The 230,686-nt window shown below is 52.4% G+C and carries 174 protein-coding genes, 4 rRNA genes, 1 pseudogene, 2 riboswitches and 1 other annotated feature (2 of these 182 cut by a window edge); of the genes and pseudogenes, 100 read left to right on the top strand and 79 right to left on the bottom strand.

The features are described from left to right. Positions 1-1,042 carry the 3' portion of a sensor histidine kinase gene (locus AABA21_RS14830; protein ID WP_338251361.1) on the top strand. It extends 431 nt beyond the left edge of the window, so the window shows 1,042 of its 1,473 coding nt (coding positions 432-1,473); its start codon lies beyond the left edge, outside the window; the stop codon is at positions 1,040-1,042. Between the two features lie 83 nt (positions 1,043-1,125). Here the strand turns inward: AABA21_RS14830 and AABA21_RS14835 are convergent, their stop codons facing one another. The 9 genes from AABA21_RS14835 to AABA21_RS14875 all read right to left on the bottom strand — a co-directional run bounded on the left by AABA21_RS14835 (position 1,126) and on the right by AABA21_RS14875 (position 13,927). Beyond that, positions 1,126-1,998 (bottom strand): bifunctional 5,10-methylenetetrahydrofolate dehydrogenase/5,10-methenyltetrahydrofolate cyclohydrolase, encoded by an 873-nt coding sequence (locus tag AABA21_RS14835; protein ID WP_338251363.1) that lies wholly within the window; start codon positions 1,996-1,998, stop codon positions 1,126-1,128. Beyond that, a complete protein-coding gene (locus AABA21_RS14840) occupies positions 1,995-2,618 on the bottom strand; it encodes a cyclodeaminase/cyclohydrolase family protein (protein ID WP_338251365.1) in 624 nt (207 codons plus the stop codon). The genes AABA21_RS14835 and AABA21_RS14840 overlap by 4 nt, the downstream gene beginning before the upstream one ends. A 210-nt stretch (positions 2,619-2,828) precedes the next feature. After that, positions 2,829-4,367: a peptide ABC transporter substrate-binding protein gene (locus AABA21_RS14845; RefSeq protein WP_338251367.1), complete on the bottom strand. Its 1,539-nt coding sequence runs from the start codon at positions 4,365-4,367 to the stop codon at positions 2,829-2,831. A gap of 443 nt (positions 4,368-4,810) precedes the next feature. After that, positions 4,811-7,776: ribosomal RNA gene (locus AABA21_RS14850) — 23S ribosomal RNA — on the bottom strand. A gap of 357 nt (positions 7,777-8,133) precedes the next feature. After that, positions 8,134-9,611, bottom strand: a 16S ribosomal RNA gene (locus AABA21_RS14855). The 16S and 23S rRNA genes sit together here, the layout of an rRNA operon. Positions 9,612-10,225: 614 nt before the next feature. Next, on the bottom strand, positions 10,226-11,095 hold the full coding sequence (locus AABA21_RS14860; protein ID WP_338251369.1) for a prephenate dehydrogenase: 870 nt from the start codon (positions 11,093-11,095) through the stop codon (positions 10,226-10,228). Positions 11,096-11,206: 111 nt separating this feature from the next. After that, on the bottom strand, positions 11,207-11,962 hold the full coding sequence (locus AABA21_RS14865) for a 4'-phosphopantetheinyl transferase family protein (RefSeq protein ID WP_338251371.1): 756 nt from the start codon (positions 11,960-11,962) through the stop codon (positions 11,207-11,209). A gap of 102 nt (positions 11,963-12,064) precedes the next feature. After that, positions 12,065-12,853: a hypothetical protein gene (locus AABA21_RS14870; RefSeq protein ID WP_338251373.1), complete on the bottom strand. Its 789-nt coding sequence runs from the start codon at positions 12,851-12,853 to the stop codon at positions 12,065-12,067. Between the two features lie 3 nt (positions 12,854-12,856). Continuing rightward, the gene (locus AABA21_RS14875; protein WP_338251375.1) at positions 12,857-13,927 is read right to left on the bottom strand and encodes a GTP-binding protein; all 1,071 of its coding nucleotides are present in this window, start codon (positions 13,925-13,927) and stop codon (positions 12,857-12,859) included. 619 nt (positions 13,928-14,546) lie between these two features. Here AABA21_RS14875 and AABA21_RS14880 point away from each other — a divergent pair. From AABA21_RS14880 to AABA21_RS14895, 4 genes are all read left to right on the top strand, one after another. Further along, entirely contained in the window at positions 14,547-14,825 is a 279-nt protein-coding gene (locus AABA21_RS14880) for a hypothetical protein (RefSeq protein ID WP_338251377.1), read from the top strand. 1 nt (position 14,826) lies between these two features. Then, positions 14,827-15,522 carry an endonuclease III gene (nth, locus tag AABA21_RS14885; protein ID WP_338251379.1) on the top strand — a complete coding sequence of 232 codons (696 nt, stop codon included), beginning with the start codon at positions 14,827-14,829 and terminating at the stop codon, positions 15,520-15,522. A 229-nt stretch (positions 15,523-15,751) separates the two neighbouring features. Further along, positions 15,752-16,108, top strand: a complete 357-nt coding sequence (locus AABA21_RS14890; RefSeq protein ID WP_338251382.1) for a zinc-ribbon domain containing protein — start codon at positions 15,752-15,754, stop codon at positions 16,106-16,108. A gap of 283 nt (positions 16,109-16,391) precedes the next feature. Continuing rightward, positions 16,392-16,796 (top strand): hypothetical protein, encoded by a 405-nt coding sequence (locus AABA21_RS14895; protein WP_338251383.1) that lies wholly within the window; start codon positions 16,392-16,394, stop codon positions 16,794-16,796. 51 nt (positions 16,797-16,847) lie between these two features. On the opposite strand, the gene AABA21_RS14900 is transcribed toward AABA21_RS14895, so the two are convergent. The 4 genes from AABA21_RS14900 to AABA21_RS14915 form a co-directional block, all read right to left on the bottom strand. Beyond that, positions 16,848-17,762 (bottom strand): diacylglycerol/lipid kinase family protein, encoded by a 915-nt coding sequence (locus AABA21_RS14900; protein ID WP_338251385.1) that lies wholly within the window; start codon positions 17,760-17,762, stop codon positions 16,848-16,850. A gap of 140 nt (positions 17,763-17,902) precedes the next feature. Further along, positions 17,903-18,226, bottom strand: coding sequence for an L-rhamnose mutarotase (locus AABA21_RS14905; protein WP_338251387.1), 324 nt, complete (start codon positions 18,224-18,226; stop codon positions 17,903-17,905). A gap of 19 nt (positions 18,227-18,245) precedes the next feature. Beyond that, complete coding sequence (locus tag AABA21_RS14910) at positions 18,246-19,100, bottom strand: amidohydrolase family protein (protein WP_338251389.1); 855 nt, start codon at positions 19,098-19,100, stop codon at positions 18,246-18,248. Positions 19,101-19,301: 201 nt separating this feature from the next. After that, the gene (locus AABA21_RS14915; RefSeq protein ID WP_338251391.1) at positions 19,302-20,831 is read right to left on the bottom strand and encodes a YifB family Mg chelatase-like AAA ATPase; all 1,530 of its coding nucleotides are present in this window, start codon (positions 20,829-20,831) and stop codon (positions 19,302-19,304) included. 273 nt (positions 20,832-21,104) lie between these two features. Here AABA21_RS14915 and AABA21_RS14920 point away from each other — a divergent pair, with 273 nt between their 5' ends. Then, positions 21,105-22,922 carry a S53 family peptidase gene (locus AABA21_RS14920; RefSeq protein ID WP_338251393.1) on the top strand — a complete coding sequence of 606 codons (1,818 nt, stop codon included), beginning with the start codon at positions 21,105-21,107 and terminating at the stop codon, positions 22,920-22,922. A gap of 72 nt (positions 22,923-22,994) precedes the next feature. Here the strand turns inward: AABA21_RS14920 and AABA21_RS14925 are convergent, their stop codons facing one another. After that, positions 22,995-24,149, bottom strand: a complete 1,155-nt coding sequence (locus tag AABA21_RS14925; protein ID WP_338251395.1) for a class II histone deacetylase — start codon at positions 24,147-24,149, stop codon at positions 22,995-22,997. Positions 24,150-24,882: 733 nt separating this feature from the next. On the opposite strand from AABA21_RS14925, the gene AABA21_RS14930 reads away from it, so the two are divergent. Next, positions 24,883-26,496, top strand: a complete 1,614-nt coding sequence (locus AABA21_RS14930) for a protein kinase domain-containing protein (RefSeq protein WP_338251397.1) — start codon at positions 24,883-24,885, stop codon at positions 26,494-26,496. A gap of 51 nt (positions 26,497-26,547) precedes the next feature. On the opposite strand, the gene AABA21_RS14935 is transcribed toward AABA21_RS14930, so the two are convergent. From AABA21_RS14935 to AABA21_RS14960, 6 genes are all read right to left on the bottom strand, one after another. Next, the gene (locus AABA21_RS14935) at positions 26,548-27,645 is read right to left on the bottom strand and encodes a phosphotransferase enzyme family protein (protein WP_338251399.1); all 1,098 of its coding nucleotides are present in this window, start codon (positions 27,643-27,645) and stop codon (positions 26,548-26,550) included. A gap of 26 nt (positions 27,646-27,671) precedes the next feature. Next, positions 27,672-28,553, bottom strand: coding sequence for a sulfurtransferase (locus AABA21_RS14940; protein ID WP_338251401.1), 882 nt, complete (start codon positions 28,551-28,553; stop codon positions 27,672-27,674). Between the two features lie 30 nt (positions 28,554-28,583). Beyond that, positions 28,584-29,123, bottom strand: a complete 540-nt coding sequence (locus tag AABA21_RS14945; RefSeq protein ID WP_338251404.1) for a DUF6391 domain-containing protein — start codon at positions 29,121-29,123, stop codon at positions 28,584-28,586. 107 nt (positions 29,124-29,230) lie between these two features. Continuing rightward, positions 29,231-30,682 (bottom strand): protein kinase domain-containing protein, encoded by a 1,452-nt coding sequence (locus AABA21_RS14950; RefSeq protein ID WP_338251406.1) that lies wholly within the window; start codon positions 30,680-30,682, stop codon positions 29,231-29,233. Between the two features lie 207 nt (positions 30,683-30,889). Further along, positions 30,890-32,197, bottom strand: coding sequence for a 2-oxoglutarate dehydrogenase complex dihydrolipoyllysine-residue succinyltransferase (odhB, locus tag AABA21_RS14955; RefSeq protein WP_338251407.1), 1,308 nt, complete (start codon positions 32,195-32,197; stop codon positions 30,890-30,892). Next, complete coding sequence (locus tag AABA21_RS14960; RefSeq protein ID WP_338251409.1) at positions 32,187-35,048, bottom strand: 2-oxoglutarate dehydrogenase E1 component; 2,862 nt, start codon at positions 35,046-35,048, stop codon at positions 32,187-32,189. The genes odhB and AABA21_RS14960 overlap by 11 nt, the downstream gene beginning before the upstream one ends. 321 nt (positions 35,049-35,369) lie before the next feature. Then, positions 35,370-35,739 (top strand) — a binding site (T-box leader). 40 nt (positions 35,740-35,779) lie between these two features. Here AABA21_RS14960 and AABA21_RS14965 point away from each other — a divergent pair. The 4 genes from AABA21_RS14965 (at position 35,780) to AABA21_RS14980 (ending at position 41,538) form a co-directional block, all read left to right on the top strand. After that, complete coding sequence (locus tag AABA21_RS14965; protein ID WP_338251411.1) at positions 35,780-36,505, top strand: alanyl-tRNA editing protein; 726 nt, start codon at positions 35,780-35,782, stop codon at positions 36,503-36,505. Between the two features lie 96 nt (positions 36,506-36,601). Further along, the gene (locus AABA21_RS14970; RefSeq protein ID WP_338251412.1) at positions 36,602-37,150 is read left to right on the top strand and encodes a class I tRNA ligase family protein; all 549 of its coding nucleotides are present in this window, start codon (positions 36,602-36,604) and stop codon (positions 37,148-37,150) included. A gap of 13 nt (positions 37,151-37,163) precedes the next feature. Continuing rightward, entirely contained in the window at positions 37,164-39,923 is a 2,760-nt protein-coding gene (locus tag AABA21_RS14975; protein WP_338251415.1) for a class I tRNA ligase family protein, read from the top strand. A 109-nt stretch (positions 39,924-40,032) separates the two neighbouring features. Then, positions 40,033-41,538, top strand: a complete 1,506-nt coding sequence (locus tag AABA21_RS14980; RefSeq protein ID WP_338258444.1) for an amidase — start codon at positions 40,033-40,035, stop codon at positions 41,536-41,538. Positions 41,539-41,614: 76 nt separating this feature from the next. Here the strand turns inward: AABA21_RS14980 and AABA21_RS14985 are convergent, their stop codons facing one another. From AABA21_RS14985 to argC, 9 genes are all read right to left on the bottom strand, one after another. Then, complete coding sequence (locus AABA21_RS14985) at positions 41,615-42,355, bottom strand: HAD family hydrolase (protein WP_338251416.1); 741 nt, start codon at positions 42,353-42,355, stop codon at positions 41,615-41,617. A gap of 18 nt (positions 42,356-42,373) precedes the next feature. After that, positions 42,374-43,087 carry an HAD family hydrolase gene (locus tag AABA21_RS14990; protein ID WP_338251419.1) on the bottom strand — a complete coding sequence of 238 codons (714 nt, stop codon included), beginning with the start codon at positions 43,085-43,087 and terminating at the stop codon, positions 42,374-42,376. Positions 43,088-43,282: 195 nt separating this feature from the next. Then, on the bottom strand, positions 43,283-44,221 hold the full coding sequence (gene hisI / locus AABA21_RS14995; protein ID WP_338251421.1) for a phosphoribosyl-AMP cyclohydrolase: 939 nt from the start codon (positions 44,219-44,221) through the stop codon (positions 43,283-43,285). Beyond that, a complete protein-coding gene (gene hisF, locus AABA21_RS15000; protein WP_338251423.1) occupies positions 44,215-44,982 on the bottom strand; it encodes an imidazole glycerol phosphate synthase subunit HisF in 768 nt (255 codons plus the stop codon). The genes hisI and hisF overlap by 7 nt, the downstream gene beginning before the upstream one ends. A 5-nt stretch (positions 44,983-44,987) precedes the next feature. After that, a complete protein-coding gene (gene hisA / locus AABA21_RS15005) occupies positions 44,988-45,704 on the bottom strand; it encodes a 1-(5-phosphoribosyl)-5-[(5-phosphoribosylamino)methylideneamino]imidazole-4-carboxamide isomerase (RefSeq protein WP_338251425.1) in 717 nt (238 codons plus the stop codon). After that, positions 45,701-46,309, bottom strand: coding sequence for an imidazole glycerol phosphate synthase subunit HisH (gene hisH, locus AABA21_RS15010; RefSeq protein ID WP_338251427.1), 609 nt, complete (start codon positions 46,307-46,309; stop codon positions 45,701-45,703). The genes hisA and hisH overlap by 4 nt, the downstream gene beginning before the upstream one ends. Before the next feature lie 47 nt (positions 46,310-46,356). Then, positions 46,357-48,681 carry an HAD family hydrolase gene (locus AABA21_RS15015; RefSeq protein ID WP_338251429.1) on the bottom strand — a complete coding sequence of 775 codons (2,325 nt, stop codon included), beginning with the start codon at positions 48,679-48,681 and terminating at the stop codon, positions 46,357-46,359. A gap of 184 nt (positions 48,682-48,865) precedes the next feature. After that, entirely contained in the window at positions 48,866-49,735 is an 870-nt protein-coding gene (argB, locus tag AABA21_RS15020) for an acetylglutamate kinase (protein WP_338251431.1), read from the bottom strand. Positions 49,736-49,794: 59 nt separating this feature from the next. After that, on the bottom strand, positions 49,795-50,883 hold the full coding sequence (gene argC, locus AABA21_RS15025) for an N-acetyl-gamma-glutamyl-phosphate reductase (RefSeq protein WP_338251433.1): 1,089 nt from the start codon (positions 50,881-50,883) through the stop codon (positions 49,795-49,797). An 856-nt stretch (positions 50,884-51,739) separates the two neighbouring features. Between argC and AABA21_RS15030 the strand changes: the two are divergent. The 3 genes and pseudogenes from AABA21_RS15030 to AABA21_RS15040 form a co-directional block, all read left to right on the top strand. Further along, positions 51,740-52,761 (top strand): annotated as a pseudogene (locus AABA21_RS15030) (cation diffusion facilitator family transporter); the annotation flags it as partial. A 126-nt stretch (positions 52,762-52,887) separates the two neighbouring features. Continuing rightward, the gene (locus AABA21_RS39655; protein ID WP_479430362.1) at positions 52,888-53,160 is read left to right on the top strand and encodes a cation transporter dimerization domain-containing protein; all 273 of its coding nucleotides are present in this window, start codon (positions 52,888-52,890) and stop codon (positions 53,158-53,160) included. A 595-nt stretch (positions 53,161-53,755) separates the two neighbouring features. Then, entirely contained in the window at positions 53,756-56,023 is a 2,268-nt protein-coding gene (locus AABA21_RS15040; RefSeq protein WP_338251435.1) for a serine/threonine-protein kinase, read from the top strand. A gap of 81 nt (positions 56,024-56,104) precedes the next feature. Here AABA21_RS15040 and AABA21_RS15045 read toward each other — a convergent pair whose 3' ends face one another. From AABA21_RS15045 to AABA21_RS15065, 5 genes are all read right to left on the bottom strand, one after another. Then, positions 56,105-57,130 carry an ABC transporter substrate-binding protein gene (locus AABA21_RS15045; RefSeq protein WP_338251437.1) on the bottom strand — a complete coding sequence of 342 codons (1,026 nt, stop codon included), beginning with the start codon at positions 57,128-57,130 and terminating at the stop codon, positions 56,105-56,107. Between the two features lie 195 nt (positions 57,131-57,325). Next, positions 57,326-58,057, bottom strand: a complete 732-nt coding sequence (locus tag AABA21_RS15050; RefSeq protein WP_338251439.1) for an ABC transporter permease — start codon at positions 58,055-58,057, stop codon at positions 57,326-57,328. A 340-nt stretch (positions 58,058-58,397) separates the two neighbouring features. Further along, positions 58,398-58,560, bottom strand: a riboswitch (FMN riboswitch). Between the two features lie 56 nt (positions 58,561-58,616). Further along, positions 58,617-59,348, bottom strand: a complete 732-nt coding sequence (locus AABA21_RS15055) for a PIG-L deacetylase family protein (RefSeq protein ID WP_338251441.1) — start codon at positions 59,346-59,348, stop codon at positions 58,617-58,619. Positions 59,349-59,369: 21 nt separating this feature from the next. Next, a complete protein-coding gene (locus AABA21_RS15060; protein ID WP_338251443.1) occupies positions 59,370-59,528 on the bottom strand; it encodes a hypothetical protein in 159 nt (52 codons plus the stop codon). 54 nt (positions 59,529-59,582) lie between these two features. Then, entirely contained in the window at positions 59,583-59,945 is a 363-nt protein-coding gene (locus AABA21_RS15065) for a DoxX family protein (protein ID WP_338251445.1), read from the bottom strand. A 278-nt stretch (positions 59,946-60,223) separates the two neighbouring features. Here AABA21_RS15065 and AABA21_RS15070 point away from each other — a divergent pair, with 278 nt between their 5' ends. From AABA21_RS15070 to cofC, 5 genes are all read left to right on the top strand, one after another. Then, positions 60,224-62,272, top strand: a complete 2,049-nt coding sequence (locus AABA21_RS15070) for a beta-galactosidase (protein WP_338251447.1) — start codon at positions 60,224-60,226, stop codon at positions 62,270-62,272. Positions 62,273-62,386: 114 nt separating this feature from the next. After that, positions 62,387-63,154 (top strand): coenzyme F420-0:L-glutamate ligase, encoded by a 768-nt coding sequence (gene cofE / locus AABA21_RS15075; RefSeq protein ID WP_338251449.1) that lies wholly within the window; start codon positions 62,387-62,389, stop codon positions 63,152-63,154. Positions 63,155-63,179: 25 nt separating this feature from the next. Then, positions 63,180-63,848 (top strand): nitroreductase family protein, encoded by a 669-nt coding sequence (locus tag AABA21_RS15080; protein ID WP_338251451.1) that lies wholly within the window; start codon positions 63,180-63,182, stop codon positions 63,846-63,848. 8 nt (positions 63,849-63,856) lie between these two features. After that, on the top strand, positions 63,857-64,792 hold the full coding sequence (cofD, locus tag AABA21_RS15085) for a 2-phospho-L-lactate transferase (protein ID WP_338251453.1): 936 nt from the start codon (positions 63,857-63,859) through the stop codon (positions 64,790-64,792). An 18-nt stretch (positions 64,793-64,810) separates the two neighbouring features. Continuing rightward, a complete protein-coding gene (gene cofC / locus AABA21_RS15090) occupies positions 64,811-65,437 on the top strand; it encodes a 2-phospho-L-lactate guanylyltransferase (protein ID WP_338251455.1) in 627 nt (208 codons plus the stop codon). 18 nt (positions 65,438-65,455) lie between these two features. Here the strand turns inward: cofC and AABA21_RS15095 are convergent, their stop codons facing one another. After that, the gene (locus AABA21_RS15095; protein WP_338251457.1) at positions 65,456-66,271 is read right to left on the bottom strand and encodes a phytanoyl-CoA dioxygenase family protein; all 816 of its coding nucleotides are present in this window, start codon (positions 66,269-66,271) and stop codon (positions 65,456-65,458) included. 268 nt (positions 66,272-66,539) lie between these two features. Here AABA21_RS15095 and AABA21_RS15100 point away from each other — a divergent pair, with 268 nt between their 5' ends. The 4 genes from AABA21_RS15100 (at position 66,540) to AABA21_RS15115 (ending at position 71,412) form a co-directional block, all read left to right on the top strand. After that, the gene (locus AABA21_RS15100; protein WP_338251459.1) at positions 66,540-67,487 is read left to right on the top strand and encodes a helix-turn-helix domain-containing protein; all 948 of its coding nucleotides are present in this window, start codon (positions 66,540-66,542) and stop codon (positions 67,485-67,487) included. A gap of 520 nt (positions 67,488-68,007) precedes the next feature. Beyond that, positions 68,008-69,441, top strand: a complete 1,434-nt coding sequence (gene glnA / locus AABA21_RS15105) for a type I glutamate--ammonia ligase (protein ID WP_338251461.1) — start codon at positions 68,008-68,010, stop codon at positions 69,439-69,441. 500 nt (positions 69,442-69,941) lie between these two features. Then, positions 69,942-70,937: a GTP 3',8-cyclase MoaA gene (moaA, locus tag AABA21_RS15110; protein ID WP_338251463.1), complete on the top strand. Its 996-nt coding sequence runs from the start codon at positions 69,942-69,944 to the stop codon at positions 70,935-70,937. A 244-nt stretch (positions 70,938-71,181) separates the two neighbouring features. Next, on the top strand, positions 71,182-71,412 hold the full coding sequence (locus AABA21_RS15115; protein ID WP_338251465.1) for a helix-turn-helix domain-containing protein: 231 nt from the start codon (positions 71,182-71,184) through the stop codon (positions 71,410-71,412). 100 nt (positions 71,413-71,512) lie between these two features. On the opposite strand, the gene AABA21_RS15120 is transcribed toward AABA21_RS15115, so the two are convergent. Beyond that, positions 71,513-72,049: a GNAT family N-acetyltransferase gene (locus tag AABA21_RS15120; protein ID WP_338251467.1), complete on the bottom strand. Its 537-nt coding sequence runs from the start codon at positions 72,047-72,049 to the stop codon at positions 71,513-71,515. A 204-nt stretch (positions 72,050-72,253) separates the two neighbouring features. On the opposite strand from AABA21_RS15120, the gene AABA21_RS15125 reads away from it, so the two are divergent. The 3 genes from AABA21_RS15125 (at position 72,254) to egtD (ending at position 76,027) form a co-directional block, all read left to right on the top strand. Continuing rightward, the gene (locus AABA21_RS15125) at positions 72,254-73,414 is read left to right on the top strand and encodes an aminotransferase class V-fold PLP-dependent enzyme (RefSeq protein WP_338251469.1); all 1,161 of its coding nucleotides are present in this window, start codon (positions 72,254-72,256) and stop codon (positions 73,412-73,414) included. Between the two features lie 338 nt (positions 73,415-73,752). Next, positions 73,753-75,051 (top strand): ergothioneine biosynthesis protein EgtB, encoded by a 1,299-nt coding sequence (egtB, locus tag AABA21_RS15130; protein ID WP_338251472.1) that lies wholly within the window; start codon positions 73,753-73,755, stop codon positions 75,049-75,051. Between the two features lie 67 nt (positions 75,052-75,118). Beyond that, on the top strand, positions 75,119-76,027 hold the full coding sequence (gene egtD, locus AABA21_RS15135; RefSeq protein WP_338251474.1) for an L-histidine N(alpha)-methyltransferase: 909 nt from the start codon (positions 75,119-75,121) through the stop codon (positions 76,025-76,027). A 163-nt stretch (positions 76,028-76,190) separates the two neighbouring features. On the opposite strand, the gene AABA21_RS15140 is transcribed toward egtD, so the two are convergent. The 4 genes from AABA21_RS15140 to AABA21_RS15155 all read right to left on the bottom strand — a co-directional run bounded on the left by AABA21_RS15140 (position 76,191) and on the right by AABA21_RS15155 (position 78,894). Next, a complete protein-coding gene (locus AABA21_RS15140) occupies positions 76,191-76,571 on the bottom strand; it encodes a RidA family protein (protein WP_338251476.1) in 381 nt (126 codons plus the stop codon). A gap of 68 nt (positions 76,572-76,639) precedes the next feature. Continuing rightward, a complete protein-coding gene (locus AABA21_RS15145; RefSeq protein WP_338251477.1) occupies positions 76,640-77,689 on the bottom strand; it encodes an alanine racemase in 1,050 nt (349 codons plus the stop codon). A gap of 97 nt (positions 77,690-77,786) precedes the next feature. Next, a 5S ribosomal RNA gene (gene rrf / locus AABA21_RS15150) occupies positions 77,787-77,903 on the bottom strand. A 94-nt stretch (positions 77,904-77,997) separates the two neighbouring features. After that, positions 77,998-78,894, bottom strand: a complete 897-nt coding sequence (locus tag AABA21_RS15155; protein ID WP_338251479.1) for a CPBP family intramembrane glutamic endopeptidase — start codon at positions 78,892-78,894, stop codon at positions 77,998-78,000. A 363-nt stretch (positions 78,895-79,257) separates the two neighbouring features. Here AABA21_RS15155 and AABA21_RS15160 point away from each other — a divergent pair, with 363 nt between their 5' ends. Beyond that, a complete protein-coding gene (locus tag AABA21_RS15160; RefSeq protein WP_338251481.1) occupies positions 79,258-79,776 on the top strand; it encodes a DUF2721 domain-containing protein in 519 nt (172 codons plus the stop codon). A gap of 145 nt (positions 79,777-79,921) precedes the next feature. On the opposite strand, the gene rrf (AABA21_RS15165) is transcribed toward AABA21_RS15160, so the two are convergent. From rrf (AABA21_RS15165) to AABA21_RS15175, 3 genes are all read right to left on the bottom strand, one after another. Further along, a 5S ribosomal RNA gene (gene rrf, locus AABA21_RS15165) occupies positions 79,922-80,038 on the bottom strand. Positions 80,039-80,146: 108 nt separating this feature from the next. Then, on the bottom strand, positions 80,147-83,974 hold the full coding sequence (gene smc, locus AABA21_RS15170; RefSeq protein ID WP_338251483.1) for a chromosome segregation protein SMC: 3,828 nt from the start codon (positions 83,972-83,974) through the stop codon (positions 80,147-80,149). 52 nt (positions 83,975-84,026) lie between these two features. Beyond that, positions 84,027-84,980, bottom strand: a complete 954-nt coding sequence (locus AABA21_RS15175; RefSeq protein ID WP_338251485.1) for a methionyl-tRNA formyltransferase — start codon at positions 84,978-84,980, stop codon at positions 84,027-84,029. A 449-nt stretch (positions 84,981-85,429) separates the two neighbouring features. Here AABA21_RS15175 and AABA21_RS15180 point away from each other — a divergent pair, with 449 nt between their 5' ends. Beyond that, complete coding sequence (locus AABA21_RS15180) at positions 85,430-85,762, top strand: oxidative damage protection protein (protein WP_338251487.1); 333 nt, start codon at positions 85,430-85,432, stop codon at positions 85,760-85,762. Continuing rightward, positions 85,759-87,195: a CUAEP/CCAEP-tail radical SAM (seleno)protein gene (locus AABA21_RS15185; protein ID WP_338258446.1), complete on the top strand. Its 1,437-nt coding sequence runs from the start codon at positions 85,759-85,761 to the stop codon at positions 87,193-87,195. Before AABA21_RS15180 ends, AABA21_RS15185 begins: the two co-directional genes overlap by 4 nt. Positions 87,196-87,297: 102 nt before the next feature. On the opposite strand, the gene AABA21_RS15190 is transcribed toward AABA21_RS15185, so the two are convergent. After that, positions 87,298-88,722, bottom strand: coding sequence for a PQQ-dependent sugar dehydrogenase (locus tag AABA21_RS15190; RefSeq protein ID WP_338251488.1), 1,425 nt, complete (start codon positions 88,720-88,722; stop codon positions 87,298-87,300). A 231-nt stretch (positions 88,723-88,953) separates the two neighbouring features. Between AABA21_RS15190 and AABA21_RS15195 the strand changes: the two genes are divergently transcribed. The 3 genes from AABA21_RS15195 (at position 88,954) to AABA21_RS15205 (ending at position 91,187) form a co-directional block, all read left to right on the top strand. Beyond that, the gene (locus AABA21_RS15195; RefSeq protein ID WP_338251491.1) at positions 88,954-89,430 is read left to right on the top strand and encodes a flavin reductase family protein; all 477 of its coding nucleotides are present in this window, start codon (positions 88,954-88,956) and stop codon (positions 89,428-89,430) included. Positions 89,431-89,554: 124 nt separating this feature from the next. After that, positions 89,555-90,232, top strand: a complete 678-nt coding sequence (locus tag AABA21_RS15200; protein WP_338251493.1) for an HIT family protein — start codon at positions 89,555-89,557, stop codon at positions 90,230-90,232. Positions 90,233-90,335: 103 nt separating this feature from the next. Next, the gene (locus tag AABA21_RS15205) at positions 90,336-91,187 is read left to right on the top strand and encodes a 3-hydroxyacyl-CoA dehydrogenase family protein (protein ID WP_338251495.1); all 852 of its coding nucleotides are present in this window, start codon (positions 90,336-90,338) and stop codon (positions 91,185-91,187) included. 132 nt (positions 91,188-91,319) lie between these two features. Here AABA21_RS15205 and AABA21_RS15210 read toward each other — a convergent pair whose 3' ends face one another. From AABA21_RS15210 to AABA21_RS15230, 5 genes are all read right to left on the bottom strand, one after another. After that, positions 91,320-92,114, bottom strand: coding sequence for a PRC-barrel domain-containing protein (locus AABA21_RS15210; RefSeq protein ID WP_338251497.1), 795 nt, complete (start codon positions 92,112-92,114; stop codon positions 91,320-91,322). A 324-nt stretch (positions 92,115-92,438) separates the two neighbouring features. Beyond that, entirely contained in the window at positions 92,439-95,342 is a 2,904-nt protein-coding gene (fxsT, locus tag AABA21_RS15215; protein ID WP_338251498.1) for an FxSxx-COOH system tetratricopeptide repeat protein, read from the bottom strand. Between the two features lie 70 nt (positions 95,343-95,412). Then, positions 95,413-96,234, bottom strand: coding sequence for a hypothetical protein (locus AABA21_RS15220; RefSeq protein WP_338251500.1), 822 nt, complete (start codon positions 96,232-96,234; stop codon positions 95,413-95,415). A gap of 259 nt (positions 96,235-96,493) precedes the next feature. Further along, positions 96,494-97,873 (bottom strand): NsdA family TPR-like regulatory protein, encoded by a 1,380-nt coding sequence (locus AABA21_RS15225; protein ID WP_338251503.1) that lies wholly within the window; start codon positions 97,871-97,873, stop codon positions 96,494-96,496. A 312-nt stretch (positions 97,874-98,185) separates the two neighbouring features. Continuing rightward, complete coding sequence (locus tag AABA21_RS15230; RefSeq protein WP_201360613.1) at positions 98,186-98,395, bottom strand: helix-turn-helix domain-containing protein; 210 nt, start codon at positions 98,393-98,395, stop codon at positions 98,186-98,188. A gap of 230 nt (positions 98,396-98,625) precedes the next feature. On the opposite strand from AABA21_RS15230, the gene AABA21_RS15235 reads away from it, so the two are divergent. From AABA21_RS15235 to AABA21_RS15265, 7 genes are all read left to right on the top strand, one after another. Continuing rightward, positions 98,626-98,862 carry a hypothetical protein gene (locus tag AABA21_RS15235; RefSeq protein ID WP_338251508.1) on the top strand — a complete coding sequence of 79 codons (237 nt, stop codon included), beginning with the start codon at positions 98,626-98,628 and terminating at the stop codon, positions 98,860-98,862. 147 nt (positions 98,863-99,009) lie between these two features. Continuing rightward, positions 99,010-99,705, top strand: a complete 696-nt coding sequence (locus AABA21_RS15240; protein ID WP_338251510.1) for a sigma-70 family RNA polymerase sigma factor — start codon at positions 99,010-99,012, stop codon at positions 99,703-99,705. Next, positions 99,702-101,384: a DEAD/DEAH box helicase gene (locus AABA21_RS15245; RefSeq protein ID WP_338251512.1), complete on the top strand. Its 1,683-nt coding sequence runs from the start codon at positions 99,702-99,704 to the stop codon at positions 101,382-101,384. Before AABA21_RS15240 ends, AABA21_RS15245 begins: the two co-directional genes overlap by 4 nt. Continuing rightward, positions 101,381-104,371: a hypothetical protein gene (locus AABA21_RS15250; RefSeq protein ID WP_338251515.1), complete on the top strand. Its 2,991-nt coding sequence runs from the start codon at positions 101,381-101,383 to the stop codon at positions 104,369-104,371. The genes AABA21_RS15245 and AABA21_RS15250 overlap by 4 nt, the downstream gene beginning before the upstream one ends. Then, entirely contained in the window at positions 104,368-104,745 is a 378-nt protein-coding gene (locus AABA21_RS15255; RefSeq protein ID WP_338251517.1) for a TubC N-terminal docking domain-related protein, read from the top strand. The genes AABA21_RS15250 and AABA21_RS15255 overlap by 4 nt, the downstream gene beginning before the upstream one ends. Continuing rightward, the gene (locus AABA21_RS15260; RefSeq protein ID WP_338251519.1) at positions 104,705-106,696 is read left to right on the top strand and encodes a DNA polymerase; all 1,992 of its coding nucleotides are present in this window, start codon (positions 104,705-104,707) and stop codon (positions 106,694-106,696) included. The genes AABA21_RS15255 and AABA21_RS15260 overlap by 41 nt, the downstream gene beginning before the upstream one ends. A gap of 60 nt (positions 106,697-106,756) precedes the next feature. After that, positions 106,757-107,608, top strand: coding sequence for a DNA adenine methylase (locus AABA21_RS15265; RefSeq protein ID WP_338251521.1), 852 nt, complete (start codon positions 106,757-106,759; stop codon positions 107,606-107,608). 146 nt (positions 107,609-107,754) lie between these two features. Here the strand turns inward: AABA21_RS15265 and AABA21_RS15270 are convergent, their stop codons facing one another. After that, positions 107,755-110,520 (bottom strand): DNA/RNA helicase domain-containing protein, encoded by a 2,766-nt coding sequence (locus tag AABA21_RS15270; protein ID WP_338251523.1) that lies wholly within the window; start codon positions 110,518-110,520, stop codon positions 107,755-107,757. Between the two features lie 17 nt (positions 110,521-110,537). Further along, complete coding sequence (locus AABA21_RS15275; protein WP_338251525.1) at positions 110,538-110,978, bottom strand: SLATT domain-containing protein; 441 nt, start codon at positions 110,976-110,978, stop codon at positions 110,538-110,540. A 453-nt stretch (positions 110,979-111,431) separates the two neighbouring features. Here AABA21_RS15275 and AABA21_RS15280 point away from each other — a divergent pair, with 453 nt between their 5' ends. From AABA21_RS15280 to AABA21_RS15370, 19 genes are all read left to right on the top strand, one after another. Further along, a complete protein-coding gene (locus AABA21_RS15280; RefSeq protein WP_338251527.1) occupies positions 111,432-111,752 on the top strand; it encodes a hypothetical protein in 321 nt (106 codons plus the stop codon). Positions 111,753-111,995: 243 nt separating this feature from the next. Next, positions 111,996-113,096, top strand: coding sequence for a hypothetical protein (locus AABA21_RS15285; protein ID WP_338251529.1), 1,101 nt, complete (start codon positions 111,996-111,998; stop codon positions 113,094-113,096). After that, on the top strand, positions 113,096-113,818 hold the full coding sequence (locus tag AABA21_RS15290; protein ID WP_338251531.1) for a hypothetical protein: 723 nt from the start codon (positions 113,096-113,098) through the stop codon (positions 113,816-113,818). Before AABA21_RS15285 ends, AABA21_RS15290 begins: the two co-directional genes overlap by 1 nt. A 114-nt stretch (positions 113,819-113,932) precedes the next feature. Continuing rightward, the gene (locus AABA21_RS15295; RefSeq protein ID WP_338251533.1) at positions 113,933-114,475 is read left to right on the top strand and encodes a competence protein CoiA; all 543 of its coding nucleotides are present in this window, start codon (positions 113,933-113,935) and stop codon (positions 114,473-114,475) included. Positions 114,476-114,509: 34 nt separating this feature from the next. Next, on the top strand, positions 114,510-115,070 hold the full coding sequence (locus AABA21_RS15300) for a hypothetical protein (RefSeq protein WP_338251535.1): 561 nt from the start codon (positions 114,510-114,512) through the stop codon (positions 115,068-115,070). Between the two features lie 356 nt (positions 115,071-115,426). Then, positions 115,427-116,005, top strand: a complete 579-nt coding sequence (locus tag AABA21_RS15305) for an exonuclease domain-containing protein (RefSeq protein WP_338251536.1) — start codon at positions 115,427-115,429, stop codon at positions 116,003-116,005. Positions 116,006-116,077: 72 nt separating this feature from the next. Beyond that, the gene (locus AABA21_RS15310; protein ID WP_338251538.1) at positions 116,078-116,239 is read left to right on the top strand and encodes a hypothetical protein; all 162 of its coding nucleotides are present in this window, start codon (positions 116,078-116,080) and stop codon (positions 116,237-116,239) included. Then, the gene (locus AABA21_RS15315; protein WP_338251540.1) at positions 116,236-117,063 is read left to right on the top strand and encodes an adenine nucleotide alpha hydrolase family protein; all 828 of its coding nucleotides are present in this window, start codon (positions 116,236-116,238) and stop codon (positions 117,061-117,063) included. Before AABA21_RS15310 ends, AABA21_RS15315 begins: the two co-directional genes overlap by 4 nt. A 40-nt stretch (positions 117,064-117,103) precedes the next feature. After that, positions 117,104-117,493, top strand: a complete 390-nt coding sequence (locus AABA21_RS15320) for a DUF488 family protein, N3 subclade (protein WP_338251542.1) — start codon at positions 117,104-117,106, stop codon at positions 117,491-117,493. Further along, positions 117,490-117,906, top strand: a complete 417-nt coding sequence (locus tag AABA21_RS15325) for a hypothetical protein (RefSeq protein WP_338251544.1) — start codon at positions 117,490-117,492, stop codon at positions 117,904-117,906. Before AABA21_RS15320 ends, AABA21_RS15325 begins: the two co-directional genes overlap by 4 nt. Before the next feature lie 154 nt (positions 117,907-118,060). Next, the gene (locus AABA21_RS15330) at positions 118,061-118,486 is read left to right on the top strand and encodes a hypothetical protein (protein ID WP_338251547.1); all 426 of its coding nucleotides are present in this window, start codon (positions 118,061-118,063) and stop codon (positions 118,484-118,486) included. Between the two features lie 3 nt (positions 118,487-118,489). Continuing rightward, positions 118,490-118,711: a hypothetical protein gene (locus AABA21_RS15335; RefSeq protein ID WP_338251549.1), complete on the top strand. Its 222-nt coding sequence runs from the start codon at positions 118,490-118,492 to the stop codon at positions 118,709-118,711. 89 nt (positions 118,712-118,800) lie between these two features. Beyond that, positions 118,801-119,415 carry a glucosaminidase domain-containing protein gene (locus tag AABA21_RS15340; protein ID WP_338251551.1) on the top strand — a complete coding sequence of 205 codons (615 nt, stop codon included), beginning with the start codon at positions 118,801-118,803 and terminating at the stop codon, positions 119,413-119,415. 196 nt (positions 119,416-119,611) lie between these two features. Beyond that, positions 119,612-120,307 carry a hypothetical protein gene (locus AABA21_RS15345; protein WP_338251552.1) on the top strand — a complete coding sequence of 232 codons (696 nt, stop codon included), beginning with the start codon at positions 119,612-119,614 and terminating at the stop codon, positions 120,305-120,307. Then, positions 120,297-120,620: a hypothetical protein gene (locus tag AABA21_RS15350; RefSeq protein ID WP_338251554.1), complete on the top strand. Its 324-nt coding sequence runs from the start codon at positions 120,297-120,299 to the stop codon at positions 120,618-120,620. The genes AABA21_RS15345 and AABA21_RS15350 overlap by 11 nt, the downstream gene beginning before the upstream one ends. Before the next feature lie 358 nt (positions 120,621-120,978). Beyond that, complete coding sequence (locus AABA21_RS15355) at positions 120,979-121,206, top strand: helix-turn-helix transcriptional regulator (RefSeq protein WP_338251556.1); 228 nt, start codon at positions 120,979-120,981, stop codon at positions 121,204-121,206. Between the two features lie 260 nt (positions 121,207-121,466). After that, positions 121,467-125,057 carry a helicase-related protein gene (locus tag AABA21_RS15360; protein WP_420917157.1) on the top strand — a complete coding sequence of 1,197 codons (3,591 nt, stop codon included), beginning with the start codon at positions 121,467-121,469 and terminating at the stop codon, positions 125,055-125,057. Beyond that, positions 125,044-127,875, top strand: a complete 2,832-nt coding sequence (locus AABA21_RS15365) for a DUF1156 domain-containing protein (RefSeq protein ID WP_338251560.1) — start codon at positions 125,044-125,046, stop codon at positions 127,873-127,875. The genes AABA21_RS15360 and AABA21_RS15365 overlap by 14 nt, the downstream gene beginning before the upstream one ends. Before the next feature lie 108 nt (positions 127,876-127,983). Further along, on the top strand, positions 127,984-131,370 hold the full coding sequence (locus AABA21_RS15370) for a Swt1 family HEPN domain-containing protein (protein WP_338251561.1): 3,387 nt from the start codon (positions 127,984-127,986) through the stop codon (positions 131,368-131,370). Between the two features lie 143 nt (positions 131,371-131,513). Here AABA21_RS15370 and AABA21_RS15375 read toward each other — a convergent pair whose 3' ends face one another. After that, positions 131,514-131,738, bottom strand: a complete 225-nt coding sequence (locus tag AABA21_RS15375) for a hypothetical protein (RefSeq protein ID WP_338251563.1) — start codon at positions 131,736-131,738, stop codon at positions 131,514-131,516. 625 nt (positions 131,739-132,363) lie between these two features. Here AABA21_RS15375 and AABA21_RS15380 point away from each other — a divergent pair. Continuing rightward, complete coding sequence (locus AABA21_RS15380; RefSeq protein ID WP_338251565.1) at positions 132,364-133,560, top strand: tyrosine-type recombinase/integrase; 1,197 nt, start codon at positions 132,364-132,366, stop codon at positions 133,558-133,560. 251 nt (positions 133,561-133,811) lie between these two features. Here the strand turns inward: AABA21_RS15380 and AABA21_RS15385 are convergent, their stop codons facing one another. After that, on the bottom strand, positions 133,812-134,783 hold the full coding sequence (locus tag AABA21_RS15385) for a hypothetical protein (RefSeq protein WP_338251567.1): 972 nt from the start codon (positions 134,781-134,783) through the stop codon (positions 133,812-133,814). A gap of 214 nt (positions 134,784-134,997) precedes the next feature. Between AABA21_RS15385 and AABA21_RS15390 the strand changes: the two genes are divergently transcribed. The 8 genes from AABA21_RS15390 (at position 134,998) to AABA21_RS15425 (ending at position 146,877) form a co-directional block, all read left to right on the top strand. Beyond that, a complete protein-coding gene (locus tag AABA21_RS15390) occupies positions 134,998-135,420 on the top strand; it encodes a hypothetical protein (protein WP_338251570.1) in 423 nt (140 codons plus the stop codon). Further along, positions 135,413-135,772 (top strand): peptidoglycan-binding domain-containing protein, encoded by a 360-nt coding sequence (locus AABA21_RS15395; protein ID WP_338251572.1) that lies wholly within the window; start codon positions 135,413-135,415, stop codon positions 135,770-135,772. The genes AABA21_RS15390 and AABA21_RS15395 overlap by 8 nt, the downstream gene beginning before the upstream one ends. A gap of 442 nt (positions 135,773-136,214) precedes the next feature. After that, entirely contained in the window at positions 136,215-138,023 is a 1,809-nt protein-coding gene (locus tag AABA21_RS15400; protein ID WP_338251574.1) for a hypothetical protein, read from the top strand. Positions 138,024-138,529: 506 nt separating this feature from the next. Further along, positions 138,530-139,948, top strand: coding sequence for a glycosyltransferase 87 family protein (locus AABA21_RS15405; protein ID WP_338251576.1), 1,419 nt, complete (start codon positions 138,530-138,532; stop codon positions 139,946-139,948). Positions 139,949-140,132: 184 nt separating this feature from the next. Then, positions 140,133-141,614 carry a diacylglycerol/lipid kinase family protein gene (locus tag AABA21_RS15410; RefSeq protein ID WP_338251578.1) on the top strand — a complete coding sequence of 494 codons (1,482 nt, stop codon included), beginning with the start codon at positions 140,133-140,135 and terminating at the stop codon, positions 141,612-141,614. 466 nt (positions 141,615-142,080) lie between these two features. Then, the gene (locus tag AABA21_RS15415; RefSeq protein ID WP_338251580.1) at positions 142,081-143,616 is read left to right on the top strand and encodes an FHA domain-containing protein; all 1,536 of its coding nucleotides are present in this window, start codon (positions 142,081-142,083) and stop codon (positions 143,614-143,616) included. A gap of 475 nt (positions 143,617-144,091) precedes the next feature. Further along, complete coding sequence (locus AABA21_RS15420; RefSeq protein ID WP_338251582.1) at positions 144,092-144,871, top strand: glycoside hydrolase domain-containing protein; 780 nt, start codon at positions 144,092-144,094, stop codon at positions 144,869-144,871. Positions 144,872-145,731: 860 nt separating this feature from the next. Continuing rightward, entirely contained in the window at positions 145,732-146,877 is a 1,146-nt protein-coding gene (locus tag AABA21_RS15425) for an ABC transporter ATP-binding protein (RefSeq protein ID WP_338258447.1), read from the top strand. 154 nt (positions 146,878-147,031) lie between these two features. Here AABA21_RS15425 and AABA21_RS15430 read toward each other — a convergent pair whose 3' ends face one another. The 4 genes from AABA21_RS15430 to AABA21_RS15445 all read right to left on the bottom strand — a co-directional run bounded on the left by AABA21_RS15430 (position 147,032) and on the right by AABA21_RS15445 (position 151,042). Beyond that, positions 147,032-148,090, bottom strand: coding sequence for an ABC transporter ATP-binding protein (locus AABA21_RS15430; protein ID WP_338251584.1), 1,059 nt, complete (start codon positions 148,088-148,090; stop codon positions 147,032-147,034). A 33-nt stretch (positions 148,091-148,123) separates the two neighbouring features. After that, complete coding sequence (locus tag AABA21_RS15435) at positions 148,124-148,945, bottom strand: ABC transporter permease (protein ID WP_338251586.1); 822 nt, start codon at positions 148,943-148,945, stop codon at positions 148,124-148,126. A gap of 6 nt (positions 148,946-148,951) precedes the next feature. Beyond that, a complete protein-coding gene (locus AABA21_RS15440) occupies positions 148,952-149,746 on the bottom strand; it encodes an ABC transporter permease (RefSeq protein WP_338251588.1) in 795 nt (264 codons plus the stop codon). Positions 149,747-150,157: 411 nt separating this feature from the next. Beyond that, a complete protein-coding gene (locus tag AABA21_RS15445) occupies positions 150,158-151,042 on the bottom strand; it encodes a hypothetical protein (protein WP_338251590.1) in 885 nt (294 codons plus the stop codon). Between the two features lie 703 nt (positions 151,043-151,745). On the opposite strand from AABA21_RS15445, the gene AABA21_RS15450 reads away from it, so the two are divergent. After that, on the top strand, positions 151,746-153,836 hold the full coding sequence (locus AABA21_RS15450; protein WP_338251591.1) for a protein kinase domain-containing protein: 2,091 nt from the start codon (positions 151,746-151,748) through the stop codon (positions 153,834-153,836). 174 nt (positions 153,837-154,010) lie between these two features. Here AABA21_RS15450 and trxA read toward each other — a convergent pair whose 3' ends face one another. Then, positions 154,011-154,376, bottom strand: coding sequence for a thioredoxin (gene trxA / locus AABA21_RS15455; protein ID WP_338251593.1), 366 nt, complete (start codon positions 154,374-154,376; stop codon positions 154,011-154,013). Between the two features lie 132 nt (positions 154,377-154,508). Here trxA and AABA21_RS15460 point away from each other — a divergent pair, with 132 nt between their 5' ends. Next, entirely contained in the window at positions 154,509-154,967 is a 459-nt protein-coding gene (locus AABA21_RS15460) for a MerR family transcriptional regulator (RefSeq protein ID WP_338251595.1), read from the top strand. Here the strand turns inward: AABA21_RS15460 and AABA21_RS15465 are convergent. After that, positions 154,964-156,259 carry an MFS transporter gene (locus AABA21_RS15465; RefSeq protein ID WP_338251598.1) on the bottom strand — a complete coding sequence of 432 codons (1,296 nt, stop codon included), beginning with the start codon at positions 156,257-156,259 and terminating at the stop codon, positions 154,964-154,966. The two genes, AABA21_RS15460 and AABA21_RS15465, sit on opposite strands and share 4 nt — an antisense overlap. 127 nt (positions 156,260-156,386) lie before the next feature. After that, the gene (locus tag AABA21_RS15470) at positions 156,387-156,680 is read right to left on the bottom strand and encodes a MoaD/ThiS family protein (protein WP_338251599.1); all 294 of its coding nucleotides are present in this window, start codon (positions 156,678-156,680) and stop codon (positions 156,387-156,389) included. A 500-nt stretch (positions 156,681-157,180) separates the two neighbouring features. On the opposite strand from AABA21_RS15470, the gene AABA21_RS15475 reads away from it, so the two are divergent. Both AABA21_RS15475 and map read left to right on the top strand, forming a co-directional pair. Further along, positions 157,181-157,498, top strand: coding sequence for a helix-turn-helix domain-containing protein (locus tag AABA21_RS15475; RefSeq protein ID WP_338251601.1), 318 nt, complete (start codon positions 157,181-157,183; stop codon positions 157,496-157,498). Positions 157,499-157,526: 28 nt separating this feature from the next. After that, positions 157,527-158,315 (top strand): type I methionyl aminopeptidase, encoded by a 789-nt coding sequence (gene map / locus AABA21_RS15480; RefSeq protein ID WP_338251603.1) that lies wholly within the window; start codon positions 157,527-157,529, stop codon positions 158,313-158,315. A 75-nt stretch (positions 158,316-158,390) separates the two neighbouring features. Here map and AABA21_RS15485 read toward each other — a convergent pair whose 3' ends face one another. From AABA21_RS15485 to AABA21_RS15500, 4 genes are all read right to left on the bottom strand, one after another. Then, positions 158,391-159,437 carry a zinc-dependent alcohol dehydrogenase family protein gene (locus AABA21_RS15485; RefSeq protein WP_420917194.1) on the bottom strand — a complete coding sequence of 349 codons (1,047 nt, stop codon included), beginning with the start codon at positions 159,435-159,437 and terminating at the stop codon, positions 158,391-158,393. A gap of 62 nt (positions 159,438-159,499) precedes the next feature. Beyond that, a complete protein-coding gene (locus tag AABA21_RS15490; protein WP_338251606.1) occupies positions 159,500-160,861 on the bottom strand; it encodes an ABC transporter ATP-binding protein in 1,362 nt (453 codons plus the stop codon). After that, positions 160,855-161,958, bottom strand: a complete 1,104-nt coding sequence (locus AABA21_RS15495; RefSeq protein WP_338251608.1) for a FecCD family ABC transporter permease — start codon at positions 161,956-161,958, stop codon at positions 160,855-160,857. The genes AABA21_RS15490 and AABA21_RS15495 overlap by 7 nt, the downstream gene beginning before the upstream one ends. 130 nt (positions 161,959-162,088) lie before the next feature. Then, positions 162,089-162,308: riboswitch (cobalamin riboswitch) on the bottom strand. Between the two features lie 185 nt (positions 162,309-162,493). Next, positions 162,494-164,419, bottom strand: a complete 1,926-nt coding sequence (locus AABA21_RS15500; RefSeq protein ID WP_338251610.1) for a serine/threonine protein kinase — start codon at positions 164,417-164,419, stop codon at positions 162,494-162,496. A 335-nt stretch (positions 164,420-164,754) separates the two neighbouring features. Here AABA21_RS15500 and AABA21_RS15505 point away from each other — a divergent pair, with 335 nt between their 5' ends. The 3 genes from AABA21_RS15505 (at position 164,755) to AABA21_RS15515 (ending at position 166,590) form a co-directional block, all read left to right on the top strand. Beyond that, complete coding sequence (locus AABA21_RS15505) at positions 164,755-164,994, top strand: hypothetical protein (RefSeq protein ID WP_338251612.1); 240 nt, start codon at positions 164,755-164,757, stop codon at positions 164,992-164,994. Positions 164,995-165,350: 356 nt separating this feature from the next. Next, positions 165,351-165,986, top strand: a complete 636-nt coding sequence (locus AABA21_RS15510; protein ID WP_338251614.1) for a flavin reductase family protein — start codon at positions 165,351-165,353, stop codon at positions 165,984-165,986. Further along, positions 165,961-166,590, top strand: a complete 630-nt coding sequence (locus tag AABA21_RS15515) for a uracil-DNA glycosylase family protein (protein ID WP_338251616.1) — start codon at positions 165,961-165,963, stop codon at positions 166,588-166,590. The genes AABA21_RS15510 and AABA21_RS15515 overlap by 26 nt, the downstream gene beginning before the upstream one ends. Before the next feature lie 11 nt (positions 166,591-166,601). Here AABA21_RS15515 and AABA21_RS15520 read toward each other — a convergent pair whose 3' ends face one another. Then, positions 166,602-167,021: an iron-sulfur cluster assembly scaffold protein gene (locus tag AABA21_RS15520; RefSeq protein ID WP_338251618.1), complete on the bottom strand. Its 420-nt coding sequence runs from the start codon at positions 167,019-167,021 to the stop codon at positions 166,602-166,604. 199 nt (positions 167,022-167,220) lie between these two features. Continuing rightward, the gene (gene recD2 / locus AABA21_RS15525; protein ID WP_338251620.1) at positions 167,221-169,545 is read right to left on the bottom strand and encodes an SF1B family DNA helicase RecD2; all 2,325 of its coding nucleotides are present in this window, start codon (positions 169,543-169,545) and stop codon (positions 167,221-167,223) included. A gap of 405 nt (positions 169,546-169,950) precedes the next feature. Here recD2 and AABA21_RS15530 point away from each other — a divergent pair, with 405 nt between their 5' ends. From AABA21_RS15530 to AABA21_RS15550, 5 genes are all read left to right on the top strand, one after another. After that, a complete protein-coding gene (locus AABA21_RS15530; protein ID WP_338251622.1) occupies positions 169,951-170,760 on the top strand; it encodes a class I SAM-dependent methyltransferase in 810 nt (269 codons plus the stop codon). A gap of 157 nt (positions 170,761-170,917) precedes the next feature. Further along, positions 170,918-171,325 carry a VOC family protein gene (locus AABA21_RS15535; RefSeq protein ID WP_338251624.1) on the top strand — a complete coding sequence of 136 codons (408 nt, stop codon included), beginning with the start codon at positions 170,918-170,920 and terminating at the stop codon, positions 171,323-171,325. 306 nt (positions 171,326-171,631) lie between these two features. After that, the gene (locus tag AABA21_RS15540; protein WP_338251626.1) at positions 171,632-176,080 is read left to right on the top strand and encodes a DUF6788 family protein; all 4,449 of its coding nucleotides are present in this window, start codon (positions 171,632-171,634) and stop codon (positions 176,078-176,080) included. A gap of 486 nt (positions 176,081-176,566) precedes the next feature. Beyond that, positions 176,567-177,517, top strand: coding sequence for a GNAT family N-acetyltransferase (locus AABA21_RS15545; RefSeq protein WP_338251628.1), 951 nt, complete (start codon positions 176,567-176,569; stop codon positions 177,515-177,517). Between the two features lie 161 nt (positions 177,518-177,678). After that, positions 177,679-178,359: an O-methyltransferase gene (locus AABA21_RS15550; protein WP_338251629.1), complete on the top strand. Its 681-nt coding sequence runs from the start codon at positions 177,679-177,681 to the stop codon at positions 178,357-178,359. A gap of 81 nt (positions 178,360-178,440) precedes the next feature. Here AABA21_RS15550 and AABA21_RS15555 read toward each other — a convergent pair whose 3' ends face one another. From AABA21_RS15555 to AABA21_RS15580, 6 genes are all read right to left on the bottom strand, one after another. Further along, complete coding sequence (locus tag AABA21_RS15555; protein WP_338251630.1) at positions 178,441-180,045, bottom strand: hypothetical protein; 1,605 nt, start codon at positions 180,043-180,045, stop codon at positions 178,441-178,443. Continuing rightward, positions 180,045-180,635, bottom strand: a complete 591-nt coding sequence (locus AABA21_RS15560; protein WP_126594304.1) for an RNA polymerase sigma factor — start codon at positions 180,633-180,635, stop codon at positions 180,045-180,047. Before AABA21_RS15560 ends, AABA21_RS15555 begins: the two co-directional genes overlap by 1 nt. Positions 180,636-180,811: 176 nt before the next feature. Then, positions 180,812-181,765 carry an SWIM zinc finger family protein gene (locus tag AABA21_RS15565; RefSeq protein WP_338251634.1) on the bottom strand — a complete coding sequence of 318 codons (954 nt, stop codon included), beginning with the start codon at positions 181,763-181,765 and terminating at the stop codon, positions 180,812-180,814. A 21-nt stretch (positions 181,766-181,786) separates the two neighbouring features. Next, positions 181,787-184,882 carry a DEAD/DEAH box helicase gene (locus AABA21_RS15570; protein WP_338251637.1) on the bottom strand — a complete coding sequence of 1,032 codons (3,096 nt, stop codon included), beginning with the start codon at positions 184,880-184,882 and terminating at the stop codon, positions 181,787-181,789. Positions 184,883-185,063: 181 nt separating this feature from the next. Further along, positions 185,064-185,948: a hypothetical protein gene (locus tag AABA21_RS15575; RefSeq protein WP_338251639.1), complete on the bottom strand. Its 885-nt coding sequence runs from the start codon at positions 185,946-185,948 to the stop codon at positions 185,064-185,066. Positions 185,949-186,514: 566 nt separating this feature from the next. After that, the gene (locus tag AABA21_RS15580; RefSeq protein ID WP_338251641.1) at positions 186,515-187,195 is read right to left on the bottom strand and encodes a Chromate resistance protein ChrB; all 681 of its coding nucleotides are present in this window, start codon (positions 187,193-187,195) and stop codon (positions 186,515-186,517) included. 217 nt (positions 187,196-187,412) lie between these two features. On the opposite strand from AABA21_RS15580, the gene AABA21_RS15585 reads away from it, so the two are divergent. The 7 genes from AABA21_RS15585 to AABA21_RS15615 all read left to right on the top strand — a co-directional run bounded on the left by AABA21_RS15585 (position 187,413) and on the right by AABA21_RS15615 (position 197,428). After that, entirely contained in the window at positions 187,413-188,069 is a 657-nt protein-coding gene (locus AABA21_RS15585; protein ID WP_338251642.1) for a hypothetical protein, read from the top strand. A gap of 355 nt (positions 188,070-188,424) precedes the next feature. Next, positions 188,425-190,365 (top strand): acetate--CoA ligase, encoded by a 1,941-nt coding sequence (gene acs, locus AABA21_RS15590; RefSeq protein WP_338251643.1) that lies wholly within the window; start codon positions 188,425-188,427, stop codon positions 190,363-190,365. Positions 190,366-190,536: 171 nt separating this feature from the next. Beyond that, positions 190,537-192,615 (top strand): arginine--tRNA ligase, encoded by a 2,079-nt coding sequence (locus tag AABA21_RS15595; RefSeq protein ID WP_338251646.1) that lies wholly within the window; start codon positions 190,537-190,539, stop codon positions 192,613-192,615. A 233-nt stretch (positions 192,616-192,848) separates the two neighbouring features. Beyond that, positions 192,849-193,712: an NAD-dependent epimerase/dehydratase family protein gene (locus tag AABA21_RS15600; protein ID WP_338251648.1), complete on the top strand. Its 864-nt coding sequence runs from the start codon at positions 192,849-192,851 to the stop codon at positions 193,710-193,712. A gap of 111 nt (positions 193,713-193,823) precedes the next feature. After that, positions 193,824-194,684 (top strand): LLM class F420-dependent oxidoreductase, encoded by an 861-nt coding sequence (locus AABA21_RS15605; protein WP_338251650.1) that lies wholly within the window; start codon positions 193,824-193,826, stop codon positions 194,682-194,684. Positions 194,685-194,881: 197 nt separating this feature from the next. After that, positions 194,882-196,483, top strand: a complete 1,602-nt coding sequence (locus tag AABA21_RS15610; RefSeq protein ID WP_338251652.1) for a penicillin-binding transpeptidase domain-containing protein — start codon at positions 194,882-194,884, stop codon at positions 196,481-196,483. A gap of 150 nt (positions 196,484-196,633) precedes the next feature. Continuing rightward, positions 196,634-197,428 carry an alpha/beta hydrolase gene (locus tag AABA21_RS15615; RefSeq protein WP_338251654.1) on the top strand — a complete coding sequence of 265 codons (795 nt, stop codon included), beginning with the start codon at positions 196,634-196,636 and terminating at the stop codon, positions 197,426-197,428. A 120-nt stretch (positions 197,429-197,548) separates the two neighbouring features. Here AABA21_RS15615 and pyrF read toward each other — a convergent pair whose 3' ends face one another. The 5 genes from pyrF to pyrB form a co-directional block, all read right to left on the bottom strand. Continuing rightward, positions 197,549-198,382: an orotidine-5'-phosphate decarboxylase gene (pyrF, locus tag AABA21_RS15620; RefSeq protein ID WP_338251655.1), complete on the bottom strand. Its 834-nt coding sequence runs from the start codon at positions 198,380-198,382 to the stop codon at positions 197,549-197,551. Positions 198,383-198,409: 27 nt separating this feature from the next. Further along, positions 198,410-199,069, bottom strand: a complete 660-nt coding sequence (locus AABA21_RS15625; protein ID WP_338251656.1) for a phosphoribosyltransferase family protein — start codon at positions 199,067-199,069, stop codon at positions 198,410-198,412. Between the two features lie 13 nt (positions 199,070-199,082). After that, entirely contained in the window at positions 199,083-202,286 is a 3,204-nt protein-coding gene (gene carB / locus AABA21_RS15630; RefSeq protein WP_338251658.1) for a carbamoyl-phosphate synthase (glutamine-hydrolyzing) large subunit, read from the bottom strand. Continuing rightward, complete coding sequence (carA, locus tag AABA21_RS15635; protein WP_338251660.1) at positions 202,279-203,424, bottom strand: glutamine-hydrolyzing carbamoyl-phosphate synthase small subunit; 1,146 nt, start codon at positions 203,422-203,424, stop codon at positions 202,279-202,281. Before carA ends, carB begins: the two co-directional genes overlap by 8 nt. A gap of 111 nt (positions 203,425-203,535) precedes the next feature. Continuing rightward, the gene (gene pyrB, locus AABA21_RS15640; protein ID WP_338251663.1) at positions 203,536-204,528 is read right to left on the bottom strand and encodes an aspartate carbamoyltransferase; all 993 of its coding nucleotides are present in this window, start codon (positions 204,526-204,528) and stop codon (positions 203,536-203,538) included. A 575-nt stretch (positions 204,529-205,103) separates the two neighbouring features. Here pyrB and AABA21_RS15645 point away from each other — a divergent pair. Further along, positions 205,104-205,859: a YIP1 family protein gene (locus AABA21_RS15645; RefSeq protein WP_338251664.1), complete on the top strand. Its 756-nt coding sequence runs from the start codon at positions 205,104-205,106 to the stop codon at positions 205,857-205,859. A gap of 312 nt (positions 205,860-206,171) precedes the next feature. Next, entirely contained in the window at positions 206,172-207,110 is a 939-nt protein-coding gene (locus tag AABA21_RS15650) for a YIP1 family protein (protein ID WP_338251666.1), read from the top strand. A gap of 174 nt (positions 207,111-207,284) precedes the next feature. Here the strand turns inward: AABA21_RS15650 and AABA21_RS15655 are convergent, their stop codons facing one another. Further along, positions 207,285-208,667 carry a solute carrier family 23 protein gene (locus AABA21_RS15655; protein ID WP_420917158.1) on the bottom strand — a complete coding sequence of 461 codons (1,383 nt, stop codon included), beginning with the start codon at positions 208,665-208,667 and terminating at the stop codon, positions 207,285-207,287. Positions 208,668-208,970: 303 nt separating this feature from the next. Then, positions 208,971-209,720 (bottom strand): FKBP-type peptidyl-prolyl cis-trans isomerase, encoded by a 750-nt coding sequence (locus AABA21_RS15660; protein WP_338251670.1) that lies wholly within the window; start codon positions 209,718-209,720, stop codon positions 208,971-208,973. A 172-nt stretch (positions 209,721-209,892) separates the two neighbouring features. Here AABA21_RS15660 and AABA21_RS15665 point away from each other — a divergent pair, with 172 nt between their 5' ends. The 12 genes from AABA21_RS15665 to AABA21_RS15720 all read left to right on the top strand — a co-directional run. Next, complete coding sequence (locus AABA21_RS15665) at positions 209,893-212,430, top strand: Eco57I restriction-modification methylase domain-containing protein (protein WP_338251672.1); 2,538 nt, start codon at positions 209,893-209,895, stop codon at positions 212,428-212,430. A gap of 100 nt (positions 212,431-212,530) precedes the next feature. Beyond that, a complete protein-coding gene (locus AABA21_RS15670) occupies positions 212,531-214,978 on the top strand; it encodes an Eco57I restriction-modification methylase domain-containing protein (protein WP_338251674.1) in 2,448 nt (815 codons plus the stop codon). Positions 214,979-215,243: 265 nt separating this feature from the next. Then, positions 215,244-217,970 (top strand): hypothetical protein, encoded by a 2,727-nt coding sequence (locus AABA21_RS15675; RefSeq protein ID WP_338251676.1) that lies wholly within the window; start codon positions 215,244-215,246, stop codon positions 217,968-217,970. A gap of 55 nt (positions 217,971-218,025) precedes the next feature. Further along, a complete protein-coding gene (locus AABA21_RS15680) occupies positions 218,026-218,775 on the top strand; it encodes an SIR2 family NAD-dependent protein deacylase (protein WP_338251678.1) in 750 nt (249 codons plus the stop codon). 128 nt (positions 218,776-218,903) lie between these two features. Next, positions 218,904-219,965, top strand: coding sequence for a glycosyltransferase family 2 protein (locus tag AABA21_RS15685; protein WP_338251680.1), 1,062 nt, complete (start codon positions 218,904-218,906; stop codon positions 219,963-219,965). A gap of 127 nt (positions 219,966-220,092) precedes the next feature. Further along, positions 220,093-221,292, top strand: coding sequence for a glycosyltransferase family 4 protein (locus tag AABA21_RS15690; protein WP_338251682.1), 1,200 nt, complete (start codon positions 220,093-220,095; stop codon positions 221,290-221,292). 34 nt (positions 221,293-221,326) lie between these two features. Further along, positions 221,327-222,289, top strand: a complete 963-nt coding sequence (locus AABA21_RS15695; RefSeq protein ID WP_338251684.1) for an NAD-dependent epimerase/dehydratase family protein — start codon at positions 221,327-221,329, stop codon at positions 222,287-222,289. 76 nt (positions 222,290-222,365) lie between these two features. After that, a complete protein-coding gene (locus AABA21_RS15700) occupies positions 222,366-223,439 on the top strand; it encodes a lysylphosphatidylglycerol synthase transmembrane domain-containing protein (RefSeq protein WP_338251686.1) in 1,074 nt (357 codons plus the stop codon). A 110-nt stretch (positions 223,440-223,549) separates the two neighbouring features. Then, positions 223,550-224,845 carry an efflux RND transporter periplasmic adaptor subunit gene (locus AABA21_RS15705; RefSeq protein ID WP_338251688.1) on the top strand — a complete coding sequence of 432 codons (1,296 nt, stop codon included), beginning with the start codon at positions 223,550-223,552 and terminating at the stop codon, positions 224,843-224,845. A gap of 24 nt (positions 224,846-224,869) precedes the next feature. Further along, positions 224,870-226,291 carry a tetratricopeptide repeat protein gene (locus tag AABA21_RS15710; RefSeq protein ID WP_338251690.1) on the top strand — a complete coding sequence of 474 codons (1,422 nt, stop codon included), beginning with the start codon at positions 224,870-224,872 and terminating at the stop codon, positions 226,289-226,291. Between the two features lie 37 nt (positions 226,292-226,328). Then, on the top strand, positions 226,329-229,679 hold the full coding sequence (locus AABA21_RS15715; protein WP_338251692.1) for a glycosyltransferase family 39 protein: 3,351 nt from the start codon (positions 226,329-226,331) through the stop codon (positions 229,677-229,679). Between the two features lie 67 nt (positions 229,680-229,746). After that, a protein-coding gene (locus AABA21_RS15720) for a hypothetical protein (protein WP_338251694.1) crosses the window boundary here: on the top strand, positions 229,747-230,686 show its 5' portion. It continues 371 nt past the right edge of the window; the window shows 940 of its 1,311 coding nt (coding positions 1-940); its start codon is at positions 229,747-229,749; its stop codon lies off the right edge, out of view.

Genomic DNA, 230,686 nt, shown 5'->3' on the forward strand with positions numbered 1-230,686 from the left:
GCATACCCATGCATCAAGCAGATGCCACAAGGAGTTACGCCGGCTATTGGGGAAACACTATACATTTCTCGTCGCACTCTTTAACTATATTCATACCTGCCATCGGTGGATCGGGTCGAGTCCGGAATTATATCAAGAAAAAGATGAACAGATTATGGACTGCTTTGATGCTGCATTTGGAACCAGTACACGGCTGCATACTGTTATCAATGAGCAATTTGAACACGCCTCCCAGCAGCATCAGCAATCGGATCCAGGCCCTCTTGCCTCCAAACACGGAAAAGCAGAACCCGCGCAGGTTTCACCAGAAGCTGAGCGGCATATGAACGATTTTTTAGGTCTTACAGCCCATGAGCTTAAAACTCCTATAACTACCATTAAAGGGACTATCCAGATTTTATTGCGTACCATTGCACGAGAAAGGCAAAAAACAAGTATCAGCCTCGAAGAGTATATGCGTACTATGGAGGTAGTGCAGCACTTGCTGACACGCGCGGATAACCAGGTGCGCCGCCTGACCCATCTGATCAATGATATCGTCTATATCTCGCGTATCCAGGATAAAAAGCTCGACTCCAGCCTTGAGCGGATAGACATTAACAGCGTCGTCAAAGAGGTAGTGCAGCAGCAGCGTCAGATAAGTCCTCGCCGCACAATACAGGCTCCTGATTCTGCTATGTCTGTATTTGTGCTTATGGATCGTAATCATATTGAGCAGGTCATCATGAATTATCTTTCAAATGCGCTCAAATATAGTTCAGAAGAACAACCAGTAGAGGTTTCGCTCGACATGGAAGGTGCCAGAGTCAGAATCGCTGTCCATGATCGTGGTCCTGGTATAACAAAAGAAGATCAGCAGCACATATGGGAGCGCTTTTATAGGGTTCAGCATACTGAAGTGCTGAGTGGATCAGGAGTTGGTTTTGGCCTCGGTTTATATATCAGCCGCTCAATCATAGAGAAACACAATGGAGAGATTGGTGTGGAAAGTACTCCCGGGGAGGGGACGACCTTCTGGTTTTCGCTGGCCCAGGCCGAATAATATGCGTGCTGTATTGGGAAGGTCTCTTCTCAATACAGCACATGTTTGCTAGATGAACAATGACATGCAGGACATCACGCCACCTAATGTGCATCTGTATGTTGAGCCGCCTGTTGCCAGGCAGCGGCGACACATTGCTTGAACAGCAAAGCATTGGTTAAGGGGCCGACGCCACCTGGGACGGGAGTAATCGCGCCCGCAACCTCCAGCACAGCAGCATAATCTACATCACCGACCATTCCACCCTCTGGTAAGGCGTTGGTACCAACGTCAATGACGGTCGCCCCCGGGCGTACCATCTCAGCCTTGACCATGGTCGCACGCCCTACTGCTGCCACCAGCACATCGGCCTGCCTGGTAAAAGACGCCAGGTCAGGTGTGCGCGAATGGCAGATCGTGACGGTCGCGTTTTTCTGGAGCAAGAGGAGAGCCAGCGGCTTACCAACCACGTTGCTGCGCCCCAGCACAACCACGTGTTTGCCTTCTAGCTCAATCTTGCCGCGCTCTAAAATTTCTATCACAGCCGCGGCGGTAGATGGCTGAAAGCTAGGAAGACCCAGGCAGAGATTACCAGCACTCATTGGACTGATCCCATCAATGTCTTTTTCGGGCGCAATGGTATCTGCAACCAGTTCTTGAGGGAGGTGGGCCGGTAAGGGCATCTGCACAATGATCCCGTGCACCCGCTCGTCGCTGTTCAGTCTCAGCAAAGCGGCGCGCAGTTCCTCGGCAGTCGTCTGCGCGGGTAAGGATTCGAGGCGCGCTGCGGCCCCGATCTCTCTGGCGATCTTTAAAATGGCTTTGCTATAAAAGCCGGATGCGGCATCGCCTTCGACAAGCACAATGGCTAATCCAGGCACATGCCCATACCTCTGCTCGTAACGCTGTACTTCCTGGCGCAGTTCATCTTTCAATTCGGCACTCATTGTACGCCCATTGAGAATTGCTGCTGTCACGCTCTTTCTCCTACAATCGCGACCACACGCTGACTACCTGCCTGGATAGTATCCAGTGCAGCATTTAAGCGGCCGTTCAACGCACTCATACGTTCGGCATCCTTCATAGAATTTAGATTGGCACGTACCATCCAGGCTGCGCCTGTACCTGCTCCAGAAGCCATCATGGCCGCGGTAGCGATATCACTCAAGACGTTCTTGTTACCGATCTCTGCGATGCGCTGGCAATGCTGAACCAGTTCAGAGGCGCGCTCGACCATTTCCAACGGTACCAGGGCAGCCTCTACAAGTCCGGATTGAATAGCCTGTGTACGGGCCGTTTTCTCTTCAGCTGTTCCACGTGGCAATTTAAAATTGGCGGAAAGCTTGCCATAAGCATCTATATCAGCCTGCATAAGCTCCTGAAAGCGTGTACGCAACTGCTCAGTCTGTGTCAGGATCGTTTCGATTTCGGGGTGCACATCCGCGTAATCAGCTTTGCTCAGTGTCAACCTGGAGACCATACAGGCCAGTGCTGAACCCATGGCTCCACTTAAAGCAGCAGTGGACCCACCTCCTGGCGTGGACTTTGAGGAGGCCAGATCATCCACGTATTCTTGTAACGGTTTATCTAGATACATGTTCTCTCTTCCAAATTCTGTTTAGTCGATCCCAGCTGCCATCTCTGTTATACTTGTGCTCACTTCTGCATGCAGATAGCTAGAGCCTATTCGCTGGGATACTCCCTTGCATTCTAACATCCCCTCAAAGCTAACGTCGAGTGAGACAACATACATGGACCCCTTCTTTACCCGGTGGCGAAGAAGGGGTCCATGTATGTGATGACTTATTTATTCCTTGTGGTTCAAAATGGCGACATCAGACCAGCTCCCAAAATACAGTCCGTCACTATTGAGCGAGACTCCCCGTACCCAGTTGGGAATTAACGCAGCCAGTTGCCGATGATCGAGCGGAATAATAATGGCGTTGGAAAGAAGCTTCTGTTCAGCCTCGTGATATAAGCTCAAGCGGCTCTTATCAGTGGTCGTTTCGGCCTGCGCTACCAGGTGATCATAATCAGCATTGTGCCATTGCGAAACATTTTGTCCGGAGTTGGCAAGGAATTTTTCCGCGAAGAAGTAAGGATCAGCTACCTGCGCACTCCAGGACACAAAACCAAATTGCACATCATGATCGGCCAGAGCCTGCTGGTACGCATCATCCTCTAACGGTCTCAAATTGACCTGAATACCCAGAGACTTCTGCCACATACCCTGCAGAGATTGAGCCATCTGAAGCGAGACCTGTGAATTAGGATAGGTAAACGTTACTGTTGAAAATTTAGACGTATCGGGATAAACGGCCTTTAAAAGCTGCCGTGCTTTGGAAGCTGCAAACATCGGCTGCTGCTGCTGGTAGCCAGGCATAGATGGAGGGAATAGTGTTTCAGCCGGCGCCACAGAGTCTTGCATTATTGCGTGAGCAAAGTTCTGCTTATCGAGAGACTGAGCAAAAGCCTGGCGTACGGAGAGAGAAGTAAAAGGCGCCTTGCTGGTATCAAAAAATAGCGTGTCAGTCTGTAGCTGTTCGGTGCGCATAAAGCCCGCCAGTTTGACCGCGGGCAACTGATCCTGCTGCGCCAGGTCCCAGTCAAGGTCATAACGGCCAGCTCGATTGGCAATATACGCAACGCGGGGATCATTGACGAAATAAGCATTGACCTGTTGAATCGTCAGCTTACGTCCGTAGTAGTGGAGATTAGGGACCAGCGTCATCTTCACAGCACCGGTCACATCCTTTACTACAAAAGGTCCCGTGCCAAGTCCTTTTTGGGCTGCGGCAATGGCTTCTCTTTCATGGCTATAAGAATTTCGATACTTCTGGTTGATGGGTGCAAAAATTGGATCGGTCAGTGCAGCCAGGAAGTATGACGTTGGCCTGTCTAACGTGACCTGAAGCGTGTGATCATCAATAGCCCTGGCACCTGCAAGGGTTTGTGTACGCCCCTCGTGCACATCACGGGCACCGACAATAGCATACATCAGGCTGGTCACCAGTGGTGATTGATTCGCTGGCCGTGCTGCGTATGTCCAGGAATCAACATAGTTTTGAGCCGTTACAGGAGTCCCATCTCCAAACATAAGCTGCGGCTTTAAATGAAATACGTACTGTTCCTGATCGGCTGAGATCGTCCAACTCGCCTGATCTGGCATCACCTGAAAATTCTCGTCAGTACGGACAAGGCCGCTATAGAGCATATTTATCAATATTTTTGTACTGGGATTTTGCTCATCGGTTGGATTAAAAGAAGGAACGTCGGTCATACCAATCAGGGGTATCGTCAAATTCTGCTGCGTTGCAAGGGTTGGCTTGCCATTGGTGAGCAGCATCGTTCCGCTTCCAGCGCCACAGCCCGTCAATATCAGAACCGCAACACAAATAAATAGGAGAGCAACACCAGGACGGTGTGAGTGTATATACAGGGAACGATGGCGCATTCCAGAACCTCTCTTTATCAGTTCTCAATTCAATAAGGACATAATTATCTCTCAAGGCAAGATACAGCATAGATAGCTGTGACCATTATACCGGAGGTTACCCGTTATGACAAAGGAGATGATCAAATTAATAGTTAAATAGGATCTATCACCTATCAATTCTGGCGTCCATAATTTATGCTGAACAACAAAAAAAGACCTTACTTGCGAGAAGTAAGGTCTTCACAATCTTTGCAACTGTATACAATGTATCCTCAATTTTGCCGAGCCATCCGTCAGTCAGAGACTGAAGCAGAAGACACGCATTCCAGCGCCATGATGAAGATACCTGTTGGTGAAACAAGCCGTACGATCATTAGGGCGACTTCGCTGCGCCTGTTACCAGGTGTCCACGTGTCGTCTATCTACCAGGTCGTCTTCCTGGGATCTTGACTCTTCTAGAGAGTGGGAGAACACATCTTGGGTGCGGCTTCGCGCTTAGATGCTTTCAGCGCTTATCCCTTCTCGACATAGCTATCCAGCTCTGGCCCGGGCAGGCCAACTGGCACACCAGCGGTCGAGCCATCTCGGTCCTCTCGTACTGGAGATGACGCCCCTCAATTCTCCTACGCCCACGACGGATAGAGACCGAACTGTCTCGCGACGTTCTGAACCCAGCTCGCGTGCCGCTTTCATGGGCGAACAGCCCAACCCTTGGGACCTACTCCAGCCCCAGGATGCGACGAGCCGACATCGAGGTGCCAAACCTTGCCGTCGATGTGAACTCTTGGGCAAGATAAGCCTGTTATCCCCGGGGTAGCTTTTATCCGTTGAGCCACACTCCTTCCACTCGGGAATGTGGGATCACTAAGCCCGACTTTCGTCCCTGCTCGACCTGTCCGTCTTGCAGTCAAGCTCCCTTGTGCCTTTACACTCTGATGGGTGATGTCCATCCACCCTGAGGGAACCTTTGGGCGCCTCCGTTACTCTTTGGGAGGCGACCGCCCCAGTCAAACTACCCGCCTGATCCTGTCCACGTCCCGGCTCACGGTGACGTGTGAGAAACAAAACACAACGAGAGTGGTATTTCATTGGTGTCTCCCCCACCCCCACAAGGGTAGGTTCTCCGACTCCCACCTATGCTACGCACGCTCTGCCTCGTTTCGAGGTCAAGGTGTAGTAAAGCTCCACGGGGTCTTTTTGTCCTGTCGTGGGTAACCCGTATCTTCACGGGTACTTCAATTTCGCCGAGTCCTCTGTCGAGACAGTGCTCAACTCGTTACTCCTTTCGTGCGGGTCGGAACTTACCCGACAAGGAATTTCGCTACCTTAGGACCGTTATAGTTACGGCCGCCGTTCACCGGGGCTTAGATTCGCAGCTACGATCACCGCTCCTCGTAACCTTCCGGCACTGGGCAGGAGTCAGCCCCTATACTTCCGCTTTCGCGTTCGCAGAGACCTGTGTTTTTGGTAAACAGTCGGTTGAGCCAATTTCTTGCAACCCCCTCACGCCATTCCGAAGAACATCGCTACTAGGGCACCCCTTCTTCCGAAGGTACGGGGTCAATTTGCCGAGTTCCTTAACAGAGGGTCGCTCGATCACCTGGGGAGTGTTCCCCCTGCCTACCAGTGTCGGTTTGCGGTACGGGCGGAGATAAACTCTGGCGAGAGGCTTTTCTTGGCGGCCTAGGGGCCGATGACTTCCGCGGACGCAACGTCCGCTCGCTGCACGTGTCATGCACAGGAAACCGGGATTTGCCTCGGCTTCGCACTTCAGCGCACAGACCCATCCTGTCCAATCGATGGGCTCACCTTCCTTACCGCGTCCCCCCATTGCTCGTAACGAGCATCTCCGGTGCAGGAATCTCTGACCTGCTTTCCATCGCCTACGACTATGACGTCCTCGGCTTAGGACCCGACTCACCCTGGGACGTTTGACGGTGCCCAGGAACCCTCAGGCATTCGGTGTGTCTGGTTATCACAGACATGACGCTACTCATTCCGGCATTCTCACTTCTCTTCGCTCCACCAGTCCTTGCGGTCTGGCTTCTCGGCTTGAGAACGCTCCCCTACCAACCTTCCTTCAAGAGAAAGGTTCCATGGCTTCGGTAATCCGCTTGAGCCTCGATACGTTGTCGGTGCCACGACACTCGACCAGTGAGCTATTACGCACTCTTTAAATGGTGGCTGCTTCTAAGCCAACATCCTGGCTGTTTGGGCGTTGTGACCCCCTTTTACACTCAGCGGATACTTGGAGACCTTAGCCGATGGTCTGGGCTGTTTCCCTTTTGACGACGAAGCTTAGCCCCCGCCGTCTCACTTGCATGCATGCTGTCCTGGCATTCGCAGTTTGCTTGGGTTTGGTAACCTGCACGAGGCCCCTAGCCCATTCAGAGCTCTACCTCCAGGATAGTGTATCATACAGCTGTACCTCAATACATTTCGGGGAGAACCAGCTATCTCCGTGTTCGATTGGAATTTCTCCCCTATCCACAAGTCATCCCCCAGTTTTGCAACACTGGTGGGTGCGAGCCTCGACGGACTGTCACATCCGCTTCACTCTGCTCATGGATAGCTCACACGGTTTCGGGTCGCATCGCCGCAACCGCTCGCCCTCTTCAGACTCGGTTGCCCTATGGCTCCCCAGCTTTAACGCTGGTTAACCAGGCTACGACGATGCACTCGCCGGATCATTCTACAAAAGGCACGCCATTAGCCCTTGGTTCCTCATGGAACAGTGGCCTCTGACTGCTGGTGAGTACGTGGTTTCAGGGTCTCTTTCATCCCCCTCTCGGGGTGCTTTTCACCTTTCCCTCACGGTACTTGTTCGCTATCGGTCGCTAAAGATGTGTAGCCTTGGAGGGTGGTCCCCCCAGCTTCCCACAAGATTGCACGTGTCTCGTGGTACTCAGGATACCGACCCAGTCCCCTCGTTCGTCCTCTACGGGACTCTCACCCGCTCTGGTCACGCTTTCCAACGTGTTCAAGTAAACAAAGGTTCTTTGTTGTCGGTCCTACAACCCCGATGGACCCGAGGGTTCATCGGTTTGGGCTCCTCCCGGTTCGCTCGCCACTACTACGGGAATCTCGGTTGATTTCTTTTCGTCGGGTTACTGAGATGTTTCAGTTCACCCACTGCCCCCCGTCACTGCCTATGTGTTCAGCAGGCGGTCTCCAGACATCACTCTGGAGGAGTTGCCTCATTCGGAATCTCGGGGTTCATCGCTTGTATGCAGCTCCCCCCGAACGTTTCGCCGGTCTCCGCGTCCTTCTTCGGTCTTTAGCGCCAAGGCATCCACCTCGTACTCTGTGTAGCTTGTTCTCTATGTCTCTTCATCATGTACTATGAATGCTTTGACTTCTGCTCTTCTTCTCGAAGAGAGAAATCGATCCTCTGCTTCAACTCTGGCTGACCATATTGCTCAGCAAAATTGAAGATACATTGTATTCAGTTGTGAAAGTGCACTGTTGGCCATCATTAATCACCCCACGTAGGTGCCGGGCTTGCCCCGGCTTCCGTACGCCTTCGGAATGTTACCGATGGTGTACCCCAACAGCTCAAGAGTGGAAACCAGCGTCGCTTCTGGCAACAGACATCAGACCAGGCTCCTGGTCGACCTGGAAGTGGAACACGCTCATGTGTCTGAAGTCTCTTCAGACGCGTGCTCAAGCTCCCTAGAAAGGAGGTGATCCAGCCGCACCTTCCGGTACGGCTACCTTGTTACGACTTCACCCCAATCACTGACCCCACCCTCGACGCTTGCCTCCCAATGGGTTAGCCCAGCGGCTTCAAGTGTTGCCAACTTTCGTGGTGTGACGGGCGGTGTGTACAAGACCCGGGAACGTATTCACCGTAGTGTGCTGACCTACGGTTACTAGCAACTCCAACTTCATGGAGGCGGGTTGCAGCCTCCAATCTGAACTGAGGCCAGGTTTGACGAGATTAGCTCCCCCTCGCGGGTTGGCAACTCTTTGTCCTGACCATTGTAGCGTGTGTGTCGCCCAAAGCGTAAGGGCCGTGCTGACTTGACGTCATCCCCGCCTTCCTCCGTCTTATAACGGCAGTTTCGCTAGAAATATCCAACTAACGACAGGGGTTGCGCTCGTTGCGGGACTTAACCCAACATCTCACGACACGAGCTGACGACAGCCATGCAGCACCTGTGAACCCGCCCCGAAGGGACAGCCCGTTACGGCTGGTGCAGGTCCATGTCAAGCCTTGGTAAGGTTCTTCGCGTTGCATCGAATTAAACCACACGCTCCGCTGCTTGTGCGGGTCCCCGTCAATTCCTTTGAGTTTTAATCTTGCGACCGTACTCCCCAGGCGGACCACTTATTGTGTTAACTGCGACACTGAAGGGGTCGATACCCCCAACGTCTAGTGGTCATCGTTTACGGCTAGGACTACCAGGGTATCTAATCCTGTTCGCTCCCCTAGCTTTCGCACCTGAGCGTCAGGTACTTCCCAGGACACTGCCTTCGCCTTTGGTGTTCCTCCGGATATCTACGCATTTCACCACTCCACCCGGAATTCCGTGTCCCTCTGAAGCCCTCAAGTCAGACAGTTTCCATAGTACTTCGTCAGTTGAGCCGACGACTGTCACTACAGACTAATCTGACCGCCTGCGTGCGCTTTACGCCCAGTAACTCCGGACAACGCTCGCCCCCTACGTATTACCGCGGCTGCTGGCACGTAGTTAGCCGGGGCTGATTCCTCTGGTACCGTCCGTTCTCGTCCCAGAGAAAAGCAGTTTACGATCCGAAAACCGTCATCCTGCACGCGGCGTTGCTCGTTCAGGGTTGCCCCCATTGACGAAAATTCCTCACTGCTGCCCCCCGTAGGAGTCTGGGCCGTTCTCAATCCCAGTGTGGCTGATCGTCCTCTCAGACCAGCTATCGATCGCAGTCTTGGTAGGCCATTACCCCACCAACCAACTAATCGAGCGCAAGCTCATCCTCGGGCGCCGTTTCCGGCTTTGCTCTCGCGAGCATATGCGGTATTGTCGGCGATTTCTCGCCGGTATTCCTCACCCCAGGGTAGATAACCCACGTGTTCCTCACCCGTCCGCCACTCCCTGTTTGCACAGGGCGTTCGACTTGCATGTGTTAGGCACGCCGCCAGCGTTTATCCTGAGCCAGGATCAAACTCGCCATCCAATGTTTTTATAAACACATATCTCTGCAAGACATGTGAAAAAGCATGGTAAGTTGCGATCATGGCCAAGTTACATTAACATTGGCTTGTTTCGCAGATTATTATGGATACTTGATGTTACCATCAAGCCTCCGAATTGACAGGAACTGGTTCTTAATGTGTTGTTGTTCCAGTTGCTGTTCTGCTTTCCACTCTTCAGTTGTCAAGGTACTGAGTCGGCAGAACCTTCATTCTGCCATTGAGCAAGCATTTGTGTTTTTTTCGTTCGCTTGTCTCGTGTGCTGTAGTATCGCATATCTGTTGTGCTCTGTCAAGCGGTTTTGGGACCACTTTTGCGAGCCGTCCGAAATCCCGTTGTTCTCCCTGGTTCCGCTTGGGAACCGCCGCGAAAAACGGCCTGGAACACTCACAGACGTGGTCATCCCGCGTAGGGTGAGTGATGGGGGGAATGGTGATCCCGGAGGAGCTACCTTACCGTAGCACAGCTGCGATGCGAGAACAGGAGCACCCACGCTCATGGAGGCGGGTGATTGTTTCTTTTTTGACAGCTTGATGATTATGCCACAATGAATAGCAGTTGTCAAGCATTTTTAAGAGAAAATAAAGCGCAAAGTCACTATTTCTCAGAATAATGTGATGCCTGCCATTGCTGCCGTTGTTGCTGGGTTCTGGCAAATGCTTCGTTGATATGTTTGTCGTGCCTGGCAATCTGATCGCGGAGCTCAGAAAGCTTTGAAACGTATATATCCAGCCAGCGCACAATAGCAGCGCTATTCGTCAGGCAGATATCACGGTACATTTCGGGATTGCCAGCAGCCAGCCGTGTAGCATCTCGAAAACCAGACGAGGCTAACAATGAGGCATCCACCCAGGTTGGATCATCAGCAACAGTAGCCATGAGGGCAGTTGAAGCTAGAAATGGGAGATGACTGATGCCTGCTACCAACCCATCATGTTCTGCCGGATCCAGGAAACGCAGACGAGCACCAAGGGTTTCTACTAAGGCCGCGACCATGCTCACAGCTGTCGCCGGAGTGCGGCTGGTTGGCGTCAAACAATAGATGCAATCTTTGAATAAATCAGCATCAGCGACCGCCACACCACTCATCTCTTTTCCTGCCATGGGATGCCCACCAACAAAAAAGGCGTGCTCGGGCAAAAATTCTTCGGCCCAGCTAATGACCTGAGATTTCGTGCTGGAAACATCAGTAACCACGGTACCCGGCGTTAATGCGGGAGCGATCGTTTGCAAGAGAGATCGTACCGCGCCAACAGGAGTCGCCAGGATAACCAGGTCAGATCCATTCACCGCATCCACTATGCTCTCATAAGCTTGATCGATTGCTCCAACTTTAGAGGCCTGTGCGCTTACTCCACGGCCCAGGTCATAACCTGCGATCTGCTTCGCCGCATTCGCTTTCCGCAAAGCTAACCCAATCGAACCACCAATTAACCCCAGACCGATAATGCTTACCTTATTAAACATGACAGAGCACTCCTTCTCGCGCCGTAAATCTCAAACCCACACGTTCCCGCAATGAATTGAGTGCCATTATACTAAAATGGCACCCAAAAGCATAGAGGAAGCGAACGTCGCTTAAAAGAGCGAGGATAGATGCCAGAATTGCAGGTGCTCGCATACACCATCCAGGGCAAGTGCTCCCGCATAATGCGGATCCGCAGGAAGCGCATAGAACGTCCAGTGGCTCACAGATTTGGGATCCTCACGACAAGCCAGCAAGCGAGGATCCCGGTCAGGCTGTAATGTAACGTCAAAAGAATCCAATGGAATTGATAGACCCTTGCCGCGCGCCTTGATATAGGCCTCTTTCCTGGTCCAACCCGCAAAAAAAGCTTGCATCTTTTGTTCAATCGGCATCGCATGTAGCTGCGCTTTTTCTATGGGTGAGAAATAATGCTCTGCCAGTTCTTCGTACTCAACATTAGTACGCATATACTCTACATCAATACCAACGCGATTAATACATGTAAAGGCGTAGACAATGGTGGTATGCGAATGGGCCAGGTTAAAATAGAGTGGCAAAGCTAAGTCATGGGAGGCTAAATTAGGCTTGCCAAATTCGTTGTACTGTAACATGATCATTGATGGATCAACCGCACAGTATCGACCCAGTAATACCCGTAGCGCCCCACGAGCAATAATAGAGCAGTTGCGGTCTCGCTCAAAATAAAACCTCTGTGCTCGTGCTTGTTCATCTGGACTTAAGAAAACAAGCAGTTCTGGTATCGCCGCAAGCCACTCGTCAACAAAAACGCGCCAGACATGGATCTCGTCGGGCTTCAAAACCATTGTTGAGGGTGATTGAGTCCATGCTCTTTCCAACTTTACCATCCTTTAGTCCGCTTAATTAAACAGAAAAAAAGAGAGCATGAGCATCCAGGCGCCATGCCCCTTTTCACAAAGCGAATCCGGTATAGTCCGTAGTCACAGCGATTAAAAATACACTAACTCTTCTAACCATCCTTCCGATTGAGGTCCGATGGCTTCCACTAGCATGTTTGTAACCTGATCACTTAGCAACTCGGACTGCTCGGTCCGGTAAAGGTTCAAGAAGCGCTGTACCAGCGAAATGTCGTAACGAGCCAGCAGGTCTGATGCCAGCTGCTCAAGTAGAAGCTCATAGGTGAGATACTCTTCCGGCGTTGTGTCGTCATACCAGTCAAAGCCTCGCACCGTTACCGGGGTCTTCCCATCAGCTTCCGGCTCAAAAGCTTCGCTATATTGCTCATGCAGATCTTTATTGACCACACCCTGGACCCCATCAAGCTGCTGTGAAAGCCAGAGGGCAATAAACTTAAACTGCCATTCATCCGCCCACAATGGTGTCACTTCTGGCCAGGGACGAGGATCGTCTTCGAGGTAAGCGACCGTTAGCTCATGGTAGAGCATAAAAGCAAACTTTTCCGGCGTGATATCTCCGAAAATGGGATCGAGCTCGGTCGGCACAACCAGCGTCGGCGGGGTGGTGAGATCAGTCATATATGGATGGGGCGCATCAACCTCTTCGGATTCACTATGAGGCACCAGCGGCCAGTCCTCCATATCAACCAGCAGGACTTCAAAATCCGGCAAATCAATATGAAGGAGATTAGAGAGCCGCTTGCCAGCCAGGTCAATCTTTTCAGTTACCTGGCGAGCAAGCACCTCCTCACTCGCCGGATAATATATAGTGAAAGGCTCGTTCAGCGTCTCGTAATGGTCATAGGGAAAGAGCATGGGCACGGCTTAAGCCTTTCCTTCTTCCAGAAGCCTGCGGTCAGATTCCTGCATTAATGGTTCTGATTTGCCGGTTTCGATCTCTTTTATCACCTGCTCCTTTAGATCTTGCGGGCTGCTATTCTTGCGGAAGCGATGATAGAAACTTTTATACAGTTGCTGTAAGCGTTTCGGACTCAACTGCTTGTTCTCTTCATAATACTCAAGCGCGACCTGACCAATGGACCAGGTCGCGGCACCAGCTATGGCGCCGGCCACGAAGTCGCCTCCAAAGGGAACAGCTTTTGCAGCCTGCTGGGCCAGGTAACGCAATCCCAGACCACCAGCAATCGTGGCAATCAATTCACGCGCATGCTTTCTGGAGTCCGCGCTATCCATCTGTTCGCCATATAGCGCGGCCAGGCGCAATACCAGGCGTATCTGTGTACCAAGCAGAATAGGAATATCAACAAACGGAATTGGCTCCAGACCAGCCGCCAGGCTGAGCAGCGTTGAATTGCGAATGATACGCTGGGCGGCCGCACGCCGGTAAGCAGGCAACTCTCGTCCGATCGCCAGCGCAGCTTCAGGACTCGACTCAATGATAACCGGTATCAGTTCCTCGGCGATATTAGCGCCGGTCTTGGCTGAAACAGGAATGACGCCAGGCGCTTCAAGCTGTACGGCGACTTCCGTTGCCAGTTGATCACCACCCTCACCACCTCTAAGCTCGTCGATTTTGTTGACTGCGACGATCGTTGGTTTGTCGAAACGCTTGATCACGTTATACAACTCACGATCGGCTGCCTGCAAGCCCTTCGATGCATCGATCAAAAACACAATCACGCTGGCCTGATCCATGCCACTCTCCATCACATCAGGCAAGTGTCCCGGAGTATCCACGAGGGTGAAAGGACCAAAGTCGGTACGCACCAGGGTACGGGTCGTACCAGCTTGTGAAGAGGCTGGAGAAAGATTTTGCCCCTTCAAGGTATTAAACAGTGTGCTTTTACCTGTATTTGGTTGTCCAACGATAACAACGGTATTGTTCAGATTCTCTAGCACTTCTTGCTGGGCCAGATTCCAGTTGACAGCCTTCATCAAGCCTTGCACCATCGAGATATTCGCTGGCAGATTCCGCAGGGTGTGCAGCCCTAGCTCTTTAAAATTCTTGGGCTGTTTCCGTTCACGTAAAATGCTGGCAGCCAGGTCTTTTCTTAACTTGTCCTTGTCAGTATTTGCATTGGTGAATTTTTTTATTAGCCACGCTCAACTTCCTTCCCTGACATCATTTACGAGACTTCTATAAAACAATATGACGTGCGTACAAAATCACTGTCTGTGCCCTCTGGTTATGTTCAGCAACACAGTTTACAACAATAGTACGAGCGTCTATCAGAGTGCGTTTCATATAACCTATGTCATACTCCATAATTCCCCTCAACAGACCCTTGAGAGAAATGTTCGTCTCTTGATTCTAACATACTGCACAGCTTTTAGACCATAATATTTCCACTTTAACCCATATGCGAGATAAATGCAATAAGAGCATAACATGCAGGAATTCTTCTCCGACTGGCTGCAGTCATGCAGACAAGTCATGAATCATGTACAGCTATTCTTGACATGTAAGCCTATTTTCTGACATAATCGGACTTGTAGAACTACATTCCGATCAGAAACACTCCGTCTCATTACATTTTCGTTATAGAGGCAATATATGCAGAATACACCAATGCGCAATGATCCAGCAGAGCAAGATTATACGGCTGGCTTTGAGCGTATTATGTGGTTGTCAGAACAGGCCAAACTTCATGGCTGGCGCTTAAGTGATCGCCAGCTTTTTCACGAAATTATCCAACGCGAACGAGCCGCCCGCATTAGTGAGAAAAGCTCTCTTCCCATTATCGGGTCCGAAGTCCGATCCGCGGCGTGGAATCGCGGTCAGGCCGATGCGTTACGCAGCCTGCTACGCGCACAGCGCGAAAACAACAAGTAATATGAATATCGCCACACCTATCTATACAGGACCTCAACCCGGCTCTCCAGAACAGGTTCAGGCAATCATTGCGGAGCTACGTCGTCTCTATCCAGAAGCAGCTTGCTCGCTAAACTTTTCAAATCCGCTGGAGCTGTTGATCGCGACCCAGCTCTCAGCTCAATGTACTGATGAGCGAGTCAATATTGTCACCGCCAGGCTGTTTAAGAAATATACCAGCGTTGAAGCCTTTGCCGGTGCCTCGCAGGAGGAGCTTGAACAGGATATCCGGTCCACGGGTTTTTATCGCAATAAGGCGAAAAACATTCGTGCAACCTGCCAGCGTTTGATTACCGCCTATGATGGCAACGTTCCCCACACTATGGAGGATCTGTTGACGCTACCAGGAGTGGCGCGCAAAACCGCCAACGTTGTGCTGGGCAATGCCTTTGGGATTGTGGTTGGTTTTGTGGTTGATACCCATGTGGGACGCCTGGCACGGCGCTTTGGCTGGACAACGAGCACCGATCCAGTCAAGGTTGAACAAGAACTCATGCTGATTGTGCCAGAAAAAGACTGGCTCGACCTTTCACATCTCCTTATTTTCCATGGCCGCGCCATCTGCGATGCCCGTAAACCCTTATGCGAGCGTTGCTCACTTACCCACCTTTGCCCTTCAGCTTTTAAAGCGACACCAATTCGCAGCGCCAAGCCTTGACAGATACCAAAATTATGAAAGCCAGATGAAGAAAAGGTAGACTGATTAAAATTGTATAAATATAATTAGTACTTCTTTACTTTTTCCAATAAGGGGTAGACAAGTAGTGTATAATAGAAAAACGCCGTAGGTGCGTGATTGCTTAGAGTAGATTGCCTATTGGAAGCAGCGCGATAGCGAGCGTTTAATTACAACACTGGGGTATTACCCCGAGAATTGAGAATGTGAAATGTCATATACCGACCAAATCCTTAACTGTCGCGATTGCAACCAGGAATTTACCTTCACCGCCGGTGAGCAAGAATTTTTTGCTAGCCGTGGCCTGACCAATGCCCCCAGCCGCTGCCCATCATGCCGCTCCGCCCGCAAGCAGCAGGGTGGTGGACAGGGCCGTGGTGGTTACAGCCGCGGTGGCAATGGTGGTTACCGCAGTGAGCCACGCCAGATGTATACCGCTATCTGTGCCAGTTGTGGTAATGAGGCTCAGGTACCTTTCCAGCCACGCGAAGATCGCCCCGTCTATTGCAGCGATTGCTTCCAGAACCAACGCGATAGCCACTCGGGCGGCCGAGGAGCCCGCTGGTAATCTGTAACCAGTTTGCTGGTACACACAGATAATACTTGTATGGAAACGGCCCAACTTGTAAGTGCGACACGCAGACATCTGCCAGTGCGCTTAACAGTTGGGCCGTTTATGTAACTCATTTATGTGCTCGTCTAGCTGCTCCTCTCGTTACCAGTTTCCGCATAGACACCGAAAGAGTCAGTGGGTCCAACAAGAGCGGATGACTATTCAATAGCACATACTGCTTTGTATTTTCCCCACTCAGTGTACACCGGACATATTTGTAGAGCAGGAAGGATGCTTCATGAAAACCAGCAACCAATCTCGCAATTTCACCAAACAGGTTCAGACAGATTTACTTGCACTCAGCGATGCTGATTTATTTATTACAATTCATCAATGGATGGGTGGTGACAATCTGGATGCATCGGTATTGAATGTTGCCGAAGATACATGCCTTGCTCTGGGATATACCCGGGTATCCACTGATTCCGCAACGGAGACCAGTTGGCAGGCCCCTTCTTCCACACAGTTACGCGCATTGCTTACAGCGATGGATATCAATCAGTTTGCGCACCATGTTATCCCCGTAGCCTTCCAATCCCTGCATACAATCTATCCTGAGTGGTATGAAGGGGTAACTTTTAATGCCCACCTGGCCAACTATTTACGCCGGTTACGCGCCTCCAGGGCCGCCCAGAATGCTTAATTCAAGGGGAAGGAGGCTATCCTTGCAAGGATAGCTCCCTTTTTGTTGCATCTATAGACGTATCCATAAAGCATCCGGCAGAACAACTGCATCAACTACAGTTACGCGTGCTTCTTCCCCGTCGGCCTGCAACGTAACAGGCTGCTTACTCTCGATATGGATGGCGCGCGCTCGATAGAAAGTGACTTCCGGCTCGTTCACGTGTTTGCCCTGCTTGACGCCTGGAAAGAGCTGGAGCACACGCCAGAGAGGAGTGTAATCGACAACGCAGACATCAAGCAGACCATCTGCATAATCGGCCTGGGGATTAATCTGAAAGCCTGCACCGTAGGCTGGCCCATTGGTTACAGCCATCAAGACATAGCGTTTCTCAGTCGCCTGCTCAACAATTCCATCGTCCAGGCGAAAAGTCAGCCATGGACAACGATTGAAACCAAAGATAAGCTGTCTCAGTGCCGCCACATAGTACAGTCCCGCTCCACTCATCAAGGGGATATTTTTCATACGATTGGTAAGCGCGCCAATCTCGGCATCCATTCCGATGCTAAAGCCGTTGGCAAAATAGGTGTCATTCACGCGACCCGCATCAACATTGGTCAGACGACCATTGAGCGCACGTTCAATCGCTTCACCTGGCTGACGCGGGAGCTTTAACGTATTACAGGCAAAGTCATTGCCAGAGCCAGCTGCCACAATGCCGAGAGGCACACGGCGACCAGAGGTCAGCAATCCATTCACGACTTCATGAACGGTACCGTCTCCACCTACCACAATGACCTCTCGATTGGCCATCGCGGCTTGCTGTGCCAGATCTTTAGCCTCGCCGGGTCGACGTGTCTCGCTATAATCGATGCGCCGCTGATCCCGATAACGCTGTAACAAGCCGCGATATACCTTCATATTGCCCCGATTGGCAGCCGGATTCAAAATAACCAGAGGTTTCCCTGCGGGAGCCGATGTCTCCATGGCAACAACTCCTTCTAAACTGAGCTACAATGCCAGCCATTGTAACATCTTCGTTCGTTGACAGCAATGCTTACTCGCTTACTACATCTGCCTGAGATCCAGACCCCTGTTACGCTTTCTACGACTGCCTGCGACACTGGCTAATCCAGGTGAAAAACCTCTTCCAGTTCCAGCATAGCCTGATCAGCATGCAGGCCGGGAGTGATCTCGAAGAAGCCATCCATGTACGTTTGCCAGCGTGTATTGATCTCTTCTTGATCCATCCCTTTCAATACAGCCGCGAAGCTATCCTCAACCTCGACGTAGCCAAATATCGTACCATCCTCGCGCATGAACAGGGAATAGTTGTGCCAGCCGTTGCGACGCAGTGCCTCTTGCATCTCCGGCCAGACCGCGCGGTGCCGTTCGCGATACTCCTGGATCTTCTCGGGTTTAACGTTCAATACAAATCCAACACGTTTCATAATACAGCTCCTTCTGTAACTATAGACGATAGAATTTCCGTGCATTGTCAACCCAGAGCTTGCGCCGGGCGCTGGGAGAGAGATGAGAAGTTAAAGCATCCAGCGTTTCAACCCAGCGCGGATAGCTAGTAGCCTGTAAAGCCACCGGCCAGTCACCACCGTAGAGGATGCGGTCCTCTCCAAAAGCGGAGATAACGTGATCCACATAGGGCGCCAGGTCCTCGAGAGTCCAGTGTTCTGGATCGGCTTCTGTGACCAGCCCACTAATCTTGCAGACGACGTTAGGCTGCGCCGCCAGGGCTTCAATATGTCGCCGCCAGGGATCTAAAAGATGGTCTTTGATGTCGGGCTTGGCGATGTGGTCAAGGATGAACGCGGTATCAGGACAACGACGAACCAGTTCGATCGCGCTCTCCAATTGTGTATGGCGCACACAGATATCAAAAGAGAGGCCATACTCGGGCAGAATCTGGACACCACGAATGAAGTCCGGTCTCAAGCAGTACGTATGGTCCTGTTCACCTTGCAACAACCGCCGTACGCCTTTGATCAGGGGACTGATGCTGACCAGTTCGTCAAGATAGGATCGAACGCGCTCACCGTTTTCGACCGGGGCATAAGCAACAATCGCACGCAGACGAGGATCTTGCCTGGCCTGCTCAGCCACCCATCTAGGTTCGATCAAGGTGTAGTGCGGGTCAATATCTACTTCAATGTAGACCATCCCTTCAATATCTATCCCCTCTGTATGTTGGTGATATTTGGGGAGCTCATAGCGACGATTTAATAGTGCGTTCTCGTCTAACCAGCTCATGCGAAAGCGTTCGGGATCCCACAGATGGACATGGGTATCAATAATCGGGAAGTCAGGCATATGTACGATACTACCTTTCTACTGGCAACGCTGCGTTAAAGGTATGATTCCATAATCTGCTATCACTGTAACCTGAAACAGGCGAAATAGAGACAAAGTAATAGCATTCACATCATAACATACCAGGCGGTGTGAATAGTGATGCCCGGGCATCATCATTCACACCGCCTTCCACAGGAACACCCGTCCATACCTGGACGCTTACATGCGGATTTTGGGACGGTATTGAATGGCTTCGGCGACGTGATTGGCAGCGATAACATCGCATTCAGCCAGGTCAGCAATTGTACGAGCCAGCTTGAGAACGCGGTGAAACGCGCGTGCCGAGAGGTGAAGTTGTTGCATGGCCGCCTTCAGCAGTTTCTCGCCACCGGTGTCGACATCACAGAAGCTGCGCACCTCGGCCGGTCCCATCTCCGCGTTACAGGTCAGGCTGGTACCTTTCAAGCGGCGCAGCTGCCGTTCACGCGCCTGCTGGACACGAGCCTGAATCGTAGCCGATGATTCGGCGTTACGTTTGTCAGCCAGCTTTTCATAGTCGACGCGTGGCACTTCAATGTGAATGTCGATGCGATCGAGCAGCGGACCGCTGATGCGCTTCTGATAGCGGGCAATCGCGGTGGCCGAGCATGTGCATTCGCGTACAGGGTCCCCGTAAAAACCACAGGGACAGGGATTCATAGCGGCCACCAGCATAAAATTGGCGGGATAAGTGATGCTGCCATGCGCCCGCGAGATGGTGACAATCTTATCTTCTAAGGGCTGACGCAGTACCTCCAGGACGTTTTGACCAAACTCGGGTAATTCATCCAGAAAGAGTACGCCGCGATGGGCCAGGCTAATCTCTCCCGGCCGTGGAATACGGCCTCCACCAACCAATCCAGCATGACTGATAGTATGATGCGGCGCACGGAATGATCGCTGGCGAATAAGCGGCACGTCGGAAGAGAGCATGCCACTGACGCTGTAGATCTTGGTCACCTCGAGAGCCTCTTCAATCAGCATACGCGGCAGAATCGAGGGTACGGCACGCGCCAGCAAGGTTTTGCCCGAGCCGGGAGGGCCACTCATCAAAAGATTATGTCCTCCACTGGCTGCCACTTCCAACGCCCGCTTTACATGCTCCTGACCACGGATCGCCGACATCTCCTGACCTGTATGGAGCTCACTATCGTGGTCAAGCAGGCTGCTATCAGGGGTATATTGTTGAATCCTGGTGATGCCGTTTAAGTGTTCAATGAGCTGATATAACGTTTCAACAGGATAAACCTCGATCCCCTCAACCAGCGTGGCTTCTAAAGCGTCGACGGCTGGTACAAAAACAGTTTTGACATGCCGCTCACGGGCCAGGGCGACCATTGGCAGCACACCGTTGGTGTGACGCACACTGCCATCCAGAGAAAGCTCCCCCAGAAACAGGGCATTATGAATTAATTCGCTATCCGCTATCTGCTCCGAGGCAATCAAAATGCCGATCGCGATCGGCAAATCATACACCGGACCCTCTTTACGCAGATCAGCGGGCGCGAGATTGACAGTAATACGCTTGAAAGGAAAGCTACAATTGCTGTTTTTAATGGCGGCCCGCACGCGATCCTTGGCTTCGTTCACGGCCGCATCAGGCAAACCAACAATTGTGAAAGCGCTCATTCCGGTCGCCAGGTCCACCTCAACTTCAATCAAAGCCCCTTCCAGCCCTACCACTGCACAGCTACGAGCCATTGACAACATATCTCGTAGGTCCTCCTCTATGTGGTTTTTCTCCCTCTATTAATGCGCATTATGTACAGGCAAAGAGGAAATTGCAACATAAACAGAACAGTAATGTTACCAACTACCAGTTAATCTGTGAATTTTCTCACTGCAATAGAGACCTTTCTATATTATTATTCTATATACCACAAGCTCAAAAGAGAATTTTAATCTTTATCAGCGTTCTATAGATATCTCAACAAAAGAGCGATCTAAATATTATAGAAATCATATGAAGAAAGAGGAGATGTTATGCACCTAAAGCGTTATCAGCGGCCACTCTTTGGTAGAGCCATAGGATCTCTATCGTTAGCGTTCCTTGTGCTGCTCTTCGCCAGTTGTTCCGGCTCACCTGAGACATCGCAGCCTGCACCAACCCCCACGCCAGCATCAAAAACCATTCCGACGCCTAACTTGGATACTACATTGGTAAAGTTCGACCCAGGTCTGCCACCCGATGCGCTTAAGGCTCCGGTTGTGGGAACGGTACCGGATAACCAGATCCTGCATATCAGTGTAGCATTTAAACTCGATCAGAATGCACTCAATCAGATTGGGAAGAATAGCAAGTTGCCACAGGGTAGTGCAAAAAGCGCAACCGAGATGGCGAATAGCCTGGGTATTAGCCAGGAGGTCATGCAGAAGGTTCAAGCCTACTTTGGCATCCAGGATGCGACCGTTCAGGCTGGTAAGTTGCGTACAGAGCTGACAATTGATATGAAGGCCGGTTCTGCCGCCAGACTGCTAAAGACGAAGTTTCTCCTGCATAGCTTGAATGGACGCCAGTTTTATGCTCCGGACCCCAAGCAGCCACCGATGCTGCCAAAATTTGTGCTGGATAATACGGTAGCCATTACCGGATTGGATAACTATAGCTCGCCACCCGAAAAACATAGTATGCTGTCTGCTCAAAATATCCAGACAACGCAGCGTTCACAGGCAAGCTGTCTACGCCCAGGGGCGAATCCAGGTATCGTTGAGCCAGCCGCCCTGGCCCATGCCTACGGCTATGATCAGCTCTGGAGCCACGGAATTCATGGCGAGAACCAGACCATTAGCATTATAACCTTCGATGGCTTTGATCAGGACGATGTAGCAAATTATTTCGCCTGCGTCGGTTTCCGAGGAACATTGAAAACAGTCAATGTCGATACCCCTGCTCCAAAGCCCGAAGGTGAAACCACACTGGATCTTGAAATGATCGCCGGTATGGCTCCGTCCGCCAATATTGTTGTCTACATGCTTGACCAATCAGATCCACAAGTAAAAACCTCGTCGTCGAATGCCTACCTGGATGTTCTGCAGCGCGTTATCGATGACAATGCCAATAATAAAACCGGTGGTGTTGTGTCTACCAGTTGGGGCAGCGCGGAAGAGCTCAAGTCTAATAATTACCTGGCCGCGGTCCATCAACGCTTTCAGCTTATGACCCAGGTTGAGCACCTTACAGTTTTCGCATCCAGCGGAGATTGTGGCGCCTTCAATATGGGAGTCTATAATCTGCTCTCCGTCGATTATCCCGCCTCCGATCCCTCTGTCGTCGGCGTTGGCGGCACCACCCTTACCTTAAGCGGCAATAATACACGCGCCAAAGAGGTTGCCTGGTCTAATGGTGAGGATCAAAGCACCTGCAAAAATTCGTGGGGAAGCGGTGGCGGCGTGAGTACACGCATCGAACAACCTAAATGGCAAAATGCCCCGGGCGTTAATAATAAATATGCTCATGGCATGCGACAGGTCCCGGATGTCTCCGCTGTTGCTACCAATCTGCCCATCTATTATGGTGGAGAGTGGCTCGTGGCGGGCGGCACCAGCGCGGCGGCCCCGATCTGGGCAGCAGGCTGGACCCTGGTAAATCAAGACTTAAAAGAGTCCAAACAGACCCTGATCTTTAGTCCTGAGCCAATGTACTGGGTGGTCAATAACACGGGCAGCAATAAAAATCCTTACTTTGATGTGGTAGAAGGCGATAACCTGTATTATAAGGCGACCCGCGGTTGGGATCAGCCTACGGGTATCGGCACCCCTAATCTCTATACCATCTATAATGTGCTTGCCTCTGGCGTCTGATCAACATAGACATAGAGGCTACCAGCGTTGCGTCCGACGCAACGCTGGTAGCCTCTATGTCCTCCTGGTGACTCACAGGCGCCACCACTTCTGATACTGTGTGAGCGCACGCTGGAGCGCTTGCCGGGTATCATAGCTGAAGATTGTCTGGCAGGTCTTGAGCTCAGGAGCAGTATCATACAGATCAATAATGCCAGTGTCAGCGTCCATCAGGGCTTCAACAGTGGCCGCTGAACAATAGGGAGAGTAAGACGCACTATACCCGCCTTCAGTAAGCACAACAAGACGCCCTTCACAGACTTCATCAGCCAGTTTGACCACCATTGTAGCCAGGTCGCGATACCCATCCATGGTCATCATCATTTGCGCCAGCGGATCCAGCCAGCAGGCGTCCTGGCCGGCAGAAACCAGGATCAGTTGTGGCTGATACTGGCGCCCAATCGGGAGAATAATGCGTTCAAAGGCGGCACGATAGCCACGATCACCGGTGCCGGGTGGCAAGGGAATATTAATAGTATAGCCTTCCCCGGCGCCACGACCTACCTGTTCTAAGGTTCCGCTATTTTCAGGAAACCAGTCCTGCTGGTGCAGCGAGACAAACAGCACGCCGGCATCTTCATAAAAAGCATCCTGCGTGCCGTTGCCATGGTGCACATCCCAGTCGATAATCATGATGCGCTCCAGCCCATAGACACGTCGGGCATAGTGCGCGGCCACCACCACGTTGTTAAAGATACAGAACCCCATTGCCTGGTTGCTGGTTGCGTGATGACCCGGTGGGCGCAAGAGGGCAAACGCGTTCGATACACGTCCTTCCAATACAGCCTGAACAGCATTCATGGCTCCTCCGGCCGCGTAAAGGGCAGCCTCCAATGAGCCAGGACTCAACACGGTCTCTTCGTCTATCTCTCCCCAGGACGCACGCAGTGGTCCTTGTGTGTTGTCCCTGGCCCATAAAGCGATACCGGCAATGTATTCAGGCGTATGGTAACAGTCCAGTTCGGTAGCGCTGGCAGGACGAGCTGGAATGCTCTGCATTCGTGCGCTCAGGCCGGCTCCATCCAGAAATTCTCTGGTGCGCTGCGTAATAATCGCCGCAGACGGGTGAGGCTGTGGTGAAAGGTCAAATGTTCCTGTACGCAACCGCACCCTGGCCTCGATACCGGTATCATGCTCAAGAAACCGCTCATCATAGACCAACCCCGTACGCGACGTCGTTCTATCCATGTCGTCCATTCTATTCCCCATCCCTCCCAGAAATATATAACTTTTTCTATCAGATATGATAAGTGATTGATCAACCTATGCATATATCGAAAATGATCTGCCAAACGTGTTAAGAGTAGAGGGTTGGTAATCCATCGCAGGGAGGATGGTCAAGGGGTCCTACGCCTGGCTCATTAGCGTGTACATGTTTCCCGAACTAGTGTATAATGCGAATGCGGGCTTGAAAGCTGCCCGGACAACGATAATATTTATTCATACTTAAAAAATCGTCCTGCTTAGCCCTACGATGAGCAGTCTCCTCGTCGGTTATTTTTAAAATTTACCAAATTTACCAAATTTAAAAGCTTACAAGTTTACAAGCTTATAAATTTATAGATTTACGTTTACATGCACACAACATGCGTGCCTTCAATATATTCCATGGCATAACTGCAGATGCGTAGTTTTGTTGCATGTTGTCATAGCAGCAAACACACAGCTCAAACAATTGAATACGCCGCTCAATCGTGGCCGTTTTGCTCCTTCAGATCAATCTCAGGGGTTGGTTGGCATGTCATAGATACGTATCAGATCACTGACGTGCCTTGGAGCGTTGGACCCAATAGCACTTGAAAAGCGTTATGATAATAGTATGATGGTGGGGGAAGATAAACATCACTATTTCCTATTTTCATCCCCCAATACATTCGATGTTCCCCGTTTACAAGGCAGGGCAATTTCACTGGAGGAACGAATGATAGAGACAATACCATCTGGTACAATACTCCATGGACGGTACCGTATTGAACGTGTACTGGGTAGCGGTGGCTTTGGCCATGTATACCTGGCACTCGACCAGATGACAAATCAGCAAGCTGCGGTTAAAGAATACTTAGTAACCGGAACCAGTGGCCAGGAGCAACTGAAGCATGAGGCACGAGTGCTCAGCCAGCTGCATCATCCTAACCTGCCTGCCTTCATGGATACCTTTATTGAACATGGGCGCTATTATGTGGTCTTGAGCTACATCGAGGGCGAAGATCTGACGGACCTGATTCGCGTGACTCGTCAGCGCAATGATGTCATTCCTATTGCTCAGATGTTGAACTGGACTCTGTCCATCTGTGATGCTGTGATGTTTATGCATAGTCAGCGTCCAACGGTCATCCATCGCGATATCAAACCGGATAATATTCGTATCACCCCCAATGGGACAGCCGTCCTGGTCGACCTGGGTAACGCCAAGGCGGCGGCCGATGGCGCCCGAACCCTGTTCTTTATTCGCCACCAGGGCACACCCGGCTATGCACCACCCGAACAATATCCAGGTGGTACAGGCACCGATACGCGCTCCGATGTTTATGCGCTAGGCGGCACGCTCTACTTTGCCCTGCTCGCCGCTGAACCTCCCAGTGTCTCTACGCGCAACCAGTCGATCCAGCAGGGTCGCCCGGATCTTCTTTCGCTGCAAGAACATCTGGCCAATAATCCACCCGAAGAAAGTCCAGAGGCGAACGCGGCCCGGCAGTTCCGCCTTGGTGTAAGCAAGCCATCCAAGCCAGCACCACGCCATTCGCGCCATATTGCTCAACTGGGCGCTCTATCGCCAGAGGTGCTGAACGCATTGAATCATATCATTCAAAAGTCGATGGCACTGCGTCCCAGGGATCGCTATCAATATGTCGCGGACTTCGCCAACGATCTGAAGAATGTGATCGCGGCCTTGCCACAGCCACCTTCTCCACATCGGCCCAAAGATCCAAATAGCACCCAGCCTAACCTGGCTGAGCTCTATGATACCATTCAGGCCAGCAAGGGAAATGCCGCCAGCCAACCTAATCCACCGCTGACGCCGCCCTCGTCGCCCACACATGGTTCCAATACGGTGTGCCCCCGGTGTAACAATCCGCTGGCTCCCACCGCCTCTTTCTGCCCACGTTGTGGCCTGTCTTTGACCAATCCAGGCGACCATCCAAATATACCAACTCAGCATGCCAGTACGTCTGTTGCCCAGGCTGATCAAACCTTGATTATGTCTCAGGAACAAATGCGGCAGGCTGCTACAACACATGCTCATGGTGGACAGCAGCCTGGCCATATGCAGGCGCCCCCGACTACTCCCAGGTCCGAGAACTATCCAGCATATCAGCATGGGAAGTCGTCTCAGGCGCAGGCTATGGCCATGCCAGCTCCATCGCTTCAATCAAATATGTCAACTGGTCACAATTCATCCTCACATCCAGCCACCGGTCGCGCTACCGGCAATAACGGTATAGGACAAGAGATACCGCGCTGGCTGATCATTGGCGGCATTATTATTCTGGTCATCCTGCTCGTAATAATCTTTGCGCTTATGCGCCACCTGTAGCTTCGGCCTCCAGGCCTTTATGGTCAGGCCAATTGCTGATCTATGCCGGCTTTATTCCCACATTTCCGCGAAAGAGCGACGTACACGTCCCAACCAGGCTGGCAATGAAGTTGCCCAGGCCAGGCGCTCAAGCAGATCATCGATGACCGCGCTTTCAGCTTCTTCATCGGCATAGAAGAGATCTTCCAACGGCCCATTCAGGGTCGCGATAGGTGAGATAAGCGTAAGAGCATCTACCAGCAGATTGGCCTCTCCACTGGCCGGGGGACAGAGCTCACGATACCCCTGTAAGAAGCTACGTATGCGCTCAGGCGCCATCCCGCGCTTAACCAGTGGAGGTGTGGCATCGCTGCCGGGTAACCATGCCAGGGCGCCAAAATAAAAGAGGGCATACGCGACTTCAAAAATGCGCTTCTCCCAACGCGCCGCTTCCAGCCCGGTCACAGCGCTAACTCCAAATGGTCCAAATCGCAGATTTAAGGCATGGTAATCACCATGGATGTGAAATTCGGGTAGGCTGTGATTGCCTCCAATCGACATCATCGCCTGCGGCAAAACGGCTTCCCATTGGTCGACCCATTCTTGCAGGGCCGAGTTGAGGGCCTGCAGCGATCCTTCAGCTGCCCTGCTCCGGGCGAGGTTAAGGTATCCCTGCACCAGGCTGCCGATCTGAGCCTCAACCGGCCAGCGATTTTGCGCTCCCTGGTATTGTTGAGAGGCCTGGTGGATGCGGCCAAGCATCGCCCCCGCCGACTCAACCCAGTCCAGGCTGCGTTGACTGGAGGTACTGAAGAGCTCTCCTCCAATCTGCTGCTGTATCTCAAATAGGTCTTCGCCTATCTGTACCATCGGATCGCCCTGTGGTGTACGTAAAAAAGACGGGACCGGGATGCCCGCGTCCTTCAGGTGCTGCTGAAAGGCATAACGAAAATGTATATCTTCTCCCAGTGGACCCTGCGGACGCTCACGCAGTACATAGGGCTGCCCCGCTATTTCAATCGCCAGGCTCAAATTATCACTACCTGAGACCTCTAGCGGTCCTTGATTGTTCCAGGTGGAAATGCCAAAAGCCTGCATGACCTCGTTGAGATCAAGCAGGTTTTCGTCTGTGGCATTATCTTCAGTTGGTTGTTGTTCGAATTCGTTCATGAAAGGTTGGTTTCGTTCTAGTGCTCTTAAATTTCTACCGGCAGGTCCTGACGAGTGCCCCATTCGTTCCAGGAGCCGTCGTAGTTGGTTAACTGTGGATACCCCAGCATAGCCAGACTAAATAGCACAGTCGTGGCGGCGACCCCTCCATTGCAGTACGCAACCACGTGCTGCTCAGGTTCGAGGTTAGCTGTTTTGAAGATGTGCTGCAATTCTTCGGTTGAGCGGAAGGTTCCATCTTCAGGATTGATCAATTCTTCACGCGGCAGGCTGATAGCTCCGGGAATATGACCGGCGCGGCCCGCGCCACGGACAACGGTGCCTGTATATTGGCCGCTATCTCGCGCATCCACCAGGGTAGTGCCTTTCTGGTTGACAAGCGCCAGTACCTCTTCAGCGGTCGCGCGCAGTTCAGGCCGAGGCTTAGGGGTAAAGGTGGCGCGTGGATAGCTGGGAATGATGCGATCCACGGGGCGCCCCTCACGCTTCCATTTGGCGAACCCGCCGTTCAACACGACGACGCGCGTGTGCCCATAATAGTTCAAGGCCCACCAGAGCCGTGTGGCAAACTGCGAAGCGGGATGGGTGTCGTAGACGACAACCAGGTGTTGATCTCCAATACCGACGCGTGCCATGGCGTCGGCAAACTGCGAAGCGGGAGCAAGCTGCGCCTCGACGGGATCATCATGGTTGACGATATCCTGCGTCCAATCGATATACACCGCTCCCGGAATGTGCTCCTGGGCATACTCATCAGGAGCGCCCGTATACACAGCTTCCTGCTTCCCTTCCTTCACCACTGTCTTCACATAACCACGCATATCGACTACGCGAATAGCTGGATCAAACAGGTTCTCCTCCAGCCAGTCGGTCTCCACCAGAAATTGCGAACGGCGCTCCTGTTCCATGTTACAGTTCCTCTTTCTAAGTTCCTCTTTCTAAGAGAATAAACCGGCCGCGTCAGGATTGTCTGTGCTGACGAAGTGGGCCGGCGAGCCGAAGACGGTCATCGGTTTTACATCCAGGATACGCATGGATGTGTTGGGCGTCTGCGTTGTTACATAACGCTGCACGACCAGGCCGAGCGGCCGCGCCAGCACCAGAGCCGCAGTTGATGCCAGAATAACGTTGTTGGCGGTGCTGTACGGTCGGCGTAGTTTGGCAACCGCCATGGAAGAGAGGCCGGTTAGCAGACCCGCGACCGCCAGATTGGTACCACAGCGCTCGTGTACCGCCAGTTCAGGCTGGGAGCTGCGCAGCAGTTGTAGAGCCTGCTGGGCCGCCGGTAAGATCGCTTCGGTCGGCACATCCCCAAACACAAAAAATCCGGCGGCAAACGAAATGCCGGAGAAACGGACCTCTGGAAATTTACGGGAAAGCAGAACGATGGTGGCATGTTCTAGAGCGTGATTCTGCTTGACTGCGCCACCCAGTAACATCTGCTGGGCAACTTGTACGACGGGATTGATCGAACTCATAGTTTTTTGTCCTTCCATAGGAGCAGGCAACTCGGCGCCCCCTGGCGCCTGCCTACAAACACGACGGCTTGCATGCTGTTAACAACTTCCTGCTCGCTGTCCATATGTTACGGACCATATGTAATATTAAATACGACTATTTCGTCCCCAAAGTTGATGACATCACCGTCATTGAGCATGACCGCTTGAAAAATTCGCACATTATTGACCAGTGTGCCGTTGGAACTCCCCACGTCATCCAGGTACCAATGCCCTTCTGAAAACCAGAGCCGCGCATGTCTCCGCGACACCGAGCGACCGGGAATGATCAGATCGTTCCCATTGGTGCGACCAACGGTCGTCACATCCTGGTGGAAGCGATAAGAACGCCCTACCAGAGACTCCGGTCCGGTCTGTAAGGTTAGACGCGCCAGCACCGGACGCCCATTGACCAGGTAGGTGTCTTTGCTGGCCCGTGGATTGGACAATTCATCACCACAAGTTGTACAGTAGAGCCGCGAACTGGGATTGGGCGCGCCACAACGGAAGCAAATCACCGGGGTACCACCAGCCAGGGATCCACTGGGCATAGAACTGATGTTAGCACCTGAGCCACTGGATTGGCCTGGCATCGTGCCGGGATTTGAACCTCCTCCCATAGGGGGAGGGATCGGTGGCACTACCCTGTAGAGACGTGGCAGGGATAGGTGCGACGCGGCCAGCGCGCCCGTCAGGGCTTCTATCAGGTCTTCCGCCGCCTGATAACGATCAGCGGCTTGCTTGGCGGTCATCTTTTGCACGACCTGGATGACGGGAGCCGGCACGCCTTCTGCCGCCATGCGTTCAACCGGCAACGGTTCGTTCAGATGCTTGACGGTAATCGTCAAAGGACTGTCGGCGATAAATGGGACGCGGCCCGTCAGACAATGGAAGAGTACGATGCCAAGCGAGTAGATATCGCTGCGGCGATCAACCCTTTGCCCCATGCCTTGCTCTGGCGCCATATATTGTGGCGTGCCAATACCGGTACCGACCCGGGTTAAACTAGTCGATTCCTCAAGGATCTTGGCGATGCCAAAGTCAGACAAGAGGAGATGCCCGTCGCGGCGCAGCAACATGTTCGCCGGCTTGACATCACGATGGACGATACCATTGCGATGCGCGCAATCGAGACCTTCGGCCGCCTGAATGATGAAATCTACCGCTTCGGGAACCGGTAGCGCGTGCTTGAGGCGATCCTTGAGCGTGCCACCATCCACGTATTCCATGACGATATATGTTATATTATCCTGCTCACCGAAATCATGTATTTGCACTATATTGGGATGCGCAAGCTTCGCAACCGAACGAGCCTCCTGCACAAACCGTTTCACAAATATAGGATCTTTGGCATGATAAGCAGGTAAAACTTTGATTGCCACGTGGCGATCCAGGGTTGGTTGATATGCTTTGAAGACCGTCGCCATACCACCAGAACCAATACGTTCGACGATACGAAACTGCCCCAGGGATTTCCCTATGAGTGTGCTCATGTCGCCGCTGTTCCCTGCCTGCTGAGGATAGTTATTTCCTGGTTGCATAACCCTGACGACTCCCTCTATTCCTGCCATGTGATGAAATGACCAGCATATCCACTTTTAGCAATATAACCGTGCTGAATTGAATATATGCACGATCCGTGGTCTGGCCCTTTATGGCTGGGCCAGACCAGACGGTCGTTGTTTCTTCTCTATCTTCCTGATTATACAGGTATTAACGCGTGATGTCGAGCGAAACAGGGCATCGGATTATCCTTCGAGGAGGAGGGATTCCGGGTCTTCGACCAGTTCTTTGATGGTGGCAAGAAAACGCACAGCTTCACTCCCATCAACAATACGGTGATCGTAGGAGAGGGCAACATACATCATCGGACGAATGACAACCTGGCCGTTGAGGGCGATCGGACGCTGCTCGATCTTGTGCATGCCAAGAATACCAACCTGGGGTGCGTTCAGGATGGGGGTGGAAAGCAGGGAGCCAAAGATGCCGCCATTGGTAATTGTAAAGGTTCCACCTTGCAGATCGTTGAGCGTGAGGGCGTTGGCGCGGGCACGTTTGGCCAGTTCGGCGATCTCACGTTCGATCTGGGCAAACCCTTTGCGATCAGCGTCACGCACTACGGGCACGACCAGCCCTTCATCGGTGGAAACGGCGATGCTGATGTCGTAGTAGTGCTTAAGCACGAGGTCGGTGCCCTGGATCTCGGCGTTCAGGCGCGGATAGGCCTTCAAGGCGCCAACGGCCGCCTTGGTAAAGAAAGACATAAAGCCGAGCGAGACGTTATGCTTTTCTTTGAAGGCGTCCTTGCGACGACTGCGCACATCCATCACGGCGCTCATGTCTATCTCGTTAAAGGTCGTGAGCATGGCCGCGGTATGCTGCGCCTCAACCAGGCGCTGCGCGATAGTTTGGCGCCGGCGCGACATGCGCACGCGCTCTTCGCCTCGTCCATCCGCGGCGACAGGCTGCGCAGCTCTGGCGACCGGAGGTTGCGCTGTGGGCTGCGCAGGAACGGCTGGCGCTGGCGCTGGCGATCCTTGAGTCACGGCGGGCACAGGCTCTCGTCCGTTTTGCTCCAGGTAACTGATGACGTCTTCTTTGGTGACACGCCCGTGTGGACTACTCCCCCGCACCTGTGAGATATCGACGTGGTGCTCAGCTGCAATACGACGCGCCAGTGGGGATGGCGGACGCTGGGTATCTGAAAATAGAGGTGCCTCCTGGGCGCCTGACGCGTTCTGAACCTGCTGTTTGTCTGTTGCAGATTCAGCATTAGCGGCTGATGCTGCTTGAGGTGAGGCGCCATTGGTCGCAGCCGCTCCTTCACCTATCGTACAAATAGCTTCACCGACCGCAACCACATCCCCAACCTGCTTTAATATCTTCTGGAGAACGCCATCTTGCTCGGCATTCACCTCAATATTGATCTTGTCGGTCTCAAGCTCGGCGAGGGTGTCGCCGCGTTTGACGGCGTCACCCTCTTGCTTTAGCCAGGATGCGATGGTCGCATCGACGATTGATTCTCCCAGGGCAGGGACTTTAACTTCAACGGACATAGTTTCCTCCGGGTTGTTTCAGCGGTAAAGTGGAGGCTTCCGTGATGATTTTTTCCTGCTCCGCAATATAAAGATCCCAGAAGCCCGCCGCTGGACTTGATCGTTCGGGACGAGAGATGACATCGATGGTGACCGTGTTGTCGACGATAGCGGACAAACGGGGGGAGATATAACTCCACGCTCCCATATTCCTTGGCTCCTCTTGTACCCAGATTATCTCACGCGCATGTGGATAATTTGCCAGGACTTTTTTGATTTCTTCACCAGGGAAGGGGTAGAGCATTTCTACCCGCACGATGGCGATATCTTCATTATGGGCACGCTTGTCGTGCGCAAGCAAGTCGATGGCAATTTTGCCTGTACAGAGGATAACACGGCGAACGTCGTTTGGATGCTGTTGCGCCCTCTGATCATCCAGTACCGGCTGGAAGGTTCCCCCAGCCAGATCCTCCAGTTTGGACGCTGATTGCGCGTTGCGCAGGAGGGCCTTGGGCGTCATGATGATTAATGGCCTTGGGTAGTTCTTGATATTATGGGCCTGTAAGCGCAGGAGATGATAATACTGGGCCGCGGTCGAACAGTTGGCGACACGCCAGTTATCCTGGGCCGCAAGCTGCAGATAGCGCTCCAGGCGCGCGCTGGAGTGTTCTGGTCCCTGACCCTCGTATCCATGTGGCAAGAGCATTACAATAGATGAGTTCTGCTTCCACTTCGCCCGACCAGAGGCGATAAATTGATCAATAATAACCTGGGCGACATTGGAGAAATCTCCAAACTGGGCCTCCCACAACACCAGCGTGTCGGGAGCATGGACGCTATACCCATATTCAAATCCCAGTGCCCCTACCTCGCTTAATGGACTGTTATAAATGGAAAATGATGCCTGTGAGTCAACCAGGTGTTGCAGGGGGATATAGATTTCATTGCTATCGCTGCTATGCAAAACGGCGTTGCGATGGCTAAATGTGCCTCGTTCCACGTCCTGACCCGTCAGACGAATAGGCGTTCCTTCTGCCAGGATAGAGGCGAAAGCCAGTGCTTCGGCCTGTCCCCAGTCGATGCCGCCATCGGGTCCCAGGGCACTCGCGCGGCGCTGCAAGATGCGCGCCAGTTTGGGATTGGGCGTAAAGCTCTTGGGCCAGCTCAATAGTTCGTCATTGTACGCCTGTATCTGTTCGGCGGACACGGTTGGGGGAACCTCCAGGGTCGGGCGCACGCGCTTGCTGATCTTCTGCTCCTGCGTGGTATATACCCCCTCGTCGGCCTCGCGCTTGGCCTGCTCCAGTACCGCGAAGGCGTCATTCACCAGCGCCTCGGCCTCTCCAGGTTCGATCTGCTTGCGTTGCTCTAACATGCGAGCATAAAGTTCGCGGACGGTTGGATGCGTGCGGATACTGTCATACATCTGTGGCTGGGTGAATGCGGGTTCGTCGCCTTCGTTATGGCCCCAGCGACGATAACCAACCAGGTCGATAACTACATCTTTATGAAATTGATCTCGATATGCATGCGCGATACGCACAGCAGTTAAACAGGCATAAGGATCATCGGCATTGACATGAATTATTGGAATGCTAAAGCCTTTGGCCAGGTCACTGGCAAAAGGAGTAGAGCGGCTATCTTCGGGATCTGTTGTAAAGCCTAACTGGTTATTTGCGATAATATGAATAGTTCCACCAACCCAGTACCCACGTAAGTGCCATAGATTCATTGTTTCGGCGACAACGCCTTCGCCCGGGAATGCGGCGTCACCATGGATAAGAATAGGTAACGTCTTATCGACGTCCTGTAGCGGAGCTCCAGCTACGGTGCGGATCTCTTGCGCGGCACGCGCCATGCCTCCGATGACGGGATTGACGAATTCTAGATGACTCGGATTTGGCGATAGCAGAACTTTGAGATCGACGGACGCCCCCTCACCAAAGATGTGCTCGGCCCCGAGATGATATTTGACGTCTCCGGTCCAGCCAAAGCCAAAGCTATCGGTAAGCGGCACCCCCTCTTCATGCTTGGAGTGGGCGAACTCGGCCAGGATCGCGCCATAGGGCTTGCCCAGTGTGTGGGCCAGGACGTTCAAACGCCCACGGTGCGCCATGCCGATTACAACCTCTTTGGTCTCTGAATCTACGGCACCGGAAATAATTTCATCCAACATCGGCACCAGCATATCGATGCCTTCGATCGAAAAACGCTTCTGACCAGTATAGTTCTGGTGGATGTAGCGCTCAAAGATCTCAACCTGCGTCAGGCGCTTTAATAACTTGCGCGCCTCTTCTGTCCTGGGATCGCGATGATATAAATTGAGTCCAACGGCATCGCGCAACCAGCGTCGCTCGTCGGGACTCTTCACCTGATCAAACTCGTAGCTAATGGTGCCCGAGTACATCTGCTTGAGGGCGGCGATCGCCTCCAGGGCGTTCTCGGCCCCTTCCGCCGAATGACCACCTACCACCCTCGGCGACAACTGCACCAGGTCTTCCTGCGATAGACCATACGTCTCAGGAAGCAGGGCGGGGTCTCCGATCGGTTCGCTCCCCAGTGGGTCCAGGTTAGCCCCCAGATGCCCCTTTTCACGAATAGCATGGGCATAAGTAGAGGCCGCCACAATCTTCATTACCTGGGTACGTGAGTAGGCCGGCGTATCTTCGTGGGCTTCGGCTGGCGCGGAAGGAACTGGCACAGCACCTGTACCTTGCGGGCTGGTGGTGACTGCGCCCACGTCTTCAGCCGCCCAGGAATCAAATGTGGCACGCGTCACAGCATCGACGGACGCGGGGTCCTGCTGATAGCGTTCATAGAGTTCCTGCACATAGCCTGCATTTGGACCATAAAATTTCTCTAGGTTTTGCATGTATATTCCTTAGGTTACATTAACACAGTTTGTATAACTTACGGAACACGAAATTGAGGAATGAGCCTCGTTGCTCGTGTCTCTGATCCAGCTATTGTATTCTACCACGTACTATGGTATCATAGCTTTACCATACTCCAAAATATTCACGGTACTAACACCTACAGGACTTAGGACGAACAAACAAGCTCATTCGTTTCTTTATTGCGAAACACCCGAAATCCTACTGTGCAGAGACCACACGAATAGCGGAGTACAAGCAACAACCTTATGCGTGCAATGCACGAAGAAGCATACATTACACAACAATATAATCGATAATCAACAGCGATGACGGAGCCCAGTAGGCCGCAGCCCCTGCTATAGAGAGTCCGGGGATGGTGAAACCGGATACAGGTCGCGTGCCGAATATCACTCCAGAGCTACCAGCCGAAACCAGCACGTGTGATCATATGATCAATACAGGAAGTAGGCGCAGTCGGGTCCTTCCCGTTATCATGAAGGCATGTAGTCCGCTGTTCCTTTATGCGTTCCAGCACTTCTATACCTTTACAAGATGAGTCGAACCGTTATCACGGAGAAACTCTCGCTGGGGAACTGTCCGGAATATGTGTATTGAGTGAGCCAGGCCATGGAAGTGCCATGCCAGGCTAATCAGGGTGGTACCACGGGAGTTCCTCTCGTCCCTTTGTTGGACGAGGGGTTTTTTGTTGAGGAAAAGGAACATATAAATGAAAACCAAACTCCTTTACCATACAAATAGTTTCACGTACGAGTGTACAGCCACGGTTGTGGCTGTGGAGGGTGATGATATCGCGCTAGATGCTACCGTCTTCTACCCCGGCGGCGGTGGGCAGATGGCCGATCGAGGTATGATTACGTGGCCGGGCCAGGATTATCCTGCCAGCGTGATCGCTATGCATAAACGCGACGATGTGGTCTGGCATACCCTGGACTATCCACCTCCTCCCATCGGCACGGAAGTTGTTGGTACCATCGATTGGGATTTCCGCTATCAAATGATGCGTACCCATACAGCGCTCCACATCCTGTGCGGCGTCATCTGGAAAGAGTTCAATGTCCAGGTGACAGGAGGACAGATGTACCCGGATCGCGCGCGCATGGATTTCGCCATGGAAAACCTGGATAAAGAGCGCATCGCCTACATCGAGGAGAAGGTAAACGAGGCGATCCAGGTGGACTACCCTATCCGGGTCTATACGCTGCCCCGCGAGAAGGCGTTCTCCATTCCCGATCTCGTACGTACCAGGGTCAATCTCTTGCCACCCGAGATGGAGGAGATACGCATCGTTGAAATAGTTGGCCTTGATCTGCAGGCCGATGGCGGAACGCACGTGAACCATACCCGCGAGGTCGGCGGCATTCATATTACAAAAACCGAGAATAAGGGCAGAATCAACAAACGTCTGGAGATTATGCTCGCTTCTTCACAATAAATATTCTTTTTGGATTTATCAGGGCAGTTATTCTACAGCTGCTATATTCATCTGCGAGGCTATCTTGATGTGGCTTTGGACGCAGAGGAGGACACTGTGTCAGTAAAATCTAGTGTATTCAAACCGGTTGTGGCGGCCGATCGCGTCGATTATCCACAACTGGAACATGCCATCCAGTATTGGTGGGACGAGCAGAATGTTCGTCAGCACTATCTGAAACGCAATGAGAATAGCGACAAGAAGTATTCTTTCCTGGATGGTCCCATCACCGCCAACAATCCCATGGGCGTCCATCACGCCTGGGGCCGCACCTATAAAGATCTGTATCAGCGCTTTAAGACGATGCAAGGCTATAAGCAGCGATATCAGAATGGTTTCGACTGCCAGGGCCTGTGGGTCGAGGTGAACGTTGAACAGGATCTGGGCCTGAAAACCAAGCGCGATATCGAGAAATATGGGATCGCGGCCTTTGTTGAAAAATGTAAGGAGCGCGTCTTCACCTTTTCGAAGCGCCAGACCGAGCAGTCGGTTCGCCTCGGCTATTGGATGGATTGGGGCAACGATTACTTTACGCTCTCAGATGAGAATAACTATACCATCTGGCACTTTTTGAAGAAGTGTCAGGAGCGCAACCCTGATCTATAAGGGCCGCGATGTGATGCCCTGGTGTCCGCGCTGCGCGACTGGCATCTCTAACATGGAGATGGAGGCTGAGGGCTATAGAGAGCTGACCCACCTGAGCCTGTATGTCCGCTTCCCCCTGGTGGATCGCCCTGGCGAGTATCTGCTGGCCTGGACCACGACTCCCTGGACGCTGGCAGCCAATGTGGCGGCGGCCGTCAACCCTGATCTGACCTATGTGAAGGTTGAGCAGGATGGGGAGTACTACTACCTGGTTGAGCAGCTGCTTTCCGTACTGAAAGCGCTCAAGGGACATGATAAGGGCGACTATAAGGTGGTGGAGACCCTGAAGGGCTCTGAGATGGTCGGCTGGAAGTATCGCGGTCCTTTCGATGAGCTGCCCGCCGAGAAGGATGTGGCGCATACCGTGGTACCCTGGAAAGAGGCCAACGCCACCGAGGGAACCGGCATCGTGCATATCGCTCCTGGCTGTGGTCGCGAGGACTTTGGTCTCTCCAAAGAATTTGGACTGGCCGTGGTGGCCCCGGTCGACGAGTTTGGTGTCTATAAAGAAGGCTTTGACTGGCTGACGGGCAAGCATACCTCTGAGGTAGCAGACCTGGTCGCGGAAAACCTGACCCAGAAGGGCCTGCTCTATCGATCCCAAAAGTATAAGCACCGCTATCCGACCTGCTGGCGCTGTAAGACCGAGCTGATCTTCCGCCTGGTCGATGAGTGGTTCATCTCGATGGAGAATCTGCGCTACGAGATCATGGATGTGGTACGCCAGATCCAGTGGATCCCGTCCTTTGGCTTCGATCGTGAGATGGATTGGTTGCGCAACATGGACGATTGGATGATCTCCAAGAAACGCTACTGGGGACTGGCCCTGCCGATCTTCGATTGTCCAAAGTGTGGCAATTTTGAGGTCATCGGTAGCCAGGAGGAGCTGAAGGAGCGGGCCGTCGCCGGCTGGGAGAAGTTTGAAGGTCATACTCCACACCGTCCGTACATCGACGAGGTTAAGATCGCCTGTAACAAATGTGGTAGCGAGGTCTCGCGCATCAAAGATGTCGGCAATCCCTGGCTGGATGCGGGTATCGTTCCCTATTCGACGCTCAACTATCTCACCAATCATGAGAAGTGGCAGCAGTGGTTCCCGGCCAACTTTGTCACCGAGTCCTTCCCGGGCCAGTTTAGAAACTGGTTCTATTCGATGCTGGTTATGAGTACAGTGTTGGAGAAGAAGGCGCCATTCCAGACCCTGTTTGGCTATGCCACGCTGATGTCGGAAGACGGCACGCCGATGCATAAGTCCAAGGGCAACATGGTCGTCTTCGACGATGCGGCCGAGAGCGTCGGCTCGGATACCATGCGCTGGCTCTATAGCAACCATGTACCCGAGCAAAACCTGAACTTCCCGGCGATCCCTAGCCTGGATGCTGTGGAGCAGGCTCGCGCGAAGGGCGTTCCGGTACGTCTGAGCGAGAAGTGGATGCTGACGCGCCGTACTCTGGATAAGATCTGGAACGTCTACTGGTTCTTTGTCACCTACGCAAATATCGATCAATTCGATCCCGCGCAGCATCAACTGCCGGTGGCGCGCCGCAGTGAGCTGGATCGCTGGATCATCTCGGAGCTGCATCAAACCATCCGCGAGGTGACCAACGGTCTGGAGCAGTACGACACGACGAAACCAGCCGAGGCCATCCAGAGCTTCCTGGAGGATCTCTCGAACTGGTACCTGCGCCGGAGCCGTGAGCGCATCTGGAAGTCTCAGTTGGATGACGATAAGGTCGGCGCCTACCTGACTCTCTACGAGAGCCTGACGACGATGATCACCCTGCTGGCTCCCTTTATGCCCTTCCTGACCGAAGAGCTCTACCAGAATCTGGTGCGCAGCGTCGACGAGCAGGCACCGTTGAGCGTCCACCTGCAGGACTGGCCTGAGGTCCGTCCCGAATTGATCGACGAGAAGCTGACCAACGAGACCCATCTGGTAATGCGTATCGTTGGACTGGGTCGCGCCGCCCGCGAGAAGGCACAGATCCGCGTGCGCCAGCCATTGAACGCACTCTACGTCCACGTGCCCACCGCCGCTGAGGAAGAGGCCCTGCAGCGCCTGAGCGAACAGGTGCTGGAGGAATTGAATATCAAGGACCTGGAACTTATCAGCGCGGATAGTGATATGCTGGCCTATACGGTGCGGCCGCAGGTGAAGGTCCTGGGACCCAAGTATGGACCGCTGGTTCAGAAGATCCTGGCCCACCTCAAAGGTCTTTCGGCCCATGAGGCTCAGGAGGCTGCGACCCAACTGAATACGACCGGCACCCTGACCTTTACGGTTGCCAATAAAGAAGTCAGTCTTACCGCTGATGAGGTTACTATCCTGGCCACGGCACGACCGGGATTTGTGACCGCTGAAGAGCGTGGCTATATCGCTGCCCTGGAGACCACCATCACGCCCGAGTTGCGTGAGGAAGGTATGGTGCGCGACCTGATCCACTTCATACAGGATATGCGGAAAAAAGCTGGCTTCAATATCGAGGACCATATCGGGGTGGCGCTCTACACCGAGGTTGAACTGGCGCATATTCTGCAGCCATATCAGCAGGAGATCATGGTCGAAACGCTGGCCTCGAATCTCTTGCTCTCGATCAGCCAGCGTGACTACCCCTCCTTTGAGGAGGTCTATCGCGAGCGCATCTCGCCCGAGTCCAGCAAAAAGCTCGAGAACTATACCATCGAGGTTGTTCTTGGTAATAATGTCCGGGACAATACCCATCTTTCATCATAGCCGTCATCAAAAATGATGTTGTGCCCTCGCGGCACAACATCATTTTTGATTCTCATTTATTTTATCCCGCGAACATGGCTTCGCTCTTAACCAATGGAATACGGCAGGTATATTCATGCATTTGGAAGAAGTTACTATTAATGAGCTACAGGCTTCTATGGCCGAGGGCAAACTGACAGCACGCCAGCTGGTTGAATACTACATAGAACGTGTCCATGAGCTCGATCAAAATGGTCCGACCTTGAAATCAGTGATTGAGCTGAATCCGGATGCGCAGGAAATCGCGGATGCCCTCGACCAGGAGCGCGTCAGCCAGGGCATACGCGGTCCCCTGCATGGCATTCCGGTGCTGATTAAGGATAATATCGCCACGGCGGATAAGATGCAGACGACGGCGGGCTCACTGGCCCTCGTTGGTGCGCGAGTACCAGCAGACGCCTTTGTGGCACAGAAGTTGCGCGCGGCAGGTGCGATCATTATGGGCAAGGCCAATCTAAGCGAGTGGGCTAATCTGCGTGGGCAGTCGTCGATCAGTGGCTGGAGTGGCCGTGGTGGACAGACGCGCAATCCTTATGTATTGGATCGTACTCCCTGCGGTTCCAGTTCGGGTTCAGCGGTGGCGGTCGCCGCCAATCTGACAGCGGTCTCTCTGGGTACAGAAACGGATGGCTCGGTCCTCTGCCCGGCTTCGATCTGCGATGTAGTCGGCATTAAACCTACCGTTGGCCTAACCAGTCGGGCAGGGGTCATTCCGATCTCACATAATCAGGATACCGTCGGACCCTTTGCGCGCACGGTGGCTGATGCCGCAATCCTGCTGGGCGCGATCGTCGGAGTGGATGGACGTGATACGATGACCTCCGCAAGCGAGGGGAAATACCATACCAATTATACGCAGTTCCTGGATACTAACGCCTTGCAAGGGGCGCGTATCGGCGTGCCACGCGAGGGTTACTTTGGCTACAGTCCAAAGGCCACTCGCTTGATCGAATCGGCTTTGCAGGCACTTCAGGAGGCGGGCGCGATCCTGGTCGATCCGGCTAATATTCCCACCGCGAAACAGATGGAGTCGTCAACGGCCGAGAACCTGGTGCTGATCACGGATCTGAAGGCTGATCTCAATGCTTACCTGGGTGAACTACTGGAGTCTCCCGTTCGCAACCTGGCTGAAGTGATCGCCTTCAATGAGGCGCATGCAGAACAGGAATTGAGCCTGTTTGGTCACGAACTATTCATCGAGGCTGAAGCTACTGCTGGCGTCGACGATCCGGCATATATTCAGGCTCTGGCCGAGAGCCATCGCCTCTCTCGCCAGGAAGGCATCGACGCCGTTATGGATCAGTACCAGCTAGATGCCCTCGTTATGCCAACCTGCGGCCCCGCCTGGTATATCGATAATGTGAATGGCGATCACTATACTGGCAGTAGCGCGCAGCCCGCCGCCATGGCTGGCTATCCCGCGATCAGTGTGCCAGCGGGCCATGTCCAGGAGCTCCCGGTTGGCCTCACTTTTATGGGCCGCGCCTATAGCGAACCCACCCTGATTAAGCTCGCCTACGCCTTCGAGCAAAAAACCAGGGCTCGCCAGAAGCCAAAGTTCTTGCCCAGTATTTAATCACCAGACATAATTGATCGTAGGGGTGACCTTGCACGCAAGGTCACCCCTACGATCAATTATGTCTCTTTGATCATTATTGCGCGTTGAGAGTTTCGAGCAGGGGCAACAGCTCAGCGAGATGGGTAATGACGGCCGTTGGCTGAATATGAGCAGGCTCAGGCCAGGGATAGGGGGTCTTTTTCCAGATGCCACGCATGCCTGCCCCTAGTGCTCCAGAGACGTCGTCGACCAGGCGGTCTCCAATCATGATGCATTCAGCGGGCTCGACCTCCAGCAACTTGCTCACGATGCGAAATACTTCGGGGTGCGGCTTGGAATGGGGAAGCTCAGATGTATATAGCACGACGTCCAGCAAGCTGTCCAGACCATGCGTGGCCAGATCAGAGTTATGCCAGGCCGCCGCCCACCAGGTGTTGGAGAGCAGACCGATCCGATATCCCTGCTTGCGCAGGCTGAGCAGCGTCGGGACGGCATCGGGAAAGACCATCGCCCAGCCATTGACGGCCTGACCATAGCCGTCGAGTGCTATCCGCAATTCGGCCTCGTTAACGGTATAACCGAGAGTCTGGAAACCTTCCTGCAACACTTCTTCCGGCGTGGCACTGGCCTGGATCGTGTTGACACGTTGCCAGTGGGCCAGTTCAGCCCCGCGCATCGCATCAACATAACGTTCCTTCGCAGGCCAATCCCGATCGGGCGCTTTGGCACTGAGATAGTCATATGATAATCCCCAGCGACGCAGTACATCCTCATCCCAATCCGGCCAGTCAATCAGCGTTCCGCCCAGATCAAAAATCACAGCACGAATAGCCATCCTACCAACTCATCCCTTCTAAACCTCTAAAGTCTCGTCCACCAGAGCCAGAACTTCCTTTACGGTTTCAATGCGTGGCCCCTGCCAGCCATCAACCTCTTGCTGGTGTTCACCATGTCCCTTGTCCTTTTCATGTGGCGCACAGATGAGTACCGCCTGCATGCCAACGGCTGTCGCACCAGTCAGCTCACGGCTCCCCCCATCTCCCACATACAGGCAGCGCTCGGCGGGAATACCCAGGCGCTCAAAGGCCAACGCGTAGATATGTGGATCTGGCTTCTTTAATTTAACCACACACGAGAAGATCGGTACATCAATCAGGGGTGCCAGGGCCGAACTTTCCCATAGCTGGGGGATTTCCATCGAACAGTCACTGATCAGCGCACAAGCATAACCAGCCTCTTTCAAACAGCGCAGAGTCTCTACCGTGTCCACGCGAGGCACCAGCGAACGGCGCGAATAGTCGTAGCGCATGCGCGTTGCCTGTTCTAGCTGTTCTTCTCCAGGCTCTACACCCAGATGGGCACAAACATAGCGGAAGGTCTCGGGCAAGGTAGCGAACTCACCTCGCACCCGCCGGGGCCAGAGCTCGCCATTCCAGATATGAATAAATTCCTCCGAGGGGACTTGCAATACATCGGCAATCTGGGTTAATAGTTGTTTGAAAGCTATCGGTGGAAAGTTGTCTACCAGCGTCCCGAAAAGGTCAAATATTACGGCCTCATACTTCATACACCCTCCGCTCAACTCGGTAAATTTACATACCATTATATCACTATTACATTTTTTTCTTCTCGCGAAATGTGAGGGATCCACCTGACACTCAATCTCAGATGAACCCCTCACTATATGTAAACGCAAAAGTTTTACAGTGGTGCATGGGATGCGCGAATGCGCATCCCATGCACCACTGTAAAACTTTTGCGTTTACTCCACTAATCCTTTGCGACGCATCTGTTCGAGGTCATATTCGACGGGGGCCAGGGGACTGATTCCGGAGGAGACACAGGCCCAGCCAATAAGGGCAAAGCCCGCGGTAAGGCCACGGACGTGTTGCGCTGTCTCCTCGGAAGAGAGGGCCTCAACCGCTCTCTGCCGCAGTTCGTTTACCTGGTTCTCGCTATAATGCGCGGTAAAACCCTGCAGGATGGCGGCATGCGGATTAAAACTATCATATTCCATCTGATTGATGGCCGCCAGTAAGAAAAGCCAGTATCCCACCTGGCTCCCCTCCAATGTGGTATCCTCCTGCACGCCGGTATGGACGTGTTCACCTGTTTGCACGCCCACCAGCTCCCCCAGTTCATCGGCCAGTCGCCCTACGAGAAAGCTGTGATTCTTTTCATGCAGCAGGCGCGATGTATTAGAGGTCGCGCTATGATCCTGGTCACGCAACAACACATACACACCATAGAGTTGGCGCAGTGCTTGCTCCAGCTCTAATGGCGTCTGCGATTGACCATCCTGGGGGATGATGGGCTCGTCCTCACTTTGCTCAGATGCATATACGTCTTCCGGGTCAAAGATGCGTTCGGACACGGTTTCATAACTCTCATCGGGCAGGATACGCCGGTAATAGCAGCTGTGGTATCCTTCGTGGCAGGCAGCATCGCCATGCTGCTGGACGCGGATCAGCAAGCTGTTCTCTTCGCAATTGATGAAGATATCACGTACTTCCTGCACATTTCCCGATTGCTCACCTTTATGCCAGATTGTGTTGCGTGAGCGGCTAAAGAAATGGGTCTGGCCGGTCTGACGGGTAAGCTGATAGGCCTCCTGATTCATAAAAGCAACCAGCAGGACATCGCCGGTAGTGTCGTCTACAATTACGGCCGGAACCAGGCCCTGGCTATCAAATTTCAGCATGGTCGTACTACTACCCCTTTTGTTTGTAAGTAGTGCTTGACGTCGCGCACTCGAAATTCACCGAAGTGAAAGATTGAGGCCGCCAGCACCGCGTCGGCACCTCCACGGGTAACACCCTCATACATATGCTCCAGCGTGCCAACCCCACCCGAAGCGATCACCGGAACCGTGACGGCGGCGGATATGTTCGCGTTGAGTGTTAGATCATAGCCGCTCTTCGTGCCATCCCGGTCCATACTGGTCAGGAGAATCTCGCCAGCGCCCAGTTCAACGCCGCGCTGCGCCCATTCCAACACATCCATCCCGGTGGGCGTGCGTCCACCATGCACATAGACTTCATAGCCGCTGGGCATGTTGGGATTGGAGCGTGCATCGATGGCCAGCACGATGCACTGCGCTCCAAATTGTTCGGAGCCCGCGGTGATCAGCTGTGGATTCTGGACGGCCGCGGTGTTGAGCGATGTTTTATCGGCACCCGCTCCCAGGGTCGCGCGAATATCTTCAACGGAGCGGATGCCTCCACCGACTGTGACCGGGATAAACACTTGCTCCGCGGTCCGTCGTACGACATCGAGCATGGTGGCCCGGTTCTCATACGATGCGGTAATGTCAAGGAAGGTTACTTCGTCCGCGCCTTCCTGATTATATAATTTTGCCAACTCGACCGGATCACCCGCGTCGCGCAGATTGACAAAACTGACCCCCTTGACGACACGTCCATTCATGACGTCCAGGCAGGGAATAATACGCTTGGTGAGCATAGTGTTTACCTCTCTATTTCGCCAATCGCTGCCGCGAGGTCGACCGCTCCCGTGTAGATGGCTTTACCAACGATAGCACCTTCTACGCCGCTGTGTGCTAAAGCTCGCAGGTCGGCCAGCGAACTGACACCACCAGAGGCGATAAGAGAGCTCGTTACCGCCTGCTGCATCTCGTTAAGCGCTTTCAGGTTGGGACCTGTCAGGGCGCCATCGCGAGCGATATCGGTGTAGACGAAGCGCTGAACACCCAGTGCCTCCAACTCGCGGGCCAGATCAACCGCCGCGACCTGCGAGGTCTCCAGCCAGCCGGAGATGGCGACCAGCCCGTCGCGCGCGTCCAGCCCCACGACGATGCGCTCACCCCAGCGCTCCACTGCCTGCCGTAGTAGATCCCGGTTGGTGATGGCAACCGTCCCCAGAATGACGCGATCCACACCCAGCCCCAGTACCTGCTCAATATGCTCTGGCGTGCGCATTCCACCACCGACCTCGATATGCATGGTGGTCGTCGTTCGGATGCGCTTGATCAATTCGGCGTTGACGGGATAACCCTCTTTCGCCCCATCCAGATCAACCAGGTGCAACCAGGAGGCTCCCGCCTCTTGCCAGCGTAGCGCCACCTGCACCGGATCGGTATCATAGGTGGTTACTTGCGCGTAATCTCCCTGAAAAAGGCGCACGCAGCGCCCATCCTTAATATCAATTGCAGGTAAAATGATCATTGCTTCACCCATTTTACAAAATTGTTGAGCAGTTGCAGCCCAACATCACCACTCTTCTCGGGATGAAATTGTGTGCCCCAGACCTGGTCAGTGACAATCACGCTACAGTATGGAGAGCCATAGTCGGTCACGGCGGCTACGCCGGTCTGATCCTGCGGCTCAACATAATATGAGTGCGCGAAGTAGAAGTACGCGTCGGCTGGCAGCCCGGCGAAAATAGGCAGGTCAGGCTGCAGGGTCTGGATCTGGTTCCATCCCATATGGGGTATCTTGGGACCATGTGGAATACGGCGCACCGAGCCACGAAATAGGCGCAGACCCTCTACTTCGCCCTCTTCGTGGTGATCCGCCAGCAGTTGCATTCCCAGACAGATGCCTAGAAATGGTTTGCCCTGAAACGTGGCTTCCCGAATCGCCCTATCCAGTCCACGCGAGCTCATGCGCGCCATAGCCGCTCCCCCTGAACCCACTCCCGGCAAAACGACAGCCTGCGACTGCGCTACTACCTGGGAATCATCCGTTACCTGCACTTGCGCGCCTACATGCTCGAGCGCCTTCTCAATACTGTGAATATTTCCCGCACCATAATCGATGATAGCAATCATGCTAGAACCCTCCTGGCATAAAATCAACCGCTATTCCCGGCTTTTGCTTAAAAGATCGAGGTATTTCCCATCTGCATGACCTGCGAGAGTCCCAACCAGCAAATTGCGGCCGATCGCTTTGTGTCGTCTAACAGGTTGACGGTCAGCAAAGGACAGCACAGCAAAGCCAGTCGCACGGTCTCTTCCCAGTTCTCTGGCAACGCGTGCTGCTCACGCAGGAGCTCGATCAGTTGTGGCAATAGATAGGTTCTCTTGGTGTCCAGTATGGCCTGCCGCACCGGTGTCAGGACATAGTTATGCTCGACGATGATCTTTTTATCCCGCACCTCTACAGTGATAGAAAGCTCCTGTTCAACCTCTTTAGGGAAGTACATCCAGGTCGCGAACACATTATGGAAATACGGTTTGACGATATCCAGCAGGGGCGTATGTCGTCCGGCAAAGGCTGGATCAAAGTACTGGTAATGCGTCTGCTGCTCCAGGAAAACATTGCCAAAGTGAGCATCACCATGACCGATGACGGTTAACCCTCCCTGCGAGGGGTCCAATACCTCTTTTGCTCGCTCTAGCAGCTGTCCCAGCGTTCGGCCATATGTGCCTATCTCCTCGCCATTGATTATCCATTCATACTGTAACAAATCGGCAAAGGATAGTCCTCTTTCTTCTGGCTGCGGCTGATCGGGCAAGGGAAACCATTTGTTTTCATAGAAACTGGCCAGCCGTCCACCTGTCAGACGATGCCAGAACAACTGGTGAATGGGAGCCTGCGCGTGTTCCTCAGCTGTACCCTCTTTGAGGGTAGAGCGATAAATCTCCAGCAGGCGCTCGCATTCGCGTCGCTCGGCCGCCGCCAGCAGTTCCACATCCGCCTGCGAGGTGTCGCCAGTCTCTACGTCTCTCATCAGGTCAAACATTACCGGGGCGCTGATTACCGGATAAATGACCATCTGCTGACCCTTTTCGTGCACGGTCCGCAGGGGTCGTACGATGTTATAGCCAGCTTTGTGCAGGAGTTCAGCGTGATAGTATTCTTCAAGGATACCCTGCTCTTCTACATGTGTCTTAAAGAAGTACTCTTCCGCCCCCACGCGATACACGCCATTGAAGGAATTGAGCGAGACCGCTTTAGGAGTCAGGCGTATCTCGTCCACGTCCAGGTCCATATGGTGTATAAACCAGCGCTTCAATAACACTTCAGCCTTGTCGCGCTCCAGAAACTGCATGCGCTGAATCGTTGCCAGGTCATCCAGGCGCTGCAGCAGCTCTGGTACCCTGGTGACATCGGGGATCATAAAGTCGGGCTGGCTCTCTTCCAGCAGGCGGCGCGCTTCCGCTGTCATGGCACCAGTCAAAACGGCGACGACCAGGGCTCCGGCCGCATGTCCTCCGCGTACATCGCTGGTGGTATCACCAACTACGATAAAGCTACCACGTGCCGGCAGTGGCTGGTGTGGTTGATACTCTGGATCAGCGGCGGCTAAAAATTGATATGGATGGGGCTTGACCAGCGAAGTGTTATCTCCCAGGGTCCGCAACCGCTCTTCAGCCTGCGCGACCTCGGCATGAGTCATCACACGTGCGGGATCAAAATAGTCGAGCAGACCATAGTTTTGGAGCGGAACAATAGCCTCGCGTCCCGGTCGACCGGTGGCCACACCCAATGTATACCCCTGCTCACGCAGCGTCTGCAATGTTGCGCGCAGCACCTCAACATCCAGAATAGGCTTCTCCAGATAGATACATCCATAACGACCGGGCTGCGAAGGAGCGTGATGATATTCCTGCTCAAACAACTGATCACCCAGGTACGCCTCCTGAAACAGGTCCTGGCACAATTTCCAGAAAGGACTGTAGCGGGCGAAGGCTCCTTCAACCGGCTGGCCAAGAAGCTCACTGGCATACTGATTCAGGTGCTCGAAAAGCTCAAAACCGATATAGTTTTGAAAAGGAGCTTGTTTCAGTAGCTCATAGGAGGACAGGATAGACGTCTCTTCATCCTCCAGTTGACCGAGGGACTGGCGGAATCGCTCAATCCAATGGGCATCCCAGGGCTGCAGTGGAAATAAAGCGGAGCGATCGGGTAGCCTGGACAGTAAATCAACCAGGCAGACACTGACCGCGGCAAAACAGGTATCCCAGTTAGAATTGATCGAGCGGGCCTTAAAGCCCAGCATGATCTCTGCTGGCAATACTTCGTGGCTTAAACGGTCACATTCTTCAGCTGTGGCTGGTGGCACATAGCTCTCAGTCCTGCGCAGATCCCAGTAGCGAGGGCTATATGCGATTTCGTGAAGCACCAGGCCCGCTGTAATCCAGTAGGCCTCTTCACTGGTAATGACACCATCTAAATCAAATACAACAACGTTGCTCAAGACATCCCTTTCAATTATTCAAACACATTCTGCCACTCTCTCACTCTCGATAATACCTATCTCACAGATAGTGTATCATCCCAGTGCGAGCTTCGCGATGAGCGTACGAGCAGAAGGCATAAAAAAAGGACAGCCAACTATCTCCTGGCTGTCCCCTTTGACGAATATGCTCGTTGTGCTGCGTCTAGCGAATAATCATTGTGCCCGCACCCTTATCGGTGAACAACTCGCGCAGCAGGACGTGGGAGTCCCCGCCATCTACGATATGGACGCGGGGTACCGCGACCAGTGCGTCCAGGCAGGCCGTTACCTTTGGAATCATACCGCCATGAATCACGCCTTCATCGATGAGTTTTCTGGCATCGGATTCGCGCAATTCGGAGATCAGGTTGCCATCGGAACCACAGATGCCGGATACATTGCTTAAAAAGATGAGTTTCTCGGCGTTTAACGCGCCCGCCAGGTGTGCCGCAACCAGGTCGGCGTTGATGTTCAGACAGGTACCATCTGGCCCTTCACTCAGCGGAGCCACAACCGGAATATAACCATCTTTTAACAGGGCTTCCAGGGGCGTCGGATCTACCGAGTCTACCTCACCCACAAAACCAAGGCGCTCATCTATCATATGCGCCCGCACCATACCGCCATCGGTTCCAGACAGGCCAATGGCCTTGCCACCCATCTGCGATGCCATCAAAACAAGACCCTGGTTAACCTGGCCCAGCAACACCATGCGCACAATTTCCAGTGTGGCCGCATCGGTAACGCGCAATCCGTTGACGAAACGGGTCGGTAGATTGAGCTTTGTCAGCCATTCATTGATATAGGGCCCGCCACCATGCACCAGTATAGGGTAAGCGCCCAGCGCGCGCAGCCAGATGATGTCTTGTAGAACCGCGCGCTGATGCTCCAGGGTACTCCCACCTAGTTTGATAACCAGCGTTTTGCCCTTTAAAAAGTCAATATACGGCAGCGCTTCACCCAGTACCTGCGCGATAAGATGATGGTCGCTGATAACATCACCCTCCGGGGTGCGTGAAAATGAGATTGCCATAAACTGTACTCCTCAGAATAGATGATTGCAAAAAAATCTTATATGTCATGTAAAAAGTATTATGGATGTACGCCTAACGAGGACAAACCTGTTGTCTCTGGCAATCCATACAATAAGTTCGCGTTTTGGATCGCCTGGCCGGACGCCCCTTTTACCAGGTTATCCAGACAGGACACGACGATCAATCGTTTCGCTCGCTGATCAACTATAGGATAAATAAAACAATGGTTGCTTCCATAGGTCCATTTGGTGTGCGGTGGCTGATCGACCACATGCACAAATGGCTCATGCGCATAGTACTGTTCATAGAGCGCGCGGATCTCTGCGGTTGCTGGCAAGGCCCCATTTTCGTCTTCCTTGAGGTCAGCATAGCAGGTAGCGAGAATACCACGCGTCATCGGCATTAAATGCGGGACAAATGTAATACGTAACGCCTTCTCAAAAGGATGGCCGTGGGCGGCGGCAACCGCGGTCAATTCTTGCGCGATCTCCGGCATGTGCCGGTGGCCCGATAGGCCATAAGCGCTCACGTCTTCATCGGCTTCAGGAAAGTGATAAGCCGCGCTCGGGTTGCGTCCGCCACCACTGATGCCGGTCTTCGAGTCAATGATGACGTCGGGCCGAATGATATCGGCGCCAAACGCGGGGCTCAGGGCGAGAATGGACGTAGTGGTATGGCAACCCGGATTGGCTACCAGGTTGGTGTTCCGGATCTGCTCGCGATAGGTTTCGCATAGACCATACACCGCGTTCTCCAGCAATGCTGGCGCCGGATGGGTGTGCTTGTACCATTCCTCATAGGTCGCGACGTCACGCAACCGGAAATCGGCCGAGAGATCCACCACCTTTGTTCCACGCTGTAACAGCTTGATCACGGCTTCGGCTGCCGCCGCGTGCGGTAGACACACAAAAGCCAGGTCGGTCTGAGCAGGCTCTTCAGTAATCACGAGCGCTGGATCTATTGCTGGCTGCTGGCCCTCCAGGGTAGGTACGCCCGCACGCAGGTAGGGGAACACCTCTTGCAGGCGCTTCCCTACGGTGCTACGCCCGGTCACAGAGGTCACAACAAAATCAGGGTGCTGCGCTAATAAACGCAACAGTTCCGATCCTGTATAGCTTGTTACATTCACAATAGAAACAGTCGTCATTGCCGTCCACCTCGCAAAAAACTTTTACCAATAAAAAAAGCCTTCATCCCTTATACTTCATTCTGCAAGGGACGAAAGCCATTGTTGCTCCCGTGGTACCACCCAGATTGTCTTCCACATTCATCTGAGAAGTTGCTTGAACAACAACTACTCTCCTCGTACCGCGGTGTAGCGAAGGTGGAAAGACCACTCTTTCTAGCTATTGTGCTGCCTGGGAGCCACCCATCTGTCCTACTTGCCCTGGCGCGCTGTTCTTTTTCTTTCATCTGTGCTTCGCAGCCTCTCTATTTACTAAAAAGGCTGGCACAAGAAAAAAGAGACACATCACAGGACTTTCTTCGGATAGCCGCTCACAAAAGGGTTCTGAGTGGGTACACCATTCCGAACTCTCACCAGGCGTCGGATCTCTGTTGGCTCCCAATCTCATACTAAGTTTGATCATCGCGGGTCAGTCTTTATATATAGAGTTGTTACCAACAGCATAACAGCAGAATGTGTCTCTGTCAATTCATATTTTTTATGGTAGGAGTATAATCATATAGCATAATTGACCATATCCGACTATACTCCTGTTCGATTTCACGCCCAATTTAAACTTTTTTGCGCAAACCATACTGTAGAAAGTGTGTACTCTGCTCTTGCTAGCGCTCACGCGCTAGCAAGAGCAGAGTACACACTTTCTACAAAAAAAATTCTTGCCGTCAATCGTCGCATCGAGTAAAATGGGGAACGATATGTGCCTGGAAGAGCAGGCGTAAGCGATCATACACTTTTTTGATAGAGGAGGCAGTCCGAGAACATGTCACTTTCAAAGAGTGCCCAGCGGGAAAAGACGCTGGCCGCCATGTCGTCGGTAATGGCGGCAGTCGGTTTGACAGGCTTGAAAATTCTGGTGGCGGTTCTGACAGGAAGCCTGGGTATTATGGCCGAGGCGGCCCATTCGGGTCTGGACCTGGTAGCGGCGCTGATGACATTTTTCGCGGTGCGCGTCGCAGATCGGCCCGCCGATGCCAATCATAACTATGGCCATGGCAAGGTTGAAAACCTCTCCGCTTTTTGGAGGCCTTACTGCTACTGGGCACTGCCATCTGGGTGATCATTGAGGCCGTCCACCGTTTGCTCTATCAAGAGGGCCATGTCGATGCTAGCATCTGGGCTTTTGTGGTCATGCTCGTTTCGATTGTGGTTGATGTGACCCGTTCGCGTGTGTTGCTGCGCGTCGCCAGAAAGCTGGGAAGCCAGGCGCTGGAGGCGGATGCGCTGCATTTCAGTACCGACGTCTGGAGCTCGGTGGTCGTGATCTTCGGCCTGCTGGTCGTCTACCTGACGAATCTCTTTCACTGGCCAGCCTGGTTAGTCCAGGCAGATGCTATTGCCGCCTTTGGCGTCTCGGGCATTGTAATCTGGGTAAGCTTGCGACTGGCGCGCGAGACAATTGATGCCTTACTCGATCATTCTCCAGGCGCTCTGGCGACCCATATTAAACAACGACTGACGGGACTGGATGATGTGATAGAGGTGAGGCGCGTGCGTGTGCGTCGCGGGGGCAACAAATGTTTCGCGGATGTGATTATATCGGCTCCGCGCACGTTGACATTTGAGCAGATCCACCACCTGAGCGACCTGGTCGAGGACGAAACAACGGATGAGGCACATACCTTTTCGGCATTGGATGACATCGATGTGGTGGTGCACGTCGAACCGGTTACCTCTCCTAAAGAGACAGTCATTGATCAGATTCATTACCAGGCGGAGCGCCAGGGGGTACATGCGCATGATATCCATGTGCGGGATGTGGCCGGTAAACTCGAAGCTGACTTTGACGTAGAGGTTCATGCTGATATGAACCTGGAGCAGGCCCATACCATCGCCACGCAATTAGAGCAGGCCCTGCTCCAGAACAATAAACAACTGCATCGTGTGACCACCCATCTGGAAGCGCCCGATGAAAATATCGTGCAGCGCCAGGATGTCACGATACAATATCCAGAGATGGCCGCCAGAATGTGTCGCATCGCCGATGGAATCGCTGGCACAGGAAATGCGCATGATATCCATCTCTACCGACCGCATAGATTAGTAGCAGAAGTAGGGGGTCATGGTACAAAAGGGGCACCCGAATTAGATCTTGTTTTGCATGTAATTTTTGATGCCCATGCGCCTCTCAGTCAGGTCCATATTGACGCAGAAAAAATCAAACGCGCCCTACGCCGCTCGTACCCCAATCTCAACACCGTCGTCATACACACAGAACCGCCAGAGGATCCAATCTGCTGAGATTATATCGCCTCTTTTAACCTCTCTTTCCGGGCCCTATCGCCCGGCGCAAAGGTTGACGTACACGAAACGTCTATTATAATGAGTTAAGAACCAACACAAACAACCAGCGCGGACGCGCGTGCGAGGGCACTCATGATCATCGCCTGAGGCCTGCATAAGTTTTCGCACCCACGGCACTCATGTGTCAGTTGTGAGTTAGTGCATGGGGCGCGCATTAGTGCGCCCCATGCACTAACTCACAGAATCAGCGTGGACGCGCATACGGGGCACTCACGTGCCTTCCTGACAAAAGAAAAGCTAATACTTTTTCGCACATAATCCTCTTTTCTGCCATACGGCTCAGAAAAAAGTGTGATACGTTATATACATAGCAAAAACATAGTAAGAGTTGACAGCAAAAAGGTATGGATAGTAAACCAGGAAAATAGGAGCCATTAAGGAAATCACTTGCAACGATTCTGTCCACAATGAAAAGATCTCAATACATTTGCCAGGGCTGGACAGGACGTCAAAGCTATACTCCTTAATTAGAAAATCTTTCTCATGCAAACTACCAACCAGTTGATCTATTTCATTGAGAGGAAACACGAGCGTGGTAACGGATAGCAATGAGTTACTAGGGCAAGCGCTCGGAACATGTACACTCCAACGTCTCCTCGGACGCGGTGGTATGGGTGCAGTGTATCTGGCGCGCCAATCACGGCCACGAAGAATTGTGGCCGTTAAAGTACTTTTACCTGGCGTTGTTCTTGAGCAGCGATCACGTAACGAATTTCTGGCCCGTTTTCGCCGCGAGGCAGATGCCGTGGCGGCACTGGATCATGTCAATATTATGCCAGTGTATGAATATGGTGAGCAGGGCGACCTTGCCTACCTGGTTATGCCCTACGTTACCGGCGGGACGCTGCGTGAGGTACTTGAGAAGCGCGGTATTCTTTCGCTGGAAGAGGTGGTTCCGATCATTGAACAGGCGGCTGCCGCACTGGATAGCGCGCACGCACAGGGCATTGTGCATCGTGACTTAAAACCAGGCAATATTCTGTTTCATGCCGATGGCCGCGTCCTGCTGGCCGACTTCGGTCTGGCCAAGATGCTCAAAGATGTAACCGATCAAGAAAATACCAATGGTCACCTCACCAGCATCGGCACCATTGTGGGAACGCCGGAATATCTTTCTCCTGAGCAGGGAACTGGCGATAGCATTGATTATCGCACCGATGTCTATTCATTAGGGGTGGTGCTCTACCAGATGCTGGCCGGTCGCGTGCCCTTTACCGGCACGTCTCCTGTAGCAGTGGCCATTAAACATACACTGGAGCAGGCACCACCCATTACGCGCTTTAATCCGCAGGTACCAAAGAATGTAGAAGCAGTGGTGATGAAAGCGATGGCGAAATCTCCCGCCGATCGCTTTAGCAGTGCTGGCGTCTTCGCGCAGGTCTTGCGCCAGGCCGTGGCTGAAGCCCTGGGAGATCGCTTCCCCAGCGTCGCGCCTCCTTCGCTGGGAGAACATATCACTCCTGTGCTATTACCACCATTGAAGGTGGAAAATGAAGCAGTGATGCCGTTTGAGCCAGTGGCGCATAAGGATGAGAGGCCCGCTCAGGCAGTGAGGCAACCAGGTCAAAAAGAAGAGGCGGCACCGCTGTCAATGTCAACCATGCTGGTCGAGCGTGAGAGCGGTGGTAGATCAGATGAGCAAGATGAAACAACGAAACAGGCCGAGGTGACATCTCCCCTTTCCGAGCATACACAGAATCGCTTACAGGCTATGCCGACTGTTATCACTGAAATGGACGCCACCCTTGCCGATCACGTTCGCCCGGAGCCCATGGCTGTACCGCCGGCGCATTCACCTGTGCGCTCGGTCGCTCCTACCGCTGATCCACCAGCAGCACACTACTATCACGAGGTAGAGACCGTAGGCAGCACCTCGCCAGCCCCCAGCTCGCAGCCACAGCAGATCAAACCTGCTCCCGCAGCGCGCCAGCCGCAGATCCAGGTTTATCCCGAACGGCTTTCTCACGCCAGGCACCGTCAGTCTGGCTTACCCATGCCGCGCTATCTGGCGCTTGCCGGTGTCGTGCTGGCCGTGATTCTCGTTGTTGCGACCGCCAGCATCATTCTCAGCAATCAGCACGGCAATTCGTCCCGCCCCGGGCCATCTGGCATTACCCAGGCCTCATCAACAGGCACGGGCACCGCTGTCAACGTCGTCAAACCGGATCCCAGGAAGTCAGCGACGCCTTCCCCGACTACTACCGTACACGCAAAATATCCTCTGCCTGATCCCAAAGTGAGCGGCATGGGAAGCCTTATCTACGGTACCAACTATCCGGGCACGTGTGATCCCCAAGGAGCAAAGTGGCAGGATACAAATATCCAGGCGGTGTGCGGGCCGGACGATTTACGGCTATCAGGCCCCTCATCCAGTACCGCTGGTACGTTTCTGACCCAGTTACCCAACGGACAAACGCTGCCCGATAGCTATTATATCCAGGCACAGGTAAAGCTGAACACGCCAGGCAGCCAGTTTGGCTTCTACTATCACTATAAGTCTGATGGTGGCTACTACACCGTTATGTTCAACAGCGCCAGTTGGACCACGACCTACACCGATAAAAATGGCAACGCATCTCAACTGGCCTCGATCGGATTGCATGGTACCCAGCTGGACAGTGATACCGCCACAATCGATATCCTTGTACAGGGTAGCAGCTTCATCTACTACGTAAATGGTATTCAGCAAGGGACTGCCAGTGGCAACTTCGGTGATAGCAATACCGGTGGCGACTTCGGTCTTACCGTTGCTTCAGGTTCAGATGTCTCGTTCAAAAATGTCGCCATCTACACTGCCTGACTCATACGCAACAACAACAACGGGCCCCACCGCTAACTGGTGGGGCCCGTTGTTCCATCAGATGGAAAGCAAATTGACCTCTTATTTATTGGTGTAGATCTGCGAGAGATTATCCACGGGAGCGATCATCTTCTGCGATACCAGAAATTGCTCGGTCGCTTGCCAGGTCGCGGAATCGTTATACCCCAGTTGTCCTTTGCCCTGGTAGATCGGGATGGTGGCCTTTAATACCTCCAGCGCCTGATCGGTGTTCATACCAGGCACGTAGCTCTTACTGATATCTACCGCTTTCTGGGGATCGGCAATGGCATCTTTCAGGCCTTTGATGGTGGCATCGACAAAGGAGTGTACCGTCTGCGACTGGTTAGTGTACATATCCTGAGTGGTAATGATGCCATTGGAGACCAGTGGTGTGTAATCCGATACCGCGAAGGTACGCACATGAAAACCATTTCGCTCCAATTGCAGAGGCTCATTATTGGAGTAGCCAACGACAGCATCAACTTTGTGGGAAATCAGAGCCGAAACCTGGTTGAACCCAATCGATTGCAGATTTACATCAGATGATGTCAGTTTGCCCGCCTGCAGCAGAGCGAGCACGCCTGTGTGGGTCGCGCCAAAGGGTCCCGGTTCACCAATAGAATGGCCTTTTAGATCAGCCAGGGTGCGAATTGAGGAGTCCTTGGGAACAATAATACTAACGGGATAGCGCTGAAAGATAGTCGAGACGTCTATCGCCTGCAGGCTTTTATTTTTATCATGGGCCACCAGCAATTCATCGCCACTGGCAAAAACGAAGTTGTTCTTTCCCGCGGCCATGGTGCCGATCAGATCGGTGACAATACCATGGTTGAAGGTCACATTCAGGCCCGCATCCTTATAATACCCTTTGCTTTGGGCAACATAAAAAGGGGCAAACTGGATATCCGGATTGTATCCCAGGCCGATCGAAATATTTTTCAGTGTTTTATCTGAGCTGCCGCTGGAGTTGCTGTTCGTGCTGTTTGCGGTCCCCGCTTCTCCACAGGCGGCCAATAACACGGTGCACAGTACAGCGAGGACCATCAGTTTCCAGGTCACAGGTAAACGATGAGATGTGAATGACATCGAAGTAGTTTCTGCCTTTCAGTTCGTTTTAAGACATGAGAATAGTAAACAGGTACATGCTTGATCACCCGTTGAAACAAGACGTTTACCGATTAAGCAAACACGCACTGCATGAGCTACTAACGCGTTCTGCTATTTCTCTGTTAAGGGAACAATATGCATAGGCATATCATTCCCCGATAGCGGTCCCTGTTCTTAATAGACCCTATCTGCCAGTTTGATCAGCAGCCAGGTCGCGCTATAGTACAGGGCCGCCAGTATCGCCAGGATGATTACAGTGGCGAACATAAAGGACATGTTGTACTGGTGCAGGGCCATCTGGATCAAGGCACCCAGACCCTTGTCGGGGCTGCAGAAAAATTCCCCTACCAGCGCTCCCGTGATTGAGAGCGTCAGGCCTGTGCGCACCGATGCCAGCACGGCGGGTAACGCCAACGGGAACTCGATGTAGGACAATAATGAGAGTCCCGACGCTCCTTCTAGCCGCGCCGCATCCAACAACTCACGATCAATGGTCTGAACACCAAAGATGGTGTTGATGACCATAGGGAAGAGCACGACCAGCATACAGATGATCGTTACCGGCAACGGTCCGGTATTAAACCAGAGAAACAGAAATGGAGCGAGCACAATAGCCGGGATCGCCTGGCCAGCCGACAGGTACGGCTGCAACATGTTGGCCAGAAAACGTGATTTAGCAACCCCATAACCCAACGGCAGTGCCACTACAACACCCAATAAAAAGCCCGCCAGGCTCTCCTGCACGGTCACAAGAATATGCACCCAGTACAATCCTCCAACCAGCCCATCAATCAAACTGGCAAACACGTCCTTAGGAGGCGGAAGGATGAACGCGTTAATGCGCCCGGTAGCAGTGGTAATATACCAGGCGAACAAGAGGAGCAGACCTAAAACAAATGGAGGCAAAAAATTCCAGACAGTATTGAGTTTTTTCCAGGAGCGCGCCTGTCGGGCCGCCCCCCATTCCTGGCGTCCAGTTCAACGAATCTGGCGCGTCGGTTTTCGCGCACATCCAGTTGCGCGCTATCAGTCCTTGAAGTTGTAGCACTCATAAAAATTGATATCCCTCGGTTCTTAGCCAATACCGACATCTCTTCCCTGAAAAAACAAAAAAAGATAGATGTCAATTTAACTAACCCAGGGGGACATATGAGGGAGATGTGATTAAACCAGGCGCCAGAGTGAATATACGAAAACACCCCATCCGCCACAGCTACACAGCCGAGCGCATGACACTGGTTCACATTATAACCTTCTCCCATCCGGACTATACCGTCGGCTTCGGCCTCTCACCGAATCTGTTCGCCATTGATCAAGAAGCAATCAATGGCAAACTCGCGGGCTCGGCACAGCTTTATACGCTCTGCCATACCGCCGGTAGGGAATTTCACCCTGCCCCGAAGGTTTTATTTGTGGTTATTATGCCATATACGAGTCGAAATATGCAAGTGCTTAAGTTAGCAGGCTAACGGTTCTCGACGCGATGAAATTCTTCACCATAACTGTAGCCGTACTTCTGACCTATCTGGGCATTCAGATCGCGCAGGAATTTTTCGAGGTCGGCGAAATTCTCTCCTACCTGGCTGTCATGCGCCCGCAGAGCCGCGATCTTGAGATCGATAGTTGAGGCAGTATCAATGCTATGGTTTTGCACCGGCGTGCCAGATATGTATATTTCCGAAACTTTGTGCGGCTGCAATCCTTCCTCCAACAGTTCAGGAAAATCCCAGGGGTTCTGGGAGGCGGGATAGATGGCCGATAGCGTGGCCTCTCCGGCCGCCAGGTGATCGGGATGATAGCGGGGAATGATCAATGCAGGTGTCCAGGTACGTTCAGGTGATTGGCAGATGACACGAGATGGACGATAAATGCGCAATTGGCGTACGATCGAACGGCGTAGATCCAGGTCTGGCTGTAAACGACCATCTGGATACCCCAGAAAGATGACGTCTTTCACTCCCAGGACGCTGGCAGCGGCACGCTGCTCTGCCATGCGAGTCTGACTTATACGCAGCCTCGCTTCCAGACCGACGTCAGTCGCGCTATCGGAACCGCCACCGCTGGCATCGGTGCAGATAACATAATAAACATCCCAACCCTCGTGCGCCCACAGCGCCACACTACCCGCGCAATCAAACTCTGCGTCATCGGGATGGGCAACCACAACCATTGCTACTTTATGCTGTTCTTCTTGCATCGTGATTTCTTTCATTTCTGCTTAAATAATTGCCATGTACTTACCAGGAAAAAACAGGAAACGCCCGCAAAGGATTTCACCACAAACAGCTTCTCTTCTACCAGTGCTGATTGCAGGTTCCACTTTGCGGGCAATTGTTTCTGTCTGGGCGATCAGAGAAAAACTGTTACGTTGCAACATGTTATCATCTGACCAGCCACGCCCTGCTTACCGACTATCTATTGTACACTATGGCTAATCGTTTTTGTTGGCAAGCACCATTAACAGACCTCCCAGCATAGAGAGATTCTTGAAAAATTGCACCTGGTGATTGGCACGGCCCGCGGGAGTCTCTTCTTTCCAGAAGGGATGCCCCACAAATGTTGTGGCTGTCAATGAACCAAGCAGCGCTAGCGCGGAAAGCTTCGGCAGCACACCAACAGCCAGGGTACTACCCGCTACAACCATCACCGCTCCATTCAAAATGGTAGCCTGCCGTGGCTGCGGCACACCTGCGGCCTCCACTTTTTGTACTCGTCCACCCGGTTCAGCAAACGCTCCCGCCCCACCTACTACAAAAATCGAACCCAGCAGTAATTGCCCCAGAGTCTTAAACATATCAGATACTCACAATCCTTCACTATATCTTCATCCAACTGAACAGTCATTACTGCCCACTCTACCTACTATACCGCAGTCCCTATGCCAGTGGTTTCAACGCCCTGCATTTTTCCTACTTCATTCATGCTATTGTTATCACCCTCTACTGCAAAAAAAGAAGAGCATTTCTGATGGTATAATGGCATAAACCCCTTATATGAGGACAATAACAATTTTATGCAAGCCCCACGGATTTCGCCTGATATGTTGTAGATATCTTTAAGGAGGAATACTGCATGCATCCTTTTCCAGCAGTGAATTCACGCGCCCCGTTTATCTGGCATGGAGGTGATTATAATCCTGAGCAATGGCCCAGGGATATATGGGACCAGGATATTTCGTTGATGCAGGAGAGCCATTTTCGCGTGCCCACGGTGGGCGTTTTTAGCTGGGTAAGCCTTCAACCAGAAGAAGAGCGGTTTACCTTCGAATGGCTGGATACTATTCTTGATAAGCTGGCAAATTCCGGGCGCTTGATCTGCCTGGCAACCCCAACCGCTGCCCAGCCAGCCTGGATGTCTCAACGCTATCCCGATGTTCTACGTTCGGATGATAAAGGAATACGCAATCACCATGGAAGACGCGGCAACTATTGCCCTACCTCACCAACATACCGCAGGTTTGCTGTCCAGATCGCTGAACGCATGGCCGAACGCTACGCCAAACATCCCGCCTTGCTTATCTGGCATGTATGTAATGAATATGGAGGAGCCTGTTATTGTTCACAGTGCGCGACTGAGTTCCGCAACTGGTTACAAAAGCGCTATAGTAGTCTGGACGACCTGAATCAAAAATGGTGGACCCCTTTCTGGGGCCACACCTACACCGACTGGTCGCAAATTGAACCTCCCTACGCGAACGGTGAGCGGGCCATTCATGCACTGACACTGGACTACAAACGCTTTCAAAGTGATATGCTGCTGCAATGTTTCCAACTGGAACGCGATGCTATTCGCAAGTTCTCGCCAGATATCCCGATCACAACAAACATGATGGGGACATATCCGGGTCTGGATTATCGGAAGTGGGCAAAAGAAGTAGATGTCATCTCCTGGGATTGTTATCCCGCTCCCAAAGACCATCCCAGCGATATCGCGTTCTTGCACGATCTGAATCGTGGCTTACGTGATAATCAACCATTCTTGCTGATGGAACAGACCCCTAGCAGCCAGAACTGGCAGGCGGTAAACGCACTTAAACGGCCTGGTATTCTGCGCCTGTGGAGCTACCTGGCGGTTGCCCATGGAGCGGATGCGGTGATGTATTTCCAGTGGCGACGTGGACGCGGCGGTTGTGAGAAGATGCACGGGGCGGTTGTCGAGCATAGCGGACGCGCCGATACGCGTGTCTTCCGCGAGGTATCACAGCTAGGAGCAGAGTTAGAGCACCTGAAAGATCGCACCATTGGAGGCGTGACGCATTCACGAGTGGCCATGCTCTTTGATTGGGATAACTGGTGGGCCATAGAGGATACGGTTGGCCCTGTGCGCGATAAACAGTATATCCAGACGTTGCGCCAGCATTATGCAGCACTGTGGAAACAGCATGTTTCCGTGGATATCGTATTCAGCGATTCAGATATAAGCACGTATGATGTATTGATCGCTCCCATGCTTTATATGCTCAAACCAGGCGTTGCGGAACGCATAGAAGCCTTTGTATCTAAAGGCGGGTCTTTTATTGCTACCTATTTCACTGGCTACGTCAATGAATATGATCTGGCCAATGAAAATGGCTATCCCGGCCCTCTTAGCCATGTATTAGGGATCTGGAATGAGGAGATTGATGCACTTTATCCAGAGCAGAGCAACAAAATTGTGATGAATGATGGTAGCGGCAAGTATGTCTGCAATCACCTATGCGAGATTATCCATTGTGAAGGTGCCACACCATTGGCCACGTACGCAACGGATTTCTATGCTGGCAGCCCCGTGGTTACCCGTAATAGCTTTGGGCGGGGAAACGCATATTATATCGCTAGCCGGCCAGAGCAGTCTTTCCTGGACGCTTTCTATGCGCCTATCCTCGCCGAGCACCATATTGCCCCGACTTTAACAGTCCCAGCAGGCGTTGAAATAGCCCAGCGAGAAACGGCTCAGGGGACGGTTCTGTTCCTGCTCAATCACGCCACGGATGCCGTACAAATTCCCCTCCAATCCAAAAAACGTTTTCTGAACTTACTCAATGATCAGACGGTTCAGGATACCATTACCCTGACGCAATACGATGTCGCCATTTTAACGGCGATAGATGATGAGAAGAACCAGGGAGCAAAGGGGCAGTAGGGACAACTTCATAAGCGATTTCTTGCTCACCATCTCAGGCAATGAGATGGTGAGCATCTCGGTTTCTTGGCAGGACCTCTTCAGAGGGGATATAATGTCTTCACGAGGAGGCCTATGAGCACAGAATTACGTATTATACCAATTACTGGTATTGGTGAGATCGACCCGGGCATTGACCTGGGAGTTCTCATTTATAAAGCATTACAAGAGCAGCAACTGACACTGCAAGCTGGCGATATACTGGTGGTGACGCAAAAAATTGTTTCCAAAGCGGAGGGGCGCCTGGTCAATCTAGAGACGATTGAGCCATCAGAGTTTGCGAAGGCTTTCGCAGAACGCAATCAAAAGGATGCACGCCATGTGGAGGTAGTATTGCGCGAGAGCAAACGTATTGCGCGCATGGATCGTGGCGTGATGATTTCTGAGACGTATCATGGCTTTATCTGTGCCAACGCGGGCGTTGATGAGTCAAATGTCGAGGGTGGCGAGTTCCTGACATTGTTGCCAGTAGATTCCGATGAGTCGGCCCGCCAGATCCGAGGCCGTTTACAGTCGTTGTCCGATACACAACCACCGCTGGATATCGCGGTTATCATTTCCGATACCTGGGGGCGTGCCTGGCGCAATGGCCAGGTGAATATGGCCATCGGCGTTGCGGGCATGGAGGCGATGGCTGATTATCGCGGACAGCGCGATGCCTACGGCTATGAGATGCGCGCCAGCATGATCGCGGTCGCTGATGAACTGTCCGCCGCCGCTGAACTGGTCATGGGGAAAGTCGATCGAGTTCCGGTTGCGCTGATTCGTGGCTACCACTATACGCCAGCCGAAGGAACCGTTCACACGTTGACACGCGATAGTGCCACCGATATGTTCCGCTAGTCAAGATGGATCTCGTAATATTTTCATGAAAGAAACCGATACAACTAATGACAGCGTGGTTGACCGTCCGGTCACCACGCCTGAACGTGTCACTGATCTTGCCACGTTGATGCGCAGTCGCCGTAGTGTTCGCCAGTACCAGGATAAAGCGGTACCACGCGAGATGCTTCTGCAAATGCTGGAAGCGGCACGCTGGGCTCCATCCCCACACGGACGTCAACCCTGGCGCTTCGTCGTGCTCACCAGGCCCGATCTCAAACAGCGCCTGGCCGATGCGATGGGCGTAACGTGGCGGCAGAATCTTGAAATGGATAGACAGCCCACGGAGATCGTTAACATTCGTTTGGAAAAATCGCATCAGCGTATTCTACGTGCGCCAGCTTTGATTATGCCTTGCCTCTATCTGGAGGACCTGGATCAATATCCCGACGCACGGCGCCAGGAAGATGAGAAGACGATGGCGGTCCAGAGCATTGGGGCCGCGATCCAGAATCTGCTCTTGACCGCTTATGATCTGGGGCTGGATACCGGTTGGATGTGCGCGCCTCTGTTCTGTCCAGAAGTTGCCTGCGAGGCACTGGATCTGGATGCCCGCTTGATCCCACAGGCGCTGATTAGCGTAGGCTATGCGGCGGCTGATCCCAAACGGCGCCCGCGCCTGCCTTTAGAGAGTTTAATAGTTCGCTTTGATTGAGGTAACAGATGATTGTCGTTCTAGCCGGTGGAGTCGGCGCCGCACGCTTCTTACAGGGCCTCGTCCAGGTCGTGCCCCAGGAAGAAATTACGGTCATTACCAATACTGGTGATGATCGCGTCTTTTATGGACTCAATGTCTCGCCCGATACCGATATCGTGATGTATACCCTGGCCGGTCTTGTCGATGAGAAAAATGGATGGGGCATTCGTGGTGATACCTTCCATACCATGAAACAATTGACTAGCTATGGCCATGAAGACTGGTTCGCGCTGGGCGATCGGGACCTGGCGACGCATATTCATCGGACCGCGCGCCTGCGCGAGGGCAAGACCTTAAGCGAGGTGGCCGATGAACTGCGCGCTCACTTCGGCTTAAAGCTACGCATCCTGCCCATGAGTGATCAGCCTGTCGCTACCCATATTCAAACACCGGCCGGACTTTTCCACTTTGAGGAATACATGGTTCAGCGTCGGTGTTCTGATGAAGTACAGGATGTTGTTTTTGTGGGGGCCAAGGAGGCAAAGCCCGCGCCCGGTGTGCTGGAAGCACTCAAAACAGCCGATGCCATCTTGCTGGCACCCAGTAATCCCATCGTGAGCATTGGCAGCATTCTGGCCGTCCCAGGCATCCACGATGCTCTGCATGAGACCAGTGGCATGATTGTCGCTGTCAGCCCGATTGTCGGGGGCGCTCCCATCAAGGGACCAGCGGATAAGCTGATGCGGGGCCTGCATATGGATGTATCCGCGGTTGGCGTTGCCCGCCACTATCGCGATTTCCTTGATGTCATGGTCATCGATACACGCGATGCGCACCTGGCTGAAGCCATTGAGGATCTTGGCATCCCTACGTCTGTCACCAACACTATTATGAGTGACAGTCAGGCGAAAGCCGAGCTCGCCCGCCATGTCCTGCGTGCAGCGGGCCTGGATAATTGGTGAAGATAATAGGAAAAGCTTGTGAAATATACAGCCCTTGTCCCTGTGAAATCGCTTGAAGCGGCGAAAAGCCGCCTCGCTTCCCACCTGACAGCCGAACAGCGCGCCAGTCTTATGCTGGATATGCTCCATCATGTTTTGCAGACCTTGCAGATAAGCCAGGCCTTCGAGCATGTCTCGGTCGTTAGTGCTGATACCCGTGTGTTACAGCACGCTCAACATTGGGGGGCACAGGCTCTGGTAGAAACACAAGCTGGTCATAATCCCGCTTTGACTGCCGCCGCTACCCATGAGCTTTTACAGGGGACCGACGCCCTTTTAACCATATCAGCCGACCTGCCTTTGCTGCAGGTGGCTGATATTGGTCAACTTGTCGAAAAATCGAGATGTCACGATGTTGTCATTGCTGCATCACAGGATGGCACCGGGACCAATGCCTTGCTTACACATCCTCCACTGATCCTACCCTATACATTTGGTGTGAATAGCCGCTACCACCACCAGAATGAGGCCCAAAAACGCCATCTCAGCTACATGGTCCATCATAGCCTTGGACTTTCCCTGGATATCGATACGATTGAGGATATCTCGACCCTTGAGCGCTATGATATGACTACGTTTGCCTCTTGCGGCCGCCTGGTCCCCTGATACAGGCGTCAACACACTTTAGTGGGGGCCTGCCATGCCAAACTCGGTGCCACAGGGTCCACCATCAGTATTCTCAGCAATGGAGACCTCTTCACCGTTCATGGTCAGGATCGGTCGATACCAGAGCGACATGCGCTCGGAGGAGCGGCCGATATAATGACAGATGAATGAGCGCCGATAGCGGTCCCGGCTGGTGTTGGGCTGCGAACCATGAACCAGGCTGCCATTGAAGAATAAGACATCACCCGGCTCCATATCCACCGGCACCGCCTGCAAACCCTCGGGGATGGGAACATAGTCTTTGGTAAAGGAGACGCTCTCATCGGCCTCTTCTGGACAGCAGATGCCCATGTTCTGCGTTCCCGGCACCACCTCCAGACCGCCATTCTCCCGATCCACTTTATCTAGTGCGATCCAGGCCGCGATGCACGTTCCCGGTTCAACACGCAGGAAAAAGTTGTCCTGGTGCAGCGCCTGCCCTTTGCCGCCTGCTGGCTTAAAGTAGAGCATGCTCTGTGCGGCCAGCGGTTCCTCCCCGAAAAGATCTTCCAGAATATTTCCCAGTCGTGGATCCAGAAGATAGCGCAGGGCCATATCGTTAAAGCGATGTGGATGCATGATACGCGGATATTGCTTGAGTATATCCCCATTGGCTTGATCGGCGGGAACCGGCTCAAAGTAGCCGGGAACGCGTCCTCGGGCATGCACCTGCATGAAATTTTGGGTCAACGCTTCGACTTCTGAGGGTGCCAGCAAGTTCGGTATCACCAGGTAACCGTCTTGCTGAAATGTTTGTACTTGCTCAGCTGTTAATCGCTTCATCGTCGTTGACATGCTTATCCTCTTCTCTCTCCATAATCAAGCTAACAGCGTGTCTGAATTTCATAATGATTGCTCGGAACACGCTTGCGCTTTCGCACCTGCCTGCGGTGCTCAAGGGTCATATGGTTGTTGGTGCATCAGGAGCGCGGATGCGCTCCTGATGCACCAACAACCCAAATCGGTGCGGCCGCGCAGCGGACGCCCGTGCGGGGGCGCTCGCATGCCCCCACGATGACGGAGTAACTATCCTGCTTTTACTGTATCTGACCTGGATGAAAAAATGAATAGACAAGGCGGTCGAGAACATGTACAATCCTGCTATATGACAGTTGAAGAAATGGCATCACCACCACCTGCGATTCTCGTTACAGGTTCCTTTCAAGAGCATGAGGACTACGCAGTTTATCGCGCGCATGGATCGGGCAACTGGCTCATCACCTATACGCTCGCGGGCCAGGGGCTCTATCGCCAGCCCGGCGTGCAGTTGCTGACCACGCCGGGAACGCTTGTCTTGCTGCAACCAGATGCTGTTCACGATTATTCGGTTCCCCGTGATGGCTATTGGGAATTTTTCTGGGCCCATTTTCAGCCACGTTTGAGCTGGCTCTCCTGGTGGCAACTACCCGAAAAAGGACGCGGGTTGTATGCCGTCTCTTTATCATCTTCAGCAATACGTGAACGGATACACGATGCATTCTTACAACTGCATGCCGATGCCAGCGCTCCCTCAAGCCATCTTTCTGCTTCTCGGCAGAATAACAGTTCACCAGGCGTCCAGGGGACCACGGATATGCTGCAGCGTGAACTGGCACTTAATGGGCTTGAAGAGATCTTATTGCTGGCTACCCGTGCCTCAGCGCAACAGGTCAGGCAGGCGCTGGACCCACGCATCCAGTTACTACTGCAGATGATGGCAGAAAACCTTAAAGCACAGTATGATCTGAAGACGCTGGCCGCGCTGGTCGCGCTTTCTCCCTCACGCCTCTCTCACCTTTTTAAACAGGAAACAGGTAATTCACTGATCAACGTGCTGATCGCCCTGCGGCTGGACAAAGCCGCCCGGTTACTGGAGTTCAGCAACCTCACCATCGCCACCATCGCGGAAGAGGTTGGTTTTAGCAGCCCTTTTTATTTTAGCCGACAATTTCATCAACGCTTTGGACAGAGTCCCAGCGAGTACAGGCAGGCACTGGAGCAGCATACCGGACACCAGCCACTGACACCATAAAAAGGTTCCTTCCCAAAATATACATGTCGTTCACTATTTGGATGTACGAATTGCACAAAGCAAACAACCGTAAAGGGCTGGAGAAGACGCAGTCGGATAGTTCTTAAAGGTCCAATACGAACATATAAGAATGTTACAGCAGATTATGCTTTCATATGGGGCTCTTTTCAGCATTCTATACATACAGATGAATTTATATTGTGTTTAGTATGCACATCGATTCTGGATATGACAAATCCCTCTGGCACGGTCGAGGTTGTCTAAATAGACAGGAAGCCGAGCCTTTTTCAGCACAAATTGTGCAATGTGCACAATTTGTGGTCGGTAAGTTTCGGATAAACTGTCTGTAGTATACTCCTCTATAACCGTCATATTATAAAGGCAGGCAAGTACAATCTCGTGGGCACGAGGTTAATGAGCTTAATACTATGTATTAATCGCTTACGGCACTATTGGGCAATGCATGCCACCATTTCCTGCAATGATGCGAGGATACCATGTTAAGAGGAGAACAAGACAGATGACCCCAGAGGAAGTCTTAAAGCTAGCGAAAGAAAACGGAGTCAAGATTGTCGACTTCAAATTTTCGGATCTACCAGGTACCTGGCAGCATTTCAGTGTGCCCGTGCATGTATTATCAGAAGACTTATTTTCCGAGGGCTTGCCATTCGATGGTTCCAGCGTTCGCGGCTTCCAGACCATCAATGAGAGCGATATGCTGGTGATCCCCGATGCCAATACGGCATTCCTGGATCCATTCACCAACATTCCAACTCTGAGCCTCACATGTGATATCGCTCACCCCGGCCGAGCCGGTAGCCAGAAGCCCTATAGCCGTGACCCACGTTATATCGCCCGTAAGGCGGAAGATTACCTGCGTAGCACAGGCATCGCCGATACCGTGTTCATTGGCCCTGAAGCAGAGTTCTACATTTTTGATAACGTTCGCTACGCTTCGGGTGACAACATCCAATACGCAGAGGTCGATTCGGAAGAGGCCCACTGGAACAGTAAGGGCCGTGAAGACGCTCGTAACCTTGGACACCTGATGAACGTCAAGGGCGGCTATTTCCCGGTTGCCCCCAGCGATACCTACCAGGATCTACGTTCAGAGATGGTGATGAACCTGGAGACCCTTGGCATTACAGTTGAAGCCCACCACCACGAAGTTGGCGCCGCCGGACAGTGTGAAATTGACTATAGATTTGGCACGCTACTCGATACAGCAGATAAGCTCTTGCTCTTCAAGTATGTGATCAAAAATACGGCCCGTAAATACGGGAAGTCGGTCACATTTATGCCCAAACCAATCTACGGCGACAACGGATCAGGCATGCATACCCATCAGAGCCTGTGGAAAAATGGCCAGCCGCTCTTCTATGAAGAGGGGAGCTATGCCAACTTATCGCAAATGGCCCGCTACTACATCGGTGGCGTCCTGACCCACGCCCCTTCGATCCTGGCGATTGCTGCCTCCTCCACCAATAGCTATAAACGCCTGGTGCCAGGCTTTGAAGCACCGGTGAACCTGGTCTTCTCACAGGGCAACCGTAGCGCAGCCATTCGTATCCCACGGACCGAGAGTCCCAAAGCGACCCGCGTGGAGTTCCGCCCACCCGACCCAACGGCGAACCCCTACCTGCTCTTCTCCGCCTTACTCATGGCTGGTCTGGACGGTATCCGCAACGAGATCGATCCCAGCCAGTACGGCTACGGTCCCGTCGATAAAGACCTGTACAGCATGAGCAAAGAAGAATTAAGCGAGATCAGCTCGGTACCAGGATCGCTGGATGAGTCCCTCAAGGCTCTTGAGAACGATCATGCCTTCTTGCTTGAAGGTGGCGTCTTTACCTCGGACGTGCTGGAAAAATATGTGGATCTCAAGCGCGAGCAAGCCGACCAGGTTCGCCTGCGCCCGAACCCCATCGAATTTTCGATGTACTACGACGCCTAGTTGATACTATACCGCAAAAAAGATCTCGGCTACTTGAAGTAGCCGGGATCTTTTTTCCTGAGAACACCTATCATGTGCCCACTAAGGCAACATGTATATAACCTCTGCCCCATCCATTCAAACAGGCCTGTATCGTATATATGCTTCTGCCTCTCACCCATTCAAACAGGTCTGTGTCGTGTGCGCCTTGCGCACACGACACAGACCCCAAATAAAAGGGCGGACGCATAACGCGGCCGCCCGAACGAGGGCGCTCTGCTTCCTCTTACAAACGAAAATAGAGCATTTTCCAAACAAATTTAATAAGAAGTGCAAAAAATATTACCTGCTTTGAAGGCCCCCATTCATCATAGCAGAGATTAGTAATGCAATCAGCAAATTCCTTAATAGTCCGTGTACTGTACACGTCATAACAGTAGGTATCCCACACGCGTCTACAAACGTGCTATAGTATGACATAACAGCACGTTCGTTAGACTTACATATAGAGGGGCACGGATATGAAATTACTTGTAGATAGCTATGGACGACGTATTAAAAGTATGCGTATCTCGATTACAGATAAGTGCAATTTTCGTTGCACCTATTGTATGCCTGCGGAAGGCCTCCCCTGGCTTAAGAAAGATGAGATTCTTTCTTATGAAGAGATTATACGTATCGCGCGCGTTTCGGTACAGATGGGCATTGAACAGATCCGTCTGACAGGCGGAGAACCACTGGTGAGGCGTGATGTTCCAGAACTGGTGCGCCAGTTGGGCCAGATTGAGGGACTGCGTAGCCTGAGCTTAACAACGAATGGCATCCTGTTGAAACAACAGGCGAAGGCGCTGGCCGAAGCAGGACTGACACGCATCAACGTCAGCCTGGATTCCCTGCTGCGTGAGAAGTTCGCGCGCCTGACACGACGCGATCAATTAGATAAGGTCCTTGAGGGACTGGCCGAGCTAGAACACTACCCTTCTATTCGCCCTATTAAGATCAATGCGGTGGCGATGCGTGGCTACACAGAGGAAGAGGTCCTTTCATTTGCCCGCCTGGCTCGTGATAAAGCCTACGTTGTACGCTGGATAGAATTCATGCCACTGGATGCGGATCAAATCTGGCGTAAAGAAGATATTCTAACTGGAGCCGAAATCAAACAGATTATTGAATCCGAATATGGTCCTTTGCAAAAAATTACCTCCGGAGATCCATCCGAAACAGCCCGTCGCTACACATTTAGTGATGGCATTGGTGAAGTGGGCTTCATTAATCCTGTGAGTGAGCCTTTCTGTTCTACCTGTGATCGTATTCGCCTTACAGCAGATGGGCAATTGCGCACCTGCCTTTTCGGTACCGAAGAAACCGACCTCCGCGCCATTGTACGCACACATACAGACGATGAGCCACTTGTGGAAGCAATACACCAGGCGGTGCTCAACAAAGAATTAAAACATTATATTGGTGATAAACGCTTCCGTAGGACTAACCGGACGATGTCCAGAATCGGCGGATAGTTCAATCAAACGATTGATAGTACACCTACTTTACATATAAAAGTGATGCTTTTTTGTAGCTATCCACCTCGTTACTACAGTGTAAAGATTTGCAAAAAGAATGTTACAAAGAAACGGCAGGATCGTCATTATAGTTAATAGACAAAGTATATATTGTCTGACATATTATTTTGTCTTAATGCATTAACATCGTAGTAAATATTCATCCGGTCTGACTAGAATCACAGGCCAGAAAGAGGAAATTGTGGCAAACGAGGAAGCGGATCTGTTAACAGTTGGCGAGGTGGCAAAGCAACTACGTGTTGACGATACAACCGTTCGCCGATGGATTAAAAGTGGTGTGCTTGAGGCGATCTCACTTCCCCATAGTGGTATACGCCAGGCATATCGAATTCGCCGTTCTACACTGGAAGCCTTACTTGCAGCCCCATCCTCTCTTCTTGAAGAGGGCAACGTCGGAGTCGAAACAGATTAGTATCTTAGCTTCCGAACTGCTAGTACTTTCCCCCCACTAGCAGACGGAGGCTTTTGTGTGCATTTATGTATCCTGTTTTTTACAGCTCTGCCATTTATTGCTATATTTTCATGCGATAGAGTTGTAAACCATCACTATTAAATTGTTGCACGGCTTCTAGATCACATTTTACAGCCAGGTGGGACGACGCCGGATCGGCAGCCGGAAGGAAGGCTTCAAAGTAGATCGGCACCCCTTCAGCTTCAGCTTCAAATTCAAAATCTGAAGCCAGCAGACGAGCCCGATTTAAGGCCCCTGCCAGTAATGCGCGGCCCGCACCTCGACACCGGTGCTCAGGGTGGACCGCACCTCGACAACGCAAATGGTAGCCCTCAGCATCCCGCAGGCATTCCAGAATGGTGTAACCGACAATTTCCCCTTCTATCCCTTCCAGCGTTCCTGCTTGCCCCCAGGTTAACAATTCATCGTCATCATCGGTCATTACAAAGGCATTCGCCTGGGCTTCACGGTCGGGATCCAAGAACCAGGCGATGAATGCCTCCTCGCTCATCGCTGGAATGCGATCAGCAATGGCGGATGCCTGTCGAATGCTGATGATGGTAGAAATATCTCCCGGGCGAAAATAGCGAATACGCATAGACTTGTCCATCTTTCTCTAAGCAAACATTTCAGTTACGTATACTATACTATGTCGCCCCGGACTCGCATAGCACCGGTCAGCAGAGCAACATATATATGAGTTATACTATAAGCACATACTTTTGCTATACAGCCTGCGACCTCATATCAATGTTCGCCAAATGTATCCCGGTCGCACCTATACTAGAGGAGATCATCTATTTTGGCTGCGCTTACCCATCTTCAAGAAATCCGCCAGGCCCTCCCGGCCACGACCAGACAGATCTATTTAAATACCGGTACCTTTGGTCCTTTGCCTGATTGTGTACCTGAGGCAATAACCGCCCGCATTCAGGAAGAATGGCAGGAAGGTCGCCTGGGGCCACGTGGCTTTGGGGGGATCACGACGATCTCTCAGCAGGCGCGTGAGCATGTCGCTCGCCTGCTCCACTGCCAGGAAGAGGAGGTCACGCTCACGGACAATACCGGTGAAGGTATGAATATCGTGAGTTATGGCATTAACTGGCAAGCCGGGGATGAGGTGATTACGACCAACCACGAGCATATCAGTGCATTGGCCCCCCTCTATCAGATACGCGATCGCACAGGCATCGTCATCCGTATCGCCGATCTGGGTCCCCAGGCCAATCAATCCGCCCGGGAAGCTATCGAGCAGTTGATCACGCCACGCACACGTCTCATCTCCCTTTCCCACGTCACCTGGACCACAGGCGCCATCGTGGATGTGCAGGAGATAGCTGAGTTGGGACGCTCACATAACGTTCCCGTCCTCATCGACGGCGCTCAATCCGCTGGCAATATACCCATCGACGTTACCGCGCTGGGAGTGGATTTCTACGCCATCCCGATGCAGAAGTGGCTGTGCGGACCCGATGGGACAGGAGCACTCTATGTGCGCAAAGAGTCGATGCACTATATTCAGTCAACCTATGTAGGCTACTATTCTATGAAGTTTGGTCCTGCTGGAGACTGGGAGTTGCATGATCACGCACAGCGCTTCGAGGTTGGTGGGCGTCAGACCGCGGCTATTAATGGGCAGAGCGCCGTTCTACACTGGTTGGAAACAGTGGTCGGCTATGACTGGCTCTTCGCGCGTATCAAAGAGCTGAATAGCTACGCCTACCAGGCGCTCACACAGGTCCCAGATCTGACTATCCTCACACCCGAGCCTGGCCGCAATGGCATCCTCTCATTTACTATCGCCAATACAGATGAGACACAGCTCGTTACCTATCTGCGCGAAAAACACAATATCACCACCCGCAGTATTCCAGATAACAAAGCCCTGCGCATCTCAACCAGCTTCTTCAATACTGAAGAGGAGATCGATATCCTGGTTCGTGCACTTCTGACCCGCGAATAATCATGGTTCACTGCAAAGAGGCACCCTTGAAGAGTGCCTCTTTTCTTCTTGATCTTGCATTCTTTACTCTTTTCATGCCAGCTGTAGCTTTTCTCAACTTGAGCAAAAGGATTTTTAAGTTTACAATAATAAAGTCTATGCTAGATCATAAACTCTAGTATAGACCTGATACATTGATCACTTTAAAGCGAAAAAGTGAATACAACATTGAACCTTCTGGAGGAGAAAAGACAACATAAAAGCTACGGGCATGCATCCTCTGTCGAAAAAAGGCGGTTATCTGTCTTGCTTCGGCTCACTCGGTTTGGCAGCTCGGGCTCAATTGAAGGAGTTATTGCATGGCAAAAAACATCCAAGATCGTCCAGTCCTGGAGCAGTCGTCACCTCGGCAAGCCCTGCTGGAAGATTACCTGCGTGTACGTCGCTTCTCAGAGCAGCTATGTGTCCCTCTGGTAACAGAAGATTATGTGATTCAGTCGATGCCCGATGTTAGCCCTACACGCTGGCATCTAGCTCACACTTCCTGGTTCTTTGAAACCTTTGTGCTATCATCGTATACGCCAGACTATACGTCTCCTCATCCACAGTACGCCTATCTGTTCAATTCTTACTACAATTCGGTCGGTGAGCGCCATTGCCGGCCCAAACGAGGCTTGATTTCACGGCCTACCGTTCAGGAGACATATGCTTATCGCCGCTATGTGGATGACTGCGTGAGCGACTTTTTATCGACATGTACCGACGAGACCCTGGTCAAAGCTGCGCCAGTGGTAACATTGGGTATACATCATGAACAGCAGCATCAAGAATTGATGGTGACAGACATTAAACATGTCCTCTCCTGCAACCCTTTGCACCCGGTTTACCAGAAGCAAGCACTTTCTTCCGCCACGCCTCCCCCAGCACTGAGCTGGATCAGCTACTCAGAACAACTGGCCTGGATCGGATATGATGGTGATGGCTTCTTCTACGACAATGAAGGACCATATCATCGCGAGTTTGTAGATGCTTACCAGCTCGGCTCACGCTTGATCACCAACGGCGAGTATCTCCAATTTATTGAGGATGGGGGCTATCAAAATCCTTTGCTCTGGCTCTCCAGTGGTTGGAATACGGTTCAGGGTGAGCAGTGGCAGGCGCCACTGTATTGGGAGAAACATGACGGGCAGTGGATGATGATGACGTTGAGTGGTCTGCGACCAGTTGAACCGGCCGAACCGGTCTGCCATGTCAGCTATTATGAGGCCGATGCGTATGCTCGCTGGGCCGATGCACGCCTGGCAACTGAAGCTGAGTGGGAACTGGCGTCCAGACAGGTACCGATCGAGGGTAACTTTGTTGAAAACCAGCAGTTCCATCCGGTTCCACTGGAAAAAGCAGTCGATGCTATCAAACCGGAACAGATGTATGGAGACGTCTGGGAGTGGACGCAAAGCGCGTATCTACCGTATCGCGGTTACCGTCCCGCACCCGGTGCACTGGGCGAATATAACGGCAAGTTCATGTGCAATCAGTTTGTCCTGCGGGGCGGTTCTTGCGCCACTTCCATTACCCATATCCGCCCCACCTATCGCAACTTCTTCCCCCCGGACGCACGTTGGCAATTTATAGGCATTCGTTTAGCACGAGAGGTGTAACATCGTACAGAGCATACAAGAACAGCTTGAGCGGTATGATTTCGCGCCTAAACAGAAAACGGTTCGGATGGAAATTCTGCAAGGTTTACAGAAGCCGATTAAAGAACTTCCGAGCAAGTACTTTTATGATGAGGTTGGCTCACAACTATTCGATCGTATTACAGAGCTCGATGAGTACTATCTCACACGTACCGAGTTGCAGGTTATGCAGCAGCAGATCCAGGATATCGCGGCCACCCTGGGACCACGCTGCATGCTTATTGAGTATGGCAGTGGGAGCAGCATGAAGACGCCCCAGTTGTTAGACCACCTGGAGCAACCGGTGGCCTATGTACCTATCGACATCTCTAAAGAACATCTGCTGCAGGCCTCACTCAGACTGTCGCAGTCCTATCCAAAGCTAGAGATCCTGCCCATTTGCGCGGACTATACGAGCAATTTTGCTCTGCCCGATCCGACGCAACCAGGAGCTCGTAAAGTGGCTTACTATCCAGGCTCTACTATCGGAAACTTTGATCGCGAGCCAGCCAGAAATTTTCTGGCTCAGATCGCTCATACCTGTGGCCAGGGTGGCGGCCTTTTGATCGGAGTCGATCTAAAAAAAGATTTCTCCATCCTACATAGCGCCTACAACGATCAAGCGGGAGTTACCGCTGCTTTTAATCTGCACCTGCTGGAACGGCTCAACCATGAGCTCAACACCGATTTTCAACTGGATCAGTTTGGCCATTATGCGTTCTACAATCCGGCTGAGAGCCGCATTGAAATGCATCTGGTAAGCCTGCGCAAACAACAGGTCCAGGTGGGAAAAGAAAAGATCGCATTTGACGAGTACGAGAGCATCTGGACTGAAAGCTCTTATAAGTACACGCTTGATGAGTTTGGTCAGCTCGCCGCCAGCGCTGGCTTTAAAGTTGAGCACATCTGGCTTGATACGCAAAAGTTTTTCAGCATCCAATACCTTTCCGTCATCTAGCCATTCACCCGCACTGGTTTTGTGTGTTGGTGCAGGGGCGCGGATGCGCGCCCCTGCACCAACACACAAAACCAGTGCGGACGCTGCGCGTCCGCGAGTGTGGAGGCGCTCACGTATCCCCATGATGACGAGAGTCAGGCTCACCCCACGTATTTAGAGTACTCTATTTGCCAACGTAGGCGATGACATCGATCTCTACCATGAATCCCGCTAACTGGCTACCCACCGTGGTGCGAGTGGGTTTAGGATCGGAGAAATAGCTGGAATAGACCTTATTATAATCGGCGAACAGGCTGAGATCGCTGAGGTGAACGGTCGATTTGACCACGTCGTCCAGCGTGGCTCCGCCTGCAGCCAGGATCGCTTTGATATTTTCCAGTACGCGTGCCGTCTGCTCCTCAATTGTCTGGCCCACAATTTCACCTGTAGCCGGATCAACGGGTCCCTGGCCGGAAACGAAGATAAAGTCTCCGGCGCGCAGCCCCTGCGAATATGCACCTCGGGGCGTCGCACCTTGCTGGGTAGAAATCTGCTGCTTTGACATACAAAATCACTCCTTACCTATTGTCTACTTCCAATCAATAGCACTACATTCAAAGACTCTGACAGCTCTTATTGTATCAGACCGCGACAGGCTACCGGCCACGTAACCTCTACCTGTTCATTGCGGATTCCCACGATCTGGTTGAAGAGATTGGTGACGGTACAGCAGTGATTGGGGATCACAGTCAGGCGCTCGCCAATCGAGGGCTTGTGAGCGCAGGCGGAGAAATCTACGTGACCGTGTTCTTCGGACTGCGAGTAGATAACAGCCTCGGGATATTCTAGGATGAAGCCATAGCCGGGCGCGCTTCCCAGATCAGACGAGAATGTTTTGCTTCCGCCATCAATGATGCGCCGATTATCCGTTGGCTGGCTGACGACCGTGACGGTAACCTTGAAGGCCAGCTCATCCAGGGTCATCGCACCTGATTGCAGAGCATGACGATCCCCATAAACATATTCGCCCGCCCGATGCTCGTTGATCTCAGGAAAATCCTGCGCCTGCCATGAACAGTGGGTGCTACCACCACTGGCGCGCTCCAATGGAAGTTGGTCGGCGGCGAGCAAAGCCCTGGTTTCGCGTACAAAGGTGTTGGCACGCTCGCTGCTGGGATAGGTCATCAGGCCAGCGAAGTACAGACCGGGAGCGTCAGCAATCAGACGGGCCAATCTGGCGGCCGCCTCGGGTGTCTGCACGCCGCAGCGCTCCATCCCAGTGTCGCATTCAACCAGCACGGGTAGCGTCAGACCAGCCTGCGCCATCGCCGCCGAAAGGCCACGCACCACGAACTCATCATCAGCGGTAACGCTCATACGGCATCGTCGCGCTAGTTCAACCAGGCGGGCCAGCTTTCGCTCACCAACGATGTTATAGGGTACAAAAATATCCTGAATACCCGCGTCAGCCATGACTTCAGCTTCACCAAGCTTCTGACAGGTAATACCTACCGCTCCATGTTCAATCTGCATGCGGGCAATCTGCGGGATCTTATGGGTTTTAATGTGTGGCCGATTAGCGATCCCATATCGATCCAGATGCGTCTGCAGACGTGCGATATTGCGTTCTAACTTATCCAAATCTACCGTGGCAACCGGGGTTTCAAGCTGATCTCTATGCATGATGTGGCACCAACCTCCCTGCTCTCATGATCCATAAGTTCGGACCTCGCGTCCGATTAAAACCACGCAACAAAAAAGCCACCCGTGTGGGCAGGTGAGACGGCGACTTCCTATTTTCCCACGCAGTTGCCCACGCAGTATCATCGGGGAGGAAGAGCTTAACTTCCGTGTTCGGGATGGGAACGGGTGTGCCCTCTTCGCTATAGTCACCAGCTCACCTGCACATACAAGCGGCTTTCTTGACAGGGAGAATATTATCACAGCTATCCTCTCCTGTCAATACCTTCAAGATCATTCTTACAAAAAGATTATTCTGCTTGATCGGGCAGCGATGGGGGCACCGCAACCGGTTGCATCCCATAAGCGGTTTTGAGCTCTCTCGCCTTACTTGGCCGCAGAATAATAACAGCATTGATGAGCAGAACAACGCAATATATTCCAGAGCTTAACAATGCCAGATTTAAAGGTGTCGACAAAACCTGATGCGGATTTACCGTCAATAAGATCAGACCTGGGAAGTCTTTGGCTGCATGAAATAAGATACCCGGCCATATGGAGCCTGTTCGCAGACGCAGGCCGGATAACAGCACCCCAAAGCCAAACGCGAAGAGCGCCTGCCCGAGGACATAGTTCCAGGTAAAACCTGCCAGTATATTGCTCAGATGAACCACACCGAAGAGCACCGAGGAGATCAGGACGGAGGGCCAGATCCCCATGGGAAGCGCGCTCTGCAAAAGCAGTCCGCGAAAGAAACTTTCTTCGGTAAAACCTACCAGCAACGCCGCAATCAGGGCCAATACAATAATCGGCGTGCTGCTTTGCCTGTTGACCATCGGAAACGCGACGATCGAGGGTAAGACAATAACGATAAACGGTACGATATACAGGGCGATGTCCCTACCCCGCACACCCCTTGTAAAACCTATCTGCCTCCACCAGCCCAGGAGCGATAGAGGGATGATTGCCAGCACTACATAAAAGCATTCGCCAACAATATTTTTGATGATAAAAGATGGGTGCCAACCTTTAATTACCAGCGGAAGAATATAACTAAAAACGCGAGAAGCAACGATGAAATAGAGGAGGAGCAATACAGTACTGAGGAAAGGATGCTGCCGACAAAATCGGTTTAAAGGACCTTTCTTTTCCTCAACCATAAATCTGCCGGGCTGAGGCCGGTACGATTCAGCCATAGAGTCTTGCATTTCCATTACTTTCCTTTTGAGTTTTAGTCATTACCATGGGTTGATATGATACCACTATTCGCCCCAGATGCGGCGCAACAAGCGCAGCCCTGGATTACGATTCCACTGCAAAGCATTCCAACCTAAATCCAGATGGGCATCTATAATAAGCATATTTATACCCTTTCATCCCATATCAACATAGTTCAACATCTAAAAAATTAGCTTGCTCGTATTATAGGGGAAAACGTATCCTCTCAGAAAGGAATATGCTGTTTGCCTTAACTCCTCAAATAAAAGTCCTACGCGAAGGTGTATGGGCTATTTTTATTATGGAGATTTTTCAATGATATTCATCAAGTGCAGCATGGTTTACACATACCTATGAATAATATTCAAAATGTAATCAGCTTAATTCTAGCTCCCGTAGTGATGATTTCAAGCTGTACACTTTTTATGAATGGACTACTCCAACGTTATGATTCGCTGAGTGCGCGCCTACGTGCGCTGCATATCGAGCATATGGGATTGTTGCGCTCGATCCAACAAGAACAAGGGGCAAATCAATGCGACCCGCGCGAAACTGGTAGCCTATGCAATTTAAATAAAGAACGACTAGTAGAACTTGAATCCGAGATGCCTCATCTTCTAAAGCGGCACAGGCTTCAGTGGAACGCTATTCTCGCTGCTGAAATCTCTATCGGGTTGCTGGTTTTCAGTATGTTTGAGATCGGCTTTCATGTTATTAGCCATATGCCATGGGTAGAGCCAGCCGCGCTGTTTACCCTGCTGGTGGGGGCGCTGGTCTTCTTAACCTGTATTATGATTACCGCAGTCGAATTCGCGACCTCGCCCAAAGCCATTACCTTTGAAGTCAAACACGGCCTGGAACTCAGCCATTGATAGACATGTGATCGGAGGCGCTATTGTGCGATAGCGCCTCCGGGTATCGATATCGTCAGGCTCTCATCATCCATAAGTTCGGACCTCGCGTCCGATTAAACCTTGTGCCGCTACAACACAAAAAAGCCACCCGTGTGGGCGGGTGAGACGGCGACTTCCTATTTTCCCACGCAGTTGCCCACGCAGTATCATCGGGGAGGAAGAGCTTAACTTCCGTGTTCGGGATGGGAACGGGTGTGCCCTCTTCGCTATTGTCACCAGCTCACCTGCACATACAAGCGGCTTTCTTAACAGAGGGAATACTATCACAGCCATTCTCTCCTGTCAACACCTTCTCAGCAAGTTCGCTCCAGCAGAGCGTTCGCTCCAGCTAGCGGCTGGCTGAGGCCGGAACCTGCTCAAGTCGCAATGAGAGCAGCCGAGAGGCGCTTTCGCGCATGGTGACGCCATAGATGGCCTGAGCAGCCGTCATAGTCACGCGATTATGGGTGATCACGATGAACTGGGTGCGCTGGGCCAGGCGCTTCAGGATGTCGCAGAAACGGGTGACGTTGGACTCGTCAAGGGCGGCATCCACTTCATCCAGCAAACAAAACGGCGGCGGGTTGATCTCCAGCAGAGAGAAGAGCAGGGCGGCCGAGACCAGCGCCCGTTCACCTCCTGAGAGCAGCGAGAGGTCCTGCACCTTTTTGCCGGGCGGCTGAACGATAACCTCGACACCAGCTGGCATGCTGGAGGGGATCGTCCCTTCTTCGTCGCTGCCCTTTGCCACCATCAATTCCAGGCGCGCGGTACCACCGTTGAAGAGGGTGGTGAAATGCTCTTTGAAGCGTGTATTTACAGCCTGGAAGGTCTCCTCAAACTGCCTGGCCATGGTGACATCAAGCTGGCTGATAATGGTATAGAGCTGCTGAGCCGCCTGCTCAAGGTCCATGATCTGCGCGGTGAGAAAATCATAGCGCGTCCGGGTCTCTGTATAGACCTGCGGGGCATTGGCGTCGCAGCCTCCCATCGCCTTGATGCGCCCCCTCAGACTCTCTATGCGTCGGCGGTATTTACGCAACTGCGTCTCTTCCTCTTCTGTTAACTGATCTACAACGTCCGCCTGCGCATGCACGTCATTCTGCACCGTTACAGCGAGCGCACGCTGGCCATTGTACTCATGTACCTGTTCACCCACATCAGCAACCTCATCCGGCATGTCCCCTGTGTGTCTACCATGGCGATTCAGCTCTTCCGGGTCGGTGATATTCATTTCCTCCTGCAATTGGGCAAGCAGGGATTCCACGGCGTCACGCGCCTTCTGGCTGTCCAGCAATGAGCGGCGATAGGCGGACTCCAGTTCACGCGTGTGTTGCTGTACTTTGATGCGCTGCTGCTCTTGAGAAAGGATCTGCTCCTCAATTTCAGTCAGAGATTTCTCTATTACGTGCAGATCCTGCGTCAGCGTATCCGCACGCTGGCGCGCCTGCTCCAGGTCCTTACTCTGCAGGGCTATGGACTCCTGTACGTCTTGCTGCTGCTGTTCCGCCTCTTTGATGCGCTTGACCTGCTGCTGGATCTGGTTTTTGAGATCCTGAGCCTGATTTTGTAGATTTGAGAGTTGCTGGCGCAGGGAGCGCGCCTCCTGACGCTTCACGGCTACCGCTGTGCGTTCACGGCCCAGTTCGTCCTGCTTGCGCCGGTACGTGGTGGCACGTTCCTCCATTTCAATCCGCAGCCCCTCAACCAGTCCGCTCATTTCGCGCTGTGACTTCTCATGGGTGCGCACGCGTTCATGAGCGGCAGCGACCTCTTGCTCTAGACCCGCTACCTCAGAGGATAGCTGCTGCTCAATCGAGGCGGCCATGCGGATCTCTGTCTGTACACGCTCCAGTTCTCTCTGAGAAGAGTTGATTGTTTTATTCATCTCATGGATGCGGCCGCTAACCTTCTGGAGCTCTTTTTCGGTGGCGTTCTGCTCGGCGCGGCGGCCCTCTTGTTTGCGTTGCGCCTCGCTCATCATATCGTGCAACTGGTTGATCATGAGGTTAATCTCTTCCAGATGCTGCGGAAGCTCACGCAGTTCTCGTTCATAGGCCAGCAGTCCCTGTTGCGATCCGGCTTTGCCATTGCCGCCGGTCAGCCAGCCATCTAGATGCAAGACCTCGCCTGCCACCGTGACCAGTGAGGTAAAGGGCAGATCGCTGTCGGATGAGATGCTGAGTTCCATCCCCCAGGCCAGCAGTTCCTGGGCGGCCGCCAGGTCCCGGGCCAGGACGACACCATGCAAGAGGCGCATAAAGATAGGGGTGAAGCGAGGCTCACATTGTAGCTGCTTCCAGGCAAATCCCAGAATGCGTGGCTTCAGTTCGGGGACCGTCTCCAGGTAACGATCAAGCACCCGTTCTTCAACCTGCCCCTGAATCGTGCGTACCTCATGCATGTCGTCGTCCTCATCATCTTCCACGCGTTCCATCCAGATAATCATGGCGCGACCGGCCTGGATTTTCTGCAGATACGCCAGGCCGCGCTGGGCATCAGCCAGTGTCCGCACGACGACGGCCTGCATGTATGGTCCCAGAGCAGCTTCAAGGGCCGTCTCCATCCCACTGGCAACGACGCCTAACTGTGGAACAGGACCCACCAGACCGCTGAAGTCAGAGGCGGGAGCCCGCAGCAGTGCACGCACGCCATCGCTATAGCCGCTGAGACTCTGGCGCCAGTTTTTGAGCATATTCAAGCGATCCACCGTGGTGCGCTTGCGCCGCTCGGCTTCCGTCAAGGCGGACTTCATACGCTCCAGTTCTTGCTGGGCGTCAGAGATGGTTTTGGCGATAGTTTGTTTGCGCTGGAGGATTTGCTGCTCCTCGGTACGCATCTCCTCAAGACGGCCCCGTTCTTCGACCAGGCGGCCTTCCAGGGTACGCTGAGATTGCTGAGTCTGGGAGATCGTGTCGCGCCGACTGGCCAGGGTACGGTTGCGCTCTCCTAGCTGCTTCTGCAAACGTCCCAGTTCGGTCTGGGTTGAGCCCAGACGCGCCTGCACCTGTACCAGGTCGCTCTGAGCCGAGCGTAACCGGCGCTCGTCCATCTCATATTCTTTCTGCGCCTGCGCTACCGTACCCTCTAAACTGGCAAGTTGCGCGGCCCCGTTATCGACCGCCTCGTCCGCCAGATCGCACTGCTCCTCCAGGTCGATCAACTGCTTCTGCTGAGCAATCGAGCGCTCACGTAACCGGCGCTCTTCGGTCTGCAGTTCGCCACGCTGACGCTCCAGGCCACCGATGCGCTCTTCATTAACGGCCAGGTCGCGCTCCAGCCGCCGCACCAGTTCGTTGGCCTTATCGCAGGATGCACGCGCCTCACCGATCTGGACCTGTATCTGCTGGCGCCGGTTGCGCAATGACTGGGACTGCTCTGTGAGTTGCTGCAATTCGGCCTCGGCCTGGCGCACCTTCTGACCCTGCTCACGTTCGGCCTGTTCAGCGTGTTCGCGCGTGGCACGTAGCCGCCGCCATTGCAGGGCGTACCAGGATAACAGCACCTCGTTGAGCTCATCATTTAACTGCGCGAACTCCAGCGCTCGTTTGGCTTGCTCGGCCAGGGGAGCCAGGCGTGGCTCAATCTCGCTCACAATATCACGCAGGCGCTCCACATTCTGCTCGGTCTGCTTCAAACGCGTCTCGGCATCGGTGCGCTGCACCTGAAAGGGACGAATACCGGCGGCATCCTCAAACAGCGCACGCCGCTCCTCCGCGCGCAAACTCAAAGCGGCATCGATCAGACCCTGACCCACTACGGTATAGGAATCATGCCCGATGCGTGCCTGGGCCAGCAGCAATAAGACGTCTTTGAGGCGCACCTTCTGCTTGTTGATCAGATATTCGTTCTCTCCCGAGCGATAGCTGCGGCGCGTGACGGTGATCTCACTGTACTCTGAGGGGACCCAGCCAGTGCTGTTGTCGAGCGTTAGCGACACCTCCGCCATGCCAAGAGGGGCCTTCCCCTGTCCACCCGCGAAAATAATATCGTCACTCTTCTTGCCGCGCAATTGCCGCATGCTCTGCTCGCCAAGCACCCAGCGCATGGAGTCCGCCACATTGGATTTTCCTGCTCCATTGGGTCCTACTACCGCCGTGATGCCGGGGCTAAATTCAAGCATGGTTCGCGCCGCAAAGCTCTTGAAGCCGAGCATTTCTAGTCGTTTAAGATACACCGCCTGGCTTTATCCTCTTCCTGAAAAATATCAAAAAACGTCGCCATGTCGTTCAAATACAGTATACTCTTACACAGCCGTCACGGCAGATAATTATCGCTTCTCCATGACCATCTTGCTGTACCGTATCTCCTATATCCGCCTCACCCTCTAAGCTATAAGAAATGGCATCCGCCGCCAGTAGATATCCGTCTGCGCAGAGAACTTCAACTGGCCGCTCGACGCTAGCGACGCCACGAATAAAATTGTAGAGTCGTCGAGCCCTCCACTCATTGGCATTCACGACATATTCATTGTCCCCCGGATATGGATGATAGCTACTCAAGGCTTCGTCCTGAGGACGTGCATGGCATTGCCCGGACGCTAATGCCTGGATCGTTTGCACCAGGAGCCGCGCACCTACTCCGGCGCAGAGCGCCTCCAGTTCCCCGTAGCGAACCCCTTCGGGCACCGCAATCGTTTCCTGCGCCAGAATCGGCCCGCTATCCAATGCAGTGGTTAGTTGGTGAATCGTGACGCCAGCCTGCTCCTCTCCCGCTCGCAGGGTCCAGAAAAGCGGCAAGGGGCCCCGATTGGCCGGGAGCAGCGAGGGATGAACATTGATTCCGCCCAGGCGCGGTAGCTCTAAGAGAGAACGCGGAATGAGCCGGGAGAAGCAAGCAACGCAGAGGATATCGGGATGGTAAGCGGCCAGCGTTGTCAGCGTCTCTGGATCATTCAGCTTGCGTACCTGCCAGACCGGGATAGAATGCGCCCACGCCATCTGCGTCAGCGAGGGGGTAACGGGCGTTAACATGGGCAGGCTACCACGCCGACTCCGAGGAGCAACCTTCGACACTATCGCAGGCGCGACATGTATACCCGGCAAGGTGTCTCCATCGGCAGGAATAATAACGGCGCAGATCTCAAACCCATTCTGGATAAGCGCTGTGAAGGATGGTAACGAAAAATCGCACTCCATCCCAAAGAAAAGGATGCGCATCCCTGGTGAAGAAGCCCCTGACATCTTTCTTATCCTTTTCATCGTACTGCCTGCCAGTCCACTGCTCTTTTTGGACAAACAAACGTTCAAAAAATGGTAGCAAATCTCTCCCTCGCTGTCAAACAACGACCACGATCAACAGGAGCATGCAGGGCTTTTTAATATTCGTCCAGAGATCGTCGAGAGATCACGAGCAAGTCATAAGATGTACATTCTTTTGTGTGTGGAGTGTATGTGGTGGGCGGCCGCGGCCGCCCACCACATACACTCCACACTCCCAACCCGGCGCTGCAGGCGCCAAAGAGAAAAATTTAAAAGCCCTGAGGAACATGCGAGAAGGCGTGCAATAATAGCTGCCGACATAGTACAATAATGAGTAAGATGCTATAGGGCATCGGCTGACGTTTTCCATTAACGGCAAGTGCGAGCTGCTCAATGGTTTTTATTATTACCCTTTATGAGGGAGAGTTCATATGCCAAGAATGGTTTATTGCGTCAAGTTGCAGCGTGAACTTCCTGGTCTGGAGAAACCTCCGTTTCCAGGAAAGCTGGGGCAGCGCATTTACGAACAGATTTCACAGCAAGCCTATGATATGTGGCCAGCACAACAGGTGTTGATTATCAATCACTATGGGTTGAATATGGCCGATCCTGAGTCTCGTAAGATCTTACGCGAACAGATGGAAGAGTTTTTCTTTGGGCAGGATGCCGCAATGCCAGAAGGATGGGCGCCTGAGACGGCCGGAGCCGGTAGTAAGGGCGCTCCACAGCGCAAAGGGGGGGGAGGCGCGCCACGAAGGAAATAAGAAAGCATGGAGATATTCTGTTGATCTCGTGCTATGAGTTGGGACATCAACCTTTCCACCTGGCATCATTGTCGGCCATGCTTGAGCAGTCTGGCTACGCGCCGGTGTGTGTCGATACATCCATTGACTCGCTTTCAGATGAGGCGATTCGCCAGGCACGCTTCGTGGCCATCTCGGTCCCTATGCATACGGCGATGCGTCTGGGCGAGCAGGTCGCGCAGCGCATTCGTACGCTCAATCCAGCGGCGTATATCTGCCTGTATGGCCTGTATGCGCTGCTCAATGCCGACCACCTGCTCGAACAGCATGCCATTAATGCGGCCATTGGGGGCGAATATGAGGTCCCACTGTGTCAACTGATCGCCGCGGTAGAACAGGATAAAGATGATGGCATCCCGGGCGTGTATAGCCATGGGCATGCCAGCGGACCCTGGATTCAGCGTACGCCGTTTCTGGTACCTGAGCGCGATCACCTGCCCGCCCTGGATCGCTATGCGCGCATGGAACGGGGAACAGAGACTCGCGTGGTCGGCTATACCGAATCTACACGCGGCTGCAAACATACATGCGTCCATTGTCCGGTAACGCCGATATATCATGGACGCTTCTTCGCGGTCCCGGCAGACGTTGTGCTGGCGGATATTCGCGCCCAGGTGGCCGCAGGGGCACAGCATATCACCTTTGGCGATCCCGATTTCTGGAATGGTCCCACCCACGCCCTGCGTATCACACGCGCGATGCACCAGGAGTTTCCGGACCTGACCTTCGACGCCACGATCAAGATCGAGCACTTACTCAAACATCGGCAGTTCCTGCCGGAAATGAAAGAACTGGGCTGCGTCTTTGTGGTTTCGGCGGTCGAATCATTGAACAACAGGGTGTTACAGGAGCTGGCCAAAAATCATACCGCCGCCGATGTAGCCGAGGCTTTCACCGAGATGGAGCGCGTCGGGATTACGCTGCGTCCATCACTGCTGCCTTTCACGCCCTGGGAAACGCTCGATAGCTATATTGAGCTCCTTGACTTCTTCGAGCAGGGACACTTCATCGAGCATATCGATCCGGTTCACCTCTCGATTCGCCTGCTCGTCCCTCCCGGCTCGGCGCATCTGGATACACCCGGTAGTTCAAACTGGATCGGTGAATTTGATCCCACCGCCTTTGGCTACCGCTGGGCGCATCCCGATCCACGCATGGATGATCTGCAGAAACAGGTTGCCACGCTGGTCGAGCAGGCCGAACAGATGGGGTCAGACGCGATAATGACCTTTTTTCAGATCAAAGCACGCGCGCTTGCTATGAAAGGTGAGAAGCTATCTGCCTTCAAAGCCATGCGCCAGTATGGTGAACGGAAAGAGCTTCCCCACCTTACCGAGTCCTGGTTCTGCTGCGCTGAACCTACCAGCAATCAACTCTGCGCCAGGCGCGCATAAAAAACAAGTATGAGTCATCCCGGATTTTTGAAAAATCATCCGGGATGACTCATACTGCTACGAAAAAGTCTAAAGGTCGTGCCGCCTGACTCCTGGCTACTTTTATGCTTGATACGTCAGCTTATAGACGGTGCCGCTTAGATCATCAGAGATAAAGATGTTGCCCTGCTGATCAATCGCGGTATCAACCGGTCGGCCCCAGACGGATGTGTTATCCTGCCAGCCCGTGACCAGGTCGATCTGCTGCCCGGGCTGCTGCGACTGGTTATTCCAGGGGAAGTAGATGACTTTATAACCCGTGGGAACGGTACGATTCCAGGAGCCATGCAGACTGATCAATGCACCGGTATGTTGTGGGTTCGGCGCAGCAGGATCCTGCAGAAAAACCAGCCCCAGCGGCGCGGAATGGGCCTGTATCCCTTTGTCGATACGCTGCATCTGATCACAGTTCACGTGACCGTCGACATTAAACTCGACATCGCGATCGAATGGCATGTGATTGACGCCCTGATTGGGATTGGGATTACAAAACGGCCAGCCGTAGTTGGACCCTTCCTGAATATGGGTAAACTCTTCAGGCGGATGATTATCAACATACGCCGGAATCCGCTGCTGGTATTGACCCGTCGCGTCTTGATGGGGATAAAGGATATTATCGCGATTGTTCACAGCTACCCACAGCTGGTTCGTACCTGGTACAAAAGCCAGTCCCTCGGCGTTGCGCAATCCATGCGCGTAGAGATGTCCCTGGGTACCATCAGCATTATACTGATAGATAGCGCCCCTCAAAGGATTGCTCTGGGTATCCGCCAGGCAGGCATTACAGGTCGAGGCGATCGAGACATAGAGTTTATTATTGCTGTCCAGCGCGATATTCTTGAGCTCATGTCCATAGGCGCCATGCAATTCGGGACTGCTGCTATCAGGTAATCCCGTCACCACAATCTGCCGATCATGAGCCTGGGTATCCCCTTTCTGGTAGAGGAAACGATCGATCTGGTTCGTTTCGGAGATATAGACATATGTCTGCTGGCCAATAGTATGAAACACAATATCCTGTGGACGCCGTAAGCCACTGACAAAGGTCGATACATCAGGATTTCCCTGTTGATTGGCCCGCACCAGGTCAACTTTCCCCTCATCAGGCACCGAGACCAGCAGATCACCGGCCGGCGTGACCGCCATAAAGCGAGCTTTAGGGATGCGTGTATAGACGGAAATCTGCATATGTGGGGGCACGTTCAGATAACGGTCCTGCTCAAACGCCCCGCCGCGCATGTCGGAAGCAACAGATACCTTGACGCGCTGATTTCCCGCTGTAGGCTGGGCCAGGATCGCTGAAACAGCCGATGGTGAAGTTCCTTGCTTGGACGTTGCTGTCGCGCTTGCTTTCGCACCCGCAGGCGTACTGGTAGGGGTCGGTTTTGAAGCGCTTGATGGTGCGCTGGTGGATCCACAACCACTCAACACCAGCAGCAAACACAAACAGAGCGTCGTTATCCCCCCGAACATTGAATACCTTCGCACAGCGTAAGCTCCCCTTTCCCAAACAAACATACAATGTGCATTTTCTTAAACTCTTCGCATCTCAAAATCATCTTGTCTCATATGCACGTATTCCAAAGCAAATCAATACAAGTATAGTGGTAAAGTACTAGTTGCCAGATGCTGGCATAACCTCAAGTACAGGTGACTGGATATCGGACCCATCCAGAGACTACAATAAAGATACATACTATAGCAAAAGCGAGGTGAAACATGGATCCGGCAGTTAAGAAGCAAGCATTACGTACATTTACGTATGGGCTCTATGTGATTATGAGTAAGGAGGGCGAGGTTGTAAATGCATTTACAGCCAACTGGCTCACCCAGGTCTCTTTTGAGCCCCCTCTGATCGCCGTCTCTATCGAGAACGATGCCAAATCGCTCTCGATGATTCAACATAGCCAGACCTTCACTATCAACGTCCTGAAAACGGGACAGCGCGAGCTGGCTGGCCAGCTCGGTCGATCGTACTTCAAAAATCCAGATAAGCTGGCTGGCATCGCATACACAATGCAGCAAGATGCCTATCCAGTACTCAACGACGCCCTGGCCTGGACCACCTGTAAAGTACAGAACAGCGTACCAGCTGGCGATTCAACCCTGGTCATCGCGGAGGTCGTTGAAGCCGGCGTACAGTCTGAAGGTGCCTCTCTTACCATGAACGAGGCTGGCTTCCGCCACGCGGGCTAAATCGTAACAACCTCAATATCATGTCAGGACGCTATACAGAGATGCAGCATCCTGACATGATATTATATATAGGTATACACATTCTATACCCAAAAGAGGAAAAACAAGCAAAGGAGCTCACCGCATGCAGCGTCAGAGCAGCGCATCGTCAGATACCCATAGCACATCCATGCTGGATATAAAACGCGACTGTACATTCTGCCAGATAGACCGTATCGCTCCACTGATAATGAAGGAAACGCAAAATTTACGCCTGGTAGCCGATCATGCTCCCCTGGTTGAAGGTCACATTTTGATTATCCCTAAACAACACTATACCTGTTACGGTGATGTCTCCTCCAGCCTGGATGATGAACTGTTCGAACTCAAGCAAGAAGTGCGGCGCTTTTTTGAGCTCTACTATGCCGAGCCGGTGTATTGGGAACATGGTATCTTCCACCAGACAGTCTTCCATGCCCATCTTCACTGCTTCCCCATCGGCCCACTGACCTACGACCTGGAACACCACGGGCATGGTCAACGCATCCATAGCCAGGAAGATATTCGTAGCTGGCATCAACAAAATGGTCACTATTTTTATCTCGAAGATACCCACTATGGCTACCTGTTTCCCCCTAAACCCGAAACCTATTCATCCATCATCAAAAATGTGCTCGGACCAGCCGTCACGGCCCACAGCAGCTATAAACAGTGGCGCCTGCCTCAGGAACGCCAGATCGATGGCAAGCCACTGATCGCATCAGTCATAACTCGTTGGAAAGAATTCGAGCACGACGAGCAGGCTGATGCCCGCTCATCGTAAATAATAGGCCTCATTTCGTTTTTACAGCAGAGCTCAATAAAAAAGCGTATACTAGAGAGTAGCTACTAGTTTATTTTTTGATTTAGAGGAGACTATTGCATCAATGGAAATTCGCAAAGTTGGCGTTATCGGATGCGGCTTAATGGGTGGAGGTATCGCGCAGACCTGCGCGCAGTCAGGCTATACTACAGTTGTGCGCGAGGTCAATCAAGAACTGCTCGATAAGGGGTTGGCGCGCATAGAGGCGGCCTGGCAGAAGATGGAAAGCAAAGGTAAGCTCACAGCGCAACAGGCGGTGGAAACACGTGAACACCTGCGCGGCACAATCAACCTGGAGGACCTGGCCGACTGTGACATCATTATCGAGGCGGTCATCGAGAATATGGAGGAGAAATTACGTCTCTATCCTGCTCTTGATCGCCTGCTCAAACCCGAGGCACTATTATTGAGCAATACCTCATCACTGAGTGTCACCCAGATGGGAGCGGTTACCAAACGATCCGACAAAGTGGCGGGCCTGCATTTCTTTAATCCGGCCCCGGTCATGCAGCTGGTCGAAATCGTACGCACCATCTCCACCTCTGATGAAACAATCGAGACCGTCCAACAATTCGCCCGTTCGCTCGGCAAGACGCCAGTACTGGCCAAAGATACGGCGGGCTTCATCGTCAACTTCCTGCTCATCCCTTATTTGATCTCGGCCGTCCGTATGCTGGAAAACGGTGTCGCCAGCCGAGATGACATCGATACAGCCATGAAGCTCGGCTGTGGTTATCCCATGGGTCCTTTTACACTGCTTGACTATGTGGGGCTCGACACAACGCTCTGGGCGGCAGAAGCGATCTATGATGAATACAAGGATCCACTGTATGCTCCCCCTCCCCTGCTGCGCCGCATGGTTCAATCGGGATATTATGGAAAGAAAAGCGGCAAAGGGTTCTATGATTATCAATAATCTGATTTTTTGAGGTGTTGATGCATCAACACCTCAAAGCTCCTTGAGCACCGTAGGTGCGAAAACTCATCTTGCGGGAACAGGAAATAAAAAAAAAGATGCGAGCATTGCTCGCATCTTTTTTTGATGTGCTTAGTCGGCGGCCGCAACACGAGGTGGGAGAGATCTACGTGTATTGTAACCACGACGGTCAGATACATAGCGCTGAGGTGTTGGGCGAACCTCATCGGGATGATATGAGCCAGCCGCATCGGTATTGATACCAGGGAAATTTGGGCCATAGTTGTAGTGACCGGTCTCGGCAGGAGACAGCGGACCACGCGCAAACATTGGCACACCTTTTACATCTGGCACACCATACTCGGGCGACTCATCGTAGAGATCAGTTGGCACGCGGTCAAGACCACGCTTGAGCAGATCCACTTCGCTAACCTTCAAACGCACAGTATTATTGACAACGTCATTCTCAATAAAGCGTAGCGGCACATAATAGACCTTCATGGAGAAACCACCACGGTCGGCCAGAATGTAATTGCCCAGGCGAGCCTGCACAGAGCCCAGTGACTCACCATCTCTATCAATGACAGTTTGACCAATCTGGAACTTCCCCAGAGCTCCAGCTAGCTGTGGAGAAGAAATATACGTTTCTTCTGGCGCAGCCATTGGATCTTCTAGTGCCCATCCCAGAATACCTACCAGAATGAAGACGGCGCCAACCAGAGTCAGCCACGGCGCATCGGGAATGAACAACAAGCCAACTATCGAAACCAGAATTGCGACACTGAGCAGTACAGGCCACAGGCTTGGATTCGGTAAATGGACATGATGTTCCTCCTCAGCAGCCAGTGCATCCTCCTCATAATCAGCGACAACAGTGCTCTCTCTATCGTCTGTAGCGGGATTAGCACGTTGAAGAGAACTATCCATAAGCATTTCCTCTAAGAATGTAGTACGATCTGTGAGGACGAGTATTCCCAATTAATTGTCCTGTTCATAACAATAACACAATTCCCCATTTTTGACCAGAGTATAGCCCTCCACAACGTCCGCATCGCGCTCACCGCTCTACAATTCTTGTGCAAAACTGGCCGGCGGTATCCCCTATTGTTCGCGCAAGTGGATGTCAAAGTGGATGTCGAAGTGGATGTCAGATCTTCCTCTCTTAAACGGTGGTACAAGCGGCTTCTATATAAGGCTACTCAAACACAGAAAATGGTTCACCCACTGGCAAAAGAGCACCAGAGTCATTTTCTACTCACCCTGGCTTATGTTAGGTTTCATCTCTTGTAGGAGGTTGGTATAATTTGCACGAACAGTTTGAGTATAAGGATGCTCGGACCCCAGTTGCTGTTCCATAATGTGTAAGGCGCGTTGGCAAAGTGGCTCCGCCTCCGCATACTTACCCTGCTCAGCATACAAGTTCGCCAAGTTATTAAGCGAAGATGCCACATCGGGATGTTCGGGTCCCAGGTTCTGCACCCCGATGTGCAAGGCACGCTGGCAGAGCGGCTCCGCCTCCGCATATTTACCCTGCCTTTGGTAAAGGCTCCCTAATCCGATGAGCGGAGACACCACATCGGGATGCTCGGCTCCCAGTTGCTGTTCCATAATGTGTAAGGCACGCTGATAAAGTGGTTCCGCCCCTGCATGCTTGCCTTGTGCAGCATACAAGTTCGCTAAGTTATTAAGCGAAACTGCCACATCAGGGTGCTCGGACCCCAGATGCTGCTCTATAATGTGTAAGGCACGCTGATAGAGCGGCTCCGCCTCCGCATGCTTACCCTGCGCAGCATACAAGTTCGCCAAGTTATTAAGCGAAGATGCCACATCAGGATGCTCGAGCCCCAGATGCTGTTCCATAATATGCAAGGCGCGCTGGCAAAATGGTTCCGCCTCCGCATACTTGCCTTGCACAGCATACAAACTCGCCAAGTTATTAAGCGGAGATGCCACATCAGGATGCTCGAGCCCCAAGTTCTGCTCCCTGATGTGCAAGGCACGCTGGCAGAGTGGCTCTGCCTCCACATATTTACCTTGCCTTTGGTAAAGATTCGCCAAGTTATTAAGCGAAGATGCCATCCGGAGATGCTCGGGTCCCAGGTTCTGCTCCCTGATGTGCAAGGCACGCTGGCAGAGTGGCTCTGCCTCCGCATATTTACCCTGCTCAACATACAGACCCGCCAAGTTATTAAGCAAAGATGCCATCCAGGGGTGCTCGGACCCCAGATGCTGTTCTATAATGTGTAAGGCACGCTGATAAAACGGTTCTGCCTCTACATACTTGCCCTGCTTTTTGTAAAGCAGCCCCAATTCGCTGAGCGGAGACACCACATCGGGATGCTCGGCTCCCAGCTGCTGTTCCATAATATATAAAGCTTGCTGGTAAAGGGGCTCCGCTTCACCATAACGCGCATAATGCTGAAAGTAGGATGCTAACTCATAAAGCAGACGACTTGCCTTCCGACTGGTAATCTGATACTGTTGAATAATCTGTGTTCCTGCCAGTGCTTGAATCAGAAGCCGTTCACATTGCTGCCAGGCACCATGTTTTGCTTTTGGAAATGCTGCATTGATCGCCAACATCGCCCGTTCGGCCCAAGTATGCTGTTCCCTTTCATTCAACGTGTCCTGGAGTACTGTCTGAACCAACCGATGAACGGAGAGCGTCCTCTCACTAGGATCACGTCGGACCAGCGAATAAGCCCGTAAAACCTCGATGGCTTGATTGCGCAGCAACGCACTCGAGGCAAGAGGAGCTAGTAGCGGTCCAAGAACCGAGGAATCTGCCGTCAAGATTTCTTCTGCAATGGCATCTGGTGCCAAATAGGCGCACAGGTGCAACAGGTCAGCTGCCGCAGGATTCTTCTCCTGGACGCGCCTAAAGGAAAGTAACCAGGTGGTTGCTACAGCCTCAGGATGATCAGAAATGCGGGAACGGCGCTCTTGAAGCAACATTTGTCGATGGATTTGATAGATCTCTTGATACTCCTGCAAGCTCATCCCAGTCGCTTCCAGATAAGCCCCAGCTTGATCTAAAGCCAAAGGTAATCCACCCAACTCATGCGTGATTGAGGTTGCTAATTGCCAATCTTCAAATAGCGCTTGCGACAAATCGGCCTCCGGAGCCAGGAGACCGGCTCGTCGTAAGAGCAAGGCGGCCCCTTGCTCTTTAGACAACGTTTCCACCTCCAGGCGTGTGGCGAGCCGCTGCATATCCCAGGCCCGTGTGGTCAGTAGAATATGGCCTCCAGGAACAATAGGAAGAAATGGCGGTAACACATCCAATTCATCCGCATTATCAAGAATAAGCAGCCACTTCTGATGCTTCTGTAGCCACAACTTGACGGCCTCTATAGTGATCTCCTGTTCCTCTGCATCACATTCTGGGAGATTGAGAAGCTTGGCAATCGCGATGTAGGAGGAGATGAGCGTATCTTGACTCTCAGCCCGTGCCCACAAGACAGTTTCATAGTCCTGGTGGTAGCGATAAGCATATTCCGTAGCAATCTGTGTCTTGCCGATCCCTCCCAGCCCGCTAATAGCAGTAGGGGATTGGGAAAGAGCCATTGTCTGGCCTGCTTGTAATTGAGCATGTAATTGTGAGAGAACTTCATCTCGCCCCATAAAGAAAGGATTACGCGGATAGGGGATGCTCCAGATGGATGGCAAAGCGGCACGCGGAGAGCTAGCTGGCAACAACGCCAAATCTTCGATAGCTCGACGAATACCAGTCACCACATCCACAAATGCTTCATCGCGATTGCTCCAGACGGTGATCGCTTTGCCATCAGTTGGCAAGACTTGTAAATGAGAAAACAAGGCGCCTTTCCAGTCAGCTGGGCGCAATATCACGGGAATGACGCGAGCTTGGCCAGCTTGGTCGCGAGCCAACGCACGTTTCATCTCAACCTGATAGCAATAGTCCGACGCGAGGAAATCCGAGCTGACCAACAGAAGGATAATCGATGCATGGTCTAATCGCTCATCAATCGTCCTGGCCCAGTCAGTACCCGGAGCGATCTTCCGATCGAACCAGGTCGAGATGAGTCCCTGACGTTCGAGTGAACTGAGATGCTTCACCAACTCATCGCGCAATGGTTCATCTTCATGGGCGTAAGAAAGGAATACGCTAATTGCGTTTGAGTACGTTGTCATAGTTAAAGCATTCTATTCATCCAGTAAGATGAATCTTCATAGATTATCATAGTGAACAATAGAGACACTGCTACTTTTTTTTAAATAAATGGCCGAAATATTTGTCCACAGCATGAGTATGATTGGGATGTTCTTCTTTCTGTAAATCATAAAGATCATTGGGAATGTCTTCTAAGAATGCCCTCATAATCCAATGACCTCTAATGTCTAAATCAAAAATGCTAGCGTGCTTGCGCTTAAAAATATCGCGATACGTTGTTGTTACGCGACAAATGATCCAATCTTCATACAGCATCCGTTCTTTTTCTGCTGGACTAATAATCGGTTGGGAAGGAGCCAAAAACGAATAACTGTCTATACTGCCCTTAAGCAAAGCCAAAACAGGCTTGGAATACTGACAGGTTTTACTTTCTCCTATATTGATAATGTTAATTTTAGTATGCCAATAATCATTCCTCGAAGCATCCAAAAGCTTGTCGTTATGCGCCAATGCTTCTGGACCAAAGATGACACTCATCACATTGAAAGCAACTCCAGTTCCTACATTTTGTAGCGTTAAAAGGTGCTTTGCCTCATTCCAGTCGATCCACCCTTTCTTTCCCAGCTGGGTGTGAATTGTTTGTAAGCGATGACTTCTACGGTCATCGTAAGAGATATAAGCACTATCGTTAGGGCCGCTATCATTTATAGTATGCACGGGATTATCACCAGCAATCACAAGCGCGGGAAGAGCAGAGTCATAACGAATGCGCTGCGATTGCTTTTGCGAATCTTTACTGGCTCGGATGGAAACCCAGATAGCAACAATCACTGCGGCGAGTGAGACAATAGCGCTGACCCATTGACCCCAACCTGCAAAAATAGCAATATGATTCGGATTATTCCAATCCATATAGTATATCCTCCTCCACATGTTTATATTCATACTTATTTCTTTTATTAAGAAAGGCCCACCATATCACATGGGCAAGGCGGGAATCGAAAGATTACATATTCTTACTGAAGAATCATCTTGATCAACCAAGCCATTCCCTCTTCTTACCAACCAGCAAATAGCATGAAAAATATGTTCGGTTAGCTTTCCATGCTATTTGCTGGTTGGAACACTTCATCTAACAGAATTACACATACAAAATCAATCTCCACAGATTTCAACCACGCTGCTGAAACAACCCCTCAAGATTCTTAACACGAGTTTCCACAGGCCAGCGCATCTGAATTTGCTTAAAAACATCCGCAGACTCGCTTTGCCAAATTTCATATCCCTGTTCAACTGCAGCGTTAGCACCCGCTTCAACATATGCGCAACTCATCTCAAGATTTCCCAATTCAGCCGCTGCACTTCCCTGCAGGTTGATAATCTCAATACGCCAACTTTCCGCGATGGGGAGCTTGGGGTTAAGTCCATCTACTTGTGCCAGCGCGTCCCAGGCCTGTTGAGGCTGGTCTAAGTCCATGTATGTCAGCCCATCATACAGATGGAGAACTGCTTCATTACAAACCGTATACAGGAAACTTGGGTCTTCTTCTGGCTGCGAGGGAAACACTTCGTGTGCGCGGCCTCTATACCTCAGCGCATCTTGCTGGTTTCCACATCGCGCGTAGGCGCTGGCCAATCCCATATATATTCTGGCACGTAGCAGAGGAGAGACATAACGTGTAAGAGAAAGCGCCCTCTGATATGTCTGCAAAGCCTTGTCAGTCTTCTTGGCAACAAGAGCGATCGTTGCCATCTGTTTAAGTGCAGCTACCTGGATACTATAGTCGCCTGTAAGCTGGCTATACTGCACTGCTAGATCACAGTACCTCTCTAACACAGGAACGTTGCCCTTGTCCACCTCAGCCGCAAGTATGTAACCTTGTGAGGCGATCGCCGCTGCCGCTTTCTGGTTCTTTGAAGATGTTTGGGCCAGGGTCTCTACCCTTGGTAAGAAGGTTGGTAGGATCTCCTGTACGGTCTCGGGCTGACTCGCGTTATTCAGTCCCCAGCAAGTGTCTACTAGCTTTGAAAAGTGCGTTAACGTTTCCTCATTAATGTTTGTTGGCTTGGCAAGTCCTCTGCTGAGCCTATCCCAAGGCTCAGGGTTTATCAGCTCATTCATAGGCATTGCCAGTGTTAATCCAGATACGCCCAGCAATTGTTTTAATGCGTTCCGCCTTGACTCGTCAAAGTGCGCCATTTTGTCCTCTCCTATTAGTATGGAAGAGAGATATGATGCTTGCTCCCTTGTTAAAACAATGATTGATGGGCTTTGACTTTCCTGCAACTCGTAGATTGATGGCTGTGCCGGAACACTTGTCGATGTGGTTGCATCTCCAGTTGTATCCAGCAAATGTCCATCATCTGTATATCCCAGATCCCGAGGAGACATCCCAAAAGCCTGACACAGTAAACTCAGATTATACCCTCTGGGTGTCTGCGTACCCAGCTCCCAGCGCATATAGGTGCGTTCACTTACTTCAGCCTTATCTGCAGCGAAAGCCTGTGACCATAACCGCTGCTTCCTGGCATTACGTAGCTTCTGGTTCATCTCAGCCCCTTAAATGAATTCTAAGGTTCTACGACAGTAGGGTCAAGCAAAACACATCTTCAAAATGGAGCATTACGGCACAAACGACAGGTAAATGACAGGTGGTAACGACACTATAAACGTGAGTAAAACGTCCGATTTACGACATTCTCCTCTTTTTCTGTGTGAAGTATTATTAGCGTTAAGACAGCCGTGCCCTTAGCATACATCATTAAATAGGAAGGTTTCAACGTGAACAAAGCTTATAGGCACATAAATACCAAAACCGCGTTAAGCAACATGGCAAACCGTTCCTCAAACGTACAACAAAGTCTACCGAACTGTTTGAATACCGAGTTCTTGAAAAGTTACAGATCGGTCAAGATGTTTGCTCAACGCGATACAGGCACGCGCAGCCAGTGCTGCTCTGACAGGCTTTCCTTTCTCAATCTTTTCGATCGTTGCGCGGGATATGTCCGCTTCTTTCGATAGTTGAGTGATAGTCAATCCAGCATTGGTTCGTAGGTCTTCAAATGTGGTCATAAAACCCTCCCTTTTCTGTACATTGTATTGGCTAGATACTAGCATATAGTTGCAAAGAAATCAATTTGTTTAGTTGTAATTGATCATCTTTGCCAAAATCCGCTAAAAAAGCATTGACATCGGAGAAGATACGGCCGTATACTTCCATCAGCGCAAGCAAAAATGATCAAAGAAGGGCAAAAAAAGACAAATAACGGCCGTAAAGTTACATTCTGAAAGGAGAAAGAGCTATGCTAACTCAGGTGTTCCCCTGGATTGTAGTTTCAGGATTGCTGGGATTAATCGCTGGCTTGATCTTGGGCATTTACCTGGCTTCAGCCTTAGTGAGAGGTCACTATAGCCATATCTTGACCAATCCGGATCACGGCCAACATATCCTAAAGGCGGCATTTATTCCTCGGTCTTATCCAGCGAGCCGCCCCATTGATAGAGGCGATGAGGAATACTACATGCACACACACCGCTAGCAAGCAGAAAGGCTTGGCATGCGCCACATACCAAGCCCGATTGAGAAACTTTTCTCGTAAACGTACTTTCGTCTCGATAATCAAGTCCTCCTTCATAGTATCCTGTGTTGGAGGCTTGACGTCAAGCGCCATGAGGAGCAAGATGCTATGGCCTGGAAAACAATTGCCAGCCCTACATGGGTACAACAACAAGCTCTGGTTGCACGCGCACAAGCTGGAGAGCCAGTAAGAGATGAAATCATCCTCTCTCTTCAACCCTGCATCAAGGCGATGGCAACCAAACACATCTATAACAACCTTCACAACAGCCATCACATCGAATGCGATGATCTGGTACAGGAAGCGAACGTAGCTATCCTGGAAGCCCTACAGAATGCCCTGACAAAAGAGGATCCCTGCCGGTATCTGGTGAAAGTCGCGAAAAGGGCAATGATTGAGTACTATGTCAACGGGCGATCTGACCTTATCAAAACCTGGCATAGTTACCAGAAGCCTCTTTCTATTCTAAGCCTGGATGTACCAGTGCAACGGGAAACAGAGACGCCTTTTGCCGATACACTCTCTGTAGAGGTCCGCTTAGAAGCTTCCAAGTCGCTCGAAGAGGAATATGCTTCCCTCTACAGCGCTATTGAGGCGCTCCCCGAAAAGCAGAGACTAGTCGTCCGGCGCTATTATGGCTTGAACGATGCGCCTACTCCTCTCAATGAGATCAGCCGCATGCTCTCGCCCAAATCACCGCGGCCAGCCAATGCCCATTATCATAACAAGTGCGCCCTGGCCGCATTGCGTACTCTCCTGGCTCCGGAAACCTCCGAACCCTGTGCGATCGGAGGTGCCAGGTGATATTAACACCTCCTACGATCGCCCTGCGCCCGTACCAGGAAACATGCATAGATCGGGTTATTACCTCCTACAACCTGCAGCCGCAGGGAGGGAAAGCGCTCTTAGTCCTGCCAACTGGAGGCGGGAAGACGATCGTTTTTACAGAGATCGCACGGCGCCTCGGACTCACCACGCTCATCATCGCGCACCGGCAGGAGCTACTCCAGCAGGCCGCGGATAAGTTCCGCATGGTGGATCCCACCGTAATCATCGGGCAGGTGGGAGCGGGTCGCCACGAGTACGGAGCACCCATCACCGTCGCCTCAATTCAGACGATCAGCCGCCCCGAACACCTCCAGAACCTCAAGCTATTCGGATATGGGTTGGTCATCATTGACGAATGCCATCACAGCTCTGCTAGTGGTTACCAAGCAGTGCTCGACATGCTACCAGATGCGTTTGTCCTGGGGGTCACTGCGACGCCCGATAGGTTGGATAAGCAAAGTATCGAAGCCATTTTCGGAGAACCGGTATTCTCCGCATCAATCATCGATATGGTTGAGCAGGGGTTCCTCTGCGATCTGAGGGCCATCGCTATCCCGACCACCACCTCACTGGATGACGTTCATACCCAAGCGGGAGATTTTAAGCTCGATGAACTTGAGGTCGCGGTTGACACCCCTGAGCGCAACAGGGCCATTGTCTCTGCCTATAAGAAGCACTGCCTGGGACGACAGGGGATCTGCTTCGCGGTCACCGTTGAGCATGCGGCCCACCTGGCGGAAACCTTCACCGATATGGGCGTGCGCGCCGAGGTGGTCAGCGGAGAAACGCCTTCTGAGGTGCGCAAACAGATCCTGCACGACTACGAGCGGGGTTCTGTAGAAGTGCTGTGCAATTGTGGTGTGCTCACCGAGGGCTTCGACGCTCCCCAGACCTCTTGCATCATCATGGCCCGCCCTACCAAATCAAGAGCTCTTTTTACCCAGTGCATTGGAAGAGGCACGCGGCTGGCTCCGGGGAAGAAAGACGCGATTATCCTCGACATCACCGATAATTGCCTCAAACACCGGATCCAGCCCCTGACCTTGGGCAAGGCACTGAACATGCCGCTCTTGAACGGCGAAAGTATCACCGAGACGAAGGAGCGCGAGCGTCAAGAGCGCGAAGAGCAAGAGGAACGCGAAGCACGCACCACGAAGGTCTCACGCCGAACACAGGATCTCGCCCTCAACATGCTGGCCCGCATGGAATGGAAACGCCAGAGGACCGGCACCTATGTGCTCGAAATTGGGGAGCACAAACACAAGGTGTACCTGGTGCCCTCGGATTACAAGGACGGCTACTACTCCGTCTGGGCCCAGCTGGCCCCCGGCTATCAGAAGCAACAATGGTTGAAGGAGTCCCCTCTGGAATGGGCCCAGCAACACGCCGAGATGAAAGCAAAAGTGCTGCAAGCCGGTGCCAATAAGGCCGTGCTTGTTGACAATAATCACCCTTGGCGCGCAAAACCCGTTTCCGATAAGCAACGCTATCTACTCAACAAATACAAAATCCCCGTGACGCCACATATGACCGCCGGAGAAGCCTCTGATCTAATCGGAAAAGCAAAGGATGATGCTGAGAAACTACGCGATGAGAAAAAAGCCAGACGCGCACAGAAAGCCATTCAAACGCTGATAGGGAGGAGATACGCATGATCACGTATGAGAAACGCTTGATCAACACGATGGAGGTGTTACAGGCCCTCCAGGTCCTGATAGCCCCCGGGCATGTGGCAGAGCTACGCATACTGAATGCCACGACACGCGCATCACGCTATCCCTACCAAGCTAGCGGGTACTTCAATGACCCACTAGCGATGGTCGAAGCGCTCAAGACTCTGACATCTGCCAAGGGAGTGTATGTCACACTTCAACCTTGCATTCCCAAGCTTCTGGCACGAGCACAGAATCGCCTGCGCTCCGCGGATGAGATGCGCATGAACAAGAGCAGTACCTCGGACGGCCATATCCTGGCCTACCGATGGCTTCTCATCGATGCTGATCCCGATCGCCCCGCAGACATCTCCGCATCAGATCAAGAGCATGAAGCAGCGATCGCGCATGCAGAATCTATCCGGCAAAAGTTACACGCCATGGGATGGCCTGCGCCTATCCTGGCTGATAGCGGCAATGGTGCCCATTTACTCTACCGCATCGATCTAGATGTGACCAGGAAAGATCTAGTGCAGCGCGTTCTCGGAGGGCTAGCAGACGCATTTGATAGCGAAGGTGTTCACATCGATCAAACCGTCTTTAACCCTTCGCGCATCAGCAAGTTGTATGGGACTCTGGCCTGTAAGGGTGATGATACGCATGAGCGACCCCATCGTATGGCGCGCTTGCTCGTCGTTCCAGAAGAAATACACCCGGTATCCCAGGATTTGCTTGAGGCGATTGCTCGCCAACCGCTTCCACCAAAGGCGGAGCCACGACGCCAGGTTTCTCGGCGGGGAACGCCTCCTGCCTTTGACCTGACCTCCTGGATAGCTACCAATCACTTGGATGTCCAGGAACCCAAGCCATGGAATAACGGCATGCGCTGGATCTTCAACGTCTGCCCCTGGAATGAGGATCACACGGACCGAAGCGCCTATATAGTCCAATTTGAGAACGGCGCTATCGCCGCGGGGTGCCAGCACAATAGCTGCCGTGAGAAAACATGGCAGGATCTGCGCCGCCTCTATCCATTGGCTGCCAACGCAAATGGCAGCGCAAGCCCCCCACCGCCACCTAAGAGCGTGGCGGGATCTGCGCCCTCGCCGGATTCACTCCCCGAGATTATCATCGGAGAAGATCAGTTGCGCGATATGACCAATCAGGCCCTTGCGGCCATTCAGCAGCAAGAAAAGTGCGCACCGAGCCTCTTTTTGCAGGCGGCGCGGCTGGTGAGTGTCGGTCATGATGAGGACCATCGACCAATTATCGGGCAAATGGGGATTCCCGAGGTCAGAGAAGTGCTCACCCATGCCGCGAATTTCTACCGACTCAAAAAGGTTGCCGGGGCCGAAGAACTGTATACCAAGGCGCCGTGTCCACCACCAAAGGAAATCGCCGAGCAAATACTCGCGCGGCAAATACGGAAGCCTCACTTACCATTCCCTGCGCTCGTGGCGATTGTCGAAGTGCCCGTTATTAGGCCGGACGGCAGTATCCTCGACAAACCAGGGTATGATCGGACAACACGTCTCTACTATGCCCCTTCAAAGGACATGCCAAAGATAACAGTCCCGATGAATCCTACGCGAGAAGAACGCGAAGCTGCCCTGGCCTGCATCTGGGATGCCATTGGAGAGTTTGCCTATGCCAGCGAGGCCGATAAGGCCAACGCGCTCGGGTTATTACTCACGCCCATTGCACGTCCCGCTATTCAGCGGCATATCCCCTTAGCGCTTCTAGATGCCCCAAAGAGAGGAACCGGGAAGGGATTGTTGAGTGATGTGGCTTCTATCATTGCAACCGGTTCGAGTTCTTCAGTTCTCACCATGTCGGAGAACCCGGATGAATTGCAAAAGTCCATCACTGCGCTTCTGATAGAGGGCGCGACAGTGATAACCATCGATAACATTGTCGAACGTCTCCAGTCCAAACATCTGGACGCAGTTCTAACAGCCGACTGGTGGAAGGGGCGCATCCTGGGGGTATCGAAAATGGCGCGTGTGCCCCAACGAGCCACGTGGATCGCAACCGGCAACAATATTCGGCTCGGAGGAGATCTGACCCGCCGGTGCTACCGCATCCGCATGAACGCGAAAAGCTCCAAACCCCATAAACGCAAAAATTTCACGCACAAGGACTTGGCCGGGTGGGTTAAGGAACATCGCGTGGAACTGGTCAAAGCACTACTCACGCTGGCACGCGCCTGGTATGCAGCTGGTCAACCCCGCTACGAGCACCTCCCCTCAATGGGCACGTTCACCGGCTGGGTCGAAACCATCGGCGGCATTCTGGAATACGCAGGCGTCCAAGGCTTCCTGACTAATATGGATGAACTGGATGAACAAGCCGACGAGGACGGCCGCCAGTGGGAAGCATTCCTCCAGGCATGGCGCTGTGAGGTGGGGGAAGCGTGGGTTCCGCTCTCTACCATCATCAAAGCGATTCAACAATCTGCAGGCACTGCGGGGGGTGCGGGTGATGTTGCGGGGGGTGTGAGTGAAAATACGCAAAATTCGCTGGGTGAAGTCCTCCCAGATACCCTGCAGGTCGCCCTCAAAGAGAAGCCAGCGACCTTCAGCGTACGCCTCGGGAAAGCGCTTGACAAGCGCATTGATGCCTGCTTTGGAGACGAGAATCTCTGCCTGGAGAAGATGCTAGATACCCACCATAAAAAGAGTCTTTGGAGGGTATTTGCGGGGGGTGCGGGGGGTAGTTCCCTACCAAGTCCAGGCGAAATTTTTGAAACACCAGATTCTCTACGTAGAGAGTCTGAAAAAGAAAAAAATGAGAGTGGATCCGATGGGAAACACCCCCCGCACCCCCCGCAAATCGCCGAAAACGAAACAATGCAAAAATCGAAGATTGGCTCTACAAGCGACTCTATAGAAATCGCCGCATCGGAAGACGAGGGAAAAAGCCCTCAAAAACAACAAAATGGCATGCAACCCCCCGCAAATGGGAAAGAATGGGAGGACTTTGATCTATGACCCCAATTGAACTTCTCGAAGACCTGCAGAAACACGATGTCTACCTGAGCTTGAACGGTGAGAAACTCCACGTCCATGCGGCAAAAGGTGCATTCACACCCGAACTGCAGGCCCAAGTGCTCGCGCAAAAAACTGACCTGCTTCACCTGCTCTCTTCAGATGGAGATCAGCCATTGGAAGAACAAGAGAAGCAGGAAGATGCCAAGGTAGAACGATGCGCACAATGCCCCGAGCCACTCGTATACTATAGCGATCAAGGCATCCCCTATTGCGAAAAACACCGACGAGAGAAATCACTGGCACAGTGCGCAGCCTCCCCCTGCCCTCCAGCTGGTGACCCAGGAAGCATTTTTCCTTCACGATGTATGTTGTGAAATCGCGGAAGCACTCGGCCAGATTACCGGCCCGATCGCGCTGGATCTGGAGACGACAGGCCTCAATGCCCTGCATGATCGCGTGGTCTCGATCATGATAGGGATCCCTGGCCGGGTCTATATCCTCGATATGCGGCCGTATTATGATCTCTCGCCGGAGAGTCAGAAGGAATGGAGGAGAGCCCTACAGGCGGTGTTCCAAACGCCGACAGTAACGTGGATCGGGCACAACCTGAAGTTTGATTGGAAATTCCTCTCCGCCCACTTTGCTATCCAACTCCCACAGGTCTACGACACGATGCTAGTCGAGCAACTCATTCACGGCTCGGGGCTCAGCGAGAAAGAGTTCTCCGTCAGCCTCCAACAGACAGCCGCACGCTACCAGATCTCGGTAGAAAAAGAGCCGCGGGCCTGGTTCCCTAGACTCCATATGCGGCCAGAATGGTCACTACCGTTCCCAGCGCAGCAGCTGGCATACATGGTACAGGATATTGAAGTCCCGTACCGTATCTATGAGCGGCAGCAACAACGCATCCACGAACTTGACCTCGCTCGTATTGCCCAGGTGGAAAACCAGGCCCTCCCCGCGCTGGCGGCGATGGAATTGCGAGGCGTCCTCATTGATCAGACGCTCTGGAGGTCGATGCTCCAGAAGAAAGCCGAACGTCAACAAATTCTAGAGCAAGAAATCGCCACCACGCTAGGGAAAGCGCTACAAAAGGCATATGATACGCACCAGCGCGCGCTCCAAGCCGAAGAGCAACGCTTGATGCATGCGTACCAATCTGAACGGACGTCATCTAGCTGGCCCGCGTTCCGAAAGGAAGGGCTTGCCTCCTGGAAAGCCGATCATAAAGCACCACCAAGACCCTCACGTACGCCCCAGGGAGATCCGACTATCAATCTGGCCTCTTCAACGCAGCTGCTGGCCGCGCTATCATCAATGGGTATTCACGTGATCTCAACACGTGAGAGTAGCCTGGAGCCCTATGCCGCGCGTTTTCCACTGATAGCGAAATTGGTGCAGTGGAAGAAACTCCAGAAGTTCAATAGCTCCTTCGGCGAAAATATCCTCGCGGTGATTGGATCAGATGGGCGCCTGCGCGGGGACTTCGCCCAGATCGGCGCAGCATCCGGCCGCATCATTTGCAGCAAGCCCAATCTCCAGCAGATCCCTTCCCACGAGAAGAATGAGGACGAGAACATCCGCCGGTGCTTCATAGCCCCTGCCGGGTATAAGTTGCTCAAGGCCGACCTGAGCAACATCGAGCTGCGCATCCTGGCAGAAGTCGCGCAAGATAGAGAACTGCTCCGGCTGTTCGCAGAGGGCGCAGACCTGCACGCTGAGACTGCGAAGTTGATGTTCAATCTGCCACCCGAGACGGATACCCGCGGCTACCTGTACAAAGGCAAGGCATCGGCACGCGATATCGCCAAAATTATCAACTATGGCCTCGCTTATGGCATGGGTGCCCAGGGATTGGCCGCGAGGGTTGGAGTATCTGAAGACGTGGCAAAGGAACTGATGATCAACTACTTCAATACCTATGCAGGTGTGGCCAGATGGCTACGTACCACGGCGAAGCAGGCCCTAAAACAAGGCTATGCAGTCACCCTTGCCGGTCGGCGTCGGCCCTTTATCGCCACTCCACTCGATGACCAGGCCGCACGAGGGGCCATGGAGCGCTCGGCCAAGAACCATCCCATCCAGGGGCTCAACGCCGATATCATCAAGCGCGCCCTGGCACTGCTCTACCAACGGCTTCCAGAGACTGCGCACATTGTCCTGGCCGTACATGACGAGGTGGTATTGGAGTGCCCAGAACAGAACATTATAGAGGTAGAGGGAATCTTAAAGGATGCGATGGTGCAGGCCTGCCGGGACTTCCTCACCGTCGTGCATATTCCTGAACCCGATGTCCTTGTAGAGAGCTACTGGAAAAAAGACTAAGTGCAGCCAGCTCCTGGCGCTAATAATGCCTAGGAGCTGCCTTAAGGAAGAGAGATGAATATGGACAAGAAACCCTTTGCATGGTATGGAGGCAAGGCTGCGCTCACACCTCTATTGGTATCGCTACTACCAAAACACCAGGTCTACTGCGAGGTCTTTGGTGGTTCAGGTGCACTCCTCTTTGGCAAATCACCGAGCCGTATAGAGATCTTCAACGACATCGACAGCGGCGTAGTCAACTTCTTCCGAGTACTGCGTAATCCAGAGCAGGCTGAAGCCCTTCAGCAGCTCTTGATGCTCACGCCCTATGCCCGAGAAGAGTATTATGCCTGTCTGAAACACTGGCAAGAGGCTGAAGATCCGTTAGAGAAGGCCCGGCGATGGTACTGTGCCGTGATGCAAAGCATGAATAGCTCTATTCGGTCAACCGGCTGGAGCTCATCAAAAGTACCGAACTCGAACCCTGCCCTCAAGTGGTCAAATCACGCAGTGCACCTGACTGAGTTTGTGAAAAGGCTCTCAAGGGTCCAAATCGATCACCGAGATTTCGAGCAGGTCATCCAGGCATATGACAGCCCTGAAACCTGCTTTTACCTCGATCCGCCCTACCTCGCAGAAACCCGGCGCAAGGCACAATGTTACAGCCATGAGATGACCTATGCGGACCACGAGCGCCTCCTAGGCCTCATAACCCACGTCCAGGGAATGGTTATCCTCTCCGGGTATGACCATCAGCTCTACCGAGAGGCTCTGTCATCCTGGGAATGTAAAACGATCACCGTTCCCTGTTCCTCAGAAAACCGTCGCGCGGAGCAGGAAGCAATCCAGCAGAAACCAAGGAGCGAGTGCATTTGGCGCAATCCCAGGTGCCTGCATAAAGTGGAAACGACGCTGTTCGATATGATGGCCTAAGAAGCAAGGAGTAGACAAATGACACAAGATATCACCTTAACACATCTATATTATGGTGGCGCCGGCGGAATTTGCCGGCCCCTAACCTCATAGAACTAAAATGTGCAAATCTATCAATTCATCCTTTCCTAACTGGGGCAATTTAACTAGAGTTCATAAAGGCCAGCAGAAACGAGTACTTGATATGTAGCACTCATCTGTGCTTCTGATGGAACAAAAACTACGAAGCCATCGCGTCCACGAGACAACAAGACCCGATAGCTATTGAGCCGCAGCTGATGCGGATTATGTGCTTTTGATCGGGGTTGTGGAAGACTTACCCATGTATTATTTCGCCACAGCAAATCATTTCCCCAACCAACTATCGGAAAATCGAGTTCAAGCCCCTGACACGCGAACTCTGTAGCAACATCGTGTAATCTACAACAAGAGTTAGCAGAATTTTGAGGATCGTTATACCAAGGGCCTTCGCGCAAGTTCTTTGTATAGTTGTAATCATTATGGATACCGTAGTTGCTCAGATTCCTTGCTTTCGATGAAGCAAGAAGTCCATACCGTTTGTCTTCTTGGCCCAGGTAACGCTCTTGAACATACTGTTTCGCCTTTTCGAGATCCCTCGTCACATACATATCAAAACCCTGATCCCTAACTACTTGAGCAGTTCTCATAGCGTTTTCAATGTTACCTTCAAGAAGCTGCTTCACCCATAGCTGTACATCTTCAGCTAAGTGCGATCGTAGAGATGCGGTAAGATCGAGCAGGTCAGAGGTCTGTATATGTGCTGCAGAAGAAAAGACAGAAGCAATTCTTGTTGGGCAATGAACGATCCATGGCTTCTTCATGGCTTTAATCGCCGTGTTCCACTGTTCAAGACCAGCCTCCTCGCCCAAATGGATTTCCTGACCTTCTCCAATGAGACCTACCATCAAAGTCCAAGAATTCATTCTTTCGGCTAAGCGAAGGAAATCTTCAGGTTCAGATGCTCCATGGCCTCGCTTTTCTTGGACTTTTGCAGCATCCCAAGCTCGCTGGGCTTCGTCATACACCCAAATATGCTCTTCTGGCAACCAATGTTGAGAGCCACCGTAGCGTTTCAAGAAACCATGCACATCTTGAACGAAAGCGGAGCTCTTCAGTGCGTGCTGGAGTACTTTGACTAATGGGCCGTTCCCAGACAAAAACACGGCACTTCTCTTGCTGCCTGTATCACCAAAGTGATTTTCGTAGACGAATTGTAATCCAACCAGCGTTTTTCCAGCACCAGGAACACCTGTCACAAGCGCTAGATGTTGTTCATTATTGGCTCGAGCTTGTTGACTAATCTGCACAAGCTCCGCTATCGTCTCTGGGATCCCGGCACTATTGGCGCGCTTAATATGGGGAAGTGGTTCATGCTGAAAAAGGATACGCGCGGCATTGACAAGCGATGGCAGAGGAGCATAATCTGCAGCTAGCCACTCAAGTGGATCGATAGGAATACCAGACTGGGTAGGATCTACCAACGATTGCAATATATTAGGTAGTTCAGATGGAGCGGCGATAAGAACGCCATCTTGGTTTTGCTCGGTACCCTTTGATTGAGTCAAGACTAAAAGAGGATAGATACAGCGATTATGTGAGCCAGCATGATAGTGCTGTAAATCCCGAGCATAAGCAGAAACCTGGTCAATATGCGATTGGTGGATATTACCAAAACCTTTAAACTCGAGAACAAGGATGGTATCATTCGCAAGAATGATCACATCAGGGCGCCGGCCCCGTTCTCGTGGTAATTCATATTCAAAAATAATGGTCCAGTTGCCCACATCTGCGCGCGTTTTTACGGCAGAGGTTAATTGTACTTTCAGAATATGGAAGCAATCCTTCCAGGCTTTTATTTGCGATACATCCGCGTCCATGTTCATACAAACGAGATGATGATTTTTAAGACCCTGCAACCAATCTTGCTCAGATGTGTTCAAGAAGGTTGTAATAGTGCCATGCCAACCATATGCATTACTAGCTATTTGTGTCACAATTTCTGATGTTGTTAGTCCATGGAAAGAAGAAATTGAAGACAAAGGTGGCTTTGACAAAGGTGGCTTTATAGAGGGTGGCGTGGATACTACTGCATGGAAGGAGTGAGCAAAATCAAGCACACTAGGGAATCGGTTTTCTGGTTTCTTTTGTAATGCTCGGAAGATTACAGCCTCCAGTTTGCTTGAGATAGCAAGGCTTTTGGCCGTTAGGGATGGAGGATCGTTATAGAGATGTGGACCCATAAGTTCAATTGCATTGTTACCAGTAAACGGCGTTTCACCGCTGAGCATTTCGTAGACCATAATTCCAAGAGCGTACTGATCACTTGCTACAGATGGCTTACCCATAAATTGTTCTGGAGACATATACAGCGGGGTGCCTGCTGCGCCCTGAGTACTTTGTGCCTGGATTGTCTGGATACTACGGGTAATGCCGAAATCAGCTAATAACAATGTCCCATCGGCGGCAATAAGAACATTCTCTGGTTTGAGGTCGCAATGGATAAGGCCGTTGTCGTGAACATGCTGTATAGCGCTAGCGATCTGTTGCAGATAGATGTCTGTTTCTTCAGGAGAGAGACAAGATCCAGATGTTACCTTCCTCCGTAGGTTCCCTCCAGTGGCATAACTCATAGCATAGTAGGGGTTGTTATTATCGAATCCTATGTGAAGGACCCGGATAATATTCGGGTGGTCAAACCGCGTAATTATTTGAGTCTCCCGAAGAAACGTTTGCTGTACCTTTTTCTCAGGGGCAAATAGATGAAAGAATTTGAGTGCTACTACTTCTTGTGGGAAGTTAATGTGAGTTGCAAGATATACTGCCGCCGATTGTCCATATCCTAGGGGGCGATCAGGCTGTTGGATATTATACTCTCCAACACGTTTTCTCATTAGTGAAACCAACCTCTCTATGTATTTGCGGGGATTGTCATATTAGGGATAGTACTAGCGGCCTCATTCATCAGCAAACGAATACGTGCGACGAAGAGTTGCTCCTGGTTGTCTGATTTGGCATACTGTTCAGTGTGTGCCTGGTAGAAGTCCCATTCTGTATTTAAGTCATTTAATAAGCGTGCATAGCGATTTGCCTTTTCCTGGTACCCCATGCTTTTCAATGTTGCTGTTAATGTTGCAACTAGTATTGAAGCAACTGCTGCAATAATTTTAAGGGTAAGCAAATCAAAGAAGGACTCAAGGCCAATTGCAATTGCAGAGATAAGAGATAATCCGGTAATAACCCACAGAATACCGTTGTAATAACGATGGTTCGCAATAGCACGTTTCTGTACATGCTGGCGTGTTGGCTGAAACGTTTCGTCAATAAACCTCTGGAACTTTTCTAAGTCCATGTCTACCTCTTATTACTTATAAGTTCGTCCTACTATATAAAACGATGCAAGAGACTATTTCCTCAAATATATTCTCGTAATTCAACAACAATGATGACATTATTCTAACTGACGAAACATTTTCCGCTTGGATACAGCACAACAAGATTGATTCTGCCGCCGAAGCCGCATTTGTTCTTATTCGAACTTATTCGCTATCTCACTAAGTACATGGCTAGTTTCAAATGTGGGTAGACAATATATCCTGTAAAGTACCCAGTAAAAATGGCAGATCCATTCAATGTGAAAGTCAGCATTAAAAGGTTGACCAAAATCTAGAAACACAATATCTATGCACTTGAATCGCCCATGATTTTATGTGCTCTTAGAGGTAAATAACGAGAATACTTTTTATCCATCCCATCTACCAGTCAATTAGATAAACCGCATACAGTCAAAAAAGGAGCACATACTATGGCACTACGACCAGAAGAAGTTCAACATCTCGAGGGACTTGTTGAGGACATGATCAAGCGCATTGAGGATACTAACACCTCAAACGAAGCTGCGGTCGTCTACGGCAGAATCGGTAACGCGTGTACCAAAACGCTGGCCATTGAAGCCGCAGCCGCGGCGAAGAGAACAGCACGCACAAACAACGTGACCAAGTTCCGCGCCAGCCGGGAAAACCGCCTGAACTCCCGCAAACTTGGTCAGGGAAGAGCCGGGGCAACGGACGCTCAATCCTCCACTCAAGGCCAGCGTTCCCAGGGGCAGCGCCAAACCTCTAACTAATTCCATTCCTCCACACCGAGCCTTTGTAAGAGGAGCGTACAACTTTTACGAAAGTTCGGTGTTTTTTTGTCTGAAATTTCGGCGAAGTTGCAGCGGCAAAAATCGTGGCAGGCCCTCGGCACTGCCATGGCACCTTCGCCGCATGTTACGCGCACCTTTTTACACGACTAATACCTGACTTTTACACGATTAAACCAAAAAAAGATCAGGCAAATTTCAGAGGCAAAACAAGGAGTGAATTCGATGGGCAGATTCGATAGATTTATCCCATTCAAAAGCCGCCAACCCGGCCAGGCAGCAGGGGCACAAACTGCTGCCCCTCCACAACAGAATAGCCAACAGCAGCCACTGGATCCCAATACAGGCCCGCTGAATACTGTTAGAGCACCCGGCCTGCAGAACGTCGATAGCGAAAGCCTCAATCTGGTGAACTACTCTCCGGCACAGCTCATGCAGCATGTCGAAAATACGATGTCTACCGTGCATTTCGGCATGAGCCTGTCACACCGCTTTATGGAGAATGTCGCGGAACTATGGTCCGTCATTGGCCCAATGGTTCTTCTGCTCGGCACATCTGGTGAGGTCTTCGCCTTTATCTGGCAGAATACCAACAATCCGGAATGGTGGGTAGGAATGTCGATCCTGGCCACGGTGATTGTACTTGAGGCAACGTTTATGGTTGTCTCGTATAAAGCCGCGACAATACGCAATAGGGCAGAAATGCGACCTGGAGGACCCTCCGATCTGGACAAGGCCAAGCTCAAGCGGTATAAGATCACTTGGTTTGTCCTGGGATTCGGCGTTGGAGCTGGTCAGGTCGCGTTTCTTCTGTTCGCTATGAATGCCAAGATGAACGGCATCGTATGGCTAGCTACCTTTGCTATTGTGCGCACGGTTATGACTCTAGCCAGCGACTTCTATACAGCTTTTGTTCACGAAGAGAAACCAACAGATGGCGAGCAGGCTAAACAAAAACAGCAGCAGCGGGCGCAGTTGGCTGAGCAGTTACTGCACCAGAAATCGGCCGAGGTGACGATCATCAACAAAGGTATCCTGGAATTGCAGCGCGCCCATACAGAGGCTGACATCGAGCAGGATAGCCTGCACACTGAGCTTCAGATGAAGCGCCTCGAGAATAAGAACCGGATTGAGACATTGAAGAGTATGCAGGATCAAGCTAATATGTTCAATCGGCTGGGTACGGGCGTCATGCGCGCCCTGTTTGATCCTGAGATGGATGATGATCAGAGGCAGAAACTCTTAGGAACGTTGCAAGGATTTATGTCTGTTGGCAATCAGTTGCCACCCCCGCATACCACCGTCGAGGAGGAAGATGACATCTAATGCCAGAGCGTCCATATAGTCGGTACACACGAGAGAAAACCTGGGCAGCCCTCTATAGCCAGCACATCAATGCTGGCTATGCCCTTGTTCCATTCAGCACCACCAGCAATAGTATAGATGTGATCAGGTGCCCTTCCCCTGAAGATGCCCAGAAGCTGCAACACCAGTTAGATGAACACGCGGAGGAATACAAAACCTTCTATGAGCATGAAATTCCGTTGAACGATCTCCCGAGCCAGGTTAAAGAAGTGAATGAGAAAAAGCGTTCCGCGGTTGTCCTAGCCAGGAGCAGCGACTACTATCACTACTCTCTTTCTGATATTGCTCAGCTGCGCGTAGTTATTTGTGGATTGCATAACAGCTATCTTCATTTGCCAGTTTGGGAAACCAGGACGAACAAACGATACAGGGCAAAAGAAACTGCAGTAGCCATTTCATCACCTGACTTTGATCATATTCGCCGCACCCAATTTGGGCATAGCATCCTGGTAGGTGCTCTGTACAAAGGTGATGAGGCCGCCCTGTCATTTATGGATGGTCTGAAAAAGCGCTCAGAGCGTTCCTACTGGCGCATCAAAGCAGAAGTTGAGGAACTACAAGATAGCCACTACCGAGGGCGTCCCCTGGCCTTCCTGACAGAAGCAGAAAGGCGCGCGATTGGCAGTAAAATTAGCGCCGGTTTGAAGCGCTATCACGAAAAGAAGCGCTTGCATCTCGTTTGAGCAAACAAGTAAATATCAGGCCATCTATCGAGATATTGATACATATTTTGTATTCCAGATATTTTTGGCGTATATTTATGAAATAAGAGTGATAAGAGTGAAAGGATCCGGTTTATGCCTTTTGTTGCTCAACATCGTGTGACCGGTGAGCGAATTGATATCACGCGGTATCGAAATCCCTCCAAAGAGATCCAACCACAAGATTGTATTTGTCCTCTATGTGAAGGGGACCTGATCATGCGCATCGGACTGATTCGGCAGCCGCATTTTGCTCATCGGGCAACCTGTGAGAGCCAATATAAGAGCAATCCTGAGTCTGCGGCCCATCGCAATGCCAAGCTCTATCTTCAAAATCACTTGCGCGAAGAGTTCCCGGAATATACGCAAGCAACCATCGAACTGGAAGTCAAATTGGAACCTATCTGGCGCGTCGCCGATCTGCTAGTAACCTTTCCTACTGGCCTGCGGCAGGCCCATGAAGTTCAATTAGCGAGCATAACAACGGGAAAATTACAGGAGCGTACAAATGACTACACATCGATGGGCGTTGACGTTGTTTGGTGGTTGGGCGGCCATGCTAATACCCAAGAAAATCAGCTTTGGTGCATCGAAACATTTGGCTATAGCCTCAGTATCCAATATGCGCTTGAAGAGTAAATCTTGGAGCATCACCCGTGCGACAGAAACCGGAATGGCAACGCAACGCATCCCAACAACACCTGATCTGGACACCCTCTTTTTCCGACTTAGGACGCCAGCCCTACAGCTCCGACGCGTGCAGCGATCCTACTCATCCATTATAGGTATCCAGGTCATCAAGCTGAGTGTTGGCACCATTTCCCTGATGCCTGACCAGATCGCCTCAAACGATTGGGAGTACGTCTGGCCACGAGCCTGGTTCAGGATCACGAGCCGCTGGATGCTTCTTATGAAACAACATGGGGATGATCCTAGAGATCTGGAATATGGAATGCCAATCATCTCGCGAAGACAACCAGTGCCATGGTGCCTTGGTGTAATTGAGCGACAACCCAATGCCCGAGAACAACCGTATCTGCTATGGTCCCTGCTTCGACAGCGCATCAGACAGATGCATCAAAATGCAAACTACTATGACAGCAGTTCTCCAGAAGGAACCAGATTTCTCTATCTGCTCTCCCTGAGCAAGGCTCATCAACCACGTCCTGTTCATCAGGTATGGAGCACAGAGCCTGTACAGCTTTCGTTATGGCAACAACAAGAACCCTCATAACCTCTGCTCACCCGAGTAAGTTTTACTCAGGTGAGCTTTGTCACCTCTTTTTTTATGTGCCTTTAGAGGATAGATATGAAAAGTGTTGTATCCACCTGGCTATGTTAGGAGAGGCATATGAACTTAAGTGATACAGTAAACATATTAACGTCCACTAATCAGATACTTGAGCGAGTCAAGGCTACGGGGCCTATTCATTCTGTCGACCAACTTCTTGAACATCATCAGCTCCGCAAGAATCTACAGGCCAAACTCAGGCAGTTAGATACTGCCCTGCAAGTACTCTACCAGCAAGCCCACGACTTGCCCACAATCCCCCCTTTGAAGTTGTACGCTGGGCACAGAATATCCTTGCAATGCCAAACCTGGCCTTCCTTGAACTAGACACCACTGGCGTGTATGAAAGCGCTGAAATCATCCGTGCATTGGTACTGGATAGAGATGGCAACACACTTCTTGATCTGTATGCCCAACCTACTACCACACTTAACGCGAATATCGAGCGGATCACCGGAATCACAAGCCAAGATATTATCGCCAAGGGGCAACCTGTCCAAACAGTGATTGAGCAGCTGCGTACAGTGCTGCAGGGGAAGTATGTGCTGTCATACAACCTCGACTTTGATATTGGGAAACTCCAAGAGGCTACAACCCGCCTCGATATTGAACCTCTCACCTTCGTTGCGGAAGATTTGATGGAACATGCAATGAAATATTATTCACTGCGTTCCTATCCCAAACTGGAAGGGCTATGCCGCCGCATCGGCTCACCCTTGCCAGAGCAACCCCACCAGACCGCATTTCATCGAGCGGAAGGCCAGCTAGCGTTGCTCAAAGCGATAGCAAACGTAGTCACAGATGCTCAACCCCCTACAGCATCACCAATAGCGGCTGAGGATACGGACGCGGATACCATAGATGAACATCCATTTTAGCCTGACCAGACAACCATATTACAGCCTTCTAACAAGTGCTAGAAGGCTGTTTTTAATTTAAAAGGAGCAGTCATGGAAAGTTCTGCAAAGCGTTTCCCTCTCTACTGCATGAATGTGCTGGTTGGTTTGATTGCTGGCGGATTTCTGGGCCATGACGTTAATCTCTGGTCCATCGCCGTGATGCTCATAACTGGCATGATGTTGGGTGGCTTTCTTTGGAGGAGATGGCTATGATAAACAGTACAGCCTCTGGCTATGAAATCTGCCATCTCAACCAAGCGAATCACTTACATATTGCAGCAAAAGAGGCCGCGCAATATGCGGTCTCTCTTTCCGGCGGGTTGGCCAGCGCAGTCACTGCTGAACGTGTGATCCAGCGGTATGGGCGCGACCAGGTACTCCTCTGGTTCGCCGATACACTCTACGAAGATGACGATTTGTACCGCTTCGTGCGAGAGTGTATGCAGCGCTGGCGAGGCACCCTTTACTGGTATACAGATGGGCGAACTCCGCTGGAGGTAGCGGCGCAAAAAAAGCTCATACCTTGTAACCTGGCAGCTCCTTGTAGCTACGAACTCAAGGTAAAACCGTTCCGCCAGTTCATTCTCGCGATGCCCTCGCTGCCAGTAGTCTATATCGGGTTGGATCACTGGGAGAAGCGTCGATTGATCAGTGTCAAAGAGTCCTACGCGAAGGCGATTCCCGATGTGTTGGTTGACTATCCGCTCCTCTGGGAACCTTATGAGGTACGTCCGCTAACTGATGTATGTCGCCAGGACTGGCACATAGAGCCGCCGCGGCTATATAGCCTGGGCTTCTCACATAACAATTGTGGAGGCCGCTGTGTGCGGCAAGGTATCCGAGAGTGGATCCGTCTAGGGACGCATTTCCCAGAGCGCTACCAGGCATGTGAGGAATGGGAACAAGAGCAACGCGCCCAGGGCGGCGCTCGTGCCAAGCGCAGCTTCTGTGCAGTGCAACGGGAAGGAAAGAAGCAGCCTCTCCCTCTCACTGATATTCGAGCACAGTACTTCGACCATCGCAGCACCTTATTCTAGCTGATTTCAATAGCATTGTAACAACATTGAGAGGCAATATATGAAACTTGGTACTCTTTATCCTCGCGGATATGCAGCCCTGGATGCAGATCAACAGGTAGAAGTTCTCATGCAATCCTCTGATACCCTTCTCCTGGATATTCGCCTCAATCCTACATCGCGCTGGCGACCGCAATGGCGTAAGAGCGCACTTCAAGAACGCTGGAGGGATCGATACATCCACAAGAGAGATTTGGGTAACGTAAACTATCGCAATGATCAGCCCATCCAGTTGCTTAATCCAGCCAGGGGTATTGAAGAAGTCGCCCAGATGCTGCGCCGCGGTTCCTCATTGGTTGTGCTATGCGCCTGCAAGGACTATGAAATGTGCCATCGTCATACGGTCGTAGAGTTACTAAAAATTGCAATACCAGAGATCGAGGTGAAATGATGAATCATACCAATACAAAAGGAACGTATCTGCTTGCAGTGAGCGAAGATTTCCCAACGATTGTCTGCCTCTGCGGCAGCACACGTTTTTCAGATGCCTTTAAAAAGGCCAATTTGCAAGAGACCCTGGCTGGGAAAATAGTTCTGAGTATCGGATGTGACTTCCAAAGCGATGACGCGCTTGGCCTGACTGAAGAAGATAAGGCTCGCCTGGATATCTTGCACCTCCGCAAAATTGATATTGCAGATGAAATCCTGGTGCTCAATGTGGGTGATTATATCGGCCAATCCACTAGCAGAGAGATCGCGTACGCCCGAGAACGCGGTATTTCCATTCGTTGGTTAGAACCGCATAGCTGCAAAGGTCATGGTTGCCCTTGTGGAGCTGAATTAATTATCACAGATAGAAATTAACCTGGTAGAACAAGCGTAAATGAAGCGGGACAAGCAGCGCTGCTTGTCCCGCTATTTTTTATGCGCTTTCAGAGGATATGTATGAAGGGTGCTATATCGACATGAACACATAAGGAATTCAGCATGTATTCATCATTCATGGAAGGAACACCAGATGAAAAACTATCCAGACGCACGCGAGCACTTGAACCAACATATGGACGCTGCCGCGAAGAAGTATGCTGAGGCCCTGTTGGACGCTGGAATTATTGAACCCAGCGTCGGTCTGGTCAATGCGCTGTTCAATCGGGCATTTTCTGAAGCGCAAGAGGATTATGATCGCCAATGCATGAACGTGCTGGAGCACAACATTGGTGAGATTAAACGAGAGAACCGGCGCCAGGTGCGCCAAGCTCGAAAGAAAAATGCCCCAACTTTACTGATCATTTTTCTGTTTGTTGCATGTGTGTTTAGCCTCATGACCTGCGTCTCCTTCATCAACCATAGCCCGATCCTGGGCTGCATCTATTCAGCCAGCGTTGCGATCTTTGCATTGATGATCCTAGGTATCGGAATCGATCTACTACGAAAGGAGAAATAGCTCATGTTTCTACGCTTTGGGCGCGAGCGTAGCCCTCAGATTATCGGTATGCAGCCTGGCCCAATCACTGGTGATCTGGATAGTTGGGAGCAGGCCCCTAACAATTGCCCTGAGTGCGGCCAACCCTATTGCACCAGCTGTGGCAGTTGCCACACCGCTGGTTGTCGGTTTATTCGCGTGGTCTGTGCTGATGCTCAGGACAGGATTATGAGGAATCGAGACTAGGGAATGACGGCTCCCGAAAGAGCCGCCACCATCGGGCGTCTGGTCTAACTTTGGTCGGCGAAACCAGGCGCCACTAAGGAGATTATACCATGCGCAATACCATCGCGTACTTCGGTCTGGCTGCGATTATCATTCTAGCGTACCTCATGATTTCCCAGCATCCTGGCACACCTACACCTGCCGGCGCGCAGTCACCAGCTACCACTCCAGTGATTGTACCAGCACCAGATGGGGGAATGTCGATCTATGGCAAACCAACTATCTCAGTAGTGCAAATTAACGCTATTCTCGATTTCTATGGCTCCCCTGCTCGAGGTCAAGGCCAGGCGCTCTATGATCTGGGCCTCAAGTATGGCATCGATCCTGTGTTTGCCCTGGCATTCTTTGCCAACGAGAGCACCTTTGGGACCAGAGGAGAGGCAACAGCGACACTGGCCCTCGGGAACTTGCGATGCATCAATGATCGGCCGTGTGTCGATCGAGACAGAGGCGGCTATGCACAATTCTACAGTTGGGAGGATGGATTCGACGCCTGGTACAAGCTCCTTGATGGACCACTTTACAAGGGCGCAGGCCTCGCCACTGTTGAGACGATCATCCCTCGCTATGCTCCCAACGCGGACCATAACAATGAGCAACACTACATCAGCGTAGTCGAGCATCTGGTAACGACCTGGCGCGCCGGCAAGGTACAGGTGCTGTGATGAGAAGCCAGAAGCGCCACCCAGCAAATCGGCGCAAGCTGGCCAAACAGTGCAAAGAGCGCGCCGGCTCCGAGAGTTCCGTTTTCTTCTGGAAAGCACACAATGGCCATGCCTGTATAATGAAAGAAGAGGGGAAACAAGTAGTAGCTGCACATCTGTGCGGGCTTGCATAGGTACCAGGTGGAGGTGAGAGAAGGTGGAAAAAGTCCTCGTTGATATTGATGGAGTGCTGGCCACAAGACACGTACAACGTTTTGCCGCGCTCTGCAATGATATATTGCACCTAGCAATCCCTATCCAAATTATTGCCTCTATTGCTTCCCTGAGAGAGTTTGGGTGCTTACCGCAAGTAGCGGCCCACAGGGCAAAGGTTGGCTCTGGCCGCTTTCGACGACAGATGGAGCTGATGCGATGGCACCCTCTCAACATTGTGGGATGTCGAGTTATCGATGGTTCCGTTGAGGGTATTCAGTATCTTGCGCAGCGATCGAGTAGCCTGCAATATTGCACCGCACGGTTCATTGAGTTTGACGCTGCATGGAATACAGATGTTGAGAATTCAACAAAAAGTTGGCTTAAGAATAACGATTTCCCAAATGCAGAGTTGGTGATGTTCTGTGAATCCCCCAGAACAAAGTTAACAGCCATCGCTGCTATGGTCCGGACCCAGAAACAACCTGTTTCCCTCATCGATGACAGTCTTGACCTGTTACTCGATGCGTTTGATACCTTGTCAATGCGAGATCAACGTGTGTTGAAAGCCTATCTCACATTGATCGCTTTTGATTATTGTGAAGAAGAATGCAACCACCCCTACCCACTCCGTGTTGTCCCCTTACAAAGTTGGCAGGAAATCCAGTGTATTGAAAAGGAGTTTCACCATGTCGGATGATCCAGAGGATTGTGAGTATTGCGCAAACGGATTACGCGGGTCTTGCCCCTATTGGTATCAGGACCCTCACACCAAAGAGTGGTTTCACCAGAAAGATTTCACTCGGAAAACGGTAGTTCAAAACATCGAAGAAGCCCGATGGGGCGTCATTCCTCGTACACCCGATGACAAAGGAGGCAATAAGGGCGATTGGGTTGGTGGTGATGGTGGCGGTGGTGGTGGACGTGGCGGCCGAGGTGGCAACCGAAAAGATAAAAGAGATAAGCGGAATAAAGATCGCGACCGCGATGGCTACTACGACTCAGATTGGTAATCATATTGACTGTTGAGAATGTACGTCATTTGAGCCTGCTATGATAGCAGGCTCTTTTTTATGCTCATGATCGCCTCGATGCCTCCGTACAATATCATCCCAGACATTGCTATGAAGGGCTGTGCACACGCTCAAACACTCACCCTAAATAAGGAAATACAACATAGGTTTTATGCGCTTTCAGAGAATAATTATGAAGAGGATTGCACACATACACCCACATCAACAGACGCATTCATCGAATAGACCAACTTTCATGGCTCCTGATGTACAGTAGCAGGGCCAGATTCGAATTCCTCTCATTATGTCACTACGTTCACTGTTACCTTAACGACAAAGAAAGAGAAGGGCACGACAAATGGGAAAACGCAAGAACACTACAGCCACACCAGTCATCCAACCAGATCAACTACAGCTGCTCACCATCCCGCAGGTCATGGCAACGTTAAACCTGGGCCGTACCAAAATCTACGATCTAATCAACAATGATGGCCTCCCTATTGTGAAGATCGGTGGAGCGACCAGAGTCCCTCTCACCAAGCTACAAGCCTGGATTGATCAGCAGGCAACACAAATCGGTGCTTGACCAAGGCTCATCGTGATTTCGTTAAAATTGGCCTCACATCAGTGTTGATGTGAGGCCAATTTTCATTGCAGATATTGAGCAAGCATATACAGAGTCAATCCTCTACTTCGTACAAGCACAACGGGAATAGTGGGAAGCTATCTTCTGAATTTATATTCCTCATTAATCTTCATTAACCTTCTCGTTCCAATAAATTCTATTCAATGTATATCAAGTCATATCAAATTATATTTTTCCATAGTTTGACATATGTAAATTTAATGTTATATTTTACACATATCTTTCTGTTTTCTTCTAGCAAGAGGGTATTCTCTGTGCAGCTTCATGAACTACAAGCAGGAATGCATCTCAAGGGACTTCTTCCCGGTAAGACCGTCACAATCATGTACGTTGTTCATCATGGTTCCATTGGGGCAGAGGTAGCCTACAAGGATGCAAATGGTCAGATAGGAAACGAAATTATTTATGCTGATACTGCTCAAACCCTTGAGGCCGTCTCGGATCAACTTCCCTGGAGCTTTGACGCCGATGGTTCACTCTTTCGTCTGGTTTCTGAAGCCTATCGCATTCACCTGGCCTACCTGTTCGATCCACTGATTGCTGTGCATACATCAATGATAGATCCACTTCCCCACCAGATTACGGCGGTTTATGAAACGATGCTGAACAAACAGCCGTTGCGCTATTTGCTGGCCGATGACCCAGGCGCGGGCAAGACAATTATGACTGGCCTTTTCATTAAAGAACTCATGATGCGTGGGGACCTGCGCCGCTGTCTGATCGTCGCGCCTGGCAACCTTGTAGAGCAGTGGCAAGACGAGATGAAGAGCCGTTTTCACCTCTCCTTTGAAATTGTCACCAACGACCGCTTGGAAGCGTCGGCCACTGGTAATGCATTTGAAGAGATCCCTTTGTGCATCGCGCGCCTCGATAAGCTTGCCCGCAACGAGCATGTACAGGCCCTGCTGGCGCAGACCGAATGGGACCTGATCGTGGCGGATGAGGCACATAAAATGTCGGCAACGTTCTTTTCCAGCGAAGAGATCAAGTATACCAAACGCTACCGACTGGGCGAGCAGATTGGGCAGATTTCGCGCCACTTACTGCTCCTCTCAGCGACGCCCCATAATGGAAAGGAAGAGGATTTCCAACTCTTTATGCGTCTGCTGGATAGCGATCGCTTTGAGGGTCGTTTCCGTGATGGGGTCCATAGGGTAGATGTCTCGGACCTGATGCGTCACCTGGTCAAAGAGCAACTCTATACATTCGCTGGCACCCCCCTGTTTCCTGAACGGTTAGCTTATACACTCAACTACACGCTCTCCGAACCAGAGCGGGCGCTCTACCAGCGTGTGACCAGCTATGTGCGCGATGAGTTCAATCGTGCCGAGGCGTTGGAAAATAACGGGCGCAAAGGCACCGTCGGCTTCGCGTTGACTATCTTACAGCGCCGGCTGGCCTCGTCACCCGAAGCCATCTATCAATCTCTGCGACGGAGACGCGAGCGGATGGAGAGACGACGACTGGAATTGCGAAACGTTCAGGCTGACGCCTCTGTGCAGATAGAACTCTTTCAGGATGTTCCTCTCATCGAGTACGAAGACTTTGACGAATTGGACGATGCCCCTGCCAGTGAACAGGAGGCGACGGAGGAACAGATACTTGATCAGGCTACCAGCGCACGCACCATCGCCGAACTGGAGGCTGAGATTCGCCTGCTATTCGATCTAGAGGCGCTGGCTCTGCAGGTGCGTAACAGCGGGCAGGATCGCAAGTGGGAAGAGCTGGCGATCCTGTTGCAAGATCGGGAAGAGATGTTTACAGCGGCGGGTCAGCGACACAAATTGGTAATCTTTACCGAACATCGCGATACTCTGGAGTACCTGGCAAACCGCATTCGCACGATGTTGGGTCAGCCCGAAGCCGTGGTCACTATCCATGGCGGGATGAATCGCGAGGAGCGCGCCAAAGCGCAGCAAGCCTTTACCAATGACCCTACGGTTCTGGTGCTTGTGGCGACCGATGCCGCGGGCGAGGGAATTAACCTCCAGTGTGCGCACCTGATGGTCAATTATGATCTGCCCTGGAATCCCAACCGATTGGAGCAGCGTTTCGGGCGCATTCATCGCATCGGCCAGACTGAAGTCTGCCATCTGTGGAATCTGGTCGCGGCGCAAACGCGCGAGGGCGAGGTATTCCAGACGCTTTTCCGCAAACTCGAAATCGAGCGCGAGGCGCTGGGCGGGCAGGTCTTCGACGTACTGGGCAAAGTCACATTTGCCAACCGACCCCTGCGCGATCTGATCGTCGAGGCCATCCGCTACGGCGAGCAGCCAGAGGTGCGAGATCGGCTCTCCCAAGTGGTCGAAGAGGCGATGGATCGCCAGCACCTTGAAGAGTTGTTGGCCGAGCGCGCCTTAACGCATGAAGTGCTCGATGTGGCGCGTGTCCATCAGGTGCGCGAATTCATGGAGCGCGCCCAGGCGCGGAGACTGCAACCGCATTTTATCGCCGCTTTTTTCCTCGCCGCCTTCAAAAAGTTAGGTGGGCAAGCGTACCGACGCGACGGACAGCGCTATGAGCTGACCCACGTGCCAGCGGCCTTGCGCCAGCGCGCCCTCCGCCTGAATCCGCGGGCACCACTGGCCGCGCGCTATGAGCGCATCACCTTTGAGAAAGATGCAGGAGCACTCCCTGGCAAACCGCGTGCGGAATTTGTCTGCCCCGGGCATCCGTTGCTCGATGCTGTGCTTGATATGGTATTGGAACAGGGGCGCGAATTGCTCATGCAGGGCACGATTCTGGTGGACGGCAATGATCTAGGCACCGAGCCGCGCCTGCTCTGCTACCTCGAGCATACCATCCAGGATGCACGGCTATTGTCCACTGGCCAGGCGCGCGAAGTTTCGCGTCAATTGCACTTTGTCGAAATCAATGGACAGGGGCAGGTAACTCCCGCAGGCTATGCGCCCTTTCTTGATTACCGGCCGCTATGCGAGGAGGAGCGCACACTGGCTGATGCTACCCATACTCTCTGGTCGGGGCGGCAACCCGAGCAGCAGGCCCGGACGTATGCCATTGAGCACCTGGTTCCCCAGCATGTGGCCGAGGTTAAAGAACGGCGCGAAGAGCAGATCCGCAAGACGATGGCCGCGGTCAACGAGCGGTTGAGTAAAGAAATCACCTATTGGGATGGCCGCGCGGCTACCCTGCGTGCGCATGAAGCGGCGGGTAAGGCAAACGCTCGCATCAACTCGCAGAAGGCCCAGGAGCGTTCTGACGAATTGGCGGCGCGGCTCAAACATCGCCTTGAAGAATTGGAACAGGAGCGCAAGCTTTCACCACTCCCTCCAGTCGTTGTGGGCGGCGCGCTGATCGTTCCACAGGGCCTGCTTGACTTGCTGCAGCAAGGCCATAGCACGCCGACAAGCGACCCCGCCCTCTTTGCCCACGAAACGGCACTGGTCGAGAGACTGGCCATGGAAGCTGTTATGCGTACCGAGCGGCAACTGGGTCATGAACCGAGCGATGTCAGCGCGCTCAAATGCGGCTACGACATCGAGTCCCGTGACGGTCAGACAGGCGTCCTACGCTTCATAGAAGTCAAAGGCCGACATATGGATGCCACAACCGTCACCATCACCAAGAATGAAATTCTCACGGCATTCAACCAACCCGCAGCCTTTATTCTGGCTCTGGTCCGGATCGATCCCATTGAACGGCTGGCCCTGGCTTTACGCTATGTACGCCAGCCGTTCAACCGCGAACCCGATTTCGGCGCCACTAGCGTAAACTACGATCTGCAACAACTCTGGCACAAAGGAGAAGCGCCCCTATATGAGTTATCGTAAAAAATTAATCGAGGTAGCTTTGCCACTTGACGCGATCAATAAAGCCGCCTCTACGGAAAAATCTATTCGCCATGGTCATCCCTCCACGTTGCATCTTTGGTGGGCACGACGCCCTTTGGCTACCTGCCGTGCGGTTCTCTTTGCCTCGTTGATTGATGATCCCTCGGAGCATCCCGAACTGTTTCCAACAGAGGAGGAGCAGGACCGTGAACGCAAACGGCTTTTTATGTTGATTGAAAATATTGCCGATTGGAAAAACATTCATGATGAAAAACTGCTCAAAGCGGTGAGAGCTGAGATAGATAAAGCGACAAATGGTAACCCTCCGCCAGTGCTTGATCCTTTTGCTGGTGGTGGTTCCATTCCCCTGGAAGCTCAGCGCTTGGGATTGGATGTGCATGCTAGTGATCTCAATCCTGTGGCGGTATTGATTAACAAGGCTCTGATTGAAATCCCCCCTAAATTTGCGAATCGACCTCCGGTAAGCCTGCACGACAAGCAATTGCTTTTTGAACAACTGGATAGTTGGAAAGGTGCAAATGGACTAGCCGAAGACATTCGCTATTATGGCAAATGGATGCGCGATGAGGCAGAGAAATGCATAGGCAATATCTACCCAAAAGCAAAGTTAGCTGATGGCAGCGATGCGACGGTGATTGCTTGGATATGGGCCAGAACGGTGATATGCCCTAACCCAGCCTGTAACGCACAAATGCCGCTGGTACGCTCTTTTGCCCTCTCCAAAAAGAAAGGCAAGGAAACTTGGGCTGAACCTTCCATTGACTTTACTGCTACACCACCCTCCATTAATTTTACTGTCAGAACAGGACGCGGCAACCCGCCTAATGAGACTGTTAATAGACAGGGGGCGAAATGTATTGCTTGTGGAACCACTGTACCATTTGAGTATGTGCGTAATGAAGGTCGATCTGGGCACATGGATGTGCAGCTCATAACGATTGTTGCAGAAGGTGCTGGTGGACGGGCTTATCTCTCACCCGATGCTGAGCATGTTGCAGCAGCAGCACACGCTGTTCCAGCATGGAGTCTAGATGCTGCTCTTCCGCATAACCCACGAGACTTTAAAACCCCCAATTACGGCATGCGAACCTTTGGTGATCTTTTCACTCCTCGTCAATTTGTTGCACTTACAACCTTCAGTGACCTCGTACAGGCAGTTCACCAGTACGTGCTGACCGATGCGCGCGCAGCGGGTTTGCCCGATGACGATCAACCATTGCACGCTGGTGGGCGTGGTGCGCTGGCGTATGCAGATGCTGTAGCAACATATTTAGCATTTGCTGTAGACCGCTCTGCAGACTTTTGGTCTACTCTTGCTGTATGGAGCTCACAGCCTAAAAATGAGTTAGTTTCGCATACTTTTACTCGGCAAGCATTACCTATGACATGGGATTTTGCAGAAGCCAATCCTTTTAGTGGGTCTGGCGGCAATTTCGAGGGAAACTTAGGATTTATTATAAAGGTTGTTCAAGCATCTCCTTATGATACGTTACCTGGCTACGCTCATCAACGTGACGCCGTAGCTTTCGCAAATGGCGTCGCTCATTCGCTTATCTCCACAGATCCGCCATATTACGACAATATCGGGTATGCTGACCTGTCCGATTTCTTCTATGTGTGGATGAGGCGCTCATTGGTAAATATCTATCCTGAGCTGTTCCGCACAATGCTGGTACCGAAGAAGCAAGAGCTTGTTGCTACACCGTATCGTTTCGATGGGAACAAACACAAGGCACAGGAGTTCTTTGAGATTGGTTTAGAAAAAGCCTTTACGCGTATGCATGCTACACAACATCCTGATTATCCTCTGACTGTTTATTATGCTTTTAAACAGTCAGAAACAGAATCAGATGAGGAGAATAACGATAAAGAAGCTACTGCGAACAGTGCCTCAGTTGTTTCTGCCTCTACAGGTTGGGAGACAATGTTGGAGGGTTTAATCCGCGCTGGTTTTACTATTACTGGTACCTGGCCGGTGCGTACTGAAAGGACAGGCCGGACTATTAGTATTGGCACCAACGCTCTCGCATCTTCCATCGTACTCGTTTGCCGCCCTCGACCCGCCGAGGCTCCAATAGCAACGCGGCGCGAGTTCCTGGGAGCGTTACGTAAAGAGCTTCCAGAGGCGCTGCGTAATTTGCAGCATGGAGGCATCGCACCAGTAGACCTAGCGCAGGCGAGCATCGGGCCAGGAATGAGCATTTATTCACGTTATAACCAAGTAGTGGAGTCGGATGGAACACCTTTGCGGGTGCGTATGGCATTGCAGATAATCAATCAAGAACTGGATGCGGCGTTGGCAGAACAAGAGGGCGATTACGATCGTGAGACACGGTGGTCCATTGCTTGGTTTGAACAATATGGGATGCAAGAAGGTGGATATGGTGTGGCTGAAACTCTCTCCAAGGCCAAGAATATGAGTATTACGCATTTGGAGAATATTAAATTGGTTGCCTCAAGGGCGGGTAAGGTTCGTTTGCACAAGCGTGAAGAATTACCGAAAGAATGGACATTGCGCGGAGCCACTGTCTGGGAAGTTACGCAACGTATGATCTACGCACTTTTGGATGGGAGAGGAGAGCAAGGGGGAGAGATCGGTGCGGCAAGCATTCTGCGACAAACACTCTCACTGAGTGAGAGTGTGCGTGATCTGGCCTATCGCTTGTACACGATATGCGAACGTCAGGGATGGGCGCAGGAGGCGATGGCTTATAACGCTCTGATTACGTCTTGGTCACAGATTACCAACCTCGCATATAAAGAAGCAGGCGCAACACAACAGGAATCGCTGTTCTAAGGTTTTTCGTGAGTTTTAAATATCAAATTTAAGGTGATAGAGAAGATAGTCAAACAAAGAGAAGCGTGAGAGGGTACTCATGCTTTCCGTAGGGGGAAGGAAACCACTATGACACAGAGCAACCGCGAGCGCGTGGGTAAGGCGCTGGATATTTTGAATGCGGGGTTGCAGCCATTTGTTGAGCGCGAAATGCAGGCGAAGTATGGGGCACGCTGGCGTTATGAGGCGCTAAATTCGCTACGTGATCAGCATATTTCGAAGGATGGCAACGACCTGCACTTGGACACGCAGGGCCTACTCCTCATTCTATGGGACCAGTGGTCGCCTGTCTTTCGCACCGTTCTAGGCCATGCCGAGCGCTCGCTGGTGAGCGAGCTGCGTGAGGTACGCAATAGCTGGGCGCACCAGAACCCGTTTAGCTTGGACGATGCGTACCGGGCTCTTGATAGCATACAGCGTCTGCTAATCGCCGTTTCTGCCGCGGCTGAAGCGGACGAGATTGAGAAGCAACGACTCGAACTGTTACGCCAGCGATTTGAAGAGCAGGCGCGCCAGAAGACGCGCAAAATTAGCGGTCCGCTACACAACGGGAGCAGCACAAGTACCCTTCCTCCCTGGCGTGAGATTGTCACGCCACAGCCAGATGTTGCCTCCGGCAGCTATCAGATTGCTGAGTTCGCAGCAGATCTGGGACGAGTCCACAAGGGCGAGGGATCGGACGAATATCGTAACCCGCGTGATTTCTTTCAGCGCACATTTTTGACACACGGACTGCGCCAGTTGCTCGGCGATGCCTTGCTGCGCCTGAGTGGCGCAGGTGGCAATCCGATCGTCGATTTGCAGACCAACTTCGGTGGCGGGAAAACCCATTCGCTGCTAGCACTCTACCATCTCTTCTCCGGAACCCCCGCGTCCGACCTGCTTGGGATCGAGTCCATCCTCCAAGAGACCGGGATCTCCGTCCCACCCACAGCCAACCGGGCTGTGCTGGTAGGGTATGAACTTTCACCAGGGCAGGCGCGAGCCAAGCCGGATGGCTGCCTGGTACGGACCCTGTGGGGGGAACTGGCCTGGCAACTGTTGAAGCGAGAGGGATATGCGCTAGTCGCCGAGGCAGATCGCCAGGGCGTCAGTCCCGGCTCGGACGTATTGATCGAGCTCTTCCGAAAAGCCAAGCCATGCCTGATCCTGATCGACGAATGGGTGGTCTTCGCTCGCCAGCTCTACGGCGTCTCTGGTTTGCCCGCCGGCTCCTTTGATGCCAATCTCAGTTTTGCACAGGCGCTGACTGAGGCGGCTAAAGCCACGTCACACACTTTGATCGTCGCGAGTATCCCTGCATCGGATGCCGAGACTGGAGGAGAAGGAGGGCGCGAGGCTGCGACAAGACTGAGAAATATTTTCGGGCGCGTCGAGTCCCCTTGGCGACCAGCTGATGCCGAAGAGGGCTTTGAGATTGTACGACGGCGCATTTTTCAGCCCATCACCGATCCCGCCCTGTTCACCACGCGCGACGCCGTCGCCAAAACCTTTTCCAACCTCTATCAGAATCAGCCACAGGAATTTCCTGATAGCTGCCGCGACTCGTCCTATGAGCAGCGCCTGAAGGCCGCGTACCCCATTCATCCGGAGCTGTTTGACCGCCTGTACGGCGATTGGTCGAGCCTGGAAAAATTCCAGCGTACCCGCGGCGTCCTGCGCCTGATGGCCGCTGTCGTGCACGCGCTCTGGCAGCGTAATGATACCAGCCCGCTGATTTTGCCGTCCTCGGTGCCGATTGACGAACGGGCTGTGCAGTTTGAATTGACCCACTATCTGGAAGACAACTGGGTCCCGATTATTGAGAAGGATATCGATGGCTCCGCCTCCCTCCCCCGGCGCATCGATATGAACAACGCCTCCACCATTGGGCGCTACTTCGCCAGTACACGTGTCGCGCGTACGATTTACCTCGGCTCGGCTCCACTCGCCCAAACGCCGCACCGGGGCCTGACCGAGCAACAGGTCAAACTAGGCTGCGTCGTACCGGGTGAAAGCGTGGCAACCTTCGGTGACGCCTTGCGCCGGCTCGCTGATCAGGCGCATCACCTCAACCTTGATGGGCAGCGCTATTGGTACTCGACTCAGCCCACTGTGACAAGGCTGGCCAACGATCGCGCCTCGCAGTACACTGAGGATGATGTGCTTATCGAGATCGAGAAGTGGGTCAAACGCGAGGCTAACAACCGAGGAGACTTCGCACGCGTCTATCCCTGTCCGTCAACCACGGCTGATGTGCCAGACGATGATCGTTCCGCGCGACTAGTTATTCTCAAGCCCGAACAGGCGCATGGCCTCAAGGATCTGGATAGCGCGGCGATTCGCGAAGCCCAGACTATCCTGGACAATCGGGGCAACACCCGGCGTACCTATCGCAACACTCTCGTGTTTCTCGCAGCTGACCGCAACCGGGTAGAGGAACTCAAGCAGGGCATGCGCCAGTACCTGGCCTGGGAGTACATCTGTGAGAATAGTGAGGCATTGAATCTCGATCCATTCCAGGCCAAGCAAGCCCAGGCGCAACGCGACTCGGCACGAAAAACCATCGAGGTACGCATTCCCGAGACCTATATCTGGCTACTCGTCCCTGAACAGCTCGATGCACGGCAGTCTGCGCAATCCGTGCAACTGACCGAGACGCGCCTGCAGCCACAAGGCCAACTCGCGGCAAATGCCAGCCGCAAGCTGCGCAATGAAGAATTACTTGTCACCCAATACGCTGGGACTCTCTTGCGCCGCGACATCGATCGTATCCCCCTCTGGCGTGGAAATCATGTCACACTGAAAGATCTGGCTGACTTCTTTGCCACCTACCCCTACCTCAAGCGGCTCAAAACGACAGATGTCCTGCTGAAGGCAATCGAAGAAGGACTGAACGTTCCTTCCTGGCAAACATCGACTTTCGCCTATGCAGACGGCTACGACGCTGAGCATCAACGCTATCTCAACGTACGCGCCGGACGTCCTATCCAAGTAATCCTCGACACACAGAGCGTCCTTGTCAAACCTGATATCGCTCTGGCTCAGATGGCTGCTGACGCTGAAGCGGCTGAGCAAGCGGTAGCCAGAGCACGCGCTGCAGCGTCAACTACATATGCCGGGCAAGTGGCAACCTCGTCTACCGTGGCGGAGCCGCGTAGCTCTGCTTTCCTCGATCCAGTCAAACACGCGCCGCACTTTCCTCCGCTGCCGACGCCCGCACCGATCGAGGAGAAGCTGAAGACGCGCTTTCACGGTACAGTCAAACTTGATCCACGGCAGCCATCAAAGTTGATGTCTAACATCGCCGCTGAGGTCTTGACGCACCTGACAAGCCGATTGGATTGCAAGGTTGAAATCACATTAGAGATTCATGCCGAAGATCTCACAGGCTTTCCTGAGGATATCCAGCGAATCATCAAGGAGAATTGCGCGACACTCAAGTTTGAGAAAGATACAGATTTTGAGGAAGAATAATACATCGAGATTCATGTGCAATAATGAACAAATCAGGAGGTGTTGAAGAAACGCAAAACCACATGACGAAATTATAGAAAATACTGCGCTTCTTAATAAGAAAGCCCCTACTCACGTGCGAATATGCGAGTAAGGGCTTTTCCCTATCTCTGATAGATAGCAGTGACCGCAGGAGGGCTAGCCAAAGCCCCCATAGTTGGCCCTATGGTTGTAACAGATACAAGCCGCCACCCACTTTTCTCCATCTCTCGTAAATCGATCTCAAAGTCTCCTGCAGGTGCCTGTTTGAACGCACTTACTTTGTAGATCTTTACGATCTGCTCAGTAGGTGGCGTAATTTTAATTACATTAGGATCAAGCTTGCCCATAAAATCCCCCTATGATAACGAGTTTGATCAGCTTATTATAGTTAGTCAAGTAAAGGCATGCAAGAGTATAAATACTAACATTATGCGGCTCTCCTATACTTTTCATGAAATCTTCAGGGTTCTGGGATATCTGAGGCATCTGCAAATGTGAACTGCCTAGTAGCATGCCTTTACTTTTATGGACTGGTTCACTGCCTTCAAATCATGAAAAGCGCAAAGGATACAAATAATGATACCGGAACAACCAGTTTAACATCAGCATTATAGCGCGAGAACGGCCAAAACGCCGGGGGTGTAAATTTAACCCACAAGAAAACAAAGCAGGATGCAGCACGTTGTCTATCCTGCTATTTTTATGCGCGTTTAGAGGTTAGTTATGAAGGAAATTGCACTCAAAAGAACAAATCTTTTCTTACTTGATTACGCTTATTGACATTATAGAAAGAGAGTAAATGCATGTGAGAGAAACCACAACTCTCTCAGTGTCCCCAGCACTTCATCTCGATCAGCTACCTTCTTTAGTCCCTTTGTAAATTTCGCATCATACTGCCTTACGCTGTGGATGAATACAAGGCATTTTCAGTTCTTAACGACATCAACAACGTTTTTTAGAGAGGTCTTAGCTATGGCAAAAGAGAAAAAAAAGCACACTAGGCGCGACCAGGGGGAAGGAAGCATTACCAAACGGAGTGACGGCCGTTGGGCAGTGAGTATACGCATCCGCGGAAAGCGCATTTTCAAGTATGCCAAGGATGAAAAAGAAGCCAAGGCCATACTCAAAACCTTAAAGAAAGAAATCGAACAAGGCGTGAAACCGGATGCGCCAAAATTCACGGTCGCCTCCTATTTGGAGTACTGGTTGCAAATTCATCGAGCGGGGATCCGAGATTCCACCTACATAACCTACACAACCTGTATCAAGCAGATCATACTGGCGCTGGGATCCCATCGGCTCTCCTCACTTTCCGGCGACCAGATACAGCTGGGGTACATAAAGATACAAAAAGACCTGGAGCTGTCGTTCGGCACCATGAAATTAACGCACACCATCTTCAGGGCTGCTCTGAACGACGCCGTAAAGTGGGGATACATCGCCATGAATCCAGCCAGGCATGTCGAGGTATCAAAGATCCCGCGAACGCATCATCACGCGCTCACCATTGAGCAGGCGAAGCAGCTGCTCCGCTATACGGATGGGGACACATACGTCAGCAACCAGATGACCTGTCTCCTCACACTGGCCATCGCAACAGGCATGCGCAGAGGCGAGATGTTGGGGCTGAAATGGGGCGACATCGATATGGACTCGAAAACAGTGTTCATCACCCGGACCGTCTCCTACCTCACGGTCGATGGGCAGACGAAGTACATCGAAACACCGCCCAAAACGGATTACAGCAAGCGCCGGATCCAGATCCCGGACTTCGTGATGGCGGAGATCCAGAAACAAAAAGTTCGCCAGGCCGAACAGCGGCTCAAGGCAGGGCCCGGTTGGGAGGCGCGGGACCTGGTCTTCAGCAACGCGTTCGGCTCCTACTTTAACCCGCGCAGCGTCTCGCGGTACTTCGAACTGGCCCTAAAAAAGGCGGGCTTGGAGCACATCCGCTTCCACGATCTCCGCCACAGCGCGGCATCCATCCTAATGGCCATGAACGTCCACCCCAAAGTGGTCCAGGAACTGCTCGGTCACAGCAGCATCAGCATCACCATGAACATCTACTCACACACGGACCCGTCGCTACAGCGCCAGGCAATGGACGATCTAGATACCAAATTTAAGCCTGATAACGAGGACGATGACGACGATAAAAATCGGCAGTAAGCCCGAAGGGTACGCAAGATACCATCACCACATCTAGTTTCCCAAAAGTAATTACTTCATTTCTATCTTTACCAAGAGGCTTTATTGATCTAAAGCTCCTTCGATGAATGGCCTTTAGATCAATAAAGCCAACAAACACACTGCATCTAGCCAGACACTATAAACCACATGGCTCCTAACCATTCTAAATGACGCATTCAGTTTATTAAAAAAGGTAACAGCCCTTCATCTGATTGCCGTTTATGCTTTACTCAAATGGTCTGGCCTGTTCGATCCTTCTGCTCTATCGCTTCCAGGATGTCCATGCTTATGTAATCGCGGTCTATCCCGGGAGCAATCCAACGTTTCTTGCTAGGATCATAGTTGCGCTGATTATTGATACAGTTGCGAAGCTTCTCTCGCTGTGCTCTGTTCAACTTGGGTACTAGCGCTTCCGCTACAAGTAAAGCCCGATGTTGCTCAAAGGCCGAATGTGATTTACCGTCAATCATTGGCAACAAGGGTTCAAAATAAGCAGGTTCGGGCGATAAGAAAGCTATTGCCAGGCCTAAGATCCGTTCCCCATCTCCTTCAGACGCCAGATAGCTCAGTATATCTTGGGAACTGAGATGCGCTTTAGGCGCCAGCGCCTGTATACGTCCCCAGAGCGATTCCATCTCCAAAGTGCGCTCCCCACTGGGAAGAAGACGTCTTCTTAGATATTCATACTCCCGCGCCATATTCTCTAGTTCCCTACGCCGCTGCGTGATCGGGATACGTGATACATAGATCTCTTGCAGTTGTTTATTGAACTGCTGGGCCTTTTCTCGCTCTATCGGAGAAGCACCCTTCTCTTGCCCTTCAGCAGTTTTTTCGAGCAGAATACCTAATTCCTCATCACCGATGATGCGTGCTAAATCACTCAATCCCGGGCTACTGATTTCACCTGCAGGCGTTTTCGCGGCACCACCCACCAGTGCAAAAATAGTCAGCAGCGCAGGGAGCCACACTAAAGCCAGGAAGATCGGAGTTGTACTAGTCACATGGATCGCAAAAGAGAAACCAGCATGGGGCGTTTCATTTATTTCAACTATGCTCAGTACAACGAAAATAATACTCAAGACGAGCCATACACGCGGAACCTTTAAGGCTTTCTTTAACAACCATTCTAGGTTTTCTCTCGAGACGTGTTTCTGCTCTGGGTCCGTCTGTTTGGCCACTGCATCCTCTGCTGTTTCTGCCATCTTGGCAAACCTCCACAGGAACAATGACGACTGTTCCAACTGTTTGGGCGCAACAGCTAAGATCTGTTCCAGACTGCGATCTCCTTTCGCGCCTCTACTACAATGAAGATCCTAGGTGGAGTTAGTATATCACGATTTACTCCTCAATAGTGATAAATGTGTAGGGCAGTTCTTCCGTCTAGAATAGGGATTCGATAGAGAAAAATACAGCTGCATGAAATTCATAGTAAAAGTAAAAACATGCAAAGAAGGAACCATACATACGCTTATTATCATTTGCAGATCACTTGAAAATAGCGCGAATTTCGCCATTTTTCCGAGAGGGGATGTCAAATGTGCGCTCACAAAAGAAATGCTTTCGCTGAATCTGCTTCTCAGGCTGCTCGGTCTGGGGTACCTTGTCATGCTGGGTGTTAATAACAACTTCAATGAGGGCTACATATATTCATTAATTTGGGAGATTTCGCAACGATTTGTCATCAAAAACGCAATGATTTGTCATTCCCTTCGCCACACATTTCGGCTACGCTTGTTCTCGCGCTACCAATACCGCCAGATAGCACTGGTGGACTTTGAGAATGGCGGTCATGTAATCGCTGGTGTTTCTTCAACAAAAGGAGGAAATGAGCATGTATAACCGGATAAAACTTCTCGTTTGTGGCATCTTTCTCTTGGCTGCGATGGTGGCACCTGCCGCCTTCGGGTCTCTTACTCCTGCGGCCCATGCGGCGGCTATTCCCAGTACCGGTAGAGCTACTGGTTGTCCAACCTTACGGTATGGCTCACAGGGCACCTGGGTCGAGGTGGTACAAGTCGATCTCAACTGGGATGGTTATCATGGGAAAGATGGGAAGCCACTGGTCGAAGATGGAAATTATGGCCCCAATACCGAGTATGCGGTGAGGCACTTCCAGAGCAATCATCATCTTACTGTAGATGGTATCGTTGGCCCTCAAACATGGTGGGAATTGGGACATCCTTCTTGTTAGATGCATAAAGCATGACGACAATGAAAACACTCTAGGGGTCACACGAAAATAGCGCGAATTTCGCCATTTTCCCTGCGAGTGGATGTCAAAGTGGATGTCAAATGCGCCCATCAAGAAGAAAAGCCCCCGCTGGAACTGGCCTCTCAGGCTGCTCCAGCGGGGGCTTTTCTCTGTCATGTCGTGTTAATAACAATAACACAATTCCCCATTTTTGACCAGAGTATAGCCCTCCACAACGTCCACATCACACTCTAACAAAAACACTCTCTGCAGCCTGTTTCACTTTAGTGGAAGAGAAAAAGCCTCGTGCGTACTTCTAGCAAAAATAAACACTTCAATAGAAGATGTGAATATTGACATAAATATGTTAAAATAGCTAAAATAGCATTTATTGCTACTTGAACCTATTTTTGTCAATAACCACAAGCATAAGGAGGTGCTCATGGTATCTAAATTTCAGCGCCCACGTCTCTTTCTCTCCGTTCTAACTATGCTTTGTATGATGTCAATCATAGGAGCTACGTTTTTTCTTTGTCTTCCTTCCGCCTATGCCTCAGATAGTGGTCATCCTTCCACCAATGGTTTTGTGGCACGTTCAGGTTCTCATTTAGTACTGAACAATAAGCTATTTCGTTTTTCCGGCGCAAATATGTATTGGCTTGGACTTGACGAGAATGTCGGTGGAGTGAACTATCCAACCCATTTTCGTGTTGACGATGGTTTTGCCACAGCCAGGGAAATGGGGGCAACGGTCGTACGTGCGCATACGCTTGGCATTTCTACAGGTTGTAGTCTGTGTGTGGAGCCCTCGCTGGGATCATTCAATACTACTGCGCTACAGCATATTGACTACGCGATTAAATCGGCCAGAGACCATGGTATTCGCCTCATCATTCCACTTGTGGATAACTACCACTACTATCATGGTGGAAAGCATGATTTCACCGACTGGCGAAATATCTCTGATGAGAACCAGTTCTACTCTAATCCGACTGTCATTGCCGACTTTGAGCAATATGTCAGCACATTGTTAAATCGCGTCAATAGTTATACAGGTATCGCGTATAAGGACGATCCAACAATCATGGCCTGGGAAACTGGAAATGAACTAAACGCTCCCACCAGTTGGACACAGACCATTTCAACCTATATCAAGAGTATAGATAGCCATCATCTTGTCCTGGATGGAAACTATGGCATCAATCCGACTTCTTTATCTTTGAAGAACGTCGATATGTACAGTGATCATTTCTATCCAATGAGTGTGTCAAGGGTCGATAGTGATGCGACGACCGTCACCCAGGCCAATAAAGTGTTTTACGTTGGCGAATATGGCTGGAACAGTGGCGATCCATTGAGTAGCTTTGTATCCGCTATCGAGAACAACGGGACATCTGGCGACTCTTACTGGTCACTCTTCCCGCATAATGATACGTATGGATATGTACAGCATGACGATGGCTTTACCCTGCATTATCCTGGCGATAACAGTAGCATGCGCAGCGCTGCTCAAACATTGCGTGCCCATGCCTACGCTATGCATGACACCACGGTACCCCCTGATAGCAAGCCAGGCATATCGGTAATCACAAGCGTGAGTGGCAATCAGGTTGCCTGGCGCGGTACAGCTGGAGCTGACACCTATACAGTAGAGCGTTCCACAGGAGATCATCCTGGACAATGGAACGTTGTCTGCGATCGCTGCGTGACCGATAATGGAACTCCCTGGACCGATGCTTCTCAACCAAAAAGCACTGTCTGGTACCGCGTGAAAGCGTTTAATCTGTCAGGAGTGGCGGGACACTATTCAAAAGCGTTTCAGGCCGTCTTCGATCCCCACAAGGTTGTGGATGATCTGAACAACTGGAGCCAAACGTATAGCCATACCGCAAATCTCAGCTTTGATACAGCCAACAGTCAGTATTTTAATGGCGATACCTCGCGGGCATTTAGAACAACAGCTACTAACGAAGAAATCGTATGGCAAGATCCAGGCATCACACAAATTGTGGCGACAACCTATTTCTGGCCAAATGAAGCAGTTTCCGCATTCAGTATCTACACATCCTCCGATGGTTCCACATGGACCGCAGCCAATCCTGCTATCACCGGAGGGTCAGGGAACTGGTTAGAATATACCTATACCCTGAGCAATCTTTCAAATGTGAGCTATGTGAAGATGCGTTGGAATAATACGGGTGGACAAAGTTGGAGCCCACAGATTAGCCAGGTAACCCTTACGTTAAAGTAGTTCGGAAGACGATCTTTGCTTAAACGTATAAGCCCCCAATTCCACTAGAAGTTGGGGGCTTTCTTAATTTAGAAGAACACAGCCTAGAAAAGCTTGATAAGGGAACTACTTTTATTACAATGTGGAAATTGTAGGAAGTCATTGTCTAAAGTTCTACTTCTTGATGAGATTACTCGCCCTAATAGATCTATTCATTACATATCAAATCGTATCAAAATATAACAAATGATAGTTTGACATATGCAAATTTAATGCTATATTCTACCTTGTAGAATATTTTCATTTCTCACAAGAGGATATTCTCTGTGCAGCTTCATGAACTTCAAGCAGAAATACACTTAAATGGGTATCTTCCCGGTAAGACTGCTACCGATCATATATGTTATCCATCATGGATCTATCAGGAGCACCCAGCGTGCTCAAATAAATCGAAAAACAATATAGAAATACCATGATTTCTTTTTTATGAAAAAACTTTTATTTCATGGCAAGAAAGTTGTTATCGTATGAGCAAATTAAAAATACCACGCTGGTCATTGCTGATGGCTCTGTTTCTGGTCAGCGTGCTCTGGCTGCTGCTAATTCGATTGCGAACCCCTGATGCCGAAAACGGCATGAACATCCCTCTGGTCTGGGCTATGCTGGCCGGAATGATTCCCTATGCGCTCTCCGTCGCCCTGGTGCTCTTTACCAGGGCTCCTGAGGTACGACAGCGGCAGGTGGAGCTGATTGTTATCATCGGCGGAGGGATGCTCTTGCGCCTGCTCCTGGTACGCTCCTGGCCCACCCTGTCGCGGGACGTGTGGACCTATCTGTGGGACGGACATATGCTAGCCCACGGGTACAACCCGCTGCGCTTTGCCCCTGGCGACCCCTTCCTCGCCCACCTACGCGACGGCGTCTATGACCAGAGCCGCTATCGCAGTTCCCCTGGCATCTATCCCATCTTTGCTCAGGCCCTTTTCTGGATCACGAGCATCATCGCCCCGGAAAACCTGACAGTGTGGAAGGGGCTGCTGATCCTGTCCGACCTGGTGAGCATGCTGGGCCTGGTCTGGTTACTGCGCAAAAACCGGATGGATCCGGCCCGATGCGTGCTCTACGCCTGGTCTCCGCTGCCCATCATTGAGTTCGCCCAAAATGGGCACCTGGACGGCATAGTGGTGATGCTGGTGGTACTGGCACTCTGCGCCCAGCAGGGGAACCGGCCCTGGCAGCGCGTGCTGGTAGGTGTTTTGCTGGGCCTGGCGACCTGGACCAAGCTCTATCCAGCTCTGCTGGTTGCCGCGTGTTTGCGCAAGAGAGACTGGCGCATGCCCCTGGTCTTTCTGGGCACCGTGTTCGGCTTTGCGCTGCTCTACCGGAGCCTGGCAGGCCCGGGAGTGCTGGGGGCTATATTCATCTATGCCGCTCAGGTTGACAATACCAACGCGGGCCCTCTGGTCCTGCTGCTTCACCAGATGCAGGGGATTCTCCCAATAAGCCCAACTATCATCAGCCGGATATGCATGGGAACGATCGCGGCCAGCGGCCTTGCTGTGGGTATCCAGACCTACCGGGGCAAGCTGTCCACGGTAGATGGGGTGGCCATCCTCTGCACCGTCTTTTTTGTTTGCTCGACCCATGTCTTCCCCTGGTATCTGGGGGTGTTCTTGCCCCTGGTGGCGCTCGGACTGCCGCGGCTGCCATACCTGCTCTTATGGTGGTGTAGCATGTTCGTGGTGTCACAGTATCTTCTTGTGGGCTCCCTGCACTGGGAACACTATAACTGGGCCATGTGTATAATCCCGGGGGTGATACTGGTAGAATGGTGCGCGAGGCGCCTGCGCCGTCAGCTTCAGTTGCGGCACGTGCAGGCTCCAACGCGCCCTCTGGAGCAACAGGAGCAACACCTGTCACCCACAGCTTCTGAGAGTCCGATCTGAGTCGGCGTGGGGTTATCACTCGGCCTTACAACACACCATCTCAAGAGAATAGCCCTTCTGGTCCTCTGCTGGACCAGAAGGGATCAGAGATCGCTTCACATAAGTTGGCCCATTTGAAACTGAGCACCTTTCTAGCCCGTACTCGCCTCATGGATCAGTTATTATTTTGCATGAGGAAAAAAACATGGGAAACAAAAATGCCTGTATCATCGTTGATCTTAGATCAGGGGAGCACCTGGTACACGTCCCTGAGATAGTAACCGTTCTATCAGCCGCGGGCTGGAAAACCGATGTCGCCCTGAAGGAATATGGGGGCGAGACACTACAACTGGCACAGAAGGCCGCCAAAGAAAATTATGCGCTCGTGATCAGCTACGGCGGCGATGGAACATTGAATGCCCTTCTCAATGGCACTATGTATGGGCAGGGGAAAGGTACCATCGCAGATATACCAGGAGGGACCTTCAATGTATGGGCGAAGGCAATAGAAATACCGGAAGATCCTGTGAAAGCCGCCCTGGCCCTTGTAGATTGCGAACCACGCAGCCTTGATCTCGGCCATCTCGAGGCAACCGGTCTGACCTCCGCCAATGCATCTAAAGGTATCCAGCCACCAGTCACCAATGGGAAAAAATCGAAAAAGTCAAAAGAATCAACAAAAACCAGGCACTATTTCTTGCTAAACGTTGGCATCGGTCTGGATGCTGCAATGATGGCGCATATGTCCAAACCTCTAAAGTATCGGGTCGGTCCACTGGCCTTCGACCTTGCCGCCGCCAAAGAACTCCCCAGACAGCGCCCGTTTCCTGTCGAGCTTCAGCAAACAGATGATAAGGGCAATGTCATCACCCACTGGCGTGGAGATGTCTGGGAAGCATATGTGAGCAAGGTGCCTCTCTTCGCGGGAGCAGTCAATGTAGAGCCGAGTTCGCGCGCCGATGATGGATTGCTCTACGTCACTTTGATTACCGCCAATGGTCCGCTAAAAACGATTGGACAGGCCGTTTCATTACTTACTCAGCACAAGCCAGATAGAAATGTCACCACCTTTTTCCACGGTACGCATTTTTCGCTGCGCATACCCGCATCTATAGATGTCCAGGTGGATGGGAGCGCGGTCAAACCCGAAGATCTCCTACCAGAAGCGGAACAGCGTTCCTTACAACAAAGCAACGATTCAGAACAGATGCTGATCGATTATCACTTTGATATCAGGCCAAAGGCTCTGCACATGGCTGTTCCACGCACCTATGCAGGTCCATTGTTTGAGAAGACATCGCAGAAAGAAAATCCCGCCCCCCATGAACAACTCCCACTCGCTGATCAGCAGCCAGCGAACACGTCACAGCAAACACATCCACAACGCGAGGAGCAAACCTCAACCCGGCAGAAACCAGCCTATAGCATAGAAGTTATTGGAAGCATTGCACCTCAAGGAAAACAGCCAACCATCATCGTCGCAGGCAAATTCAAGAAACAGGATACCGACGAGGTCCAGGTTCTCGCGGTGCGCGTAAATAAGCGAACGCAGGTACTCAATCAGACCGGAGAACACGTATCGCCTGCAGGGCTCCTGGCTCTACAGGAGGGGCAGAAGATCCTGGCCGAAGGGAAGAAGACGAAACGCGGCGTCATCAAAGCTACATGCGTGAGGTTAGCCGACTGAACTGGTCCAGTGAGTCAGAAACCCAACGCGTGCGCGGGAAATTGTGCAAATGAGTATGGATTGGGTCAGTCTCAGTTTTTTGAAAAAACTGAGACTGACCCAATCCATACTCATTTGTTCTCCATGTTCTTGATAATGTAGGCATCAGGGACCATAGTCAAAGCGCAATGTGCCTTTTTGCCAGCGAGTGGATGTCAATGTGGGGTTCTCCGTCAAGTTACGTGAAAGTTCTGGTGTTCTATTCTCCTCACCGTCGCTTAGTTATAAATGATTACACATACTCAATGTCTTTTCTCGTAAATAAGTGATTATTAGTTATTTTTAACGATGTCATCTCAGCCATAATTCCGTTAGACTGGTGTTATGAAACGCATCCAGGAAAACTTAAAGGCTTCATCAAGAAGACACCTTGATTTGTGCAAACTTAAGGCACTAATACTCGTAAACCCTATAAAGTCCTTATGAGATGCACACCAATATTTTAGAAGATCACTCCATATTTCCGAGTAGTATAATTTTTTTAATAACTAAATATCATAAATACACTAAAGCGATTTTGGCGTATTTTTATGTCGATATATTATATCCTAATTTTAAGATGTTTTGTTCATTAGGAAGGAAAACAATGTACAACGGTCATGCACCTACCTCCCCATCCATTCAATTTCTTAGCGGTCCACTTGCTGGTAAAATCTTCCCGTTAAATAAAGCAACTATCACAATTGGCCGCGAGCCGAATAATGATATCGTTGTGAACGAGCCAGGTATATCCCGCTTACACGCCCGCCTGGTGCAAACCAACTCATCCTGGCGTATTGAGAAAGTAGCGTCTCAGAATACAATGGCGGTGAATCAACGTGAGGTACAGCAAGAGACAATCGTTGATCAGGATACGATCAAGATTGGGAAGAATGTAGCCTTCCGTTTTCGCAACGGAGGGGTTGTTCCCACGGCCTTTAGTGGATCGGCAAGTCCACAATATCCGGGACCTGTCGCAGCGTCTCCAGCCATGCTGCCCGCTGCACCGCAAGCGCCATATCCCCCTGCGCCCCCACTACAGCCACAATTTGCCCCTCCCGTGCAAGTACAGTCTCCTGGCCTACCAGGAAATACACCGCCTGCTCAAGTGCAGCCAATGCTTCCAGGATATATTTCCCAATCATCTTTTCAGCCAGCAAGGCAGCGTTCTGGTCTCTCACGTCGTAATTTGCTTATCATTGGTCTGGGAGTAGTGCTCATACTGGGATGCGGCTTGCTAGCATCTTTGTCGAGATCACCCTCCCCAGCTTCATCTTCGACTGGAAGTGGGCCTTCTCCACAAGCGGGCTATGTCTCTGGCAAGGTTGTAAACCAACAAAACCAGCCGCTTCCAAATGCCAAGATCTCCATCGCAGGTACCACATCTAGCGGTGAGCCTGCTCATTTTGATACCACCAGCGGTGCCGACGGCACCTATTCTATCAAGGTTGCTGATGGTAGCTATACCGTCAAGGCATTTATTGATAGTTCATATGAGAGCAAATCGTGGACGCTCCAGCTCCATCCCGACGATAATAGCAACAATAACATGAGTTCTACTAATGGCATCGTTAAAAACTTCACCTGGAAACTCACGGGAATCAACGCCGATGCACTGGGCGTCGCCCATTATGGGGGTACTCTTGGGGCAAGCATAACGGGTACTAATCCTCCCACTGGAGCCATCCTTCAATTCAATCTTACTCCAGTTGGAAATCTCATCGATGGCTCCCAGGGGCAACCGCTAACATTAAAAAAGACGTTACAGGGTGAAACTTCTTTTCAATTCACTGATATTCCTGTTGGTGAATACACGCTAACTGCTACCGAAACAGGCTCGGATGGAACGGTAAAAAATATACCGACCGAGTTGGTTGGTAACATTGGTGCTTACACGAACACTACTGATCTCACATTTCAACCAGGTTTGAATCAAGTTATGGGTGACCCTCCCAGCGCTATTATTAACTTGCAGACCTCATAGCGATAAATATGAGCGTTGCTGTGTGGACATACTTCAGATAGATATGTCCCCTCACAGTCAGATGTGCCAGCGATCTGGCGTGTCAACGCCGCAGCTATAAGAGAAGTCGGAGGAATCAGGTCGGAGACAGGGATGTGTCTGTCTCCGACCTGATTCCTCCGACTTCTCTTATAGCTCTCTACTTCCTTTTACTACGTCATCCAAACCGGGAAAATTACACTTTGAGCTTCTCCCTTTACCGATAAGGGCTTCGCTTTACCTGTCTCTCTGCTATAGGAAATATGGGGCATATAGATGAGTAAATATTTACAAACATGAGTCTATAACTTATCCTTTCATTAATTGAAGTGTTATATTTTTTGTCGCTATTTGCATAAATGATCACACCTCAATTTATGCAATATTTATCTGGAATCCACGATAAATATCGCATCTTTTCAAACGTTTTAAATTGATACATATAGGAGTGAAACGCATGGTGCGCAGAAAGGGATTTTATTGTCTTTTTGCTCTCGCATTAAGCTTTGCTGTCGGGCTCACCGCTATTTTGCCCGTAACCCACGCCAGTGCTGCCTCGTATGCTACTAAACCTTCGTCGTCAAACAGTGTTCTATGGGGAGTTGATTCCGTAAGTTTCATCACGCCGTCGTTCCTCGGGCAGATCAAAAAGAGCTATGGTACGCCTCAGTTTGTTGGTCGCTACCTCGATGCTAAAACCTTCTCACCAATGAACGCGTCTGAAGCCTCATACATCCATAGTCAAGGTATCCGCATTCTGCCTATTCAGTCTGATTTTGGAAGCGATGTCGGCTACAGCAATGGAGTAACCCACGCCAAGGATGCTCTGACGAAAGCGCGTGCCCTGAAAATTCCAAAGGGAACCGTCATCATCGATGATATCGAGAGCAATTCGGCTGTAGACGCTGGCTTCATTGAAGGCTGGCATGCAACTATTTCCGGCGCAGGCTATACCGTTGGGTATTACGAGAACCCGTATGCGGGCAGCAGCCACTTCAGTAGCGCTTTTTGTACAGCCGTGGGCAAGAATTCGGCTATTGGCAATTCAATTTTGCATCCTAGCGAACCGTCTACCGGTCGAACCGCGAGGAACAAAGCTCCCTCATTTGCGCCCAGGGGAATATCGTGTAATGGTCGTACTACCGGTCGTACGGTCGTCTGGCAATACGGTCTTGATGCTGGCGGCTCAGTCAGTGTAGATACCGACGAAGCTCAGTCCTCGGTTCCCCTCTGGTAAGTATATCGAAAATCTTGTATTTAAATTGTGGTAACGGCTTGAAGCGTGCTGTTCATTAAGAAGCAGTTTGAGAAAGTACCGCTGTTTCAAAAACGCCATCAGATCTCTGTTGTAGAAGGGTCTGATGGCGTTTTTATATGTCACCTTGATCATCTTCGTCTATACACTAATATATATCACTCAAAACATTTTATAGTTTCTATGCTGCTATATGTATAAATAATAAAAAATCACGCAATAATTATTACTGCAGGCATTCTTATTTCACGATAAATCAGAATGATAGTAAGTACCCTCATATCAAAATATATACTAGCAAAACAATCAATAATGGCTGACGTGTTGATATTTTTTGAGTAGTCGAGCGTTTTATACACGAGAGGTTTTTTTGTCACTTCATTGCATGTTCTACTAAAGGGGTGCGGCATGTAGAACACAATTATCAATGGAGATTGCAAGTGTGTCAAGTACCTCACGCCTAAAAGGCGTGGTCTTGTGAACTGTTGCGCGCTCGAGCGCAGGCTGTCGCAAGCCCGAACTTGACCAGCCCCAGCCAGGGGGAGGAATCCCTATCGGGCTACGATACTGGAAGTGCCAAAGTACCTACCCTGGAATGCGTCGCCAGTTCCAGGCCCTAGAACCGCTTCGTTAACCAGTCAGACGGGGTTCGAGACCGTGCGAAGTGGAAGTGCAGGCCAGTATCATCGGCGAGGCGAACGTTACCCGCGCAAGCGGTGAGGGTTGAGCCGTTCCCACCAAAAATGGCTCCCCGCAAGGGGCTGCTACCAAGAAGAGTGACAAGAAAAAGGAGGCGTGCTTCCTCCCCGTGCCTTCAGGCAGGGGTATCCGCACGATTGAAGATGATGAGTAAGCTAGAAGTACAAAATATTTCGAAACGATACGACAACAAGCTGGCCGTACATGATGTCAGCTTTACCGTCAATGATGACGAGCTTTTTGTGTTGCTGGGACCATCCGATAGCGGCAAAACGACCATCCTGCGCATGATCTGTGGCTTTGAAGATCCCGATACAGGCAATATCCTGCTCGATGGAGAGGATATCACTTTGAAAGAATCCGCTGTGCGCAATATCGCGGTTGTCTTTCAGGATTATGGCATCAATCCAACCATGACGGTATACGAAAACATTGCTCAGGGTCTGCGCTTCCGCCGGTTGCCCAAAGCAGAGATAGAGCTACGCGTACATATGGTAGCAGAGATGCTTGGACTGAAAGAAAAACTGTCACGCGCAACGAGGAATCTGTCCGGTGGTGAGTTGCAGCGCGTGGCAATTGGACGCGTCATGGTCAAAGACGCCGATCTTTACCTCTTCGATGAGCCGATCTCACAGTTGGACCCTTCTACGCGCCGGCGTACACGTCAGGAAATTTTGATGGTGCAACGCATTAAGAAAAAGCCAGGCATCTTCATTACCCAGGATCACTATGAGGCCTTTAGTATGGCCAATCATATCGGCGTAATCTCAGAGGGCCGTATACAGCAAATAGGAACTCCTGATGAGCTTATCCAGACGCCAGCCAACCTGTTTGTAGCTCGCTTCCTGGCCGATCCACCACTCAATATCGTTGAGGGATATATTCAGCTCGTGGGGACGCGATATCAGTTGCGCACAGACAGCCTGAGCATGTCCTTTCCCCCACAGTGGACGCCCTTGCTCTCACGCCTGGGGCCCCAGTCCAAAATCATCATGGGCATTCGCCCCAATATTATTGTGCCAGAGTGGGGTATCAATGGTATGGGGCCAGCACCTCGCGTGATGATGCGCGCCCAGGTTATCCATTCGGGTCCCTTGATGGGTCGCCGTACGGTAATCCTACGCGTGGGCCAGCACACAGAATTACTGGCTGAATTCAAGGATAACGTTACTATTCATAATGGCCAGCCCTTAACCATCGCCATCAATCCTGACCAGATATTCTTTTTCCATCCTCGCAGTGAAGAACTTTTGAATCCTACCGCCCAGTCGGTTTTTAGCTTGCATTAATAAATTTGAATACACAGTTCAAACATGTTTTATTTTCACCTGGATGGCCGGTCCAGACATAACTTCTATAGCATCAACGAAGAGCCAGATAGGAGATACCGCATGGACCGGTTCTTTTCGTCGATAGACGTGGACAGATTGTCCTGGCGGGGCGTTAGCCGGCGATGTTATCCTCGGCGAGGAGGAGATTCTTTTCGTAGATACGCCGAATAACATCTTCAATTTCCGGCTCCATGAAGGTGACGTCGCGCAGGCGATAGCGAACACCTAACCAGGCAACTAATTCATGCGCCGGCGGCGCTGCCCCTCCAAACCTCAATTCTAACCGTGGTCCCTCTAGCTTTTGTACATACACATCAGCCGGAAGATCGGCCAGCACAGGGAGCCCCGATTCATCCCCGGGCAATTTTGCCAGGGTCGCGAGCTCGCTAGCCTCCAGCACGGCCACCAGGGTGCGCTGACCACCAAAACGCTCACGGATGGCATCGACTGTTCCATCATACAACTTGCGCCCATGATCAACGATCAGCATGCGGGGACAGAGTGTTTCTATATCATCCATATCGTGGGTGGTAATCAGAACCGTGGTGCCACGTTCCGCGTTCAACGATAGCAGAAACTCGCGAATGCGGGCCTTGGCTACAACATCCAGACCTATGGTGGGCTCATCAAGATACAACAATGTCGGCTCATGCAGCAACGCGGCCACCAGGTCGCCGCGCATGCGCTGACCTAAAGACAGCTGGCGCACAGGTGTATCAATAAACTCGTCCAGGTCCAGCATCTTGCGTAGATGGTTAAGATTCTGCTGGTGACGCTGCTCTGGCACGCGATAGAGGTGGCGCAGGAGTTGTAGCGAGTCCCGCAATGGCAGATCCCACCACAGCTGCGTTCGCTGCCCAAACACCACACCGATACGGCTTGCCAGCTCACGACGCTGGCGGCTCGGTAGCAGACCGGCGACGCGCAACTGGCCCGCCGAGGGCATCAGAATCCCGGTCAACATCTTGATGGTGGTACTTTTGCCCGCGCCATTGGGACCTACCAGTCCGATCATCTCTCCCTGCTGCACCTGCAGCGTCAGATCTCGCACCGCTGCTACGGTACGTACCTCGGGATCAACGATGCTGCGTATACCTCCTAGCAGGCCAGGACGGCGCTTGGAGATGCGAAATACCTTGCTTAAACCTTCGGCTTCAATCATGGTCGTCATGGGATATTCCTTTCTCTGCTCTATACAGGCCTGTTAACTGCCGGTGCTCTGATAGTGATGAACACCAATAATCCACACCCATCCTGCAATCAGCGCAAAGACCAGCGCGGCCAGAGGAGGAGCAAAAGCCAGCTCACGCGGTAACCCAAAGGGCAGTGGCCGATCCAGGATGTAGCAGGTTGGCACGTACGAAGCGAAAGCTACGGGTACGATAAAAAGAAAGAAACGCTGCAGCAATTGATGATAGATGGTGATCGGATAGCTAAGCATTTCGCGTGAGCCATATGTAAGGATATTGACAACCTCAGTGGTCTCAACCGTCCAGAAGCACAGGGTCGCCCCCAACAATAAGATTGAGGTAAAGATGACGGTTCCGCTCAGGATACCGACACCCAGCACAATCAGCTTATCCAGACTCCAATGGAGCGGTGGCAAAAAGTGCAGCGCCAGAGCGAAAGCCAGACATCCCTGAGTGATACGCCCAAGACGGCGCAGGCGAAAATCGCTTCCGATGACCTGGATAAAGGCGTTCACGGGACGCAGCAGGACGCGATCAAATTCGCCACGCACGATCAGCACGGAGAAATTGTCGATGCCCGCGCCAATCATTTCAGACAACCCGAAGCTTACCGACATCACTGCGGCCAGCAGGGCTACCTCGCCCACATGCCAGCCCAGCAACGTCGGGAAAGGGATGAAATATAACAATAAGGAGAGGAACTCCAGTCCCGTCACTCCCAGGTAGGTAGAAATATCCAGGAATAAATTCATCTTGTATTGTGTTTGGGATTTCAACTGAATGGCGATCAGCCGCCAGTAAAGCTGGAGATCGCTCCAGGTATTCTGTAGTAACATCTGTCCTTAACCTCCCTGAGCAATCACGCGCTGCTTCGCCACGCCGGTTAATAGTTGCACACCCAGAGTGAAAATCAACAACCAGCCAAGCTGCCGTAGCACCTCGAAGACCAGTGCCGTACCCGCGATTTTGCCCAGCAATACCTCTACAGGCAGATCCATAAAGCCATGAAAAGGCAGCCAGTCGACGATCCCCCGCAGCCACACGGGCAGTAACGGAATAGGCACATACATACCGGTCAGAAACTGGGCAATGGTGATAGCAAACGTCATCATAGCGCGCGCCTCAATGATCCAGAAAGCCACCACGTTATAGAGAATGCGATACGCTATGCCAAGCATTGATCCGACGGGCAAAACCAGGGCAAAGACGAGCCAGGATTGCCAGCTTAAGGGGACTCCAAGTTGAAACAGCAACATACCCACCACATAAGTGGGCAGACCTCGAAAGAGCATGTAGTAAACGTTGCGCCCCATTTCGCGACTAAACCAGTAGAGATAAAAATCGCAGGGTTTACTTAGATCGGAGACAACATCTCCGGTACGAATGGTTTGCATTAAATCGTTCCAGCTAAATGGGAGCACGATCATCAGCAAAGCCTGCATCAGCCAGCTGTAGCGCAGTGTATCGCGTACATCGTAACCGGCCACAGTGGGACGAGCATGATACAACGCGATAATGACGTAGCTAAAAATGATGGCGAAAAAAACATTGGCACTCAGCCCCGCCAGATTAGCCCAACGATAGATGAGCTGGCGGCGAAAGGCCGTACGCGCCACTTCCAGATAAAACCGTAGCATCACCTTATCCCTCATCAAAACTGCAAACAGCAGAATAAACCAGTAATCCTCAATAGACCCTGGTCCAGACTATTTCTCCATATTTTTGACATGCACATACGCAGGATGGTATAGAACTACCCTGTGGAGCCGTTCCTTGCCGCTATGCCCTTCCAGATACATGCACATAGAGCTGAAATCAACAACAGGGCACACAAAACAAACGATGGGAATCGGTCGGTGGTCAAAAAGCTTTTATAGACACAGATAACAGGGCTATCAAGTGGTATGGTATCAACAAGGGCGCATGACGCAGAACGGACAGACATTATAATTGAAAGGCAGATTCCCGTCAATACTTAATCTGGGCATATTGTTACGCGGCAAGCACTCCAGGTCCCCCTACAACAATAGAGAAAAAGAAGCAAAGCCTTATTCATCTGTACCGCTGGATTCGCTCATTGTTGATCGAGTACGTGGGGAATGGAGATTGTGCAGGGCGGGAGGTTGGTGCGCTCCATTCTGTGTCGGATGAGCACGCTCCAGGGGCAGTTGTTGGTGATGATAGAGCCGATTTGAGATCAACGAACTATTAGCGGTCATTGCAACCTGCATCGCCTCAATGAGATGCTCCAGGCGCTCAATATTTTTCGTAGCATCAGCAGTGGTCTGAGTACCGCTGGCACTATTTACTGACGGGGAAGCATTACCGGGCGCTGATATGGTGGGAGCGGTAGACATATGCTTGATAAGCGATTGTTCCAGATCCTTCAATGCCGTCAGTATAATATCCTGCAACACGGCTATGCGTTCTTCCAGCGCATGATCAACCAGCGCTGCCAGTTCATCCCAGGGAATTTCGGTCTGCACCTCAATGGTATCAAACTGGGCCTGCCCTTCCTCCATATCATCGGGGAAAAGCTCTGTGGATGGAATGAGAGAAGGTAGACGCTGATGGATGATCTGCTCGATGGCTAATAACTGAGCGGCAAGGGGTCGCTCTATCGAGGCTTCCAGGCGCCGTTGCTGCTCCTGCTGTTGCGCCTCAAAACTCTGCTCAACGGACTCGATCAGCCGGGCATGCTGAGCCTCAAAATTTTGCACTACCATCTCGCGCGTCCGGGCATGTTGATCAATGAGGCGTTGAGATATGGCCTGCAATAAATCACCCTTCACGGTGACTATCCGCTGCTCAAAATCGCGTCTCAACCCCTGCAGGCGCAGATCGAAAATTCGCTCCAACTCGTGTCGCTGCGTTGCAAGCTTTTGCTCGAGAATAGTATTTAGCGATTGTAGTTCGTCTTGCGTAAACGCCATGGATGGTACCATTCCCTTCTCGGCATCCACATATATACGTATGGTATGCGCTGTACCGTGTACCACAAGCTACAACCAGTAGCGATGCGCAGTGAGTCAGCCACTATGCTGCCTATCTGATTGTACATCAGGTTTTGCTATTCCCCTAGTATAAAAACAGCACCACAAGGTGTCAACGTCTCTATAAGAATAAACCCACGTTGGCTATTGGGCGCGCCTGTGGCCTTTATGTAGCCGGCATTGATGAGGGACCATATATTGATAAATTCAACACTATACACACGAATCCATAGTTAATCTGCACATTACAATCTTAAGCTGATGCTTGTATAATGCGTCTCATAGGAAGGAAACCTCCCTATGAGGCAAGGAGGCCTCAGATAAACATTCACAGCAGAAATAAACCGGAACTTCCTTCTCCACCAGCGGCATCTTCTTCACCTATTAGCTACGTCACATCTCATCAACAGCTGATTCTATCCATACTCTCACTATCTCTTATCAATCGCATTTTGAAAGTAATCCCCCCCAAACTACCTATTATCACCTCTTTTAGAGCGGTGGCCTGGACCATCTTTAGCCAGTGCCAAACAAAATGTCTATTCTCGCGCTTCGCCCCCTTATGCATTGCCTATAAATCGGATATAATTTCAGTTGAGATGATGACATACTCACAATACGGCCTCTCATTCAAAGGATGCGCATGGTGAACGATAAATTATTAGGTAGCCAGCTCGGCAGTTATGTTCTCGTGGAGATATTGGGCCACGGGGCCTTTGGCAGCGTCTACCTGGGCAGGCACTTTCTACTGGAGCATAAACCTCCAGTGGCGGTCAAGGTCTTAAATACAACCTTGAATACGCAGGAGGAAATCGACCGTTTTTTCCAGGAGGCGGTGATCCTTGATAAATTGACCCATCCCAATATTCTTCCCATAATCGATGCCAATCTGTACGAGGGCTATCCCTTTTTTGTGGCGGAGTATGCCCCCGGTGGCTCTTTGCGCGATCGCTTAGATGCTCTCAATGGCTCTCCCATGCCATTAATGGATGCGATGCACATCCTTAACCAGGTGGGACAGGCCTTGCAGCATGCCCATGATCTGGATATCGTCCACCGGGATTTAAAACCGGCCAATATCTTGTTCAATGCCGAGGGGGATACAGTACTGGCCGACTTTGGTATCGCCATCCAGGTTCAGAAAACGCGCCGTGTAGATGAGATTGGGACGCCTCCCTATATGTCGCCAGAACAGTTTAAGGGGAAGATCAGCAAGAAAAGCGATCAGTATGCACTGGGATGCGTGGCCTATGAACTGTTGACGGGGCAGCAGCTCTTTGTGGCTGATGACCCCTACACTATCGGTTATAAGCATATCTACGAGCAACCTATCCTGCCCAGCGAACTGAATCCGAATATCCCACCTGCGATCGAGGCGGTCATTTTAAAAGCGCTGGCCAAAGAGCGCGATGATCGCTTTGAGAATGTGGCCGATTTTGTGATCGCTTTGCGGGAAGCTTTCGGGTTGCCAATGACTGAGAGTACACCGCTCCCACCACTGCAATCGCAGCCGCCGGTCGCCCCACCATCCTTGCGCGAAACCCCGGTGAAGAGGCTCAGCCCACTTCCTGATCCACATCGCACCCAGGCTGAAAGCAGCGGTGGCCTGGGACAGCGCTCGCTTCGCCCGCCGGCACAGACACCGATCGCTAATCGGGCCCAACGTTCACAGGGGCGCAACCCGAGCAGTAATCCCGCGCGTACAACGCTGGCCTGGTCTGTTACGACGGGGCTGGATCATACCTATTATTCGGAGCCTGCGGTGCTCAATAGCGTGGTTTATGCGGGAACCTACACCACTAACGTTGATAATCCACATAAAGAGGCCAATCAGTTGCGCGCTCTGGACGCACTGACGGGGCAGCTGCTATGGGCGGTAACTACACGCTATGGCATTTATGATGCGCCTGTCATTTCCAATGGGATCGTCTATGTCTGTACCGGCAATATTAATCTGCCCGGTGAAATCTACGCGGTAGATGCCACCTCAGGAGAGGTGCGCTGGTCCTTTCCTACTGATGAGTTTATTAAAGTGCGACCAACCGTCGCCAACGACATCGTCTATGCCTATCCGGATCATGCCGTCTACGCCCTCGACGCCAATAGTGGGCGCGAGATATGGGCCGTCACAGTCAAAGCTGGCCTGGCCCACCGTCCAGTTATCGCCAGTGGACATATGTATCTGATTACAGAGCGTGGCAGCTGCTATGAACTGGATGCCTTGACCGGGCAAAAGCTGGAGACATACGCCGATATAGGAGAGATCCTGGCGGCCGAGACGACCGTTACGGGCATTAATTGCCTCTGCTTCGCCGATGGTGAGCTCTACGCCATGGACATGCAGAAGCAGCAGCGCGTCTGGGCTACCCGACTCGATATCCAGATCTCGGGTGACCTGATCCTTAGAAATGGCGTCGCCTATGTTGGCTCGCATGGAGGATTTGTCGGCGACTCGGCCAACACGAAGCTACATGCCATCGATACAACCAATGGCAAGATCCTCTGGGTCGCTCATCTGAGACACGAAATTGAATCGGCTCCGGTGGTCGCTGATAACAATATTGTCTATGTCAGCACCTTTGGACGCGAACTCTACGCCATCGATAGCCGCAATGGTCATATCCTCTTTACGTCGAAGATCGGTCGAGGCCGCATCAATCGACCAGCCGCCGAGCAGGGAATGATCTTTGTGAGTACCGGAGAGATGCACGCCCTGAAGATCAGTAATCCTTGATCTCGCAGCGGTACATGAGATCTGATACATACCACTGATATATTCCGCGTCTGTATAAGACAGGCAGGCATGATTATGGCGCTCCTGGTGAAGGTTGACCTGGGATATGTCAACCTTCACCGGGTAATGCGCTACGCCATCTATGCCACAATCTCATAAAGCATAACCAGCGGATCAAGCACAACCATGTTCAGCCAGGGTCTGGTCGATGAGGTGTTGCAGACGCCTGGGCTGAGGCCCAATGTAGCGAGCAATCTCTTGCCCCTGATGGAAGACGATCAGGGTCGGCATTCCCTGCACGCGGTAAAAAGCCGGGATCCGAGTATGCTGATCGCAATCAAGCCTGGCAAAACGGAGCTTGCCCGCGTACTGGTGGCTCAGCCGCTGGTAGACCGGGTCCAGATTGCGGCATGGAGGACACCATGTTGCCCAGAAATCAACAATCACGGGCTGGGAGGACTGGAGTACCTTCTCCGCAAAATCCTGATCTCCAACCGCAAACAGATTCTCATGCGTGCCGATAACATCATGTACCTGCATAGCTTTTTTCCTTTTCACGTACGATAACTCTCATGATACTTGCGACTTTCAGCGTACAAAGTCTACAATAACAGCAGTGTACATGTTCAAGTTGACTTGAAGTCAAGCCCACGTAAAGGACTATTTTTCAGCATGGAAGAACTGACGATCAGCCAGGTCGCGGCGAAGGCCGGCCTGCGTCCATCCGCGATTCGTTATTATGAGAGTATCAATGTCTTACCAGCCCCACGGCGTATCAGCGGACGGCGGCGCTATGATCCAGCGGTATTAGATCACCTGGCCTTTATTCAGGTAGCGCAAAAATTGGGGTTCTCGCTCACCGAGATTCAGTTTCTCTTTGATCAGCGGGGAGAGGAGACGCCTCTGGCGGATTACTGGCAGAGCGTGGCTCGTCAGAAACTGACTGAAGTTGATGCCCTGATACAGCAGGCGACGCATATCAAGCGTATGCTGGTCCAGGGGCTGCGCTGCGACTGTCCCAACCTGTCGGATTGTATCAATTGTGTGCTCACCAATTGTCATTCCTCCACCCCACAGACGGGACAGGTGCGCTTAAACGTGCTTCATCCCAACGGCCACGCGGAACCTTAGGTGGTAGCACTGATCCTGGCTTTGAACAGGCTGGGGACCAGGACAGCAATAATCAGGGTGGAGACCATACAAGCCACCCCACCGCTGATGACCGAGAACTGCGTTGTGGTTAAACCGGCCACCAGACCGGACTCGAATTGTCCAAGCATTGGTCCCCCGACCACGAACATCGCCGTTACAGCTCCCATACGGCCACGGAACTCATCAGGAGTTGTTAGTTGCACCAGCAGGTGGCGCAACACCATACTGACCATGTCGGCGGCTCCTGCCCCGGCCAGCAATAAGGCAGACAGCCACAACGGTCCAGGCGCGACCCCAAATAGAATGATGCAAATACCCCAACCTATGATCGCCAGCACAACCCCCATACCCTGACGGGCGATGCGACTGATCTTTCCCGTCAACGGTGTCAACGCTACAGCGCCAAAGGAGATGGAGCCGAGTAAGATACCCAGACCCTGCGGCCCTACATGCAAAATATCGCTGGCATAAACAGGCAGGAGCGCCTTCGGTGAGCCAAAGAGGGTGGCAAAGAAATCTAGCGAGAGAACCGCCAGCAAGAGTGGATGAGTGCGCAGAAAGTGAAGACCGTCGCGCATGCCACCCCAACCAGCCTGAGCACGCTTCTCCACCGGGATACGTGGAACGACCATCAGCAACAATGAACCGATGACGATGCAATATGAAAAGACATCTAGCCAGTAGGTGTTCACGACCCCGATCTGGGCAATGGCCAATCCACCCAACGTGGAGCCGCCGATCATTGTTACCTGCATCATGACGGTGTTAAGCGAGACGGCATTGGCTATCTGTTCAGGGGGCACCAGCGAAGGGATCATCGACTGCCGCGAGGGGAATTCAAAGGCCGAGACGGTAGCGGAAATCAGTACCACACCACAAAAAATAGCTATATTGATTGTCTTAAATTCCGTTGAGATCGCCAGTATGGCGGAAGCGGTTGCTAGGATCACTTCAACGATCAGTAACAGTTTACGACGATCAAAAGTATCGGCCAGCACACCACCAACCAGTGAGAAGATCAGCCGTGGAATGGCTTGCAATAAACCGATAACGCCCAGCATGACCGCCGAGTGAGTCAACTGGTAGACCTGCCAGGAGACAGCGACGACCTGCATCTGGGTGCCGGTCGAAGAAAGCAGTTCACCCCAAAAAAAGAGCGCGAAATTGCGATTGCGCAATACGCTCCATTGGCCCGGTACTTTGTTGGCCGTCGCTTGATCAGCAGTAACCGTGGATCGGGGTGTTGCCTCTCTTTGTGATTTGAGTGTCATAGTACATCCAACTCTAGTCAGAAAAATAAACCATAGAAAAATACTTCTTTAGTATATCATGGGTATTCTTCATATCGAGTCCTTTAGAGTCTTTCTATGACCCAGACACATTTTTACGGAAGTGGAATCAGGCGTTGAACGTTGTCGGCAGGACGATCACTTCTTGTCCCGGACTCAGTATGGTCTTCAGACCTTCATTGCCGCTGATAAGCTGGTTGTTCACAAAGATTCTGACATGTTCGCGAATAGCACCCTGCTCGGTGCAAAGACGCTCCCAGACAAGAGGATGTTCTTTATGTAAAGCGTTCAACAGTTGCTCAACCGTCTCTGCTTCAACTGTGATCTGGCTCTTGCCTCCGCTATAGGCACTCAATGTGGAGGGCAGGCGCAGGGTCGCGGTTACCTTTGCTGAATCGCTCATAGACACCCCTTTAAATAGTTCAAACAGTAGTTTTTTTGGTGGTATTTACATACAAAAAGCACAGGCATATACGCTTGTCTTCTCTGGCTTGGTGAAAGTATACGAGCAAGCGCTCTGGATTGCAAGCCTCCTATGACGGAGACAGGATACACTCCTCTTGTTGAGGTACCTAGGCGCCACCAGTTTTTATGTTGGTGCACCAGGGACGCAATTGCGTCCCTGGTGCACCAACATAAAAACGACATTCGCACTCCTCAAGTATGAAAGCACATATAATGTAGGCCGCACCAGTTATATGAGGTGGTACATCGCGGGCGCGGATGCGCCCGCGATGTACCACCTCATATAACTGGTGCGGCTGCGCAGTGGCCGCCCGTGTGGGGGCGCTCACGTACGCTAACAGCGTATGGACAAACGCATACATTGTATTGACATGTCACAACAAAATTTGCTATACTGAACACAGAGAAAGTCGAATTGAGAAAATCGAGGTGCTGATCATGACCATTTCTTGCCAACTACGCCTGATGCTGGCTAGAGCAAATGTTGAGCGTGCCAGGCTGGGCGAACCTGCGCTGAGCTTGCGTCGGCTTGCCGATGAGAGCGGTGTATCATTAAGTGTGCTCGCGGCTCTGCACACGGGAAAGAACCAGCGTATCGACTATACGACGATTGATCATCTCCTCACGTACTTTAGCCGCTATTTTCGGGTCACCACCGATGATCTTCTTAACTGGGAGTTCCCACCAGAGCGTGAGAAACCACGGCAATATTCAGAATATGACAGGGACGCAACCCAAAAATCATCATACGCGTGATCCGCTTTCCATGTAAAAAGAGGATAATATGGCAATTTTACTTAAATCTCGCAAAGAGATCGATAAATTACGCGAAGCAGGACGTCTGGTTGCCCAGACGTTTGAAGTGCTTCGCCCCTATGTGAAACCAGGCACGACTACGGCCGAGCTGGACAAGATTGCTGAGGATTTTATCCGCAGTCACGATGCCACTCCGATATATAAAGGATATGGTGGTCATCCCGGCGGCAACGGGCGTCCCGCCATTCCACCATTCCCCGGCACGATCTGCGCTTCAGTCAACGAGGTAATCTGTCACGGTATCCCCAGCGACAAAAAGGTGTTGCAGGATGGAGATATCATTGGTGTCGATATCGGCGTCATCCTCAATGGCTGGGTCGGCGATTCCTGCATGACCTATGCCGTCGGCAACGTCGATGAGGAATCACAGCGTCTAATGGAGGTCACCCACAAGAGTATGGAACTGGGCATTGAGCAGGCGCGCCACGGCAATCACCTGGGTGATATCGGCGCGGCCATCCAGACCTACGCGGAATCTCACGGATTCTCCGTTGTACGTGACCTGGTAGGGCACGGCGTCGGACGCTCACTGCATGAAGATCCCAATGTCCCCCACTTTGGTCGTCCCGGCACCAATAAGCGTATTCAGAAGGGTATGGTCTTCACGATTGAGCCAATGATCAACGTTGGCACCTATAAAACCGAAACCCTGGCCGACCGCTGGACCATCGTTACCGCTGACCGCAAGCGCTCAGCCCAGTACGAACACAGCCTGGCCATCACCGATGGCGCCCCTGAACTGTTGACAGTTCTATAAGCAAATATGCGCGCAGCCCAGGTCAGGGCTGCGCGCATATTTGTTCTTCCTCATTGCTAATAAGTACACGAGACCTTATTCCCAGACAATAGCGACCTTGCCGGTCTTGCCACCATCAAAGGTTTCGTAGGCTTCGCGCGCCTGGTCCAGGGTAAAGCGATGGGTGACCATGACGTCGGGATGCAGATTCCAGCGCACCAGGTGCTCGACCAGATCCTCCATTTGCTGGATACTACAGACCCAGGAGCCAAAGAGGCTAAGCTGTTTGTGGATCAAGAGTGGACTGGGCGCAAAGGAGACGGTCCCCCCTTCTCCCACATAAACGACGCGTCCCCACTCACGGGCGGCCTCCAGGCACATGTGGCGTGCATCGGCGTTGCCGGAACAGTCGATCGCGACCTCAAATCCTTCGCCGTTGGTCTTGGTCTGTAACTGCTCCAACACTGCATGTCCCTCTTCCGGACCCACAACCTCCGCAATGCCTAATTTGCGGGCCAGTTCCCGCCGCTCAGGCACGTACTCAACGCCAACAACACGCGCCCCCATCGCCTGACAGAGCAGAGAGACGCCCAGACCCACCGGACCAAGTCCGGTGACGAGCACCGCGTCGCGGCCAGAAACGCCAGCGCGCACACAGGCTGCGTAGGCCGTACCAACTCCACAAGCAACCATAGCCCCGTCAAGATATGTCAGTTCATCGGGCAGGGCGACCAGAGTACGTTCCTCGGCCAGCAAGAAATCAGCATGTCCACCGTTGCGCTGCCAGCCATAGGCGGCCCGTCCATTTTGCTCCTGCGTGCAGCTGATCATCCAGCCGCTACGACAGTTATGGCAGACTCCACAGCCAGCAATATGATAGAGTACCACCCGATCGCCCGCCTTGAAGCGCTGCACTCCCGGTCCCACTTTCTCAATGATGCCGCACGGCTCATGGCCGGCGATCACCCCTTTATAGGCTTCAGGTCCTACACCCTGGTCCGTGGGACGATAGATGGCGCGCAGATCACTACCACACAGGGATGATGCCTTCATGCGCACCAGCACCTGCCCATGCCCCGGCTCCGAAACCTCGAAATCGCGCATCTCAACCCGCCGATTTCCCGGCAAAACGACGCCCTTCATTGTTGTCATGATAAAACAGACTCCTTTCGTAAATGCCTGATCTTCATCATACAACAATCTATTCAATCAAAGGCATACGCGATATGCTTGCGCGTCTCTTCAAGAACAGCCGCGGTCGAATCAGCGATAATCGCACCGGTCTGTATGAGCTGTTGTAGACAGCGTAGCCCGTCACCACCGGTATAATCGCGCGCCGCGAAGGTCTGCGACACTTGCTCTAAATCCTCTTTATGGCTATCAGAAATCGCTTCAGAAGCACAGGTGGTCTGCAGAGGAGCCGTGACCAGAAGCACACGCAGGCCATGACGAGCCACCTGCAAAGCTTCCTGAAACAGCGGCAGGTTCCCTGGTCCAATCGCGGCCGGACATAGGATTAAGAGATCAACACGCAGCAGGCGTTGTCGTACCTGCTCCAACACGCTGGCGGAGATCGGCGTATAGGGCTGCTCAGTGATCACGTCTTCGGCCAATCGCAGGGCCAGGGTGTGATCGCTATCACCGATATTCAACGCACCGGCACTAAATGGGATATGGGCGTCGGCCAGGGCACGCATCACCAGTTCGCCCGATCCCCCACCGGCAATAAGATGAACACGAGACGCCGATCGATTGCTTTTCAAAGGGGAAGTATCCTGGCTGGGTGGTAAAACGCTCAGGTGTTCGGCACCACGCAGGATACCTACCTGTACATCGATACCGTAGACACGGCTGAGCAGTCCCGGTTCCAGTACCTCGGCCGGCGTGGCATCGGCCACGATACCGCGCTGGAAGAGCAGCAGACGGGAGAAATAGCGCGAAGCCAGGTTCAGATCGTGCATGGCGGCAATGACGGTCATGCCGCGCTGGCGGTTGAGGTGCTGCACCAGTTCCAGCGTCTCGATCTGATACTTGATATCCAGGTGCGAGGTTGGCTCATCCAGCAGCAAGATAGTCGGTTGTTGGGCCAGAGCCATAGCGATCGTGACGCGCTGGCGTTCTCCACCGCTCAATTCATTGAAGATCCGTTCGGCCAGCGCGTCGACCCCGGCCTCGCGCATCGCTTGCTGAATGATCTCGCTATCATCAGGAGTCCCTGCGCCCCAGAATGAAGAGGCAAACGGGGTGCGGCCCATGCCAACCATCTGCTCCACGGTATAGGCGAAGGGCATGTGTAGTTCTTGTGGCACCACAGCGATACGCTGCGCGGCCTTGCGCCGTCCCCAGTGCCGCAGTTCGCGACCCTCCAGCAGAATCCGTCCCTGACGTGGCTGCAGGACGCCACTCAGCAGACGCAGCAGCGTGGTCTTGCCCGAGCCATTGGGGCCCAGCAGGCCAACCATCTCACCCGCCTGGATGGCGAGAGAGACATCGTATAGCAGCGCCTGCTGTTTATAGCCAAAAGCAACTTCTTGTACTTCCAGTACCGGTATGGACCTGTCTACCATTTATATTCTCGCTTACTGCTGCGCAATAGAAATAAGAAGAAAGGGGCGCCCACCAGGGCGGTAAAAACGCCAACGGGAATGACGGTTGGGGCCAGGATGGTACGCGCCAGCAGATCGGCCAGAGTCAAAAAGACAGAGCCACCCAGGGCCGCCGCTGGCAGCAGGACACGGTGACGCGGTCCCAACAGCAGGCGCATAAAATGCGGCGTCACCAGGCCAACAAAACCGATCAGGCCACTGATAGAGACCGCGGCGGCCGTCAGGAGCGAGGCCACCACCACGATCAGGAAGCGCATCCACTCGACATGCAATCCCAGGTGAGCCGCCGCGTCCTCTCCCAGCGCGAATACATCCAGCACACTAGCCAGCGCGAACGCGACCAGCAATCCCAGCAAAACAATGATTGCGACGACAGCCAGTGGTCCCCAGCCGACAATAGCGATTCCTCCTGAGAGCCAGTTATACAGTCCCAGCAGGCGTCCAAAGTCATTGGAGGGCCAGAGATTTAAAATCAGGGTCTGCACGGCGGTCAGAACTGCGTTGACGACAACGCCGGCCAGCAGCAACATGATCACCGGGGTGCGCCCATCTGAACGCGCCATGGCATAGACAAACACAACCGTCAGCACAGCCCCGCCAAAGGCCAGCAATGGTGTCAGGGGAAAAAAGTTTCCATAGACGGTATCAAAGGGTAACACAAAGGCGATCGTTGCTCCCAGGGCCGCGCCTGAAGATGTCCCCATCAGATATGGATCGGCCAGGGGATTGCGCAACATACCTTGAAAAAGCGTTCCCGCCACCGCCAGGGCCGCGCCAACCAGGACCGCGCCGACCACCACCGGCAGGCGCACCTGCACGATAATGATCTCCAGCGACGGGTCCCAGCGCACCGGAAAATGGAATAGACCAGTGCTGTTCAGCAAAATCTGCACAATTGTCGGTACAGGCACGGAAATGGAGCCAAAACTTATCGAGACCAGCATCACGATAAGCAGCAATATTCCCAGGCCACCAAGTACAAATGGTGGAGCGATACGATGTTGCTGTGGCCGCTCAGGATCGGGAGCCGTCCGAGTTGGACGTGTTACTGTTTTCATGTCTAACCGCTCATCCGGGTATTTTTGTAGCAGTCAGAAGGAGAGGCATCTGCCAGAACTGACGGGGAGGAAAGCTTTGCGCGACTCGCACATCGTGATTCATCCGGGTTCACTCCTTTGACGCGAAGGAACGTGAGCCTCTCACCGGGCAGGTCTCCTGGCTTACGACTATTGACGCGGTTCACAATGGCCTTCCCACCCCCTTTCTGCCTGATCAGGGACAGTGACCACGATGGTGGATAAACACATGAACCGCTCGCCGCTAACAGTAGCGCGACTGCGTCGGATTTGCACCGACTTCCCTATTCTGCCTGGATAAGATCCAGGCCACCCGGTAAAGACACTGTTACATATTTATCTGTAGAAGAGTATATCGACCATCACCAACAAAGTCAAGAAAATGCCTTAACAACCGTTATGTAGGAGGTGGTGGAATGCCATGGGTGGGTGCGAATGCACCCACCCATGGCATTCCACCACCTCCTACATAACTAATTGAGCGCCGCAGGCGCGAAACCTACGGCTTTCTGGCACGTTAGGCAGTAGCATACATAGCAAAGTTGCTAACGGTAACGGTCCCTCCCTGGTCAACGGCCAGGCCAACCGTGCCACTAGCGTACGTAGCATCGCTGACACTCCCCAACGCTTTGCCGTTAGAGTAAAAGTTAAACTGCGATCCCTTGACGACAACCATGAGCTTGCTAGCGGCGTGGGTATCACCGAAGGTCCCCTTAGAAAGCACTTTGGGGGCTCCGGTCGCGTTATCATAGACGGTCGCCTGCCAGCTACCATCGGGCGCGATCAGAAAGGTATATGTTCCCTGCTGGTTGCCTGGCTGGTTGCGAAAGTAAAGCCCAAAGCTACTGTTAGAGCTCTGCACCTGCTGCACATTAACTTCGAGCACATAGTCATTGGGATAATTTTTACCCGGCAAGGCGGTCAGAAAGATACCCTGTAGGGCCTGGGAGGTAGCGGTATTGGTAATCTGTGTACCGTTGCTCTGACAGTTGATGTTCGCGCCATTGTAAATCGTCCAGGTACCACTACCTGTATCGCAGGCCGGACCAGGACTGGCTGCGGAATAGAGCAATGGTCCAGTAGGCACTTTGCCGGATGCAGGTGGAGGAGCCTGCGTTGGGACGCTCGTAGGCTTCGGAGCCGGAGTGGCGGTTGGCGCGGCGGTTGGCGTGGCGGTTGGTCCACTCGTGGGCGTTGCCTGGGCCGTGGGAGTTCCCGTAACTCCTGTAACGGCGTTATTTTTGAATAGCTGAGTACCCGTAATGACGACCGCCAGTACCAGTACCACGGCACAGATCACGAGGAGTGGTACGAGCCACCAGGCACCCTTCTGTTTCGGTGGCACAAATGATGACCGCGGGGGTGGAGGCGGAGGTGGGGTTGGCAGATACACGGGTGTATTGCTACTGCTGGATCGCTCGTTAAATGGCCCATAATTCATAGCAGACGCCCGCGTAGTCGGCGTAGAGTCTGAGATGCCAATGCCAGAAGGCGGAGTATTTGCTGCCAGTATCGTTGGCGCTCCACCAGGCTGTATTACGGTTGGTACCGCGTCTTCTCCCAGCGCCTGATAACCGTTCGGCTGCTCAATAGCGGCATGCAGGGCCCGGGCCATATCACGGACAGAGGCATAACGCTGCATACGATCTTTGGCGGTCGCTTTCTGAATGACCGCATCCACACCCGCGGGAATTTCAGGGTGTGCCTGATGTAAAAGGGGCAGCGTCTCTTGCAAATGACGCGTAATCACAGCCAGTGAACTGGAACCGGTAAAAGGCACATGGCCACTCAGGAGAGTATAGAGCACCACCCCCAGTTCATAAATATCAGCCCTATAATCGACCGCCTCGCCCAGTGCCATCTCGGGCGCCATATACTCGGGCGTCCCCAGCGTCACACCGGTCCTGGTTAAGGCCGCGCCAGGCACAACATCATCAGCAAAGCGCGCAATTCCAAAATCGGTGAGCACCAGACGTCCATCAGCATGTAAAAGAAAATTAGCCGGCTTCAGGTCACGGTGGATCACCCCTTGCGCATGGGCATAATCCAATGCCGATGCCGCCTGGTCCATATAGGAGACGACATCCCCCAGCGGCAATGCCCCTTGCCGCTTCAGCCGCTCGCTCAGGCTGCCACCGGTCAGATACGGCATCACCAGGTATGCCAGACCATCCTGCTCACCGTATTCATACAGCGGCATGATATTCATATGCTCCAACCGGGCTACCACATCTGCTTCGCGACGAAAACGTGTCAGAAATTCCTGTGAAAATTCCCCGTCGTTGCCTCCCAGGTACGAATGAAGTACCTTAACCGCCACCTGGCGGATCGGACGCTGCTGTCGTGCCAGGTAGACCGCTCCCATACCACCCTTGCCGATCAACTTCTCCAACGTACAGGTTCCAAGCATCTTCCCGACCAGACCGTTTGAACTTCCCTGCATAATGCCGTGTACTCCTCTGACTCGCATCGTTTTTCCTTAATGTATTATAAACGATTGTAAGCCTCAATTATGTATTCTTCATTCCTATGCTTAAGTTTAAATACCCAATTGTCATAGAACCATAACCAAACTATTGATTATTACAACTGTAATATAAATAGATGGTTAACCAGGGCTACCTCTCACAGAGCATCTAACGCTCATGATCATCGCCTGCAGCCTGCATGTGTTTTCGCACCTGCGGTGCTCAGATATCTGTGTTGTGTTAGTGCATGGCGCGCGCATGCGCGCGCCATGCACTAACACAACACAACCAGTATGGAGGAAAAATCATAATGTACGATGAAGTGCCTCTCAAAACCCTACGACCGGGTGCCGTTTTTATCACCCACGATGGAATATGTGCAGTAAAATCACAATACCAGTATAACCGTTCTCACAATGCCCAATCCCTATGTATTCTGCTGGAAAATGGTGAGATCGCGTACTTTGATGATGGTAACAACACGCTTGTTCGCGAAATAAAATGTTCCCTTGATCCTCTGCTATTAGTCGATGAACGTGAAGCTAGATAACTAAGGTGGGAAGACCATTGCCTTATTCAGTTGTTTCACTGCTATAGCGATAGTTTCATGCAGGTTCACAGAGTTTCTTTTTATTGTATGCGTAAAGATATTTTTCTTTGAGAACAGGTGCGCGGCACCTATAAATAGCCAACAGTACCATTTCAGGCCTGTAATCCTGTACGGAAGGTCAGTTGACAAGTGGTTGCTTGCGCGTGATACTCTTAACTAAAGAGTAGTCGCCCTGGCACAATACAACTTCTCTATTTATGGTGATTGAGATGCAGGGGGATGGAACCAACCACTGCGTTCAACGCGGAGCCAATGGCGTTCCTACGTTTTTCTATCTTCCATTTGAAGGAATTATCATGGCTATTGAAAAAGAACTTTTCAGGCAGGTAATGGGACGCTTTGCTACCGGTGTGACGGTTGTCACGACGAGCAGTAATGATGTCCTTGCAGGTCTGACTGTCAATTCATTTTGTTCAGTTTCTTTAAATCCACCATTGGTTCTCATTTGTATTGATAATAATAGCAGCACACTACCGTTTCTGCGGGAAAGCAAGATCTTTGCGGTTAATATGCTGGCAAAACATCAAGAGCAGTGGTCGCGTGGCTTTGCGACCAATAGCCCCGAACGCTTTGAACATTTCTGCTATGCCCCCCACTATACCGTAGCCACCGGGGCGCCAATTATTAAAGATGTGCTGGCCTTTATCGACGCGCGCATTGTGGCCGAATACCCGGGCGGCGATCATGTCATCTTCCTTGGTCAGGTAGTAGCCATGGGAACCCCAGAGCACATGGGATTTGTTGATGAGCACGGCAATATTCAATCTGAGCCCGACGGTCAGCCTGCAACCAATGGTCATGGCCTCCATAAAGAAGAGGAACCATTGCTGTATTATGGCGGTCAGTATCGGCACCTGACTCGTCTGTTCCATGAACCCAGCTTGATAGAAGAGCAGCACGCGGAAAATGTTGGAGAAGCAGCACGTAACTAAGGAAACAGCGGAGACCCTGATTGACCTCCAGCAGCAGATCCGGCGTTGCCGGCTCTGTCAGGAGCATGGATATATTCCCGTAGCCCATCCAATCGTGAGCGGACGCGGCACCGATCGCATTCTGATTATTGGACAGGCCCCCGGCCATCGTTCGGTGGCGCAGGACCGGCCGTTCAGTGGCCCAGGTGGTCGCGTGCTACAGTCGTGGTTGGAGGCTGCGGGTTTTCCACCCGGCTATCTGCATGATCATACCTATCTCAGTTCCCTCACACGCTGTGATCCCGGCCGCCATAAAAGTGGGCACGGCGATCGCAAACCCTCGCCAGCCGAAATGGCTCTGTGCCGCCCCTATCTCAATGCCGAACTACGCCTGCTGCGTCCCAAAGTAGTGCTGCTGGTGGGTACGATGGCCATTGAAGCATTCTGCGGTAAGGTCCGGCTGGAGGAATGTATCGGCTCATATATTGAAGATAATGGGACGCTCTACCTGCCCCTTCCCCATCCCTCGGGCGTGAGTCGCTGGCTCAATGATCCCGAACACAAAAAATTGCACCAGCAAGCCCTGACGATTCTGGCCCACTGGCGCAATGTGTATCACTTGTAAACAGCTACCGCCTAGTGCTGATGATGGTCGTAATTGGCCTTGTCGGCGCGCTGGTGCATATCAAATTCGTGCACACCCTTTTTCAAAGTGCCCAGCGCCAGGGTTGCACACGTAGGACGGGTCATGACAACCTCGCGGCCCAGCTGGTCCATCAGGTCCTCGAACGTAATGTTTTCGATTTCTTCGGCACTCATGCCCTGCACCATCTCAGTCACATATGAGGCGGCAGCGCGGCTAATGGTGCAGCCGGTACCATCCCAGGCGATCTCTTTGAGCTTGCCGTCTTCACCAAAGCTGGCCTGCATGGTAATCACGTCGGCACAACCAGGATTGCCACCATTCAGATTAACATCTGGATGCTCAATTTCGCCTTGATTGCGAGGATTCTCATAGTGATCTAAGAGAAAGTCAATTGCTTCTTGACGGTTCATAGCTTCTCCTCTTTGGAGGGGTATAGTATTAAAGGGCACAATGATCTGCGCCCTACTCCATCCACCAATTATAACATGCTTTTATGAGCATACATGTTCTATCCATAAAATACGATAGTTGAATGCCCGGTGTTCCTTCTTCTAAATGAAAACACAATCCATGCCATGCTTATTCCCGCTCACCTTGCATTATATATTCTTAAAAAGGAGTGGACGCATCAGCGTATACCTTTTCGAGCAGGCGTTCGGCGAGGCCGGTGTTGCGCAGGGCGACGCGATCGTTGCGCACGGCGTACTCAAGGGCGGACGGCTGGCCAACGATGACGCAGAAGCGTTTGGCGCGTGTGATAGCCGTATAGAGAAGGTTGCGCTGTAACAGCATATGGTGCTCACGCACCAGCGGCAACACGATGGCGGGATATTCGCTCCCCTGACTCTTATGCACCGTCACCGCGTAGGCCAGCAACAGTTCGTCCAGTTCATGAAATTCATACTCGACCAGCAAGGGGCCGGCCTCCTCAGCGAACTCTACTTTAACAAGCAGATTCTCGCGATCGATGTGCCGGATAAAACCAACGTCCCCATTGAAAACCCCTTTGTCGTAGTTGTTCCTGATCTGCATGACCTTGTCGCCAACGCGCAACAGACGATCTCCCCATTCTACCTGCGCCGGCGCGTTCGGATTAAGCTGGGCCTGCAGGCGTTCATTGAGGAGCTTCACCCCTACGGCGCCTTTATACATGGGCGCCAGCACCTGAATGTCCGCGATAGGATTAAAGTGATACCTGGCCGGAAGCCGGCGCTGTACCAGGTCCAGCACCAGTTGTTGGGCCCGAAATGGATCGTCTTCGCGCATAAAAAAGAAGTCGCTTTTGGCCTCGATGCGCGGACTGGGGACGATGCCGCTATTGATCTGGTGCGCGGTGACCACGATCTTGCTCTGCTGAGCCTGCCGAAATAACTCGGTCAGGCGCACCGCCGGGATCGCTTCTGAGCGCAAAAGATCGCGCAGGACGTTGCCGGGTCCTACCGAGGGCAACTGGTCGGCATCTCCCACCAGCAGCAGGTGAGAGGTACGTGGCAGGGCCTTGAGCAGATGGTAGAACAGCAGGATATCGACCATCGAGAACTCGTCCACAATGACAAACTGGTGTGGCAGGGGATTTTCCTCGTTGCGCTGATAGCTGTTGTCGTGAGGTGCATATTCAAGCAGGCGATGCAACGTTTTGGCCTGGACGCCGGTGGCTTCGGTCAACCGCTTGGCCGCCCGCCCAGTTGGCGCTGCTAGAGCCACATCCACCTTGCGCGTGCGCAGCAGCATCAGCAGAGCGCGCAGAGAGGTGGATTTTCCGGTACCCGGTCCGCCCGTCAGGATAGAGACCTTCTGTTGATAGCCTACCTGGACCGCTTCACGCTGCTTTTCTGTCAACTCCATATGGCGCTGCTGCTTGAGGCGCTCAAAGACGATCTCCCATTGGCGCGCTGTGGTTGGTGGCAGGCAGCTTGGGGCGCCACGCAGGATGCGCAATAAGCGCGTCGAACCGTTTTCCGCATACCAGAAGGGTCCATAGTAGATGCGCGACTGCTCTTCAGCTATGGCGGCCTGCACGCCCGCTGTTTCATAACTGGCAGGTTCTTCGGCTACCGTATGGTTGTCAGCCTTCTCTATCGTAGTTGTGGTTGTCGCCGCTAGCGCGGGTGGGGACTCGACAAATATATCCCGCTCCGAACGCAGTTGCTCCATTGCGGCCTGCAACGTTTCTGTAGGGACCTGCAGGATCTGTGACGCGCGCTGAATCAGGTCATTTTCCAGCAAGAAACAATGACCGTCGTCATTGGCTGCCTGCGTCAGCACATACTTCAAACCGGTCGCCAGGCGTGGAATCCCATCTGGAGGCAGCCCAAGCTTGACCGCGATATCATCGGCGGTGCGAAAACCGATGCCATGCACCTCTTCCGCTAACTTATAAGGATTTTCGCGCACGATCCTGATCGACTCGCGACCGTACTCTTTATAGATGCGTGTAGCTACGTTCATAGAGACGTCGTGAGACTGCAAGAAGAGGTGCAGTTCTTTAATGTCTTCCTGTTCCAACCAGGCCTTTTCGATCCGCTCGCAGTCTTTGGCGCTGATCCCCTTGACCTGTGTGAGCAGTTCTGGCTGCTGCTCAATAATGGCCAACGTCTGCTCTCCAAAATGATCGACAATGGCCTGGGCCTTCTTCGGTCCAATGCCTTTGATCAGACCCGAGCTTAAGTAGCGTACCATACCCTCTGTGGAAGCTGGCAGGCGCTGCACAAAACTGGCGACACGCAGTTGCCGACCATAGCGTGGATCGCTCTCCCACTCACCCTCTACCGATAACAATTCTCCTGGATGAATACCCGGCAAGAGCCCTACGATGGTGGTTAAATCATCGCGAAACAGGCGCCCACGATCGTTCAAGCGAAAGCGCGCCACCGTATACTGATTATCTTCATTGCGAAAAACAATATTCTCAACAGAACCTTCGAGCTTTGGCATAATTTATCTATCTATCTATCGGCCCCCTGCGGACACTTCTATCCTTCCTGCACAAAATAACATTCTTGCCGGTTGTAGCAATTCCGGTTATAGGCATCATTGGATCAATGCGGCCGTCTGATCCTGAAGAGGTGGATGGTTACGTTGCTCATAAAGCAAGCCTGAAAAAACCACTGCCTGTGCCGTGAGGTGCAGGTGGTCAGACATATATTCTTCTATGTCCGCCGCATGGCCCCCTTGTGGAGACTATATCACTTTTTGGCTCTTTCTTACAACATGAGCGGCATGAAAAGTAGGGATATGTTATCCTTCTCTCTATGGAACAAACAACAAAAGAATATACTATAATAGCTTTAATGGTTGTGTTTCAAATCTCGATCAAGTTCGTAAAGAAAGCTGTTTCTTATGGCACCCAATTCATCTGATGAAAGCAATGAACAAAAGAAAGCTCAGGTTCAGGCTTATTTTAGTCGCACGGCGGCCAATTATGTTACCAGCGCCTCGCACCGGACCGGTAGTGACTTGCAGCGCTTAGTCGCTCTGGGAGAATGGAAACCATCGCTCCGCGCCATCGATATCGCCACCGGTGGTGGGCATACTGCCCTTGCTGTAGCTCCCCATGTAGCGGAGATTATGGTCACCGATCTGACCCCCACCATGCTGCAGCAGGCCCGGGCATTTCTGCTGGAACAGGGGGTGACAAATGCCCACTTCCAGATCGCCGATGCCGAGCATTTGCCTTTTGAGGATGCAAGCTTTGAACGTGCCACCTGTCGTATCGCACCCCATCATTTTCCTAATGTTACCCAGGCGATCAGCGAAGTTGCGCGTGTCCTCACACCCGGTGGACTCTTTCTCCTCATCGATAGCTGCGCGCCCACCGATCCTGAACTGGATATTTTTGATAATACGATTGAAAAGTGGCGCGACGACTCCCATGGTCGCTCCTATAATCGTCTTGAGTGGAATGCCTTCCTCGAGGGAGCGGGACTCCTGGTCGAGCGCCAGGAGATCTTCCGCCGTACACACCAGTATCAGGATTGGACGGCTCGCTCTCAAATGCCCGAAGCTGAGAAACAGAAGCTTGAAGACTATATCCTCAACAGCACTCCTGCGATACAGCACTATTTTGAAGTGATCAGAGGAGCGGATGACCGTCTGAAAAGTTTGTCCATGGACTTTATCTTGCTCAAGGGCCGCAAGCCAAAAGTATAGTCACATTTTTTGGACAATTCAGGACCGATTGTTACCTTTACTCCTGCTATGCTGTACCAGAAACAGGGAAAGAAGCACGTTCGTGACGATCGCTAACTGGCCCTGACTGAACGGCAGACTTCTCAGCATAACAGTGTGTACAAAAAAGGAGCAAGCGATGAAACTTATCTGTGTCCGTTTATTAACAAATAACTTTGCAGCCTCCCTCAAATTCTGGCGCGATATCGTCGGTCTGAATTTAACCTACAGTGACGAGACCATGGGCTACGCCTATTTTGAGCTCGACGGAACTGGGCTGGAACTGTTCAAGCAAGACGAGTTTATGAATTCGATTGGCGCGGTACCCGCGGGACAAACATCCACAGAACAGCAATCGGTACTCAACTTCAAGGTGGAGGATGTAGATGCAACCTATGCCGAACTGCTCCAACGCGGCGCCAATGCGATCTCCAGACCCCAGGATCGTCCAGCCTGGCAGGCTCGCACAGCCCATTTCAGCGATCCAGATGGGCATATCCTCGAGATTTATAGTCCCCTCAGCCAAAATGATATTCCAACAGCCTGACTGTGTGCAAAAAAGCCATAAGACGAGCGCCTACAGGCGCTCGTCTAGATGGAGATCCTGGTGCAGCACGATAGGTGGATGCAGACGCATCCACCTATCGTGCTGCACCAGGATCTCCATCCAAAGAAAAAGTCCTGGCTTGAATGCACATAATTTATAACATATAGGCTAGGCTATTGTGGGCCTGCCATTAACTAGGTTATAATAGACATTAATACTACACATGTGACATTATTCAGCTATAGAAGATCATTGTTACACTCTTCACAGCTACAATTTGTCTCAATAGGCAGATAGGCAAATAAGATGAACGGAAAAGTCACCTATCGCCAGCAATTTACACGCTGCGGAAAAGAACGTTGCCGTAAATGCAAGGAAGGCTCAGGGCACGGACCATACTGGTATGCCTATTGGAGCGTGAATGGCCGTACCGTCAGTAAGTATATTGGGACGAATCTCCCCGAGGCGGTAAAACAGGAACAGCTCGTCACTACTACTACCTCTACAGCTTCTTCTCCATCCGAGCCTCTTTTGCGCGTGTATGTTCTGGGCCAGTTCAGGATTGAACGAAAAATGGAACAGGGTACCTGGCAGCCTATCGATGGTCGCCTCTGGCATCGGCGACGCGCCCGTTCACTACTTGGCTGCCTATTGAGTAGTCCCAATCGGCGCTTGAGCCGCGAGCAGATTATGGATCAGCTCTGGCCCGATCTGGAGATCGATATCGCCGCCAATCGCCTCAATGGCGCGGTTCATGAGTTGCGGCAGATGCTCGAACCGGACCTGACGCGACCGGCTGCTTCTCGCCTGCTCAAGCTCGAGCGCGATGTACTTGAACTGGCCGGTCATCAACAGATATGGGTCGATGCGGAAGCCTTCGAGAACCTCATCAAAGAAGCGGATACCTCCACAGATCCGGTACGCACCAGGCAGTTGCAGGAGGAGGCGGCAAATCTATATCGAGGCAGCTACCTGTTAGAAGAGTTGTACTCGGAGTGGGCAGGCCAGCGCCGCGATGCACTCCAGCGGGCATGGGTAGGACTGCTACTCAACCTGGCACAGAGCCAGGCGGAAAATGAGGAGTACGCCAGCGCCATTGAGACCCTGGACCGGCTGCGCACCGCGGATCCCACCAATGAGACCGCACTTCAGCATCTGATGATGCTCTTAACGCAGCGCGATCGTCGTGGTGAAGCGCTACAGGTGTACAAACGCCATCAGGAGATGCTAGAACGCGACTATGAAAGTGAGCCCCTGCCCGAAACGATTGAGCTTTATGAGAAGCTCCGTAATGGGCATGTGCCAGCGTTATACACCCAGAAAACCGAGAGCATACTGATAACAGAACCATTGGAAGAGCTTCAACCGGTTGATCTCACTTTCACGCGCCCTCTCTTCCAACTGGGCAGACATTATCAGAGTCGCTTGATCGGCCGAGAGCGAGAGATTCAGACGCTGCGGCAGGTAATGCGCTCCCTGGAAAAAAAGGCTACGCGACCGACGGCCCCCACAAGTAAGGATCATCATCTGCTGCCGGCCAACATCCGGCAATCACCATTTCCGCCCTCGTCAGCGTCACGTCCCCGTCATACCCATTTTGTCTTGCTACGTGGTGAACCCGGGATTGGGAAAACACGCCTGGCTGAAGAGCTGAGCCTTGAAGCATATCAACATGGCTGGACGGTCGCCTGGAGCCGATCCTATGAGCAGGAGAGCACGATCCCCTATCATCCCTGGACCGATCTGTTACGCACCCTTTGCAAGAGCACATCGATATTTACTGATATAGCCAATCGGAAGCAAGATGCTACAACCGATATGATGCTGCGCGAGCTGGCCGCTTCCCCGCTAAAGCTGGAACGTTTGAGTACGCTATTGCCTGATCTGCAAATATTGCACCCCGGCACCGAAAAGTCGGCTATCCCGGTCTCGCTAGAGCAGGAACGGCTACACCTGTGGGAAGCGGTGCTCGGACTGATTGAAACCTTTAGCAAGCAGCATCCGTTGCTGCTGGTGCTTGACGATCTCCACTGGGCGGATGATAGCAGCATCGATCTTCTGACCTACCTGATCCATCACCTGCAGGAACAGTCCGTCCTGTTAATCGGTACCTGCCGCGAGGGCGAGCTGGCTCCGCAGCATAAGCTGCGCACATTGATCGCGGACCTGCAGCGTGAGCAGGCCGTGGTCGTGGTCCCAATTCTACCACTTACCTCCACCCAGATTGGGTCACTGGTTGCCCACCTGCCGCAGGACCTGGTGGAGAGTATTCAATCGCAGGCGGCGGGCAATCCGTTTTTTGCGGAGGAACTGGCGCGCTATGTAGATATATCAGCCAATGAGCAAAGCGATGCCAGCAGGTTGGGTGCGCTCACAACCCTCGATGAGACGCCTTCCGCCGGACAGTCTTTCGGCAGCTATAGTGCTCACCAGAAAATGAGCGGGGCGACAACCCAGCCAGAATCTGAACATCAACCGGCGGCGATCTCATTGCCAGAGGCGATAGCGGCCGTGCTGGAACGACGCCTGGGCAGACTCAGCCAGGGCTGCCAGCAGCTACTCGGTAAAGCTGCTGTCATTGGTGGCTCGTTTGAACTGCGCCAACTCGTTCCCATGGCGGGCGACGCCGACGAGGATACAGTCCTGGACCTGCTCGATGAGGCGTTGAATGCTGGTCTGCTCATCGAAGAGGGTTCAGGGGCGAACATTGCCTACCATTTCTGGCATCCGCTGATTATTAGCCACCTGTATAGCCGGCTCTCAGCGGCACGCCGGGCTCAACTCCATCGCCGGGCGGCCGAAACGCTGATCGCCACCTCTAGTAGCCAACCGGAGAAGGCCGCCACCACCATCGTCTATCACCTGAGCAAAGGGGGCGGAGACCGTGAAACTCTGGCCTACTACGCGGAAATCTCGGCGAATCAGGCCTACGGGTTGGCCGCCTATACGGAAGCTCAACAATATTATATCCTGGTCTTTCAGGCTCTCAGCGGCAATGAATTCACGGCCGCCAATCAAATTAATGCCCACCACTATATCCAGCACATCATTGCCAGGGATTGCGAGCAGATCCCATTTAACGATCCTCTGCACCTCTGCCGTATTTTGGAGCGTATCGCTGAATGCAGCATCATCCTGGGATCATTCGCCGATGGACGCCAGGTCTACGAATATATTTTGCACCTGCGCACCAGCGCACGCTTTGAACGCTATCTTTCAATGGAACTGGCCATCTCTCTGGAAGAGGTTGCAGAGCTCAGGAAGAAGGAGGCGCAGATTCAGGCCATGCTCTGGCGCGAAATCGGCAATACCTGGACCTACACCAGCGAATACGAACCGGCGTATCGCTGCTATGAACGGGGTAAGACGGCTATGGTACAGGCAGGCATCACCAGTGGAGCAGCCTGGGCCTGCCTCCATCTGCAATATGGCGCCCTCTTCCGCCTGGAAGGCGACTATACGCAAGCCCGACGCTATTTACAGGAAGCTCTGACCATGCTCGAGGAGGTTGTTCAGACTCCCCCTCTTCCGTATCAGAGAATCGATATCGCGCGCGAATCAGGCGCGCAGACCAGGCGCGTCCATGATCTGTCGCTTACCCGCATTGAGCGAGCTCTCACCGGAGATCCGCTGGAGATCGGCTATGCGCATGAAAGACTCGGGATCGTGGCGGTCAGCCTGGGAGAAGTTAATAGCGCCCTGGAACACCTGGATGTCGCGCTGACAATCTATGAACAGAGCGAACTGGTCTCGGAAATGGTTCGGGTATGCGGCAATCTAGGAGCCGTCAATATCGTTAAGGGAGCGCACGATGAGGCTCGCCGCTATATGCAGCGCGCATTGGAACTGGCCGAACGCAGCGGCGATATACCCAACATGACCTTTATAGCTCATAACCTGGGCGATGTAGCCCAGCGCTCCGGCTCCTTACGTGAAGCGGAGGGCTGGTTCAAACGCAGCCTGGAACTGGCCGAGCGCATCAATGACCGTGAACGCCTGAGTTGGAGTTATATCGCGCTGACCACCATACAGGCCGATATGGGCAATCTTCAGGAAGCAACCAATAGTATTCGCCGCGCCATCTCTATCAGCCGCGCGAGCAAGAGTACACGCTGTATCCGCTATGCATTGTTGGGATTGGCCGACCTCAGGATTACACAGGTGATCGCGACCCGCTATTATCCTGATGACGGGGTACGCAATCGCTACCAGGCACAATTGCTCTCCCGGGCCAGCAAAACCTTACAGCGCTCGATTACCCTTGAGGGGATGGAAGCTGAAAACATTATCGATGCCAAACACTCGCTGGCCATGGTGTATTTCTTGCAAGGAGATTTACAGAGCGCCCACGAAATCGCGCTGCAGACGCTCAAGGATGCCCAGGATTACGAGACCATGCGCATTGTCGAGAGGGCATATCGGCTCCTGGGTCGTATCACGCATGCACAGGGACAAGCAGAGCAGGCTGTGGCTTATTTCCGGCAAGCGCTACACATCTGTCAGGAACATGGTTTGCGCCTCGACTACGCGCGTACCCTGGCCTGCTATGGAGCGCTGCTGCTTGAGCAGGATCAAAACATCGCTCCTGCTACACTTGCACTGGAGAATAATACGTCCGATACACCTCTCCACCAGCGCGGACGACACTATATCGAAGAGAGTTATCAGATTTTCCGTGAATGCCACGCGGCTATCGACCTGGCGATGGCAGAGCACCTGCTATCCCAACCAGCCCTGGTCCGTAGCTTGACTTAAAATAATACCTTATGGTAATCTTATTGATGAGCACCAATCGTGGTGTCCGCTTTTACCACTATCATTTCCTTCTTCAATCAGAAAGGGCAGTAATTCTCGATGGCTAAGGCGAAAGACAAACATCTGTTTGCACGCTGTGGCTGCCGTCTGTGCATCTTTGCACCCGGGCAGCGCCTGATCGCCCATAGCCTCACTATGCCCTTTTTCAGGTCAGGCGCACAACCCATCGTTACCATTGCAGATCTATAACCTGACCACCTTCGCATAGCAACATCAGCCATCAGGCCGTGGGCGCATATTCCTATACGTTTATGTTCGCCAGGAGCCTGCCTGCGCCTGCTACAATGCCCATTCGGTCCGTCTCACCGGACAAGATGCTCCAACATGAATGCATAGGGGTGCGCCCACCTGCGCATGCGAAGCGTTCATGAGACTTTTTCAACATGAACCATCGATCATTATGCACAAAGGAATGGAGTATCCCTTATGACCACTATCGATTTACCAGCCAGTCTGACCGTTCGTGCCGCCAGAAGAGAGGATGCCCAGGCGATTGTCGATCTCTATTCCCTGGTCGAAGAGGCCGAAACTGGACAGAGCGATAATATCATTGATGATGTCTATGACCTATGGGATGGAGAGCGCATAGATCTGGCCCACAATTCCTGCTCCATCTTCGCTCCTCATGGTGAGTTGATCGGATATACAGCGGTCGCCAATACCGGCCGAGGCGTGCTGCTGGATGTCCATACACAGGCTCACCCGGACTATGCTGAGCTCTCGCTGTTCAGCTACCTCCTTCAATTCGCCGAGGAACGCGCGCGCGTATTGCTGGAAACCGACGAAAAGCTGCCGCGCCGTCTCTATACCTGGGGCTTTACCCCGGCAAATACCGCTCGCTTTGTCCAGCATGGCTTTACCATCGAGAACAGCGACTACCGCATGGAAGTGGTCATGCAGACAGAGCCACCACAGCCACAGTCTCTACCGGGCGTCACTATCCGCCCGTTTATAGCAGGACAAGAGGAGCGCGCCGTCTATGACGTGATCGCCGAAGCTTTTCCGGATATCGATGGCAAGCCGTATCGGCCGTATGAGGACTGGTATGAAAAGGTATTCGAGAAGACGCCCAGCTTTGATCCGGCCATGCTCTATGTAGCCGTCGCCGAAGGTCAGATTGTAGGCACCATCAGCTGCCGCGTCTATCCGCAAAACGGCGAGGGCTTCATCTGGCAGGTCGCGATGCGGCGCGCCTGGCGCAAGCGTGGGATCGCGAGCCTGCTCATACGTACTGCCCTGGTCGCATACTATCAGGGCGGCATGAAACGCATCCAGCTAGACGTCGATGCTAACAACGCCACCGGCGCCCATCAGCTCTACGCCAGCCTCGGCATGCACAAATACTCGCAAGTCGATAGCCTGCAAAAACTGCTCTAGTTTTGCAAAATCTCGGAAGCTCAGCAACTGCTCTAAAGCAGAGCTCTGGATTTTGTTGTATGATGGAAACAAGTCTCCGCTGCATCAGCGCCGTTTATGCGGCGCTGATGCAGCTTGATCTTGCTGCTTTATAGCACCGAAAATGAAAGGTGAAGCATTGTATGTCCGATAGCACCTTAGAACAGCAAACGCAGAAACGCCATGCAATTGAAGATGAGATCGCGCAACTTTTTGCTCCCGAAGATGATGGGCTACGCCACGCTTTGCAGGCCGCTAAAGAAGGAGGCCTGCCAGAAATTCAGATCAACCCCATCCAGGGAAAGTTGCTCCAGGTTTTTGCCGCCGCTAACCAGTCGCGCAAGATCCTGGAAATCGGATCGCTGGCCGGCTACAGCGGTATCTGGCTGGCTCGAGCCTTACCCGCCGATGGTCGCCTGATCAGTCTGGAGCTCGAACCCAGACACGCCGAGGTGATCCGTGCTTCATTCGCCCACGCGGGTTTAGCAGACCGCACAGAGGTGCGCGTGGGCAATGCCCTGGATCTGCTACCAGGACTTCAGGCTGCGGCCCCCTTTGATCTTATTTTCATCGATGCCGATAAGGCAGGTTATCCTCAATACCTGGAATGGGCCATTAAGCTTAGCCGCCCGGGAAGCATCATTATCGCCGACAATTGTGTTCGTGACGGCAGGGTCTTCACGGCTTCGCCCGATATGGATGCCGATACAGCGGGACTGGTCAAATATAACCAGCTCACGCGTGAGCATCCACGTCTGACCACGATCGTGCTGGCCAATGACAACGACTACACCGATGGTTTCAACGTCGCCGTCGTTAAATAATGATATTGAGAAAGCGGTGGAGCAGGAGAGCGGTCGTGACCGCTCTCCCGCTCCACCGCTTTCTCACCATTGCAGGCTATCTTAATTCGCCAGCAGTTTATCCCAACCAATCAATTGGAGGGGTCCCTGTCCAGATGGAAGCGCCAATGACGTGCGCGTCCCGCTAGTGAGATCAATGGACCAGAGTTGATAAGCCTGCGCGCGATTGGTCCCACCAACCACCAGTTGTCGGCCCGTTGGAGAGAGCGCCAGGCTATTATCGCAGATAGCTCCATCCGCTGGTGAGTTGCTACAGAGCGCTTTTGCCTGCCCACCCACAATATCACTTAACAGGACCTCGCTGGAAGAAGTTTTCTTGATGTCAAAGCCGCCGGTCCCCTGATTCCAGCTGATATAGACAATAGACCAGGTATTCGCTGCGTCTCTGGAATAGCCAATCGGGGTGCCATTGGATTGCACTACATAATCGGCTGAGGGAGGCGTGTTGCCCGGGTGCATATAAATGTCCTGTTGCGCGGCGGTATTCTTCTTGACGTAATAAATGTTTTCAGAAATCGGATCCATCCAGAATACGCCAGAATCAGCCTGAGAAACAACCTGTTGCTCCTGACTCTGCTCATCATCTACGTTGATGCGATAGAGGCTCTGGACGCGAATATAATACAGGAAATGGTTGCGGTAAAAAGCCAGCTTGTCCGCCTGAATAGTCTGCGCCAACCTTGTGGGATCTTTATCGCGATTCTTTGTATCTACCTTCCAGAGTGAGCCGTCGTCGGTGACCAGAAAAACGCTACTGTCATCGGTCGACCAGACGGCGTTTAAGCCACGTCCGTTAAAGTAGTATTGCTCACCGGAAAGAAAGATATAGGTGGTCTGCTGCGCATTACGATCGTATACGTGATAGACCAGGTTATCACCGGCGTGTGAAACACCATCTACCATAGCGGTACTGGCGGCGGTAACCAGCGGAACAGACCGCTTGCGGGCCGGATCGTAATTTTCGACGATCACATTCTTGCCATCCGCCGAAAAATGGGTCATGACAACCGATGACCAGGTAGCGGTTTTGTGTACGCTGGCCGACAACGGGGCAGACTTCTCAGGCACCTTTTTGTGCGCATATCCAGGACTGGATACTTGAGGGGGTTGAGTAACAGGCTGATGAGCAAAATGGGTAAACAACTGCATTGAAGAGATGATGAGTACGGCTGCCGCAACCAGGGCAAACGCCAGTCCTGCACTCTTGCGTGACCGGCTCGCTGCTGGCTGTGGCTTTTGTATATATATTGGGGGCCGGGCAGCGACAGGTACGTTGGCCTCATCGGCAGCATCTATAGCCGTAGGAAGTAAGGGCCGTGGCTCACTACGCAGTGCTGCCAGGATAGAGGCGGTTGTTGAAGGCACGGCAACTTCACCTTCGGCCAGGTACTGCCATAACGCCTGGCGCTGCTGTCCCCGTTGCCTGCGCAATGTCGCCATCGTCGCCTGGCATGTTTTGCAGGTACGTAGATGTTCTTGCATGAGACCAATCTGTTCTCTATCACCTGCATTACCCACAACACCAGAGAGATTCGGAGCAGCCTGCACATGCAGTGCCTCTACTTCATCGAAATAGAGCGCACAGGTAGTGCTCATCGGGCAGAGCGGCAGATTGAAACTCTGTGGGTCGGGATAGCTGTCCTTCATTATCTTCCTTCCTGATCGAGACGGTTGTATATGCGTTGGAATGCCTGGCGCGCTCGCGATAGCCTGCTGCGCACGGCAGATAGTGAGTCTTGTAAAGCTTCAGCAATCTCATTGTAGGAAAATCCCTCTGCATCCAGAAGCAAGCACATCGCGGAGGACTCGGGCAGTTGCGCCAGGGTACGCCGCACCAGTTCTCGCTGCATCACCTGCTCCTCAAAATGCTCATTGCTGACAAGGAAATCCTCGCCCTGCTGATCATCAAAAGAGCTATCATCATTGACGATTGGTGATGAAAAAGGGACCATCTTGATATGTTTGTGGCGTCTCCATTCGCTGCGCACCAGGTTCAGGGCAATACGATAGAGCCAGGGCGCAAAACGCAGATCTTTGTCTTCCATACGTGGCAGCGCGCGATACGCGGCCAGGAAGGTATCCTGACAAAGATCCTGTGTTAGTTGTGCATCCTGAGTCATTCCGTATATCATGCGCCTGATGCGCGGTTCATACAGTTTTACCAGAGACTCAAAGGCATCAAGTGACCCCTGACAGGCTTCCCTGACCAGTTGAGCCTCGTTTTCCACTACATTCATTTAGTCCCGATGTCCACAGAGGTGCTGAATTCAGATCTCTACAAAGAATAATACAAAACCCACGGTATTTGTCTCGATTAGAAAGATTTTTTTCAGTATCTATTCTCTCTTTAGTATGCAGTGTATTTCACTACAAAACTATGAGCTTCTTCACATTTTGACCAGGCGGTGAGGCCTCAGTGGCCGTCTTCCTCTTTTGCTTCTTCCGGTGGTGAGATAGCGGTGAGCTGGTGCTCAAGAATCTCCAGGGTCGTTCGCTGTATCTGATCATAAGCCTGCCCCAGAAGTTCCGCCAGGTTGTACCCTTTAATGTGAAAAGGAGCATCCCCCAGACGCTTGAGCAGGGTTTTGTCCACCGGTGGTAGTTGCGGCAGACCGATATGGGCATCGATGGCGGGTCCGGCCTGCCAGAAAGTAGCGATATGGTCCTCCAGGTGAAGCCTGGTTACGACTGGTTGTGCCGCCGCTACGCCGGTCTCCTCCTCTTGCACCTGTGTGTCGAATGGAACGTCGGCACGTTTACGACGCAGGCTTGAGATGATCTGCTCCTTACTGCGTCCTCGCAGGGCAAAAATCAGGAAAGGATCTGTATCAAACTGCTCGGCCAGAATATAATATACGGCGGCAATGTGCTTGCAGGGATTGGCCCAGTCGGGGCAGCTACAGATGGTACGCAGATCAGATGCCGCGGTTGGGAAGAGGGGATGGCCCGCTTCAATAAAGGCTTCTTCGATATCACGTGGCATCTCTCCGGCCAGCAATTTAGCGGCAAAGAGGGCCTGCTCGGACAGAACGGTGATGACCTGCTCCCATTGTCCATCATCCAGGGGCGAGAGATGAATCTCAATTGTATAGGGAGTCTGCAAGGATCCTTGCACGCGTGCGTTAACCTGGCCAGCTTGAATGTCAATCGAAAGCACCTGTCCCTGGCGCGCATAACGACGGCCTTGCGTCAATCGCGATCCCATGCCAAGCGCCTCCAGAGCCCGCAGCCAGCGCCTGGACCACCAGCTTTCTCCGATACTGCCATAGGCTTTTCGCGTCTTTAAACCGCCAGCCACTTTGCGGGGTCTCTGATCGGAATAATAATCCCATCCCATCTCGTCTGCCCAATCATAGCGATTATCCATATGCCTTCTCACTACCTCTTACTATTCCATGATCGCGAAGCGATCTAACGCAAAAAGCTCTTTGAGCTGGTCGGTCGATAGCTCTGTTAGCCAGTTCTCGCCACTACCCACGATACGCTCGGCCAGGTCGCGCTTCTGTTCTATCAACTGGTCGATGCGCTCCTCCAGAGTACCACTGCATATAAATTTATGTACCTGCACATGCTTTTGCTGCCCAATACGGAATGCACGATCCGTGGCTTGATTCTCGACCGCCGGGTTCCACCAGCGATCATAATGAAATACATGGTTGGCCGCGGTCAGATTGAGACCGACACCACCGGCTTTGAGGGAGAGCACAAACAGCGGAACACCGCGCTGCTCCTGTTGAAAGCGCTGGATAAACAGGTCACGGCGTTTCTTGGGTGTTCCTCCATGCAGGAACAGCGTCTCCACCCCTAGTGTATCCTGTAGATAGTGGTGCAACAGGCTACCCATCTCGGCGTACTGCGTAAAGATCAGGGCCTTGTCACCTTCTGCCAACACCTCCTCAAGCATTTCGCGCAGACGCTCTAGCTTGCCGGAGCGATCGGCGAGCTGACTATGATCGTCCATAAAATGGGCAGGATGATTACAGACCTGCTTGAGCCTGGTGAGCGCGGCCAGAATCAGCCCGCGCCGCTCGATCCCTTCGGCCTGGTCGATCTTCTCCATCATGTCCTGTACCACCGCTTCATAGAGCGAGGCCTGTTCGCGTGTCAGATTACAGAAGACCTTCATCTCCATCTTCTCAGGCAAATCCTGGATGATGGCTTTGTCGGTCTTGAGGCGCCGCAGCACAAAGGGTTGGATCAGACGCTGCAAGACATTTGAGCGCTCGGCATCATGATACAGCTCGATCGGCAAAGCAAAACGCTTGCGGAAATCGGTTCCTGATCCCAGATAGCCCGCGTTGAGAAAATCCATGATCGACCATAGCTCCTGCAGGCGATTCTCGACCGGAGTACCGGTCAGGGCAATTTTGTGCGTTGCCTGCAGCGTTTTGATGGCCTGAGTCTGTTTGGCGCTCTCATTTTTGATGTTCTGGGCTTCATCCAGCACGAGTGTCTCCCATGGTACGGCGGCCAGGTGTTCCCTGTCGCGCAGAACCAGCGTATACGTGGTAATGACGATTGCATATGCATCAACCTGCTCAAGAAACTCTTTTCCGCTCAGGCGTTCGCTGCCATGATGAATCATCACAGACAACGAGGGTGCGAAACGCTGCAGCTCATGATACCAGTTCCCCACCACCGACATGGGGCAGACGATCAGATTGGGCCTGGACGTATCCCCCGCGATCTCACGTTGATGTAATATATAGGCAATCAGCTGGATGGTTTTTCCCATTCCCATGTCATCAGCCAGGCAGGCGCCAAAACCGCACTGCCGTAAGAAGGTCAACCAGGAGACGCCTCTCTCTTGATATTGTCGCAATTTGCCCAAAAAGGTAACGGGAGCAGAAATCTGAGGAATGGTGGCGCGCTGCTCCAGGCGTTCGATCAGCTCTTGTATCCAGCCCTGCGCGCTTAATTCGACCAGTGGCAGGCCCGACTCACCCACATCTTCCGTCAAGCCAACCTTTAGCGCTTCTCCCAATGTGATATCTGTTTGCCTGGCCTGACGTCCGAAAAAGGTAAGCGCCTTTTCAATCTCTTCGGAACGCAATTCGACCCACTGGCCGCGTATATTCACCAGAGGTAGCTTCATAGCTGCCAGTTGCTGGAATTCAGCCAGCGTCAGGTCTGCATCCCCGATCGCCAGCGTCCAATCGTACTCAACCAGACTATTCATCCCCAGCAGTCCCGAGCTCATATTGGTATCCTCTTTCGGCTTGATACGCAAACGCGCACCCAGGCGTATAGGTTTCTTCCACCATGAGGGGACAAGTACGCCAAAACCACTGGCTTCCAGCAAGGGAACGGCCTGGCGCAGAAATTGATATGCCTCTTCGGTCGTCACGGTCACCTGTAGTGGATGCGCGACTTTGAGTCCCTGCTCCAGTCTGGGAAAGAGGCGAGCCGCGCGGCCCAGGTCCTGCAGCAAAAGTTCCTGTGGCTGCTCAATGGTATGTGTCAACCAGTGCAGGGTGGTCGAACGCTCTTGCCAGATCTGTTCAGCTGGCAACAGCAGGCTGGGATCGTGGCGTGCCTGCAAAAAGAATTGAATGGTCCAGGCGTCGTTGCCACCTTCAGATGGCGGCTCGACTTTAAAGCAGGTCCGAAACGAGCGTTGGGCGGTTGCTGCTTCATCGGGCGCCAGCCAGCGCCGCAACTTCTTTGCAAATACCTGCAGGATTTCCGCGCTTTCCATAATGGTATGGTGGGACGAGGTCAGAGCGGTAAGCCAGCGTTCAGGTAAAGTAGGAGCAGCCGAACGTGTAAAGAGCGTCTGCTGGCTCAGGCTCCCTCGGATAAAAGCGTCGATCCCACGCTGCAAAAAGTCCAGGATACAATCTTGCAATACCCGGCTTGTGACCTGCTCTTCAGGCGCGAAAAAGGACCAGCATACGGGGGGCATGTGCTCAGCAAAGAGCCGCACCTGTTCGCGTTCACCCTCCGATAGTTCCAGTTGCCAGTATGCATCCCCATGATCGCTGTTGGGGGTATATTGCAAGACAGGAACAAAACTCTGACGCAGCAGCAATATTTGAGCGAACAGAACCATGCGGTGCCAGAAACGGAGATCGCTTCCGGCCACATGACCCACCGGTAGGGCGTGGGGCCACGCCAATAACAGATCCAGGGCATGTCGGGGTTGAAATGCCAGCGTCTCTATGCGCCAGAATGCTAATGTGGGCTCTTCGGTGGAAGCGGCCTCGGTCAATACTTCGGGTGAAGGAAGGGGAGACTCCGCGATTGAGGGCAGGCGCAAAATCAGTGAACTGGCCTGCCCTTGATTCGTCAGGGTGCGTGGAATGAGGGGCCGTAGCGTCATGGCAATCTCAGATGTGGGAAGCATGAAAGGATGAAGCCAGGGGTAAAACTCCCTGGCTCTCTTTTTAGCTCGTGCTGATTGCTTTTTCATCAACTCTGAGGATTCGGCCCAGATGTGCAGTTGGCCACTAGAAGATTCCCAGATCGCATGCCACACAAACATATTTTTCTTATCCTTAGCAGATGGTTTCCCTGATCTCCGCGCGTCACCCCTGCGCTGGTTATAGCGTACCGGATACTCAAGTTAAGGGGTGCAGGGTCCTCCCTGACGGCCCTCCTACACCTCCCGCATTGGGAGTGTAGAGGGCTAGCCCTCTACTTGACCTGATGCCAATGGAACAGTGCTATTGGCCATCGGGCTCGTAGCGATACACCTTACTGGCCCGATTTGAGCGCGGCGATGATTTTTCACGTCCACGCACCAGCCGCTCTTCATCGGTCGGAATCAGCTTTTTGGTGGCCAGAAAACGCCTTCGCAGTCCCTGCATATCAATTGATTCATTGGCTGGGAAAAAGGCCCGATAGAGGAGAGACGCTTCCGCCAGCGTTAACGTGCCATCTCCAGTTGCTGGCTCTTTCATCTTCTGCAGAGGCATTGTCTCACGGCTCTTGGTAGACCTGGGGCGCTCCTCTTGCTGCCACCAGTCCTGATCTGGCTCCGCCGGACTCATCGTATGCATGTCGGCCAGGTAACGCAGCAGAATTTCAGGCTCCTGTTGAATATGGGCACGCAACGACTGCAAGGCAGATAAAAAGCTGGGCTGGATTTCCGGGTCCATCATCTGCTGACCCGATTCTATCTCCGCGACCGGCACCCATTGAACATGCAAACTCGGGATCGGCTGGAGATGCAGATTGGGACGTAACATATCGCGCTGCGCACGCAAAAGAATGCTATGGATTAAAGAGACGGACGACCCCTGCTCTGAACTTCCCCAGACCTGCACTTGCTGTTCCTGCCATCCCGAACGCAATTGCACCAGCGTAGCGGAATCGGCCCAACACAACAATGCATCCAACGTTCTCGCAACAGCCTCGGCTACCGATTCCCTGCCCAACACTAACCGCATCGGTGGCCCCCACGGACCCACACGGAGCAGGGCCCACAATGACCAATCGCGAACAGCAAATGCGACCACGCTAGCCGTCACGATCAAACGCCGTGGAACCGCATCACGTACCGGTCGCGCCGAAAGCGATGACCTCGTCCCGGGTTGCATTGAGCTCAAAATAACACCAATCTACCATACAAAACAAAGCACGGCCAAATATTCGCACAGTCTAGCTCAATTGTACTCACTTTCAAAAATACATGCAAGTACCTCTGTTGCTGGCAGCGAAAAAGAAAGTACCCATCAGAGGATTTTATATCCCTGACGGGCACCGCGCCTGCCTGTAGATGATAACTATTGTTTTTGCCTAGCGTCCAAAAATGAGGTGGAGGCCAAGAGCAAAGCCACTAGAAATCAGCAGAGTAATCAACATATAGAGACGATAACGTGCATATTTTACTCGTTCGTCAATTGCTATAGCTTTTGCACCACTAGTTCTACGCTTTGGATCTGGTCTTTGCATTGCCTTCCCCCTGATATCCTAAAAGTAGGAGGGTGACCTACTTAAACTAATTTATAACTACATTATATACGGTTTAAATAAGGGTTTCGTTGTAGTTAATTTGAGTGTACTTGATCCAAGCAAAAAAAGCTATGGAACCTTGCTTGCACTTGACCAAATAGCTATGCTGGTTTACAACATCGGGTCAGTTGTGGCCAACATCCAACCCTGTTTGCTATTGCTATACGCGGGACGATGATGGTGAGGAGATGGGTTCATCACTCGCTAGCTCGGGTTGTTCACCACATGGTGACCCCACCTCCTCAGAAGCCGAGGGATGATACGTCCATTCATAGTTCATTTCCAGCAGGCGGCGGGCCCTGGAAAAGTCACGGACCTGCAGGACACGGAAAACCTGCTCACAGACAGCGATAGCTTCAGCGGCCGAGGCACGCGCAATCGCGGTGTACGAGCCAAGCACGTCGTGCCGCCTGGCTGAACGAAAAGAGAGATGTACTTTTTCGAGCGTCTCTGAGAATTCGGCCTGTAACTGGTCGTTCCATTCCTGCTTCTCAACCAGTTCTACCGCCCGACTGAGAAAACGTGCACAAACTTTGACCACCTTGTTATAGTCAGCGTTGCGACAATCCAGTAACGCATGGAGGATGCGCTGCTCATCAGCGACATCGAGCGCCACTACAGAAAAAATACTGGCCTCTCCTCCCATCTCTTGAATATCGTGGGCTAACTGCCGAAAAAGCTTTTCTACCTCTTCCGAGTACGGCAATAGATACACAGAGTTCTGTAACGCATAAGCACCAAGATTCTGTAGCCGGCGCCAGACCCAGACGCGTTTCTGGGATGGCTCACTGGGTACTTTATAAGTAAGTTGTAGCCAGCGCATGACTCCATGCTCTTGCATCTCTGCTCTCCTGCTAGAAAAATGATCGCTTTGTATCTACAGTTACCAATCGCTGCTATCGTACTCCAAAAAAAGCTGTGAAGTCAAGCATATATCGATCTACAAGCATGCCTGAACGGCGCTGGTAGCATCCATCAATTACGCACAAAAATGATATACTGAAGGGCAATCGGAGGCTGGATGGATGTATCTATCCATTTTGCAGGTAACGAGGTACATGATGAGCATATGGCGGCAAAGGTTTGAGCAGACGCGTACATCCCTGTATTCTGGTCTGCTCGCGCCACAGATCATCGGGATACTGCTCGCCTGGCAACAAAGGATGATCATAAACTGGCTCGCGCTGACCGTGGCTCTCTTGTTAAATCTGGTTCTCTTTCTATTCCTCCATAACTATCTCATCAGATCGGATCTGGGGGATACGGTTGATTGGTATTCCGTCATCCTTCGCAGCCTGGCCCGCAGTCTATTTGTCGTCAGCACGTGTGCACTGCAAGGAAGTTTGTCTGGCGGGGCCGCTATCCTGGCCGCCCTGCCCATTGGACTCTACACGGCCGTCGTCGCCTATCTACAGCAATTTTCAGCGCTTCGCTTGGGGTCCGGGAGAGAAAACGTAGCACCAGAAGCCAGGGAGGCGCGCCTGGTTGGGGCTGCTCTGATCGGCCTCATCACCCTGGCGATCTTGCTGGATTGTCTGCTGAGTGTCTATCCATGGTACGCCAGCATCGCCATTCTGACGACGTTCCCCCTGCTCTTCGCGCTTTACCATATCGACCAGGATCTCCAACTACGCATCAGTGCCCGTGGTGCTTACTGGCAAACCGTTCTCCTCTTCTCTATCGCTCTGCTCGTTCATGGCCTGATCGGCGTATAAATCCTCTGATCGTTCGTAGCCAGGTTACATTTTCTGGAGTGTCAGCGAAAATTGGGCACCAAAACTCTTTATAAAGCCTTTTTCATTTCATATAATATGATAGAACTATAGTTGGAGCGTCAGAATCAGCAGAAACGCCTATCACCTGTCCATGCAGTAGGCACTCATTACCGGGCCAACAGCAGAATGTGTTGGTCATTGACATTGAAACCGTAACGCCACCTGTTCTACAATGGAGTATCTATGGTGGACTGTACAAAGTAGTCAGAGCAACATCGCTTTTGCGACACGCTGCTTCACAGTGCCATGAAACATCTCCGCGCAGTCCTTTTGTATTGAGGAGGATACATTGGCCATGAATAACAATCTTTTTGAGGACACCGATTCAATTTTAACAGAGGAACGTATTTTTACCCCTACCCCGGAAATGGTTGAAAATGCGAATATTAATGCCTATATGAAATCGAAGGGTTTCGATGACTACGAGGCTTTCTACAAGTGGTCATTGGCGAACCGCGACGAGTACTGGGATGATCAGGCGAAGGAGCTTCACTGGTTCGAGCCATGGCAGAAAACGTTCGAATGGACCGACAAGCCTTTCTTTAAGTGGTTTGTCGGTGGCAAGTTCAACATTGTCTACAACTGCCTGGATCGCCATATGGAGACGCCAGTACGCAATAAAGTGGCGTTCTACTGGGAAGCCGATAATGGCGAGACGCGTTCGATGACGTATGAGCAGTTGTACGTGGAGACCAATCGCCTGGCGAAGGGCCTGCAGAACCTCGGTCTGAAAAAGGGGGATCGCGTCGCTATTTATATGCCAGCGGTGCTTGAGCAGATCATCGCGGTGCTGGCAGTGGCCCGCCTGGGTGCCGTCCATACGGTGGTCTTCGGTGGCTTCGCCGCCAATGCGCTGCGCGATCGTATCATCGATGCGCAGGCCAAGATGGTGATTACAGCGGACGGCAATCATCGCGGCGGCAAGCTGATTCAGTTGAAGAATATCACGGATGAGGCTGTAGCTGAGACGCCAACCATCGAGAAAGTGGTGGTCTACAATCGCGAGGGGCTCGACGTGTCCATGAAAGAGGGCCGCGACATCTACTGGCACGATCTGCTGGCCGATATCCCTGCCGATACCGTGGTGCCGTGTGAGCCAATGGATAGCGAGGACCTGCTCTATATACTGTATACCAGTGGAAGTACCGGAAAACCCAAGGGCGTCGTTCACGTCCATGGCGGCTACGCCGTCGGCGCCTATACGACGACCAAATTTGTCTTTGATATTAAAGATAACGACATTTTCTGGTGTACGGCAGACGTGGGCTGGGTAACGGGACATAGCTATATCATCTATGGACCGCTGATGACCGGTGTAACCAGCGTGCTCTTTGAAGGCACACCCGCCTATCCCAATCCTGACCGATGGTGGAGCGTGGCCGAGCGCTTTAAGGTCACTATCCTGTATACCTCCCCAACCGGCATCCGTGGCCTGATGCGCTTCGGCGAGGAGTGGCCGGCCAAACACGATCTCTCCCACCTGCGCCTGCTCGGTTCGGTTGGTGAGCCCATCAATCCCGAGGCCTGGATGTGGTACCGCCACAACATCGGACATGATGAATTGCCAATTATGGACACCTGGTGGCAGACCGAGACCGGATCGATCATGATCAGCCCAACGATTATTCAGCCGTTGAAGCCGGGGAGCGCGACTCGTCCTCTTCCCACTATCGCCGTCGACATCGTCGACAGAAATAGTAAATCGGTGGGACTGGGCAAGGGTGGCTTCCTGGTGGTACGCCAGCCATGGCCCAGCCAGATGCGCACCATCTACAACGATCCCGCCCGCTACCTGACGTACTGGGAGACGTTGCCGGATGTCTACTTCGCCGGCGATGCCGCGACGATCGATAAGGACGGCTTTATCCGCGTCCAGGGTCGCGTCGACGATGTGATCAAGGTCAGTGGACACCGTCTGGGCTCGATGGAGATTGAGTCCAGCCTTGTCAGCCATCCAGCGGTAGCTGAGGCAGCCGCCATCGGCAAGCCGGACGAGCTGAAGGGCGAGCACGTTAAGGTCTTTGTCATCCTGAAGAACGGCTTCGAGCCCTCTGATGAGATGGCCAAAGAACTCAAGTTGCATGTGCGTACGACGGTTGGCGCCCTGGCGGTGCCTGAGGAACTGGAGTTTACCCCCAGCCTTCCCAAGACGCGCTCGGGCAAGATTATGCGCCGTGTGATCCGCGCCCGTGAGTTGGGTGAGCCAATCGGCGATACCAGTACACTCGACGCATAACACGTTCGCGCACCAGAATATCATTCCTGAGAGGACGGGCACTTTTTTGCCCGTCCTCTTTATTATGCCGCAGGAGCGGACTGAGGTGGGCTCAGGCATCCGCAAATGCTTGACCGTAGGCACAACCTACGATATAGTAAGTTGCAACATTCAGGTGAAAGAGGGGGTTTGATGACAGTACTAAACGAGGCACATGCTATGACTGAATCAACGCCGCAAGATATTCATTCATATCTTACCGGTATTATGCAACAGACGGTAGCGTCATATCTGCAACAGGAACATATCGATTTCGATGCGACACAGCTACCCATCGACCTGCGACTCTCGGCGCAGGCGAGCTTTGGCGATTATTCTATTCCCGTGATGGCCTGGTCGGGCAAGCTCAAACGACCACCCTTAAAGATCGCAGAGGGGCTGCTGGCTATTTTGCAGGCCAATGCACAGGCCAATATCCAGGAGATCACAGCGACGAAACCAGGCTATCTGAATTTCCGCCTGAACCGTCCTGTGGTTGGGCACAATATCATTGAGCGTGTCCTGGAGGCCGGGGCCGATTACGGACAACATAAAGGTGGCGTGGGCACCAAGGTCATTGTCGAACATACAAACATCAATAGCAATAAGGCCGCCCATGTAGGCCATCTGCGCAACTCCTGCCTGGGTGATACGGTCGTGCGTATGCTACGCTCGCAGGGCTACCAGGTTGAGGCCGATAACTATATCGACGACTCTGGCGTCCAGGTTGCCGATGTCGTGGTTGGCTTTACGCTGCTGCAAAAAGGATTGCTTGATCTCCCCGGCGGCAACGAGCAGTTGTCCGATGAGTCCTTCGACTACTTCTGCTCGCGCGTCTATACGACCGTCAGCAGGGTCTATGATGACAAAGAATCCGAGTTGGGCCAGATGGCAGCACGCCTGCGCAAAGAGGTCCTGCATTCTATCGAGCATGGCGACGAGCCCGAGTCAGGCCCCGACTACCCGGCGATGGCGGCCGACCTATCGCACCAGATTGTGCAAGCCCACTTAAAGACGATGGGGCGTCTCAATATCTCCTATGACGTTCTCCCCTGGGAGTCCGCGATCCTGCGCGCCGGACTGTGGCAGCATACCTTCGAGATGCTGAAGTCACGCGGCCTGCTGGAGAAGCCCGAGACCGGCCATGCAGCTGGTTGCTGGATTCTGCCCTTTGGCGAAGGTGAGAGCCAAACCAGCGAGGGCGATCGCAACAGCGATAAGATCCTGGTGCGTAGCGATGGTACGGCCACCTATACGGCGAAAGATATCGCCTATCAGCTCTGGAAGTTCGGCCTGGCCGATCAGCTCGGCGTCGAATTCCACTTTGTGCCCTGGGGCATCCAGCATGATGGGCGCAAGCTGTGGACGATGCGCACACCCAATGATCCCCAGTTGAAATCTGCCACCAATGAAGCGCCCGCCACCAAATTTGGACATGCCAACCGCGTGGTCAACGTCATCGATGTGCGCCAGTCTTATCTGCAGCAGGTGGTCTATGAGAGCCTGCGCCGCCTGGGCTATGTCGAGCAGGCCGATAACTCAAAGCACCTGGCCTACGAGGTCGTGACCCTCTCTGCCTCGACCGCCGCACGCCTGGGCATCGATACCTCGGATAACCGCAGCTACTACGCCATGTCGGGCCGCAAAGGCATCGAGATCAAGGCCGACGACCTGATCAATGCCGCCATTCAACGCATGCAGGAGATCAGCCAGGAAGAAGGCAAACAGGAGCTCCCGGCGGAAACCGCCAGCGTCCTCGCCTCCTCCGCCATCCGCTACTTTATGATCCGCTTCAACCTGCAGCAGATCATCGCCCTGGATATGGACGAGGTGCTGCGACCAAAGGGCGACACTGGCGTCTACATTCAGTACGCCTACGCGCGCTCCAACAGCATCCTGCGCCGCCTGCAGGAAACCGGCTATACCATTCCTGCCACCCTGGAAGCGCTACCCGAACAGTTAGAGCAGAGCGAATGGGATCTGCTGCGCCACATCGATGCCTATCCGCGCCGCCTGGCCGAATACGCCGAGCAGATGGCGCCGTCCCTGCTGGCCAACTATGTCTATGACCTGGCCGCCCATTTCACGGACTTCTTCGAGCATACCTCACCCATCATTCGTGAAGAGAACGAGCAGATCAAAGCTTTCCGCGCCTTCCTGGTCCAGACTACAGCCCAGACCATGAGCAACGCGATGCGCGTCCTTGGCTTCGAGCCCCTCGAACGCATCTAACGCAAAGCGCTGGCTATAAACAAAACGTAGCGAGTGCGGCTGACGTCAGCCGCACTCGCTACGTTTTGTTTGCGACTTTCTGCTGTCATCTTTATTCCGGGCTCCACCACGATAACTTCCTCTCCCATAATGGATCCTTCTTTGATAATAAGAATGGCTATTTTTAGCAGGTCACGCATCTGCTATAGTAGTGCCATATGAAAAGAGATATCATCAGAAAAAGAAGGTGTACAATGAACATACTGGTTGTGGGCGCGGCCGGGGTAATTGGTCGCCGACTGATATCGCTGCTGATAAAAGATGGCCATAGCGTTGTTGGCACGACTCGTCGGCCTGATAAAAGCTCGCTCATTGAAAAGATGGGAGCCTCTCCGGTAGTTGTAGACGTCTTTGACCGCGAAGCGCTCTACAGGGTTGTGCGCGAGGCCCGGCCGAACGTAATTATCCATCAACTAACGGATCTAGGGAATCGGGATTTCGCGGCCAACAGCCACATCCGCCGCGTAGGGACGCGCAATCTGGTGGATGCGGCACGAGTCGCCGGTGTGCGCCAGATGATCGCCCAGAGCATCGCCTGGACCTACGCTCCCGGGGAGGACCCAGCTGATGAGAGCGTGCCGCTGGACCTTACAGCCTCAACATCTCGTCGCGACCTGGTTGAAAGCGTACAGGCCCTTGAACAGGCGGTAATGGAGATGGAGCATGGAATTGTGCTGCGCTATGGCCTGTTCTATGGTCCGGGAACCTGGTACGCGCCCGGTGGGCTGATCGCCGAACAGGTGCGCCAGGGTGAGTCGATCGCAAATGAAGGGATAACCTCGTTTGTGCATGTCGATGACGCCGCCCACGCCACGCTGCAGGCACTGACGTGGCCCGCCGGAATCGTCAATATCGTCGACGATGAGCCCGCCCCGGGTTCACAATGGCTCCCCATCTACGCGGCCTCCCTTGGAGTCCCGGCTCCACCGGTGAACCCGGAACGACCTCCCTCTGCACGGGGAGCATCGAATACCAAAGCACGCCAGCACCTACACTGGCGGCCACGCTATCCGAGCTGGCGCCAGGGCTTCATGCATGAAACCGGACATTCAGTATAGGGCACGGCGAGCAAACGTTTACTTGCACCATAGGGCGCGATGGGATAGACTGAATGGTCTACTTTAGACGTAAGAAATGTCCGTATTTTCACGAAGGAGAGTAATGTATCTATGGCTCACCTGAGTTTCGGCGTGAAGACCGCCCCGCAATGGACAACGTATGAAGATATGCTGGCGATCTGGCAGGCGGCTGATGAGGAGCCGCTGCTGGAGCATGCCTGGCTCTTTGACCACTTCTATCCGCTTACGCCCGATATGAGTGGTCCCTGCCTGGAGGGCTGGTCGGTCCTGTCCGCCTTTGCGGCGGTTACCAAACGCATTCGTCTTGGCCTGATGGTAACAGGCAACACCTATCGCCATCCGGCGGTGCTGGCCAATATTGCGGCCACCGTCGATGTGATCTCCAAAGGTCGCCTTGATTTTGGCCTGGGAGCAGGGTGGAACGAGTACGAGCACACGGCGTATGGTATTCCGCTGTATACAGTTGGAGAGCGTCTGCGCCGCCTGGACGAGGCCTGCGAGGTTATCAAGCGCCTGTGGACCGAGAAGCAGGCCAATTTCGAGGGCCGCTACTACCAGATCAAAGACGCGTACTGCGAACCCAAGCCGGTCCAGCAGCCCTATCCACCATTTGTGATTGGTGGCGGCGGCGAAAAGGTCACCCTGCGTATCGCGGCTAAATACGCCAGCGTCTGGAATATGGCGGGAGGCTCGGCCGAAGACTTCAAGCGCAAAAACGCCATCCTTGATGAGCATTGCGCCGCAGTTGGACGCAATCCGGCCGAGATCGCGCGATCCATCCAGGTTCCCATCAATCCCGATAACCTGGCGGAAACGCGTCAGAACACCCAGAATTATATCGAAGCCGGCGTCAACCACATCGTTCTCAACATTCGCCCTCCCTACCCAGAAGGTATCGTGCACCGCCTGGTCGAGGAGGTTGTTGAGCCACTCAAATCCCTGCAAATGTAGCCCTCCTCATATCATAGAGGTGTCTGACTTCCGTCATCGCGGGGCACTCACGTGCTCCCATGATGGCGAGAGTCAGGCACGCTCCAATATGTATTTAAAGCACTGTATAGCAAAATGCTCCATTTTGATTGATAAATGAAAGTATTCTGGCGTCTATATACTTAGAGTAGGATAGATGAAAAGGATGCTTTACAGCTATGGCGAGAAGTATAGGACGATTGCTGGGTACCTTCATCCTGCTGTTTTTGATCATGACCGGCGGCCTTGTTTACTGGCAGGTGGTCAAGGCGGATAATGTACGTTCAGCGGAGCACAACGTGCGTGACTTTGTCGGCGAGAATTGTCCTCGGCGCGGTCGCATATTTGATCGCAATGGCGTCCTGCTGGCGGAGTCTCTCAAGGATCCCCTGGCTCCATGCGGCTATATTCGCCACTATACCGAACCATCCCTCTCAAATTTGATCGGCTACTATGTCGCAGGCTATCCCCCTTATGGGGTTGAGGCAGCATTCAATGATATCCTTTCAGGGCAGGTCGAGACCACCGCCATGGATCAGCTTGTCAGGCATACACTACATGAATCTTCGGTTGGCAATGACATCTACCTGACCATCGATGTACGCATCCAACGCGTCATCAATCGGGACTTTGACACGTTTAATCCGCCCGATAATAAACTGGCCTATGCGTCCAACCAGGGGGCCATTGTCGTCTCGAATCCCCACACCGGTGAAATACTAGCCATGCTGAGCCGTCCCTCCTACGACGCCAATAAGATGGTGCAGACGCTTTCGGCAGGCGGTCCCCATCGCGAGGATTACTTCAAGCAGGTGAACAAAGAGAACGCGCTCATCAATCGTCCGCTACAGGCCCGCTATATTCCCGGCTCCATTTTTAAGACGGTGACATTGATGGGAGCCCTTGATAGCGGAACTTATACGTTGGACTCACAGTGGAACATGCAACAATCGCTGGGACCCATCATTTACGATAGCAGTCTGATCGGACCAGATAAAAATCTGGGCTATCCCTTTTTTACGCCGAAGTTTCCTATCACCACGCAATATGCCTACTCAAACTCTGATAACGTGGTCTTCGCGCAGATCGGCGTCAAGATGGGGATGCAAAAATGGCTGGATTACACCAGGCGCCTGTATATCAATCAGGATATCCCTTTTGACCTGCCAGTGGTCCAGAGCTCGGTACTCAATCCGGATGGTCATCCGCTCTCGACCTGGCAACTGGCGGAAGATGCATTTGGACAGGGAGTAGATTTTGTGACACCGTTCCAGATGTCATTGGTTGACAATGCCGTGGCCAACGATGGGATGTTGATGAAGCCTTCTCTGCTCACCAGGGTTATTGACCAGGATGAACAACCAGTAGCGATTACGGAGCCGCAACAATTGAACCAGGTGGTCAGCAGCCAAACAGCTAGTGAGGTCCGGCAGTCAATGTTCGCGGTCACGCGCTGCAACGGTGGCTATCCTTCGGTCCCTATTCATACCTCTCCCTGGGGAATTATGGGCAAGACCGGTACCGCCGAACTGGGAACCGGCCAGCCTCCCCATAGCTGGATGCTTACCCAGGCCCCCTACTATTCCAGCGACCCAACCCAGCAGCCCGCCATTACGGTCGTGGCAATGAAGGAAAACGGTGGAGAAGCTATCAATGCGATCGGACCCATCATCGCCCACATCTATCAGGATATCTTCAGCCAGCAACTGGTCAAGGTCGAAGCTCCCAACAATCCTGACTCGGACATCTATTGTCCAACCCACCACCTCTGGAAGCAATAACGGCTTTCGTCATCCAAAATACTTCGCATGAACAGCAGGCAGTCGAAATGCATCTCTACAGAGAATGTGTGATATACAGCTGAGCAGGTACGTACATATTGTAGCGTGCGTTCATACATGCGAGTGCGTAAAGACAATAAAGGATGTGACATGCTTAAATCTCTTCGCCTGCTATTTTTGTGTGCCCTTCTCATAACGCTGGCGGCCTGTACTACACAGGAAGCTACCCAACCATCTGCGATCCCCAATCCAACGCCGACGCCTGCTGTATCCCCTACCGCGACGATTCCAGCCATCGCTTCAAGCATGGTTCACTTCAAGACCTCAGATAATGTTACCCTGGCTGGCTCACTCTATAAACCACAGACCACTTCTACCAGCAAAAGCAGCAAAATCTTTGTTATCTGCTCCCATGAAATGGGAAGGACCAAAGAGATATGGAAAGATAGTGGGATGCCACAGCGCTTGGCCGCCCTCGGCTACTATGCGCTGGCCTATGACTTTCGCGGCAATGGAGATTCTGAAGGGGCGCCCGATACCTCGATATTAGATACCGATTTAAAGGCGGCACTGGCCTTTGTACAGACGCAGGGAGCGGAAAAGGTCGTACTGCTGGGATCCAGCATGGGCGGGACCGCGTCGCTAAAGGTGGCGGCCCATACCAATGTGGCAGCTGTCATCACCCTCTCATCGCCCGAAATGTTCTCAACCGAGGTTACTGATGCGGATGTTAAAGCTATCAAGGCTCCCAAACTCTTTATCAATAGTGAAGGCGACAGCTATGTTGACGATACTACCCATATGCACCAGGTAGCCGGTCCTCCCAAGGAGATCCATATCTATCCCGGCAATCAACACGGCATCGCCATCTTTGGCACAGAAAACAGCGCTGATCTCACCCAACGCCTCCTGACATTCACTGCACGCTATGCGCCATTAAGTTAAGCCTGCGCGACACGCTGACTGGCTACACTAACCGGCTCTATCCAGGCAACAAAAGAAGCGCCTCATACGAGACGCTTCTTTTGTTGCACAGCTTCAGTAGAAGTAGTGCCGGTATGTATATTAGCCGCGATAGCGATTGATGTCAGCCTCTAAAGCGGCGGTCGCTTCACGGGCGGCCTGGGCAAAGTCGGACGACGAAGAGGCATAGATAATGCCACGTGAGGAATTGATGATCATGCCCCAGCCACGACTATCCCGGCCGGCCCTGACTGTAGCCGCGACGTCGCCACCTTGAGCCCCGATGCCAGGTATGAGCAAGGGTAAATCCCCAATGACCTCACGTACGCGTTTGAGCTCATCTGGATAGGTCGCGCCAACGACCAGCGCACAATTGCCATTATCGTTCCAGTAACGGGCGACGTTGCGCGCAACAGTAAGGTATAGTGGCTCCTTCTGTTCACCCACCAGCATATCCTGAAATTCACCCGAGCCCGGATTAGAGGTCTTAGCCAGGACGATCACGCCTTTATCCGCACGCTTGAGGAAAGGCGCCATGGCCTCTTTCCCCAGGTAGGGATGCACTGTGATAGCATCCGCCTGCAGCAGGTCAAACGAGGATCTGACATACCCCAGGTTAGTGCTGCCAATGTCGGCTCGCTTGGCATCCAGGATCACCGGAATCTCTGGTCTACTCTTCTTGCTATGAGCAATGATCCTTCCCAGAGCACGCAGGCCAGCATCGCCATAAGCTTCATAAAAAGCTATATTGGGTTTGTAGGCGCAGACCAGGTCGGCAGTTGCGTCGATCAATGCGCACGCGAAATACGTCAATGCCTCTTCCTGGGAACGCCCCTCTTTTACCGTTGCTGGCAGACGCTCGTACTCGGGATCGAGGCCCACGCAGACAAAATGCCCCTGCTGCCAGCGCTGCTCTAGCTGCTGCAGAAACGTCATAGACTCATCCTCCATAACAATTCTCTCTTACTGGCTCTGCGCCTTCTGGCGAGCCAGAAAGGCTTTACCTTTGCCCAGTTCGGTATTCACGGGCACGTTCTGCTGACAGAAAGGACATTCATCCTCACTGTAGGTTTGCAGAGAGAAGGAGACCAGGGAGTGAATGGCCACATCTCCAACATCTCTGGGCTGCACACCACCGCGATTACAGAGGGCGCTGATGCCTACCACATTTCCGCCATGCTGGCGCACCAGGTCAACTACCTGGCGCACCGAGCCGCCAGTCGTCAGCACATCCTCAACCACCAACACATTTTTGTCGGTGATAAAACGGTCATAGCCGCGATTAAACGAGAACTGCTTGTCAGGACTATCGCTCCCTTTTTCCGCGAAGACGGCCAGGGTTTCGCCCACGCTACGTCGCTGATTCAGATAGTAGGCAGCCCACTGCGAGAGCACAACCCCACCAATAACGGGTCCAACCACCACGTCGATCTGCTCCGCGTTATATGGCTGGGCCATATAACGGCAGAGTTCTGAAATCACTCCCGTATGCAGATAGATGGCATCTTTGTTGATATAGACCGAACTGTGGCGTCCGGAGCTATAGACAAAGTGGCTATCGCGCACCACGGCTCCAACATCAGCAAACAGCTGCACGATTTTAGGATCGTTCTGATCATTCATACGAGATTTCCTTCTAGAGTTCGTTGGCCTGATATTCGTCCCAGGCCTTAATAGGAATGGTCACCAGGTCTTTTTCAACCAGGGCCCTGGCAAAGAGGCGCGCCTGCTTAATCTTGGTAAAGAGCTGAATGTTATGGTCTACGGCATAACGACGCATGGCGTAGTCATCGTCCACCTCTTTATTGATATGTCCCTCTACGATATTGATAGCCAGGTCAATCTTATTATCGGCAAAGTAGGTCAGGACATTGGGCGCCTTCTCTTCGTGAATTTTGTAGAGCATGGTGGTCTCTACGCCATGCTCACGCAAGAAGGCGCTGGTCTTCTCGGTCGCGTACAGTGGCACGCCCAGGGTGCTCAACAGTTTGGCGCTCTCCAGGAACTTGGCCTTCTTTTCATCACCACCCAGGCTAATAAAGATTCCCTTTTTAGGAATACTACCACCTGTGGCAATAATCGCTTTGAGGTAGGCTTCCTCTATGTCATCGCCAAAGCAGGCAACCTCACCGGTGGAGGCCATCTCTACGCGCAGCACAGGATCAGCGCCGGTCAGGCGCGAGAAGGAGAACTGGGGAGCCTTGACCGCGGTGAAGTTGATGCGCGGCAGTTCGACCACCGGGATATTTTCCTGGAAGAGGGCGTCGACAAACAGCTCGATGAAGTTGACACCCGTCACCTTCGAGATAAAAGGGAAGGTGCGCGATGCGCGCAGGTTCACTTCAATCACATAGACCTGGTTGTCTTTGGCCAGGAACTGCATGTTAAAGGGACCAGTAATCTTCAAGGCTCTGGCGATGGCGCGGCCAACCTTTTCAATACGCTCTTTGGTCTCGCTATTGAGGGTCTGGGGCGGTAGCACAATGGTGGCGTCACCTGAGTGGACACCCGCGTTCTCGATATGCTCGGAGATCACGAAGACTTTGATCTCGCCATGCTGAGCGACGGCATCCAGTTCGACCTCTTTCACCTTGCGCATAAATTTGGAGACCGTGACGGGATGTTCAGGAGAGACCGCCGCGGCTTCTTTAACGTACTGCTCCAGTTCCTGCTGGTTGTAGCAGATGTTCATGGCGCTACCCGAAAGGACATAGGAGGGGCGCACCAGGACCGGGAAGCCGACGCGCTCGGCGAAGGCGGTCAAGCCAGCTACGTCAACGAAGCTGTCCCACTCCGGCTGGCGAATCTCCAGTGAGTCGAGCAGGGCCGAGAACTTGTTGCGATCTTCAGCGCGGTCGATGTCGTTGGCGTCCGTTCCCAGCAGGCGGAAGCCATACTTCTGCAGGGCGCGCGCCCGGTTATTGGGAGTCTGACCACCGACGGAGACGATCACACCCTGGGCCGCCTCAAATTCGCAGATGTCGGCGATGCGCTCAAAGGTCAGTTCGTCAAAGTAGAGACGATCCGACGTGTCATAGTCCGTTGAGACCGTTTCAGGATTGCAGTTGATAACGATTGAGCGCTTATTGTACTTGCGTAGAGCCTGCACAGTACTGACCGAGGTCCAGTCAAACTCGACCGAGGAGCCGATGCGATAGGGACCCGAGCCGATGACGACGACGCCGCTCTCACCCGTGGGGGCTACATCGTTGTGCTGACCGTTATAGGTGGTGTAGAGATAGTTGGTCTCCGATGGAAATTCCGCCCCCAGGGTATCGATCTGGAAGACAAAGGGGACCACACCCGCCTGCTTGCGGATGGCGCGGATCTCCAGTCCGGTCTTGCCCAATAGCTGGCCAATACGCTTGTCAGAGAGGCCTGCCTGCTTCAAGGTGCGCAGACGGGACGATGACAGATCCGCGTCCTTGCACAGTCCCTCTTCCAGGTTGACGATATGCTTGATGCGCTGCAAGAACCACAGGTCGATGCCGGTGATCTCGTGGATGCTCTCCAGACTATAGCCGTTGCGCATGGACAGAGGCAGGACAAACATACGCTTGGGAGTCGGTGTGTAGAGGTATCTGTTGATGATGGCTTCTGTGCTCTCACCGTTATTAAAGACCTTTTCGGAGGTGGCGCCCTCGAAGTCCAGATCGAGCATGCGGATGGCTTTCTGGTATGCCTCCTCAAAGGTGCGCCCGATGCCCATCACTTCACCCACGGACTTCATGCCGGTACCGATGGTCTCGTCGACGCCTTTGAACTTGTCCAGGTCCCAGCGCGGAATCTTCACCACCACGTAGTCCAGACTGGGCTCGAAGCAGGCGCGCGTGACGCCGGTGACGCGGTTGGTGAGCTCGGTCAGCGAATAGCCCAGGGCCAGTTTGGCCGCTACATAGGCCAGGGGATAGCCGGTCGCTTTACTGGCCAGGGCCGAGCTGCGTGAGAGACGGGCATTAACTTCGATCACCGAGTATTGTGAGGTCTCAGGATTAAGCGCGTATTGTACGTTACACTCGCCGACGATACCCAGGCTGCGCACGATGGCCACGGAGGCCGAGCGCAGCATGTGATATTCGGCGTTGGTCAGGGTCTGGCTGGGTGCGATCACCACCGATTCACCGGTGTGGATGCCCAGCGGGTCCATGTTCTCCATATTACAGACGGTAATACAGTTGTCGAAGGCGTCGCGCACTACCTCATACTCGACCTCTTTAAAGTGGTGCAGGTACTGCTCAATCAACACCTGGGGCGCGAAGGCCAGCGCGCCATTGACGATGCGCTCAAGGTCGGCCCGCGTTTTGGCGATACCCGATCCCTGGCCGCCCAGCGCGAAGCCGGCGCGCACCATGACTGGGAAACCGATCTCATCGGCGATCTGCAGCGCCTCGCCCAGGGTCTCGGCGGTTCGGCTCTGTGGCGTGGGAATATTGATGCGGCCCAGGTGCTCGGCGAACTCCTGCCGGTCCTCGGTTAGAATGATGGCCGAGATGGGGGTGCCCAGGATCTGCACGCCGTATTTTTCTAAGACACCATTGCGGTGTAGCGCAATGCCGCAGTTCAAAGCGGTCTGACCGCCAAAGGAAAGCAGGATACCGTCTGGTCGCTCTTTCTCGATGATCTTCTCAACGAAGAAGGGCGTCACCGGCAGGAAATATACTTTGTCCGCCATCGTCTTCGAGGTCTGAATGGTCGCGATATTGGGATTGACCAGTACCGTGGCAATCCCTTCCTCTTTTAATGCTTTGAGTGCCTGTGAGCCGGAATAGTCAAATTCACCGGACTGCCCAATTTTAAGAGCGCCTGCTCCCAGCACCAATACCTTACCTGGCTTATTCATGTTCGCCTCTCACCCTCTCCAGAAAGTAGTCAAAAATCCAATCGGTATCCTCGGGACCGGGCGCGGCCTCGGGATGAAACTGTACGGAAAAGAAGGGCAAACTGCGATGTCTGATACCCTCGTTACTGCCATCATTGGCGTTGATGAACCAGGCATCAAAGTCCTGGGGCAATGTGCCAACCGCGAACCCATGGTTCTGGGTCGTGATGTAACAGCGCTTGCTTCCCTGCATAAGTGCAGGCTGATTCTGGCTGCGATGGCCAAATTTCAATTTATAGGTGTCGCCGCCGGCGGCCAGGGACAGGATCTGGTGTCCCAGGCAGATGCCCATGGTGGGAATGCCACGCTTCATGGACTCGCGCACGGTGGCGACAGCTTTATCAGCCATCTTCGGATTACCCGGCCCGTTAGAGATCAGGATGCCGTCAAAGTCGAAGTCGCACTCGGGCGAGAACAGGTCGTAATCCCAGGGCACGGTAATCACTCGTATATGCTTGGCCACCAGGCTGCGCACGATGTTGCGCTTGGCTCCGCAGTCGATCAGGGCGATGGTGGTCTCCCCTTCTCCATATCGCTGCACCTCTGTGCCCGAGACCTGCGCTACCAGGTTCTCGGTATTGGGATCGTGGAAGGGAATATCTTCGTCAAAAACGATCTTGCCCAGCATCGCACCATGCGTGCGGATATACTGGGTGAGCAAGCGGGTATCCTTAATCTCGAGCGCTGGCACCTTCTCGCTACGCAGCCACTCTCCCAGGCTCATCTTGCTCTGTGGATGCGAAGGGGTGTCGACATAATTTGAGACGATCAGACCTGATACATGAATTTTATTGTCTTCCCATAAGCTTTCATCCGGCACACCATAGTTGCCCATCAATGGAAAGGTCATGGTCAAAATCTGGCCCGCGAATGACGCGTCGGTCAGGGCTTCCGGATAGCCAACCATTCCGGTACAGAAGACTACTTCACCGGCCGAGGCCCCCTGGTAACCGAAGGAGCGGCCCTCAAAACACGTGCCATCTTCCAGCACCAGGGCGCCGTAGACAGGAGTTTCTTCCTGCCATGACTGGTTGCTCGCACCTCGCTCCTCTAGCTGTGGCGATTCCAGCAGATTGCCAGAGATATTTGTGTTATGCATATATTCATCCTCTCAGAGAATTCTTTCTTTTCAGCAAAGTCCGCTCCACGCACCCGAGATATCAGTCACGCCTGGAGCGGCCCATACGTAGTTACGTTATATGTTATTGATTTATATTCTGCCCAGAACCAAAGCCAGTAAAGCCATACGCGTATAGACGCCGTTTCTGATCTGTGAACGTAGATAGACGGCTCGCTCATCCGCGTCTACGGCCGGATCAACCGACGCGACACGCGGCAAGGGATCCATTAAGATCATATCTTTGCTGGCATATTTGTTCAGCAGTTCTGGGGTCGCGACGACGATCTCGCTCTGCGCCTGACGGTACTCTTCAGCAGAGGCGAAACGCTCCTTCTGCACGCGGGTCCAGTACCAGAAATCGCAGTCCTGCGGAATGTCCTCTTCGCGATGGATCTCGATCAGGCGGATGCCCCGATCCTGCAGGCTGACAAAATCATCGCGCGAGAGCTGCAGTTGTCGCGGTGACAGCACATACATGGTGTTATTTTCATACAGTGAGAGCCCACGCAGCAGTGAGTGGATGGTGCGGCTGTTCAAGGCATCTCCGGCCAGCAGACCGGTCAGATTATCCAGGCGTCCGAAGCGCTCATACAGGGTGTACATGTCCAACAGGGTCTGGGTGGGATGCTCGTTGTTGCCATCACCGGCGTTGATGACCGGCACAAAGTTGGCCGCTCGCGCCGCCTGCTTCGCCGCGCCAGAGAAGCGATGCCGCAGCACGATCGCGTTGGTGTACGCCTCCATCACCTGGATGGTGTCCTCGAAGGTCTCACCCTTGCTAACAGAAGAAAAGGCTTCCGGATTCTGCATCTCGATGGTCTGACCACCCAGGCGCTTGACGGCCGCCGAGAAAGAGCTAAAGGTCCGGCTCGATGGCTCAAAGAACAGCAGGCCCACCAGTAAGCCTTCGAGCAGCCGCGATGGCTCATTGTTCTCGGCAATGCGCTTCATCTGGCGTGTCACGGTAAACAATGTATTGAGATCTGCCACCTCGAATTGATCGAAGGACACAATATCTTTGCCTTTAAAGTCTCCATGAATCATCTCAATATCTGTTTGTAGATGAGATATAGCCTGGAACATATAACCTCCCATTAACAGCCGCGACGACAGGTTGATAGGTCATCCTTTTCTGCCTCTACAATCAACAATGGCGCGTTACCCATTGAAGTAGAGGAGGAGCCTCTTCTTACTGCACACTTTGCGCATGCAAAAAAAAATTCCTCACCCCTGGAATGAAAGGGGTGAGGAAAAAATACTTTTCCTATGAATAACAATACCGGGTCCGTCATGGAAATGAAGTGATCGACATATCTTTTGTGATATGTTTTCGATCTGCCATTGCCTGTTTTTTCCCATGCGGATACCTTGCCTTCATTTTTACTAGTTTTTGGGAACCAATTCAAATTGCTAAGAGTATACCTTATACATTTCATCGATGTCAAGCGCAATTACCAACAACTTTGTGGGGCCGGTTATGGAAAAAACCACTACCCCCTCACCACTCTATACCACTATGTACACCATCAGAGATTAACCATCCCGAGTTTTTGAGTTGTGCTCATTTCTTATTGCTGTATTTAAATTTTACTGTTAGAATGCCATAAGAAGGTTTTTGGCCATTGTTTTCGTAAAAAAAGAGAAAAGAAGGATTTATCATGTCTTATAATCCTGATCAAGGGAGTTATCCTGGAGCATTTCCGCCTGGAAGCGGCTATGGACTATATGGATCTGGTGGCGTTACAGAAACGCCCTCACAACCTTTACCATTGCGAGATGCCGTAAGCCAGTTACCGACTCAGTATTTCAGGGTACTTACCAAGCCGGGCGCGAGCACCTTTGCTCAAGAGAATGGAAAGGCCGCCTGGAACATCATCTGGATGCAGATACTTATACTGGCCGTGATTTCGACTATTTTTAGCATTATCAACATTTTTATCCAGCATCCTGCTAAAATAACCCCCATTCGCAACGGCGGCGTATTAAATTCCATCCTGGCAGTATCCCAGGCTATTATCTCACTCGGACCCGTCTCAGGAACCATCATCCATCTACTCTGGGCAGTAGCGGGCTTCTTTGCCGGCACCGGAATTTATTATCTGATCGCCAGAGCTTTTAGAGGACAAGGAACATGGAAACAACACGTCTACAGCACATTGTTGATCTCAACACCCCTGAGACTTTTCTATGGTCTGGTCGGGCTGATTTCCATAGTGAATATTAATATGCTACTTTTCCTTGTAATGACCATTTACCAGCTCATCTTACAAGTTTATATGACGATGGCCGTCCATCGCCTGAGTGGTGGTCGCGCCACCATGGCGGTCCTGCTATTACCCATTGCTCTATTTATACTGGCCTGTGTTGCCACAGTTATAATCGTTGCTCTGCTCATCTCCAGCCTCCACAAATAAAGCATAGAGCAGTCCCTAAAACATGCAATCAGCATAATAGCCACCATAAACATGTCACTGACCCCTCAGGCAGTAGAGTAGCTATTCCAAACAGGCTGGGGCCAGTGAACCTGTACGATCGGACGCTCCATTAAAAATGCGACGATTGCGCTACTCGCTACCAATGCGTGTACTTTAGCAATAGCATGTCTGAGCTTTAATATCAGCTCATCCTTAGATTGAATTATCTTTGTTTTCATATTAAAATGATTAAAGGCAAGTCTTCTAGCAATTATTACGTTCTATACCATATAGAAGAGAGAAGGATGTACTATGTCTTACGATCCTAATCAGGGCAATAATCCTGGTTATAATCCACCACCGCAAGGCGAGAATCCTGCTGGCTATCCGCCGCCGCAGGGTCCATATACCGGCTATGGCCCCCCACCACCTTCGCAGGAAGGTTATCCTGGTGGCTATCCTCCTCCCCCACAACAGGGTGGATATCCTGGCTACCCCCCACCTCCGCAGGAAGGCTATCCCGGCGGCTATCCTCCTCCACAGCAGGGCGGCTATTCACCGTATGGACCCGGTGGCTACAACGAGCCACCGGCACAGCCTCTGCCACTGGGCGATGCCATTCGGCAATTGCCTGCACAGTATCTCAGGATCACCACCAGACCGAGCGCCAACACCTTCGCCATGGAAAAGGGCAAAGCCGCCTGGAACATCGTCTGGGTGCAGCTGCTCTTTCTGGGTGTCGTCGCGGCCATCCTGATCGCCCTTTATGTAGGGGTCGCTCTACCAACCTTGATGAGCACATTCAATAGCAATAGCAGCATCCCACCTTCCACATTCAATAGCATTAAAACACTCTATGCGAGCTCTGCTATTCCACTGGGTATTGGTGCTTTGATCTTCACGATCGTAGGCTTCTTTGTTGGCGTAGGCATTATGTTTTTGATCGCCAAAGCCTTCGGTGGCCAGGGTACGTTCCTGCAGCACGGCTACAGCTATCTGCTCTTTACAGTGCCTCTGACCATTCTCAGTTACCTGGTTGCCCTCGTTCCCTTCATTGGCTCATTGGGCAGCCTGGCAATTAGCATTTACTCCATTGTCCTGCAGGTCTATATGACGATGGCGGTCCATCGCCTGAGCGGTGGTCGCGCCACCATGGCCGTGCTGATCTTGCCAATCATCGCCATCATTCTCGTCTGCGTCTTTGTAATCGTGCTGATTACCGCTGTCTCCAGAAGCATACCCAGCCACTAATCAGTAACACATAGGGCAGAGCTTACTTCTATCCACCAGACCAAAGAGAGAGGCGAACAGGCTATATAGTTATTAGCCTGTTCGCCTCTCTCTTTGAAAGATTTTCGCCTGGCCCCTTAGTCTTGACCAATCGAAGATGGGATTTTTCCATTTTCTAGACAAACTGCGACTCATCTATCGCTGTTCTGCATCCACATGCTCTTCAGTAGGGTCCGTCCCTACGGCAGCATCGGCGAATGCCGCCTCATCGGGTTGAGGATTGCGCTCTTTCAAAATCTGGTAGAGGATGATAGAGGCAAAAGTGGCCAAACCAATACCATCGATGGCAATGGTGCCAAACTGGACGGCAAGGCCGCCCGTCATGCCAGCGCCGATAATCAGGGCCACGCCAGCCGGGATGAGGTTGCTGCTCTTCGAGAAGTCCACCTTGTTCTCAATCCAGATGCGCCCACCAGTGACGGCGATAAGACCGAAGAGCACAATGGAAAGGCCTCCGAACACACCGCTAGGTATGGTGCTCACAATCGCTCCGAACTTCGGACAAAAGCCGAACAGGATAGCAATGCAGCTCGCGATCACAAAGATGAGAGTGGAATAGATGCGATTGACCGCCATCACGCCGATATTTTCAGCGTACGTCGTGACACCCGTCCCGCCAAAAAAGCCAGCCAGGATCGTAGCGACGGAGTCACCCAGGAACGCACGGCCCAGGTACTTGTCCAGATTTTTCCCGGTCATAGCCCCGACCGCCTTGATGTGCCCAATGTTTTCAGCCGCCAGGATGATGGCAACGGGGGTGATAATACTGATGGCATTCGCGTGAAAGACGGGAGTCGTAAACTGTGGGATCCCTATCCACGCGGCCTTGCTGACCTGGGTGAAATCGATCTTCGGACCAACACCAGCCAGGCCCAGGAGGGCATACACCACATACCCCACGATGCCGCCGAGGAGAATCGGCAGCCGGCGCAGCAGGCCGGGGGCATAGACGGAAACCAGGGCAACGGCAATGATGGTAACCAACGCCATCCACGCATCAAAGGGCGTGGTAGCCGCCTGCTTGATGGCGGAAACCGAGAGGTTCAGGCCTATGACCATAACGACCGTACCTGTGACAACTCCCGGCATGAGATAATTTAGCCATCGATAGCCGACGATTAACACGACTATCGCTATGATGGCATACGCCACCCCGGCCGTAATAATGCCGCCCAGGGCCACCGAAATATTCGGGTTCGGCCCCGTCCCCAGTGGATGGCCCGTCGCAGTGGCAACCACACCGAGGAAAGCAAAACTTGAGCCGAGGTAGCTAGGTACACGGCCCCCAACAAACAGGAAGAAGATGAGGGTACCAATGCCGGAAAAGAGGATCGCTGTGTTGGGAGGGAAACCCATCAGGAGAGGGGCGACGACGGTCGAGCCGAACATCGCCAGCACGTGTTGAACCCCCAGCAACAAACTCGGTCCCCATGGTAGTCGTTCATCCGGGGCCACAATTCCACCGCTCGTGTTGACCTTCCAGCGGGGGAAGTAACCGGTTTTACTATTCATTATCATTCCTTTCTCAACCTGTATGCATAGGCGAATCAATAATTGCAGAGTAAGTACACAAAAAAACTCATCCTGGTGGGATGAGAAATAGAAAAAGAAAGAATATTCTTTGAGGAACGGCGTAATTAATTAAACTTGTGGCAGTATATGTGCTCTGCAAGCAAAAGTCAAGCTACACTATAAGCTACGCTATTTATAATGTGTCCAACTCCCGTCGCCTCAGGGCGACGGGAGTTGGACACAGTGTTTTTTGTGCGTTGATGCGTTGGATGCACCAACGCACAATGGACTGCCTGGAAAAACCGATGTTTAGCCGGTTGGAGAGCTCTGTTGTGGCGGCTGCGTAAAGGCGACCGCGGTCACATCAAAAATGAGGGTCGCGTTGGCAGGAATAATCACCTTGCCACTCTGGTCCTTCTGCGCGCCGGAGCCATAGCCCAGGCTGGGAGGAATGATCAGGCGGCGCGTCTCGCCGATCTTCATTCCGGTGACGCCGTCTTCCCAACCTTTGATGACCTGTCCCTGTCCAATGGTTACGGCGAACGGCTGACCACCATGATCATAGCTACTATCGAATTTCTTGTTGGTGCCTTTAATCCAACCGGTATACTCAAAAGCCACTGTGCTGCCATTCTGGACGGTACCTCCATCACCAGCTTTGATAATCTGGTACTGCACTCCACTGGAGGTCTTCTGCACAGGGCTCGTCACCTGGGGAGGGGTATCCGGGCCTTTAGGATTGGCCTTGGCTAAGGATTGTACATCGGCGGTAGCCTTGGCGTTGGCCGCGTTGGCGGTCTGGGTGGATTGCACGACCGCCGCATTGGCCGTCGCGGTCGCGTGTGCGTCGGCAAGTGCGGCTTGATCACTACTCTGACGAGCAGCCATTATGGCCCATGTCACGGCGGCAATCAAGATTAGCAGAGCGACGACACCACTAATTAATAACTGTCTGCGACGAGCGCGACGTCGCTTCCGCAGTTCGCGCTCCCGCTGGCGCTGCCCGGGACGGCCGGCGCCTAATGGGGAAGAATTTAGGTTTTTCGTAGTCTGGGTCACGGAACAATCTTCTCCTCTGGATGATAGGCATAATCATAGCAGGTCGAGGTTACCACTAATTTACATATCTGACAAGGGGTAGAAGCAGGTGAAACACTCACAGTATGCTTCTTCTTGACATTCTTGCTAAAATAGACTCAACTATAGTACTACTCGGTTAAGGAGTATCCATGTGACTGAGTTGTCGTCTATGCATTATCCATCCTATAGGTCGGAACAGCTGAATAAAAGGTTTTACCATCGGTTTAAGTCTGAACATGCTTATGCCGTCAGACAACTTCATGGTGCACCAGATGAGGCAGAAGGGCACGCCTATATCACCACACTCCTCCTCCGATTAATGGTCCTTTTTTTTCTGCAAGCCCAGGGATTACTTGATAACGATCCACAGTATCTCTTGCATTCCCTTCAACTGGCCCAACAGCGCTCAGGTTCCGACTGCTTTTTTCGTGAGTATCTGTTGCCCCTTTTCACGACATTGTATACGGGTCAGCCCACTACAGCACATCACAGCTCTGGCCATTTGCCACGAGTAGAGATCCCGCTTTTTCTGCCAGAGGCACTGGAATTACGCTCCCCTCACCTCAAACTATCAGATGCCACTTTCTTTCGACTGTTTACCTTTTTGCATGCTTACCAATGGAAACTTGATGACCAATCCATGCCGGAAGATAACGCGCTCCGGCCCTCGATTCTGGCTTTTATCTTTGAGCACCATTGTGATCAAAAGCTAACAGGGACCTATTATACACAGGACGATATCGCGTTCTATATCACCAGCAATACGATCCTGCCGCGTTTGTTTACGCTGGTTGCCGAAGATCAGCTGGAGGATTTAGGGGAGCAAGCACAGTGCTGGCAACTACTCAGCGAACAACCCGATCGCTATATCCCAATGGCGATACAGACAACGAGCTACCTGCCAGAAGAGACTGAGCGTGAGTATGTGCATCGCCAGCAGCGCTATCGCGCTCTTTTGTCCCAACTCAGGACTGGCTCAATCCATGATATTGTAGATCTTACCACCAATGGCCTGGATCTGCAACGCTTTCTAATTGATATCCTCACGCGCAGTCAGAAGCTGGCTTTCTTACAGGCCTTTTTACAGCGGCTGCAGCAGCTTACAGTGCTGGATCCTACCTGTGGATCAGGAGCATTCTTGCTGGCCGCAAGCAGGCTTCTCTATCCGCTCTACACCTGTTGCCTGGAGCAGATAGATCTGCTTACCAGCACATCACAGGCCATCTGTGGCGATGATACATCCCAACAGCTCACAGGTATACCCTCGGCCATGGAAGCTCCTCGATCAACAGTTGTGGGACGAGTGCTCTCACGCCCGACAGCCATTATGCATATGATCCTGTCCTCTAATCTCTACGGGGTAGATCTTCTGCCAGCGGCCAGTGAGATTTGTCGCTTGCGTCTCTACCTGGCCCTACTGGCCTCGATCAGTCAGATCGACGATGTGCCCTCAATGGGTACGCTGCGCCTGCATATTCGCATCGGCAACGCACTGGTCGGAGAAACACACCACTCTGGCCCAACACCACCCCTGGAGTCTGCACCAATTTCACGCCATCCGTCATCGTTTCACTGGCATCTCGAGTTCCCCCAGGTATTTAGCAGGGGTGGATTTGACGTTATCATCGGGAATCCTCCCTACCTGGAGCATAGCAAGATCAGACATGAGTACACGGTTCATGGCTATGAGGAGACGAGCTGTGGCAACATCTACGCTGCCGTTATCGAGCGCTCCCTGGCGCTGTGCAAACCGGGCCAGGGGCGACTGGGATTCATTGTGCCGATTAGTCTGTGCGGCGCGCAGCGCTTTGTCGCGCTGCGCCGGCGTCTGCTGTCGACCGGCACTACGCTGTGGCTGGCCAATTTTGAGATCTTTCCCTCTCGCCTCTTCGAGGGAGCCTTTCAACGCCTCTCGATCCTGCTGCTGCATGTGCAGAACAGTTCACGCGTAGCATCCCTCTATGTTACGCGCATTCATCGCTGGTATAGCGCTGAACGCCCCTACCTGCTCCCTCTACTCATGTACACGAGTGTGCCATCTATGTCTACCGATTGGCCGCTCGTTTTCCCTAAGCTGGCCGCGACCCAGCAAGCTCTACTCATTGACCAGTTACACCAGCAGGCGCGGGGTATGAGTATAGGAAAATCCGTCGCGGAGCGGTTGGGCGATCATTTTATTTATTACCAGGAGGCAACCAATTATTGGGCCAAGGCTGTCTGCCACATTCCATTTTATAAGAAAAATGGTGTGGTTATGACTCCTCCTCATGGCCGCCTGCTCTATTTTGCGCGTAGGAAGACCGCATTGAATGTAATGGCCGTCTTGAATAGCTCGTTATTTTATGTCTGGTTTGCCACCTACTCGGATGGCTTCCACCTATCCGATGCCCTGGTCAAACATTTTCCGCTCAGCCAGGAGGTATTGGAGTCAACAGAACTGGCGGGGATGGCGGAACAACTGGAGGTGGATATCCTGCGCAATGCTCGCCTGAGCACACGCAATACCAGGCATAAGCAGGGCGCAGGCCATCAGATTGAGCTGGCCGAGTATTATATGCGTTTCTCCAAACCCCTGTTGGATGAGATAGATCGCCTGCTGGCCCGGCATTTTCAGCTGACGCCAGAGAACCTGGATTTTATCCTCCACTACGATGAAAAACATCGCATAGCGCGGCAAGGCAAAAAGTAGCCAATCATAAAAAAATACGTATAGGACACTTTACAAATTTTTTCATATCTGTAATATTATAAAGTGTAATAATACATTTGCGACAGAACGGGATGAAGCTGTGCTTGATAGCGGACATTATTCAGCTTTTCAAAATATTGAGCAGATCATCAAGCTCTTCTATGAACGCTTTAAAGTTGAAAGGGCGGCATTTCAGCGGCAGTTTGTTTGTGAAACTCCAGATATTACAGTAGTCGAGCAGGAGCAGATGACTTCACTCCTCTTGAATCGCCTGATGTTCATTTATTTCCTGCAAAAGCAGGGCTTTCTCAATCGCGATCACCAATATCTTTTCCACCAACTACAACAAACTCAGAAACGATGTGGGTGTGATCGTTTTTACCGCTCGTTTTTGCTTCCCTTCTTTCACGAGGTTCTGGGCAGGCCTGAACGCAGCACTGATATACTGGCACAGTTTGGTCATATTCCCTATCTCGGTGGTAGTCTCTTTTCAGTACGTCCAATCGAGCGGCAATATCCAGATGTCTCTCTTCCCGACTACGCTTTCGAGCGCCTGTTCGCCTTTTTTGATCTCTACCGCTGGTATGTAGATGAGCCTGCGGGCCAGGAGAAGAGTCTGCTGACGCCTGATATCCTGGGCTATATCTTTGAGCAGTACGTCAACCAGCAGCAGATGGGGGCCTATTATACACGCGAGGATGTGACGACCTATATCGCTAACAATACCATTATCCCGGCCTTCTTTGACGCCCTGGCTCGCCGCCATCCCTGCGTTTTTGCTGCCGATGGCACGCTATGGCGTCTGGTACAGCAACAGCCTGAGCGCTATATCCACGCGATCCTGGCCGATCCGGATTATCTACCCGATGAAACACCGCGTGAACATCTGCAACGCCTTCAGATGTACCAGGGTCTATATGCACGACTGGCGGCCGGCCATGTCAGAGCCATCGACGACTTTATCACCTACAACCTGCGGATTCATCAATTCGCTCTCGATGCTCTGCGCTCACTGGAAGATCCAATGGTGTTACAGGACTGCTATCAGCAGCTGCAACAGATGACGATCCTGGACCCTACCTGTGGCTCTGGGGCTTTTTTGCTGGCGGCTCTGCGGACCCTCCTTCCTCTGTACGAGGCCTGCCTGGATCAGGTGCAGCGCGTGAATAGCCTTTCTACCTGTGACCGGCAAAAATCTGTACGTCGCGCCGGCATTCTCAAAACAATTATCACCAGAAACCTGTATGGCATAGATATTATGGAGGGGGCCATTGAAATCTGTAAGCTGCACCTCTTTCTTAAATTGATGGTGCAGGTCGAACACGCCGAGGATATCGAGCCACTCCCCGACATTGATGGAAATATCTGCGTGGGCAACACGCTGGCTGAGATACATCATCCGTGTCAGTCCACATCCATACGGCAGACCGCGGATGAGCATACTGGAACGGCCCTTATTCCAGGCTGGCAGATGGCGTTCAGACACATTCTGGAGGGTGGTGGCTTCACCGTTATTATTGGCAATCCGCCCTATGTGGAATACAACGAACAACATTTTCCCTATAGCCTCGATCACTTTATCACACGGGGTTGCGCCAATCTCTATACCTGTATCGTCGAACGCAGCAAGCAGTTGCTTTCTCCACAGGGACGCCATGGCATGATCCTGCCTCTGGCCGCCTTTGCCACCAAAAATATGCAGCCATTTCTGAGCGCTTTTCGCTCCTGGTTTCCGGTTAGCTGGCTCTCCTTCTATCATTTCCGTCCCTCGATGCTCTTTTCAGGTGGGAAGGTCGCCAGTATCCCTACAACTATCTACCTGGCAAAAACCAACGGCCCGGAGCGGCGCTATAGTACCCATTTGATGAAGTGGGCCCACGAGCAGCGCCCTTTTCTCTTTACCCGCTTCCGCTATCACGCGATCAGCGCCCCCATCGATCCTTTAAACCGGCATTACTATCCAAAATTCAGTCAGGAGTGCGAGGATAACATCCTGGCTCATCTGCTGATGCATAGACCTGTCAGCCACTATATCTCACGCATCCCCAATCTCAATACGATGTTCTACCGCACCGCCGGGGGATTATACTGGAAGGTCTTTGTAAACTTTCCCTGGCCCTACCATACAACCTCTAATAAACAATGCTTCTTTCAAGCGGACTTTGACCGCGATGTATTTGTCGCGCTTTTCAATAGCTCGCTCTTCTGGTGGTACTACACAACCACGTTTGATACCTTTAATTTGAAAGACTATATGCTCTTCGGGTTTCGCTTCAACTATCCAGAGCAGTCGGACCTCGTTGACGCTCTGCGCGCGCAAAGCGTGCTTTTGATGGAGGATTTTCGCCGACACGCCCGGCACCTCAAACGCGGGCAGACCGGGAGCTATACTATCTATGCCCGTAAGTCAAAACCTATCATCGATACGATCGATACGCTGCTCGCGCGCCACTATGGCTTCAGTGATCAGGAACTGGATTTTATTGTCAATTATGACATTAAATATCGCCTGGGTCTGACACATCATACAGAAAATGCTGACGAATAAGCCCGGGCGTTTCTATTGGTGGTACTAGACAAAAGCGAGCCAAAAATTTACTATTATAGTACGCGTTGGATCTATACCATTTTGTCTCAAGAATAACCATAATTCGTCAGAATATGTCCATCATTGCATGTGATGGCCCTTATGTAAAGACATAGATATTCACCTGCTGGCGCTTAACTCATCTGTCGCCGGGGTGAAGAAGTTCGCGACCACTTAACTGTCATTCTTAGCGACGTTTTGACATTGTGGGAAAGGGCCATTTCGCATGCGTATCAGCCACATGAGCTGGCTCACAACCGTAAGCACACAGAAAAAAGTTGTATATAGCTGCATTGGCATATGCATCCTGATACTCATTAGCTTTGCCTTCTATCACCTTTCCCTTCCACCATCACCATCTCATTCCGTCAATGTGTCCAGCAAACCAACCATAACCATCGATGCTGGCTTTGAGGATACCTATAGGAGCGGGTACTGGACGCCTGTCAGGGTGACTATCGATAATAGCGGACCAGCCTTTCAGGGCAACCTCTCGGTACAGACGTTCTCAGGTGGGGCCCATCAGCAACGTATTGACATGCTCTCCCCATGGAGCTTTGAGGAAGCAGTAACGCTGGCCCAAGGCGCGCAGAAGCAATTAACGATCTATGCCCCCCACTATACAGGCAATTTGATTACACGTGGCTTCCTGGCCACCCTGCGCAATGAGCTTGGACAAACGGTCAGCATACAGTCCAGCAAACAGGGCTATGAAGTACAGCCAGGCGATACGCTGGTCGGGGTGCTATCGGATAATGAGGATCTCGAAGCACAGTTAACAAGAATCACCTTGATTAATCAATCAGGCTCGCTTAATGTATCGCGCCTGGATGCCCAGACCATGCCGACAATAGAGACGGCACTGGAAAATTTTGATGTGCTCATTCTGGATAATTTTGCCACCAATACCCTGAACGCGCAGCAATTGACGATGCTGCAGACATGGGTGAATCGGGGCGGAACCCTGATCGAAGTGGGCGGTCTCAACTGGCAGCGCACGCTGAGTCCCTTGCCATCGCACCTGCTCCCCGTTGACGTACACGGCCTGGATCTGCTGCCCACGGGCACACACCTGCAATCATTTAATGGCAATACCATAGTCCCGGCCACCAGCGATATTCCGCCGAGTCAACCAACGATCAGTGCCGCCCAGCTCGCGCGGCAAGAGGTCTTCTCTAACGTTCAGACCGTGCTCAGTAGCGCACAGACGCCTTTGATTGTGCAGGCGCATCAAGGATCAGGTGCGATCTACTACCTGGCGTTCGATCCCGCTGCGCCGCCGCTGGATAGCTGGAGTACCTCAGCCAACATCTGGCAGATGATCATGCAACGCGCATTGGGCGATCGGTTACTCATTTCGAGCGGCGCCCAGAGCTACGATGACGGTCCTGGGCAGATTTTGACGCGAGGAGGACTGGTGAGCTTTCTCAATCCCGGCATGTCCTCAACCACCGGCGTACTGACATTCCTGCTGGTAGGCTATCTGCTCTTCCTGGGGCCCGTCCGCATGTGGTACATCCGGAAACGGCCGGGCGCACAGATGTACAATGGGCGCATCATTCTCTCCAGCATTCTGATCTTTTCGGTGCTTGCATTTAGCGTGGCTGGCTATGAGAAAGAGGTGGGCGTCACCAATAATAGTGTTTCCGTTCTACAGGTCAACCAGGATGGGACGGCCGGCCACATCACGACGTACATGAGCGTGCTGGCTCCCAACCAGGGCGACCTCCGCATGCAGATTCCAGGCGAGAATCTGAGTGAACCCATCGATATTCAGTACCTGGATCATAATTCGGCGATCAACACCAGCCAGATGCCGCCTGGAGGCATCCCCACAAAGGTAACCTACAATCCAGATAATACCAGCCTGACATTGAACAATAGCAATCTCTGGTCGGTCGATCCAATCGTCTCGGAACAGGATCTGCAGCTCCAGGGCCAGCTCTTAGGCGACCTGACTGTGCGCGATAACCATGTGCTGGGCAGCGTGCGAAATAATCTGCGCACCGCATTGAGTGATGCATATGTACTATTTCCACATACATTTATCTCCCTGGGACACATAAACGCGGGGCAAACACGCAATTTCGATGTTCAGCTCCATGCCACCCAGCCGGTCTCGGAGCAGACCCTGGCCGACCAGATTGCGCACCAGGCTGGCTTACCAGGACAATATTTTCCATTTCTGCAAAAGGCACAACCGCAGACCGAGTTGCAAAAACATATCGCCCTGCTCTCGGCCCTGAGCGGAGTAGGCTATAACTATACAGCCTGCGAAGGATCGTGTATGACGCATGCCATTACCGGCAAGAATACCATCTATGTCACAGGTGGACAGATACCCGATCCTAACGTCAAAAATGATTATGACCCTTTGCTCATTTCCGGCACCCAGGCTACCTTTATGGCCTGGGCCGACCAGTCTTTGAGCGAACAACCGCTCCCGACAGTAAATAACCAGACGCCTCAGGGCCAGCACACGATGTTTGTGCAGATGCCGCTGAAAATTCGCTACTCAGGATTGGTGACCATTCCTCAGGATAGCGTCACCGGCAACGTTGTAGATATCGCCAGCTTTGATGCCGGCGCCATCCTGCCTGGCTCCTATACCCTGACCAGCGGCAATGTGAAATTTGAATTGGATCTGCCCGATGCGCCACGTCTCTACATCGGCGCCCTGAAGATCACAATACCCAACCTGATTACTCATCCATCCGGACCCGGTTCTGGCATCACGACCAATAACAACAATATTATGGCCAAAATCTACAACTGGCACACTCAGAAATGGGAGCGCATGCGGACCAACGCGAATGATGCCTTTACAACCAATCAGCCAGCAACGTACACCGGACCCAACGGGCGCATCCTGGTGCAGGTGGGAAGTAGAAACGCGACACAGATCTACTTTGGGAAACCGACGCTCAGCATCAACGGCAACGCCATCCCGTAAGCCATCATCATGACAAATTCCCATTCTATCTGCTACAATAAGACGCATGTTTAGCTTGGAGGAACAGATACAAGACGCGGTCGAATTGCTGCAGGAAGCGCACCAGATCGTCGCCCTGACGGGCGCGGGCATCAGTACTGAATCGGGCATTCCGGATTTTCGCAGCCCCGGCTCGATCTGGCAGCAAGTGCCACCCGTCAATTATCACGATTTTATCAGTAAGCCGGAGGCGCGCAGACAATACTGGCAGACCCGCAGAGAATTGTCGGGGAAGATGGCGGCCGCCCGACCTAATGCCGCACACCGCGCGCTGGCTACGCTGGAGCGAGAACAACGCCTGCTTGGCGTAATCACGCAAAATTTCGATGGTCTGCATCAGGAAGCTGGAAATCGACCCGAGCAGGTCATCGAACTGCACGGGACCTCACACCAGGCGGCCTGTACCCTGTGTGGGCGTCGCTCTTCAATAGCGGCCCTGCAGAGGCGTGTGGATGCGGGCGAGCCAGATCCAACCTGCGCGCATTGCGGCGGCTATCTCAAAGCCGCGACGATCCTCTTCGGCCAGCGAGTTCCAGACGCTGAGCTTCAACGCGCGAAGGCGCTGGCCAATAGCTGTGATCTGTTTCTGGTCATCGGTTCATCGCTCAAGGTCGTACCGGCCTCTATGCTGCCACGGCTGGCCCTGCGGCGTAACATCCCCATTATCATCATCAATCAGACCCCTACCTCACTGGATACGGTGGCGGACGTCGCCATCCACGCCAGCGCCGGACGTATCTTGCCAACCCTGATCGCGCAACTCTAACCCTTCCCACCAACACCGCTCCCCATTAAAGATCTCTGCTGGGATGACGATAGTGTCGTGTACAGAGATCTATACATGCCAAATGGTATTCATATCTTTCTGCGATTTTATGTATGAGGGAGACAACCGTGAAAAATAACATCGAGATACGCTCAAAACATCTGTCTGTGATCATCCCGGTCTATAACGAAGAGGAAAGCATTCCGCATCTGCATACGCGCATCCATAAGGTCCTGGCCGAGCAACCCTTCTCATACGAGGTACTCTACATCGATGACGGTAGCAGTGATGGTACGCTTCAGCAACTCAATCGCCTGGTGGAGCAGGATCCATATGTGCGCGTGATCAGCTTCCGGCGCAATTTTGGGCAAACAGCGGCCATGTCGGCCGGGGTAGCCTACAGCCGAGGCGAAATCCTTGTCTTTATGGATGGCGACCTGCAAAATGATCCGGTGGACATTCCACGCCTGCTGGAGAAGCTTGAGGAGGGATATGACGTGGTCAGCGGCTGGCGCAAAAATCGTCAGGATGCGCAGTGGAGTCGCAAATTTCCTTCCATGCTGGCCAACAAGTTGATCTCTCAGGTTACCGGCGTACGCCTGCATGATTATGGCTGTACCCTGAAGGCGTATCGCTACGAGGTGCTGCGCCATGTACGGCTCTACGGCGAGATGCATCGCTTCATCCCCGCGTATGCCGCCCTGGCTGGCGCGAAGGTGACCGAAATGGTTGTGGACCATCACGCGAGGCAGTTTGGAAAATCGAAATATGGCATCTCCCGCGTGGTACGCGTCATATTGGATCTAACCACCTTAAAATTTCTTGGCAGCTTTGGTACCAAGCCACTGTACGCCTTTGGCGTTACCGGTCTAAGCTCGCTCAGCCTGGGATTTGGGACCGGCCTGTACAGCCTTTTGCGCGCCTGTCTGCCTGGAAAAAAGAAAGGCCAGCGCTCAGCCCTCTTTCCGATCTCGTTGCTCTTCTCAAGCTTTGGCCTGCTCAGTCTGATTTCAGGCCTGATCGCGGAAATGCTTACACGCATCTATTATGAAGCGCAAGACAAACCGACATATGTAGTAAAGCAGGTACAGCCAGAGTCATCCCTGCGCTCACCACTGCCTGGTGAACGTCCTCAGGACCCGACAGAGTCCCAACATAATGGGAACCGGGAAAAGACGGCTACCCGCTAACCACCTGCGACGCAAGCGACCCCATATACAGAGAGGAGGATGGTTTTTCATGCTCCTCTCTAGCTGTAAAACAGGCACATTCTGGTCAGGTATCACAGTATCAGCCATACAGATGAAAGGAAAGACGGTGAAAATTTTAATGATTGCTCCTCAACCATTCATGGAGGAGCGCGGGGCGCCATTTGCTATCTATCATCATATCAAAGCACTCTTATGTATGGGGCACACGGTTGACCTGATCACGTATCACATTGGGAAACCAGTGAACCTGCCAGGATTGCGCATTTTTCGTACACCAGCTATCCCGGGCATTCACCAGGTGAAGGTGGGGCCATCAATGGCGAAGTTTCCCCTGGACCTGCTGGTCTTTTTGCTGGCCCTCGTGCAGATGTGTAGTGCGCGCTATGACTGTATCCATACCCACGAGGAAGCAGGAGCCATGGGGGTACTTTTAAGCAGTATCTTTGGCTGTAAGCATCTCTATTATATGCACTCGGACCTCTCGCAACAGATTGTCAGTTCAGAGTTTACGCATAACCCGTTTCTGATCCGTTGTGTCGCGACCATCCAAAGATTGATCGTGCGTAAAGCCCACGGCGTCATAGCCATCTGTCCCGACATCGCGAGTACGGCCCACCGTATGACAGAGACAACCCCGATTTACATGATCGAGAATTCGGCCGTGGATGAAAATCTGCCGACTCCGGCACCAGAGGCGATACAGCGGATACGCCAGGAGCTGGAACTGGGCACAGGTCCCGTTTTGCTCTATACAGGTACCCTGGAGAGCTATCAGGGCATCGATCTTCTAATCCACAGCATCCCCGCCGTTCATAAACGCTTTCCAGATGCGAGCTATGTGCTGGTCGGTGGACAGAGCGCGCAGATTGAACAATTTTATGATAGGGCCAGGGAACTGGGCATTCATGACGCGATCCGCTTTGTGGGGCAGCGGCCGCTGGATGAGATGCCAACGTACATGGCCCTGGCCGATATCCTGCTAAGCCCGCGCTGTAAAGGCACGAATACACCATTGAAATTGTATACCTATCTCCATTCAGGAAAGCCGATTCTGGCCACTGAAATCTATTCCCAGACCCAGGTACTCTCGTCGGAGACCGCGCTCCTGGTCCCACCAACGGCGGAAGGATTGGCGCAAGGGGCGATTGAACTCCTGAGCGATCCACACCAGGCGCGGATGCTGGGTGAGAAAGGACGTCTGTTCGCGCAGGAACATTATAGCTGGCAGGTGTTTCTCAAGAAAAGCACGCGTATACAGGAAGCATTTGCCTCCGACCTTGTAGATACGACTGATAGGGCTGCGTAAAACGCTTACATATGCTCATACGAAGGAGAACTTCATGCGCTGTTTAGTTACAGGTGTCGCAGGCTTTGTTGGCTCTCACCTGGCGGAACGCTTATTGAAAGATGGTCATGAAGTCTGCGGGGTAGATGCCTTTATAGATTACTATGATCGCGCCATTAAAGAAAAAAATCTGGAAGGCCCTCGTTCATGGAATACCTTTTCTTTTATTGAAGGCAACTTGATCCATCTCCCCCTGGAGACGTTACTGGATGGGATCGATTGGATCTTTCACCAGGCAGCACAGGCGGGGGTACGGGCCAGCTGGGGTGAAGAGTTCGCACGCTATACGGAGTGCAATGTGCTGGCGACCCAGCGTCTGCTAGAGACCGCGCTGCACGTAGGCAGCATCAAACGATTGGTCTACGCGTCCTCCTCCTCTGTCTATGGAGATGCCAGGTCCTTTCCTATTCTGGAGGAAAGCCAGCTGCGTCCATTCTCACCCTATGGGGTCACCAAGCTAGCGGCCGAAAATCTCTGTACGCTCTACTACCATAACTTCCAGGTTCCAACCGTCTCGCTACGCTACTTCACAGTCTACGGTCCGCGCCAACGCCCTGATATGGCTTTCCATAAGTTCTGTAAAGCTATATTGAACCATGAACCAATTCGCATCTATGACGATGGCTATCAGACGCGTGATTTTACCTACATCTCGGATGTGGTGGAGGCCAATATTCGCGCCGCTACCTGCGAGGCCGCGGTAGGACAGGTGATGAATATCGCCGGGGGTTCCAGAGTCACACTGCGTAGCGTGATCGATATCCTGCAAGAAGTGAGTGGCAGCCCCGTCAGGGTAACGTTTGAAGAAAGACAACATGGAGATGTCCGTCATACGTTTGCCGATACACAACGAGCTCAGCAATACTTGAACTATAGCCCGCTGATCACACTCCAACAGGGGCTGGCAGAAGAATTCGACTATGCCCGCTCCATCTATCGTCTCGTCAAAACAGCCTGAATGAAGAACAGCGGAAAGGAGCAGTTGACTGCCGGTCAGTCAGCTGCCTCCTCTCGTCTGTCACAACGGAGGTATCATGAGCATCCCACTGCCAGAAACAAGCATGCCTCCTGAGGAGAAGAACAACGCGACTTCTCCCCCGGAAATTGCAGCTGAGGGTCCGCCATCTCCACCCAGACAACGCTTCAAGTGGCTTAAATTTGGGCTCCGCCTTGGTTGCGCATTGGTCCTGCTCACCTTTCTCTTCAAATCCATTTCCTGGTCTATTGTGCTACAGAAATTACAACACATTGACGATGGAGAAGTAGTAATAGGGCTGATAGTTGGCTTGATCGGTGTCATCCTGAGCTCCTATCAGTGGCAAAGTCTGCTGGATGGAGAAGGGATTCATATCGATCTGAAACGCCTGATCAATCTCTACCTGATCGGCATCTCATTTAACCATTTCTTACCTACGGGAATGGGAGGTGATGTGATCAAAGCCTACTATGTAGGCAGGGAAGGACGCAATACCGCAGGTTCGGTCAGTGCGGTAATCATGAGTCGCGTCACCGGCTTTGTCGGTATGCTCATCGTCTCAATACCGATGCTGATCATCTACCATGGGGCCTTCGCTTCCTGGATAGTCGGAACTTTTTTACTGGCCGGCCTGGGTATGTGTAGTGGGCTGGTGGTCGTGTTTTTTGCCGTTGCCTTGCTGCCGACATTGATTAAAGGAAAATGGACCAGCTATCGCATTGTCTCTTCAATGTTTAACATTGGGGCGACGCTGCAAAAAAGCCTCAGGCAACCACGAGCATTATGCAATGCGATCGTGTACGGGGTGCTTTTCCATATCAGCGCCGCGCTTAACTATTATGCTTTTGCCATGATTTTGCATATCCAGGTTCCACTTCCTTTCTATATGGTTATCATTCCGTTCGTTTCTCTGGTCGTAGTTTTACCCACTACTATTAATGGCTATGGCGTACGTGAGAGCGTATTCATCGCCATTTTCGCGTCGCTACATGTTGACGTGTCGACCGCAGCGGCTCTGGTTCTTCTGATGGACGCGCAGGGTATCTTCTTCGCTCTTATCGGAGGTGCTATCTACCTTTTTATGCATGATCGAAAAGCAAACACGGCCCCAAAACTCATCTACGTCGCCTGAGGGCTGACTAAACAACAGGAGGAATGCCTGCTTGCATATCACAGGCCGTTAGCGTCCTCCAGCCACATTCTTTATGCAATGGGAACTTTCAACTATGGAGAGATTAAACAATGGATGAAAGACGATCTCAAGTGTTACCAGAATATACGAAACCCTCCTCTGATGACTCAGTTACAGAGACGTTGCCAAAGCATGGCAAAAAACAGGCTCCAGTTCAGGAAAAAGAGCAAAAGGTTATTGTGTCCGACGGGTTGAATGCTGGTGCAACGAAAAAGAAAGGTGGCAAGGTGGGACGTCCCCTTTCCTCGTTGCTTTATAGCTCAAAGGAAAGCATCCAGCATTCAACAAAGTCTTTTAAGACGCGCTACAGACACTCACGGGCGCTGAGCCTTACGGCAATCGTTGCGGGTCTGGCACTGCTGATCTTCGCCTTCTATACACTCTGGTATGCCTTTCTGGCCACGCAGCCGGTGACCGTGTTTCAAGTAGGCAGACAGCAGGTGGTAACCCAGAACGTTGGTGGTGGTGGCCTCGTCGATGCCAAACAAAACTTTAACCTGCAATTTCCTCTGGCTGAACGAGTGCTCGGGATCATGGTCAAACCAGGCGATCACATCAAACGCAACCAGGCGCTCATTCATCTGGACCCGTCACAGCTCAATGCCCAGGTGCAGCAGGCCTCTAATGACGTGGCGGCAGCCCAGGCCTATCTAAACTCGGTCTCGGCCAGCGCGGTGAATCCCATTACGGTAGCCGCGGCCCAGCAGGCATATCAGGTCGCCAATAACCACTATCACGCATTACTGGCCCAGACCAATGGGCCAACCCTGCATAACGGCAACCTGATCTCGCCGGTCGATGGCGTGGTCATTACGGTTACCATCAATCCCGGCGAGGTCTTTGCCGCCAATACGGTCTTGATGACGCTGGCCGATCAGTCTTCCCTGATCGTACATGCCCAGATTCCACTGGCCAATCTGCAACAGGTTCATCTAAAGGCGCCCGCACAGATCACACCATCAGCCTTGCCCAATGTGACGCTGGATGGCACGGTTAGCGCCATTATTCCGCAGGCCAATGCGCAGACCGATACGTTCCAGGTGGATGTCACGGTTACCAACACACAGCAGATGCTCATTCCTGGCATGAGCGCCTATGTTCGCCTGCAGGGTCAGCAGAATGCCTTTGTTGTTCCACGCATCGCGGTGCTCAATCCAGATCACGAGTCCAGCGTCTACCTGGTTCAGCACGGCCGCGTCTACCTGAAGCAGGTCCACGTTGCCAGTAGCGCACCCGATCTCTTCTACGTCGATAGCGGCCTGTCAGCCGGGGACCAGATTGTGGTTCTGCCGCTCAATCGCCTGCATCAAGGTCAGACCGTGACCATCAATACGGTTGAACACTAGGGTTGGAAAAAGAGGGGATATAACATGGCTAGCTCGAACCAACGACCCTGGTCTCCCCAGCATAGCTGGAGGCCATACCGGATCATCATGCCAGGAGCGGCGGGCGTGGTGATGCTGATTGCCAGTCTGTGCTCCTGGTTTAACAACCCCTCGGGTACACGCCTGATGGCATGGCAGATGCCGGTCGATCTGGGCTGGCAATTGAGCTTGCATGCGTTCAACTACGGGGTACTCTGCGCGTCCTGCGCCCTCTACATCTTCTTTATCACTTACCAATCATGGCGCGCGGTACGCGCGGAGCAAAGCGCTGACCCGGTTCGGGTACTGACCGCGCCCGACTCAATACCGGACCACTGCTATGTGCGAGCTATGTTGCTCTGCCTGGTGCCACCGGCCCTGTTCCTCTTTCAGTTTCTCTGCTCGGATATGGCGACCATCGCGGAGGTGACACGGCAGCAAGTTCAGTTGGAACTGGCACGCTCGCATCTGGGTTACGCGGCAACGCCTGAATATACACCGATCCTGCCGTTCCTTTTGGACTGCAGCCAGTTCCCTGATCGCTTCGCCATCCTGACCGATCAGCTGGATATCGGCTGGTTTATGCCACTCTTTAGCGCCGGCATACTGCTGATGGCACGTGCGTTCCTGCCTCTGCGCCTGCGTTTTGTTGAGGCAGCAATCGCTTATCGACGTCCGTCGCGCTGCGGCCGCTTCGGCATGTTCGCGTTAGCGCTACTGCTGGGCGCGATCATTTTTGGACGAGCGCCGGCCGCTATGGTCAGTCAGACCCAGGCCGGGCATCTGTTAAGCATCGGCGATTACAGTGGCGCGCTGAAGTGGCTGGATGCCGCGCGCATCCTTAATCCAGAACTGAATCAACTGGTTGCATATCATCTTGCGCGTGGTGAAGCCTGGTTCTACCTGCATCCCGAACAGCCCAATGCTGAAAGCCGGGCCTACCTGGGACATTATTATCGTACCCAGAAGGATTTCTATACGTCCTACCAGACCATGCTCACGACCTGGCATACCTACCAGCATACCCCCTGGCTGCAGGATGAGGTCAGTCTCTCACTGGCGCAAATGGCCGAGGTAAGCGCCCCCCTGAAGGGCACGCCCAATGACCATCTGACCCATGATGAACCCGCTTTGCCCTGGCTAAATGAGCTATTGCAGATCAATCAGAGCAATTTTTATGCCCAGTTCACTGTGGGGCGTATTCTCTATGACTTAGGCGATTATGCAGGCTGTGAAGCGCATATGCGCATGGTCCTCAATATCAGTCCCAGCGCCGAGATGCAGTCGGCCGCCTATACCTATATCGCTTTAAGCAGGTTTGATCTAGGAGATAACAATAATGCACGCGAGTACCTGTATAAAGCCCAGGATCTCGATCCTGCCTATCGTAATAATACCGCTCGCCAACATATGTCGGGGATGCGTTAGTGGATGACGGAATGTCTACGAGACACGGAGAAAGGTAATGAGCGTCACTTCCTCAGGAACTCCAGAATTTCATAAGCGTTCTAAACAGGCTCCATCTTCACAGGGAAAGATACAGGCGCTGGTCGTACAACGGGCCAGGCGGCGCCTGGCCCGTTGTACCCTGTGGTTCTGTCTGCTCCTGACCTGTGCGGGGACCAGCTGGTTCGCCTTCCAGCTCAGTTTGATTCCTCAGGCCAGAACCTATGTGCCACAGTGGAGAGGTGCTCGCTGGATCGCAGCGCCAGATACAAATGCGCCGGTAGCCTATTATCGCTACATCACCAATTTACCGGCAACCCCTGATAATGCCTTTGTTATGATCACTGCCAATCAAGTCTTTCAGCTCTATGTGAATGGCATCTTTATCGGTACCAATACGCAAGATTTTGACCATGGTGAAACCCCCAGAACATATATGTTTGACGTGGATGTAGCACTGCGCAAAGGCGCAAATGCTTTTAGCACACGCGTGGTGGATGCTGATCAGAAGAATCCGCAGTTGCGCGCCCTGGTCGGCATCGGCTGGGGTGGGCAGACACATTATATCGGGACCGATGCCTCCTGGCACGCGACCGGTCAGACAACACTGGCACACCTCAGGGGAGCCGCTAAGAGCTTTAGCTGGGCGTTACCGAGCTTTGATGATAGCCTCTGGCAACCCGCGAACCGGGTCTCGTCGCCCGTGGCGGCCGATTCACTGCTCACGGTCAACCCGATCATCTATACCCAACCCATGTCTTCTCATTGGCTCAGCGCGGAAGGGGGGCAGGATGGCTACTTTGTGCGTCAGATCGAGATACCAGCACACAGCGATAGCGTCCTGCTGCGCCTGATCGCCGCCGGGCAGGCGGATGTGTTTATCAACAATCACCAGTACATGCAATGGAATGGCCAGGCCACCGTGCCACGGGAGAACCTGACCACGATCCTGGACGATCTGGGGATGCCGGTGGTCTACCGCAACGGCTTGATCACGGGCGTCTATGATATTACTCCCTATGTGCATAAAGGCAGCAATACGCTGGCGATTCATGTCCAGGCTCCCGGCACCAGTACCGCAAAGGTAGGGCTGGACGCACAGAAGAACGCGCTCTCCCTTGATGTGCTGGCCAGCAGCGGCAACACAGTTACCAACCTGGCTGCGCCCGATGAAAAATGGCATGCATCAACACAGGCTGTCGATAACTGGACCGGGAATGATAGCGCCGCCGCGCAGTGGGCTCCCCCCAATCCTATTGGTCGGCCCGGCGCCAGCCTGTCCTACTATCTGCCCGATATCACAACCCTGCGCAACGTGGTAACGCTGCCACCTATGCTGATCGTCGAGCTGATTGTGTATTGTTGCGTCGCTGTGCTGGCGTTCTGGCTCCTGATGGCTCTGGTGGTTCTGCGGCGCTACTATCCATCACGCAGGGCCGCCCTTGAGGCTGCCAGCCTGGTCTTTCTGCCTGCCCTGGCCGTGGAGGCGCTATTGATTGTGCTGGACCAGGAACCGATGCTGCCACAGCCGTTTCCATATACAGCCCCCTGGAGTTTCTTCCTGATCTTTCTGGTTGTCTGTAGCGCGGTGGGACTCTGGCTACACGCGCGCTGGCAACAAAGGGTGCCTTATGTTACGACCAATGAATCTGCGGCGCTGAACAACGATTTCCTGGCACTGGTCGGGAACTCGGTTCCCCTGGAGCATCAGCTTGCCCCTTCGTGGAGGTTGCGCCTGCTGGCATGGCTGCGCCAGAACTGGGGCATCATCCCGGTCATGCTGTTGATCATTCCCATGGCCTGCTACCACCCTGGCTATGAGCCGTTCTGGCAGGATGAACTGTCCAGCTACAACGCGGCACGCAACGTCATGCTCCAGGGCTTCCCGGCCTTCCCCTCCGGCTTTACCTACCCGAAAGGAGAGCTCTACTCCTACCTGCTGGCGGGATTGATGTTTGTCCTGGGAACGAAGGGGGCGGTGGTTCCACGTCTGATTAGCATGGTTGAATACCTGGTCAGTATCCCTATGCTGTATATCCTTACCCAGCGTATGTTTAACCGCCGGATCGCGTGGCTGGCGACGGCAATGCTGGCTTTTTCACCCTACGCCATGATCTGGTCGCGTCAGACCCGCATGTATGAGCAGGCCCAGTTTACGTTGATCCTGGTCGTCTTTACGCTTTACCAGGCAATCAGGCAGCGCGAACGTAAGCGTCCCGTCTACCTGGCCCTCGCCTGCATGGTTATCGCATACCTGAGCCACGAGGAGAATTTCATTACCCTGCCGGCGGCCCTGGCCTGCGCTTTACTGGCCACACGCGAGGCTCCCTACGGGATGCCCTATATCCTGCGCAAAAAGCACTGGTGGGTGCCGGCCTTGATCGCCTGTGCCATTATTATCATCCAGTTGCTCGCCGTATACTGGACGCATCCTCCAACCTTCGCCACAGATCAGAGCCGGCGTCCGCAGATCCAGCCCAGCCTGGATAATCTGCCCTATTATGTCTCCCTCCTCTTCAAGCCGATCGCCATTAAAGACACGGCGGCGCCCTGGCTGCTCACCCAGCCATGGCTGCTGATCAACTCCTCACTGATGGTGCTGGGCTGTATCCTGGCTTTTGTGCGCCGGGATCGGCGGGTGCGCTTCCTGGCGCTTTTCCTGATCCTATCAAGCGTCGTCTTGATTACGATCTTCACGATGGAGGCGGACCGCTATTACTATCCGCTCTTGCCCATCTACTACATTCTGGGCTCGTATGCTTTCTGGAGCGTCTTACAGCAGATCTGGCGCTTCGCGCGGCCCCACCTGCTGCAGGTTGAGCGCAACCTTGATGGTCAGCCACGTCCGGTCGTCTCGCTACCGCTGCGGATCGTGCTGTCCACTATAGCGGGGATACTCTGTCTGAGCATATTGCTCTTCCCGGCGCTCCCGCTGAGCAACTATAACCTGTTCGTTAGCCGTTCCCTGGGACTAAGCTATCGCCATCACTTCGCTGATTACGATAACGTTGGCCAGTACATGAAGGGCCACCTCAAGAAGGGCGACGTGGTCGTCTCGGTCGCGCCGGCGGTCTCGGTGCTCTACTATGTGGGACAGGTTGATTACTACTTTTCCATTGACCGGGCCCTCTTCCTGATCGAGCAGAATAGCAAGATTATCGAAACGACATCTGGAAGTCATCCCCTGTTCAATCAGCAGGACTTTCAGAATGTGCTGGCCGCCCATAGCCGCATCTGGCTGGTCACGGACAACGGAGGCTATCAGGGCGGCGTCACGAAAAATGGCCGCTTCACCTTCCCACCACCCGATTTTCGCATGGTGTATGAAGGTTACGGTTCGGCGGTCTACTTCCGTGGCGTTGACAACTAAGTCTATTGCACAGGTATTCCGATAATAATAACCAGACAGGCTCGCACAAGAGAAAGTAGGTCATCGTATGCAGCAAACTCCTTCCATGGCAGAGTTGCCCGCTGCCGATTCTTCGTCCACGGATAATCTAGTATGTGAAGATCAAAAGCTACGGTCGCAGAATGATCCTGTCCGGCGGAAAGCACAACCTGCCGGACAGGTCTGGGCCTACCGGCTCCTATGGGTAACATTCTTCATCTTTTTCGCGTCCACCGGCGCAGGCAAGCTCTGGGATCGTGTCTGGCATGCGACGGTTCGCTTTGATACCTTCTGGTCGCCACCACATTTCTTTGTGTTTGTGATGACCTCGATCACGGCCGCGTTAGTCGCCACGATCGCCTTTACACCCAGGTTGCGCACCTGGTATGGACCATGCGTGCGCGTGCCCTTCCTGCCATTTGAGGTTCCTGGCTCGCTGGTAATACTGGGTGGCGGTCTGACCGCACTATGCATCACGATCATGTTTGATAACTTCTGGCATTCAACCTATGGGCTGGATGAGACGCAGTGGTCGGTTCCGCACTGCATGCTGGGCTGGTCATGGTTAACCATTATCCTGGGCTTCGTGGCGGCCCGTATGGCGTTCCGCCAGTATCGACCCATTAATTGCCTTACCAACCTGGTGATGGCGCTCTTGATCCTTGAATTTCTCTGTCCCGCGGTACTGGGTCCCTTCTACCTGATGTATTCACCTCACCTGGTCAATGCCTTGAAGAATATTCCCATTGTGCGTACAGAACCTTCGGCCCAGCATATGTATCGCATTTATGAACATTTCGGCCTGACACGCCAGACCAATCCTTTGTACATTCCTATTGTGACCGGTTTCGCGGGCGCCGCCCTGATGCTACTGCGTCGCCTGGATGCACGCAAGCGCGTCTTTCTCCTGGCCCCCTTCCTCTGGTCCATCCTCCTGATGGGTCGAGACTGGTATACCATCTACTTCCTGCACTACCAGGGGACGCATA

Source organism: Dictyobacter halimunensis, assembly GCF_036245075.1.

Coding starts and splice junctions, on each gene's coding strand:
- hisA (WP_338251425.1), bottom strand. CDS start 45,704: ATGATCATTTTACCTGCAATTGATATTAAGGATGGGCGCTGCGTGCGC.
- nth (WP_338251379.1), top strand. CDS start 14,827: ATGAATATCGCCACACCTATCTATACAGGACCTCAACCCGGCTCTCCA.
- AABA21_RS14900 (WP_338251385.1), bottom strand. CDS start 17,762: ATGGAGACATCGGCTCCCGCAGGGAAACCTCTGGTTATTTTGAATCCG.
- AABA21_RS15160 (WP_338251481.1), top strand. CDS start 79,258: ATGAATAATATTCAAAATGTAATCAGCTTAATTCTAGCTCCCGTAGTG.
- AABA21_RS15220 (WP_338251500.1), bottom strand. CDS start 96,234: ATGGATTGGAATAATCCGAATCATATTGCTATTTTTGCAGGTTGGGGT.
- AABA21_RS15095 (WP_338251457.1), bottom strand. CDS start 66,271: ATGTCAACGACGATGAAGCGATTAACAGCTGAGCAAGTACAAACATTT.
- AABA21_RS14930 (WP_338251397.1), top strand. CDS start 24,883: ATGATAGAGACAATACCATCTGGTACAATACTCCATGGACGGTACCGT.
- AABA21_RS15570 (WP_338251637.1), bottom strand. CDS start 184,882: ATGTTTGTGTGGCATGCGATCTGGGAATCTTCTAGTGGCCAACTGCAC.
- AABA21_RS14950 (WP_338251406.1), bottom strand. CDS start 30,682: ATGCAACCAGGAAATAACTATCCTCAGCAGGCAGGGAACAGCGGCGAC.
- AABA21_RS14860 (WP_338251369.1), bottom strand. CDS start 11,095: ATGTTTAATAAGGTAAGCATTATCGGTCTGGGGTTAATTGGTGGTTCG.
- AABA21_RS15205 (WP_338251495.1), top strand. CDS start 90,336: ATGGAAATTCGCAAAGTTGGCGTTATCGGATGCGGCTTAATGGGTGGA.
- AABA21_RS15600 (WP_338251648.1), top strand. CDS start 192,849: ATGAACATACTGGTTGTGGGCGCGGCCGGGGTAATTGGTCGCCGACTG.
- AABA21_RS15625 (WP_338251656.1), bottom strand. CDS start 199,069: ATGAATGATCAGAACGATCCTAAAATCGTGCAGCTGTTTGCTGATGTT.
- AABA21_RS15195 (WP_338251491.1), top strand. CDS start 88,954: ATGGATCCGGCAGTTAAGAAGCAAGCATTACGTACATTTACGTATGGG.
- AABA21_RS15410 (WP_338251578.1), top strand. CDS start 140,133: ATGGGAAACAAAAATGCCTGTATCATCGTTGATCTTAGATCAGGGGAG.
- AABA21_RS15235 (WP_338251508.1), top strand. CDS start 98,626: ATGCTAACTCAGGTGTTCCCCTGGATTGTAGTTTCAGGATTGCTGGGA.
- AABA21_RS14910 (WP_338251389.1), bottom strand. CDS start 19,100: ATGCCTGACTTCCCGATTATTGATACCCATGTCCATCTGTGGGATCCC.
- AABA21_RS14905 (WP_338251387.1), bottom strand. CDS start 18,226: ATGAAACGTGTTGGATTTGTATTGAACGTTAAACCCGAGAAGATCCAG.
- AABA21_RS15045 (WP_338251437.1), bottom strand. CDS start 57,130: ATGTCATTCACATCTCATCGTTTACCTGTGACCTGGAAACTGATGGTC.
- AABA21_RS15605 (WP_338251650.1), top strand. CDS start 193,824: ATGGCTCACCTGAGTTTCGGCGTGAAGACCGCCCCGCAATGGACAACG.
- carA (WP_338251660.1), bottom strand. CDS start 203,424: ATGCATAACACAAATATCTCTGGCAATCTGCTGGAATCGCCACAGCTA.
- AABA21_RS15580 (WP_338251641.1), bottom strand. CDS start 187,195: ATGCAAGAGCATGGAGTCATGCGCTGGCTACAACTTACTTATAAAGTA.
- AABA21_RS14985 (WP_338251416.1), bottom strand. CDS start 42,355: ATGGCTATTCGTGCTGTGATTTTTGATCTGGGCGGAACGCTGATTGAC.
- AABA21_RS15675 (WP_338251676.1), top strand. CDS start 215,244: ATGCGTATCAGCCACATGAGCTGGCTCACAACCGTAAGCACACAGAAA.
- AABA21_RS15385 (WP_338251567.1), bottom strand. CDS start 134,783: ATGGCAGAAACAGCAGAGGATGCAGTGGCCAAACAGACGGACCCAGAG.
- AABA21_RS15365 (WP_338251560.1), top strand. CDS start 125,044: ATGAGTTATCGTAAAAAATTAATCGAGGTAGCTTTGCCACTTGACGCG.
- AABA21_RS14875 (WP_338251375.1), bottom strand. CDS start 13,927: ATGAAGGCTGTCAACTGGAATCTGGCCCAGCAAGAAGTGCTAGAGAAT.
- AABA21_RS15055 (WP_338251441.1), bottom strand. CDS start 59,348: ATGCAAGAAGAACAGCATAAAGTAGCAATGGTTGTGGTTGCCCATCCC.
- argB (WP_338251431.1), bottom strand. CDS start 49,735: ATGGCAATCTCATTTTCACGCACCCCGGAGGGTGATGTTATCAGCGAC.
- glnA (WP_338251461.1), top strand. CDS start 68,008: ATGACCCCAGAGGAAGTCTTAAAGCTAGCGAAAGAAAACGGAGTCAAG.
- AABA21_RS15420 (WP_338251582.1), top strand. CDS start 144,092: ATGGTGCGCAGAAAGGGATTTTATTGTCTTTTTGCTCTCGCATTAAGC.
- AABA21_RS15285 (WP_338251529.1), top strand. CDS start 111,996: ATGGGCAGATTCGATAGATTTATCCCATTCAAAAGCCGCCAACCCGGC.
- AABA21_RS15395 (WP_338251572.1), top strand. CDS start 135,413: ATGTATAACCGGATAAAACTTCTCGTTTGTGGCATCTTTCTCTTGGCT.
- AABA21_RS15380 (WP_338251565.1), top strand. CDS start 132,364: ATGGCAAAAGAGAAAAAAAAGCACACTAGGCGCGACCAGGGGGAAGGA.
- AABA21_RS15415 (WP_338251580.1), top strand. CDS start 142,081: ATGCACACCAATATTTTAGAAGATCACTCCATATTTCCGAGTAGTATA.
- AABA21_RS15100 (WP_338251459.1), top strand. CDS start 66,540: ATGAATAGACAAGGCGGTCGAGAACATGTACAATCCTGCTATATGACA.
- AABA21_RS14925 (WP_338251395.1), bottom strand. CDS start 24,149: ATGGATAGAACGACGTCGCGTACGGGGTTGGTCTATGATGAGCGGTTT.
- AABA21_RS15550 (WP_338251629.1), top strand. CDS start 177,679: ATGTCCGATAGCACCTTAGAACAGCAAACGCAGAAACGCCATGCAATT.
- AABA21_RS14840 (WP_338251365.1), bottom strand. CDS start 2,618: ATGTATCTAGATAAACCGTTACAAGAATACGTGGATGATCTGGCCTCC.
- AABA21_RS15230 (WP_201360613.1), bottom strand. CDS start 98,395: ATGACCACATTTGAAGACCTACGAACCAATGCTGGATTGACTATCACT.
- AABA21_RS15145 (WP_338251477.1), bottom strand. CDS start 77,689: ATGCATAGAGATCAGCTTGAAACCCCGGTTGCCACGGTAGATTTGGAT.
- pyrB (WP_338251663.1), bottom strand. CDS start 204,528: ATGTTCCAGGCTATATCTCATCTACAAACAGATATTGAGATGATTCAT.
- AABA21_RS15510 (WP_338251614.1), top strand. CDS start 165,351: ATGGCTATTGAAAAAGAACTTTTCAGGCAGGTAATGGGACGCTTTGCT.
- AABA21_RS14880 (WP_338251377.1), top strand. CDS start 14,547: ATGCAGAATACACCAATGCGCAATGATCCAGCAGAGCAAGATTATACG.
- AABA21_RS15585 (WP_338251642.1), top strand. CDS start 187,413: ATGATGAGCATATGGCGGCAAAGGTTTGAGCAGACGCGTACATCCCTG.
- recD2 (WP_338251620.1), bottom strand. CDS start 169,545: ATGCCAAAGCTCGAAGGTTCTGTTGAGAATATTGTTTTTCGCAATGAA.
- AABA21_RS15545 (WP_338251628.1), top strand. CDS start 176,567: ATGACCACTATCGATTTACCAGCCAGTCTGACCGTTCGTGCCGCCAGA.
- AABA21_RS15175 (WP_338251485.1), bottom strand. CDS start 84,980: ATGTCAGGGGCTTCTTCACCAGGGATGCGCATCCTTTTCTTTGGGATG.
- AABA21_RS15070 (WP_338251447.1), top strand. CDS start 60,224: ATGCATCCTTTTCCAGCAGTGAATTCACGCGCCCCGTTTATCTGGCAT.
- AABA21_RS15495 (WP_338251608.1), bottom strand. CDS start 161,958: ATGAAAACAGTAACACGTCCAACTCGGACGGCTCCCGATCCTGAGCGG.
- hisF (WP_338251423.1), bottom strand. CDS start 44,982: ATGCTCACCAAGCGTATTATTCCCTGCCTGGACGTCATGAATGGACGT.
- map (WP_338251603.1), top strand. CDS start 157,527: ATGGCAATTTTACTTAAATCTCGCAAAGAGATCGATAAATTACGCGAA.
- AABA21_RS14920 (WP_338251393.1), top strand. CDS start 21,105: ATGCACCTAAAGCGTTATCAGCGGCCACTCTTTGGTAGAGCCATAGGA.
- AABA21_RS15655 (WP_420917158.1), bottom strand. CDS start 208,667: ATGATAATGAATAGTAAAACCGGTTACTTCCCCCGCTGGAAGGTCAAC.
- AABA21_RS15120 (WP_338251467.1), bottom strand. CDS start 72,049: ATGCGTATTCGCTATTTTCGCCCGGGAGATATTTCTACCATCATCAGC.
- AABA21_RS14895 (WP_338251383.1), top strand. CDS start 16,392: ATGAAAACCAGCAACCAATCTCGCAATTTCACCAAACAGGTTCAGACA.
- AABA21_RS15280 (WP_338251527.1), top strand. CDS start 111,432: ATGGCACTACGACCAGAAGAAGTTCAACATCTCGAGGGACTTGTTGAG.
- AABA21_RS15140 (WP_338251476.1), bottom strand. CDS start 76,571: ATGTCAAAGCAGCAGATTTCTACCCAGCAAGGTGCGACGCCCCGAGGT.
- fxsT (WP_338251498.1), bottom strand. CDS start 95,342: ATGACAACGTACTCAAACGCAATTAGCGTATTCCTTTCTTACGCCCAT.
- acs (WP_338251643.1), top strand. CDS start 188,425: ATGAATAACAATCTTTTTGAGGACACCGATTCAATTTTAACAGAGGAA.
- AABA21_RS14935 (WP_338251399.1), bottom strand. CDS start 27,645: ATGAACGAATTCGAACAACAACCAACTGAAGATAATGCCACAGACGAA.
- AABA21_RS15485 (WP_420917194.1), bottom strand. CDS start 159,437: ATGAAGGGCGTCGTTTTGCCGGGAAATCGGCGGGTTGAGATGCGCGAT.
- AABA21_RS15715 (WP_338251692.1), top strand. CDS start 226,329: ATGAGCGTCACTTCCTCAGGAACTCCAGAATTTCATAAGCGTTCTAAA.
- AABA21_RS15555 (WP_338251630.1), bottom strand. CDS start 180,045: ATGAAGGACAGCTATCCCGACCCACAGAGTTTCAATCTGCCGCTCTGC.
- cofE (WP_338251449.1), top strand. CDS start 62,387: ATGAGCACAGAATTACGTATTATACCAATTACTGGTATTGGTGAGATC.
- AABA21_RS15695 (WP_338251684.1), top strand. CDS start 221,327: ATGCGCTGTTTAGTTACAGGTGTCGCAGGCTTTGTTGGCTCTCACCTG.
- AABA21_RS14890 (WP_338251382.1), top strand. CDS start 15,752: ATGTCATATACCGACCAAATCCTTAACTGTCGCGATTGCAACCAGGAA.
- AABA21_RS15425 (WP_338258447.1), top strand. CDS start 145,732: ATGATGAGTAAGCTAGAAGTACAAAATATTTCGAAACGATACGACAAC.
- AABA21_RS15355 (WP_338251556.1), top strand. CDS start 120,979: ATGGGAAAACGCAAGAACACTACAGCCACACCAGTCATCCAACCAGAT.
- AABA21_RS15400 (WP_338251574.1), top strand. CDS start 136,215: ATGGTATCTAAATTTCAGCGCCCACGTCTCTTTCTCTCCGTTCTAACT.
- AABA21_RS14990 (WP_338251419.1), bottom strand. CDS start 43,087: ATGAAGTATGAGGCCGTAATATTTGACCTTTTCGGGACGCTGGTAGAC.
- AABA21_RS15475 (WP_338251601.1), top strand. CDS start 157,181: ATGACCATTTCTTGCCAACTACGCCTGATGCTGGCTAGAGCAAATGTT.
- AABA21_RS15595 (WP_338251646.1), top strand. CDS start 190,537: ATGACAGTACTAAACGAGGCACATGCTATGACTGAATCAACGCCGCAA.
- egtB (WP_338251472.1), top strand. CDS start 73,753: ATGGCAAAAAACATCCAAGATCGTCCAGTCCTGGAGCAGTCGTCACCT.
- AABA21_RS15290 (WP_338251531.1), top strand. CDS start 113,096: ATGCCAGAGCGTCCATATAGTCGGTACACACGAGAGAAAACCTGGGCA.
- AABA21_RS15240 (WP_338251510.1), top strand. CDS start 99,010: ATGGCCTGGAAAACAATTGCCAGCCCTACATGGGTACAACAACAAGCT.
- AABA21_RS15515 (WP_338251616.1), top strand. CDS start 165,961: ATGTTGGAGAAGCAGCACGTAACTAAGGAAACAGCGGAGACCCTGATT.
- AABA21_RS15340 (WP_338251551.1), top strand. CDS start 118,801: ATGCGCAATACCATCGCGTACTTCGGTCTGGCTGCGATTATCATTCTA.
- AABA21_RS15250 (WP_338251515.1), top strand. CDS start 101,381: ATGATCACGTATGAGAAACGCTTGATCAACACGATGGAGGTGTTACAG.
- AABA21_RS14965 (WP_338251411.1), top strand. CDS start 35,780: ATGAAAACCAAACTCCTTTACCATACAAATAGTTTCACGTACGAGTGT.
- argC (WP_338251433.1), bottom strand. CDS start 50,883: ATGACGACTGTTTCTATTGTGAATGTAACAAGCTATACAGGATCGGAA.
- hisI (WP_338251421.1), bottom strand. CDS start 44,221: ATGCTGAAATTTGATAGCCAGGGCCTGGTTCCGGCCGTAATTGTAGAC.
- AABA21_RS15370 (WP_338251561.1), top strand. CDS start 127,984: ATGACACAGAGCAACCGCGAGCGCGTGGGTAAGGCGCTGGATATTTTG.
- AABA21_RS15645 (WP_338251664.1), top strand. CDS start 205,104: ATGTCTTATAATCCTGATCAAGGGAGTTATCCTGGAGCATTTCCGCCT.
- AABA21_RS15315 (WP_338251540.1), top strand. CDS start 116,236: ATGATAAACAGTACAGCCTCTGGCTATGAAATCTGCCATCTCAACCAA.
- AABA21_RS15540 (WP_338251626.1), top strand. CDS start 171,632: ATGAACGGAAAAGTCACCTATCGCCAGCAATTTACACGCTGCGGAAAA.
- egtD (WP_338251474.1), top strand. CDS start 75,119: ATGGAAATTCTGCAAGGTTTACAGAAGCCGATTAAAGAACTTCCGAGC.
- AABA21_RS15375 (WP_338251563.1), bottom strand. CDS start 131,738: ATGGGCAAGCTTGATCCTAATGTAATTAAAATTACGCCACCTACTGAG.
- pyrF (WP_338251655.1), bottom strand. CDS start 198,382: ATGACGTTTCTGCAGCAGCTAGAGCAGCGCTGGCAGCAGGGGCATTTT.
- AABA21_RS15300 (WP_338251535.1), top strand. CDS start 114,510: ATGGCAACGCAACGCATCCCAACAACACCTGATCTGGACACCCTCTTT.
- AABA21_RS15530 (WP_338251622.1), top strand. CDS start 169,951: ATGGCACCCAATTCATCTGATGAAAGCAATGAACAAAAGAAAGCTCAG.
- AABA21_RS15255 (WP_338251517.1), top strand. CDS start 104,368: ATGACCCCAATTGAACTTCTCGAAGACCTGCAGAAACACGATGTCTAC.
- AABA21_RS15430 (WP_338251584.1), bottom strand. CDS start 148,090: ATGACGACCATGATTGAAGCCGAAGGTTTAAGCAAGGTATTTCGCATC.
- AABA21_RS15705 (WP_338251688.1), top strand. CDS start 223,550: ATGGATGAAAGACGATCTCAAGTGTTACCAGAATATACGAAACCCTCC.
- carB (WP_338251658.1), bottom strand. CDS start 202,286: ATGAATAAGCCAGGTAAGGTATTGGTGCTGGGAGCAGGCGCTCTTAAA.
- AABA21_RS15265 (WP_338251521.1), top strand. CDS start 106,757: ATGGACAAGAAACCCTTTGCATGGTATGGAGGCAAGGCTGCGCTCACA.
- AABA21_RS15520 (WP_338251618.1), bottom strand. CDS start 167,021: ATGAACCGTCAAGAAGCAATTGACTTTCTCTTAGATCACTATGAGAAT.
- cofD (WP_338251453.1), top strand. CDS start 63,857: ATGATTGTCGTTCTAGCCGGTGGAGTCGGCGCCGCACGCTTCTTACAG.
- AABA21_RS14960 (WP_338251409.1), bottom strand. CDS start 35,048: ATGCAAAACCTAGAGAAATTTTATGGTCCAAATGCAGGCTATGTGCAG.
- AABA21_RS15650 (WP_338251666.1), top strand. CDS start 206,172: ATGTCTTACGATCCTAATCAGGGCAATAATCCTGGTTATAATCCACCA.
- AABA21_RS14865 (WP_338251371.1), bottom strand. CDS start 11,962: ATGGTAAAGTTGGAAAGAGCATGGACTCAATCACCCTCAACAATGGTT.
- AABA21_RS15440 (WP_338251588.1), bottom strand. CDS start 149,746: ATGCTACGGTTTTATCTGGAAGTGGCGCGTACGGCCTTTCGCCGCCAG.
- AABA21_RS15490 (WP_338251606.1), bottom strand. CDS start 160,861: ATGGTAGACAGGTCCATACCGGTACTGGAAGTACAAGAAGTTGCTTTT.
- AABA21_RS15505 (WP_338251612.1), top strand. CDS start 164,755: ATGTACGATGAAGTGCCTCTCAAAACCCTACGACCGGGTGCCGTTTTT.
- AABA21_RS15295 (WP_338251533.1), top strand. CDS start 113,933: ATGCCTTTTGTTGCTCAACATCGTGTGACCGGTGAGCGAATTGATATC.
- AABA21_RS15700 (WP_338251686.1), top strand. CDS start 222,366: ATGAGCATCCCACTGCCAGAAACAAGCATGCCTCCTGAGGAGAAGAAC.
- hisH (WP_338251427.1), bottom strand. CDS start 46,309: ATGATTGCTATCATCGATTATGGTGCGGGAAATATTCACAGTATTGAG.
- AABA21_RS15445 (WP_338251590.1), bottom strand. CDS start 151,042: ATGGCGTTTACGCAAGACGAACTACAATCGCTAAATACTATTCTCGAG.
- AABA21_RS15405 (WP_338251576.1), top strand. CDS start 138,530: ATGAGCAAATTAAAAATACCACGCTGGTCATTGCTGATGGCTCTGTTT.
- AABA21_RS15500 (WP_338251610.1), bottom strand. CDS start 164,419: ATGCAGGGAAGTTCAAACGGTCTGGTCGGGAAGATGCTTGGAACCTGT.
- AABA21_RS15710 (WP_338251690.1), top strand. CDS start 224,870: ATGGCTAGCTCGAACCAACGACCCTGGTCTCCCCAGCATAGCTGGAGG.
- AABA21_RS15450 (WP_338251591.1), top strand. CDS start 151,746: ATGGTGAACGATAAATTATTAGGTAGCCAGCTCGGCAGTTATGTTCTC.
- AABA21_RS14915 (WP_338251391.1), bottom strand. CDS start 20,831: ATGTTGTCAATGGCTCGTAGCTGTGCAGTGGTAGGGCTGGAAGGGGCT.
- AABA21_RS15565 (WP_338251634.1), bottom strand. CDS start 181,765: ATGGATAATCGCTATGATTGGGCAGACGAGATGGGATGGGATTATTAT.
- AABA21_RS15060 (WP_338251443.1), bottom strand. CDS start 59,528: ATGTTGCAACGTAACAGTTTTTCTCTGATCGCCCAGACAGAAACAATT.
- AABA21_RS15275 (WP_338251525.1), bottom strand. CDS start 110,978: ATGGACTTAGAAAAGTTCCAGAGGTTTATTGACGAAACGTTTCAGCCA.
- AABA21_RS15180 (WP_338251487.1), top strand. CDS start 85,430: ATGCCAAGAATGGTTTATTGCGTCAAGTTGCAGCGTGAACTTCCTGGT.
- AABA21_RS15390 (WP_338251570.1), top strand. CDS start 134,998: ATGAAATTCATAGTAAAAGTAAAAACATGCAAAGAAGGAACCATACAT.
- AABA21_RS15080 (WP_338251451.1), top strand. CDS start 63,180: ATGAAAGAAACCGATACAACTAATGACAGCGTGGTTGACCGTCCGGTC.
- AABA21_RS15465 (WP_338251598.1), bottom strand. CDS start 156,259: ATGACACTCAAATCACAAAGAGAGGCAACACCCCGATCCACGGTTACT.
- moaA (WP_338251463.1), top strand. CDS start 69,942: ATGAAATTACTTGTAGATAGCTATGGACGACGTATTAAAAGTATGCGT.
- AABA21_RS15065 (WP_338251445.1), bottom strand. CDS start 59,945: ATGTTTAAGACTCTGGGGCAATTACTGCTGGGTTCGATTTTTGTAGTA.
- AABA21_RS15155 (WP_338251479.1), bottom strand. CDS start 78,894: ATGCAAGACTCTATGGCTGAATCGTACCGGCCTCAGCCCGGCAGATTT.
- AABA21_RS15615 (WP_338251654.1), top strand. CDS start 196,634: ATGCTTAAATCTCTTCGCCTGCTATTTTTGTGTGCCCTTCTCATAACG.
- AABA21_RS15320 (WP_338251542.1), top strand. CDS start 117,104: ATGAAACTTGGTACTCTTTATCCTCGCGGATATGCAGCCCTGGATGCA.
- AABA21_RS39655 (WP_479430362.1), top strand. CDS start 52,888: ATGTGTCGCATCGCCGATGGAATCGCTGGCACAGGAAATGCGCATGAT.
- AABA21_RS15535 (WP_338251624.1), top strand. CDS start 170,918: ATGAAACTTATCTGTGTCCGTTTATTAACAAATAACTTTGCAGCCTCC.
- AABA21_RS15460 (WP_338251595.1), top strand. CDS start 154,509: ATGGAAGAACTGACGATCAGCCAGGTCGCGGCGAAGGCCGGCCTGCGT.
- AABA21_RS15435 (WP_338251586.1), bottom strand. CDS start 148,945: ATGTTACTACAGAATACCTGGAGCGATCTCCAGCTTTACTGGCGGCTG.
- AABA21_RS15200 (WP_338251493.1), top strand. CDS start 89,555: ATGCAGCGTCAGAGCAGCGCATCGTCAGATACCCATAGCACATCCATG.
- AABA21_RS15325 (WP_338251544.1), top strand. CDS start 117,490: ATGATGAATCATACCAATACAAAAGGAACGTATCTGCTTGCAGTGAGC.
- AABA21_RS15310 (WP_338251538.1), top strand. CDS start 116,078: ATGGAAAGTTCTGCAAAGCGTTTCCCTCTCTACTGCATGAATGTGCTG.
- AABA21_RS15270 (WP_338251523.1), bottom strand. CDS start 110,520: ATGAGAAAACGTGTTGGAGAGTATAATATCCAACAGCCTGATCGCCCC.
- AABA21_RS15335 (WP_338251549.1), top strand. CDS start 118,490: ATGTTTCTACGCTTTGGGCGCGAGCGTAGCCCTCAGATTATCGGTATG.
- AABA21_RS15210 (WP_338251497.1), bottom strand. CDS start 92,114: ATGGATAGTTCTCTTCAACGTGCTAATCCCGCTACAGACGATAGAGAG.
- AABA21_RS14945 (WP_338251404.1), bottom strand. CDS start 29,123: ATGAGTTCGATCAATCCCGTCGTACAAGTTGCCCAGCAGATGTTACTG.
- AABA21_RS15305 (WP_338251536.1), top strand. CDS start 115,427: ATGCCAAACCTGGCCTTCCTTGAACTAGACACCACTGGCGTGTATGAA.
- trxA (WP_338251593.1), bottom strand. CDS start 154,376: ATGCAGGTACATGATGTTATCGGCACGCATGAGAATCTGTTTGCGGTT.
- AABA21_RS15610 (WP_338251652.1), top strand. CDS start 194,882: ATGGCGAGAAGTATAGGACGATTGCTGGGTACCTTCATCCTGCTGTTT.
- AABA21_RS14940 (WP_338251401.1), bottom strand. CDS start 28,553: ATGGAACAGGAGCGCCGTTCGCAATTTCTGGTGGAGACCGACTGGCTG.
- AABA21_RS15360 (WP_420917157.1), top strand. CDS start 121,467: ATGTTATATTTTACACATATCTTTCTGTTTTCTTCTAGCAAGAGGGTA.
- AABA21_RS15225 (WP_338251503.1), bottom strand. CDS start 97,873: ATGAACCAGAAGCTACGTAATGCCAGGAAGCAGCGGTTATGGTCACAG.
- AABA21_RS15560 (WP_126594304.1), bottom strand. CDS start 180,635: ATGAATGTAGTGGAAAACGAGGCTCAACTGGTCAGGGAAGCCTGTCAG.
- AABA21_RS15330 (WP_338251547.1), top strand. CDS start 118,061: ATGAAAAACTATCCAGACGCACGCGAGCACTTGAACCAACATATGGAC.
- odhB (WP_338251407.1), bottom strand. CDS start 32,197: ATGTCCGTTGAAGTTAAAGTCCCTGCCCTGGGAGAATCAATCGTCGAT.
- AABA21_RS15470 (WP_338251599.1), bottom strand. CDS start 156,680: ATGAGCGATTCAGCAAAGGTAACCGCGACCCTGCGCCTGCCCTCCACA.
- AABA21_RS14975 (WP_338251415.1), top strand. CDS start 37,164: ATGCCCTGGTGTCCGCGCTGCGCGACTGGCATCTCTAACATGGAGATG.
- AABA21_RS15350 (WP_338251554.1), top strand. CDS start 120,297: ATGTCGGATGATCCAGAGGATTGTGAGTATTGCGCAAACGGATTACGC.
- AABA21_RS14845 (WP_338251367.1), bottom strand. CDS start 4,367: ATGCTGCTCACCAATGGCAAGCCAACCCTTGCAACGCAGCAGAATTTG.